Consider the following 221,672-nt stretch of genomic DNA (forward strand, 5'->3'; position numbering starts at 1 on the left):
CATCCGGTCACCTGCAGCGTCCAGTCACCCACCGCGGTGCCGAGCGCGAACGTCACCAGAACGGCCAGCCAGTACCACAGTTCGCGGGGCAGCGTCACGATGCTGTGAATCGACAGCGTCCGCTCCCGCGCGAACCACACGCCGAACACCACGGCCAGCGCGAGCGCGAACACCGAGGTGCTCACGGCCAGCGGCACACCGAGATCATCGGTGAGGATGTCGGTGTACAGCGTCCCGGCCACGCTGACCACGACCACGGTCAACCAGTAGACGAACGGCACATACCGGTCCATCCGCAACTGCACCCCGAGCACCACGGCCAGCACCACGGTGAACACCACGGCCGTGACATCCAGCCCCACACCCAAGGTGGTGTTGATCCAGTCCGCGAACGTCTCCCCCACCGTCGTGCACAGCACCTTGATCACCCAGAACCACAGGGTGACCTCGGGCACCTTGCTGAGCATGCGCCGTCCGGTACCGACCTCCGAATTCACCATTTCCGTCACGGGTCGCGACGGTAGCGACCGATCGCTGTGACGACGCTGAGAAGCGAACCACTGGCCGGGCGTCCCGGCTGGCTACTTCCGAGCAGCGACGAATTAGGCCGGGGTGCAAAGCTTTTCATTTCCTCGATGACGTTGACGGAATCCGTATGCGGTCGCATACTCGCGTGCATGCGGCGGGGAGAGATCTTTGCCGGGTATCGCATAGTCGGTGAACTCGGTACGGGCGGGATGGGCGAGGTGTATCTCGCCCGGCATCCTCGGCTGCCCCGGCTGGACGCCGTGAAGGTGTTGTCGGCGAGCGGTGTGGATGACGAGTTTCGGGGGCGGTTCCTGCGCGAGGCCGAATTGGCGTCGCGGCTGCGGCATCCCAATGTGGTGACGATCTATGACCGGGGTGAGTTCGAAGGTCGGCTGTGGATCGCCATGCAATACGTGGAGGGTAAGGACGCCGCGCAGCTGCTGCGCGAGGGCGGCGGGCCGATGCCGATGGAGCGCGCGCTACGCATCATCGACCAGGCGGCACGTGGGCTCGACGCGGCGCATGCGGCGGGGCTGCTACATCGCGATGTGAAGCCCGCCAATATCCTGGTCGGCACCGAGACCGACGGTGTCGAGCGGGTATTGGTGACCGACTTCGGAATCGCCAGGGCGGCAGGGGAATCCGATGGGCTGACCGTCGAAGGCCAGGTGCTGGCGACGATCAACTACGCGTCGCCCGAGCAGCTCTCCGGTGGCAAGGTCGATGCCCGCGCCGATGTCTATGCCCTCGGGTGCACACTGTTTCACCTGGTGACCGGCGCGGTGCCGTTCGCCCGCCGCACGGTCGCCGAGGTGATCTACGCGCATCTGCACGAGCCGCCACCGCGGCCCAGCCTCGTGAACGCCGATCTGCCCGATCACCTCGACGCCGTCGTGGCCCGGGCGATGGCCAAGGATCCGGCCGATCGGTTCGCCAGTTGCGGCGAGCTGGCCGCCGCGGCGGCCGGGATGCCCAGCGGCAGCGTGGATCCACGCACACGACACCGTGGCCGATGGGTGTGGGCCGTGGTCGCGGCCTTGACGCTCACGCTCGTGGCCGTCACCGGAGTCGCCGTGTGGCAATGGAATCGGCCGCACTCCGCCGCGACGGCGGCTGCGCCCACGACGGTGACGCCGACGACCAGCGGTGACTCCGGCCCCTGGGGCGCGTACGGCTTCGTGGTGGATCGTTTCCCGGACCTGTTGCCGCCCAGCCCCGTCGACACCGGCTACCGCGGCATCCGCTGCCTGATCCTGGATTCCACCACCGGGAACGCTCTCACGACGTCCCTGACGCAGCTGCCGGGCGGGTTCGCGCTGCTGAAATGTTCGGGCGACCGCGACCCGCTGTCGGTGCTGTACGTCTCCTGCAATGCCAAGGGCGTGCCGATGCAGCGCCAGGGCGCCGCCTACAACCTGACCACCACCTCCGGAGATGAGCAGTGGCAACGGTCATCCGGCACCGGAGAAGTGAAGTGGGGGTTGATCAATACCGACACCGGGCCGGAAGGCAATCTGATCATCAATTTCGATGATCCCGCGCGCAACTCGTGTGTGCTGCAAGCGACCAGCGATCTGTCATCCCCGCAGGAGCTGCACGACAACTGGTGGCAGCATGCCCCGATCTGACCGGATGCTCGGCTGGGCGGGCGCGTTGACCTGCGTCGCCGCACTCGTGGCGGGTTGCGGCACGATTTCTGGCCGGGCCGAGCCGCATGCCCCGGCGCTCGGCGCACTCGATGTCGGAGCGTATGACACCCACCCGCTGTCCGTGCCCGCCGACGACGACACCGGCTACAGCAGATTGGTCGAATCGGCCCGGCTGTCGGATGTGGTGGTCAATCCCGGCACGCTGCAGTCCGGTCTCACCGATTTTTCGTTCGCGCTGGTGCCGTCCCCGAACCAGACCGTCGGCATTCTCGCCGACGCGGTGCGTCCCGCGCTCACCGCGGACGGCCTGCTGGCCGGGTTCAGCTTCGGCGGACTCGACCGGCCGGATGTCCAGGGCGATCCACAGATCGGTGTCTCGACGGCGCTGCGCATCACCATGCTGCGGATGCGTGACGCCGCAGCCGCACGCGCCGCCGCCGCGGAGATCGACTCCGACGACTTCGCGGTGAACGCCGACAACCGATCCCTCCCGGTGCCGAATCATCCCGACGCACACGCACATTGGCGGCCCGGGGTACCGACGATGGCCGCGACGGTGGCGCACGGCGACTTCGTCGTCACCCTGTTCATCGCCCATCCGACACCCGATTCGCAGGCCATGTCCGATCTCGCTGCGGCGGCCCTCACGGCCCAGCTCGGCCACCTCGACATCTTCGTACCCACTCCGGCGGCCACGCTGACCGCGCTGTCCCTCGACCGCGACGGCATGCTGGCGCGCACGCTGCCCAGCGCATCACGAAAATGGCCGTACCCCAGCGCTGTTCAAGACGCGGTGGGCAAGGTCGCCGGGTGGGGCGGTTTCCGGCGCTCGTCCGGGCTGGTCTACGGGCCGCCGATCGCCGATGCCTGGCTCAATCAGGCGGGCGAGGGCGAGTCGATCCCGGTGGAGCGGCTGGCCATCGTCGACCGGGACGACATGATCCGGCTGCCGGACTCGGGCGCAGCCACGAAGGCGCTGCACAAACTCCTGGCCCGGCTCGCCGCCGCGCAGTTCGAGAGCGTGTCCGCGCCGCCCGGCGTGCCCGACGCCGGATGCTTCCGCAATCCCGCCCAGATCCCCGAAGCGCAGCGCGAACTCCGCTACACCTGCTACGTGCTGGACGGCCGCTACGTGGCGAACGTGCATGGCGCGGACGAGACCACCGTGCATCAGAAGGCCGCGGCGCAATACGCATTGCTCGTCAACAGCAGGTAGGGCCGCATGATCGAACTGCTGCCCGGCAGCGTGGTGGCGGGGTACCGGATCGAACGCAGGCTCGGTTCCGGCGCCGGGGGCACGGTCTACCTCGCCCAGCATCCGCGGCTGCCGCGGCAGGACGCGCTCAAGGTGTTCGCCCCCGCCCGTGACGAGCGTCCGATGCCGCAGGATCGGTTCCTGCGGGAGGCCCGGTTGGCGGCGCAACTGGATCATCCGCATATCGTCGCCGTCTACGACTGCGGCGCCGACGGTGAATTGCTGTGGATCGCCATGCGATTCGTCGACGGCTCCGATGCCGCGGAGTTGATCCGGCAGCATCCCGATGGCTTACCGCCACAGCGGGCACTGAGCATCATCACGCAGGCCGCGCAGGGTCTCGACGCCGCCCATCGCGCCGGGCTCGTCCACCGCGACGTCAAGCCGTCGAATCTGCTGATCGAAGCCGGTGCGAACGAGCACACCCTGGTCTCGGATTTCGGAATCGCCCGCAGCGCAAAGGAACCGCTCGAGACGAGCGCCACCGGAGCGGCGCTGGGCACCTTGGCGTACACCGCGCCCGAACAGTTCCGAGGCGAGCAAGCAGGACCACCCGTCGATGTTTATGCGTTGGGCTGCACCCTGTTTCAGCTACTCACCGGTTCGGTGCCATATGCACGAGAGCTGCCGGCCGCCACCGTTCACGCCCATCTGGCCGCGCCGGTGCCGCGGCCCAGTCGGCGGAATCGTTCGGTCCCGGCGGCGATGGACGCCGTGATCGAACGAGCGCTCGCCAAAGATCCGAAGGACCGGTACGACAGCTGCGGTGCGCTCGCCGCGGCGGCAGCCGCCGCACTCGAATCTGCTGCCGCCATGCCCTGGTACCACCGGAAGGGCGCTCTCGCAGGCATTCTCGCGATGGTCGCGACCCTCGCCGTCGCGGCTGTGATGCTGGCGGTGCACCCCGGCGCGACATCGACCTCGACTGCGCCTCCTGCTTCTCCGCCGAGTCCGACCTGGGGTTCCTACGCGCCGATCGTGGCCAAGTTCCCCCGGCTGCTGCCGACCTCTCCCGATGCGTCGGGCTTCGAGGGTCTGCGTTGCGCGGCAACCGATGTCGGATTGCAGACCGTGCCGTCGAACCAGCCGCTCGGCCCGGACGCCGTCCTCACCTGCTCCGGTGACAACCACCCGGTCGGGACCCTGATGGTCCGCTGTCGACTCGACGGCTCCACACCCTCCTCCGCCGACAGCACCAATCCCGGCGTCTCCTGGACCGCGCAAACCTGGACCCGCGGCACCGGTTCCGGCTCGCTGGCATTCGGTACCGCCACCCCGAACGGGCAGCCCATTGGGCAGTTGGTGATCCGTTTCGACGACCCGGCCCGGGCATCGTGCCTGTTGGCGGTCGCGGGCGGCGGTTCCGGGCGCGAACTCCTCGACACCTGGTGGCCCACCGCCCCGATCTGACTCTGGCAGACTCGCCGCCATGAGCGAGACAGCCCCGGCCCCGATCATCTCCTGCGGCTCCCGCCAACGGCTGCAAGCCGATTCGCATCAACGCGCCGGTCGGCTCGCCGCCGCGCTCGTCGCGGCCGGAATCCGCCCCGGCGACCGCATCGCGGTCATGGCGCGCAACGACATCGAGTTCCTCGAGACATCCCTGGCCGCGGCGACCTGCGGCGCGAACCCGGTGCCGATCAACACTCGCTGGCAGGCACCCGAGGTAGCGCATCTACTCGGCGACGCGGGCGTCAAGCTCGTCGTCGCCCATACCGAGTTCGTGCCGGTCATCGAAACTGCCATCACGACAGCGGATCTCGCACCCGCGATCCTCGAGATCGCCATGCCTCAGTCCCTGCTCGACGCCGCCGCACTCGATCCGGCGCTCGGCCACCCGACCGGACGCCATCCCCTACTCGACGACTGGATCGCCGCCACCCCCGATCCGCTCGGCCACGTCGAAGGCGCCATCGCCGACTCCATGGGACTCATCTACACCTCGGGCACCACCGGTCGCCCGAAAGGCGTACTGCGGCAACGAATGACCCCGCAACAGCTGCTGTCGATCGCCGGTGCCACCGCCCAACGGATGGGTTTGACCCCGGGCGGTCGGATGCTGGTCGCGGGCCCGCTCTATCACACCAGCCCGAACGCGGTGGCCGTCCTGGCCCTGCGGATGGGCACCAATATCACCATCATGCCGCGCTGGAACGCCGAACAGTTCCTCCGCCTCGTCGCCGAGCACCGCATCCAGCACGCCAAGATCGTCCCCACCATGCTGTCGCGCCTGCTCTCCCTGCCCGCGGAAACCAAAGCCCGCTACGACATCTCGAGCCTCACCCACCTCATCCACTCCGCCGCCCCCTGTCCCCCGGCCGTCAAACGCGCCGCCATCGACTGGTTCGGCGATGCCCTCTGGGAGTTCTACGGTTGCAGCGAGGCCGGGGCCATCACCTGGATCAGCGCCGCCGAGTGGGAGAAGAACCCCGGCAGCGTCGGCCGACCGAGTGATGGCTCCGCCGTCACCATCACCGACGCCGACGGCATCGAACTGCGCCCCGGCCAGACCGGCCACGTCTACATCAAGGGCGCGGACTACTGGCCCGCCTTCACCTACCTGAATCGCCCAGCAGCGCAATCGAGCCAGGTCCCTGGCATGATCACTGTCGGAGACCTCGGGTACCTCGACGAGCACGGACACCTCCATCTCACCGGCCGCAGCAGCGAGGTGATCATCTCCGGCGGCGTCAACATCTACCCCGCCGAAATCGAGACGGCCCTCGCCGAACACCCCGCCGTCGAGGACGTCGCCGTCTTCGGCATCCCAGACTTCGACGGCGACCTCGGCGAACGCGTTGCTGCCCATGTCCTCCCCCGCCCCGGCACCACCCTCACCGAGGATGAAATCCGCACCCACCTCACCGGCCGACTCGCCGGTTACAAACTCCCTGCCCTACTCCGCATCGTCAACGACCTCCCGCGCGACGACTCGGGCAAGATCTACAAGCGCCAACTCGCCGCCCTCTACACCTCGTCATCCTCGTCGTCCGGCGCGAGCTGAACCGAAGCGCCAGACGAGCATTGCTGTCACCCAGGCCGCGAGCAGCAAGGCGGCGATGACGAGCCCGAGACGGCCGAAATCGGGGTGGGTGAGCCAGTTCCAGCCGGAGCCCGACCAGCCGAGGGGCGCGGCCAGCAGGGAGAGCAGTTCGATGGTGCCGACGAGGAGGGCGACCACCACCGACAGTGCGGTGACGGTGATGTTGTAGTTGAGCCTGCGGTTGGGTTCGGTGAATGCCCAGCCGTAGGCGACGGTCATGAGTGCGCCGTCGAGGGTGTCGAGGAGGGTCATGCCTGCGGCGAAAAGGACTGGCAGGCAGAGGATCGCGTACCAGGGCAGGCCCGCCGCGCCACCGGCTCCGGCCAGTACCAGCAGGGCCACCTCGGTGGCGGTATCGAAGCCCAGGCCGAACAGCAGGCCGATGGGGTACATCTGCCAGGGGCGGCGGATCGACGTCATCACCGGCGCGAGGATCCGGTTGATCACGCCCCGCCGGGCGAGTTGACGTTCGAGCGCGGTGTCGTCGGTGGACGCGCGGCGGCGGGCCCGCGCAAGGCCCACCAGCACAATGAGATTGATGGCCGCCAAGAGCAACAGGAATCCGCCGGAGATGCCCGCGCCGATCGGACCCGCGTAGCGGTGCAGGGCCGAGGAGTCGTTCTGGACGGGGCCGACCAGGGCACGCACGCCGAACGACAGGGCCAGGGCCAGCGCGAAGACGACGGTCGAATGGCCCAGGGAGAAGAAGAATCCCACCGACAGTGGTCGCTGGCCGTCGTTCATCAGCTTGCGGGTGGTGTTGTCGATCGCGGTGATGTGATCGGCGTCGAAGGCGTGCCGCAGGCCCAGGGTGTAGGCGGTCAGACCGAGGCCGATGCCGAAGGCCCGATCCCCGACGGCGAGGTGCTGTGGTGCGACGACGACGATCAGTGTCGCCCAACCCACGACGTGGAGAAGCACGATGGCCGCTGCCAGCACGGAGATGTGTGCGAGCCGACCGCGCTGCGGGGCACGCGGCGGGTCGAGTCGGGGGTCGCGAATGGTCGAGCTCACGGGCCGGCCAGCCGTTCGTTCGTGACCGCGATCTGATGGTCGGTGGAGGCGGTGAGCGCGGCGGCCTGGGCGGGTAGCAGGCGCCCGCACAGGCGATCCCAGTGCAGGGCGACAACATCACCGACCGCCACGTCGGGCAGCGCGGAGTAGCCGTCGTGCTGGATCGGGATGCGCCGGTTCCCGGGTCCGGACAGCCCTAGAGTCCGCCCGTCCCAGGTCAATCGGCGGCAGCGGACCACAATGTCGGACCCGGTCCGATCGACGACCGCAGCCCGGGTGATCCGGCAGCTGTCGAGGATGCGCAGCGCCTGATCGTCATTGGCCGCGCCGAGCAGCCGCGTCCACGGGTACACGCCGAAGACGTGGAAGCTGTGGTTGGGTGCGGCCTCGGCGGCCAGTTCGGGGGTCAGGTGCGACCAGTAGTGTCCGGCGATCGGCCCGATGAGGCCCAGCAGAGCCGTCGCGAAGTCCGCCGGATCGAGGCCCGCCCCGACTCCCCCACCGAGCCAATAGGATTCGACGAGCCGCCCGTCGAGCGGATCCTCGATGCCGGTGAGCGTGGCCATGACGCGCAGATACGGCCACGCCCCGGAGAATCGGGGCGCGGCCGCCCGCACCGCCGCGCTCGACCCCGAGCGCAGCGCGTCGTCGTGCGGTCCGCAGTAGCCCAGCGCGTTCGGCGCGTACGCGTAGCGCGCGAACATCTCGGTCCCGTCGACGCGGACCGGGTCCAGCCCGACTATGCCATCACCTCCCGATCTCGCGGCGGCGCGCGAATCTCCTTCCACCTCAGCAGATTCTGGGCAGCTGTTCCCCGGCCGGCAGGTCCACCACGCGGGTGCCGCCGAGCGCGGTGCGCGCCACCACCATGCCGGGATGCTCGGGCACGCAGTGACCGATGACGGCGGCGCGGGCCCCGAGCGGGTGGGCGTGCATGGCGGCCAGCACCCGCTCGGCATCCTCGGGAGCGACGAAGGCGACCAGCTTGCCCTCGTTGGCGACATACATCGGGTCGAGCCCGAGCAGCCCGCATGCGTCGCGGATCTCCGGCGGGATGGGAATGGTCCTCTCATCCAGTGCCACACCGACTTTCGCGGTGTGTGCGATCTCGTTCAGGGAGGCGGCCAGGCCGCCGCGGGTGGGGTCGCGCAGCACGTGCAGGTCGGCCCCGGTGGCGATCATGGCGGCAACCAAACCGTGCAGCGGCGCGGTGTCGCTGCACACGGTGGTCCCGAATTCGAGTCCTTGGCGGCAACTGAGCACCGCCACCCCGTGCAGCCCGATATCCCCGCTGACGATCACCACGTCGCCGACACTCGCCCGCTGCGGCCGGATGTCGACGCCGTCGTCGATCACGCCGATCCCGGCGGTGTTGATGTACACCCGGTCGCCGTGCCCGGCGTCGACCACCTTGGTGTCGCCGGTGACGAGGCTGACGCCCGCCGCCAGCGCCGCGGTGCCCATCGCCCCGGCGATCTGAGCGATCTCGGCCAGCGGCGTGCCTTCCTCGAGGATGAACGCGGTGGACAGCGCGAGCGGCCGCGCCCCGGACATGGCCAGGTCGTTGACCGTGCCGTTGACGGCGAGGTCACCGATCGAGCCACCCGGAAACACCATGGGCTTCACCACGAACGAGTCGGTGCTGAAGGCGAGTCGAGCCGTGCCGACGGTGAGCACCGCCGAGTCGCCCATCCCCGCCTGTCCGGCCGCGCCGAAGGCGGGCAGGAACAGGTGCTCGACCAGTTCCCCCGACATGGCGCCGCCACCGCCGTGCCCCATGACGATATTCGGGGAATCCCGCAACGGCATGGGGCACACCCAGTTCGCCAGGTCCACCGGGACCGAGATCTCCTCACGCATGAGCCACCTCCGCGGGCAGGTCCAGCCGCCGGTACAGGTAGTAGGCGGCGCACGCGCCCTCCGAGGACACCATGGTGGCGCCCAACGGATTTCGGGGCGTGCATTCCTTGCCGAAGGCCGCGCACTCGTGCGGTTTGATCAGCCCCTGCAAGACCTCGCCGGAGCGGCAGATCGAGGATTCGGCGGTGTGCATGTCCTTGACCGCGAAGCGGTGTTCGGCGTCGAATTCGCGGTAGCGCGGCGAGAGCTGCCATCCGCTCTGCGGGATGACGCCGATGCCGCGCCAGGCCCGATCGGTGACCTCGAAAACATCCTCCAGCATGGTCTTGGCGACCGGGTTGCCTTCTGCGGCAACCGCTCTGGTGTAGGCGTTCTCGACCTCGTGGCGTCCGGACTCGAGCTGCAACACCGTGCGCCGGATGCCTTCGAGGATGTCGAGCGGCTCGAATCCGGTGACCACCACCGGAACCCGGTATTTCTCGGCCAGCGGCGGGTATTCGCCGGTTCCCATCACCGTGCAGACGTGCCCGGCGGCCAGGAACGCCTGTACCCGGCAGGACGGGGATTCCATGATGGCGGCGATGGCGGGCGGCACCAGCACATGCGACACCAGCAGCGAGAAGTTGTGCACCCCGAGCCGTTTCGCCTGGTAGACGGTCATGGCATTGGCGGGTGCGGTGGTCTCGAAGCCGATCCCGAAGAACACCACCTGCCGATCCGGATTGGCCCGCGCCAGCTCCAGCGCGTCCAGCGGCGAGTACACCACGCGGACGTCGCCGCCCTCGCTCTTGACGCGGAACAGGTCCTTGCTGCTGCCCGGCACCCGCAGCATGTCACCGAAGGAGCAGAAGATCACGCCGGGCTGGGCGGCAATGTCGAGCGCCTTGTCGATCATCCCCAGTGGGGTGACGCAGACCGGGCAGCCGGGCCCGTGGATCATCTCGATGGTGTCGGGTAGCAGTTGATCGATGCCGTGCCGGATGATCGAATGCGTCTGCCCGCCACAGACTTCCATGATCGACCAGCGACGGGTGGCGCTGCCGCGGATGCGGTCGAGAAGTATCCCGGCCAGCTCCGGGTTGCTGAATTCGTCGAGGTACTTCACGACGTCACCTCCGGTTGATCGGATTGTTGCGCTGTTCTCGGTTGCGCTGCTTCGGGATTCGCCAGTCCGGCCTGTTTGGCTGCGATCGCGAATCCGTCACCGAATTCCTCCTTCAGCACACCGAGATGTTCGAACTCGGCGAGGGTGCGCATGGCCGATTCCTCGTCGAGGCGCTGAATGGCGAAACCGACGTGGACCACGACGTAGTCGCCGACCGCCGCGTCGGGGATGTATTGCAGGCAGACATCCTTCTGCACGCCGCCGAAGTCGACGATCGACATCAGCGTGCCATTGCGTTCCTGCAGGCTGAGTACCTTTCCCGGGACTGCCAGGCACATTCGCTGCTCCCTTCGCTCAACCCGCCTCGGCGGCGAGTAATTGCCCGAATGCCAGGCCGCCGTCGTTGGGCGGCAGCCGATGTGCGGTGAAGACGTGAAACTCGTTGTCCAGCAGCAGCGCCCGTGCTGCGGATAGCAGCAGCGCGTTCTGGAAGACGCCGCCGGTGAGCACGATCGGCGTGGCCGGTGCGGCGTAGGTGACGGCCAGGTCGAGCACCAGCCGGGCCACCGCCTCGTGGAAGCGGGCGGCGATCACACCTACCGGAACGTGGTCGCGGACATCGGAGATCACGGCGGCGACCACCGGGGCGGGGTCGATCCCACCGGGAAGGGGGTCGATCGCACCCGGTGCGTCGCCGTCGAACCCCCGAGCCGGTACCGGGAAGCGATAGCGCCGATCACCCGGATCCTCGCCGCGCGCCCGCCATTCCAGTTCAATGGCCGCCTGCGCCTCGTAGTCGACCTCGAACCGCACCCCCGCCAGCGCGGCGACCGCGTCGAACAGCCGTCCCATGCTCGAGGTAGGCGCGCAGCCGAAGCCGGTGTCGAGTTGGTGCGCGAGCACCGAGCGTTCGGCGGGCGGGCACGCCCGTACCGCCGGAATGTCGTCGGCCCAGTCGATTCCGGCGGCACGCAGGTGCGCCAACGCCATCCGGTACGGGCGGCGCACACTGACATCGCCACCCGCCAGCGGCACGTACCGCAGGTGCGCCAGCCGCCGGTAGCCCTTGTATCCGGCACTGAGCACCTCACCGCCCCAGATCGCGCCGTCGGGACCGAATCCGGTGCCGTCGAAGGCGATTCCGAGGACGGTCACGGCCGGATCAATCCCGTGCTCACCCATGACGGCGGCGATATGCGCATGATGGTGCTGCACTGCGCGCACCGGCCGCTCCCCCGCGTGCTCGCGCGCCCAGGCGGTGGAACGGTAGCGCGGATGCGCGTCGGCGGCCAAGGCCACCGGGCGTACCCCGGTCAGTTCCTCCAAGTGGGTCTCGGCATCGGTGAACGCCCGCAAGGTCGCCAGATCGTCCATATCACCGATGTGCTGGCTCAGCCAGGCGTACCGCCCATCCCCGACCGCGCAGGTGTTCTTGAGGTCCGCGCCCACCGCGAGCGTGGGCTGCACCGGCCACGGCAACGCCAGCGGCAATGGCGCGTACCCGCGAGAGCGACGCAGCGGCAACTCGATTCCGTCCACCACCCTGACCACGGAGTCATCGCAGGGCACGAGAATCGGCCGATCATGAGCCAGCCATGCGTCTGCCAGCCCGGTGAGTCGCGTCCGCGCGTCCTCGTCGTCGTAGCAGATCGGTTCACCGCCCAGATTGCCCGACGTCATGACGAGCACCTGCGGCCCCGGCTCGTCGCCGGTCAGCCCGAACAGCAGCAGATGCAACGGCGTGTAGGCGATCATGACGCCCAGGTCCGGATTGCCCGGTGCGACGGACGCGGCCAACATGCCGAGTTCTGCCGCACCCGAGTGAGTTCCGGACACGAGGGGCCTGCTCGCATGCGGTTGCGGGCCGTCCCCTTCCGACGGCCACCCACGTGGAGCCACTGCACCGAGGCGGGGAAGCAGCACGATGGGGCGCGCGGGGCCGGTCAGTAGCGTCGCCGCAGTCTCATCGATGACCGCGATCCGGCGGGCGGTGGCCAGGTCCGGGGTCATGACGGCGAAAGGCTTGTCGCCGCGATGTTTCCGGCGGCGCAGTTCGGCGACGGCGGACTCGGCGGCGGCGTCGCAGGCGAGGTGATAGCCGCCGATGCCCTTGACCGCGAGAATTCCTCCGGCGCGCAACAGTTCCCGGGCCGCCGCGAGCGGATCTCCGCCGCCCGGCCCGATATACGACAGTCGCGGCCCACAGTCGGGGCAGGCGATGGGTTGGGCGTGGAAGCGGCGGTCGGCCGGGTCGGCGTATTCGGCCGCGCAGCGCGCGCACATCGGGAATCCCGCCATGCTGGTGCGATCGCGGTCGTAGGGCAGGCTCGCGATGATGGTGAAGCGGGGACCGCAGTTGGTGCAGTTCACGAACGGGTGCCGGTAACGCCGGTTGCCCGGATCGCACAGATCCGCCACGCAGTCGGCACAGATCGCCACATCCGGTGAAGCCAGGGTGCGCCCCGCCCCGCCGCGTGTGGTGGCGGCGATATGGAAGCCGGTACCGCCGCGCACCGCCAGCGGCTCGCATTCGATGCCTTCGACGACCGCCAGCGGCGGCGGCCGGGTCTCGACCCGGCGCACGAACTCGTCGAGATCGGCTGGCGTGCCCTCGATTTCGATGATCACGCCCCCGCTGTCGTTCGAGACGGCACCGGTGAGCGAGAGCTCGGCCGCGGTGGTGTACACGAAGGGCCGGAACCCGACGCCCTGCACCACACCGCGCACCACCACCCGGCGGCGTTCACGCCGGGCCGCCGCAGCTACCCGGGCGTTCACGGCGCATCTCCCTGCCGCAACAGTCGCAACCCGTCCATGGCCGCGGCCGCACCGGCCGCGTCCGTCTTCTCGAGGGCCAGGCCCATGTGAATGACCACCCAGTCACCGGGTCGCGCCCGATCCGGTTCCAGCAGACCGACATTCACCTTGCGGCGCTCACCGGACACGTCCACCAGCGCGATCTGATCGTGGTATCCGTCGAGGATCTCCACGACCTGGCCGGGTATTCCGAGGCACATCGTTCAGCCCTCCTGCCGCGCAAGCAGCTCTGCCAGCACGGTGCCGACGGCGTCGACCGCCGCGGGCACGGCGGCGGCGACCGGTTCGGTCAGTCCCATGGCCTCGGCCACGGATCCGACCTGGCATCCCACCACGACGGTGGGCGGCACCGTCCCGCCCAGTGCCCGGACCGTCCGGAAGACGGCGTCCGGGGTCATGGCGTGACCGTCGAATCCGGCCGCGTCGCTGTCGGGTTCGGCGCGCAGGATCTCCACCCGGCCCGGTGTGCCGCGATCGGGGATGGCGTCCACCAGCACCAGGGCGTCCCAGCCATCGAGCAGGTCGTAGGCCAGGTGCATGCCGCGGATCCCGTAGTCGGTGACGCGCACGCCCTCGGGCCGGGCGGGCGGCAGCCGCCGCACCACCTCCGGTCCGAATCCGTCGTCGCCGAGGAAGATATTGCCGATCCCGGCGACCAGCACCCGTGTCGTGCGATCACCCGCTCACATGTGCCGGATGCGGAAGTACCTGCGGATATCCGGGATCGACAGCATTCCGACAACGACCGCGAACGCCGCGATCACAGCGACGATCACCGTCGCGATGATTCCTACCGTGGCCATGTCCGGCCTTCCTTTCACTCGGGTGAGCCGTCCAGCGGCTCGATCTCGTCGGGGGCGAAATACAGGTAGCGGCCATACCATTCGTGCAGTTCGGCCGCGGGGTCGTCGTCGGCGACCACCCCGATGTGCACATCGCCGTCCACGTCCTCGTGCACGGTGACAACGTGGGCGGTGCGGCCCGCGTAGAACAGATCCTGGGCGTCGGCGCGACGCGCGGGGCGCAACCGCACCCGGCTGCCCTTGCGGACCAGCGTCCCGGCGACCAGCACGCCGTCGGTGTCGGGGCGAACCGCGTTGTCGGCCAGCGGATCCCACCAGTCGACACCGTCCGGCACCGCGGGCAGGATGCGGGACGGCGACGCGGATTCGCGAAGCACCCCGTGCAGGCTGTCCAAGCGACCGGCATCCAAGCCCTCGCAGCGGTCGATGATCTCGGCGGCCAGCGGATCGGTGGCGCGGGCTTCGCGCTTCTCCTCGTCGGTCATGGTCAGCACGCGCAGCGCGAGGATCTCGTCGATCTCGGTCGAGTCGAACAACGGGCCTTCGCTCTGGGTGGCGATCTCCGGGTGGTCGTAGAGGATGATCGGCGAGACCAGCAGCAGGCCGGATTGATCGGGCGGGCCCGCGAGCACGGGGAAACAACGGTGCTGCACACAGCCGTCGGCGACCCGGATCGCGTCCGGGGGTGGATCGGTGAGCGAGAGGAAGTCGCCGTCGTCGAGTTCGGCGATCAGATGCGCGCCCAGCAGCGAGCGCGCCACCGCATCGTCCTTGCTCACGGCGACCGGACCGGTGTTGCGCAGCACCACGCTCACCCGCCGGTAGCCGTCGATCTCCTGCACCGACACTTCGAGCTCGCCGCTCAGCGACCGCCGGGTGCGCACCAGCCGTCCGACCTGGCCGCCGGTCTGGTCATGGAGTGTCTCGACCTCACGAGAACCAGCCACGGCAAAGGGAAAGACGGTGTGCGCCAGCGGTATCGGACCGGTGTCGATCTCGCATTCGGCGGCCTCGTCCCAGCTCAGCCAGGAGCCTCCGGCGGCGTGGAGCTCGGCGACCGGAGCACCGGCGGCATTCTCGACCGTGCGGCGCTGCAGGTGCAGGAACCGGATCGCGATGCTGATCCGCGCGGTCGCCGGGGCGTCCACGGGGAATTCGGTCACCAGCGTCGACTCCTCGCCCAGTCCGGAGGTGGCCGCGCCCGGCGGGCCGAGCACCCCGAACTGCCAGCGGCACACGTTCTTTCGCGCGCTGGCCCGGTACGGGTAGAGCAGATACCCCTCGTAGAGCACCGCGTCGGCGACCGCGCGCGCCGCTGCCCGGGCCGCGTCGGCGCTCATCACGGGCTCCCCTTGTCAGCGGTGGCCAGCAGGTCGCGCACGGCTTGGTCGTAGTCGAGCAGCCCGCGGCCGGTCTTGAACGCGGTCAACGCGTCCAGGGTTTCCTGGGAGAGCCGCACCCAGCCCGCGTGCGGGTAGTGCGCGGCCATCAGGTCACGCCACACCGACACCGGCATGTCGAATTTGTCGTCGCGGTCCCACGGCACCTGCTGCACCGCGAAACCCGTTTCGCCCCTGATGAAGACGGTGCCGCTGAACAGGAACGACAACGGCACCGTGCCGTCGCGCAGGGCGTGCAGATACTTCGAGCCCGCGACCTCGAGGTCATAGGTGCACGGCATCGGCAGATCCACCTCGGTGCCGCCGCCGTTGAACCCGGGAACCAGGGTGGTGCAATGCATCCAGAGGAATGAGCGCTGAGTGTCGTACCAGCGCTCGCGGGGGCCGAACAGATCCGCCAGGCCCGCGCCTTCGTCATCGGTGTACGAGCGCCGGTTCGGGTCGATGCGCACCTGGGCGCGCAGCGCGATGGCGTGCACCGGCTCCTCGACCAGCGCCGCTATCCCGACCCGCGCGGTCAGGGTCGGGGTCACCGCGTACGGTTCGGGCCGGATGCCCATGACCGCGAAGGTGATCGAGTACGCCGGGCTCACGGCGCGCTCCCGGAGGCACGGGCGCGGGCGGTCATGGCGGCGAGGAATTCCTCGATGTAGCGCCGGGCGTCCTGGCCGCCGTCGAAGCCGCGCCACAGCAGCCGCATGCGGCCGACGAACTCGTAGCAGGCGTCGATGGGCAGCAGCAGACAGGTAGGGTCGCCGCCGCGTTCGGGCATGCGGAACAGCAACGCCTCGACGTCGGGGGCGGCTTGCGCGAGTTGTGGGTGTCGTTCCAGAATCTCGCTCCACTGTTGCAGCGGCAGTTCGGATTCCGTGGCTCCGGCCGGGCCGGGGTAGAAGGCCACCGTGCGCTCGAGCGCCGAATTGTGAAAGAAGAACGCCAAGCCCACCGGGATCTGCAGGGCATCCCATTCGCTCGGCCCGATCCGCACGTCGGGGAAGGTCAGCACGCGGTCGGGCACCGCGCGATAGCGCAATGCCGCGTCGCGATCGGTGAACAGCAGATAGCACGGTCGGCAGACGCACATGAGCTGTCGGCCTTCGATATTCACGACGTGGCTGTGCGCGTCGGCGATGGGTTCGGCGCACATCTCGCAGCGTTCACCGGCCGGGCTCGGGGCGGGCCGGGTGTTCGCGAGCCTGCGCAGCACGCCGAAGGTCGGGTTCATCCGGCGACCTCCACCGGCACCGCGACTTCGGGTGTGCCCGAACGCATCAGCACGGGCAGGGGCTCCAGGTGCCCGTCGCCGTCGAGACGCGCGCCCGCGTGGACCGCGTCGAAATGCGCCCGGCAAGTCGGGCAGCGCAGCACGGCATCGCCGATCGCGTGCCCGGGTCGCCGGTGCAGGACCGCCCCGGCCATCGAATTCCCGCAGGACGGACAGTGATCGCGGTAGACGAACAGTTCGTCGCCGACCCGGCAGGCCAGCACCGCCGTACCGGCCAGGGCGAAACCACCCACCTCGCCGGTGCCGAGCTGCGCCAGTTCCGGTGCGCCGATCCAGGTTCCGCCGTGATGGCCGTTGCCATTGCCACCGCCATTGCCGTGCACGCGGGCCAGTAGCGAGTCGGCCGGGATCAGCTTGGGACTCGAATCCGCCTCGGTCGCAACCACTTCGATCGTCTCGATCTCGGGCGCGGCGGCCCGCACCGCATCCTCGACCGCCAATTCGAGGGTGACCGACGAGGAGGGACACGTACGGCAGCTGCCGCTGAAAGCCAGCCGCACCACGCCGTCGGTCACCTCCAGCACGTCAACGTCACCACCGTGCGAGCCCAGATAGGGGCGCACCCCGTCCAGGGCGGTCCGCACCCGGGTGACCGCGTCGTGGGGATGCAGTCCGTGCACCAGCAGCAGGCTCGCCACGAGTTCGTCGTGGGCCAGCTGCTCGACCGCCTCCGGGTCGAGCAGTCGCATAATCCGTTCCAGCCCAGCGCCGTACAGACCGACCACCTCACCGACCAGCTGTTCGGCTCGCTCCCGCGCGGCAGCCCCGGAGGCGGAGCTGGCACCCAGCAGGGTGTCGATCCGCTCACCGGCGCCGCGCCAGTGATCCGGCTCCGGAGCCTCGTGGTCGTCGGGTCGCTGGTTCACCGCGCTCGCCTCCCGTATCCCGGCCCGGCCGCTATTCGGCGGTCAATGCCTGGGTGGGTGAGTGCAGCAATTGCAAGGACTTTCCACCGCCCAGATACATGTGCACGCCGCACGGCAGGCAGGGATCGAAGCTGCGCACGGTGCGCATGATGTCGATGCCCTTGAAGTGTTCGCGATCGTTCTCCTCGAAGATCGGCTGACCCTGGACCGCGTCCTCGTACGGCCCCGGGGTACCGAAGCTGTCGCGTGGGTTGGCATTCCAGGGTGTGGGTGGATACGGGTGGTAGTTGGCGATCTTGCCGTCGCGGATCACCATGTGATGCGACAGCACCCCGCGTACCGCCTCGGTGAAACCGCACCCGATGCCCTCGTCGGGCACCTCGAACGGCTCCCAGGTCTTGGTGCGCCCGGCCCGGATCTCCGCCAGCGCCTGCTCCGCGAAGTGCAGCGCACACGCCGCCGCGTACGCCTGGAAGTAGGTGCGCGCCCGGTTGCGTTCGATGGTGTTGCTGCCGAAAGCCGGTATCTTCCATTCGAATTCGACCGGACCCTTGAGGGCGGTCTTGGGCAGGTTGATCTGCACGCTGTGCCCGGTGGACTTCACATAGCCGATGTCGACCAGCCCGGCCAGGGCCGTCGACCACAGCCTTGCCAGGGGTCCGCCGCCGGTGTCGAGGGCCAGATGGTCCTTGCCGTCGAACCAGCGTGGCGACATCACCCAGCTGTACTTGTCCTCGAGGTCGCGCTTCTGCGGCTTGGGGTTGGTGTGCTGGTTCCAGGGGTGACGACGGTCCACCGGATTGCCCAGCGGATCGTGCGTGACGAACATTTCCTGGTCGGTCCAGTCGTCGTAATACGAACTGCCCAAAAGGATTCGGATGCCGAGGTTGATGTCCACCAGCGAGTGGGTGACGAGCTTGCCGTCCACCACGATGCCGGGGGTCACGAACATCGCGTTGCCCCAGTTCTCCATGTCCTTGTAGGCGAAGTTGCACACCTCCGGGTCCTGGAAGGAGCCCCAGCAGCCCAGCAGGGTGCGGCGCAATCCGACCTTGTCGTAGCCCGGCAGCGCCTCGTAGAAGAAGTCGAACAGGTCGTCGTGCATCGGCACGACCTTCTTCATGAATTCGACGTAGCGCATGAGACGCGACATGTAGTCGGTCATCAACTGGATGGTGGCCACCGTGCCCACCCCGCCGGGGTACAGCGTGGACGGGTGCACGTGCCTGCCCTCCATGAGGCAGAACATCTCTCGCGTGTACCGGCTGACCTGCAGGGCCTCGCGATAGAACTCGCCGGTGAAGGGGTTGAGCGCGCGCATGATGTCGGCGATGGTGCGATAGCCGTGCGCCTGCATGTGCGGGGCCTCGGTCTTCTCGGCCATGGCCAGCACGCTCGGGTTGGTCTCGGCGACCATCTTCTCGCAGAAGTCCACCCCGACCAGGTTCTCCTGGAAGATGTTGTGGTCGAACATGTACTCGGCGGCCTCGCCGAGGTTGACGATCCACTCGCCCAGGTGCGGCGGCTTCACCCCGTAGGCCATATTCTGGCAGTAGCACGAACAGGTGGCGTGGTTGTCGCCGCAGATGCCGCAGATGCGGCTGGTGATGAAGTGCGCGTCGCGGGGATCCTTGCCGCGCATGAAGATCGAGTAGCCGCGGAAGATCGAGGAGGTGCTGTGGCACTCGACCACCTCCCGATTCTCGAAGTCGATCTTGGTGTAGATGCCCAGACTGCCGACGATGCGGGTGATCGGATCCCACGCCATCTCGACGAGGGCGTCCGGTTCGATCTTGCGGTGTGACGGTTGGGGAATGATCTCGGTCATCGGATTGCCTTCCCTACCAGGTCCGGACCGCGCCGGAGTCGAGCTTGTCGCCCTTGTGCCGCCAGCTCGGCTCCTTGTCCACGGTGCGACCGGTGATGTGGCGCAGACTGCGAATCACCGAGCCGTACAACCCCGACGCCGTCGAGGAGAGCTTGCCGCCGGGCGGCTCGTCCATGAACGGCATGAACTTGTCCGGGAAGCCGGGCATGGTGCAGCCGATGCAGATGCCGCCGACATTCGGGCAACCGCCGACGCCGTTGATCCAACCGCGTTTGGGCACATTGCATTTCACGACCGGGCCCCAGCAGCCCAGCTTCACGATGCACTTCGGCGAACCGTATTCGGTGGCGAAATCGCCCTGCTCGTAATAGCCCGCGCGATCGCAGCCCTCGTGCACGGTCGCGCCGAAGAGCCACTTGGGGCGCAGCGCCTCGTCGAGGGGGATCATCGGGGCCTGGCCGGTGGCCATGTAGAGCAGATAGGTCAGGGTCTCGGAGAGATTGTCGGGATGGATCGGGCAACCCGGGACGCACACGATCGGCACGCCCGCCTTGGATTTCCACTCCCAGCCCAGGTAGTCGGGGACGCCCATGGCGCCGGTCGGGTTGCCCGCCATGGCGTGCATGCCGCCGTAGGTCGCGCAGGTGCCGACCGCGACGACCGCGGTCGCCTTGGGGGCCAAGCGATCCAGCCACTCGCTGGTGGTCATCGGCTGTCCGGTTGCTGGGTTGTTGCCGAAACCGCACCAATAGCCTTCGTCGTGCAGCGACTCGTTCGGAATCGAACCCTCCACGACCAGCACGAACGGCTCGAGTTCACCGCGGTCGGCCTTGAAGAACCATTCGAGGAAGTCATCGGCTCCCCCGGTCGGGCCGCACTCGAAATCGATGAGCGGCCAATGCACAGCGATTTTGGGCAAGCCAGGCAGGGATCCGAGAGCGATCTCTTCGATGCTGGGTTGGGTGGCGGCAGTCAGGGCCACCGAATCGCCATCGCAACTGAGTCCGGCGTTGATCCAGAGGACGTGGATCAACGTTTGCTCGGCGTTGACTGCTTCTTTAGTCGGCATGGACATGCCACCCTTCGGAAGCGGTTCACAGCTTGCCGGTCATCGCCGTTTCCTCGAAAACAACCGAACTGAATGTGAGCCTGATCACGTCAGTCTAGGCCCGGGGCGACAGCACGTTCAAGGGCGCTTCACAGCGTGCGAACGGCGCGCCGAGAGCCAGTCGTACCATTGCGTCACACCAGCACCGGTGGTTGCCGAGACGGCCAGGATCTCCACCGCCGGGTTCACCTTCCGGGCGTATTCGCCGAAACGATCGAGGTCGAAATCGACGTACGGCAGCAGGTCGATCTTGTTGACCAGCACCAGGCTCGCCACCGAGAACATGTGCGGATACTTCAGCGGCTTGTCCGCGCCCTCGGTCACCGAGATCACCACGACCTTGCCGTACTCGCCGAGGTCGAACAGCGCCGGGCACACCAGATTGCCGACATTCTCGATGAAAAGCAGGGTGCCGGGTGCGGGATCGAGCAGGTCGAGGGCGCGGCGGGTCATGGTCGCGTCCAGATGGCAGCCGGCGCCGGTATTGATCTGGGCCACTGTGCAACCCGTCGCCATGATCCGCTCGGCATCCAGCAGCGTCTCCTGATCGCCCTCGATGACCGCGACCGGTACCCCGGCGAGCTCCTGGATCGTCCGCACCAGCAGGGTCGTCTTGCCCGCGCCCGGCGAGCTCGTCATATTGATCGCGAGCATGTCGCGGGCCTCGAACCAGGCTCTGTTCTTCTGTGCCAGAAGATCATTCTTGGCCAGCACCTTCTGCTCGAGCGAGATCGTCTCGGTGACCGGCAGGTGCACGTGGTCGGCGCCGTGCGCATGGTCATGGTCGTGGTGGGCATGATCGTGTCCGTGATCGTGCTCCGCACCGGGGAGATGTTCGTGCGGGATGGTGATCAGTCCCGCCGAATCGCCACCGCATCCGCAGGTCGCACACATGGCTCGCTCACCTCCATGGATCGGATTCGCAGCTCCTGCCCAGCGACCACCTCGACATCGGCACTGCCGCAGGCGCACAGCAGGATCAGGTCGGGCAGGGGGAAGGTGACGCCGCAGGACCGGCACCGCGCGGCGCCGGGAATAACGTGGATTTCGAGCCGCGCACCTTCCGCGACGGTTCCCTCGGTCGCGAGCTCGAAGCAGAACTGCATCGCGTCGGGCACCACCGCACACAGGGCGCCGACGTCGAGCGTCACACTATGGACGGTGCGACCGGCCGCAACCTCGCCGACGGCATCGACAACACTCTGAGTAATCGCCATCTCGTGCACAGCGAACTCGTCTCGTCGAGAAGAACCCCTCCAAAACTACGCCCGCCACCCTCGACGCGCACCCGGATCGACGGCGTCGGCGGCGATCGGTCACTTCAGTTTTCCGAGCACGCTCTCGGCTTGGGTCCGGCACGCATCGGTCAGTTTGTCGGTGCTGCTGCCGTTGTCCTTCTCGAACATCACATTCACCTCGACGAAGACGTTCACCTTCACGAAATCGAGCTCGCAGCCGATCGGCGAGGTGTTCCCCTCGTACGACCCGTACACGATCAGAAACGCGGACTCCCCGAGACCACTCAGTTCGCGGGTGACAACCCCGGGACCGTTGCCATGCAGGGGGTGCGAGCGGTAACCGTCGTAGGTGAACTGCGCGAACATCGGTTGACGGTCCACCTCGACGTGCACGAACGAAACACCGGATGCGGTGCGGGAGGGGCCGCACCGGGCATAGTCCGCAACCGTCGGCGTCTCGCTCGTGTGGCTCGTCGGCGGGGCGGTGGGCTTGCCGATGACCAGCTCCAGAGCCGCGAAATCGAGTAGGGCACAGGCGTCGCCGATGCCCGCGCGGGTATACATCACCGCCGGAGCCGCCGCGGCGCGCGGGGTCTCGTGGCGGTCGAGGCGCTTCACGACGATGACCCCGACGGTTCCCAGGGCGAGTACCGCGCACGTCGCCACGATCATCCAGGGCAGCAAACGGGCAATCGCTAAACGGAATCTGGCACGCCGATCGGACATGCGACCAGTCTGGGCACCCCTTCGTGAACGAATCATGATGAGGAGGTTCGGCAATGACACAGCAGGGGATGATCGAGGCACGCCGGGAAGAACTTTCATCCCGCGACGCCGACGAGGCCGTCGCCTTCGTGACCCAGATGTACTCCGACAATGCCCTGCGGTTCTGGAATGCGCCGCCGCAGTGCCGAGTTCGCACCCGGGCCACGATCTGGAACGACGTCATTGCCACCGAGATCCGCAGCACGATCGGCTACAGCTGCCACATCGCCCCGCTGCACGACCACGTCTATTTCGAGCGGTCGCTGCGCGGCCGGGCCCGATTGCGCGGCGGCGGCAACGACTTTCAACAGCATCGCAACGATCTCATCGTGTTCCCGTACGGTGTCCCGATCATCGCCGACTGCGACAGCCACGATGTCAACCTCCTGCACATCCCCCACACCATGCTCACCGACCTGGCCGCACAGTCGGGAATCGACTCCACCGCTTTCCGTTTCACCTCCCTCGAGCCCAGAGACGCACGCAGCGAACGCTTCTGGGGCCGATTGTTCGATCTCACCCACCACGAACTCACCGACCCCGACTCCCCCGTCCTCACCGAACTCGTCGTCCAGAACCTCACCCGCACCCTCGCCGCCGCAGCCCTTGCAGTCTTCCCCAACACCACCATGGACCTGCACCTGCAACCGGGTCCGGGCACGGTGCCGACCTCGGCGGTGCAGCGGGCCGTGGACTACATGCAGGCCAATCCCGCACGCCCGATCACCATCGCCGAACTCGCCGCGCAGGCCGAGACCAGTGTTCGGGCTTTGCAGAACGCGTTTCGCAATCACCACGACATGACACCGCTGGAATACCTGCGTCTGGTTCGTCTGGATCGCGCCCGCGCGGACCTGCAGGCCGCCGAGCCCAGTGACGGCTATTCGGTGGCGGTCGTGGCTGCCCGTTGGGGGTTCAGCAACCCCGGCCGGTTCGCTCAGCTCTACAAGCAGGCTTTCGGGCGTTCCCCGAAGCACGAGCTGCGCAACTGACCGGTACGAAACACGCAAATCGGGACCTGGTCGCCGGGGCGTTCGGCTCCGCTACTCTACTGTCCGGTCCAATTCGACCGATGTTCAACCGGACTCGTGAATCTTTCCAGTACCGACCACCCGTTGCATTACGGAGAGGGCGCGATGTACTACGGCAAATTCTCTGATGTCTCCGCAGCCTTCGACCGGCCTGGGCGGTGGGCCCTCCTGACCAGCGCCCTGCTGCTGATGGCGCTGGGCGCGGGCGGGCCCACCGCACACTCCCAACCCCTCCAGCCCGCCGACGACCCGTTCTACGCCGCACCCACCGATATCGCCGATCACGCACCCGGCTCGATCCTGAACCGTCGCGAGATCTCGATGTTCGGTCTGCCACTGCGGGTGTCGACCTGGCAGCTGCAATACCGGACCACCGGCCCCGACAATCGCCCCGCCGCCGCGGTCGCCACCGTGCTGGCTTCCCCGACGCCCTGGCCCGGCCCGGGCGCGCGCCCACTGCTGTCCTATCAAGTCGCCGAAGACAGCCTCGGCACCCACTGCGCGCCCTCGTTCGCGCTGCACGGTGGCCGCGACTCCGCGATCACGAGCACGGTCATCGACACCCCCTTCCTCGTCGACGCACTGCGCCGCGGCTGGGCGGTCGTCGTCCCCGACTACGAGGGCCCCGAATCCCGCTTCCTCGACGGCATCATGTCCGGCCGCGCGATACTCGACGCCCTCCGCGCCACCCGCAGCTTCTCCCCCGCCGGCCTGAGCACCGCAAGCCCGATCGGCGCCTGGGGCTACTCCGGCGGCGCCTTCGCCACCCTCTGGGCCGCCGAACTCCACCACACCTACGCCCCCGAACTCCCCATCGCAGGTATCACCGCCGGCGGCATCCCCACCGACCTCCCCACCATCGCCCGCAACGCCGACGGCGGCCCCCAATCCGGCCTGACAATGCTGATCCTCCTGGCCCTACTCCGCACCACCCCCAACTCCGACCTCCCCACCCTCCTCAACGAACGAGGCCGGGCCGCACTGTCTTCCGAATCCACCGCCTGCGGCCTGGACCTCATGACCCGCTACGCCACCACCCACGCCGACGACTTCTCCACCACCCCCGCCCTACTCTCCCACCCCGCCTTCCTAGCCGCCGCCCACCGCCAAGAACTAGGCCAAACCCTCCCCGACATCCCCCTGTACCTCTACCACGGCACCGCAGACGAGGTAGTCCCCGTATCCGGCTTCGACACCCTCCTAACCCACTACTGCACCCCGAAATCCACTGTCCAAGCCCACCATTCCCCCACCACCGGCCACAACGCCACCGCCCTAGCCGAAGCCCCCGCCGGAATGCACTTCCTTTCATCCCGCTTCGCCGCAGAACCCCTCTCCCCCGGCTGCACCCCACCCTGACCCCAATCACCAATGGAGAACGCCTGCCCAAGCCCGGATGCTCGACGAGCATGCATCCTGGCATGAAAACGTCGAGAAGCAGTGTGCACCAGCACATTCTGGCGCCGGAGTCAGCAGGGCATCGGATTCGCCAGGCGGGGGTCGAGCCGGTCGGCCAGGCGGGTCCGGCGTTGGGCGGAGCCGCGTAAGAATGCGGCGACGTGCTTGCGTAGACGCGCCTCGCGTGACGGCGGATCAGGTAGGACCGGAGCATCGGGCAGGGCCGAATTGGCCTGGGCCCGTGCCGCCTTGACGGCTAGGTGTCCGGCGATGTGATGCATGTCGATCTCCTCGTGCAAGTCTCAACTGTGCACCGGACCGGTGCTGGCCCGGATCACCAGTTCGGTGGGTAGGACGACGCGGTCTTCGGTGTAGGACGGATCCAGGAGCATGCGTCCGAGGAGTCGCCCCTTGTCTCGAATCGGTTGGCGGACAGTGGTGAGCCCGACGCTGTCCGCAGCAGGGATGTCGTCGAATCCGGTGACGGAGATGTCGCGCCCCGGCTCCAGACCCCGCTGCCGCATCGCCTCGATGACGCCGAATGCGAGCACGTCACCGCCGGCGGCGATCGCGGTCGGGCGATCGCGGCGGTCGACGGCCAATGCGGCGGCGGCGATACCGGACTCGACGGAGTTGTGACCGCCGGACACGACCGTCAGTCGGGCGTTCGCTCCGAGCCCTTCTTGCAGGCCCTGCATCCGCAGCCGCGCGTTGTTGTACAGCGTTGCGGCATCGGCGATCTCGTGTGGCGCCGTCGTCGCTCGCCCCGAGTCGACCACCATCGCGACGTGGCTGTGGCCGAGCCTGGCCAGGTACGCGCCGAGACCACGCATGGCCTCGACCTCATCGATCACCACGCGCCGTCCGGCACTGAGGTGGTCTTCGGTGTGCGCGAACGGCAATCCACGGCGGGAGATCACCTCGAGGGCAGGATGTCCGGCGTCGACGCAGTAGCCGACCACGCCGTCGACGACGGCATTGCGCATGGTCTCGACCGCGTCGTGCATGGTCTCCTCGTCCGCACCCGGTTCGTAACGGGGCAGCGGGATGAGCAGCAAACCTGTGCGAGTTCCCTCGGCGACCTCGCTCAACCCGGCGAGTAGGCCGACCGCGAACGGGTCGGAGAATGCGTACGACAACTGCTCGGTGAGGAGTAGTCCGATCGCCCCAGCGCGGCGGCTGCGCAGTGTGCGGGCCGCAGCATGCGGGCCGGAGTACCCCAGCTCACGCGCGGCCGCAAAGATCCGTTCGCGGACTTCGACCGAGAGCTGATCCGGCCTGTTGTAAGCGTTGGAAACCGTCGACATCGACACGCCGACCGCAGCGGCGACCGACTTCATGGTCGCTCCCGAAGACACCGATGAGCTCCTCCCCAGATACCTTCTGTATCGATCTACTAGAACGATACAGAAGACAGCTGCACGATGCGATCCGCGCCGAGTGCACGTGCAAGTCCGATTAGTCTGGAGGCGTGTCCAAGATCGTTCTTCGGGCCGCTGAGCACAGCGATGTGACCCCGAGGCGTTGATCCTTGCCGTCGATGAAGACACCACAGCGGATCCCGAACTCGTCGGCACCGTGATCGCGGGCTGGGACGGCTGGCGTTGCCACATCTACCGCCTTGCCGTCGCGCCCGATCACCGCCGCAAGGGCATCGGAGGACGTCTGATCCAAGCAGCCGAGCAGCGATTCGCGCGTCTCGGCGGAACCAGGGCCGATGCGATGGTGCTCGACGAGAACAATCTCGGCCAACAGGCATGGAAGACGAACGGTTATGCACCACAACCGGAATGGTCGCGATGGGTCAAGCCGTTGGCACCGTCGCCCGAGTAGACGTGCATGCCATGACGTATCCGCAGTCGGTCAACAAGATCAGGGAGTTGTCAGGGAGGGAAAGCGGACAAATTTCCGCAGTGAGTACTCCCTGATCTTGATGGCGCAGGGCGGCGACTCCGGATTGGAGCGCTTGGACCATCTATTCAGCGACGGTCAGGTCGTCGACCGCAGGGGTTAGGGGGTGCCGGAGAGGCGGGTCATGAGGCGTTTGCGGTAGGCGTCGAGGATTACGGCGACGATGATTACGGCGCCGGTGACGATCATGCGTTGGAAGTCCGAGACACCCATCAGGAGTAGGCCGTTGGTTAGGACGCCCAGGAGGCAGGCGCCTAGGAGGGTGCCTATTACCGAGCCTCGGCCGCCGGAGAGGCTGGCGCCGCCGATTACTACGGCGGCGATGGCGTTGAGTTCGTAGCCTTGGCCGAGGATGGGGCTGGCTACGCCTAGGCGGGCCATGTAGACGACTGCTGCGACGCCTACGCAGAGGCCGCCGATGACGAAGCAGATCACCTTGATCAGGCCGGTTCGGTGGCCGGAGAGGCGCACTGCTTCCTCGTTGTTACCGGTTGCGTAGACCAGGCGGCCGAAGACGGTGCGGGACAGGACGAACCAGGCGATGGCGACGATCAGCAGGGCCGCGGCGAAGACCGCGGGGACACCGGCGACGGTGGCGGTGCCGAAGTTGGTGAGGGCCTTCGGCAGGCTGTAGATGGTGCGGGCGTTGGTGTACTGCTCCGCCGCGCCGCGGGCGACGTAGAGCATGCCGAGGGTGACGATGAAGGACGGCACCTTCCAGCGTTCGGTGACGAAGCCGCTGATCAGGCCACAGGCGGCGCCGATGGCGATGCTGACCGCGATGGCCAGCGGAATCGCCGACGTGCCACCGTTTTCCATGGCCTTGCCCGCCACTACCGCGCACAGCGCGATCACCGATCCCACCGACAGGTCGATGCCGCCCACCAGAATCACGAACGTCATCCCCACGGCCAGGATGGTGTTGAGGGTGATCTGGGTCATGATGTCGCGGACATTCCCGGTGGTGGCGAAATGCGGTGCGGCGGCAAGGAAGAACCCCGCCAGCGCGACCAGCGCCACCCCGATGCCCGCCTCGCCGAGCACCTGGCTCAGCGCCTGTCCGGCGCGAGTATTGGCCCGCGCCATGCTGATCGAAGTCATGCTGCACTACCGTTCTTCAAGTATCCGGAGTAGGCGAGGCCGAGAATGCGTTCGGCGTCGAAGTCGGCGCGCGGCACCTCACCGGCGATCCGCCCGGCCGAGAAGACCAGGATCCGATCACAGATGCCGAGCAGTTCGGGCAGGTCGGAGGAGACGACGAGGACGCCCTTGCCCGCTACGGCCAGGTCCAGCAGGAGTTGATGGATCTCGTAGCGCGCGCCGACATCGATGCCGCGCGTCGGTTCGTCGACGATGAGCAGGTCGGCGTCGACGGCCAGCCAGCGGCCGAGCACCACCTTCTGCTGATTGCCGCCCGACAGCGAGCGCACCGACTGTTCGGGACCCGCGGACTTGATCCGCAATGTCTCCGATAACGCTCTGGCGCTGTCGATTTCGGCCGTGTGATGCATCAAGCCGGCCCCGCTGACCCGGTCCAGCCCGGCCAGGCTGAGGTTGGCCGCGATCGAGAGATCCAGCACCAGCCCTTGGGCCTTGCGGTCTTCGGTCAGGAAGCTGATGCCGTGGCGGACCGCGTCGCGCGGGCTCCCGATGCGGACCTCCGCGCCACGAAGGTGCACCGACCCCGCGGCCGGGCGGTCGGCACCGAAGATCGCCCGCATCGCTTCGGTGCGCCCGGAACCGACGAGCCCTGCGACACCGACGACCTCACCCGCATGCACCGACAGCGAGATCGGCGGCGTTCGCGGGGTGACGACAAGGTCGTCGACCCGCAGCAGTTCCTGCCCGGCAGGACGGACCGTGACCGGCGGGTACTCGGCGGCCAGGTCGCGGCCCACCATCATGCGCACGAGTTCGGGAATCGTCATATCCGCGATGACCCGAGCCGCGACGCTGGTTCCGTTGCGCAGCACCGTGACCCGGTCGCCGATCTCGAAGATCTCGTCGAGGTGGTGGGAGATGAAGATGATCGCCACCCCCTCGGCCTTCAACTGCCGCATCACGGTGAACAGGGTGGCGGTCTCCCGCGGCGTGAGCGTCGCGGTCGGCTCGTCCATGATCAGCAGCCGACATTCGCTCGACAGCGCCTTCGCGATCTCGATCAGCTGCATCTGCGCGATACCCAGGCGACCCACCTGTAGATCCGGCGACACGTCGAGACCCACCCGGGCGAGCAGAGCCGCTGCACGCCTGCGCATTTCGCGCCGGTCGACCACGCCGAACCGGCGTGGCAGCCGTTGCAGGAAGAGGTTCTCGGCCACCGTCAGCTCGGGCAGCAGCGCCAGCTCCTGGTGCACCACCCGGATTCCGGCACGCAATCCGGCCGCCGCCCCCTGCGGACGGTGTTCGACACCGTCCAGGGTCATCTGCCCGGCATCCGGTTGCTCCACGCCCGCAAGGCATTTCACGAGCGTCGACTTGCCCGCACCGTTCTCGCCGATCAACACGTGGATCTCACCGGCGGTGACCTCGAGGTCGACGCCGTCCAGCGCCGTCACGCCCGGGTACCGCTTGATCAGCCCGCTGATGCGCAGCAGCGCATCGGATTCGGAGTTCATTGCTGCTCCCACAGAGTTCGAGGGGCACGCCGGGGCGGAACTATCGAGACCGCTTCCGCCCCAGCGTGTTTCGGAGCCGTCAGGACCCGGCAGTCACGACGGTCATCCGGGTCTTCTGCCAGCCGGTGACGCTCTGGCCACCGATGAGTTTCATGGCCACGTCGATGCCGTCACCGGCCTGCTCCGAGCCGAACTGGTCGAGGGTGGCCAACACCGGCCCGGACTGCAGGTAGGGCTTGACGGCCGGAATATTGTCGATAGTCACGACTTTCACGTTGGCCTTGCGTTCCTGAATCACCTTGATCGCACCCAGCGCCATGGAGTCGTTGGATGCCATCACGCCCTGGATCTCGGGGTGGGAGGTGAGCATATTGCCGAAAACCGTGTACGCCTCGTCCGTCTCCCAGTGGGCAGTCTTGGAATCCAGCAGGTTCAGCTTCGACTCGGCGATGGTGTCGTTGAATCCGTTCTTGCGCTGCAGGGCGTTGTCGGCGCCCGGATTGCCTTCCAGGATCACAACTTTCCCACCGGGCCCGACGGCCTTGGCGAGCACGTCACCGACCTGCTTGGCCCCGGCGCGATTGTCGGGCCCGACCAGCGGCACGTCGACGCCCGCGGCCTTCAACGCGTCAGGGTCCAGCGCCACATCGATATTGACGACCTTGATGCCGGCCTTGCTCGCCTTCACCACCGACTGCACCAACGCCTTGGAATCCGCGGGCGCGATCACGATGGCCTGCACCCCCTGGGTGATGCATTTGTCGACCAGGGCGATCTGGCCGTCGACATCGGTCTCGTTCTGAATCCCCGCGGCCTGCAACGTGAGCGTCCCGAGCTGATCGACGTGCGCCTTCGCGCCGGTCTGCATCTGCTGGAAGTACTCGTTCGCCAGGGATTTCATGATCAGGCAGACGGTGGGCTTGCCGCCCGCTCCGGTGGCCGGAGCGGATGTCGTCTGCTCCTGGCCGCAAGCGGCAAGCGTGACCGTGGCGGCTGCCGCGAGCACCGCGGCGAGTGCTGTCCTGGTGCGCATGTGGGGTGTACCTCTCTCGAATAACGGGAAATGGATGCGTTCGTGGTGTCGAGTGACACGAGTTGAACCGGGCGAAGCCGCAGCTCAGAAGGGAACTCCGGCGTAGAGCAGGAGGTTGGCGTAGGGCGTGGCCTCGCCCGTCCGGACGATCACCCGGGCGGCGGCGGTGCGTTTCTTGAACTCCTCGTGCGGCACCGTCTCGACCGTCAGGCCAACCAGCGCCGCCGTCATGCCGCTCAGAGTCTCTGGTTCGGCGATTTCGCTTGCGTAGACAGCCTTTTCGAAGGTGGCCTCGGCAAGCACGGCCTCCAGGACCGGCAGGAATCCCGGTTCGCCACGCCGCCACAGCAAGTCGATATGTTCGACACCCGGTGGGACGGGCAGACCGGCATCGGCGATCACGATCGCATCGGTGTGTCCCAGACCAGTCAGGATCGCCATCAGGCGCGGATGCCAGATACCGTCAGGACGCATGGCTGCTCCCGCAGGGATGAGCTGTGAGCAGCGCTTCTACGCGATCACCGGTTGGTGCGGCCGTTTGCGCGCCACGGCGAGTGGTGGCCAAGGCTGCCGCGGCACAGGCACGCCGGACGGCCGAGCCGAGCCGGGTGGTGGGCGCGGCCAGGGCGACCGCGAGAGCGGCACAAAAGACATCACCCGCACCGACGGCGTCGATCGCGTCGACAGGGAATGCAGGGACATGCGCGAATTCCCCTGTCGCGTCCGCGTATACCGCGCCGTCCGCACCGAGGGTAACGACCACTTCACTCGAGCCGAGACTTCGCAGGGCACTCACGATGTCGAGGGGCAGCGCCGGAGTGACGCCCGACGAGAGGTCGAGCAATCCGCCCGCTTCACTCTGATTGACGATCAAAAGGTCAGTGAGGGATAGCAATTCCCGTAGCTCGGGCCCACATTCTCGCGGCAACGGCGCGGCATTGAGCACGACAGGCACACCCACGGACCGCGCCAGCCGCGCGGCCGCGAGGACCGTCGCGAGCGGCACTTCCAACTGCAGCAGCACCACATCCGCCGACCCGATCAGCGCGGCATGCCGTTCCAGGTCGGCAGGCCGCAGGGTGCCATTCGCTCCGGGCGCGAGCGTGATCATGTTCTCGCCTTGTTCGTCGACGACCACCAACGCGCAACCGGTGGCCGCCGCGACCTCGCCCAGTCCCGAATCGTCCACCCCGGCAGCACGCAGCGACCGCCGCAACTCCGCGCCGAACTCATCGGCACCGATGAGGCCGATCAAGGTGGTTCGCGCTCCGAGCATTCGAGCCGCGACCGCTTGATTGGCGCCCTTCCCGCCTGCGCCGCGTTCGAGTGCGGTGCCGGAGACGGTTTCGCCGGGCTTGGGAAGGCCCGGCACCCGGACGGTGAGATCCATGTTCGCACTACCGATCACGACGATGTCCGGCTCACTCATCGCGATCCTGCGGTGCGGTAGCCGAGCGATCCTGGATGGCCGAATCGCCGCCGAGCGGGTCCGGACAGCCGCAGGACCCGCGTGCGACCAGTGTGGTCTCGTGCACGATCCGGCTGGGAGCCAGTTCTCGATCGGCGATCTTGGCCAGCAGCCATTCGACCGCCGAGCGCCCCAGGCTCTCGAAAGGCTGACGCATCGTAGTGAGCGCGGGCACCGTGTAGGCGCTGCCCTCGATACCGTCGAAGGCGCAGATCGCAATGTCCCGAGGGATATTCAGACCGAGCTCGGCGGCCGCCCGCAGCACACCCAGCGCCTGCTCGTCACTGGTGACGAACAGCGCCTCGGGTCGATCCGGCCGTGCCAGCAGAGCGCGACCCGCGCGATACCCTTCCGCGCGCCCGAAAGCGGTGTGCACCAGCATCTCCTCCGCCGGAACCCGCCCCGCCTCGGTGAGCGCCCGCCGCCATCCCGCCACACGATCCACGGTCGGATGGATACCGTCCGAGCCGGCTATGCAGCCGATCCGCGTAAGCCCATGGGCAAGTAAGTGTTCGGTAGCCTGATACGCACCACCCTCGTTGTCGACCAGCACATGCGTGGCCCCCGGCAGCTCGATCTCCCGGTCGAGAATCAACCGCGGCACCGCCGTCCCCGACAACTCGCTGATCCAACTGCTGGCCCCGTGCGCCGGAGCCACGATCAACCCGTCCACCTGCCGGTCGATCAGCGTACGGATATAGGCCGACTCCCGCGCGTCGTCATCCATGGCATTGCCCAGCAGCAGCGAATACCCGGCTTCGAACGCGACTTCCTCGATGGCCCTGGCGAGTTCGGCGAAGAAGGGATTCGAGTTGTCCGGAACCACCAGCCCCAACGTCATCGTCCGCGACGTCTTCAGCGACCGCGCCACCGCATTCGGCCGATACCCCAATTCCTCGATGGCCGCGAGGATCCGCGCCCGAGTAGCGGGCGCCACCCCCCTCGGCCCATCGTTGAGCACATAGCTCACCATGGCCTCTGACGTGCCCGCCAGCTGCGCCACATCGCGCCGCGTCACCATTTTCAGATCCAATCAACTCGTGTTGATTGGAGAGTATGCAGTGGGTCACACCCGGTAGGCAAGAGCTCTGGACCGCACCAATCGATCTGGCGCGCAATGTCTATTCCGTGCATGGACGGCCGCGGACGGGGTAGGCGGAACGAGAGCGCAACCCGCGCCCGCCACCATCCCCTACCGGAGGACCACACCATGACGACACCGGATACACCCGCGGAAACCACACGGACACAGTCGGATCCGCCCACGGCACTGCTGATCTACGCCATCGTCCCCGCAGAGGTCCACCTGGACATGAAAGGCATCGGACGCTCTCCGACGCCGGTCCGCGCCGTACAGCACGGTTCGATCGCCGCGCTCGTAAGCGAAGTCCCCGCCGAACAGCCGCTGGACCGGGACGAGGATGTACAGGCGTTCGCCCAGCTGGTTGACGAACTGATCACCGGAATGCCGGTCATCCCGGTCCGGTTCGGCGCCACCGTCGCCGACGACAAGGCCGTCAAAACCATGCTGCTGCAACCCGATGCTGAGCACTTCCGCGCGGCGCTGGCCGAACTGTCCGGGCAAGCCCAGTATCTCGTGAAGGGAAAGTACGTCGCGGACACCGTGCTGCACGAGATCCTCGAGGAGGATCCTCGCGCCGCCTCCCTCCGCGAGGACATCCTGTCGACGCCGCGACACGAAGGCACCGACGCCCGCATCGCCCTCGGCGAAACCGTCAATGCCGCAATGGAAGACAAGCGACGAGTGGACAGCGAAGTGCTGGTGCGCGCGCTCGTGCCCCTGACCGAGCATGTGATCCTGCGGCCCCCAACCGCCGAGGACGAGATGGCGGAGATCGCCGTGCTCATTCCCTTCGCCAAGGAAGCGGAGCTGCTACAGGCCGTGAACAAGATCGTCGAAGGCTGGCCGCATCGCGTGATCATGCGGATCGTCGGGCCCATGGCGCCATGGGATTTCCTCGCCACGGAACCCGAATCGTGAGTCGCAGAACCCGAATCGTGCGCCGGGTGGCGGTTTAGAGGCGTCGAGGCTGGAAACCCTACTGCGGGACACACAACCAGAGGACGATGAGATGCAACAACTGAGATTGCGCCTGAAGTCCGCCGCCGCCACCGCGGAACGACCGCTGAATCTGGAGAGTGCGAACCGCCTGCGGCGGCGGGTGCGAGCATTGTCGGTCGAATTCGACCACATTCGCTGTCCCGAGACCGAACATGCCGTACTCGGACGGCTCCGAAACGAGGCGGTGCGCAAGGCCGAATTGGCCGTTCAACGCGCCGACGACGCCAGACCTGGAAGCCACCCACGCTGATCACGGTTTGATAACGCTGCGAATGGGTAACTCTCTGGTCATGGACACAACACGGAAACATCATTTCCAGTTGGCCGGAACAGACCGCGGCACTGCATTTTTAGCGGGTTCGATCTGCGCGGTCCTCATCGGCGGCATCGCCGTCCTGACGCATTCTGTCGTCGCATCCGCCGCCGCCGGCGCGATCCTCATGATCGGCCTGGCGGTCGTGCGGAACATGCTCCCCAAGCGCTAGCAGATTCACTCCGGCCCGATCGGCCCACCCTCGGTCTCCCCGTCCTGGTTCATGACCTCATCCCACCACTCGCTCAGCGGACTCGGATCCGGCCACACCGCAGAGATTTCGGCGACTTCCGGACGAGCTTCGTGCATACCGCGTTTGCTGGACATCATCACGCTCTGGTACTACCCAAGAGTTGACCATCGAACCACCCGAACCGATCACGCCCGAATATCGTCGCAGCTGGTATTTGGATGATCTCAGTGCGCGAACCGGTTTGCCGATGCTCCACCGGGGTAGCGCGGAGGACAGTAACGAACCATGAGCCCGAAGGTTGGCAGCCATGCATATCGAACGAGGCACACGTCTGGTTCCCATCCACGATAACGCGGTCGGCGCATCGATTCTCGTCGAAGCGGTTCGACACAACCCGATTTCGTACGCCGAGATCCAACCCCTCGGCGGCGGCCCACGTCGGGTCGTATCGCTGAATGATCTCGAAAGAGATTTTCTCATCGTTCGCGAGGGCGTCTCGATCGCGGAGTGAGCAGTCGCCCCGGTGAGTCCAAAGCACGCTCGGCACACATTGTTTGAGTACGTGGATCCAGGGAACTGCGGAACTACATACACAGCAGATCAAGGAAGCGACATGATCATTTTCGGACTCATCCTGCTCATTGCCGGAGTCCTGCTCGGCATACCCATCCTGACCACCATCGGGGTGATCCTGCTCATCGTGGGCGCGGTCCTGATGGTGCTGGGGCGGGTGGGCCGGCCGGTCGGCGGCCGCAATCACTACTACTGATCCACCTCGATGCGGGTGCGGCCGACCTGGCCGCACCCGCATTACGCTGCAATCCGAATCCTCCGCGTCACTGCGCCTTCGAGCACTTCGACCCGAGCGCTTGGTCGCGCAACCGCTCGAGGGTTCTCGACAGGATTCGGGATATCTGCATCTGCGAGACCCCGAAGTACTCGGCGATCTGAGCCTGCGTCCGCGATTCGAAGTACCGCAGCACCAGGATCCTGCGCTCACGGTCGGGAAGCTGAGCGATCAAGGGCCGCACCGCCATTGCATCTTCGGTGAGCCGGTAGCAGTGTTCCTCCGCCCCCAGGGTGTCCAGCACCGAGGACGGCGTGCTCTGTTCCTCCGCCTGAGTGAGTCGATCGAGCGATTCGGCACGAAAGGCGTTGCGCGCCACCAGGGCCTGGGTGACCGTGCTCGGATCCACCTGCAGCTCCGCCGCGATCTCCCGCGCGGTCGGCAGGCGCCCGAGGCGCTGAGCCAACGCCTCGGTGGCGGGACCGATCTGCCCGTGAATCTCCTTGAGACCTCGGGGAACTCGCACCGCCCACGCATGGTCGCGGAAGTGACGGCGCACCTCGCCCATGATGGTCGGCACCGCGAAGGCCAGGAACGTGCTGCCGCGGTCGATGTCGAACCGGTCGACAGCCTGGATCAATCCGAGCCGTGCGACCTGCTGCAGGTCTTCGAGTTCCTGGCCGCGGCCGGCGAAACGACGCGCGATGTGGTCGGCCAGCGGCATACACAGCCGCAGAATCTCGTTCCGTAGCGCGGGCCTGCTCGGATCGTCGCTCGCCAGTGTGGCGAGTTCGCCGAAGCGCGGCTCGATGCCGTCGTAGCTGTCGGCTGTGGTGGATTTGGGCTTCATGCTGGTCGATCGAGCTGTGGTCATGCTCATCGGGCATCCCTCGATTGTGAATTCCCCACGGACACACAATGATTGCCCGGGGTGATCGAATCGTGGCCCTGCCGCTTGTTTGACAAGACGTGACGGTTATCGCTGGTCGCGGTCCGCTGGGACGGCGATCGATATCCGACCGATAACGATGGGATACCCGTTTCGCACGCCCCTAACCATTCCGACCGAACATCGCACGGCCGCCGCCCCCACTCGCGGGAGTGGGGGCGGGACGAGCATGCGGCATCGTGTCAGTGGCGGAAGGCGTCCTTCACCTTTTCCGCGGCATCCTTGACGTTCGCCTTGACCTGGTCGACCTTGCCTTCGGTTTCCTTCTCCGGATTGTCGGTCGCCTGGCCGTACTTCTCCTTGGCCTTACCGGCGATCTCGTCGACCTTGTTCCTGGCCTTGTCGGTGGCGCTCATGAGCGATCCCTTCCTGTCTGGCCGGCATGTCGGATACAGCCAACCCATCTCCCGCATATCCCCTTGCGCCGCAATGAAACTCACCAACCTGGAAATCACAGGGTGTGAGCAAGGCGGGCCGGGGTAAGCGGCAGACGAGCTATCCGAGCCAACACGAAGGAACGTCATGATCGTCATCATCGGACTCGTCATCCTGATCGCCGCGGTGCTCGTCGGCCTCGCCGGCGTCCTCGCCAACGGCGGCAGCACCCACGCATTGACCGACAATTTCGCCGTCTTCGGCTACCACGTGACCGGGTCGACCGGCCTGCTGTTCCTCTACGGCATCGTGGTCGGCGGTATCGGGCTGACCGGACTGTTCATCCTGCTGGCCGGCGCCCGCGGTGCCGCCCGGCGTGGGGCCGCCGCCCGCCGCGAACTCGACGCCTCCCGCCGCGAACTCCAAGCTTCTCGAGCAGCAGCCACGAATCCCGTTATCTCCAGGCCGATTCCGCCGGAAGCGCCGCAGCCGGATGCCCCCACCCGCTACACCCACACCGGAACCACCGATGCCTTGGTCGCCGATCCTGCACTGACCGACCGTCCGCACAGCGCCGGCCACCGACAATAGCTCGCTCAGTCCCGCAAAGCGTTGTCGCGCAGTGTCTCGGGGAGACCCGACAGGATGCGCGATACTTGTATCTGGGAAAGGAAGTCGTCCACGAGGCAAGATAGCCCGCACCGCTCGATCCGGTTTGACTCGCCGTCGGCGAGGCATCACCGAGATGACCCGACAGGCTCATCGAAGGAGGATCGGGTGTCTACTGCGAGTTGGACGATTGTTATTGCGGCAGTGGTGATTTTTATCGCGGCTGCCGTCGTTTTCCTGCAGCCGTTGCTGCGTAGGCGTCGCCTGCGCGCGAGGTTCGGCGCCGAATACGACCGCGTTATCGAGGAATCCGGCGACCGCCGAGCGGGCGAACGGGAACTGACCGGCCGTGAGCACCGGCATGCCGAACTCGGCTTGCGTGAGCTAGCCCCCGGTCGGCGCGAGCGCTACCGCGCACAGTGGGCCGGAATACAGGAGCAGTTCGTCGACGATCCGGCCGAGGCCACGCGGGCCGCGGACGGGCTCATCACGACGATCATGGCCGAACGCGGCTACCCCATCGACGACTACGACCAACGGATCGCCGACCTGTCCGTGGAACACGCGGCAACCCTCGGTCACTATCGCGCCGCCCACCGCATCACCACCCGCCCGAGCGGCACCGCCGTTTCCACCGAGGACCGGCGCACAGCCCTCGTGCACTATCGAACGCTCTTCCGGGAATTGCTCGACAGCAACGCCCCCGACCAGCACAAGTAAGGACGAGACCTCATGAGCATCGAACACGACCAGGCACCCCAAAGCGGTGTGAATGCCGAAGTGCCGGTGAATGATCCGGACGTGCCGTCGATGGGGGTGGAGGATCGCCCGACGGTCGCCCCACCACTGCTCGACCCGAACGACCTCGACCGGTTGCGCGCGCAATGGCGGGAGTTGCAGGGCGCCTTCGTGGACAGCCCGCAGGAGGCCGTCACGCGGGCCGATGCACTGGTCACCGAGACTCTCCAACAGATCACCACCACCTTCGCCCAGCGCAAACAGCAGCTCGTCGACCAGTGGTCACCCGGTCAGGACGGGGACACCGAGGACCTGCGGCAAGCACTGCGCGGCTACCGCGACTACTTCGATCGATTGCTGACCATCTGACTTGTGCTGATCGACGTCGGCCCGCTGTGTCCAGTCGCTACTGGACACAGCGGGCCGACACTTGCCTACCGCTCCTCGAGCCTGTCGGCCACTCGACGGCGAATCAGGTCGGCCCAATCACGGCCGCTTCGCTTGACCGTGTCAGCGATGTCCCCTGTGTGTTCCTTTGCCGTGTCGGCGATCTCGGCCGCGTGCTCTCTTGCTGTTTCGGCGATTTCACTGCCTCGGACCTGCGCTGTCGCGGCCAGTTCGGCTCCTCTGGTGGCCGCTGTCGCCGACAGCGCCCGCACTTGCTCGACCGCGTCGTGGGCCCGCTCGCGCAGCGCGTCGCTCGAACCCGCCGAAGCTCCGATCGGCAGTGCCGCCGCAACGGTCGCCCGAGCCTCGCGCGCCGCGCGGCGGCCGCGCCAACTCAGGGACGGTCGGCCCTCCGTGTCACCGCTGGCGATGAGGAGACCACCGAGCAGGCCCACATCCTTCAGGAACGCAATCCGCTTGGCCGCCTTGCGATCCGGATCCGGTTCCGCCCAGAAGTCCTGTTCGGTCACGGCCGTAGGGATCACGGTCACCGCGAGTACGAAGGCGGCCGATCGAGGTGCCTTTCCGAACGCCAACAGGGTGCCTGCCAGTATCTGGGCACCGCCGTTGACCCGCACCACTGTCTCGGGGTCGACGTTCAACGTGCCAGCGGCGGTGTCGGGCAACCTGCCCCGCCCCCGTTGCAGCAGCGCGTCCGCCGCCTTCAGGCGCGGACCCGGATCCACGCAGGCAGAGACCCCGTCGACCACGAACGGTGCGGCCAGCAGTGGGCGTGCGATTCGACGCATCAGCATGACAACTCCCTTTCCTCGGTTTCAGCGGCCGGATGCCCGCAACCCCCGCGCCGAAACAACGCGGACACCCCTCGTGGTCGATCGACGAGTTACCAGCCCTGGATGCTGGTTCGGCCGCGACCGAAGTGCACAACCACCCGGTATGCGTCGAGGCGCTCGTCGGCGGCGTCGACGCTGAACGCGTCAACCATCGATTCCAGCAAATGTCGGCTCAGACCGTTCTCCGGCAGGACGTCGCGGGAGCGGGTGAGTGCGGACATCCGAACCTCGACCCGATGCCGGTCGTAGTGCAGCGCGCAGGCCACTTCGGCCCCGACCTCGACCGCCACCACCAACGCGGTCGCAACCTCATCGATCGCCACCCGGACATCGGTGACCACATCGAGCGTGAAATCAGCTGTCAACAAAACAGTTTCGACAACCGACCGCAACATGGGCAGCATCTCCACACGGGCCGCGACGGTCACCGCGATCGCTCCCGTGTCCGAGAGCGACGCCTCATCCGCGCCGTTGAGAGCGATGTCGGCCTTACCGTTGCGTGGGAGACCGAGATCAGGGGTCCGGTCATCCGCGTTTCCGCGTGGTCTTCCCTGCATCGTGCCCTGCCCTCCTACCACGCGCGCAGCCCACAACTCTCACTTCCCACTGATTAACCCATAGCGGGCGGGACTAACGCACTGTCGCAATCCAAATTGGGAGACTGGGCCTCGGACCGAGGATAACCACCTATTCGGGAGCGGGAATCCGCTGGTGGACAGTGAGAATCAAGTGGTCGAACGCGGTTCTGACCGGGAGGCCCGGCGTGGGAACGGCGTGCAACTCGCGCACGATCTGCGTGGCCAGAGCACGCAATTTGGTATTGGTCTCCTGAGAACGCCAGCGCAGCACCCGGAATGCCTGCTCGGCGGTGACACCGTAGGCCAGCATGAGCGCACCCTTCGCCTGCTCGATCAGGGCTCGGTCCTGCATCAGATCGGGGATCACCGCCCTGATGGCTTCGCCGCGTTCCTCGACGATGGCATCGGTGATGTCCACGAAGTAGCCCTCGGTGCCGACAACAGCATTGCTCTCGTCGGTGATCGCGGCCGAGACCACGACGACCTGATGCTCACCGCCTGCGGTGTCGACAATGCGGTGACGGCTGGAGAACGGCGCATGATCACGGACCGACGAGACGAACTCGGCTTCGACCCGATCGCGATCCTCGGGATGCTTGTGCGACAACAGCAATTCGGTCGTCGGCTCGACCTCGCCGGGCTCATACCCGTGCATGCGCGCCATGTCGTCGGACCATTCCCACCGCTGATCATCGAAGCAGAACCGGAACCAGCCGACACCCTGCGGCGAGCCGGCCGCGACCACCTGCTCCAGCTCACGAACAACCTGCTCGTCCGAACCGGTATCCCCACCGTCATCCGTCATCTCGCCATTATCGCGTCACGGCATCACCCCCGATCCGAGCGGTGAACGGGCCCGCGGGTTTTCGCCCTCTGTCGCCACGGCCCGGATTCATCCGACGAATGGAGCTTTACTGGGAGGGAGCCGCCGGAAGGAGCGAGACATGACCGCACCGGAAATCTCCACCGAAGACATCTCCTATCGCAAATACCTGCCCGTACTGGACAGCTATATGGCGTATGTGGATGTGGGAAACGGTGATCCGATCGTCTTCCTGCACGGCAACCCGACACCGTCGTACCTGTGGCGCAAGATCATTCCGTATCTGCTGCCGTTCGGGCGTTGCCTGGCACCGGATTACGTCGGCATGGGCAATTCGGGTGCGGCACCGAACGGCAACTACCGCTTCTTCGATCAGCAGCGGTATCTCGACGCCTGGTTCGAGGCGCTCCGCATCGACCGCGAGGTCATCCTGGTCGTCCACGACTGGGGTTCGGCACTCGGATTCTCCTGGGCACGACGACATCCCGAGCGGGTCAAGGCCATCGTGTACATGGAGTCGATCGTGCGCCCATTCCGTTCCTGGGACGAATGGCCCGCCGCGACCCGCGCATTCTTCCAGGGCCAACGCGGCCCCGAGGGCGAGGACCTGATCCTGCGCCAGAATCTGTTCATCGAATACCTGCTGCCCCTGCGCGATATCTCGCCCGCGGTCCTGGAAATCTACCGGCGGCACTACCGCAACCCCGGCCCGGACCGCCTGCCGATGCTGGCCTGGACACGGGACCTGCCCATCGCCGGAGAGCCCACCGATGTGACCGCAGTCGTCGAAGACTATGCGCAATGGCTGTCCACCAGCGACATTCCCAAGTTGTTCATCGACGCCGAACCCGCCGGTTTCCTCATCGGCGCCCAACGCGACTTCTGCCGCACCTGGCCCAACCAGCAAACCCTCACCGTCCCCGGCTCACACTTCCTACCCGAGGACACCCCCGACCTGATCGGAGAGGCAACCGCCGACTTCGTCGCCAAGGTCCGTGTCGGCCGCATCGCCCGCGAACCCGCCAACCCCCGCATCGAGCGCCCCTCCGCCTGATCCCTATGTGACAGAACAGAAGTCGCCCCCTCCCTTTCCATGCGACTGCAGCGTCGGGACATGGTGACTGCACGAACCTCAGCACGGGGCGAATCCGCGCAGATCAGGTGACTGAATTAGCGTTCGGTCCCGAATCTGGAGCGAATTCGCCTCAGAGGTCGACCGCCAACCGCACGGGCACCCTACGTTCAAATCCTGGAGCACCAACCCGCCGGCGTGTCGGGATGCTCACCGCGGCGTGTAGCCGTCGGGCCAAACTGTCGTCTCATCGAAGGTGATGCCAAGCAGCCCGGTCATGGACAGGTCGACGCCGGTTAGGTTCGTACCGGTCAGATTCGCCGCTATCAGGTTCGCGCTGGTCAGATCCGCGCCTGTCAGATCTGCTCCGGTCAGATCCACACCGGCCAGGCTCGAATCGTGGAAGTCCGCCCGGCACAGCCTCGCACCGCTCATATCGGCGTCATCCAGGTCTGCGCTGCAAGCAGACACTTTGATCATCCGTGCATCCTTGAATGTCGCTTCTTTCGCGCTGGCTCCGTTCAGGTTGGCGGACACCAGGTTTGCCTCACTCAGGGTGGCGTGTTGCAGCTTCGCATCCGTCAACGTCGCGGACTGCAGTGTCGCCAAGGTCATGTTCGCCCACTCCAGATTCGCGCCTGTCAAATCGGCGTGAGTCAAGTTGGCCCCTACCAGGTTTGCGCGCGGCAGTAGCGCCACCGCGAGCTCAGCGGAAACCAGATCCGCGTCTCCGAGTTGTATCTCTGTCAGGTCGAGCCCTTCGAGCCGGATGCCGCTGACATACCCGTGGATGAGCTGGCGATCACCGCTACGCAGCACGCAACGGCTCAGTGACGCTTGCCGCAGATTGATGTCTGCGCGCCGCCACGATTTTGCATCGTCGTCGAGTCGATGACGGCGTGATGCGAGCATCGCGACGATAGTCTGCCGAATTTCCCTTTCCGACGTGGCAGCCGGATGATTCAACTCGAGCGGCACCCGCAGACACCATTGCAGAAGGTTGATGCAAACCTGTCGTTCCTCGTCTTCCCCGAACGCATGCCAGTCGTCGGCGAGCGCTGCCAATGCGTACACACCGGCTTGCCGGATAGCGGCGGAGTCGTCCGCTATCTGCGCCGCAACAGCCGTGTACCGTTCACGCAGTGCCGCTTCCCGCACCCGCAACGAATCAGCGTTGTGGCGTTCCCGTTCGCGTGCAGTGTCCGCACGATGGTGTGCTGCGGTGAGTCCGCGGCTGCGCTCCCCGTTGATATACGCGAGCAGGCCTGCAGTTAGCGCGCCTGAGCCTGCCAGCACAGTCGCCACGGGCTGAGTCAAACCAGTATGGACGCCGAGCACCGCCCCCGCCACGAACCCGGCGCTCGCCGACCCAGTCGCGGCGGCAGCGATAGAGATCCAGAATGTGCGGCGCGGCACCAGGTTTTGCTCGCGCTCGACGGGCAGGTTTGCGCCTGCTGGAACGTTCACGGTCGCGCCTCCTGTCCGAGTACACGGACGGTATAGCGACAGAGGCAAGACCATCACGCGATCCGCTGTAACAGGCCGCCGCAACACGCACTGCCAGGGGAGTTCTCAGCGCAGCTCCTTCGGGGTGGTGAGCTGGCGCACGCTACACCGCAGCGCGGGCGGTCAAGCAACGAATGCACTCGTAGCCCAGGCGCTGTCGTTAGAACTTGCCGAGAAGGCAACGGAATTGGTGTTTCCACTGGTCAAGACCTGACGATGACTCAATGACATCAGCAATCGATCCCAAGCCGCGGGTGAACGAGACTGCGATTGCTCACTGTTCATCATGACCAGTAGTAGGTGCTCGTGAACAAGCTGCCACGCCCCACGCCTCGCGTTCGATCAGGAGCGAGACCTGAGCAACTTATTCGGGCAGACCACGATCACGCTGAGCGCGAACGTATCTCGCATCACGACCCGTCGGCCCTGCTGGCCGCGCATGCTGCTCTCCCCATCCAGCATGCGGACATAGTGGAGTGGGAAGCGGTGGTCATGTCGGCTTCGATAGGAGCGCCAATCCCCGATGGTGAGGTGTGTGGGCGCTGCTATCGCCACTCAGCAGTGAGATCCAACTGAAGGGTGATAGCGCGTTGGCACTGACCGTTGTTCTGCTCCTTCTCCAGCGTGACCAGACCGGTGAGCTGGGACACAAGGATTGCGTCGTAGCACGAGAACAGCACCTCCTGGACGGTGTCAGTCTCCAACTCCCCGGTCAGTCCGTGAACCAGATCCAGGACGGCAACGGTGAGGGGACCGCAACCAGGACGCATCGCAATGTCCTGGATCGCGTCGAATGCTGTGGTGAACCGCGCTGTATACGCCTCGGGCAGAAGCCATTCCGGTGCGGAGGCTCGGAAGTCCTGGGTGGCGGAGGTGATCAGTTGTGCGACCTCGGGCGGGAAGTACTCAGTGAACGATGGGTCGAACAGGGTCGAAGTGCTCTCGATCGTGCGAGTGGCAAGCTCGGCTCGCTCAGCACGGGAGAGGCTGTCCACCACCGCGGTTTGGGGTTCGACTAGCTGGTTCCAGAGGTTCACGGGTTATCGCTTCCTGGGTTGGTCCCATAGCTGGATATTTGGGTAGTTCTCTGCCCGTCCTGCGCAGTCCTGACTGGCGGTTGAGCATCCGATCAGGGGTTGCCCTCGGGCGCGCCAACCGACTCGAAAGGGTTTCACAAGAACCCCGGGTTGTCATGGTGATCGTGAACGGGACTTCCAACGCATACGAGGGCAGGCATCGGCAGCGCGCCACGAGCGAGTGGCCGGGCAAAGGTGCGGCGCCCCAGCCGGTTCCGCCCCAACAGAATGCGAGCGACGTGCGGGTGCGCAGCCACCGGAGGCCGGATCTACCGGAATGGCAGCACTTCGCGCTGGGTGTGGGCGCGTGGGTTATCGACACCGTCGGCCACCTCGGCATCGGGCTGCTCACGTTCGCGGCGGCCTACACCGTTCCCGACGCCCGCAATGCCGCCCTCGCGGCGGCCATCGTGACCATGCTGGCGGTCTGCTTCGCCCACCGCGTGTTCATCCAGCACGCCACCGGGTCCACCTTAGGCAAGGCCATTCTCGGTGTCCGACTCGAGAATCCCGATCGCTCCGCGGTGACCCGCTGGGAGCTCACGAAACTATGGTTCATGCCGCTGGTGGTGCTCGAGGTGCTCTCCTGATGACGGTCCGACATGAAGCGAGCGTGGCCCGATCGTCGCGCAGCTCACATGACTGACGTAACGTGCCTGCACATGAGTGACGACTTGGTGGGCAAGAGTGCGTTGGTGACCGGGGCGAGCCGTGGGATCGGGTTCGGGGTGGCTACCGAGCTGCTGCGGCGCGGGGCGAACGTGGTGATTTCGGCGCGGAAGCCGGAGGCGCTCGAGGAGGCGGCGGAGCGGCTGCGGGGGCTCGGGCATCCCGGGAAGGTGGTCGCGGTCGCAGGGAATTCCGGGGATGCGGCGGCTCGGGCCGAGCAGGTCCGGACAGCGGTGGAGCAGTTCGGGTCGTTGGATGTGCTCGTCAACAACACCGGGATCAATCCGGTGTACGGGGCGCTGATGGACGCTGATCTGGAGGCCGTGCGCAAGATCTTCGACGTGAATGTCGTTGCGGCGCTGGGCTATGTGCAGGAAGCGTACAAGGTGTGGATGGGTGAGCACGGCGGCGCGGTGGTGAACGTGGCCAGCGTCGCGGGGCTGCGGTCCACCGGGGTCATTGCCGCCTACGGTGCCTCCAAGGCGGCGCTTATTCGGCTCACCGAGGAGCTCGCCTGGCAGCTGGGGCCGAAGATTCGCGTCAATGCGGTGGCTCCGGGCGTGATCAAGACGAAGTTCGCCGATGCGCTGTACTCGGCGGACGAGGAGGCCGCGGCCGGGGTGTACCCGATGAAGCGCCTGGGCACGCCCGAGGATGTGGCCGCGCTGATCGGATTCCTCGCCTCCGAGGAGTCGGCGTGGATCACCGGCACCACCGTGCGCGTGGACGGCGGGCTGCTCGCCACCGGCGGCATCTGAGCGACCTCGAATGTGCGTGCCCGGCACCGGAATCCGGTGCCGGGCACGCGTCGTTCCACCGCGGGCGGCTCAGCGGAAGGCGAGCGCGCCGAGGGTGTCCGAGCTGCGGTACTTGAGGTACTTGTTGACCGTCGCCTCGTCCACGGCGGCAGTGGCGGTGGCTTCGGTGATGACCAGGAACGTGCCCTGGTCGCCGTCGATCCACTTGCCGGTCTCGAAGTCGGCGATGTAGCTGCCCGCGGGCATCACGACATCGGTGTCGTCGTAGTTGCCGCTCGCGGCGGCCGCCTTGTCCGCGTCGGACATGGTCAGCACCAGTTGGGTCAGCATGAGCTCACCGTTCTCGGCCTTCCACGCCATCTCCGAGGCGGCCCGGCAGCCGAGTCCGGTCAGCTTGCCCGCCTTCTCGATCTGCGCGCACGAATCGTAATCGCGGCCCGAAACATAGCTGGCCTGCAAGGCGACCGCACCGAGTTGGAAGTTCCAGTCCTGGCCGTACTCGGTGTAGCTGAAACGCTTACCAGCCGGTGCGGCCTTGCTGGTCGTCGGCGCGCTTCGGGTGGTAAGAGGTGCGGAGGTGGTCAGCGTCGTCTCGACGGTGGACGGGGCGGCGGCCGGGGAGCCGTTGTCCTTCTTGGAGACGAGCACGATCCCGCCCACGGCGATCGCCAACACCACGACCGCGCCGACCACCACGCCGACGATCAACCCGGTCTTCGATTTCGGCGGCCCGGGCGGCGGGAATCCCGGCTGCCCGTAGCCCGCGCCGGGCGGGAATCCCGGCTGCTGCGCATAGCCCGCAGGCTGCGGCACGGGCGCCGGTTGATACGCGGGCTGCTGCCCGTACCCTGCATCCGGCGTATATCCTTGCTGCGCAGTCCAATTGACCTGCGTCTGCTGCCAGCCCTGATCGACCGGCCCCGCACCGCCCGCCTGCTGCGCGGGCTGGTCCCACCAGTCCGGATTCGGGTCCTGCCCCGGAACATTCGGATCGCCACCGGGCGGATACGTCATCTGCTCACCTTTCACGGCCCACCCGGACCCTCCCCGGCCCGGCACACATCTTCCCGAAGCGTATGCGGGCCGCGCGGCATGATCCAATCACCGGGTGACCGACGATCTGCTCATTTGCGGCGCGGGCCCCGCGGGGCGTGCCCTCGCCCACCGTGCGCTCGCGCACGGGCTCACGGTCACGGTGATCGATCCCAAGCCCGGGCGGCGCTGGACGCCCACCTATGCCGCCTGGGCGGACGAGTTGCCGGCGTGGCTCGCGCCCGAGGCGATCGCCGCCACCGTGGACCGACCGGTCGCCCGGACGCACCGGCGGGTCGAACTGGATCGACGCTATGTCGTCTTCGATACCGCCGCCCTTCAGGACTCACTGGATGTGGCAGGCGCGCGGCTCATCGAGGACCGCGTCATGGGGATCACCCGCGCTGCCCGCCACGCCGCCCACGGCCTCGACCTGCCATCGGTCCAGCTGGCCTCGGGCCGGATTCTGCCCGCGGCGCGCATCATCGACGCCCGGGGGATCGGCCGCTCCGAGAAGCTCGCCGAGCAGACCGCTTTCGGAGTGATCGTCGACCGCGAACAGTGGTCCGAGGCGGACGCCTTCTTCATGGACTGGCGCAATGACAACGGCGCGGCACCCGAAGCGCCCCGCTCGTTCCTCTATGCCGTCCCCGTCGGCGCGGACCGTATCCTGCTGGAAGAAACGTGCCTGGCCGGGAAGCCCGCCCTCTCCCCCGACGACCTGCGCGACCGGCTGCACCACCGATTGCGTTCCCGTGGAATCACTCTCACGGGCGAGGAACCCATCGAACGGGTGCGGTTCCCGCTCCGAGGCGGCCGCGCCACCACTTCCGCGTTCGGCGCGGCGGGCGCACTCACCCACCCCGCCACCGGCTACAGCGTCGCGACATCGTTGCGCCTGGCAGACACCGTTGTCGCCGGTGATTCGACCTGGCCGGGTTCGACCCGCGCCGTACATCTGTTGCGCCAGGCAGGATTACGCGCCCTGCTCGCCCTGCCGCCCACCGATATCCCGGTCTTCTTCGACGCCTTCTTCGCCCTCCCGCCCGCCGCCCAGCGCGCCTACCTCTCCGGCCGCGACGACCTGCCCGGCACCACGGCGGCAATGACGAAACTCTTTCTCGCCCTGCCCTGGCGATTGCGCCGCCGCCTCGCCGCCGCGGTCACGCTCCCCGCGATTCCCTAGCGCCCCGCAAACACCCCGATTGATGGACTGTTCCCCGGTCGCGAAACAACCTGCGCGGCGCGCACATCCAACGAAGGGTCAGCCGAACATGACACGGATCAGCACACGTATCGTTCTCGCCGGTAGCGGACTGGTGATGGCCGGATCGCTCCTGATTCCCGGCCTCGCCTCGGCGCAGCCCGCGAACGGATCCGGATTGGTCAACACCACCTGCACCTACGCCCAGGTCGATGCCGCGATCCACGCGCAGGCCCCGGACGCGGCCGCCAAGCTCGACGCCGACTCGGCCAAGCAGGCCCGCTTGCAGGAGCTGCTGAGCCTGCCGGTCGATCAGCGCAAGGCCAAGGTGCAGGAGTTCATCAACGCGCATCCGGACGCGCGCGACAAGATGCAGCAGGCGCAGAACTCACCGGAGTTCCAGCAGAAGAAGGCGGCCATGCAGGCCGTCGTCGACAGTTGCCACAACTACTGATCCGCGAGCGGCAGGGTGACGGTGACGGTGAGCCCGCCTTCGGGCCGGGCCGCCGCCCGCACCTCGCCGCCGTGGGCGTGCGCCACCGACCGCACGATCGACAGTCCCAGCCCCACATTGCGGCCCGCGCTCGCGAGCCGTTGCGCCGAATCCAGTCGCCGGAACGGCTCGAAAAGCCCGTCCACCTCCGATGGAGGGATGTCCGGTCCCGTGTTCTCCACGACCACAACGGCTTTCGCCGCATCCGTGCGAGTCGCGACTCGTACCCAGCCGCCGGGCCGGTTGTAGCGGATCGCATTGTCCAGCAGGTTCTGCACGAGCCGCTCCAGCAGCACCGAATCACCGAGCACTACCGCGGTTTCCGGCTCGCCTCGAATCTCGACGTCCTCCCCGGCACTGTCGGTGACCAACCGCCCGGCCAGCTCGCTCAGATCGACCGAGCTGTACTCGGTGAGCTGCTGCTCACTGCCCGCCAACACCAACAGCCCGTCGATCAGGCGCTCGTGCCGCTGATTGACCTCGAGTAACGTCTCCCCCAGCTTCCGAGTCGACTCCGGCACTTCCGGATCGCTCAGCGCCACCTCGATCAGCGTGCGATTGATAGTGAGCGGCGTCCTCAATTCGTGCGAGGCATTGGCGACGAACCGCCGCTGCCCGTCGAACGCCCGATCCAGCCGCTCCAGCATCGCGTCGAAAGTATCGGCCAGATCCCTGATCTCATCGGCGGGACCGGACAGCGCGATGCGCTCGTGCAGACTGCGATCGGCCACCCGCCGTGCGGTCAGAGTGATCTGCTGCAACGGCCGCAGCGCGCGCCCCGCCACCAGCCAGCCGAAGCCACCGGCCACCACACCGAGCAGACCCAGCGCCATCAGCGACCGGAACAGCATGGTCCGCAAGGTCTCCCGCCGCATCTGTTCAGCCTGCGACGCCAGCGCCGAAATCACCTCGTGCGGGATCGTCACCTGCCGTGCGGCCAGATACTGCCGCGCCAGCCCCTGCGCATTGGCACCCGGCCGCCGACCCATGAACTGATAGAGGTTCAAATACATCAGCGCGATCAGCAGCGCCCCGGCCAGCAGAAACGCCACCGCGTACAGCAGGGTCAGTCGCGCCCGGATACTCATCGCAGCCGATACCCGACGCCGGGCTCGGTATCGATCACCGGCGGATCCCCGAGCTTCCGCCGCACCATCATGATGGTGTACCGAACCACCCCCGTGAACGGGTCGATGTGCTCATCCCACGCCTTCTCCAGCAGCTGCTCCGCCGACACCACCCCACCATCGGCCCGCAGCAATTCGGCCAACACCGCGAACTCCTTGCGCGACAACGGCACCGGCACACCGGCCCGAGTGACTTCGAACCGATGCGCATCCAACCGAATCCCCGCCCGCTCCAGCACGGGCGGCACGGCCACCCGCGCCCGCCGACCCAGCGCCTGCACCCGCGCCACCAGCTCAGCGAACGCGAACGGCTTGGTCAAATAGTCATCGGCCCCGAGCCCCAGCCCCGCCACCCGTTCCGCCACCGCAGTCGCCGCCGTAACCATGAGAATTCGCGCCGCTCCCCGCTCGGTCAACTCCGCACACACCCGATCCCCCGACACCACCGGCAAATCCCGATCCAGCACCACCACGTCATAGTCATTGACCCCGGCATGCTCCAACGCCGCCGCCCCATCCAGCACCACATCCACCGCCATCGCATGCCGCCGCAGCCCCCGCGCAATAGCGTCGGCCAGCAACTGCTCATCCTCGACCACCAGCACTCGCATCCGATCATGGTGCGCACCCGACCTGTTAGGACGCTGTGAGGATCCGATGGATCGAGCCCACCACACCGCCCGCTAGCGGCGAATCAGGGTCACACCGGCGGCGACGATCCAGGCCGCCCAACCCAGCCAGCCGACGAAACCGATGAAGCCGCCCTTCGCGGTGCCGGTGGCGTTATAGGGGCTGATCGATGCCGAGACGAAAAGCAACGCCGCACTGACATATCCGAGCACCACCTGCCACGGGGCCAGGAACCCCGTCCCGGCTCCCGCGGCACTGAACCCGAGTAATGCCAGAGCCAAAAAGACCTGGTTGAAGCCGAGCAAGACATTGCTGAGAGTCCACAATCCAGCGATGCTGTTGCGATCGCGTACGGCCCCTTCCGCCATCGCAAACCGCAACGCTTCCACCACCGCGAAGGTCGCGTTCTGCATAAGCACGCCCGCGAACCCGACGAGCGCCCAAGGCTGCCCGCTGATTCCGCCGCCCCCGAGCACCGAGAGCATGCCCGCGGCGAACACCGTCGTACACACCCATGCCGCCGGTGCCGCCACCGAGGGCCGCTTCAACGCCGGGCCGACCGCGGCAAACGATTCCGCGACCACGTCGAATCCTCCGGCCGCCAAGGGAAATGGCAATTGGTAGCGCACGTAGATGACATTGATCCCGACGGCCAGCAGCACGAACCCGAATCCGGCCAGACCCGCCCAGACAGTGAAAGCCATTCAGACCACCCCTAATTCACTTGAACACTACTCTAGTCAATATATGCGCGGTAAGGTGGGCGCACAATGACGAGCTCGCAGCCGCCCCGGCGGCCCTACGAATCCCTGCGCCGGATGGCACAGGCCAAGCAGACGCACGCCGATATCGCCGACGCCGCGCGCCGACTGTTTCTCGCCAAGGGGTGGGCTGCCACGACCGTGCGTGAGGTCGCAAGGGAGGCGGGTGTTTCCGTGCCCACCGTGTATGCCGCGTACACGAGCAAGGTGGGACTGGTGCGGGCTCTCGTCGATGCCGCCGATCTTTCGGCCGACCCCGACCGCATGATCGCCGAGTTGGACACCGCGCCCGACCCCCGCCGGCAGCTGGCGGCGATGGCGGGCTACGACCGCCGACTATTCGAGAGCGCAGCGGATCTCATCGTCGTGATTCGCGAGGCGGGCCGTCACGAACCCGATCTGACCAACGTGTACGACGAGGCCCGGCGCATCGCGGATCAGACTCGCACGCAGGTGTTCGGAGGATGGCCGGCGGGCACCCTGCGATCCGGTGTGGAGCTGACCACCGCCGTCGATGTCTATGCCGCGCTGTGCAATATCGACGTGTACAACACCCTGACCATCGAGCGGGGCTGGTCGCCGCAACGCGTGGAGGATTGGTGGATCGAGGCGTTGGAGCGGGAACTGCTTCGCCCCGGGGAATAGACGGCATTCACCGAGTCGCGCTGCATTTTACGTGAAAACGGAACGCGTACTGGGGGTTTGAAATTCATCGGCACGATATCGCCGAACTGCTGTCTCGGTCGGGTCGCTGATGGTGTGCTGTTGGTGTTCGCGTTCCCGAATCGGGGAGGTTCCAACAATGTTCGACCTTCCGCTATCCAGAAAGACCGGTAGATCGTTGCCGGGGAGGCATCGAGGCGCACGAGGGGGTTGGTGAGATGGACGGGCGGCCGGATGTCGAGATTCGTGCGCTGCGTGACGTGATCGACGCTGTGGAGGCTCGATTGCGCAGTTACGAATCGAATGGGGGTGTGGTGACGGCGTCCCGGTCCGAGGTGTATGCCACCGTCATCTATGCCGTGATCGCCAGTGCCGGGGCGTCGGGGCATTACGGGTCGGGGAGTCTCGCGCGGGCACCGCTACTGGAGGACATCTTGGACGGGGAGGGTGAGCCCTGGGAGACCGCGATTTACAGCGCGGTCGTCGAGCGGGCCCTCACCCGGTAGGCGCGGGAGCCGCCGACCCCTCATCGGTCAGCGGCCCCCGGCCGGGCAATGGGGTGGTCAGCCCCGGTGGTTGCGGGTCAACTGGCGGTCCAGGTGATCGGCGGCGATACCGCGTGCCAGCTGCTCGAGCAGCGCTCCGGCCTGCCGGATACACACGCGCGGATCGGGTTCGAGATCGGTCAGCGCGTAGGCGTCGTCGATGCCGAAGCGGCGCAACATGTCCCGGTCGATCTCGCAACGCCCGGACACCGCGACCACCGGCACCTCCGCGCGCCACGCCTCGCGGGCGACCCCGATCGGAGCCTTGCCGTAGAGGGTCTGCTCGTCGAGGGACCCCTCACCGGTGATCACCAGCCGCGCCCCGGCCAGCACCTGCGCGAAATCCAGCTGCTCCAGGATGATTTCGATCCCGGGCCGGATGGTCGCGCCCAGGAAGGCCAGGGCCGCGAACCCGACACCGCCCGCCGCGCCCGCACCCCGCATATCGGCCTCGTCCACACCCAGATCACGCCGGGCGATCTCGGAGAAGCGGGTCAGCCCGGCTTCCAGCGCCTCGATCTCACGCGGCCCCGCGCCCTTCTGCGGGCCGAAAATCTGTGCGGCACCACGCTGCCCGAGCAGCGGGTTGTCCACATCGGAGGCCACGATCACCGGCACCCGCAGCAGGTCGCTGGTATCGATGCGGGCCAGTCGCCGCAGGGCCGCACCGCCGGGCGGAATCGGACGTCCCGAGGCATCCAGCAGCTTGGCCCCGAGCGCGGTAAGCATGCCCGCTCCCCCGTCGGTGCACGCACTGCCACCCAGCCCCAGCACCACCCGGCGCGCGCCTCGCCGCACCGCAGTCCGGATGAGTTCCCCGGTCCCGGCGCTGGTCGCGGTCAACGCGGTGGTGGCCGTGGGCCGCCCCGGCAGCCGCCGCAGTCCAGACGCCTCCGCCAACTCGATGACGGCCTCGTCACCGCGCATCGCGAACGACGCCACCACCGGATTACACACCGGCCCGGTCACATTCGTCTGCAGGCCCGAGTACCCGGACGCGACCAGCGCGGCCACCGTCCCGTCCCCGCCGTCGGCGACCGGCACCGTCACCACCGGCACATCCGATCGCGCCGCCCGCAGCCCCGCCGCCACATGCGCCGCGACCTGGGGCGCGGTGAGCGAACCCCGGAACTTGTCGGGAGCCACGATCACGTGCCCCTCCATCCACCCCCGGCGCACCCCGCCCCGTGGCTGAATCATCGCTCCGCCCCGCCGCGTTGGCTCCCGCGCATCTCGCCCCGTGAGTGAATCATCGCGCCACCGCGCTGCGTCGACTCCCGCGCATCTCGCCTCGTGGCTGGATCACCGCGCTACCGCAGTGCCTCGGCCCGCGCATCTCGTCACATGACCGAATCATCGTGTGCTGCCCTCGATTCGGGCCGCTTCGTCACGGCTGATGGCACGTACCGGATCGCAGCCTGCACGGCCGCTCACCCGCAACCAACCGAAGTCGTCGCGGCCGAGGCCACGAGCCCGGCCGGACCGATCGATCTCGCTGGCCACGCTGAAATCCTCACGGCTCACAGCCCGCAGCCGATCGACTCGCATTCCGATTGTGCCGCAACGGCATCCGTGCCCGTTCCGTTGGGCACACAGGTCGGCTCGCCAGCGCCGACGACGGGCACCTGCACCGTGTAGCGTTCGATCACCCAACCGGCGGGCCAGGCCATTTCACCGTGCCCATGCCGGTCGAGCCAGTGCGGCGGGCGGGTCATCACGTCGTTCACGCGTCGGCCTCACCGGAATTCGCCTTACCGGAGAGAGCTTCGGCGACCAGCAGCAACGCGGAATGGTCGAGCGAGCCGTGGCCCATGGCGCGGGCGGCGGCGATGAGCTGGGCGGTGAGCGCGCCCATCGGGATGGTCACCTCGGCCTGACGTGCGGCGTCGGTCACGATGCCCATGTCCTTGTGGTGCAGATCGATGCGGAACCCGGGCCGGAAGTCGCGCGCCAGCATGGACTTTCGCTTCAGCTCCAGGATCTTGCTGCCCGCCAGTCCCCCGGCCAGCACGTCGAGGCCCTTGGCGGCGTCCGCTCCCAGGCTCTCCATGAGCACGATGGCCTCGGCGACCAGGGCGTAGGTGCCGCCCACGATCAGCTGGTTGGCGGCCTTAACGACCTGACCCGACCCATTAGGCCCAACTAGTTCGTATGTTTTACCGACGGCAGCGAAGATCGGTGTCGCCTCCTCGAAGTCGGCCTCGGACCCACCGACCATGATCGACAGCGCCGCATTCACCGCCCCCGGCTCCCCGCCGCTGACCGGCGCGTCCAGCACCCGCAGCCCCCGCTTCGCACCCTCGGCCGCGGTCCATTCGGAGGTCTGCGGCGTGATGCTGGAGAAATCGATATAGAGCGCACCGGGTTTCGCGTGCTCGAGGATCTCGGTGAACACCGCCACGACCTGCTCGTCCTGCGGCAGCATCGTGATCACGATGTCCTTGCCGTCCACGGCCTCGGCGACGCTACCGGCGGCGATCCCGCCGGCCGCGACCAGCTTCTCGACCGCGGCGGTCGAACGGTTGTAGCCGGTCACCTCGTGGCCCGCGGCCACCAGGTGACCGGCCATCGGTCCGCCCATGATGCCCAGGCCGATGAATCCGATGCTGCTCACTCGATCCAACTCCAATCGTGTTCGGGGTCCTTGTATTCCAGGCCGATCCAGCCGTCGTAACCGACGGCGTCGAGTGCGGCGAACAGGCTCTCGAAGTCGAGCGTGCCGGTACCGGGCCGGCTGCGCTCGGGCACGTCAGCGATCTGCACATGCCCGATAACCGGGGCATGGGTCGCAATGACGCGGTGGAGGTCCTCGCCCATGCGGGCGAGATGGTAGAGGTCGCAGAGGAATCGGAGATTGGGTGCGCCGACGGCGTCGATCACCTCGACGGCGTGCGCGGCCGAGACGATCGGATAGTCCGGCGATTCAAGGGAATTGAGTGCTTCGAGCACCACCTGCGCATCGATGCGCTCGGCGGCGCGAGCGGCCAGCGCGAGATTCTCGAGCGCCAGCTCGTCCTGGAGCGCCGGATCGACACCGGGAATCCGGTTGCCGTACAACGCATTCAACGAGCGGCATCCCAGCCGCTCGGCGATTCCGACGGTCACGTCGATATTGTCCCGGAATTCTTGCTCCCGTCCGGGTACGGACACCAGTCCCCGTCCCACGGGCACCAGATCGATGAAGTTCAGCCCGATGAGCTGCACCCCGGCATCGGCGACGGCGGCGACGAACGCGTCGACCTCCTTGTCCCCGGGCACCGGGTTCTCGCCGAACGGCCACCAGAATTCGACCGCGTCGAACCCCGCCGCCTTCGCCGCCGCAGGACGCTCCAGCAGCGGTGAGTCGGTGAACAGGATCGAGCAGTGCACGTCGAATTTCCGAAGCGCGCCGTCGGCGGTGTACTTCATCCCGCGAGTTCCTCCCGGTAGCTCTGCCAGCTCCCGAAATCGGTGATGTCGACGATCTCCGGATCGGCCAGGGTCGGGCGGCGCAACATCATCGACAACACGGAGCGGTTGTCGTCCAAGGCAATCACACCCAGCTCGAGCTTCGGCGACTTGGAGGGCAACAGGCGGTTACGCAGCACCTCCATGGGCACATCGAACAGCTCGCCCGCGATGGGCACGCCACCGTAGGCCACCGGGTGCAGGCCCGGGAAACGGTCGTCGACGGAATAGAACCGGTACTGCGGCGCAGTCTTGACCTCTCCGGCGAAGGGCGCGCCCTCGAGCAGGTAGTTGAGGGGTCCGCCGCGCATGGCACCCCCGTTCAGGAAGATCAAAGGCATTACCGTGGTTCCTCTTTCACTAGCAGCCCGTCCGGGGAATCCGGCACGGTCACTTCCGGCACCACGATCGCGTCGCGGTGGATCGGTCCGCCGTAGGCGCCCAGGGGAATCCCGGAGCCCCCACGGCGGACCGCGACGATCTCGGCGGCGATGGAGACGGCTGTCTCCTCCGTCGTATGCCCGCCCAGATCGAGTCCGATGGGCGACTTCAACCGCGCCAGTTCGGCTGTCGTCATCCCGACCGCACGAAGTCGCTGGAGACGATCTTCGTGCGTGCGCCGGGAACCCATCGCACCCACGTACGCCACCGGCAGGCGAAGTGCCACCTCCAGTAGCGGCACATCAAATTTGGCGTCGTGAGTGAGTACACACAGCGCGGTCCGGGCATCCACCTGGGTCCGCGCCAAATACATGTGGGGCCATTCCACGACCACCTCGTCGGCTTCCGGGAAACGAGCGCGAGTGGCGAAAACCGCCCGCGCGTCGCACACGGTGACGTGGTAGCCGAGGAACTTGCCGATCTTTGCCACCGCTGCCGCGAAGTCGATCGCCCCGAAGACGATCATCCGCGGTGGTGGCACATGGGATTCGACGAGAACGGTGACCTGGCTGCCCTCACAGCCGATGGTCCTCACCGCGGTCTGGCCGGTATCGAGCAGCGCCTGGGCTTGCGCTACTACCCGCTCGTCGAATTCGGCTCCGGCGGTCCACCAGGTGCCCAGCGCCATGATGGCGCCGCTGTCGAGGTCGCGCACGAGTGCGACGGCCTCCCCCTCAGCTCGCAGGACCTTGTCCACCGCATCGCGATTGGCCTCGGTCACCGACTGGACGAACACCTGAATGGTTCCGCCACAGGTCAATCCCACCGCGAAGGCGTCGGAATCGCTGTAGCCGAACGTTTCCCGAAAAGATCGGCCGGTTGCCAGCGACTCGCGACACAACTCGTAGACCGCGCCCTCCACACAGCCACCGGAAACACTTCCGATGACGGTGCCGTCGGCATCCACGGCCAGGGCCGCGCCGATCGGTCGGGGTGCGGAGCCACCGATCCCGATGACCGAGGCGAGGGCGTAATCCTTGCCCGCCTCATGCCATTCGAGCAGTTGTGCCGCGATGTCACGCATTGCTGACTCCCTAGAAGGCCATTTCGATGGCGTTGATGCCGAAGTAGGCGACGAACACGACGCTCACCAGGGCCACCAGCCAGTGGATCTCACGGAACTTGCCGCGAGCGAGCTTGATCACGGTGAAGGCGATCAGACCGGCGCCGACACCATTGGTGATCGAGTAGGTGAAGGGCATGAGAACGATGGTGAGGAAGGCCGGGATGGCCATCTCGAGATCGTTCCAGTCGATCTTGCGGGCCTGGGTCATCATGAGCGCGCCGACCAGCACCAGGGCGGGGGCGGCGGCCTGAATCGGCACCACGGCCGCGATCGGGGTGAAGAACACTGCGGCACAGAACAATCCGCCGGTCACCACGCTGGCCAGACCGGTACGGGCACCCTCACCGACGCCCGTCGCGGACTCGACGTACACCGTGGAACCCGCACCGCCGGTGACGCCACCGATGATCTGAGCGACACCGTCGACGGTCAGGATCTTGCCCATGCCGGGCACCTGACCCTTCTCGTCCACCAGGCCGGCCTCGTCACAGACGCCGAAAACCGTTCCCATGGCATCGAAGAAGCCGGTCAGCACCAGAGTGAACAGCACCACGGTGGCGGTCATCGCACCGGCGGTGGCGAAACCACCGAACAGGTCGATGTGGCCGATCAGACCGAAATCCGGTGCGGCGAACAGCGACTTCGGCTTCTCGGGCACGACGGTGCCCCACTGCTTCGGGTCGATCTTCGCCATCGAGTTGACGACGATCGCGAGCACGGTGGAGATGGCGATGCTGATCAGGATCGCGCCCGGCACCTTGCGGATGAACAGAGCGAGCATGAGCAGCAGGCCGACCGCGAAAATCACGGTGGGCCAACCGGACAGATGCCCGTCGACACCCAGGGTCACCGGAGTACCGGCGCCCTTGCCGACCACGCCCGAGGACGCCAGGCCGATCATGGCGATGAACATGCCGATGCCGACACCGATGGCGTTCTTCATGGCCAGCGGAATGGCATTGATGATCATGGTTCGCAGGCCGGTCGCGGCCAGGATGACGATCACGATGCCCATCAGCACCACCAGGCCCATGGCCTGCGGCCAGGTCATGTGCGGTGCCGCCTGGAAGGCGACGACGGGGACCAGTCCGAGACCGGCGGCCAATGCGAGGGGCACATTGCCGACGATGCCCATGAGGACGGTGGTCAGACCCGCCGAGAAGGCGGTCGTGGTGGTCAGCTGAGCGATGCTCAACTTGTCGCCGTGAATATCGGTGACACCGCCGAGGATCAGCGGCACCAACAATATGACATAGGCCATAGCGACGAATGTCGTGATGCCACCGCGGATTTCACGCGATAGTGTGGTCTTGCGCTCGGTGAACCGAAACAGTTTGTCGAGCGGGCTTACCCGCGTTTCCGACGTCGTGATCGGGGACTGAGTCTGGGTCATGGCTGCCCTCCTATGGGCGTAGCCGACCAGCGGCACGGATGCTGGGGATGTCCCGAGCCGCGGATTCGGTGATGCTTGTTGTGGGGTCTTTACCGCTAGATACGGACTTGCCCCTGTTAATCAACTTTTCCGGAGGCTGTTTTCCGGACTCACGGGAACCGTGGTGGGGTTCCCGGTGCCGCCCCGCTGCGGCAGGCATCGCGAATCGCTGCGGCGATCGCAGGCGTCTAGGAGAGCATGGGTGGCTCTCCGGATACTGCGGGGGATCGTCAGGGTAGGTCGGTGGGGTCTATCTGAACGTCATCGGTGCTCCTGTCGCATGATTCGCCTGCGGGCGTCGGCGCCTGCGCGTCCGACCGCATCCTGCGGCATGGTTTGCAGTTCGTCGTCCGCTACGACGGTGTTGCCACCGACGAGCAGCCGGGCCAGTGGAGGCTGCGGCCCGAAAACCAACGCGCACACCGGATCCTCGAGCGCGGCCCGGAAGCCGTCCACCCGCCAGACCGCGATATCGGCCAATTTCCCAACCTCGAGCGAGCCGATCTCGTTGTGCCGCCCCAAGTTTCGAGCACCACCCAAGGTGCCGACCTCGAGCGCCTGACGCGCCGTCATCGCCCGCGGACCACGCACGGCACGCTGAAACAGCAGCGCCTGACGCATCTCACCGGCCATGGAGGTCAGTTCCGCCGAGGCAGCGCCGTCGACGCCGAGGCCGACCGGGGCACCGGCCGCGAGCAGGTCGGTGACCCGCGCGATCCCCGCGCCCAGGCGGGCATTCGAGGTCGGGCAGTGCGCCGAGCCGGTGCCGGTCTTGGCGAAGGCGGCAATGTCCTTGTCGTGCAGGTGAACCGCATGCGCGAACCACACGTCGTCGCCGAGCCAACCCAGCTTCTCCATGTATTCGACAGGCGTGCAACCCATCTGCTCGATGCAATGCTCTTCCTCGTCGAGTGTCTCGGCGAGATGAGTGTGCAGGCGAACTCCATGCTTGCGAGCCAGCGCGGCGGATTCCACCATCAACCCCTCCGACACCGAGAACGGTGAACAGGGGGCGACGGCCACGCGCAGCATGGAATCGAACGACGGGTCGTGGTAGGTGCGGATGATCTCCTCGGTATTGGCGAGGATCGCGTCACGGTCTTCGACCACCTCGTCCGGCGGCAACCCACCTTGGGACTGTCCGCGATCCATGGATCCGCGGCACGGGTGGAAGCGCAGGCCGATCTCGCGCGCCGCGCGCACCTCCGCCTCGAACAGATCGCCACGGCCCTGCGGGAACAGATAGTGGTGATCGGTGGAGGTGGTGGTGCCGGTCAGCGCCAGCCAGCCGAGCCCGGCCTGGGCCGCGCCGTGCACGATCTCCGCGTCCATGGTCGCCCACAGCCGGTAAAGACCGGTCAGCCACTCGAACAGAGTCGCGTCTTGGAACAGGCCCTGGGTGGCCCATTGGTAGAGGTGGTGGTGGGTATTCACCAGGCCCGGGGTTACCAGGCAACCGGTGCCGGAGAGGCGGTCAGCACCCACCACCGTCGGCGCAGGTCCCGCGCCGAGAGCTTCGATCCGACCGTCGTCACCGACGATCAGATAGCCGTTGGGGATCTCGTCACCGACAACCGGTGCGATATAAGCGTTTTCGATAACGAGCTTGCTCACGTCCAGTCCTCTACTGACAATCCAGGAGCTTGCGGATGCGCAGCCCGGTGATGTCGGCGAGTTCGCGACGGACAACCAATTGCTCATCGGGCACCGAGTTGCCGAGGCGGATCTGGAGCTCCTCGAGCATCTCGGCGGCGCTACGACCCGCGGCGCGGATCAGGAAGACATGACCGAAATGATCTTCGTAGGCCACATTACCGGCCGCCAAATCCGCCTTGACCTGCGCATCGGCATCGCTGGCGCCGGACTGCTCGTCGGCAGACCACTTGGCTTCCTGCTCGGACTGATGCTTGGCGGCAGTACGCTCACCGATACGCGGATGCGCCGAAAGCGCTTCCTCGATATCGCTCCAAGCCAATTCGGTGACCCCGGTCACCGCGGCGGCGATCAGATTCGACTCGTCGGCGTACGGGCGGTTCGCAACCATCTTCCGTGCCCAAGAGCGGGACGCATTGCAGGTCAGCAGCTGCGCCTCGGCCTCTTCCAGGGACAGCGAACCGAGCCATTCCAGGCGACTCGACATCCGACCTCCAAACCGTCATTGGCGTGTTTCCACTACCTAACCCGGTCGGTGGTCATGCTCGAAAGGACGAGACATCCGAATCTGTGGCCTGCAACACACGGACTCGTTTGTAGTTACATCCAAGTTCGGTAACCCGGCCGTCACTGGCTGTTAGCCTCGGGAATCATGCGGTTACGTTCCCTGCTGACCATGAGCGACCTGGGCCTACGGCTCGTCACCGGAGAGGACGAGCTGGACAGGTTCGTTCGCTGGGTCGTAACCACCGACATGTTGGATCCGAGCCGGTATCTGTCCGGCGGCGAGTTTGTGCTGACTGGCCTGCAGTGGCGTCAGAAACCCGAGGACAGCGAGCAATTCGTCAGCAAAATAGCTGGCGCGCGGGTGGCCGCCTTGGTAGCAGGCAGCGCGCTGTTCGGCGAAACGCCCGAGGATCTCATCGACGCTTGTAAGAAACACCGAATCCCACTTTTCGAGGTCGGCGAGCACATCGCCTTCGCCACGATCACCGAGCAGATCAACCGGCAGCTGTCCTCCGGGCGGGCCGCGGATCTGAGCGCGATCCTCGATCGGCACCGGCAGTTGGTGTCCGGCGGCGGTCTGGATTCGGTGCTCGATCTCGTGCATCGCACGCTCGGCACGCGCTGCTGGGTCGTGTCCTCGCTCGGCCGGGTCGTCGCCGGGCCCACCCGTGACCTGCCCGATCAGGTGCGCAGCGCCTTCCTGGGCGCGAAACGGCTGCCGCATGTGCTTTCCCACAGCCAGATCCGGTACTCGCTGTTCGCGGTGGACGCCGACGGGACCTCGCGGATCGCGGACTGGTTCCTGGTCTTCGAGAGCGACTACAAGGACTGGCCCGAGGACCGGCGTGCGCTGATCGGCGAACTGGCCGCGGTCGTGTCCCTCGAGCGGGCACGGCAGGACGATCGGCAGAGCGCCGAAGGGCGGCTCGCGCAGGAACTGATCGAACTGATCCTGTCCGAGGCCAAGCCGGCCGACATCATTTCCCGCCTGGAACTCACCGGACTGGGACTGTCGGATCGCTACCTCGCGGTCGCGGCCACTGCCAGCTCCGGCGCAGTTCGCCCGGGTGAGCTGCGCGCGGTGCTGCGCGAGATCCTGCACGGCCGCAGCCCGGCCATCGGCGTGGTCGACGGCGAAGTCATCCTGCTGGTCGCGCTCGGCGACGAGCAGGCCCTCGACGACCACATCCACCGGGCCATCGAGGCGCTGGAACCCGGCCTGCAACAAAGCCGTTTGGCGGTCGGCATCAGCGGCGCCGTCGACGGTGAGGGCCTGCGTGGCGCGGTCGAGGAGGCCCGCTACGCCCGCCGCATGGCCGCCGAACGCCAGCAGCCCACCAGCGTGGTCCGCCACGACGAACTGGCCACCCACATGCTCCTGCTGGCCAGCGTCCCCGACGAGGTCCGCCGCATGTTCCGCATCCGCCTCCTGGACCCCCTGCGCGTCTACGACCAAGACAACCGAGCCGACCTGGTCCACACCCTGGAAACCTTCCTCGAGGTCTCCGGCTCCTGGACCAAATGCGCGGATCTGCTTCACCTGCACGTGAACACCCTGCGCTACCGCATCCAGCGCATCGAGGAACTCACCAACCGCGACCTCTCCCGTCTGGAAGACCGCGTCGACTTCTTCCTGGCTCTCGCCCTGCGCTGACCGCCCCCTCCCGCCGCGGTGGACCCCAATCACACCGCGGCGTGAATTGATCAACGCCTCAGTGCCGAATCAATCGCCCGACTGATGCACCGCCGCTATCGGTGGGGCCCGAGCGGGAACCAACACAGGCCATGCCCCGAACGCCTCGATCGAGTTCAATTCAGCGGCAGGTCGATCTGTGTGTGGCCTGGATCCAGGTCGGGCGGCCGTTGGACGCGCGCCAGGGACATATGCGGGCCTGGTCGCGACGAGACTGCCGGGCCTGAGCCACGATCGGGGCGGGTGTGCCGGGTCGGTCACTCCTGCGGCGGTGTCCCCTGGGGCGCGAGCGCCGACGCGCGCGACGTGAGCTCCGGTCGGCGGGGAGGTGGGGTGCCGTGTGGGAGTTCCGGGCCGATGGCGAGGAGGCTGCCGGGGCGGCGGCCTCTCCCCCAGCCGAGTTGTTCTCGGTAGCGGCCGATTTGGGCTTCGGGGATGGTTGCCGGGTCGGCGAGTGGGATGGCGTCTGGGGCTACGTAGAGGGCGTCCGTCGGGCAGTAGGCCTCGCACATGAAGCAGGTTTGACAGTCGGATTGCCGTGCTATCAGCGGAATTCCGGTTTCCGAGCGGTCGAAGACGTTGGTGGGGCAGACGTCGACGCATTTGTCGCAGGAGATGCAGTCGTCCGCACGAACCAGTTCGATCATGACGCCACCGCGAGTCCGGAGGCCGCCGAGGTGGTGACCCGAACGTGGTCGAGGCCGACGGAGAGGATGTGGTGGTGTTGGGCCGGGTCCTGGGTGGGGTGGTCGGCGCGTTTGCTCATGCCGCGGGTTTCGGTGCGGGCCAGGGTGGATCGGTACATGAGGCGGCCGACGGCCGTGATGGCTGCGGCCTGGCGGGCGCGCACGCGGTCGGCACCGGTTGTGCCATGCAAGCCTCGGACGGCGCGATCCCAGAGGGCGTCGAGTTGGGTCAGGGCCGGTTGGATGCGGTCGCCGTGGCGTAGGTAGTTCTTCTCGAAGGGGATCAGCTCCTGCTGGGCGGCGGTGACCACCTCGTCGGCGGTTACCGATTCGCCTGTGTCGGGGCGCAATCCGACCTGGCCTGCCCCGCGCAGGGCGGCGGGGTCGATGCTGCCCGCTCGCAGGGCGAAGGCCGCCGCGCCGCGTCCGGCCCAGCTGCCGGAGGACATGGCCCAGGCCGAGTTGTGGCTGCCGCCGCCGGTGAAGCCGCCGCAGATGCGTTCGCGGGTGGCGGCGTCGCCTGCGGCGTAGAGGCCGGGAACGGTTGTCGCGCAGTCGTCGTCGACGACATCGATGCCGCCGGTGCCCCGCACCGTGCCTTCGGCCAGGAGATCCACTTCGAACCGGTCGGTGAACGGGTTGATGCCGCGGCGGTCGAACTGGAGGAAGAAGTTGGGCTGGCCGAGACGCATGCGGGTCTGCACTTCGGCGTCGGCGCGATCGAGTTGCGCGAAGACCTTCTCCGACAGCAAGGTTCGGGCGATCACCGAGCGGCCCTTGGTGGAACCCGCGCCCTCGAGGACTCGACCGTCCTCGTGAAAGAAGGTGGCGTAGCCGTAGTAGGCGGTCTTGGTGATGGTCGAGCCCTTGGGGACGATGGCGTAGGCGTTGGAGAATTCCATGCCGGAGAAGCGGGCTCCGACTTCGGCGGCCATGAGTGCGCCGTCGCCGGTGTCGACATTGGTACCCAGGGCGCGGGACAGGAAGGCGCAGCCGCCGGTCGCCAGTACCACCGCGCCGGCGGTCACGCGGTAGTCGGCGTCGGCCTGCCGCTGATATCCGGCCGCGCCTCGCACCACACCGTCGGTATCGACCAGAAGTTCCAGGGCCGGTGCATGATCCAGGATCCGCACGCCCAGCCGTTTGACCCATGCCCGCATGCGCCGCATGTACTCCGGTCCTTGCACACCGGTGCGCAACTGGGCACCGGTGGCGGGGTCGACCGGAAAGGGGTAGCGGCCCTCCACCGCGAGCCGGTTCATGTTGGCGTACGTCTGGTCGAGGACGCGGTCCATCCAATAGTGGTCGGCCAGATGCCCGCCGAGGGCTTCACGACTGGCCTTGGCGTTGGCGCGGGCGTCGGCTTCGGGGGCGACGTACCAGACCCCCGTGCCCGAAGGCGCTGTCGCGCCGCTGGTTCCGCAGTAGCCCTTGTCCACTAGCACGACGTCCGCGCCTGTCTCCCGAGCGTGCACGGCCGCCCAGCAGGCGGCGAGTCCGCCGCCGATCACCAGCACATCGGTGTTGATCTGCCATGGTTCGCTCATCGGCACGTCCTCACGGGAGAGTTGGTGCCCGGAACGGTAAGGCGGCCGGTCGATTCCGCCGAAGGGTTCGGATCACGCCGATCTGATGGGAGCGGAATTTTCCACGTCGTGGAATCCAGCTTGCCCTTCGAGGTGTACGGATCAGCGGCAGGCTTCGGCCATGCCGAGCAGCCATTCTCGGACGGCCGCGCGCTGCGCCGGGTCGATGTCGGCCTCCAGTTCGTTCTCCCGGCGACTCACCGCGGCGTGGGCGCGTTGGTAGAGCGCCAGGCCCGCGTCGGTGATCCGGATCTGGTGGGTGCGGCGGTCGGTCGGGTGCGGGTGGCGCTCGACGAGGCCGTCGCGTTCGAGGGTGCCGAGCATTTCATTGGCGGCCTGGCGGGTGCTGCCGACATTGCGGGCGATATCGGAGACCGACATTCCCGCTTCCCCTTGAATCATCATCAGGGTGGCGTACTGCGACGAGGTGAGGCCGAACTCCACCAGCACCTCACCGATCGAGGCGCGCATGCTCAGCCAGACCTTGCGGACCATGAAGGTCAGGGATCCGCCATTGCCGCAGCCGAACTCCTCGATCAGCGGGTCCACCTGTGTGGACTTACCCGGGCCGTCCTTGCTCACGGCACCACCCTTCTCCAGAGATTGACAGGTTCCTGACAATCACGCACACTCGAGTTCGTCAGGTTCCTACCAATCTTATCGAAGGTTTCCATGACTGCGCCTGTGACGCTGCCGAAATCACGGCAGCGGCTGATCCTCGCCGTACTCCTGCTCTCCTCGTTGTTGATCTGGATCGACAACACCATCCTCGCCACCGCGCTCGAGACCCTCGCCGATCCGGTGCGCGGCCTGGGCGCGAATCCCGCTCAGCTGCAATGGGCTTCGGGGTCTTACACACTGGTGTTCGCCGCGCTCATGTTCACCGCCGGGGCGCTCGGCGACCGGTTCGGTCATCGGACCGTGCTGGCAACGGGATTGGTCATTTTCGCGGCCGCCTCGATCTGGGCCGCCTACGCCGGTGACCCGGCACAACTCATCGCCGCGCGGGCGGTGATGGGTGTGGGCAGCGCGCTCATCATGCCCGCGACCATGGCCACGGTCACCTGGACGTTCACCGGCCCGGACCGGGCGACCGCGATCGGACTGTTCTCCACCTCCGCGGGTGTGGGGCTCGCCGCAGGGCCGCTGCTGGCCGGTGTGCTGCTCGATCACTTCTGGTGGGGCTCGGTGTTTCTGGTGAACGTTCCCGTCGTGGTCATTGCCCTGATCGGTATCGCCGTCTTCGTCCCGAACTTCCGCAGCCCCACGCCACGGCCGCTGGATCTCACCGGATTGGCGCTGTCGATCACCGGATTGACCGCCCTCGCCTACGGACTGATCCGGGCCGGACAGGTCGCAGCCTGGACGCCGGTGCAGGTGTGGGCTCCGATCGCCGTCGGCCTAACCTTGCTGGCGACTTTCGTGGTGATCGAATTGCGCGCCGCACAGCCAAGTTTCGATCCGCGACTGCTTGCCCAACGCGTATTCGGCGGCGGCAACGCGGCGTTGGGCCTGCTGTTTCTGGCCATGACCGCCAGTGGCTTCTACGGGGCGTTCTATCTGCAGGGCGCACGCGGCTTCTCACCGCTGGCCGCGGGATTGATCAACTCCCCTGCCGCACTGGGCGTCATCATCGGCGGGCCGCTGGGGATTCGACTCGTGCGCCGCTGGTCGCTGCGCTCGGTCAGCGCGATCGCCCTCACCATCGGGGCACTGTGCATGGGCAGTATCGCGTTCTTCGGGCTGCACACACCGATCTTCTGGAACGTGATTCTCTCTGGCGCCCAGGGCTTCTCGATCGGCATGGTGATCGGCTCGGTCACCAGCGCACTGATGAGCACCCTGCCGCTGGAGCGGGCTGGAGCCGGGTCGGCGGTCACCAATACGGTCCGCCAGACCGGCAGTGTCCTGGGCATCGCGGTCGGCGGCACGATCATGGCCATCACCTATCGGAGCGGAATCCAAGGTGCGGTGTCCGGTCTCCCCGACGCGGCCCGGGAGCCCGCTCAGGTCTCGGCCGAACAGGCTCGTCACGTCGCGGCCGCCCTCGACAACCCGGACCTGGCACGCGCGGCCGACAATGCCTTCATCCACGCCATGCATGTCGGATCGATCTGGACGATGCTGTTCGCGCTGGCCGGGGCCGCGACTCTGGCTCTGGTGCTCAACGAGCGCCGCGCCACGCGTCCTGCGTCACCCGCCGATGATGCAGAACAGCCAGTTCGGCCGAACGGTCTCGATGCGCCTGCATCAGCTTCCGGGACAGATGACGAGCTCGCTGCAATCGCTGGGGAACGGCCATGACGGGCCTCCTATCGGGTTCACCGGCGCGGTAGTCGCGCCATCTACCACGTATGACGGTTCCGGGCAGGGAAATTCAGCGCTCCGGATGCCCGGAACCGGATGGAGTCCGACCGCTTCGGTAATCTGCTACTCGGTACGGCCGGGGTGGCCGGGTAGGGAGGGCTGGGGTGATGTTCGAGGTGTGGGGCCGGCGGTCCGTCATCCGCTTCGGGGAGGGTCGGCTGGTCACGCAGCCACTGCAGGCCGATGACGACACGGCCTTCGATGTGCCGGTCGACGCATTGCGCCGGACGCGGGTGGCCAGCACGGACGATGAGCAGATCGCGATCCTGTTCTACTTTCTCTCGCCCGAGTTCGTGGTCAACGGTGTTGCCACGCAACACCATCCGGTGCCGGTGTTCCTGGAGCCGGAGCTGCGCGCGCAGGCCACCGAACTGGTCCGGGCCGTCGAACGGGAACTGCTGGACGCGCGGCGGATCCAGCCGCCGCGACCGGATCTCACCCCGCCGCCGCTGGAGTCCACACCGCACGGCCCGATGCGCCGCGACGTGACGGCGGCGGCGCAGCGGATGCGGTTCGCCGGGCACGTCACCCACCGCATCACCGCGTTGCAGACACTGGCGCGGCCCGACGAGTTCGTGCTCGAGCTGGCGCAGGCCACCTATTCCGGAATACCGGGGCTTTTAGTGGTCACGACTCTGCGGCTGTTGTTCCTCGGCACCGAGGCGATCCACGAGCTACCGATCGGCGTCATCGACCGCGCGGAGGTGGTGCCCCCGCCGGCCGCAGGTGCCGTCGCAACGCTGCGGGTCCACGCCTTCCCCGCCACCCATGAGTTCATCGATTGGGATGCAACGGATTTCGCACGGTTGGCCGAGGGCTTGCGGCTGGCCTGCGAGATCGAGCAGGTCGACGGCTCGATCGCCCCGGCCCGGCCGTCCTCGGTCGAGCTGTTCGCGCAATGGCAGTTGCTGACCGAGCGTCGCCGTCTCGGCATGGTCGAGGACGAGCCCTTCCAGCGCCAGGCCCTCGGCATCATGCTGGCCCTGCCCAACTGATCCGGGTCTACCCGGCCGATCCGGGGTGCAGAGCGACCCGCCGCCACGGGCTCGACGGCCGAGTATGGAAGCCGTGCAGCACTTTCCGCCGCTCACCGACCTGCTCACGGGCGGCCGCGAGGTCGCGGGTCGCCGCCCAGAAGATCGCTCCGGTCAGGAAGCCCGACCCGAATTGCTGCCAATTGCGGTAATGCGCCTGGGCGATGGCGAGTCCGGCCAGCATGTGTTCCCACGCTTCCTCCTCGCTGAAATACCCGGCGGTATGCGCCGCGCGGGCGATGAAGACCACGCGGGCCAGATCCCAGGCTGTCGCATCGGTCTGCAACGGCTGCGGCAGTCCGGCGACGATCCCGAGTTTGATGGCCTGCAACCACGCGTCGTAGTCGCGATCCAATCCGGCCGCGCCCTCGTAGCCACGGAATTGCGAGAGCAGATGCAGGAACTCGCGATGCGCGGAGGCGATGCCGGACCGGTCGGGCCGATACGACTCCCGGGCCGCCTCCGAGGCCAGCGGATGAATCAGCGCGAACAGCGGTGCGTGCATGCCCGCGAGCAATCGCCCGATGGTGCCGCGCGCGTCCTCCGCGTTGTCGACGCCCCATGCCTCGTGCAGACCGTCAATGGTCCGCTCCCGCGTGGTTTCCGGCCGCCCGGGCAGTTCCGGCGCGAAGACGACGGTGTCGTTGTACGCACCCCAACTGTCGGCGTAGTACGCGCCGATGGCCAGCGCTCGAATCCGGTCGTCGGAGAGCTCCGCACCCGACCAGGGATCCGGACTCGCACTCACCCCCGGAGTCTGAAATCCGATGATTCGCGGCATGTTCGCGGGCGCGATATCGACCATCAGCCCTACCCCCTCGTCCGTGTGGACCCGATCCGCCGAAATCCTACCGGCCCCGGGCTGCTGGGTATTTACCGTGCGCCGAGCAAATCCGGGGTTGTATGTAACCCTGGTTAGCACTTATCTTGGAGTGTGGCGCACCACACAGGAGGCAATGATGGCTCTGACGACGATGTCGGGCAAAGTTCCTGCGGCACGGGACTACACGGACCTGCTGCACACCCTCTCGGAGGGATCGGTGCAACGCCGGTTCGATCCATACCTCGATATCCCGTGGGACGCGCCGGAATTCGCGATCGACCCGCAGGATCCGCGCTGGGTGCTGTCGCCGGAGATCGATCCGCTCGGGGCCACCGAGTGGTATCAGCAGCAGTCGCTGGAACGGCAGATCGAGATCGGGAAGTGGCGGATCGCCAATGCCATCAAGGTCGGCGCGGCCTTCGAGAGTGTGCTGATCCGCGGCATGATGCAGTACATCATGCAGTTGCCCAACGGCTCCCCGGAATTCCGGTACTGCCTCCACGAGATGACCGAGGAGTGCAACCACATTCAGATGTTCCAGGAGTTGGTGAACCGCATCGGTGTGGACGTGCCCGGGATGCGGCCCATCTTCCGGCGGCTGTCGCCGTTCATCGGCGTGGCCGGCGGGTACGCCTGGGCGATTCTGTTCATCGGCATTCTCGGCGGTGAGGAACCGATCGACCATTATCAGAAGGCGGTCATCCGCAACGGCGCACATCTGCCTCCGGCGGTGGTGCGCTGCATGGAGATCCACATCGCCGAGGAAGCGCGGCACATCTCGTTCGCGAATGAGTTCCTCAAGGAACACGTCCCGGCGATGAACATCGCCTATCGCAATGTCTGCGGTATCGCGTTCCCGCTCGCCATGCGTTGGCTGGCCGGTGAGATCATGGCTCCCCCACCGGAATTCGCCCGCCGCTTCGACATCCCGCGCGAGGTGATCAAGGAGGCCTTCTGGCGGGGTCCGGAGGGGGCCAAGACGCTGACCGGATACTTCGGCGATATGCGTTCCCTCGCCGACGATCTGGGTCTGATGAACCCGGTCACCCGTCGACTGTGGAAACTCCTCAATATCGACGGGGACCGGTCCCGGTATCGCAGCGAACCCGAGCGCCGGGTCGCCTGAGGCCTCAGCTCGCGGGCAGTTGGGTGGTGGTCTTCTTGCCCTGGTCGGTGACTGTCAGGGCGATGGACTTGCCGCCGCCGTCCCAGGCGTCGAAATCGAAGGCGGCGGTGGCGGTTCCGGACACGGCGACACCGTCACGTTTGAAGGTGCGCTTGCCGTGGTCGTCGATCCGTTCCATGGTGACGCCCAGCGTGGCGGGCGCACGGGACTTGATGGCATCAACGGTGAAGACGTTGCGGTCCAACGGGAGAGTGACGTCGACGAAACCACCCGGGCCGACCGCCGCTTTGCTGACCGCGAACGCGTAGTCGGCTTGGTCGTAGCTCTCCCCGATTTCGATATCGGGAGCCTGGGCGTCGGTAGCGGTGTATCGCACGCGGTCGCCGTCGATACCCATATCGATGGTGGAGGTCGCGCCAGGCGCGAGGTTGATGCCGCTGACCGAGACGTCGAAGGCGTCGCCGAGAATCACGACGTCGGATTTCTGCGTCTTCTTCAGCCCCGTGCCGTCCACCGTGACGGTGAAGTGGGTTCCGGCGGGGATTTGATACTCCGGCTCGAACTTGTAGGTGGAGTTGTTGGACTTGAGGTCGACGAAGCGGGCGCCCGGAATCTCGTTGACCCGCTTACCGTTCACGTAGCCGATCCGCTTACCGCTATCGGCGGTGATCAGCAGGTGGCCGTGGTCGACGGGATCGCTGTCGAGGAACACCGTCAGACCCGGGGCGCCGACCTTGGGGCCGCTGCCCTTCGCGCCCTTGGTGTCGTGTGCGAGGTACGGGAAGGTCTGTTGCTGCTGCGCGGGCGTGGTGGGATCCAGCATCAGGGTCGCGGTGCCCGCGTCGCCGTCGTACGGTTCGCTCGGATCGGCCGGGTTCGAGGCGGTCTGGTAGCGCCAGGTGTCGGCGTTGCGGTCGACGTCGATGTGGCTGGTGACGCCGGGAAAGTTGTTGTCGTAGATGAGAATCGAGGACTGGCCGTTGCCCTTGTCCTCGACCGCGTACGGCGTCACCTCGTGGCCGCCGGTCATGTCCCGCTTGTAGAAGCCGACCGAGTACGTCTCCGCCGCGCCGGGTTTGAGCACCTCGGTCAGCTTGTCGACGATCTGCTTGGGGCTGCCCTTCACCTGCCCCGCAACGACATTCGGCATCCACTGACCGACGAACTGCCGGGCGATCATCTCCTGCAGCGCGGGATTCTGCGCCAGATCGAGTTTCACGGTGCTGTCCGCGCCGTACTTGGCCGGATCGATTTTGTGCATGGCCACCAGCAGGCTGGTCACCGACATGCCGTAGCAGTGACCGTTGGCCATGCCCTTGTTCTGTTCGGCCATCCAGGTCTCGGCCTGCGGGATCAGCTCGCAGTCGCCCTGGGTGCTTGCGCAGACCGCGTCACCGAACATCGCGCGCATGGTGTTCGGCGTCAGATTGATCGGGCCGGAATCGTTGCCGTAGTTCTGGAAGCCGAAACCATCGACGGCGGGCCGGAACCCGGAGTCGGCCACCAGTCGTCCGGTGGGGGTGTAATCGGGCTGACTCCCGCCGTTGGACGAGCCCTTCACGGGGGCGGTGCTCTTGGGTGCTGCCGCCGGGCTGGAGCCGCACCCCGCTACCGCCAGGAGCAGAATCGCCGCCGCCGCGGCCCGAAGCCTGGATGTGTTGCGCATGCCCAGAGCGTCTCAGGCCGGTCATCATCGATCGATCACGGCGAGATCATGCGGCGGGGAGATCTATCTCCCAGTTCTTTGACCGTTATGTAGTTAGGTGCCATATTAGTTACATGGAGACCGGCCCGTCGAGTATCGACTCCCCCACCCTGGCGCAGGCGCGCAAGCAGATTGGGCGCTACGGACTGGAAGGGGAAGCCGATCCGCGGGCGGTGCTGGTCGCCGTGCGTCTGCTGGCTGCCGGAGCGAAGCTTGGGCAGGCTTCCGAGACTCACTTCGCTCGATTCGGCTTGTCCACCGGGCGGTATCGGTTGCTGGCCGCGCTCGAGGACAGTGATGGTGAGCTCGCGCCGTCGCGGTTGGCGGCCATCCTCGGTGTCACCCGGGCCACGGTGACCGGGCTCATCGACGGGTTGGAGCAGCAGGGACTGGTTGTTCGGCGCGCCTCGGCCGAGGATGGGCGGGCGGTGGTCGCGGTGCTCACCGCGCGGGGGGCGAAGAAGCTGCGCGAGGTTGCGCCGGAGCATTTCAGCCGGTTGCAGTCGATGGTGGGTGGACTCACGCGTGAGGAGCGGGCCACGTTCCTCGATCTGCTCGAACGCATCAACCAGGGCATCACCGCACTGACCGATTGAACTCCGACGGCCTGTAAGCCGGGAGTGCGTCATACCCATATAGTTAGGTACCTAATCAGATGGATACAGCGACTGCGGACCCTAGGTTCGTGTTGTGGCGAGAGGTACTGATCGCCTATCTGGCACCCGCAATCTGTGCCGGTGCAGGTGGATTCGCCACCGGCCGTGCAGATCTCATGGTTGCGGCGCTCACATCGATCGCGGGCACTTCTGCACTGGTCGCACTGGCGGTCGGAATGTGGCTGCGGCACTTCGGAATCCGCTACCCCGGGTTGCGACGGATGTCGCCCGTTCGGCTCGCCGTCGCCTCCGGCACCGGTGCCGCGGTGATCGGTACAGCCCTCACCCAACTTCTCGCCGTGGTACCGGCGCTGCCGGGCCGCATTCGCGTCGATGTCCCGATCGCGGCCGCGATCGCCGCCGTGATCATCACGGCGCGTTGGAGCTCCATTCATCGGAAGGAAGACAGATGATCGTCGTCATGGGAGCCACCGGCGCGACCGGCAACGCTCTGGTCGATCGCCTCGCTGCTCTGGAGGTGCCGTGCCGGGCGTTGACTCGGGAGCCGGATCGGCTGCGGGACAGCGTGAATACGCCCGGCTGCGTGGACGTTCGGTACGCCGACGCCACCGACCCGGCATCGCTGCGCGCCGCCTTCGAGGGTGCGAGCCAGTTGTTTCTGACCATGGTGAACCGGCCGGATCAGGTCGAAATCGAAACTCGCGCCATCGAGATCGCCGCCGCCTGCGGCATCGAGCACATCGTCAAGCTTTCTGCACCGGCGGCAGAGCCCGAGTCTCCGGTGGCCATCGCACGCTGGCAATACGCGATCGAGGAGGTGTTGCGACACACCGGGCTGACGCACACCATTCTGCGGCCGTACGCGTTCATGCAGAAGCTGCTGCTGCTCGCGCCTCAGGTCGCCGCGCAGGGCGTCATCGTCGGAACCATGGGCGCGGCCGCCTGCAATTACATCGACTGCCGCGATATCGCCGATGTCGCCGCGGCTGCCCTCACGCGACCCGAAATCGCCGGGGGTACTTACACTCTCACCGGGCAGGAGACCTACGACTACCCTCGCCTCGCGGCCATACTGAGCACCATGCTCGACGCCCGGATCCGCTATATCGACCTTCCGCCCGCCGATTTTCGCGATCAGCTCGTCGAGCGATCCGGCATGCCCGGTTGGCTGGCCGACCACGTCACCGAGATTCAGCGGATGGCTATTACCCGACCGGAACGTCCGACCGACACCGTCGCCGAGATCCTCGGCCGACCCCCGCGCACCCTGGAGTTCTTCCTGTCGGAGAATCTGAAGGCGTTCGGCCACACCGCGATCGAGGCCGCCCGATGACCGATGGCGTCGACACCCCGGATCGCCGCGGCCGCACCGGCTTACACCTCCACGGCCGTGACCTGACCGGAAACCCGCGCGTGCGAATCCACGATGTCGAGGTACTGTCCTGCAACTGGTATGTCCTGCGCAACACCACCTTCGACTACCGGCACAGCGACGGCCACTGGACCCGCGAGCAGCGCGAAACCTACGACCGGGGCGACGGCGCGACCATCCTGCTCTACGACACCGACCGCGAAACCGTCCTGCTGACCTGCCAATTCCGCCTACCTGCCTATGTCAACGGCCACCCGGACGGCATGCTGCTGGAAACCGCGGCCGGACTGCTGGACGGCGACAGTCCGCTCGAAGCGATCCGCCGCGAGGCGCAGGAGGAAACCGGCCACCTGATCGGCGAAGTCCAACCCGTTTTCGAAGCCTTCATGAGCCCCGGCTCGGTCACCGAACGCCTCCACTTCTTCGCCGCCCCTTACCAACCCGCCGCCTCCCCCACCGGCACGCACGGCGTCCGCTCCGAAGGCGAGGACATCACCACCGTGGAAATCCCCTTCCCCCAAGCTCTAGCCATGATCCGCACCGGCGAGATCGCCGATGCCAAGACGATCATGCTCCTGCAATGGGCGGCTCTCGACGGACCGTTCCGCCAGCGGTAGCGGCCGACGATCACCGGTTACCGACGTCGCCTGGCCGCAAGGGGATTCAGCGTCGGGGCCGTCATGATCCACAGTCCCAGCCGCAGCAGCGGGCGAAGCACGGCCCCGCCGAGCCGTATCAGCCATCCGAGCCCGGGTGGATTCGGTTGGCCCGAGTGATTGGCGAGCATCCGGGCCTCGAGAGCCTCCCAACGCCGGTCCGGCCATGGATCGGAAAAGCACATGGTCAAACACGCCAGAACCACCCGGCTCCGCAGGCTGTTCGTCCAGCGTGGACGCAAACTCGCCGGTCGGTTCGTGCGTAGGACAATCGAGCGCACGCCCGGACCGGCACCGAGGTCCACCGCCACCCGGTCGGCGTTGAGTTGATTGCGGCGCCGGACCGCACGCTGCCCGACCATCTGCACCGCGGCCGCCGCCAACAGCGAGGCGGTGACCACCGTCCCGAACAGCGAACGCAGCAGGACCGACAAGCCGAGCAGGACAACCAGATTGGCGGAAAGGACGGCTATGGGCTGGAGCAGGCGGCGGCCGCGCGTCAGCCACCCGGCCGCGCGCCCGGTCACCCCGAACAGGATCCGAAGTAGCCCGCCGTACCACCGGGACAACTGGTACCACGGTCCGCCGCCGTCACCTACGAGATGGCCGATCTCGTGGCCCAACAGTCCGCGCAGCTCCATCGATGAGAAGTCACGCACCGCCTCGGCCGACACGACGACGAGACCGTCGGGGTACGCGCACCCCAGCGGTCCCGGCGAATCCCGCACCCACACCGAATAGGTCGCGTCCGCCAGGCCGATGTTGCGCATGTTCCGGTGCCAGACGGGTTCCAGCACTTCGGCTTCCGCAGCGGTCGGTCGACGGGGTAGCTCAGGATGGCTGTTGCGGACAGGATCGCTCGCATCAGGGAAACGAGTCCGCTTCAGGAGGATGGATCCCGACAAAAGCCACACACCCGGCACCGCATACGCCGCCCACGGCGCGATCAGATCACCCAGTCGATACAGCAGCAGCGCGGTGAGCAACGGGATCGGCCAGGATACCGACAGCATTCCGATGGACCAGGGCAATGCCTCGCGCCGGAGTTGCCTTCGGTAGTCGGCGCGGGCGGCGGCATCGGCCGTTCCGAGCGAGCGAATGATCATGAGCGCGGCCAACGTTCGGCACACTGCCGGATACCTGCGATCATCGGCCACACCCCCCGGTGCAGAACAGCATCTGAAACATCAGAATAGCCAATGGATATGACCGGTCCATGCCCTTGATTTCAGGGTGAGACGAGCAGCGGTGCTCGCGAATAGGTTTGAGGCGTGGAGCGTGAAACCTTTCGTGGGCGGCTCGCGGTCGCCGCTGCGTCGGCCCGGGATTTCGCCCGGAAGTTCGTCCTGGAGGACCTGCCCGGACCGTTGGTGTTTCGGGTCCGGCTCAACCAGTCCTTCGACGGGCATCCCCCAGCGCCGCAAGAGGCCCGATTCCCGGAGGACAGCAGCGACGAGCGGGCTGTGGCGTTGCGCCGGTGCGACTTCGAGACCGCGGTCGGCGAACTGTGGCGCGACGGGCGGGTTCCCGAATGGGTGAACGTCACCGCGATCGGAACGACCGGGGCGGCAACGCTCATCGAACTCGTGTGCTGCGGCCGGTTCACCACCGACGCGGACCGGCTCTACCACCGGCACGAGGGCACCCCGCCGTTCCATGTGCTGGGGCCCGCCCAGCCGCCACTACACGACGACACCCGGTTCAGCATCCACCGGCACAGTGAATGCTGGGACGGCGACGACCTGAACGTGATGACCGGTGCGGCTGAACAGGTGTGGGCATTGACCCTCATGACCGGCGAGTTCGACGACGCCATGCTGTCTCCGGTACCGGACCTGCCCACCGTGGAAGTCATCGAGCATCGGAGGTGCCGGCTCGGCAGCGATGCGCTGGCAGCCTTCTCGCGCTTTCCGCAGCTCCGGCACCTGCGCCTGCACCTGTCGGACAACGACGGCTTCCACCTCGGCAGCGGCAGCCACCTCGACGCGCTGACCCACCTCCAGATCAGCAATCTGCCGAATCATCCATGGGGCCAAGAGTTTTTGCCCGACGCCGTGCCTCGGATCACCGCTCTGAATCTCAGCGGCCGGGATGCCATCCAGCTCGACGGATCCTTCCCGGCAGCGCTGCGCGATCTACAGCTGAGGGCGACGCGAGTCGTGGGTTCGGCCCGGCTCCCGCATCGTGTCGAAAGTCTGGGGATCCATGTGAGCGGCGGCACGGACCAACTCGTCACCGCATTGCTGGACGGCATCACTGTCAGCACACTGAGCTTGCGCGACACGCCCGTCACCGACGCGATCCTGCCGGCTCTCGAGCGCCTCGATCTCAGCGGCATCGACCTCGTCGGCACCCAGGTCACCGCGGCGGCATTGGCCGATTTCCACGCCCGCCACCCGAGCATCAGATTGCAACCGCGGCCACCGGAGTGATCGCTCGCATCGATGACGGCACCCTGCAAGGATGCTGTTATGCGCGTGCTGATGCCGGTACCCGACGCGGATTTCGATGTCACCGAGGTCGCCGTGCCTTGGCGGATACTCACCGACGCCGGGCATGAGGTCGTGTTCGCCACCGAATACGCCGGGACCGTGCCGCAGGCGGATCCGCGGCTGTTGACCGGGGTGTTGTTCGGGCAGCTCGGGGCCGAGGATGAGCCGAAAGAGTTTTACAGGCAGCTCACCGAATCGGCCGAATTCCGTGACACCGTGGCCTGGTCGGATCTCGAGGTCGGGGAGTTCGACGGGTTGCTGCTGCCCGGCGGTCACGCGCCCGGCATGCGGCAGTATCTCGGGTCCGAGGTTCTGCAGGAGCAGATTGGACGGTTCTGGGCGTTGGAGCGGCCGGTCGGGGCGATCTGCCACGGCGTGCTCGTCCTGGCCCGGGCGCAAGACCCAGCTACCGGGCGCAGCGTGCTGGCCGATCGGCGCACCACCTGCCTGCCGAAGTACATGGAGCGCAGTGCCTATCTGTTGACCGCCTGGCGGCTGGGCCGCTACTACCGCACCTACCCCGCCTACGTCGAGGACGAGGTCCGGGCTGCTCTCACCGATCCGGAAGCCCAATTCCAGCGTGGCCCAACCGAACTCGTGCGGCGCGGCACCGCCACCGATGACGCGCCTGCCTTCACGGTCTCCGACGGCAACTATGTGTCCGCGCGCTGGCCCGGCGACGCCTATCTCTTCGCCAATCGCTACCTCGCCCTGCTTGCCGCGACGACGAACTGAATGCCGTGACCGAGCAGCGGGTTCCCGAGGCGTTGCTGGCGGATCTGCGGCGGGCTCGGGATCTGATCGATCGGGAGTTCAGCTCGAAGGAATTGACGCTCGATCGGGTCGCGGCGGTGGCCGGGGTGTCGAAATACCATTTCCTGCGGCTGTTTCGGGCCGTCTATGGGCAGACGCCTGGCGCTTATTTGGCGGTGCGGCGGATCGAGCGCGCACAAGATCTGCTTCGCGCAGCGAATCTGTCGGTGACCGAGGTGTCGCTGGCGGTCGGATTCGATTCACTGGGTACGTTTTCGCGACGGTTCCGCGCGGTCACCGGGGAATCGCCGTCGGAGTTTCAGGCCCGCTATCGCGAACTCGGGCCGCCGCGCATTCCAGGGTGTGTGGTGTTGATGTGGGGACTGGCCGAGCGGCGGCCGTTTTCCGCAATCGAGGATAAGCCTGGTGACACTGCCGCGACATAGAGTTTCGGCATGATCTCAGGTGTCGCAATCGTGAATGTTCTGGTCGGCGATCAAGAGGAATCCAAGCGGTTCTACATCGATGTGCTCGGCTTCGAGGAGCGCGACGATGTACAGATCAGCCCGGGCTACCGCTGGTGCACGGTCGGGCATCCGTCCCAGCCCGAACTGCTGGTGAGCCTGGTGCGCTTCGGCCCGCCCCTGACCGCCGAACTGGCCCGCGAACTCGAATTGGCGCAGAAGGCAGGCGGACTCAGCGGCCTGGGCCTCACTGTCGACGACTGCCACAAGACCTACACCGAGCTCACGGCCAAGGGGGTGGAGTTCGTCCAGGAACCCGTCGAACGCCCCTACGGCACCGAAGCGGTCTGCCGCGACAACTCGGGCAACTGGATGGTGCTCATCGAACCCCGCCGCGAACACACCGACCCGAAGGAATCCCAATGACCACCGAAACCACCACCATGCTCGACTCGATCGCGACCGTCGTAGTACCGGTCACCGACCAGCAACAGGCCCTCGCCTTCTACCGCGACACCCTCGGACTCGAGCTCCGCCGCGACGTCCAGGCCGAGGCCGGATTCCGCTGGATCGAAGTCGCACCCGCGGGTTCGGCCACCACCATCGCGCTCGTGCAGCCGCGCGGCGGCATGTGGGGCAGCGTCGGGGGCGACACCCGAATCATCCTGCACAGCACCGAGATCACCGCCACTCACGCCGGATTGCGCACCCGCGGCATCGATGTCGACGACACCATCCTGCGACTCGGCGACCACATGCCCCCGATGTTCCGCGTCCGTGACCCGGACGGCAACCAGATCCAGATCATCGGCTGATACGGATTCGAGCGCTCACACCATTCGGCCACGAACACCCAACCGCCACACTTGGTTTCAGGTCCCGAAGGTCCACACCGACCTTCATCATGGCGGGCAAGAACGACGACCTCGTCCCGTGGTCGAACAATCAATTCTTGTCGGACACCCTCCCGCACAACGCAATCCAAGCCCTCGACGCAGGCCATTCCGCCTGGGAGGAAGCCGCCGACGACTACGGCCGACTCCTCGCCGCCTGGCTCGAGGGCGGATACCAGTACGCACTCAAAGATTGACGGCCTCCACCATTCGGCGATCGGGTTCTTTGCACACCTACCGTGATGCGGCGGGGGCGCGAACTAGTTCTTTTCGGTCGTAGTAGCGGGTGACCGTGCCACCCAGCACCAATCCGATGGTCAGGCCGAGCAGGGTCATCCAGACTGCGCGGCTCAGGCCTGCCGAGCCGTCGGCGTTGAAGTAGAGGATGGCGCGGATGCCGAGGTACACCTGGTGCATCGGTTCGAATTGGGCAAGCCAGGCAACGGATTTCGGGATGGCTTCGATCGGGATGGTGCCGCCGGAGGAGGGCATGCCGAGGACGATGAACAGGATGAGGTTGATCAGCAGGCCCGCGGTGCCGAGCGCGGAGACGATCGACAGGGCGGTGACGCCGACCGCGATGATGGCGAAGGTGCTGTACAGGAACAACATCAGTGGCCGGTCGATCGGCATCCCCAGCGCGTGCCCGACAGCCATGAAGATCGCCGAGGCCACCGGTGCGGTGCCGGTGATGACTCCCCATTTCAGCAGTAGTGTCCGGAATCGGGAGATCGATGTCGCCGGGTAGTGCACGTACCAGGGACCGAACTCCGTCGGTGCGAAACCGAGGGACGAGTCGACCATGCCGTTGATGACCATGGCGCCGGTGAATCCGGCGAGCAGAACCATCAGGGTGTAGAAAAACGCGGTCAGCCCGCCGCCAGTGCCGCTGGGCAGCGGACGGAACGGAACAACGGACACGTCGATGGGCTTGGCCAGCATCAGGCGACTCAGCCCGACCAACTCGGGTGCCTGTCCGCCCGGGGCGGGTTGCAGCTGCGCCTGCACGGTTTGCGTCAGCTGCTGTCCGACGGTCTTGTTGGCTTGTGCGAGAGCGGTTCCCGCGATCGACTGGACCACTTGCGCATTGAACGACCCGGTCCGCGGGTTGGTGTTGACGGTGATGGTGGGCTGGGTGACATCCCCCGCGACCACGCTGGCGGTGGCGAAGATGCCGAGCCGCTTGGTGAAGTCGCTGGGAATGATGATGGCCCCGTACACATTTCCGGACGTCAGCTGTTGTTGAGCCGCGTTGATGCCCAGCACCCGCAGATCGATCTTGTCGCTGGGGATCTGCTCGACGAGCGCATCACTGATCTGTTTGCCCACATTGGCGGGCTTGCCACCGATGACATCGCCGTCGTCCTGGTTGACCAAGGCGATCGGAAAGCCGTGCAGGTGTTGGGAAGGGTCGACCACATAGGCCAGATACATCGTGGCCAGCAGGGCCATCAGGAGCGAGACCACTATCGCGGGCGCGAGCCACACACGCACGCGCGAACGGTGATCCTTGGTGTGTTCACTGGGTTCGGCGTCGGCCATGACAGCACCGTAGTTGCTGACAGATGACGCGGGGCGGTAACCGTTCCGTGCCACACCCCTCGACTTTGTGGCCACCCCCGATCAGTCGACACACGTCACGTCGGCCCGCCGTCGGCACCGGGGCCGTCAGGGCTGGCACGGGGGTATCGTCGGCCGGATGGAGGACGCGCCCGGGGGTGATCGCGTGACCAGGTCTTTTTTGCGGTCGAGTGTGTGGTTTCGGTTGTGGGCGGCGTTTGTGGTCGTGGGGTGTGGGGCTGCGGGTGGGGCGGTTTTTCTGCTTTCTGATCGGTTTCCGGCCAATAAGTTCGGGGCGACGGCTGCGCTGGTGGGGATTGTGGTGTGGACGTTGGTGTTTGTGCGGGCTCAGATCGGGGGGCCGGAGGACCTGTATCGGTGGCGTCGGTTGAGTTGGCGCACCGTGGGATTCGTGGTTGTGGTGGTGGGGCTGTTTGCCGTGGCGGTTTCGTTCGCAGCGCCTGCGGTGGCGGCGTTGCCGGTGTTGTATTCGCTTGTTTATCTGGCGTTTCCGTTGCGGGCGGGGGTCGTGGCGGGGACCGGGGTCAGTGTGATTCCGACGGCTATGGCCTTGCTGACCGAGGGGGTGCATGGGAGTGATGTGCCCCTGGCCGTCTTGATTTCGGTGATCGGGTTGATTTTCAGTCCGATTATCGGGGCGGCCATCCGGGTGGCGGTCGAGTATGGGGAGCAGCAGGCGGTGCTGGTGGAGGAGTTGGCGCGGACCCGAGCCGAGGCCGAGCGGCTGTCGCGGGAGGCGGGGCAGGCGGATGAGCGGGCGCGGTTGGCTCGGGAGATTCATGACACGCTGGCGCAGGGGTTCACCAGCATCGTGGCGTTGGTGCAGGCCCTCGAGATGGAGGTCGAGAAGGACCCGGTGGCGGCTCGGCGGCATATCGGGCTGATCGGCGAGACGGCTCGGGAGAACTTGGCCGAGGCCCGGGCCATGGTGGTCGAATTGACGCCCGCGGCATTGACGGCCACCTCTTTTGTCGATTCGGTGCGGCAGCAGGGGGAACGGCTGAGCGCGGAGACGGGGATCTCGGTGACGTTCAGGGCGGACCAGGTACTGCCGGTTGTCGGCACCGTGGGGGAAGTCGCGTTATTGCGGGCCGCGCAGGAGGCGTTGTCGAATGTGCGCAGGCATTCCGGGGCCTCGGCGGTAGTGGTCGCGGTGGCTGCCGGTGATTCGGGTGTCCGGTTGTCGGTGGGCGACAATGGGATCGGGTTCTCGGGCGGATCGATGTCGGCCGGGTTCGGGCTGCGCGGGATGCGGGATCGGGTAGAGCAGATCGGGGGGACACTGTCGGTGACCAGTCGGCCCGGGGGCGGCACGATGGTGGAGGTGGAGGTTCCGCGATGATCACGGTGCTGCTGGTCGATGACCATCCGATGGTTCGCGAGGGATTGCGCAGCATCCTCGCCGCCGAGCCCGATCTGACCGTGGCGGGAGAGGCCGGCGATGGTCTCGAGGCGGTCGGCATGGCCGCGGCATTGCGGCCGGATGTGGTGTTGATGGATCTGCGGCTGCCCGGTTTGGATGGCGTGGGCGCGACCGAGCGGATTCTGGCGGCCCGGCCCGAAACCAGAATTCTGGTGGTCACCACCTACGAAACCGATGCCGATATCCTGCGCGCGGTGTCGGCCGGGGCGTCGGGATATCTCTTGAAGGATGCCTCGCGCGCGGAATTGGGGGCGGCGGTCCGCGCGGCGGCCCGGGGTGAGACCGTGCTGGCTCCCGCCGTCACCGACCGGCTGGTGGATCGGCTGCGGCGGCCGGTGCGGGCGAATTTGTCGGCGCGCGAAGTCGAGGTGCTCGGCTGGGTGGCGAAAGGGCTGACGAACGCTGATATCGGGCGCGAGCTTCATATCGGTGAGGCGACCGTCAAGACTCATCTGTTGCGTGCGTTCAACAAGCTGGATGTCTCGGATCGAACGGCCGCGGTGACTTCCGCGATGGCGCTCGGACTGCTCGAGCGCTGACCGCCTGTCCGTCGTTCGGTGGACAGCGAATTCAGCCGCCCGGTCGTCCCGGTGATGGGGTGCCGGCGCGGACCATGGTGGCATGACCGTATCGGCCGATCGAAGCTGTTGCCACCGAGCGGTAAAGGTGGGTGGCTGAATTCGTAACCGCCGAATGACTTCTCGTTCCTAACGTCTTGGCCATCGCTGACCCGCCAAGACTGAGGTGACTTGATGACTGAAATCGCGATCGTCGGAATCGGCTGTCGTTTCCCCGGAGGCGTGCACGACGCGTCGAGCTTCTGGACGTTCCTGTCCGACCGGGGGGATGGCGTCGTGGACATGCCATCGGATCGGTGGAATGTCGAGAAATACTACGACCCCGACCCCGAGGCCCCAGGGCGCATGTACACCCGCCGTGCGGGATTTCTCACGCAATCGCTGTGGGATTTCGATCCCGATTTCTTCGGAATCTCCCCCCGTGAGGCATCGATCATGGATCCGCAACAGCGGATGCTGCTGGAGGTTTCCTGGGAGGCATTGGACGACGCCGGTCTGGCGGGCAGTGTGAACGGCCGTTCCGTCGGCGTCTACGTCGGAGCCTTCACCAGCGACAGCGCCATCGGCCGAGTCGGAATGGCCGCCCGGATGGATATTTCGGGCCACACGCCGATGAGCTATACCTTCACGCTGCTGTCCAACCGGATCTCGTATGTGCTGAACCTGCGCGGTCCGAGCATGACGATCGACACCGCCTGCTCGTCCTCGCTGGTCGCCTTGCATCAGGCCGTCCAGGCGATTCGGAACGGCGACTGCGAACTGGCGCTCGCGGGCGGCGTGAACGCGATGTTGCAGCCGGAGACCTTTGTTTCGATGTCGAAGGGCAGATTCCTGGCGGTCGACGGCCGCAGCAAGGCGTTCGACGCGTCCGCGGACGGGTATGGCCGCGGTGAAGGCGCGGGAATCGTTGTGCTCAAGGACCTTTCGGCCGCACAGCGGGATGGGGACCGGATCTACGCGGTGGTGCGGGGCACCGGCGTCAATCAGGACGGCAAGACCGCGGCGATCCCGGTGCCGAATCCGGAAGCGCAGGAGAGCCTGGCCCGGCGCACGTGTGCGGCGGCCGGTGTCACGCCCGGTGATGTCGTCTATGTCGAGGCGCACGGCACCGGTACGCCGGTCGGCGATCCGCTCGAGCTGTCGGCGCTCGGCAAGGTGTACGGCGCGGTGCCCGGGCGGCGGGAACCGCTGGCGGTGGGATCGGTCAAGGCCTCGATCGGGCATCTCGAGGCGGCGGCGGGGATCGCGGGGGTGATCAAGGCCGCGCTCACCGTCCACCATCGCGCCATCGTTCCGCAGGGCTGGCTGGAGCGGCCGAACCCGGACATTCCCTTCGACGAGTTGAATATCGACATCCCCACCGAGGTCCGCCCACTCGGGCCCGAGCACGGCGATGTCGTTGTGGCCGTGAACAGTTTCGGATATGGCGGCACGAACGCCCATGCCCTGCTGCAATCACCGCCACCCAGCTCGCCGCCGGAACGCGCCGGGCGCGGTCTGTCGGTGCTGCCGCTGTCCGCGCGGAGCCCGGAGGCGGTGCGCGCGCTGGCGGGGGGATTCGCCGCATCGCTCGGTGCGGGCGCCGACCTCGATTCCGTGGTCGCCGCCGCCTGGACGCGCCGCGCACACCATCAGTTCCGGGCCGCGCTGGACTTCGAGGACACCGACGAATTACTGGCGAAACTCCAGGAATTCGCCAAGGGAGAGGGTGCCAAACCGGTTCGGGCGCTGACGGGCCCGGCCGCGCGCCCGGTATTCGTCTTCAGCGGGATGGGGCCGCAGTGGTGGGCCATGGGTCGTGAACTCTTGCAGGCCGATGGCGAATTCGCGCGGGTCGCAGGGGGCATCGACAAAGAATTCGAATCGATCTCCGGTTGGTCCATCATCGCGGAATTGCTGCGGCCGGAAGAGGATTCGCGCGTCACCGCCACCGCGATCGCGCAGCCCGCGAACTTCCTCGTGCAGGTCGCGCTCGCCGCGGAACTGGCGGAAATGGGTGTGCGCCCCGCCGCCGTCGTCGGGCACAGCGTCGGCGAGGTCAGCGCCGCCTATGTCTCTGGGGCGCTGGACCTGCATGACGCCCTGCTGGTCAGCTATCACCGGTCGCGATTGCAGGCCACCACCCGCGGCGCGATGCTGGCGGTCGGCCTGTCGGAGGAGGCCGCGATCGCCGCGGTGCCCGAGGGCGACGAACTGTGGGTCGCCGCCGTCAACAGCCCGAGCGGGGTGACACTGGCCGGTGACCGGGGCGCGATCGAGCGCATGCACGAGAAGCTTGCGGAGGCAGGGACTTTCGCCCGGATCCTGAATGTCGAGGTCGGCTACCACAGCGCCCTCATGGATCCGATTCTGGACGAAGTCCGTTCCGCGCTGGACGGGGTGCGCCCGCGGCCGCCGCGGATCCCGCTGTATTCGACCGTGCACACGCGGCCGGTCACCGGCCCCGAATGGGACGCGGAGTACTGGTGCCGCAATGTGCGGGAACCGGTCCGATTCGCCGCCACCATGACCAATCTGGTCGCAGACGGACATCGAGTGTTCCTGGAAGTCGGCCCGAATCCGGTGCTGAGCGGCAATATTCGCGAGATCCTCGTCCGCGCCGAGGAGAACGGCACCGCCATCGGCACATTGAGCCGCAAAGAGGGCGATATCGTGAGCCTGCGCCGCGCGATCGCCGGACTCTACGCGGCCGGTGCGTTCGACTCCGAAGCGGCGCTGGGCAGTTCGCGGCTCGCACCGCATATCGCACTGCCCGCCTACCCCTGGCAGAAAACTCGGGTGTGGGCCGAGCCCGAGAGCGTCGTGCGTGAGCGCATGGCACTGGACACCCGTTTCCCGATGCTCGGCCAGCGCAGCGAGTCGCGGCCGGAATGGACTGCGGAACTGGCACTGTCCAGCCTGCCGTGGCTGTCGGACCACGTGGTGGAAGGCCTCGTGGTGCTGCCGGGTGCGGCCTATCTCGACGCGGCGCTGAGCGCGGCCGCAATCCGCACCGGTCGTGAGGATCTCGCACTCGAGGACGTCCGATTCATCACGCCGCTGGTGATCGACCCCCACGATGTGCCACTGCTGCGATTGTCGGTCGAGGAGACGACCAAACGATTCACCATCGCGTCGCGGCCCGCGACCGGCTCCACGTGGACGGTCAATGCGACCGGGCGCCTGGTCGAAGGACCGGTGCGCGCGCAGCGCCTGGAACTGCCCACGGCGACCGATGCCACGACCATCCGCGGCGACGACATGTACCCCGTGCTCGCCGCACACGGATTGCACTACGGTCCCGCATTCCAGGGCATTGTGCGGGCCCGGGTCGGTTCGGACACCGTGGTCGCGTCGATCGACGCGTCGACGGCGAAGAACTCCGCGCATCTGGCGCATCCGGCCGTCGTGGACGTCGCCCTGCAGTGTGTCGCGGCGCTCATGCACACGGAGACCGCCACCCCCGAGGGCGCGATCGTCCCCGCGGGAGTGCGTGCGGTGCGCCGGTTCCGGCCGATTCCGGAGACGGCGACCGTGCTGGTGCACCGCACCGGCAGCAGCCCGCTGCGCGCGGATGTGGAGATCGTCGGCCCCGACGGTGAGCAGATCCTGGCCCTGATGGGTGTGGAATTCCGGCCGGTGTCGCCACCCGCCTCGGTCCTGCACCGGCTCGGGCAGGTGTTCTACGAACCCGGCTGGGAGCTGTACGACGATGCGCCCGCGGCAGCGGATGTCGAGATCCCCGAACGATTCGGCCTGATGATCGCGCTGGGCGCTGATGCGTCGCACCATATTCCGTCGATCGCCGAGAGTTATGACAGCGCAGCGATTCGTCGGATCACCGATCCGTCGCAGCCGGGGCTGGAAGACGACATCGCCGCGGCATTGCGCGACGGTATCGCGAAGAGCGGATCCTCCCGGGCCGACGTCATCGTCGCGGCGGGCGCGGGGTTCGGCCCCGCGGCGAATGTGACCGCGGTGGCCCGTATCGCCGCCGCCATCGGCGTGGTGCTGGCGGAGCGGCACGACGCCGCCGCGGAAACCGCTGCGGCAGAGCAGATCACGATCAACGCCGTGATCCTCACCGAATCCGCGTTCTGCCTGCCCGGCAGCGATGCCGACGTGGACATGGCCCATGCGGCACTCGTCGGGGCGCGGCGCGCACTGCTGAACGAACAGTGGACCGCGGGATGGCGACTGATCGACAGCGAACCGGGCGCTCCCGCCACCGACGTCATCGCCGAGATCTGGGGCGGATCCGCCGGGGACGACACTCAGGAGGATGAAATCTGCCTGCGGATGGGTTCGCGCTGGGGCCTTCGGGTGCGCAAGAACCTCGCCGACCAGCTCGCGCCCCGGCAAGAGGTGGGCACGCTCGCGGATCCGGAAGCATCCTTCCGACTGGAGATGCCGAGCACCCGCATGCTGCAGGACTTGGCATGGCGTCGGATCGAACGCGTCGATCCGACGGCAGACCAGGTCGAGGTGCGCATCCGAGCCGTCGGAGTGAACCCCAAGGACGCCTTCAAAGTGCTCGGCGTGCTGAGCGACAAGGATATGCGGGACACCTTCTTCGGCCGGGACCTCGGGCTGGAAGCCGGGGGCGTCGTGGTGCGGGTGGGACCGGGCGTCACCGACGTGGCCGTCGGGGACACGGTGATCGTGGCCGCGCCCGATATGGTTCGCCGCTTCCTGACCGTGGACCGCGAATGCGTCACGGTGGCTCCGGCCCACTGGGCCCCGGGCACCTGCAGTTCGATCGTGCCCTTCCTGACGGCCGAACTGGCGCTCATCGACGCCGCGCGGATCACAGCGGCGGACACGGTGCTCGTGCACGGCGGCGCGGGTGGTGTCGGCCTGGCCGCGATCCAGGTCGCCAGGAATGCGGGCGCGCGGGTGATCGCCACGGCGAGCAGTGCCGAGCGCCGCACGCACGTGCTGAACGCCGGAGCGCACCATGCCATCGATTCGCGCTCGATGAACTTCGTCGACGATGTCCTGCGCCTCACCGACGGCAAGGGCGTCGACGTCATCCTGAACAGCGCACCCGGCGAGATATTGCGCCAGAACCTCAGGGCGGCAGCGGAATTCGGTCGAATCGTCGAGATCGGCAAGATCGATATCTACAGCGGCGGCGTCATCGACCTGCGGCCCTTCGACCACAATCTGACGTTCATCGCGCTGGATCTGGACCGCATGATGAAGTTCCGCCCGGAAGCCGTGCGCGCCAAGACGTCCGGTCTGATCAGCAAGCTCGAATCCGGCGTGTATCACCATCTGGCCTATCACCGGTACTCGATGAACGATGTGGTCGCGGCCTTCGAAGCGATCGTGCGGCCGAAGCAGATCGGGCGCATCGTCCTCGATTTGGATGAACCCGCACCCCGGGTGCGCCCACTGCTCCCGGCGGTCGGGATCCGCTCCGACGCAACCTATCTGGTCTCGGGCGGATTCGGATCCTTCGGGCTGGCGACGGCCCGGTGGCTGGTGCGCGAGGGGGCACGCCATCTGGTCCTGGTGGGACGCAGCGGCGCGGCGAGTGAGGTCGCGGCACAACAGCTGCGCGAGTTCAGAGCAGCCGGAATCACCGTGATCGAGGAATGCCTCGACATCTCCGACCCCTCGGCGGTGGCGTCCGCCGTAAAGCGCATCGCGGACCAGGGAATTCCCTTGCGTGGCGTCTTCCATGCCGCCGGGATCGTGGACAACTCACCGATCGGCCGGATCACCGCGGCTACCGTCGCGGCGGTATTCGCGCCCAAGGTGGACGGTGCGATCAACCTCGACCGCGCGGTCCGCGAAGCCGGAATCAACGTGGACCACTTCGTGCTGTGGTCCTCCATCAGTGGGCTGATCGGCGGATTCGCACAGCTCACCTATGCCGCCGCCAACGCGGCGCTGCAGTCGCTCGCGTACCGCCGCCAGGCGCGCGGGGAAGCGGCACTGTGCGTCGACTGGGGCTCGATGGCCGGCGGCGGCATGGCCGAGGCGAATGAGGAAACGGTCAGATACCTGGCGATGGTCGGGCTGCATCCGATCGACATGGACACCGCCACCGACTATCTGGCCGAATGCCTGCGCCTGCCCGTCGCCCATACCGCCATCCTCGAGATGGATTGGGCCAAGGCGGCCGCCACCACCTACGCGGTCCGGCACACGGCACGCTTCACCGACTTCGCCACCGGCTCCAGCGCGGACCAGGACGAAGCGGCCGCACTGCGCGCCGAACTGCTGGCCCTGCCACCCGATCAGCGCCCAGCCGCGGTGACCGCGGCGTTGGCCGAGGTCATGGCGGTGGTCCTGGGCGTCGACGTGGCCGCGGTGGACGTGCAGACGCCGCTGCTGGAGCTCGGCATGGATTCCCTGATGGCCGTCGAGTTCGCGGCCCGCACCAGCAAAGCGATCGGAATCGAACTCTCCCCCATGGAAATGGCTCGTGGCCTCGGACTCGGTTTGTCCGGCATCGCAGCCACATTGGCAGCACAGCTCGACAACACAGAGGAGGCGAAAGCGACATGGACCGCAGCGCGTTGACATCGTCGAGAGCATCGTTCGGCGACCACCCGGAAGTGGTGATCGCCAGGCACCGAATGGAATTCAGTTCCCACGTGGCCAGTATCGGACTGCTCAATCCGTATCTCGAACCGCACCAGGGTCTCAATGCGACGACCGTGCGCAAGTACGACCGTGAACTGCTCAATTTCAGCAGCTACAGCTATCTGGGCATGACGGGTGAGCCGCGAGTTCGCGAGGCCGCGAAGCAGGCCATCGACACCTATGGCACCTCGGTGTCGGCCAGCCGGGTCGTGTCCGGGGAGATCCCGCTGTACGCCTCGATCGAGCGCCGCCTCGCCGAGATCTACGACGTCGACGACGCCGTCGTGACGACGAGCGGATACATCACCAATGCCGCGACCATCGGATTCCTGCTGGGCCCCAAGGACATCGCGGTCTGTGATTCGCTGGCGCACAACAGCCTGATCGCGGGCACCCGGTGGGCGGGCTGCCGCCGGGTCAACTTCCGGCACAATGACCCGGCGTCGCTCGAGGCGGTGCTGCGCATGTCGCGGCGCACCGCCGGGCGGGCGCTGGTGGTGCTGGAAGGGCACTACAGCATGGAGGGCGATATTCCGCCGCTGCCCGAACTCATCGAGGTGGCAAGGAAATACGACTGCGTCATCATGGTCGACGAAGCGCACTCCTTCGGTGTCCTCGGCGCGTTGGGACATGGGGTTCGCGAGTTGTACGGGCTGCCGGGCGATGCCGTGGATATCTGGATGGGCACGTTGTCCAAGGCGCTGGGCAGCTGCGGTGGATTCCTCGCCGGCAATCGCGATCTCATGATGGCGCTCAAATACGCCGGACCGGGAGTGAGCATGTTCACCGGCGGCCCGGCCCCCGCCGCGATCGGCGCGGCACTGGCCGCGCTCGATGTGCTGGCGGCCGAGCCGCAACGGGTACAGCGCCTGCGCGAGAACGGGGAGACGCTCTGGAAGCTGGTGACGGACAGCGGGTTCGAGACCGGCATCGCGCAGGGCACCCCCATCGTCCCGGTCCTGCTCGGCGGTGGGGGACGTGCGCCGCTCATCTCCGCAAAGCTGATCGAGGAGGGCATCAATGTCAGTGCCATCGTGGCCCCGGCGGTGCCCGACGGCGAGGAACGACTGCGCTTCTTCGCCACCAGCGAGCACACCACGGACCAGCTGGAGGCCGGCGTCGCCGCGCTCGCCAGAGTGGTTCACGCGATAGGCGGATAACGGTATGGAGCTGTGGGCCCGTCTGACGACCGCACGACCGGGACTGACCGTCGCGGTGGCCGTGCTTGCCGTGCTGATCAGCGGATTCTGGGGGCTGGGGGTGCTCGACCGGCTGAATCTGGCCGGGCAGATCGATCCCGGCAGTCAGTCCGCGCGGGCGGATGCGCTGATCCAAGCCGAGGTCGGCCGTCAGACGCCCGATGTCGTGGTGATCTACACCGCGCCCTCCGGCAAGTCGCTCGAGGACATCCGGGCACAGGTGCTCGAGCGACTCGACAGCGTTCCCGCCGAGCTGCTGTCCAAGCCTATCGAGTCCTATTGGACGACAACGGATTCGATTCGGCGCTCGGCGTTGATCTCGACCGACGGGTCGAAAGGCCTGGCGGTATTGACCTTGCGGGGCGACGATGCCGCGCAGTTGAAGGTCTACCGGGAATGGGCCCCGAAATTGGCCGTGCCCGGAATCCGCACGCAATTCACGGGTTTCAGCGCGCTCACCGACGACTACAACACCGCGTCGACACACGATGTCACGCTCGCCGAGATGGTGGCGATTCCGCTCACCTTGATCCTGCTGCTGTTCATCCTGGGCGGCCTTGTCGCGGCATCGTTTCCGGTGATCGTCGGCGGGCTCACCATCTTCGGTGCGCTGGGCGCGCTGCGACTGATCTCGAACTTCACCGATGTCAGCGCGTTCGCCATGAACGTGGCCTCGGTGCTGGGCCTGGGCCTCGCCATCGACTACGGGCTGCTCATGGTCGGCCGGTTCCGCGAGGAACTCGGCCGCGGGCGCACACCCGTCGAGGCGGCGCAGCACACCATCCGGACGGCGGGCCGCTCGATCGCCTTCTCGGCGCTACTGATGACCTGTGCTTTCTCGGGTGCGCTGGCCGCACCCATCTCCATGCTGCGGTCGCTGGGCTTCGGCGCGATGGCCGCGGTGGATATTGCCGCACTGCTCTCGCTCACCGCGGTCCCGGCCGCGCTGGCGCTGCTCGGAGACCGCGTCGACGCGCTGCCCTGGCGGCGCGGTGCCGTTCAGCGTGGTGAGCAACGATCGATCCGGTTCTGGGGCGGTATGGCGGATCGAGTCATGCGCCGCCCCCTGGTGATCGCATCCGCGGTGGCCGGGGTCCTGCTGCTGTTGAGCATTCCGCTGCTGGGCATCCGGCCGGTCGGCATCGACATCAACGGCCTACCGGGCGACAGCGCCGTCCGCGTCGCACAGTCCACCCTGACCGACGAGTTCCCCAATGCCACGGACGGGGTGACGGTGGTCGTTCGCGGTACCGGCGGAGCCGCGCCGTCACAACAGGCCGTCAGCCGGGTAATGGCCGCCGTACAACGGTGCGAGGGCGTGAAATTCGTGCTCCGGCAGGCACAGGGCGGGGACCTGGTGCTGTTGCACGTGGTGCTGTCGACACCGGACTTCACCGCCGCGGTGGGAGACACCGTGACGGCGCTGCGTCGGGTCGAGGCTCCGGCCGATACCACCGTCCTGGTAGGCGGTCAGAACGCGATCAGCACCGACAGCGACGCGGCGGTCCTGCACAGCTTCCCGCTCATGCTCTCGGTCATGCTCGGTGCGACGCTGGTGGTGATGTTCGCGGCATTCCGCTCGATCATCTTGCCGTTCAAGGCGGTAGCCATGGCGATGATCAGTCTGGGCGCGACCATCGGCGGGCTGATCTGGCTCATTCAGGAGGGGCACGGCGCTAGTTTTCTGGGTGCCGCGGCGCTGCCGTTTCCCGCTCTGGTGGTGGTGATCGGCGCGGTGTTCGGGTTGTCCACCGACTACGAGGTGTTTCTCATGTCCCGCATGATGGAGGAACACCGGCGGGGCGGCACGATCGAAGACGCTGTGCGGACCGGGGTTTCGCGGACCGGGCGGATCATCACCGCGGCGGCGCTGCTGCTCACCATCGTCACGGGGGCCGTCGCGTTCTCGGATGTGAGCCTGATCAAGGTGGCCGGGCTCGGTATGGCACTGGCCATCGTCATCGACGCCACCGTCGTCCGCATGCTGCTGGTGCCGGCGCTGGTGAAGGTCATGGGAACTGCCAATTGGTGGTTGCCGCGTCCGCCGTGGGCGCGACGTACCGATCACTCCGGGGGGAAGGAAGATCCATGCACGCCCAACGAACCATCCGGGAAGCCGATCAGCTCGACGAACTCCGCGAGCTGAAGGAACTCGCCCGCAACGGCCCGGGCACCGGCGCCACCGAAAGACAGCATCGGAAGGGCAAAATGACCGCGCGCGAGCGCATCGATCTACTGCTGGACGAGGATTCGTTCACCGAGATCGAATCACTACGCCGGCACCGCGCGACCGGATTCGGGCTCGAGGACGACAAGCCGTACACCGACGGCGTCGTCACCGGGTGGGGAACCGTGTACGGCCGAACGGTATTCGTCTACGCCCATGACTTCAGAATCTTCGGTGGTGCACTCGGTGAGGCGCATGCGCAGAAGATTCACAAGATCATGGATATGGCCATCGCGGCCGGGCGCCCCCTGGTCTCGCTCAATGACGGCGCGGGCGCGCGAATTCAGGAGGGTGTCACCGCGCTGGCCGGATACGGCGGCATCTTTCAGCGAATCACCAAGGCATCGGGCGTCATTCCGCAGATCAGTGTGATGCTCGGGCCGTGTGCGGGCGGGGCCGCCTACGCACCCGCACTGACCGACTTCGTCTTCATGGTGCGCGGTATCGCGCAGATGTTCATTACCGGACCCGATGTCGTGCACGCGGTGACCGGCGAGCGGATCACCCATGATGAGCTCGGCGGAGCCGATGTCCACGCGGGCGTCTCCGGTGTCGCCCATTTCGTCTACGACGACGAGCATTCCTGCCTCGAGGACGTGCGCTTCCTGCTGACCCTGCTGCCGTCGAACAATCACGAAATGCCGCCGCGGGAACCGTGCGACGACCCCGTCGATCGACGGGGAGCGCTGTCGGACCTGGTGCCCGTCGAGGGCAACCGGCCCTACGACATGCGAGAGGTTATCGAGGAGATCGTCGACGACAGCCAGTTCATGGAGGTGCACGCCCACTGGGCGCGGAACATCATCGTGGGCTTCGCCCGGCTCGGTGGTGGCGTGGCCGGATTCGTCGCCAATCAGCCGCTGCTGCAGGCGGGGGCGCTCGATATCCGAGCCAGTGAGAAGGCCGGGCGTTTCGTGCAGCTGTGCGATGCCTTCAATATCCCGCTCGTCACTCTCGTCGACGTACCCGGTTTCCTGCCCGGCATCGACCAGGAACACGGCGGCATCATCCGGCACGGGGCCAAACTGCTGTACGCGTACTGCAATGCCACGGTTCCCCGGATCTCGCTGGTGCTGCGGAAGGCGTACGGCGGTGCGTACATCGTGATGGATTCACGAAGCGTCGGAGCCGATCTCGCGTACGCGTGGCCGAGCAATGAGATCGCGGTCATGGGCGCCGAGGGTGCGGCGAACATCATCTTCCGCCGTCGGATCGAGGCGGCGGACGACCCCGGCGCGGTCCGGGAACAGTTGGTCGAGCAGTACCGCGCCGAACTCGTGCACCCCTACTACGCGGCCGAACGGGGTCTCGTCGACGATGTCATCGATCCCGCCGATACCCGAGCGACATTGATCCGCGGTTTGCGCATGCTCGGTCGTAAGCATGCTGAATTCCTTCCGCGCAAGCATGGAAATCCACCGGTGTAGCAAAAATTCGGCGAAATAGGGAAACCGTCTCGACCGACGGTTCCACACCGAGGTTCTCGCGCAGGCGCTCCGCACACAGCCGAAACCAGCTGTACGCTCGCTCCAATTCGCCACGCTCACCGTGGAGCGCCATCAGCTTTTGATAGCTGGGTTCATGGTACTGATCCAAATCGATGATTCGAACACAGAGTGAAATCACCTGCGCGATATCGTCTTCATCCTCGGCGATCCGCTGCAATTCCTGTAATGCGCACAGGGCCATGGATTTCAAATACTCGCGATAGCTTATGGCCCAATCCGCGGTGTCACTCTCGAGATAGTCGCCGCGGTAGAGCTGCATGGCCCCCGTCAGGTCCCGGCGCGCGATCCAGCAGTTGCCCGCCTTGGCCGCGTGCGATCCGGATTGCACCAGCCGGATGAAGTCGTCCGCATCGAACCGGACCTCGTCGATCTCCAGCACATAGCCGAATTCGTGGTAGCGCAACCGGATCGGCCCCGACTCGTCACGCACCGCGCCGAGCGCCTGGCGTACCCCGTGACAAGCGACTTTCAGCGAGCTGCCGCCCGGACGCCGGGCGGTCTCCGGCCACAGCGCGTCATAGAGCCGATCCGTGGTGACCCGCTGATTCCGGTGCAACAGCAGGTACAGAAACAAACTGCGCGAACGGCCCGCGGGCCATCGCAGGACCGGCTTGCCGTGCAGTTGTATATCGAGCACGCCGAGTGTATTGACAATGAGCGGTGTACTTTGTCCGATTCGTGCCTGTTCTTTCATCGATTTCCCCCCGGAAGTGTGCGGTCTCGGGCCGAACATCGTGATTCTCACGGTACGCCGTCAAGTCTGCGGAGCAGGAGGCGTGGCGTCGTGAGAGGTCGACTACTCGTCTTGTGTTCGACTCCTTTTCGCGCGTCCGAGTACCCGCGTTATCACTCGGGGATACATAACCCACTCGTAACCGTCACCCTGTGTGCTTCTGGATAAGCCAGGGAGAAGGAGTATCTGTGAAATCTCTAATAAACGCAACGACCGGTATGTTCGAAGCCGATCCCACATCCGATCGGATCGAGAGTCAGCAATGGCTGAGCGAATTCGTTGAAAACTACGCCGCCGCGTGGAAGTCCATGGACGGAAAAGCGGTCACCGAATACGCCGCGGAAGATGTCATCTGGAGTGAACCCTCGATTTCTCAACCCGCCCGGGGCCGCCGAGCGCTGGCCGAGTTCGTCGACAACACCGTGCGGACCTTTCCCGATCTCTCGCACGCCAGCCCCTTCCCACCGGCCATCACCGGCAACGCGGACATCGCGATCGTGCCGTGGCGAATGACCGGAACAAACCGGGGACCGATCGAACCACCCGGATTCGCTCCTACGGGCAAGTCCATCGACCTACTGGTACTGGACATCTGGCAATTCCGTGGCGGCCTGATCTCCCAGTGCCGGTCGATCTGGAATCTCGCCGAGATGCTCGAGCAACTCGGCATCATGCCCCCGCGGGGCAGCGCCGGTGAGCGCGCCTTCGCCCAAGCCCAGAAATGGCGCTACAAACTGGGCTTCTGACGCCGACGCGCGACCGCTACCTCTCCTCGACCCGAAACCACAGGTCGGCGGTGTGTTGCCCACCAGCACACGCCGTCAGACGTAGGATCGGACAATGCGGTCCATTTGGAAGGGCTCCATCGCGTTCGGGCTGGTGAATGTTCCCGTGAAGGTTTACACCGCCACGGAGGACCATGACATCAAGTTTCACCAGGTGCATGCCATTGATGGCGGGCGGATTCGGTATGAGCGGGTGTGCACGGTGGATGGGCAGCCGGTGCAGTATTCGGATATCGACAAGGCTTATGAGTCGCCCGATGGGGATCGGGTGATACTCACCGACGAGGACTTCAGCAAACTGCCGGCCGCGGAGAAGCACGAAATTCCAGTGTTGCAATTCGTGCCGTCGGAACAGATCGATCCGATTCTGTTCGACAAGAGCTACTATCTGGAACCCGATTCGACGACGCCGAAAGCGTATGTGCTGCTGGCGAAGACCCTGGAGCGGGTGGATCGGGTGGCGCTGGTTCATTTCACGTTGCGGCAGAAGACGCGGTTGGGGGCGCTGCGGGTGCGCGACGGGGTGCTGGTGTTACAGACGCTGTTGTGGCCGGACGAGGTGCGGTCGGTGGCGTTCGACAAGCTGGAGGATGTGTCCGAGCCCAAGAAGCAGGAACTGCAGATGGCCGAGACGCTGGTCGACACGCTGTCGGATGATTTCGATCCCGGGCTCTACGTGGACGAATACCAGATCGAGCTGAAGAAGCTGCTCGACGAGGCGATCGCCAGCGGCAGCAGCAAGGTCACCCGGGCGCCCGAGGCGGCCGCGCCGGAGATGGATGCCGAGGTCGTCGACCTGGTCGCGGCGCTGCAGCGCAGTCTGGAGGCTTCGGGACGCAAGACGGGTGGCGCAGCGCCCGCGAAGGCCGCCAAGGCCGCGGCGCCCGCCAAGGCAACCGCGAAGAAGGAACCCGCCAAGAAGGCCGCGAAGAAGGCTCCGGCCAAGCAGGCGCGCAAGGGCGCGTGATAGCACGGCCCGCACGCCGTGTCCGTACCCGGAGGGTCCCAGGTCAGTCAGCACTCACCTGGCAAACTGTCGGGCATGGAATCCGACATATCCATCCAATCCGATATCGCCATCGTCCCCATGGGGCTCGGGCATCTGCGTCAGGTCATCGATCTGGGCTACCAGGTGTTCGACACCCACGCCAAGCCCTACACGTCGTGGTCGCTGACCTCGGTCGCCGAGCATCTCGACAGTGCGGGCAAGTCCTGCTGGGTGGCGGTGGATTCGGATCGGGTCGTCGGATTCGTGCTGGCCTCCATGGAATTCGAGCTGCGTGAGGACTGGGCGTACCTGGAGTGGATCGCCGTCTCGCCGGACATGCAGGGGCGCGGGGTGGCGGGCAAGCTCATGACGGCCTGCTGCGACCTGCTTTTCAAGCACGGTGCGCGCCGCATCGTCACGGATGTGGAGCTGCACAATGCGGCCTCGGCGGGGATGATGCGCAAGAACGGGTTCACCGAGGGCACCACGGTCACCTTGTTCGTGCGGCCCAATCCGGACGAGGCGCTGGCCGGGGAGGACGAGCAGGTGACGCTCGGGCCCGGCACCAAGCGGGATCTGATCCGGCGCGGACGCATTGCCGGAGACGGGCGACACGGGCGGCCCGCCCGCTAGTTCCGGGACCGGTCGGGCGCATTGCCGGAGCAGACCAGGCGGTTTACGCTACCGGTTGATCATCGCCCAACGAAGGGAAGACCGTGATGCCGCGTCGGCGACCGGAAGCCGCTGTGCCGCAATCGGATCGCAGGGGGCGGATCACGGGAGTCATCGCACTGCTGCTCGGCTCGGCGGCATTCGCCGTTCCGGCGGCCGCCGCTCCCGAAACCCCCGGCGCGCCAGCGGTTTCCTGCTCCCCCGCCAAGTTCCTCATGGGCCTGCCGAGCCGCACGCCGCTGCTGGACTGGTCGGAGAATCTCGGATTCGATGCCAGCGGCGCCCTCTGGGTGGCGCGGAACTTCGGCAATGTCGTGGAGAAGTACGACAACGACAATCGCGGCCAGGTCGTGACGAGCGTGCCGGTGACGAGCCCGGGCGCGGTCCGACTCGGCCCGGACGGTCTGTTGTACGTGACCTTCGGCAACTCCCCGATCAGTGGTGCCGCCAGGCAGGGTGGCGTGCTCCGATTCGACCCCAATGCCGCCGTCCCGCAACCCGAGGTATTCGTGTCGGGCCTGGGTCAGGCGAACGGGGCGGCGTTCGACAGCGACGGGAATCTCTATGTCGCCGACAGCGTCTCGAACACGGTCGAACGGATCCGCCGCGACGGGACCCTGGACACCGAGTGGACCGAGCGCGCCGGGAAGGCGCTGTCGGCCCTGGGTTCCGGGGCCGATGGGATCGTCGCGGTCGGCGATGTGCTGTACGTGACCCTGCTGGAGAGTCCGACCGCGCGGATCGTCACCGTGCCGATCGCCGATCCCGCACAAGCGTCCGTGGCCGTCGACCTGGCGGCCGCACCGCTCACCCCGCCGCTGCTGCCCGATGACATGGCGGTCGGCCCGGGCGGATTCCTCTATGTCGCAACGGGAAGCGGCCAACTGGTGCGCGCGGATCCGGTCTCGCACACCAGCTGTACCCTCGCCTCGATCGAGCCACTGACCTCGGTGGCGGTGAGCCCCAACGACAATCGGCTGCTGCTGTTGGGCACCGAGAACGGCGACGTCCTGAAGGCACACGTGCCGCCCGCCTAGCCGCGCGGCGTCAATTGTCGCGTGCCGCTTGAGCTCTCCCCTCACGGAAGAATTCCAGCAGGCTCTCAACGGTGGACGCCTCCGAACGCAGCCGCATCGCCCCGAACGACGCGTTCCAGAATTCGCCACGGCGCCGAGTCCACGGCCCGACATAGGCATAGGGTTGCGGATTGTCCCAATCCCCTGGCGACACACCGTAATTCACCTCGTCCACGGCGACCGACAGATCGAAGTGCTCGGGCCACAGCACCGGCTGCTCTTCGGCAAATCGGCGTAAAGCGGTGTCCCCCACCGCGAACCAGTCGTGCACGGCGGTGGCGGCGTCGTTGTCCAGGGTGAAGGGTTCGTCCGGATCCATCCGGGTGCCGTCGGAGTAGAGGCCCGCGGGTGGGGCGTCGGCCTCGTATCCGGCGCTCAGGGCGAGGTCACTGTAGGTGCCGTGCAAGCGAATGCGGCCCTGCGGCCACACCAGATCGGTGCCGGTCACCGACACCGGCCATTTGACCCCGGCGAAGCCGCCCAGCACGATGCGCATGCGAATGCTGCCGAAGCGGCGGTACTGCGGACCGGCGATCAGCAGTTCGGCTGCGGCGTGCAGGGCGAACCGGGTGTCCTCGTAGGTGATGTCGTCCACCGGCAAATCATCCCCGGCCGGTCGGGCGTGTTGCTGGAAAACGGACTCCGGCAAACAAATCAGCGCCGCACCGGAATGATCCGATGCGACGCCGAGATGATTCGCCGATTGTCAGCTCGCGTTGTCCGTGCAAGCCGACAGGATGACCTTGGCCTGGCGCGGCGAAGAAGAACCGGTGTCCGGGAAGCCCGGGGCACTCTTGCCGAGCACATTGATGGCCGAGGATTCGGCCTCCGACTTGGACGGGGCCCAGGCCCAGCCGAACCGGGTGTCGGCGCCCTGAGCGACGGCACCACACGCATTGGCGAAATGCACGACGACGGCACAGTCGCCGCCACCGCACTTTTCGACCGCGGCGCCGTCCGCGCCGTCCCAGCTGCCGTAATTCACGGCATATGCGACATTTCCGGTGCTCTTGGACAGCGCCAGCGCGCCGTACAGGTCACCGGAGGCAGCGGTGAAGACCGGATCGCCGTCCGCCGCGGAGGCGGGTCCTGCGGCCACGGTGCCCATCGCGGCCATCGACGTAACGGCGAGGCCCAAACCGGCCTTGCGCAGCAACGACATTCGATACTCCCGGGGATGGAAGGTGATAACGGGCGTCATCATGCCAGACAGTCAGACTCGCCGCATGACCGAGACGACCTTACCGAGCACCTGGGCGCGATCGCCATCGATGACCGGATAAGCCGGATTGCGTGGTTCGAGGTACACGTGGCCATTGCTGCGGCGGTACACCTTCACCGTGGCCTCGCCGTCGATCATGGCGGCCACGATCTCACCGGTGTGCGCTTCCTGCTCCTGACGCACCACCACGATGTCGCCGTCGCAGATGGCGGCGTCGACCATCGAATCACCGCGTACCCGCAGGCCGAAGACGGTGCCGCGGCCGACCAGCTCGCGCGGCAGCGACAGCACGTCGTCGGTGTGCTGCTCGGCGAGGATGGGTGTACCGGCCGCGATATCGCCGACCACGGGGACCGGCACCGAGTTCTCGTCGTGCTGCCGCGTCGGGGCGGAGGCCTTCAGGAACATCCGCACATCCATGGGCCGGGTCACCGATTCACTACGGTTCAGGAACCCGCGCTCCTCCAATTCGCGCAAATGCCGCGAAACAGAAGAACCAGACTTCAGTCCGACCGCATCCCCGATCTCGCGGGTGCTCGGCGAATACCCGTGCCGCTGCACCCAATCCCGGATCGTGCACAGAATTCGCTGCTGTCGCTCCGGCAAGGTGGTGGTGTCGAGATGCTCGAATCCGTCGAAGTCGTCATAGGTCACCGGGGAATCCTACGGGCAGGTACCGGCCGTTCTCGAGTACGACCGGCCGGGGACTCGCGCGCACCTCGGGCCGGACGCTCCCGTCGTCAGTGACGCGTCGCCCGGCGCAGCGCGGCCTCGGCATCCGCCGCCAGCGCGGCGACCAGATCGGCTGCCGGTTCCAGGCTGCCGATGAGATCGACTGCCTCACTCGCCCACACGGTTTGGGGCAGCTCACCGCTCGCGACGGCTTGAGCGTAGGCGCGTTTGGCTTCGGTGTCGCGGGCCAGTTCGTCGTCGCGGCCGCGCCAGCGGTCGAGGATCGGGTGCGAAAGAGTGCGGGCGGTGTACTCCGGCGGCCAGGCCGAATCGCGCACGATGTCGAGTAGGGCGCTGCGCTCGGTGTTCTCGCCTTCGGCCTCGACGATGGCCTTACCTGCGAAGGGGTCTCCGACTACTTCGAGACTGGCTTGGAAGCGGGTGCCGACGAGGGCGCCCGCCGCGCCGAGCGCCAGCGCCGCTGCCAGTCCACGTCCGTCGGCGATGCCACCGGCGGCCAGGACCGGAGTCGGGCCGACACGATCGATCACCGCGGGCACGAAGGACAGTGTCGACCGGCCCCGGCGGGCACCGTGCCCGCCGCTCTCGGTGCCCTGCGCGACAATCACATCGGCACCCACCGCGACCGCCTGATCGACCTCGGCCATATCGGTGACCTGGACGATGAGCCTCGCCCCGGCTGCCCGGATCACCTCGACGTACGGCCGCGGATCCCCGAACGAGATCAGTACCGCGCGCGGTCCGAACTCCAACGCCCGCCGCACCACCTCGACCTTCGCACCCCAGGCTAGAAACCCTATCCCCCAAGGCTTCTCGGTCCGCTCCCGGACAATCGCCAACTCGCGCTCGACCCATTCCGGATTGCCGCTGCCGCCCCCGATCAACCCGAATCCCCCGCCTTCCGACACCGCCGCCGCCAGCGCCCCACCGGCCGCCCCACCCATCGGCGCACACGCGATGGGATGCGTGATACCGAACATCTCCGTGAACTCGGTCCGCAAAGCCATGCCTCACGGTAGCCCGCTAGCCGAGATGGACGACGGTGACCTGCTCCCCATCGGTGACCGCGAAACAGCGACGCCCTTCGTCGACCGCGATCCGCGCGGGACCCGAGAAATGGGCTGTGCCGACGATCGAACTCTCCGCTTCGCCCGTCGGCAGGTCGGGCCACTGCGCGATCAGTTCACCGCTGGTGGCGTCGAACAGGCGCGGATGCTGGTATAGCGACAGGACATTCGTGCCCATCCGCACCAGATCACCGGCGGGATGGCCGAGTTGCCGCTGCCAGGTCACGGATCGGGTCGCCGAAGACCAACGTGCAAGCGTATTCGGCGCGAGGAATCCATACTCTCCCTCCACGCCCGCCTCCGACGAAGTCCCGATGACAATGTCATCGCCGGCGAAGCACGCGCCGCCCACATCGGTTGCCCCGAATTGCTCCGGGTCGCTGGCAGTGTCGAGCTCGGCGGGGTCGGTGAGCGCGCGATGCAGGTCGAAGACCGACAACGCGTCCACCGGATGCCAGATCCACCCCGCGCTGAGCAGGAAGCGGCCGTCGGGCGAGACATCGAGCCGCGAGTGGAAGAAGTCGTCGGGATCGCGGTCGGACCGGGTGGTGAGACGTTCACCAGTGGCGGCGATCTCGAGCTCGAGCTGGTTGTAGTCCTCGGGGCAGTGCGCCAGGCCGGTGCGACCATCCGGAAGGGTGAACAGCGCCAACGGGTATCGATACGCCTGAGCGCAGTAGTAGCTGCGGTTGACCTCGCGGATCAGCTTGCCCCGCGCGGTCATCAGCAGGGCCTTGGTCCCGGTCGTCGCGGTCAGTGCGACGACGTCGCCGCGGGGTGAGATGGCGGCGGCATCGAATTGGCTGCCGTAGCGGGTGTACAACGTGGAGCCCGGCGCGCCGTCCGAGGGAATCGAGCGCCATCCGGCCGCGATGTCGAACAGCCGTCCCCCGATCCAGACCAAGGACTTCACGCCCTCGAGCCGGATCACCTCCCTGCGAACCTCACGCACGGGTGACAGTGTCTCAATCGAAGTCGGTGGAACTCCACCGAATATGGTGGTGCGGTGGACGATCATGAGCGGCTGTTCGACCGGGTTCGGGGTGCGATGCTGGGCGGGGCGGTCGGGGACGCGCTGGGGTGGCCGATCGAGTTTCTGACGTTGGAGCAGATTCGGGGGCGGCATGGGGCGGCCGGGGTGACGGGGTATCTGCCCGGGTTCAATCCGGATGCGCCGCAGCAGATTACCGATGACACGCAGATGACCATGTTCACTGCCGAGGGGTTGTTGCGGTGTCCGACGGGTGGGAATTACGCGCCGGTGTTGCGGCGGGCGTATTTGCGGTGGCGGGATACGCAGACGCAGGATCGGCCGGGGCCCGAGCCGGATGGCTGGCTTGCGCGGCAACAGTTTCTGTATGCCATGCGCGCCCCCGGCAATGCGTGCATGACCGGATTGCGGCGGCAGGCCGAGGAGTTCCTTCCCGCGCTGGAATTCGGTGAGCCGGGGCCGGTGAATCCGAAATCGAAGGGGTGCGGGACCGTCATGCGGTCCGCGCCGTTCGGGCTGGCCGGATTCGGGGCCGATCGCGCCTTCCATACCGCCATGCATTGCGCGCAGCTCACCCACGGCCACCCGACCGCTTACCTCGCCGCCGGTGCGTTCGCGATCCTGCTCGACAATGTGCTGGCCGGGCGAGAACTCCCGGACGCCTTGCAGGACACCATCGCTCGACTCGCCCCGATGCCCGCGAGCGCCGAGACCGTCACCGCCTTGACCTCGGCGCTGACCACCGCCCAGCTCGGTGCCCCCACCCCTGAGCGCCTGGAGCTCATGGGCCGGGGCTTCACCGCCGAAACCTGCCTGGCCATCGCCGTCTACTGCGCCCTGCACACCTACCGCACCGGCGACATCCGCGCCGGACTCCTGCTGGCGGTCAACCACTCCGGCGACTCCGACTCCACCGGTGCGGTCGCCGGCAACCTCATCGGCGCACTCCACGGCCTGCACGCCCTCCCCATGGAATGGGTGGCCACCATCGAGGGCCGCGACGAACTATTCCAAATCGCCGACGACCTGGTCCTCAACTTCCACTACAACGACCGCACCACCCTCACCGACCGCTACCCCCTCGACACCGCCAACGCCTGATGGGCGACCGGGTCTTTCGTCCTCGAGGTCCTCGGCGCGCAAGCGGGTGAGAGTCTCGGCGGTGGGATGGCCGGGACCGACCCGATAGCGGGGCGGGTCGAAGCCGTCGGCGGGTGTCAGGCCGATCGCCTCGTCGAGGACGTCCCAGGGGACGGTGATCGAGTCCTCCACATCCGCTGTGTACCAGGGAATGGTGGACAGGTCGCGGGTTTGCAGGGAGACCAGATCCGCCTTCGGGAGTAGGGTTTCCACGCCGTCCGTCCAGGCTGTCGTGGTGCACATCGAGCCATCGGGCAGTTCCGCATGCAGCAGCGGTGCCGGGTATTCGGCGAGGTCGCTTGCACTCGTCTGTGCCGCTCGAATCAGGTCGGCTTGGTCTTCACACACGGCGAACGCGAGAAGTCTTTCGGCATAGCGCAACTCATCCCAGCCGGGCGCATCGGCGGGGACGTCGTACGGGATCAGCTCGCCCCGCTCGTCGATCGTGTACGGCAGCGGCGAGATCGGCCGGTCCGCACGGCTGTAGACGTCCTCCGAGATGTCCAGGAGGTACGGAAGCCCCTGCGGCGCAGTGTTATCCGCGATGACCAGGCCGGCCTGCTGGAGCAGGAAGACGATCGGCCGACCGGGGAGCCTGTCGCCGAGCGCTGTCATCCAGCCTGGGATCAGCGGCATCGAGCCGACGTAGTTCAGCCCGTCCGCCGCATCGAATATCTGCTCGAGCACCGGTGTCTCCGGCGTGAAGCCGACGAGAAACTCTCGGCCCTGCCCCGCCAGATTCTGCCGGGCCACCGCAAACGCCTCCGTGGCCGAAATGCTCCATCCAGCCAGCACATCGGCGGAGACATAGCTCATGGTCGTCGGCCGGTCCAGCACCAGCATCTCCACGAGATTCGGCACCAGCGGCCGCGACACCGGCCACTGCCCCGGATCAATGCCGGGCAGACATCCATAGCCGATGCGCCGCACCACCGTACGCAGCGCAGGGGCGGCCTCCGACCAGGTCCGAGGCCGGGAAACCAAGGGCCGCAACGCCGCCGTCAGACTGCGGAGCACCCGCTCACGCCCTCCGCGATCGACGGCGGCCGCACGCGCGTAGTACGGCTCCAGCTCGATCAGCGCGGATTCGCCTCCGGCATGGTCGAACACGATGCCGAAATGGTCGGCGACAATCTCGGCGTCGACGATGTCCCGGCTCCCCCGGACCGCCGCCAACGCCTGCTTCGCGAATTTCTCCCGGGAAAGCCCGAAAACCCCACCCAACAACCCCATACCCGGTCCGTCTCCCACCGCTCGATGCCCACTCGGGCCGATCCGACGACCCGGCAGCACTCTAACCACTCCACGATTCGATCGACGGCGTCACGAATTCCGGAGTTCGCTCAGTCGGGTCAGGTTGACCGGGTCGAGGGCGCCGGCCAGGGTGAATCCGACTCGGACATCGGTCAGTTCGTCGGTGATCAAGGCGTAGGTGCGGATGTGATATCCGACAATCGCTTGGAACGACGGTGGGGACCGATCCGTTGTCGGATCGGTCCCCACCGTCGAAAGGTGTTGCGGGGTTTCTGGTTAGACCGTGAAGCCCAGCGCGCGGAGCTGTTCGCGGCCGTCGTCGGTGATCTTGTCCGGACCCCACGGGGGCATCCAGACCCAGTTGATCTGCAAGTCCTCGGCCAGGCCGGAGCGCACCAGGGCGTTGCGGGACTGGTCCTCGATGACGTCGGTCAGCGGGCAGGCCGGGGAGGTCAGGGTCATATCGAGTTTGGCGATGCCGTCCTCGAACTTGAGGCCGTAGACCAGGCCGAGGTCGACGACATTGATGCCGAGTTCGGGGTCGACGACGTCGCGCATCGCCTCCTCCATGTCCTCGAGGTGCTGGATCTCCTCGGGGGTCAACTCGACCGGGGCCGCTTCGACGGCCTGCTGCTCGGATTCGCTCATCTCTACTCCCCGTTACCCATCGTCTTCTTGGCTTCCTCCGCCGAGGCTATCCGCACCACGGCGTCCTTGAACGCCATCCAGCCCAGCAGCGCGCACTTCACTCGGGCCGGATACTTCGAGACGCCGACGAACGCGATGCCGTCGCCGATCACCTCTTCGTCACCCTCGACGGTGCCGCGCGAGGTGATCATCTCGTCGAACGACTCGACCACCTTCAGCGCCTGCTGCAACGGCAGGCCGATCACCTGGTCGGCCAGCACCGAGGTGGACGCCTGGCTGATCGAGCAGCCCTGCCCGTCGTAGGACACGTCGGCCACATCGCCGTTGTCGTTGATGTGTACGCGCAGCGTCACCTCGTCACCGCAGGTCGGGTTGACGTGGTGCACTTCCGCGCCGAAGGGCTCGCGCAGCCCTCGGTGGTGCGGGTGCTTGTAGTGGTCCAGGATGACTTCCTGGTACATCTGCTCCATGCGCATGGTCTATGCAACTCCGAAGAAGCTCTGGGCCTTCCGCACCGCGGAAACCAGCTGATCGACCTCGTCGAGGGTGTTGTACACCGCGAACGAGGCGCGCGCGGTCGCGGCGACACCGAAGTACCGGTGCAGCGGCCACGCGCAGTGGTGGCCGACGCGGATGGCGACGCCCTGATCGTCGAGGATCTGGCCGACATCGTGCGCGTGGATCCCGTCCACCACGAACGACACCGCGCCACCACGATTCGCGTTCTCGGTCGGGCCGACGATGCGCACACCGTCGATCGCGCCGAGACCGTCCAGGGCCGCGCCGACGAGTGAATGCTCGTGCGCCGCAACGGCATCCATGCCGATCTTGTTCAAATACTCGACGGCAGCACCCAAGCCGATGGCCTGCGAGATCATCATCGAGCCCGCCTCGAACCGCTGCGGCGGCGCGGCGAAGGTCGAGTGATCCATGTAGACCGTCTCGATCATGGAGCCGCCGGTGATGAACGGCGGGGTGTCCTCGAGCAGCGCACGCCGCCCGTACAGGACGCCGATCCCCGAGGGGCCCAGCATCTTGTGGCCGGAGAAGGCGGCGAAGTCGACGCCCAGCTCCCTGAAGTTCACCGGCATGTGCGGCACCGACTGGCAGGCGTCCAGCACCACGATCGCGCCGACTTCCTTGGCGCGACGCACCAATTCGGCGACATCCGCGACCGCACCGGTCACGTTGGACTGGTGGGTGAAGGCGACAACCTTGGTGGCCGAGGACAATTCGATCGAATCGAGATCGATGCGGCCGTCGTCGGTGATCCCGTACCACTTCAGGCGCGCACCGGTGCGGCGCGCGAGTTCCTGCCACGGAACGAGATTCGCGTGGTGTTCGAGCTCGGTGATGACGATCTCGTCGCCGGGCCCGACACGGTGCGGGAATCGGTCGTCGGAGAAGGCGTAGGCAACCAGGTTCAGCGACTCGGTCGCGTTCTTGGTGTACACGATCTCGTCCGCGCCCACCCCGACGAACGCCGCGATCGCCGCGCGCGCCGCCTCGTAAGCCTCATTGGCTTCCTCGGCGAGCTGATGCGCGCTGCGATGCACGGCCGCGTTGTGTTCGAGCAGGAAATTCCGCTCGGCGTCGAGCACCTGCAAAGGACGTTGCGACGTCGCACCGGAATCCAAGTACGCCAACGGTTTCCCGTCGCGCACCGTCCGGCTCAGGATCGGGAAGTCGGCCCTGATCCTGGCGAGGTCGAGAGTCCCCAGGGTGCTGGTCATTTAGGCTCCTACAGATGCGGAGGTGAAGCGCACGTAGCCATTCGAGTCGAGTTCTTCAGCGAGTTCGGCGCCGCCTTCGGCGACGATCTTGCCGTTCACGAACACGTGGACGAAGTCAGGCTGGATGTAGCGCAGGATGCGGGTGTAGTGGGTGATCAGCAGGATGCCGCCGTTCTCCCGCTCCTTGTAACGATTCACACCCTCGGAAACAATCCGCAGCGCGTCGACATCGAGGCCCGAGTCGGTCTCGTCGAGGATGGCGATCTTCGGCTTGAGCAGGCCCAGCTGCAGGATCTCCTGGCGCTTCTTCTCACCGCCGGAGAAACCCTCGTTGACGGAGCGGTCGCCGAACGCGGAGTCGATCTCCAGCTCGCCCATCGCCTCCTTGACTTCCTTGACCCAGGTGCGCAGCTTGGGGGCCTCGCCGCGGATGGCGGTGGCGGCGGTGCGCAGGAAGTTGGAAACCGAGACACCCGGAACCTCGACCGGGTACTGCATGGCCAGGAACAGGCCCGCACGCGCGCGCTCGTCGACCGACATCTCCAGCACGTCCTCACCGTCGAGGGTGATCGTGCCCTGGGTGACGGTGTACTTGGGGTGCCCGGCGATGGCGTAGGACAGGGTCGACTTGCCGGAACCGTTGGGGCCCATGATCGCGTGGGTCTCACCCGACTTGATGGTCAGGTTCACGCCCTTGAGGATCTTGATGGGCTCGCCGGTCTCGTCCGGGTTGGCGACCTCGACGTGCAGGTCCTTGATTTCCAGGGTGGTCATCGGATTCGGATTCCTTTGCGGGATGGGAAGTTTGGTGGTCAGACGCCGACAGCGGCGAGCTCGGCCTCGATGGCCGCCTCGAGCCGCTCCCGGATCTCGGGGACGGTGATCTTCTGCAGGATCTCGAAGAAGAAGCCACGCACGACGAGACGGCGGGCGACCTCCTCCGGAATGCCACGCGAGCGCAGGTAGAACAGCTGCTCGTCGTCGAAACGACCGGTGGCAGCGGCGTGCCCGGCCCCGACGATCTCGCCGGTCTCGATCTCCAGGTTCGGCACCGAGTCGGCGCGCGCGCCATCGGTGAGCACCAGGTTGCGGTTCACCTCGTAGGTGTCGGTGCCCTCCGCGGCAGCGCGGATCAGCACGTCGCCGACCCACACGGTGTGCGCGTCCGGCTTGCTGGAGGTCGGATCACCCTGCAGCGCACCCTTGTACTGCACGTTCGACTTGCAGTTGGGCTGCGAGTGATCGATCAGCAGGCGCTGCTCGAAGAACTGGCCGTCATCGGCGAAGTACACACCCAGCAGTTCGGCGTCGCCGCCGGGACCCGCGTAGCGGATATTGCCGATGAGCCGCACCAGGTCGCCGCCGAGGGTGACATTGGTGTGGCGCAGGGTGGCGTCGCGGCCCAGCTTGGCGTGGTGCGCGGTGACGTGCACGGCGTCATCCGCCCAGTCCTGCACGGCGATCACATTCAGCGCGGCGCTGTCACCGAGGATGAATTCCACGTTCTCGGCATAGGTTCCGCTGCCACGCTGGTCGATGACCACGGTGGCACGCGCGAAATTGCCGAGGCGGATCTGCAGGTGCCCGTAGGCGACCTTGCCCTCGCCCGGACCGGTAATGGTCACGATAACCGGCTCGGCCGCTTCGGTTTCCGCCGCGACCGACACGACGGTCGCCTGCTCGAAACCGGAGTACGCCTGCGCGGAAACACGATCGGTGGGGGTGCCGCCCTCGCCGAGGCGAGAGTCGGTGCGCTCCACGGTTTCCGCGGTGACGCCGGCAGGCGCGGTCACCTCGACGGTCGCCTGCCCGTCCCGCACGGCGGTGCCATCGTGCAGTCCGTTCAGGCGACGCATCGGGGTGAAGCGCCACACTTCGTCACGCCCGGAAGGGATTTCGAAGGCGTTGACGTCGAACGAGGCGAAGACCTCGCCCTTGTTCAACGCAGGGGTACGAGCCTCAGCGGCCTCGGCAACGTTCTCGACGGCCATCAGCCGACGGCTCCTTCCATCTGAAGTTCGATCAGGCGGTTCAGCTCCAGGGCGTACTCCATCGGGAGCTCCTTGGCGATCGGCTCCACGAAGCCGCGCACCACCATCGCCATGGCCTCGTCCTCGGTCAGACCGCGGGACATGAGGTAGAACAGCTGGTCCGCGGACACCTTCGAGACCGTGGCCTCGTGACCCATGGTCACGTCGTCCTCGCGGATGTCGACGTAGGGGTAGGTGTCGGAGCGAGAGATGTTGTCCACCAGCAGCGCATCGCACTTCACGGTCGACTTCGAGCCGTACGCACCCTTGTTCACCTGCACCAGGCCACGGTAGGAGGCACGGCCACCGCCGCGCGCCACCGACTTGGAGATGATGTTCGAGGAGGTGTGCGGCGCCAGGTGCAGCATCTTCGCACCGGTGTCCTGGTGCTGACCCTCACCGGCGAACGCGATGGAGAGCACCTCGCCCTTGGCGTGCTCGCCGGTCATCCACACGGCCGGGTACTTCATGGTGACCTTGGAGCCGATATTGCCGTCGACCCATTCCATGGTCGCGCCCGCCTCGGCCTTGGCGCGCTTGGTCACCAGGTTGTAGACGTTGTTCGACCAGTTCTGGATCGTGGTGTAGCGGCAGCGGCCGCCCTTCTTCACGATGATCTCGACCACCGCGGAGTGCAGCGAATCCGAGGAGTAGATGGGCGCGGTGCAACCCTCGACGTAGTGGACGTAGGCGTCCTCGTCGACGATGATCAGCGTCCGCTCGAACTGACCCATGTTCTCGGTGTTGATGCGGAAGTACGCCTGCAGCGGGATGTCCACGTGCACGCCCTTCGGCACGTAGATGAACGAACCACCCGACCAGGTCGCGGAATTCAGCGCGGAGAACTTGTTGTCACCCGACGGGATGACCGAGCCGAAGTACTGCTGGAACAGCTCCGGGTGCTCCTTGAGCGCCGTGTCGGTGTCCAGGAAGATGACGCCCTGCTTCTCGAGATCCTCGCGGATCGAGTGGTAGACGACCTCGGACTCGTACTGTGCCGCGACACCCGAGACCAGCCGCTGCTTCTCCGCTTCCGGGATGCCCAGCTTGTCGTAGGTGTTCTTGATGTCCTCGGGCAGGTCGTCCCAGGTGGCCGCCTGCTTCTCCGAGGAGCGCACGAAGTACTTGATGTTGTCGAAGTCGATGCCCTCGAGGTTGGAGCCCCAGTTCGGCATGGGCTTCTTGTCGAAGATGCGCAGTGCCTTCAGGCGGAAGTCGAGCATCCATTCGGGCTCGCTCTTCTTGGCCGAGATGTCGCGAACGACCTCCTCGGACAGGCCGCGCTTGGCACTGGCACCGGCGACATCCTTGTCGGCCCAGCCGTACCCGTACTTACCCAGGGACGCGATGGTCTCTTCCTGGGTCAGCGGCTGCACCTGGTCGGTGGTCGTCGTCATTCGGCACTCCTTCCGGAGTCGTGTGTAGAAGTCGTTGCGGGCTGTGCAACGGGCGGTACTACAAGGGGAACGTGGGTGGTGCAAGCACAGTCGCCGTTGGCGATGGTCGCCAAGCGCTGCACATGGGTCCCGAGAATTTCTCGGAAGGCTTCGAGCTCGGCCGCGCACAACTCCGGGAATTCCTCGGCGACATGCGAAACCGGGCAGTGATGCTGGCAGATCTGTACGCCCGCACCGACTTTCCGGGTCGAGGCCGCGAATCCGGCGTCGGTGAACGCTTCCGCGATCTCCTCCGCCTTGGCCTCTGTCTCGGCCGGGGTGTGTCCGGCGAGCTCACCGACCCCGGCGACAATCGCCTGGACCCGCTTGCGTGCGAAATCGGTGATGGCCGCGTCGCCGCCGAGCTCCCGGATCTGCCGCATGGCGGCTCCGGCGAGGTCATCGTAGGCGTGTCCCAGCTTGCCCCGGCCGGTGGCCGTCAACTGGAACTGCTTGGCGGGACGCCCGCGGCCCTTCTGCTGCCAGGACGCGGACCGGGTGGCCCGCGCTTCCCCGGATTCGATGAGCGCATCCAGGTGTCGACGCACACCCGCGGGGCTCAGGCCCAGCCGCTCGCCGATGGCGGTCGCGGTGATCGGGCCCTCCTCCAGCAGGAGCTTGATGACGGCTTCCCGGGTGTGCCCGTCGCCCGCCGGTCCGGACACAGCAACAGACCGGGCACCCTCACTCTGGTGCCCGGATTGTTGCGCATTCCGCAAACCCACGGTTTTCACAACACAAGTGTGACGGAATTCCATTCCGCGATCCAGTAAGGGTTCCCTGACCTGATCTTCGCGACCTGGGCCGATGGCGGCGGGTGTGAGCTGGGCCACCATATATCTGGGACAATTCCGGAAATTACGCCAGTTCGGAGCGGGTTTCCGATGGGGTGAACACGGTACTGGTAGTGGGTGCGACGGGAAACGTCGGACGACAGGTAGTGGCTCAGCTGGACGCGGCGGGGGTGCCGACCCGGGCGTTGGCTCGGGATCCGGAGACCACCGTATTTCCGCCGGGGGTCGAGGCCGTGGGCGGGGACTTGAGCGCGCCGGAGTCGCTGGTGGCCGCGGCCGACGGGGTCGACTCCGTGTTTCTGGTGTGGCCGTTCCACAGCACGGAAGGGGCGGCCGAGGTGGTGGCGGCGCTCGCGGCGCAGGGGCGGCGCGTGGTGTACCTGTCCTCGACGGCGGTGAATGACGATGGGCCGCAGTCGGATCTGATTCCGTTGCTGCACGCGGAGATGGAGGCGTTGGTGACGGCGGCCACGACGGAGTGGACGGTGCTGCGGGCCGACGCTCTCGCCTCCAATTCGCTGAGCTTGGCGCGGCAGGTTCGCGCGGGTGACGTGGTGCGCGGGACCGAGGTCGCACCCAGCGCGGTAGTGCACGAGGGTGATGTCGCCGCGGTGGCGGTCAGGCTGCTGACCGAGGCGGGCCACGTCGGGCGTACCTATCTCGCGACCGGGCCGCGGGTCGTGGGGCGTGCGGAGCGGGTCGAGGCCATCGGGACGGCTTTGGGCCGTTCGCTGCGGTTCGAGACCCTGCCGGTCGACGTGGCGCGGGAGATGATGACGGCGGCTGGGCTGCCGGCGGCGCAGATCGAGTCGCTGGTATCGATGACGGAATTCCGGCCGCGCTCGGAGCTGATCACCGACACGGTCGCCGAGTTCACCGGGCGTCCGGCCCGCGATATCCGGGAGTGGTCCGCCGAGCACGTCGAGGATTTTCGATAGCCGGACGGTCGCCGAGGACGAGTACGGGACCGGGCGGGGCATAAGTTCGACGCCGATCGAATTACAACTGGGGTGCGGGCGTCACAGCGCCCGCCGCAGACCACGAGAGCCGATCCACGGAAAGCCGGTGTCAGCATGCCCGTCGCCCTGTCCCTTCTCGATCTCGCCGCGATCGCACCCGGCCAGACCGCGCGCGACAGCTTCCACAACAGCGTCGCGCTGGCGCAGGCGGCGGAACGCAATGGCTACGAGCGGGTTTGGTACGCCGAGCACCACAACATGGGGTCGATCGCGTCGAGTGCGACCAGCGTGCTGATCGGGTATGTGGCCGGGCACACCGAGTCGATCCGGCTGGGTGCGGGCGGGATCATGCTGCCCAATCATTCGCCGCTGGTGATCGCCGAGCAGTTCGGGACGCTGGAATCGCTGTATCCGGGGCGCATCGACCTGGGGCTGGGTCGCGCGCCGGGCAGCGATCAGGAGACGATGCGGGCGCTGCGGCGCAATCCGTCCTCGGCGGACACGTTCCCGCAGGACGTGCTGGAGTTGCAGGGGTATCTGACCGGGAATTCGCGGATTCCGGGGATCAAGGCGGTGCCGCGGGCGGAAGGCGTTGTGCCGCTCTACATTCTGGGGTCGTCACTGTTCGGGGCGCAGCTGGCCGCGCATCTCGGACTGCCGTATGCGTTCGCCTCGCATTTCGCGCCGGACTCGCTGCGCGAGGCCGTGCACGAATACCGCGACCGGTTTCAGCCTTCGGAGCAGCTGGCCCAGCCGTATGTGATCGCCGGGGTGAATGTGTTCGCCGCCGAGGACCACGACGCGGCCGAGGCGCAGAAGGTGATCTCGTATCGGGCGCGGACGCGCGCGTTCATCAAGCGCGGAACGCAAGGCGTGGAGTTCTCCGACGAGGAGATCGACGCGTTCCTGAGCTCTCCCAACGGCCGCCACCTGGCCAAGATGACCACGTACACGGCGGTGGGCACACCCGCGGAAGTCGTTGCGTACCTAGAGGATTTCGCCGCCGAGATCCAGGCCGACGAGCTCATCACCGCCCACCACGCCCAGAATGTCGATGATCGTGTCCGTTCGATCGAGCTCACCGGCCGGGCGATGCTGGCGAAGGAAACGATCACGCACTGAAGGCAATCGGCGGTTCGGCGCTTGAAACTGTTGAAGCGCCGAATTGGCCGGCAGCGCGTAATTCATCGAACCCGATCGTCTCGTATTCATCACGGCCGGTGCCGCAGGTGACGAATCGACAACGAGCACTGGGTGTTTGAGTGAATTCCAGTATTGTGGGGTCCGTCGGGTAGTCGGTGACAACACACCGGCTGAGGCGCGGCAAGGATCCTGGGTCGGGTTCAGTGGTCGGAATTCGTTCGTGCCGAATCAATGTCTTTGTCACGGCATTCGAGCGGAAGCGTACTTCGCGATGAGCGAGCGGACCTCACTGAACCCCCACTCCGGTAATAACCGTCTCCGTCCGACCGGCGCCCGCACCCGGGTCGGACCGCCACCAAGATCATCGAAAAAGGCTGTGAGCCTGGTTATCCCGGCCAAGAACGAGGCCCGCAATATCGCCTGGGTCTTGGAGCAGCTGCCCGACGAAGTCACCGAGGTGGTCCTCGTCGACGGGAACTCGACCGACGCCACCCTGGTCACCGCGCGCCGGTATCGCCCCGATATCAAGGTCATCGCGCAGCAGGGCATCGGCAAGGGTGATGCCCTGCGCGCCGGATTCGTGGCCGCCAGCGGGGACACCATCGTGATGATGGATGCCGACGGCAGCATGAATCCGCAGGAGATCTCGCATTTCCTGTACTTCCTCGACCACGGCTACGACTTCGTCAAAGGCTCGCGATTCGTCGGCGGCGGCGGGTCGTTGGATATCACCGGACTGCGGCGGGCGGGCAATCGATTCCTGCTGGCAGTCTTCAATACGCTGTATCACACGCGGCTCACCGACCTGTGTTACGGATTCTGTGCCTTCGACCGCCGCTATCTCGATCATTTGGACCTGGCGGCTACGGGATTCGAGATCGAGGCCGAGATGACGGTCCGGGCGATGCGGGCGGGATTGCGTATTGCCGAGGTGCCCAGTTTCGAAATGCCGCGCCGGGACGGAAGATCGAATCTGCATGCCGTCCGCGACGGATTCCGGGTACTCGGCACGGTGCTCGCGGGGCACCGCACCAGCACGCCGGTCCCCACCCCGGAGGGCCGGTGAGCGCCCGGACGGGTGCGCCACGAAATACCGATCGATCCTGCTCGCCAGTCCGGCAGTTGACGCCCGACGATCTGCCGATCGCGCGCGCGGAGATCGAATTGAGCGCACCCGCACCCGAATTCGTGCTCGCCGACGAGCAACGCACGGCGCGCAAGATCCTGGCGCTGGTGCGGTGGCACGCCGCCCCGGTCGGTGTCGTCGTCCTGGACGCGGAACGCGGCCGCGACTGGGAGACGCGCGCGCCCACGGTACGGAACGCGGTGGCCGAGGCGGTCTCGGAACATCTGCGGTCCGACAACCCCGACGCCGCGGCGGAGATCGGACCCGCCTGTGTCCGTCGCCGACGGCGGATGCTGGCGCACGCACCGGCGATCACCGTGGTCGTGGCCACGCGCGGCCGGCCCGAGAGCCTGCGGCGTTGCCTGGAAGCGCTACTGCGCCTGGACTATCCGCGCTACGAGATCGTGGTGGTGGACAACGATCCGCCCGACGACGCCACCGCCACGATGATCGCGGAGCGCTTCGGTGACCGGGTCCGCTACGTGCGTGAGGACGTGCGCGGCCTGGCCGCGGCGCACAATCACGGGCTGGCGATCGCCGACGGCCGCATCGTGGCCTTCACCGACGACGATGTGATCGTCGACCGGCTCTGGCTTGCGGGCATCGCCGAAGGTTTCGACGCCACACCGGATGTCGGGTGCGTGACCGGCCTGATCCTGCCTGCCGAGTTGGAGACGCCCGCGCAACTGCTGCTGGAACAGCACGGCGGCTTCGACAAGGGCTTCACCGCACGCATCTTCGACATGGACGGTCACCGGCCCGAGGATCCGCTGTTCCCCTTCACCGCGGGACGATTCGGCTCGGGCGCGAACATGGCCTTCGACACCGCGGTGCTGCGCGGGCTGGGTGGTTTCGATCCCGCGATCGGCATCGGCACCCGGGCGCGCGGCGGTGACGATCTGGCCGCCTTCTTCCGCGTCGTGGTCGGCGGCCACCGGCTGGTCTATCAGCCGAGCGCCCTGGTGTGGCATCACCATCACCGGGAGATGGCCGCGTTGCGCAATCAGGTGTACGGCTACGGTGTCGGGCTCGGCGCGTATCTGACCAGCGCGCTCGTGCACGACCCGAAGATGGTGGGCGCGTTCGTGCGCCGACTCCCCCGCGGCGTCGCCTACGCGCTCGCGGCGACCTCGGCGCGACGTGAAGGGGACGATACGACGGGCGATTCCGCGTGGGGTCTGCCCGCCGAGCTGGCCGGGCTGGGCCGTCGGGGGGTCCTGTCCGGTCCAGCGGCCTACGTCATCAGCCGATGGCAGACCAGTCGCGCGGCCGGAGTGGGCAGGTGAGGGCCTTCGCCCCGACCGATGCGACCGGCGCCCCGGAGGTGCCACGGTCCGGGGTCGATTCGGAAGAGACCCGAAACCCACTGGTGCGCAACGGCATCCTGCTGACCCTCGGCTCCGGCTTGTCGGCGCTGGTCGGGCTCGGGTACTGGACGGTGGCAGCGCGTTGGTACTCCCCGGAAGCCGTGGGCAGCAATGCCGCGGCGCTGTCGCTGATCCTGCTGATCGCCATGGCCGCCCGGCTCAACCTCAACAGCGCCATGGTGCGGTTCATCCCGGCTGCGGGTGCGCGGACGGGGCGGCTCGTCGCATGGGCTTACCTGGTCTGCGTTGCGGTCTCGGTGGTCGCCGGCGTCGCGTGTGTCGCGGCGATCGGCCTGTTCGCGCCCGGTGTCACCTACCTGGAAAGTGGCGCGGCACAGGCGTTGTTCGTGGTTGCCGTGACCGCGTACACGCTGTTCGTACTGCAGGACGGCGTGCTGACGGCCTTGCGCCGCGCTCCCCTCGTGCTGGCCGAAGCGGTCCTGTTCTCGATCGCGAAACTGCTGTTGGTGGTCGTGCTGGCGTCCGCTCTGCCCGTGCACGGCATCCTGGTGTCCTGGATGGCCGCGGTCGGCGGCGCGGTGGTGATCGTCGGGACCTTTCTGTTCACCCGCGCGATTCCGGCACGGCAGCACGACAATACGGACACCGACCGGTTGCCCCCGGTCCGCGATATCGCCCGCTTCGTGGCCGCCGACTATGTGGGCTCGGTGTTTTCGATCGCCGCGGTGACGGCGATGCCGCTGCTGGTCGTGGCCCTGCTCGGCGCGGCCCAGAACGCCTTCTACTCCATCGCGTGGGCCATTGCGAACGCCCTGCACCTGCTCAATCTGAACATGGGCACATCCCTGGTCGTCGAAACCGCCACGGATCAAACCCGATTGGCCGCCCACGCGCGCCGGGTGCTGACCCGCACCGCGACGCTGCTGGTCCCCGCGGTGCTCGCGGTCACGCTGCTCGCACCGTATCTGCTCGGCGTCTTCGGCGACGGTTACCGAGCCGGCAGCACACCACTGCGGCTGCTGGCGCTCGCGGCACTGCCGCATCTGCTGGTCTCGACCGCCACCAGTTCGGCGCGGGCGCAGCGAAAACTGCGGCTGCTGCTGGCGATTCAGAGTGCCACCTGTGTGTCGGCGCTCGGGCTCGGTGCGCTGCTGCTGCCCGAGCTCGGTCTCTACGGCGCGGCGATCGCCTGGCTGGCCACCCAACTCTGGTTGGCGGCGGTGCTGCTGGTGCGGCGTGACCTGTGGATGCCGGACGAGTCGCATCGACGCTGGTGGTGGCACCTCGAGGGAACGGTCGCGCGGCTGGCCCTGACCACCCGGCTCCGGGTGCTACTGCGGCCCGCGCTGCCGCGACTCCGCGCGCTCGTCGCCGCCGACCCACCGGGCGACGATCCGGCGCTGCAGGCGATGGTGCGGGAGCGGCCGGGCACGCACGCGCGAATACTGCCCACGGTCACCGATATTCGCGTCGCGGTGCTCAGCCCGGACGGCGGCGACCCGACCGCGGTCCTCAAGTTCGCCCGTACGCCGCTGGCCGGGCACGATCTCGAGACCCAAGCCCGGGTGCTGGCCGAACTGGCGGACATGACCGAGCTCGGCGACTGGCGGACGCTGCTGCCGCGCATCGAGGAGCTGCGCACCGATGGCGACACGGTGGTCTCGGTGGAATCCTTCGTGCCCGAGCGCGATTTGGCGACCGTGCTGCTGCGCCATCCCGACCGGTATCGGCCGCTGATCGCCCGGGCACTCACGGCGATCAGCGAATTACACACGCGCACCGGCAGTTTCGATCATGTCGGCGAGGGCGAACTGGCCGAGTGGGTCGACCGGCCACTGCGGCAGCTGGCACATGCGTGCGCCACCATGTCACCCCGCTCCACCGCGACCGTGGACCGGCTGGGTACGGTGCTGCGGGCCGCCCTGTCCCGCCGCCGAGTGTTGATCGGCTGGACACACGGAGACTTCCATCCCGGGAACGTCCGGCTGGGCGGTTCGGACGACGCCGTGACCGGCCTCATCGATTGGGGCGGTGCCGGTTTCGGCCGACTCACCGCGCTCGACGGCTGCCTGCTGCTGCTCACCGCCAACCGCCTGCTCGAGGACCGCGAACTCGGCGACATCGTGCGCGAACGCCTGCTGCACACCGGCGGTCTCACCCCGGACGAGCGCACGCTGCTGGACGATGCCTGGGGCACAGCACAAGCCGGGCCCTCCGACGGCTGGCTCGACGAACGGGTGCTGATCCTGCTGACCTGGCTGCACCATGTGGTCGGCCTGTGGACCAAATGCGATGCCTATCGGGAGCGGCCGATCTGGTGGGCGGTCAATGTCGAGCCGGTGCTGCGCGCCTTCGAGACCGTCGCGACCGCGCTCGAGCAGCAGGCGCGGATCTCGGCCGAGCTGCGTGGTGACACACCCTCGGACCTCGACGATCCGGATTCGACCCTGGAGTTGTATCTGGCCGGTCCCCCGCCGACCGTGGACGTGGTCATCTGCGCCTACACCGAACGGCGTTGGCAGGACCTGGTCGATGCGGTCGCCTCCGTACGCCGCCAGACCTATCCGGTACGGCGGCTCGTGGTGGTCATCGACCACTGCCCCGGGCTCCTCGAACGGGCCCGCTACGAACTACCCGGCACCACCGTCGTCCCCAACCGCGAGACCAAGGGCCTGTCCGGTGCACGCAATACCGGAATCGCCGCCACCACAGCCGATATCGTGACCTTCCTCGACGACGACGCGGTGGCGGCCCCGGACTGGATCGCCGCGCTGCTCACGCCGTACGCGGATCCGGCGGTGCTCGGGGTCGGCGGCCAGGTGCGCCCGAACTGGCGGGCCGCGCGCCCGCGCTGGTTTCCCGACGAGTTCGGCTGGGTGGTGGGCTCCGGATACCGGGGGCTGCCGACCCGGCGTGCCCCGGTGCGCAATGTCATCGGCGCGAACATGTCGATGCGCCGCGAGTTGCTGGTGGAATCCGGTGGGTTCGACGAACAGCTCGGCCGGGTCGCGCGGCGGCCGCTGGGCTGCGAGGAGACCGAGCTGTGTATCCGGGTGCGACGCGCGCATCCGGGCGGCGTGCATGTCTACGAACCCGCGGCGATCGTGCACCACACCGTGCCCGGCGATCGGGCGACGTGGTCGTACTTCCGGTCGCGCTGTCTGGCCGAGGGCCAATCCAAGGCGGTGGTGCGCAGGCTCGCGGGCGCGGCGGACGGATTGTCCAGTGAGCGAACGTATGTCACGTCCACGATTCCGCGGGGAGTGCTATATCAGCTCGGCCGGGTCGCACGCGGCCAGCTGTCGGGTCTCGCCGCCGCCTGCGCGCTGATCGCCGGGGTGATGTTGACGGCGCTCGGCTTCATGGCAGGAACGATCCGACCGGCCTACGCACCCGACCGACGACCCCTGCATCGATATCTACTGCGGCGCAGCGTCTTCGCTGCGCTACCGGTTGCGCTCGCGTTGTGGCTGCTGGCGCTGCGGCATGTCGATACCGGTCGCATCGGCGACTACGGGCTGATCCCGTTGCTACCCGTGACCTACTGGGCGGCACTGGCGATACTGCTGACCGGATTCGCTGTGCTGGTGCACAATCCGCGGACGCCGTCGGCCCTGCTCGCCGCACACATCGGCGTCCTGATCGCCTTCCTGCACGCCACGCCGTGCCTCGTCTACGGCACGCTGCGCTATTCGTGGGCGTGGAAGCACGTCGGCGTCGTCGACTACTTCCTGCGTCACGACGGCACCGACCCGTCCATCCACGAGTTGTCCGCCTATCAATACTGGCCCGGCTTCTTCAATCTCAACGCGCTGCTGGTCCGGGCAAGCGGCCTGCACTCGGCGCTCGGCTATGCCACTTGGGCCCCACCGGTTTTCAACGCCCTGCTGATCGGCCCGCTGGTGCTGATCTTCCGCGCCGCTACGGACGATCGGCGGCTGATCTGGACGGCCGTGGCGATCTATGTGCTCGGGGCGTGGGTCGGGCAGGACTATTTCGCGCCGCAGGCGGTCGACTACTTCCTGTACCTGAGCCTGATCGCGTTGTGCCTGCACTATTTCCAGCGGCGCTCGGCCGTGCGGACCGGGCGGCGGGTGGCCTTCGGCGTGCTGGCGTTGCTGCCGATCGCGGCGGCCATCATCGTGACCCATCAGCTCACCCCGGTCATGGTGGTGGCCGCCCTGGTGGCGCTCGCCCTGCTGTGCCGATACCGCCTGGTCACGATCACGGTGCTCACCGTGGCGCTGGCCGCGGTGTGGGATCTGGTGTTCGCCGGACGCTGGATACGCGAGAACTTCGACAGCATCCGGTCCACCATCGGATTGCTCGGCCACAACGCGAATTCCGGGTTCATCAGTCTGGCCGCGGCCAGCCACAGCCAGGCGGTGGTGGCCCGCGTCGACCGGTTGCACAGCGCCGCGGTCTGGGTGCTGGCGCTCCTCGGCCTGGCCCGCCGCTTCCGCTATCGACGCGATCTCGCGCTCGTGGTGCTGGCCCTGGCCCCGATTCCGGTGCTGGTCAGCAATGACTACGGCGGCGAGATGATCTTCCGGGTCTATCTTTTCGGGTTGCCGTTCGCGGCGTTCTTTGCCGCGGCCGCCTGCTACCCACGCCCGGAATCGGGACACTCGTGGCGCACCGCGATCGGCGCGCTCGCGGTGGTGCTGGCGCTGGTGCCGGGCTTCGTGTTCGGCTATTACGGCAAGGAACAGGCGAACTACTTCAGTCCCGGCGAGGTGGCCGCGGCCCGGTTCGTCTACGGCATCGCCCCGCGCGGCTCGCTGATCGTCGGCGCGACCAGCGATTTCCCTTGGGCCTTCCAGAATTTCGAGTTCTACGACTATCTGTGGTTCGCGCTGCTCGAACCCAAGGATCGCCAGGTCGTGCTCGATGATCCGGTGGCGGCGTTCACCGATTATCTGAGCCCGGCCCGCCACCACCACGCCTATGCCATCCTGACCCGCAGCCAGGCCGCCGATATCGATATGAGCGGTGTGTTACCGCGTGGCGAGCTCACCAAGATCACCGACGCCTTGACCGCCTCGCCCCGCTTCCTGGTCATCTATCGCAATGCGGACGCCATGGTGATCACCGCGAATCTCCCCTTCCCGAAGCAGGCGCAGGGATGAGTACGACACGGAACTCGCAGCGGCGCCTACGAATACGCCACCTCATGGTGGCCGCCTCCGGCTGGCTGGCGCTGGCGGCCGTCGCCTACCTGCCTGCGGACACGCCGCTGCGGATTGCGGCGGTGTTCGGATTCGTGCTGCTGGGACCCGGATTCGCGATCTCGGGCCTGCTGAGTTCGGGCGACCGGCTCGAACGCTGGGTACTCACGGTTGCGCTGAGTCTGTCGCTCGGGCTGCTGGTCACGGTCGGATTCACCGAACTCCGGGACAGCTCCGTCGATCAGCGGCTGGCGGTACTCGCGGCGGTGACGACGATGGCCACCCTCGTCGATATCGTTTGGGCGCGGGAGCGAGAGCCCGAGGCTGGGGGTACGCCGTGACCGTCATCCCGATCCTGCTGTATCACAGCGTGAACGATGATCCGCCCGGTTGGATCGCGCCGTACACGGTCACGCCACGCGTCTTCGCCACTCACCTGAAGCACATCGCCGACAGCGGCCGCACCGCACTGACGGTGTCCGGGCTCCGTGCGGCGCTCGACGGTCGCGTCGAACTACCGGCCCGGCCGGTCGTGCTGACCTTCGACGACGGGTTCGCCGATTTCGTCTGCGCCGCAGGGATGCTCGCGGACGCCGGGCTGGCGAGCACGCTGTACGTGACGACCGGTGCGCTGCGCGGTGGCCCCGCGGCCGAGGGTCTGCGGCTCCCGCCCGCGCCCATGGTCGACTGGTTTCAGCTCGCCGATCTCTCGGCCCAGGGTGTGGAGATCGGTGCGCACACCCACACCCATCCGCAGCTCGACACCCTGTCCCCCGTCGCCGCCCGGGACGAACTGAGCCGGAGCAAGGGACTGCTCGAGGATGCACTCGGCATCGCGGTAGACAGCTTCGCCTATCCGCACGGATTCCACACCGCTGCATTGTGTGCCGCCGTCCGCGACGTCGGATTCGGTTCGGCGTGCGCGGTCGGCGAGGCCCTCAGCTCGAGTGCCGACCACCCGTTCGCTCTGGCTCGGCTGACCGTCCGCGCCACCACCTCCGCGGCGACCCTGCGCGGGTGGCTCGACGGCCGCGGCATGCCGGTCGCGCCGCGCGCCGAGGCGTTGCGGACCAAGGCGTGGCGCGCCTATCGGCGGCTGCGCGGTCCCGGATCCGCCCGCGGGGTGATCCGCATCGATTGAGCCACGGTCAATTCCGTCCATTCCACAGGAGAGTTCATGCGTGCCCTGGTCACCGGCGCAGCCGGATTCATCGGATCGAATCTGGTGGATCGCCTTCTCGCGGACGGCCATCAGGTCGTCGGCGTCGATAACTTCGCTACCGGGCGGGCGGCGAATCTGGCCCACGCGGTGCGGGCGGGTACGCGCTTCGGCCTGATCGAACGCGATATCACCGCGCCCGAACTGGTCGACATCGTCGCGGCCGTGCACCCGGAGACCGTCTTTCATCTGGCGGCCCAGGCGGATGTGCGCAAATCAGTGGCCGACCCGTGGTACGACGCGCGGGTCAATGTGCTGGGCACGATCAATCTGCTGGAGGCCAGCCGCCGTGCGCAGGTGCGCCGGGTCGTCTTCGCGGCATCCGGCGGATCGCGCTACGGAAGGCCGGAATCGCTTCCGGTGCAAGGGGAAACGCCCGCCGACCCGATCTCCCCGTATGCGGCGGCCAAGGTCGCAGGTGAGTACTATCTGCGGGCCTACACCGGACTCTACGGTTTGCGCGGCATCAGTCTGGCCCTCGCCAATGTCTATGGACCACACCAGAATCCGGACGGCGAGGCGGGCGTGGTCGCGATTTTCGGCAGCGCGCTGCTGACCGGGCATCCGACCACGATCTACGGCGACGGCAGCGCCACCCGCGATTACGTCTACGTCGGCGACGTGGTGGACGCGTTCGTGCTCGCCGCCGACGCACCCGCCGAGGTCACCGGAATGTTCAATGTCGGCACCGGCGTGGAGACCTCGACGGCGCGCCTGCACGACATGATCGCGCGGTCGGTCGGGGTGCGCGCGGCTCCGGCGCATCGGCCGGAGCGAGCGGGCGAGATCAGCGCGATCGCCCTGGACAGCACCGCCATTGCCGCGACGCTGCACTGGACGCCCCGGGTCGAGCTGCGCGATGGCATCGACCGCACCGTCGAATGGCTGCGCAGCGTGCTCACCATCAGCCCGGCGGTGTGAGGAGAAACAATGGCGCGCAGCATCTTGTCGAGCACCACTGTCGAGAGCCCGGCTCCGCGCGAGCTGTGGCGGCGACTGCACGAAGACGATCGCGAGGCCGTCCCGACCCAGGCCGCGGAATGGCTCGACTGTGTGACCTCGCTCGGCGGTTGGCGTGACGCCAGTCGGCTCTACCACCTGCCGGACGGGCGCAGCGCGGTCCTGCCGCTGGTGCGTCGTCGGATGCCCGGTCCGGGGATCCTGCGATCCTTGCCGGAGGCTTGGGGTTTCGGTGGACTGGTTGCGCCCGGCGGGGTGGATGCCGAACTGGTGTCGGCGGTCGCCGACGATCTGTGTACGACACCGGCGGCGCGGATCTATGTCCGCCCCAATCCATTACACGCCGACGCATGGGCGGGCGCGCTGACCGATCGACCCGGTGTCACCGCCGTGCCGATGCGCGCTCACGTGCTCGACCTCACCGGTGGTTTCGAGCAGGTGTGGCACGAACGGTTCAAGGCGGCCACCCGCACCGATGTGCGGAAGGCTCGAAAGTCCGGCGTGCGCATCGAAACCGACACCACCGGCCGCCTGGTGCCCGTGTTCTACGACCTGCTGCTGCGTTCCTTCGACCGCTGGGCCGAGCAACAACACGAACCCCTGTGGCTGACCCGGTGGCGTGGCCGTCGCCGCGACCCGATCGACAAGTTCGCGGTGATCGCCGAGCGCATGGGCGAACGCTGCCGAATCTCGGTGGCCTGGCTCGACGACCGGCCGGCCGCGGCGATCGTGGTGCTGCGCGGTGGATTCAACGCCCACTACACGCGCGGGGCGATGGATCAGGAGGTGGCGGGCCGGGCCCAGGTGAACTGCCTGTTGCACGCGACGGCCATCGAGGACGCCTGCGCCGCCGGGTGCCGGGCCTATCACTTCGGAGAAACCGGCGGGTCGGCGCGATTGGCGCAGTTCAAGAATCGCTTCGGCGCGCAGCCGCGGGAGTACGCGGGCTATTGGATCGAACGGGTGCCGGTCTACCGCGCCGACCGTCTGGTCCGCACCGGCGTCAAACGCGTGATCGGATTCCGCGATGCGTAGGGCCGGGCTGCTGCTCGCGGTGGTCGCACTCGTGTGCGGCGCGTGTTCGGCGGGTGCGCCGAAGTCCCAGACCCCGACTCCGCCGGGGCATTACGCGCTGGTCGCCAACGCACGGACCAGCGATCTGCAAACCATCGACGCCACCACCATGACCGCCGTCGGCACTCCCATCGGTCTGGGCGCGATCCCTTCCAATGTCATCGTCAGCCCCGACGGGAAACACGCTTTCGTGGTCAGTCCCCTGGCCAGCACGGTCACCGTCATCGACACTGCCGCCCGGCATCGCGTCGGTGACCCGATCCAGGTCGGCAGCTTTCCCTCCGGGATCGCCATCAGCCCGGATGGTTTGCGACTGTATGTGGCGGGCGGCGAGACCGACGACGTCCGCGTCTACGACACCCGCACCGGGCGGCGGATCGGCAGATCCGTCCGGATCGGTGACGCACCGGGCGGATTGGCCATCAGCCGGGACGGGATCTGGCTCTACGCGACCAGTCAGTACCAGAACGATCTGCGGGTGATCAATGCCGAAGGACTGTTCGTGGACGGGAATGCGATCGTGCTGGGCACCGCGCCCGCGAGCGTGGCCGTGAGCCCGGACGGCACTCGCGCGTACGTCGGCAATCTGTTGTCGAACACCGTCTCCGTGATCGACACCGCCGCACGGACAGTGACGGGCGTGCCGATCCCGGTGGGCGACTATCCGGTCGCCCTGGCCGTGAGCCCCGACGGCAGCCGGGTCTATGTCGTCGATCAGAACTCCAATGACCTGCGCATCATCGATACGCATACCGATACTGTTGTCGGCGCGCCGATTCCGACCGGCGCGGCGCCCAGCGGGCTCACAGTCTCACCCGATGGCCGCCTCGTGTATGTCACCGACATGTACTCTGACGACATCACCGTGATCGACACCGTCACTCTCACGGCCACCAGATCGGGCCGCATCGGCAATGCGCCCAGCGGTATCGCGCTGGCGGACGTGGGCTGACCGCTCGGGATCCGCATCATGTCCGTTCGTTCCACGCTGTCGGCCGCGCTGGCCATCGCCACCGCGCTCATCGTGGCGGTCGGGTGCTCGTCCCCGTCCGGGCCGCCCGCCCCGACATCCTCGACAGCCCCGGGAAACCCCGGTTGGCAGTTGACCTTCGATGACGAATTCGACGGGCCCGCCGGGAGCGCGCCCGATCCCGACCGCTGGCAGCCGGACAAGGGTGGAACCGGTTGGGGCAACCAGGAATTGCAGTACTACACCCCCGACGGCAATACCTTCCTCGACGGTCGGGGGCATCTCGTGATCGAGGCACGCGCGGAGTCGGGTGCCGGACCAACCTGCTGGTACGGCAGCTGCCGGTATTCGAGCGGCAAGCTGACCACCACCGGAAGCGGGGAACGCGTGCTGTTCTCGCAGCAGTACGGCCGCTTCGAGGCGCGCATGAAGCTGCCGCAGGGGTCGGGGCTGTTGTCCGCGTTCTGGCTGCTCGGCGACAATCTGCCGCAGGTCGGCTATCCGCGGGCGGGTGAGATCGACGTGGTGGAGATGCTCGGCAATCAGACGAGCGATGTCGAACAGCATGTGCACGCGCCGGGCATCGACTACGGCACCGGCACCACCCTGCCGACGGGTCAGATCGGCAGCGACTGGCACACCTACGCCGTCGTCTGGACGCCGACCGAAATCGATTGGCAGGTCGACGGAAACACCACGCGCACGCTGACCAAGCAGCAGGCGGGGGCCCGCTGGGACTTCGACCACCCGTTCTATCTGCTGCTCAATCTGGCGGTCGGCGGCAACTGGCCCGGTTCGCCGGGGAGCGATACACAATTCCCCGCGCGCATGCTCGTCGACTATGTCCGGGTGTATTCAGAAGCCACCTGAGCCGCAGCGCTGCCAGCCGAAGCGTACGCAGCGGCACCCCCGGCAGCCCGTTCTCGCGAATCGCCAACGCCGCCAAGAGTGCACGGGTTCGGGGCGGGAAATCCGGCGGTCGGCATTCGGCACACCCGCCCGGGCGATGGCCGAGCAGTTCGGTACACGCGTCGAGGAGTCCGGCCTGATACGCATGCCGGGTCGTGGTGATACCCGCAGCGCGAACCCGGGTATCGGCATTGCGCGGTGCGAACGACAGCGGGGCCGACCGCAGGATGGGCAGATCCTCGCCGCTGTCGCCGACGGTCATTCGATGCGCCGCGCCCGGTAATCGTTCGATCAGCGCGGTCAGTCCCGTGGCCTTGTCGATGCGGGCCGCCACGATGTCGGTCTGTCCTTCGCCCTCGACGATGCGCAGCTCGCCGGGCTCGAAAGCCAGGACCTCGTCGATCATTTCGCGGGGCAACGGACCGCCGTCGATGCGGGCGCGGATGCTGTGGTCATAGCCCGCCACGAGCTCGATGCGCGGGTCGGCGCTCAGCTTCGCGCGGACGCCCTCCAGCAGCGACCGTTCCATATCGGTGCGCAGGTCGATCGTGCTGTCGGTCGGGGCGTCGTAGACGGCCGAACCGTACTCGGCGACCGCGCCCACGAGTCCGAAGACGCGGCAACGGTCACGGGTGTCACCGACGCTGCGACCGGTCGCGATGATCGGGCGGTAGCCGTGCGCAAGCAGCGCGCGCAGGGCCAGCGCTCCGGCGGGCGAGGTGATCGGGTAGCCGAGCGGGCCGGTCTCCAGCACGCCGTCGAGGTCGATTGCGCAGATCGGTCCCGAGACCGGATATTCCTGCGGGAGAATGCATTCCGCCAGATAGTCGTGCACCACCGCCGCTGATCGCCGTTCGAACTCGGCGGCCGATACCCGATCGGCACGTCTGAGCCGCCACAGTTGCACCAGGCGGTACAGCAGCCAGCGCTCGCCGTCCACACCGTGCCCGTCCCGGCTTGCGAAACCCGCTCGCAGGGCTCGGGCGAAGGCGATATCGGGAGCATCGGCGGCCGCACCTGCCAGCCCGAAAACCGCGTCATAGCAGGCAAGTTCGCGATTCCCGAACGGTGACCGGTGAAAACCGATCTTGCGCACCGCATTCGAGTCGGCGATCCAGTGACGGTGATCGGTGGCGCCGTCGGCAATGCTGGGGCGGTCCACCCGCAGCAAGGCGCGGGTCAACGGTTCCAGCAGGAGCAGCCGCGCAGGTGGACCGAAGCTTCCGAACTCGCCGCTGAGCAGGTACGCCGCGACCTCCCAGATCGGTCCGCGGCCACGCATCGCACCGGTCGGATCCCGCCTGGCCGGGAGGCACTGTTGTCGGCGCACGGTGTAGTCGGCGATACAGTCGGCAAGGATCTCCGGATTCGGCTGCGGCCCTTCGATAATCCAGTCTCGATACAGCAGCCCGTCACGCACCCCATATATCCGGGGCAGTACCTCGCCCAGCCGTTCGGCGATCACGGCGGCGGGCCGACCGAACCGCCCCAGACCGACACCTTCGATCACGAGTTCCCGCGACTCACGGCGGCCGGTTTCGATGTGGAGGAAGGGCACCGTGTAGCGGGCGCGCACATGCCCGCGCGATGGTGCACGCGCGGTGGAGTGCGCAACCGGTTCCCCGATCTGCCAGGACGAATCGACCAGAGCGGTCAGTGCGCCGCGAACGGCTTCCGGGGCGAGCAGCTCGTGTATGGCCCACTCCCGCCACGGCAGGCGGGCCGCGGGCCAGTGGCCCAACGCATCCGGCACACCCTGCGAATTTGCCCGGCCCGCATCATTGCGGTCAGTGGCGTCCCAATCCGTGAGCGCGAGCACGATCCGGTCCGCGCCGAGGCCGGTTGCCGTCACCGCTTCGGCCGCCGCCGCCATCGAACGCCCCGATACCGGCGGATCGTCGATGAGCACCACCAGCCCACCCGCACGGGCACATTCGCGCAATGCCTGTCGCTCGACACGCAACCAGGTGCGGCCCGGACGGTAGGTCAGCGCCCGGGCACCGACCACGCCACCCGCTCGCAGTGCCGCCACCAGCAGCGGGGCCAGATAGCAGCCCGAGGTGCGTATCCCGATCACGATCAGCGGCCGATCGTTCGGGATATCGACCGTGGCCGTGAGCTTCTCGGCGAGTCGCCGCAGGTCGTCGGGTCGCTGATCGAAGTCGTGGAAGCAGGCGGGCAGGCGCATCACCTCGTCGCCGAGCAGCGACACCACCGGCTCGATCTCGCGTAGCGGCGCGGGAATTCGGGCCACGTCGGCGGGGCGGGCATCAGTCGGCCCGAGTAATGCGGTGGCCGCGCGCACGGTCAGTTCGAGGAGCGCGCATCGCGCCTGATGCAAGCGGCTCGGTCGCCCGGGAACCGGCAGGTCGCCGACCGCGGCCGACACCGCGGCACCACCGCCGACCAAGCGTCCCGGCAAGGACCGCTTCGGCTGCGACAGCGCTGACGCGATACGCCCGAGCTGTAAGCGATCCGGGTGCAATCGGTCCTCGACCAGCTGCAGCAATCCACCTGCCACCAGGTACGCGTCCAGGGAATCTCCGCCCGTCACCGCGTCGCGGAGCTGGCCATACAGGGCGTCGGCGGACTGCAACAGGTCGATCGCGCGATCGGCCGTCGCCCCCCGAGCTGCCCCGATGTCGTTCAGATCGCTGCCTCCCAGGTCAAAAGCACTCCCTACCAAACGATATCGCGCACAGCGCAGGCGAAATCGCGTTACCGTGGAGAGTTCCTCCCACCGCAAACGAGTACCGAACGCGGTGTCCCGCATCGAGAAGGGCGCGCGACGTGACCCGGCTGTTCGGCTCTCACGGAGGCCGGACCGCCTCGTGGTCGCTGGCGAGTGAGGAGGGAAGGGTACAGATCTGCAGCCCCGCGCCCCGCGACGACTGGTCACAGGTGCTGCAGGCCGACCCGACCGCGACGCCCTCGCAAACCCCGACCTGGCTCGACTGCGTGTGCCGCAGTGACGGCTGGACCGATGCCAGTCGCCTGTATCGGCTTCCCCACGGCCGCACCCTGATCCTGCCGTTGGTCCGCCGTCGGATCGCCGGACTTCGCGGCCCGGTGCCCGCAATCCAGGCGTCCTTCCCGCACGGTTGGAGCACCGGCGGTCTGCTCGCGCCAGGCGGCGCGAGCGCCGCCGACATCGCGCTCGTCCGTGCCGACCTGTCCCGCCACCCCGCCTTGCGCACCCTGATCCGCCCCGGCTACATCGCCGCCGACGCCTGGGATTCGGCGACCGCCACCCACTCGCGCATCCAGCCGGTTCGCCGTGCGCCGCGCAACACCCACGTGCTCGACCTATCGGGCGGCTTCGAGGAGGTCTGGTCCCACCGCTTCACGGCGAAGGCGCGCAGTGGAATCCGCAATGCCGAACGCAAAGCCGCGGCGGCCGGGGTCGACATTCGGCTCGGCAACTCGCCCGATCTCGTCGCCGACTTCTATGGCGTCTACCTCCGCTGGCTCGAACTCCGCTCGCTGCAATGGGGTGCGCTGCGCCCGGCCGCGCGTTGGTGGAGCCGCCCCGAACCGCTGCGCCGGTTCCACACCGTCGCCGACGCCCTCGGCACGGACTGCCGGATCTGGATCGCGTGCCTCGACGGCACTCCGATCGCCGCCAATATCGTCCTGTTGCACGGACAGCTCGCCGTCGGCTGGCGTGCCTACGCCGACCGTTCCCTGACCGCCTCGCTGCGTACCCAGGAACTGTTGCAGTGCCGCTCGGTCGAATACGCCTGCAAGCTGGGCTGTTCTACCTTCATCATGGGCGAGTCCGGCGGAGTGACCGGTATCAAGCACGTCAAGGATCGGTTGGGAGCCACCGAATTCGAAGGCGCGGAATACCTTTTCGAGAGACTGCCGATTCCCGCACTCGACGCCGGCCGCGATGCACTACGCAGGGTCGCCCTGCGCATCGCCGCGGCGATTCCCGATCGGTCGAAGCAGGCTTAGTCGCCACGCGGTGGCGGCGAACAACGCCAGGGTGAGCCAGACGTAGACGTTGTGGACGAACAGGGCGGCGGGTCCGCGGTCAGGGAAGTCCAGGATGCTCTCGCGGGGCACGCCCAACAACAGCAACAGGCCGCCGGAACAGACGACGAAGACGGTGAGCAGCGCCCCGGCGGTCGCGAGGGAGCGGTGGCGATTCACCAAGTGGGCCAGGTAGATCAGTAGCGGTGCGAGCCACACCCAGTGGTGGATCCAACTGAACGGTGACACAACGGTGCTGGTCAGACCGCACAGCACCACGGCGGCCAGTTCGCGCCCGGTTCCCGAGAGGCGGCGGGCGAGCAGTAGGCAGACGACGGTGGCGGCGAGAGCCATGGCAAGCCAGAGGAATTGGACACCGACGCCCGAGCCGAGCGCGCGGGCCAGCAGACCGCGGAGGGATTCGTTGAACGGCGTCGCGGGTGGGCCGATCCGGGAGGAGTCGGCGAACGCTCCGCCCCAGTATCTGAGCGAATCCCGCGGCAGGACAGCCAGTCCGATCATCATGGTGACCAGCACGGTGCCGGACGCGGTGGCGGCCGCGCGGAATCGGCGGGTCACCAGCAGATACAGGATGAAGAATGCCGGGGTCAGTTTGATTCCGGTCGCGATGCCGGTCAATACACCTTTGCCCCGGGCGGAATCGGGCAGCGCCGTATCGGCCAGGACCAGCAGTAGCAGCAGGATGTTGATCTGGCCGAAGGCCATGGTTGAACGGATCGGCTCGCACAACAGCAGCAGTCCGGCGGCGGTCGGGCTCACGATCAGCATTCGACGGTCGTGGCGATAGCCGAGGATCGACAGTGCCGCCCAGACCGAGCCGGCGAGCAGCGCGAAATTCGCGAGCCCGCCGAACCAGGTGAACACCGTGCCGTGCAGGACGGTCAGCGGCACGAAAAGCAGTGCGGCGAACGGGGTGTAGACGAAATCCCAGCCGGTGCGCGACTGCGGATGCAACGGCGTGTCGTACACCGAGACCTCGTGCCGCACGCGATCGGCGGCGATCCGGTAGGCATCGAGGTCTTCCAGATGCAGCATGGCGTGCGGGTTCATCACCGCCTGACCCAGCCACTGCAACCCGGCGAGGGTGCCGACCACCGCCACCAGCCACACTACGACCAGCGGAATCGAGCGTCGTTGGGACGCTTCCTGATTCGCGGCCGCCGCCTCGTCGATCATCGGCAACGGCATGACGCACCCCTCGAGCTCCGGGTTTCCGGTTGCCCGGCTCACCGTAGTGAGGGGACTCCGCGACCGCGTGCCCCGAATTTTAGGCGCTTGCGTTTCACATCCCGCCGGGGTGCGGACTCAGCCGTGGAAGGGGTCGACATCCTTACCCGGAAGCCACGTACGACCCGGCTCGGTCCAGCCGTGCGCCTTGACCGCCTTCTTCGCCGCGCGCTGATTGCGGCCGATGAGGCGATCCAAGTAGAGGTGACCGTGCAGGTGGTCGGTCTCGTGCTGCAGGCAGCGGGCCAGGTAGCCGGTGCCTTCCACGCAGACGGGCTGATTGTCGATGTCGACGCCGGTGACCTTGGCCCAATCGGCGCGCCCGGTCGGGAACCACTCCCCCGGCACCGACAGACAGCCCTCGGTGTCGTCGTCGGGGTCGGGCATGGTCTCGGGGATCTCGGAGGTTTCCAGGATCGGGTTGATGACGTAACCGCGCTGGCGGCCTTCGGAATTCATCAGGTCGTAGACGAAAACCGCACGCGGGTCACCGATCTGGTTCGCCGCCAGGCCCGCACCCCGGGCGGCCGTGTTCGTCTCGAACAGGTCCTCGACGAAAGCGGCCAGCTCCGCGTCGAATACGGTCACGGGCACGGCCGGTGTGGAGAGTCTGGAGTCACCGGCGATCAGGATCGGTCGAACTGCCATGCATTATTTTTGCCATAAGGGTGCCGGACGGTTGCCGCCGGGTGTCAGATCGGGCGGGGCGGCTGCGCGCCGGACAGCAGCAGTTCGGTGACCATGTGGGTGCGGGAGCGCGGCGCCACCCGGCCGTCGAAGGCGGCCCACGCCCAGGACGCGATGAGGCCGTAAAGGGCTTCTGCCAGCCATTCGGGCGACAGGTCCAACCGGAAATCGCCTTCCTGCTGCCCCTTTCGGAAGAGGGCCGTGACGCGAGCGTCGAGCCGCGACCAACCGGCATTGATGTCCTCGCCCTCGAAGAGCTGGTTCTCGCTGAACAAGAAGGTCAGTACGTCGGCTATCGACTCGGACTCGGAGATCAAGCGGCGCAGGGCCTCCGGGGCCGAGTCCGCATCGAGTCGTGCCGCGTCGAGGGCCTGTTCGAATTGCAGGATGCCTAGGTGCTCGATGGCGCGAATCAGGGCATCACGGCCCGCGAAGAGGCGATGCAGAGTCGCCCGGCTGACGCCCCCGGCCTTCGCGATCTGCCCGATCAGTATCAGCGCGGCTAGGAACCCACAGAGGGCAGCACCGCGGGGCGTCGTGTGCCATTAGGACCCCCTCTCGATCGCACGATTCGGCGAGGAGAGCTTTCCGCACCTCCCATTGAGATTGCTGACTGATTGCCGCAGTGCGGGTCGGTACCTACCTTTGGTCGGGTATGCACGACCCTCCTCGAGGACATCGAGGTCCGATCCGAGAAACGGAATGAGTTGAGCTCCTGATGTTTACAGCCAGCAAGCCGGTCGCGTTCGCGGTCCTGGGGGTCGGTGCACTCGTGGCCGGCCCTGCCGTGGCCTCGGCCGCCCCTATCGCCACCGGCAGCTCCGCCGAAGCGCCGCAACGGGATCGGGAGCAGGACGAGGCGCGCAGCGTCTCCTTCACCGGCGTCGTGACGCGCAAGTTCTCCTTCAACACCATCTACGTGCGCACCATGGGCAAGACGATCAAGGTGAGCGACCTGTTGAAGGTCAGTGACATCGAGGTGGGTGACCGGGTCAGCGTCCGCGGCACGGCCGTGCCCGGTAGCAACGAACTCTCCAAGGTCCACAGCGTCACGAAGCGGCTGTAAGCCCTGCCCGGACAGGGTGACGCCTCACATGCCGTTGAACTCGACCAGCGGTGCGGGATAGTCGGGAACGTCTGCGCGCCACGGTTTATGGACGGCAGCTCCCGGCAGGTGCGCCAATTCGGGCAGCCAGCGCCGCACATACACGCCGTCCGGGTCGAAGCGTTCGGCCTGGCGGATCGGGTTGAGGACGCGATTGGGACGGGTGTCGGTGCCCGTTCCCGCGGCCCACTGCCAGTTCAGCTGGTTGTTGGCGATATCGCCGTCGACCAGCCAGGTCAGGAAATGGGCCGCGCCGAGTCGCCAGTCGACGCCCAGGGATTTGGTGAGGAAGCTCGCGGCCAGCAGGCGGGCGCGGCCGGGCATCCAGCCTTCGGCGCGCAGTTGCCGCATGGCGGCGTCGATGACCGGGTAACCGGTGCGGCCCGCGGCCCATGCGGCCAGGGCGTGCGGGTCGGCACGCAGTGGGGTGGGGCGGGGGCGGAAGTCGGTGTGCGCCAGGTCCGGTCGGGCGGCGAGGAGTTGATGGTGGAAGTCGCGCCAGGCCAGCTGCCGGGCGAACGCCTCGCCGCCCGGCGTCGCCAGATCGGTGCGCCGTACGACTTCGCCCGCCGACAGACAGCCGAAATGCAGGTAGGGCGAGAGGCCCGAGGTCGATCCGGCCAGGTTGTCATTGTCGGTGTGATAGCTGTTCACGGGTCCGGACAGCCACTCCCGCAACAGTTTCCGGCCGGTGCGCTCGCCGCCGATCGACAACTGCGGCGAGGTCGGGTAGTGGCACAGGTCGGCGAACTCGGGCACCGCCTCGCCCTTGACGGTCGGACCGCTGAGCTTTCGTGGGCGCGGGGCCTCGGCCCGCAGCGGGGTGTCGAGCCAGCGGCGGAAATACGGTGTGAAGACCGAGAAATGGTCACGACCGGTCGCCGGACGTAGCTCCGACGGGTCGACCACGGTGACCGATGCCGGGTGCACGACCACCCGGCAAGCTGCCTCACCGGCGCGAACTCGCAGCTGCTGTTCGCGGATGCGGCTGTAGTGGCTGACGTCTCCGGCGAGGTGGACGGCGCTCGCCCCGGTTTCGGTGATGACCCGCGCGACTTCCTCGACAACAGGCCCCCGGCGGATCACCAGGGGCGTGCCCAGTTCACGCAATTTGGCGTCCAACTCCGCGAGCGCTGCGGTCAGGAACCGAAGCCGATTGGGCGCGATCGGGGTTCGCTCGATGATCCCCGGATCCAGCACGAACAGCGGCACCACGGCCCCGCCCGCGGCCGCTGCCGCCAGCATCGGGTTGTCGTGCACCCGTAGGTCACGGGTGAACAGGGCGATCGTCACCGGCATGCGGCACTCGCTTTCGGAGAGGGTCGAGAGCAAACGCTGAGCTGTCCGCAAGACATTCGACACGATCGGGCGAGCGGTTTGGGCGGCGGGTCAGTCGGTGCGGCGGTCGGCCGGACGGGTGGCCCAAGACAGCGCGGTCAACAGGGCCATGGCGGTGAGGATCGCTACCTCGCTGCGCAGGTAGCCGGTGGTCAGGTGGGAGGCGATGGCTCCGGTGTAGACGAAGAATGTTCCGGCGTAGGCCCATTCCTTCAGCAGGGGGAAGCGCGGGATGAGCAGGGCGAGTGCGCCGAGCCACTTCCAGGTGCCGAGGATGACCAGGAAATAGGTGGGGTAGCCGAGGTGCACGATGACGTCGCGGGCGATCGGGAGGCGGGCGAGGTCCCACCAGCCGCCGACCACCAGTTCGGCCACGACCAGCAGGGTTGCGGTCCAGTACAGGACCGCGCGGTCGGGAACGATTCGTGTGACGATGGTGTGAGTAGTCATGACACTGGGACGTTCGGCGGGCGCGAAATATGTCTGACAGCGACTCGGATTCCGCAACGGAACATTTCGAACAGCGGCGCGCGCGACTCACCGCCGTGGCCTTCCGGATGCTCGGGGCCTCCGGTGAGGCCGAGGATGCGGTGCAGGAGACCTGGCTGCGCCTGAGCCGCACGGACCTCACCGCGATACGCCACCTGGACGGGTGGCTCATCACGGCGCTGTCGCGCATCTGCCTCGACGTGCTGCGCGCCCGGCGGGCCCGGCCGGAAATGCCGTTGGGAACCGTTGTGCTCGAACAGCTTCCCTACCGGCCGACCATCGGCGGGCCCGAGGAGCAGGCGGTCCTGGGCGCGGATCTGGAACGCGCCGTGCTGGTTCTGCTGCATCGCCTCGCGCCCGCCGAGCGTGTCGCCTTCGTCCTGCACGACATGTTCGGGGTGCCGTTCTACGAGATCGCCGACATCCTGCGCCGATCACCCAATGCCGCACGGCTGCTCGCCAGCCGTGGGCGGCACCGGGTGATCGGCGAAACGGATGGCATCCAACCGGATACGCTGCGCGAGCAACGGATTGTGCGGTTCTTCCTGGCAGCCGTTCGAGCCGGTGACCTCGACGCGGTCCTGACCCTGCTCGCCCCCGACATCGCGGTGTCCGCCGACGCCGTGGCCGCGCCGGGCCGCGTCTCCGTCACTGTCGAGGGACCGCACCGGGTCGGTCGATTGGCCATCGGATTCGCGCCCCGCGCGGAGTTCGCGGTCATGATGCTCGTGGACGGACACCCCGGCGCACTTGTTACCGCCCGCGACGAACCGCCCGCCGTCATGGCATTCACCATCGACGGCGAACGGATCACCCGCATCGAGGTACTCGCCGAACCGGAAGTGCTTGCGCGACTACCTCTCACGGTCCCCGACTTCACCGAATAACGAGCAGTGTCAGCGCGTGGCGACCAGTTTCACCGGGCTTTCGAGCAACGCGTCGATGGAGTCATCCCAGGCCACGGTGCGGGTGGTGACCAGGCTCGGGTCGAAGCGGCCGGTGGCTACCAGATCGAGGATGGGTGGGATGGTGGGGCGGGCGTGGGCGCGGCCGGTGTGGAAAGTGCAGCAGCGGGAATACATTTCGAGCATCGGGAGGGCGACGTCCTGGGTTTGGACGCTCACGCTGGTGCACGTGCCGTCGTTGGCGGTGGCTCGAATCGCAGCGACCAGCGCCTTCGCGCCGCCTGCGGCTTCCACCGTGACGGGGAATCGGCCGACGCGTTCGGTCGGTTTGCCCTCGATCGGTTCGGCACCGAGTTTCGCTGCGATGGCGAGTCTTTCGGGATCGGTATCGAGGTAGACGGCGCGCGCCGAACCCAGCGCGACCGCCAGGCCCGCCGCGTACAGGCCGATCGAGGCCGCGGCCTGGCCACCGAGAACGAGCACCTCCGCGCCCGGGTCGTCCGCCAGGTGCGGGGCCACGGTCCGGTACGCGTCGGCGATATTGTCGCTGGCACTGGCCACGGTGGCCGGGTCGACGCCGGCGGGCAGCGGCACGAGCATGGCGTCCGCGTGCGGGACCAGAACCAGGTCGGACCAGAAGCCGCCCCACACCAGGCCACCCATCGCGCCCAGACCGTAGGTGGACATCAGGGGGTGGCTGGTGCAGTTGCCGGTGCGGCCACGCCGGCAGGAATCGCAGGTGCCACAGGAGATTTGGAAGGGGACCACGACGCGGTCACCCGGGCGCACCGAAGTCACCTCATCCCCTACCGCGACGATCTCGGCCGCACCCTCGTGGCCGAAGGCATACGGGCCCGGCAGCGGGAAGCGGCCGCCCAGGATCGCAGGGTCGATATCGCAGGTGGCCACCGCGATCGGCCGAACCAGCGCCTGGCCGGGTGCGCCGAGGGCTGGTTCGGCCGTGTCTTCCCAGTGCAGAGCACCCGGGCCGTCGAGAACGAGTCGCTTCATCACTCGATCCTTCGCTAGAACGTTCTTTCCAGTCAACCCACCCTAGGGTGAATTGGCCTCGGCGGCACCGACTTCCGCCAAGCTCAGGCGAATCAGCCGGGCCATGGCGGCCGCGACCGTGTGCAGCGGTTCGTCACTGCGCCGTACCCGGGCCAAAATCGTCGCGCCCTCGTAGGCCGCGACCACCGTGGTGGCCAGCCCCCGCGCTTCCCCCGGCTCCATGCCCAGTTCGGTGAGCATCTCCGCGAACCCGTGCGCCATCGCGTCGAACGCCGAAACGCAGGCGACGCGCACGGATTCGACATCACTGCCGCCGTCGAGGGCGGGCGTGCCCACCGGACAGCCGTCGGTCCAACCGGAGTCGGCGAGTTTGGCGGCCATGAAATCGAACAGGGTTGCCGCCGTGCCGAACACGTCCCCCGGGGCCTGCCGGATCATCCGACCCACCAGCACCCCGGTGCCGGTGATGGCCGAGACCGCGATCTCCTCCTTGCCACCGGGAAAGTGGTGGTAGATGGACCCGTACGGCAGCCCGGCCGCCTCGCTCAGCTTCTTCAGCCCGAATCCGTGATAGCCGTGCCGGGCGAGTAGCCCGGCAGCGGCGACCTCGATTCGCCGTTTCGAATCGGACACCATCCATCCAGAGTATGAGCGGGGTCCGACAGCGGCAGCGCGAATCGTGTTCGCGCAGTGGATCAACCGAGCATCGCGAGCGCGGCGCGCAGCTTGGCGGCCGCCGCGTCGGCGACCTCACGCAGGCCCGGATCGCCCGCGACCTGCACCATCAGCTCGGGATTCATCGCCTCGACGCGGACCGTGCCCGCCTGCGCGGGATCACTGCGCACCACGACATTGCACGGCAGCAGCAGCCCGATCTGGCGGTCCACGCCGAGCGCTGCATGCGCCAGCGGCGGATTGCAGGCGCCCAGGATGAGGTAGTCCTCCATGTCCGCGTCCAGCTTGGTCTTCATGGTCGCGGTCACGTCGATTTCGGTGAGCACCCCGAAACCCTGCTCGGACAGGGCTTTCCGGGTGCGCGCCACCGCGTCGGCGAAATCGGTGTGCAGGGTGGTGGACAGGGCCATCGTCATGGCGTTCCTTTCGGTCAGGCCAGGGCCAGGAAGAGCTTCTCGAGCTCCTCCACGGTCATCGGTTCGGAGTTCTCGCTCTGCTCGCCACTGAGGCAGTCGCGCAAGCCGGTGGCGACGATCTTGAAACCGGCGCGGTCGATGGCCCGCGAGACGGCGGCGAGCTGGGTGACCACGTCCTTGCAGTCGCGGCCCGCTTCGATCATGGAGATGACCCCGGCCAGCTGGCCGTGCGCGCGGCGCAGGCGGTTGAGGACCTGGGCGATGCTGTCTTCGTCACCGATCATGGCGGCTTCCTTTCCTCGGTTCGTTGACTCGAGTATACCCCTGGGGGTATTTCAGTGGGCGAAGGTGATGTCGGGCAGCACCTTGCGCAGCCAGCGCGGCGACCACCAGGCGGCATGCCCGGTCAGGCGCAGCAGCACCGGCAGCAGGATCAGGCGGATCAGCACCGCGTCCAGCAGCACGGCCACGCCGAGGATGATGCCCATCTCCTTGGGCGGCAGCGGGTCGGCCAGGGCGAAAGTGAAGAACACCGCCACCATGACCGCCGCGGCGGCCGCGATCACCCGGCCGGAGTGGGCGAGGCCGTCGATGTGGGCGACGGCCGGGTCACCGGAGCGCTCGTAGTGTTCCTTCGCGGTGGCCAGCAGGAAGACCGTGTAGTCCATGGCGATCGCGAAGATCATGGCGAAGAAGAACACCGGACCCCAGCCGTCCAGGAAGCCCTGCGGGGTGAAGCCCAGCAGGCTCGCGCCGTGACCGTCCTGAAAGATCAGCTTGGCGACACCGAACGCGGCCGCGGTGGACAGCAGACTCACGCCCGCGCCGAGCAGGGCGATGAGCGGTGCGCGCAGGGCCACCAGCAACAGCAGGAAGCCGAGCACGAGGATGATGCCGACGACCAGGGGCAGGTAGTCGTTCAAAGCCTGTTGCAGATCGAGGTTCTCGGCGACCGCGCCACCCACGAGCGCACCACTCGGCAGCGCGGACCGCAGCGTATGGACGATGTCGCCCATCGCCGGATCGGAGGGATCAACGGCCGGGGTGGCCTGGATCATGACCAGGTCGCTGCCGTCGGCGGCGGGCTGTGGCGGCGAGACCGCCGCGATTCGGCTGTCCGAGGCCGCAATTCGCGCGGCATCCTGCGCCTGCGCGGCCGGGGCGACGATCTGCAGTGCGCCCGGCGCGCCGAGCCCGAATTCGCGCTGGACCAGTTCGTAGCCTTGGCGCACGGCGGCGTCGGCGGGCACGACCTGAATCGATGGCATGGCGACTTTGAGGCCCGCGATAGGTGCGGCCAGCACGACGAGGATCAGCAGCGAACCGATGGCAAATGGCCACGGGTGCCGGTGCAGCAGCTTTCCCCAGGAAGCGAACACCGGTGAACGATGCTGCTGCCGAGCCGCATACGGCAGCGCGCCCTTGTTCACCCGCGTACCGAGTGCGCCGAGCACCGCGGGCAGCAGGGTCAGCGTCGCCAACAGGACGAACGCGACCGCGAACATGATGCCGACGGCCATGGTCCGGACCGCGGGCGCGGGCACCACCAAGACCGCGGACAGACTGACCAGCACGGTCAGACCGGAGAGCAGGACCGCTTTCCCGGCCGTGGCCATGGTGACCGCGACCGCCGTGCGGGGCGGGGTGTCCCCGCGAATGGCGTCACGGAAGCGCGAGACCAGGAACAGCGCGTAGTCGATGCCCAGCGCGAGTGCGAACATCATCGCGAAATTCATGGCCCACACCGAGATCGGCGTGACATGGTTCAGCAGCACCAGCCCGCCCGCCGAGGCGACGAGACCGGTCAGCGTCAGCAGCAGCGGCAGTCCGGCCGCGACCAGGGAACCGAAGGCCAGCACCATGATCGCCAGCGTGACCGGCCAGGAGAGCATCTCGGCCTGCATCATGGCCTCATGGTTGGCCTTGTTGAAGTCGCTCCATAGCGCGGAGGCCCCGGTCGGATAGACCTGAAACCCGCCCGTTGCGAGGGCCTCGAGTTTCGGGCCGACGTCGGTCACCGCCGCCACCATGTCGTCGGTGCTCACGTTTGCGCCCGCCAGCACGATGCCGGTGTGCCCGTCGCGGCTGACCGACTGTCCCGGCACGGGTGCGACGATCGCGCCGAATCGGCTGTCACCTCGCAGGATTGCGTCGATATCGGTGACCAGGCGTTGCGCGGCGGGACTGTCCATGGTCGCGGTATCGGAGTGGATCACCACCTGCACGGCCGCCGCGGAATTCCCACCGAAGTGCTGTTGCGCGAGCTCGCGCACCCGCACGGATTCCGAACCGTCGGCCTGCCAGCCCGCCCCCGCGAGCGAGTTGAACACGGCGGGCGCGGCCGCACCCAGGGCGACCGACAGGAGCAACCAGAAACCGAACACCCAGCGGGCGTGATCGGCCATCCGGGCCCCGAGTCGGCCCAGCAGGCCACCGGGCACCGCCGTATGCGCGGCGGCATCGGCGACGCCGACTGTGGTACTTCGCATCTGACTTCCTTTCGATACCCCCTGGAGTATCTGAAGGCTATACCCCCAGGGGTATCTGAAGCCATGTGGAATACCTCACGGCAACCGTCGGGCATACCGGTGAACCCGCGCTACGGCCATGCGATCGGCGTCGCGGCCCCGCCCCCGGACTAGGCTTCGCAGCTGTGGCGGTAGTGGAAGGCGCACGGCGCAGAGTCATCGAAATAGGACGCCGGGCCCTGGGCCTGGACGTCCCCACCGCCGATCACACCGTCGCCGTGCTGCACAGCACCGATCACGACGTGCCGGGACTGGACCGGCGAGAAACCCTGCAGCTGATGCGAATCCGGCTGCTGGGCGCGACCGGGGCCGTCATCATGGCGATTTCGGCGCTGGGCGTGGGCGCGCAACCGGTGCACCAGAATCCGACCTCCGGACTGCGGGTGCTCGGATTCTTCGCGCGCGCGGGCACTTCGACGCTGGCCATGTGCATGATCGGGACCGTGCTGGTGGTGATGGCCTGGTTGCTGCTGGGCCGCTTCGCCATCGGCGGCTGGGGCGGCAATCCTCGCCACCGGCTGACCCGCTCGCAGATGGATCGCACGCTGCTGCTGTGGATCATTCCGCTCAGCGTCGCGCCGCCCATGTTCAGCAATGACGTGTATTCGTATCTGGCGCAGAGCGAGATCTCCGCGCGCGGGCTGGACCCGTACAAGGTCGGGCCGGTCGAGGGGCTCGGGCTCGACAATGTGCTGACCAACAATGTGCCCAATATCTGGCGGCAGACCCCCGCGCCCTACGGGCCGCTGTTCCTGTGGATGGGCCGCGGGATCTCCTCGGTGGCGGGCGACAACATCATTGCCGGGGTGTGGCTGCACCGGCTGCTCGCGCTGGCAGGCGTGGCACTGATCGTGTGGGCGCTGCCGCGGTTGTCGCGGCGCTGCGGGGTCGCGCCGGTGAGTGCGCTGTGGCTGGGGGCGGCCAATCCGCTGGTGCTGTTCCACCTGGTCGGCGGCGTGCACAATGACGCGATCATGCTCGGGCTGATGGTGGCGGGCGTCGAATTCTGTATGCGGGCGCTCGACGACATCCATCCGTTCGATCGAAAAGCGTGGGCGCTGCTGGTATTCGGCGCGGTGGTGATCACGTTGTCGTCGTCGATCAAGATCATTTCGCTGGTCTCGCTGGGATTCGTCGGCATGGCCCTGGCCAGAAAGCTGGGCGGACGATTACGAGACGTCCTGATAGCGGGGGCGGTCCTCGTCGGCATAGCCGTGATCGTCACCTTGCTCATCAGCGGTGCCAGCGGGCTCGGATTCGGATGGATGAACACGCTCGGCGCGGCCACCTCGGTCCGCAGCTACCTGTCGCTGCCCACCGCGATCGGGATCATCACCGGATTCGGCGGCGTGCTGCTCGGCTTGGGCGATCACACCACCGCACTACTGGACATCACCCGGCCGATCGCGGAGCTGGTGGCGGCGTTCATCACCGTGCGCATGCTCATCGCCACCTGGACCGGACGCTTGAATCCGATCGGCGCGCTGGGGGTTTCACTCGGCGCGATCGTGCTGTTCTTCCCGGTGGTGCAGCCGTGGTACCTGCTGTGGGCGATCGTGCCGCTGGCCGCCTGGGCCAACCGACCGGCCTTCCGGGTTCCCGCGGTGGTGCTGTCCGTAGTGGTGAGCATGATCGTCATGCCGCGCGGCGCGGACTTCTACGTCTTCCAGATCGTCGAATCCGCCATCGCCACCGTGATCGTCGGCCTCACGCTCATCTTCCTGACCCGAAATGTGCTGCCGTGGCGCAATCAGCCGGGGGTGTCGGCTCCGTCACAGCGACCCACGCCCTACGGTGTCTCATCGTGACCGCAGCCTCCGGACCCGCCGTACGCGTCGACGGCGTCGTGAAACGCTACGGCGAGACCACCGCGGTCGACGGCATCAGCTTCGATATCGAACGCGCGCAGGTGCTGGCGCTGCTCGGGCCCAACGGCGCGGGCAAGACCACCACCACCGAGATGTGCGAGGGTTTCGTGACCCCCGACGCCGGCAGCGTGCGGGTGCTGGGCCTGGACCCGATCGCCGACTCCGACCAGCTGCGGCCGCGCATCGGCGTGATGCTGCAGGGCGGCGGCGCGTACCCCGGTTCCAAGGCCGGGGAGATGCTCGATCTCGTCGCCTCCTACTCCGCCAACCCGCTGGATCCGGCCTGGCTGCTGGACACGCTCGGGCTGAAAGATGCTCGGCGCACGCCCTATCGGCGGCTGTCGGGCGGGCAGCAGCAGCGACTAGCACTGGCCTGCGCACTCGTCGGCCGCCCCGAGATCGTGTTCCTCGACGAGCCGACCGCCGGATTGGACGCGCAGGCACGGCATCTGGTGTGGGAGCTCATCGACGCGCTGCGCCGGGACGGGGTCAGCGTGCTGCTCACCACCCACATGATGGACGAGGCCGAACAGCTCGCCGACCAGCTCGTCATCATCGATCACGGGCGGGTCGTCGCACAGGGCACGCCCGCCGAGGTCACCTCGCATGGAGCCGAGGGGCGACTGGCGTTCACCGCGCCACCCAAACTCGACCTGACGCTGCTGGAAGCCGCACTGCCGGAAGGGTTCACGCCGCGCGAGACCGCGCCCGGCTCCTACCTACTGCAGGGCGACATCACCCCGCAGGTGCTGGCCACCATGACCGCCTGGTGCGCGCGAATCGACGTGCTGCCCACCGACATTCGCATCGACCAGCGCCGGCTGGAAGACGTGTTCCTGGAACTGACCGGACGGGAGTTGCGCGGGTGACCGAGACCGTGAACCGATTCGCGGCGGGCACCTTCTCCCCCGCACCGCAGCCGACCACGCGAGCGAAGATGCTGGCGGCACAGACCCGCATGGAACTGATCCTGTTGCTGCGCAACGGGGAACAGCTGCTGCTGACCATGTTCATTCCGATCACGCTGCTGATCGGGTTGACGCTGCTGCCGATGAGCGGCCTCGGCGAGCACCGGGTGAACCGGGTGGTGCCCGCGGTGATGATGGTGGCGATCATGTCCACCGCGTTCACCGGGCAGGCCATCGCCGTCGGGTTCGACCGGCGCTACGGGGCGTTGAAACGACTGGGGGCCACACCCCTGCCGCGCTGGGGCATTGTCGCGGGCAAGTGCTCGGCGGTGTTGATCGTGGTAGTGCTGCAGTCGATTCTGCTGGGGGCCATCGGGTTCGCGCTCGGCTGGCGACCGTCACTGAGCGGGCTGCTGCTGGGCGCGGTGGTGATCGCGCTGGGCACGGCCACGTTCGCGGCATTGGGTCTGCTGCTGGGCGGGACGCTCAAGGCCGAGGTGGTGCTGGCGCTGGCCAACATCCTCTGGTTCGTGATGCTCGGGACCGCGAGCCTGGTGTTCATGTCCGATGATCTGCCGCACGCGGTGAGCCTGATCGCGCGGATCATTCCGTCCGGGGCGCTGTCGGAATGCCTGGAGCAGGCGATGCGCACCAGCGTCGACTGGTACGGGCTGGCGGTGCTGGCCGGATGGGGCGGACTGGCCGGATGGCTGGCCACGCGCTTCTTCAAGTTCGACTGACCTCGAAAGTTCGAGCGGCCCACGTGTTTAACGACACGTTGTAGTAGGGCGGGTGACGGGGCGAAATGCGTCCCCGCTACCATCTTCTGCGTGCTGAATCGCGCCTTCCAGCGACTTGCCGATCTGTTCCCGATGCCGTCATTGCGGGTGCAGCGTCTCATCGCCTTCGTGGTCGTCCTGACCCAGGCCGGAATCTCGGTGACCGGTGCGGTCGTCCGCGTCACCGCCTCGGGTCTGGGCTGCCCCACCTGGCCGAAGTGCTTCCCGGGCAGCTACACGCCGACCACCGTCGCCGAAGTGCCCGTGCTGCACCAGGTCGTCGAATTCAGCAACCGCATGCTGACTTTCGTGGTCGTGATCGTCGCGGCGGCGATCGTGCTCGCGGTGACCCGGGCGCGGCGGCGACGCGAAGTCCTCGTCTACGCCTGGCTCATGCCCGGCGGCACCGTGTTGCAGGCCGTGATCGGCGGCATCACCGTGCGCACCGGACTGCTGTGGTGGACGGTCGCGGTGCACCTGCTGGCCTCCATGCTGATGGTGTGGCTCGCGACGCTGCTGTGGGCCAAGGTCGGCGAACCCGACGACGGCATCGACACCGTGCAGGCGCCCAAGCCGCTGCGACTGCTGACCATCCTGAGCGGAGCCGCGCTCACCGCGACCCTCATCGCGGGCACCCTGGTCACCGGCGCGGGACCGCACGCGGGTGACAAGAGCATCGAGAAGCCGGTGGCACGCCTGCAGATCGAGGTCGTCACCCTGGTGCATCTGCATGCCGAACTGCTCGTCGCCTACCTCGCGCTGCTGGTCGGATTGGCCTGCGGGCTGGCGGCGGTCGGCATGAACAAGTCCATCCGGACCCGGCTGATCCTGGTCATCGCCCTGGTCTGCGCGCAGGCAATGATCGGCATCGTGCAGTACTTCACCCATGTGCCCGCCGCACTGGTCGCCTTCCACGTCGGTGGCGCAGCCGCGTGCGTCGCCGCGACCGCGGCGCTCTGGGCCGCGATGCGCACCCGGGAGACCCTGCCCGCCAACGCGACTCCGACCGCCGACAAGAAGATCCTCGCCTGACACCAGATCCGGGCAGGATGGACGGTGTGACCGAGCTGATCGACGACGCACACCTGGAACAGACTGCGGTAGTGGCGAATACCGCCATGAACCGGGACCGGCGGCTGGCCGGGTATCGGCGTGAACTCGGCTTCGATCCGGTGGCGTGGCTGCTGGCCCGGCCGGGACCGCAGCGCTGGCTCGATATCGGATGTGGCAGTGCCCGAGCGCTTTCCGATGCGGCCGGTCCACTGGCTGGTCATGCCACGATCATCGGACTGGATCTGGTCGGCTACTTCGGTGTCCCGGCTCGCGACGGGCTCGACCTGGTCACCGGGTCGGTGCTGGCGTGGCAGCCGACCGAACCCGTGGATCTGATCACCAGCGTGCACGCCGTGCACTATGTCGGCGACAAACTCGGTGCGCTGAGCCGCATGGCCTCGTGGCTCACCGTCGACGGGCACCTCGCGACCAACTTCGAGGCGACCTCGGTGCGCGGCCCCGATGACGTGCCCCTGGGCCGTGTCTTCACGACCGCGCTGCGCGACAACGGATTCCAGTACAACGCTCGGACTCGGCGTCTGACCCGCGACGGTCACGCCGAGATCGATTGGAACTACCGCTATGTCGGCGCGAATCCCCATTCGGGTCCCAATTACACGGGTCAGGACGCGGTCACCTCGCATTACATCCGGTGAGCGTCGTTCCGCGGCCACCTGCGAATGATCTTCCGCCACACTGCGATCAGGCCCAACAGCATCGCCGTACCGACAAGCACCCCGATAATGCCGTTGGTGCGGGCCGTGTCGTGCATCTGGTCCCGGCTCTGCAAAGGTCGACCCGAGGGAGTGGCGTGTGCGACGCCCGCGGTCATGCCGCCCGGCCAATAGGTTTGCACTACGTGCGTGCCGCGCCGCCCTCGAGGTGACACCTCGCAGCCGTCGAGTTCCTTCATCACGACGCCGCCGCAGGTGACCGGCTGGGTCAGATCGCGGGTTCCATTGACCAGCAGGGTGACCGCGATTCCCGCCATCACCACGGCCACCACGAGCAGGAGGGCCAACGCGCCGCGCCGCGAGCGAGCCGGACTCATCGCCTATCCCCCTTCGCGCCCGAGGAACTGCCACAGGGCATCTCGCACCGACTGCTGAGCCTCCCCGGCATGCAGTTCCAGCAGTGCAGCCTCGGCGACCAGACCCACCCACAGCCGGGCGGCGTCCGCGGGATGGGTCCAGCCGAGGACCGTGAAGTCGGGCTCGATGAGGGTGGCGTTGTAGGTGTTGCGGGTGACCACCTCGTCGGTGATCAGCGGGTCGGCGCGGGCTTCCAACAGCAGCGCCTTGACGCCGCGGTCGCGCAGGCAGGCGTCGAGGTAGGCGATGGACGCGGTGCGCAGGCGGTCACGGCCGGGCGGTAGGCCCGCGATGGCGGATTCGATGTCGTGTTGCAGGCGGTCGTGGAATTCGCGGTGCAGGGCCAGCAGGTAGTTGGCGCGGTTGCCGAAATGGTGGAAGAAGGTGCCCTTCGAGACGCCGAGTTCGGCCACCAGGACATTGACGCTGACGCCGGCCAGGCCGAGTCGTTCGGCCAGGTGCAGGCCGCTGTCGACGAGGGCCGCGCGGGTGCGTGCGGCGGAATCCTCCCGCAGATTCATCGGATTCGAACCCCTTGCGTGCGTTTCGGACCGGTCGTATCGTCAAAGTATATGACCGACCGACTGGTCAGTGAATGACCGGCCGGTCAACTCGATCCGATTCCAGGAGATCGCGGATGCATACCGTGAGCACTACAGCCGGGCAATTGGCCTACGAGGACACCGGGACCGGCCCGGCCATCGTCGCGCTGCACGCGAACCTGCACGACCATCACGACTTCGATCCGATCGTCCCGGCACTGGCCGCCGAGCATCGCGTCATCGCAGTGGATTGGCCGGGACACGGTGCATCCGAACCGAATCCGGGCGTCACCGCCGTCGGCCTGGCCGATACGCTCCTCGAACTCGTCACCGCGCTCGATTTGGATCGCGCTGTCTTCCTGGGCAATTCGGTCGGCGGATACGCCGCGGCCCGGCTGGCGATCGATCACCCCGATCGCGTCGCCGGGCTGGTGCTGGTGAACACCGGCGGCTTCGTCCGCCAATCCCCATTGACCCGCGCCTACTGCAACCTCTACGGCTCGGCCGCGGTGGCCCGCTACCTCATCCCTCGTAGCGTGCGCAGTTACATGAAGCCGGTCTCCCCCGCCGACGACGCCGTCATCGACCGCGCAACGCGAGTGGCCGCGACCGCCGCGGGCCGCGCCACCTACCGGTCTCTGTGGCACAGCTTCAACGACCCCGGTTACGACCTCACCACCCGCGCCGCATCCATTACCGCACCGACGCTCATCGTGTGGGGCGGCCGCGATCCGGTCCTCCCGCTGCGCTACGGCAAGCTGGCCCACCGCCTGATCCCCCATTCACAACTGCACGTCCTGCCCACCGGCCACCTCCCGTTCTCCTCCGCTCCGACGGAATTCCTCGACCTCGTCCAGCCCTTCATCAGCTCGGCCTTCGCCCCGCACACGGGAGATGACGCCACCCTCCGCTGACGAGGTCCTGAATACTGGTGGGATGGGTGGGGATTCGCTGTTCGAGACGCCGGTGCTGCGTCAGCTTCGAGAGTGTGAGCGGGTGCTGGTGGTCGGGGCAGGGGGTGGATTCGATGTGTTGAGCGGGTTGCCGATCGTGATGGCTCTGCTGGAGCGGGGCACGTCGGTGTTCCTGGGGAATCTCACCTTCACGGCGGTGACTCGGACGTCGGCGCAGCAGGTCGGGCCCGGGGTGTTCGCCGTCGACGCCGAGAGCGAAGGGCCCACCTATTTTCCGGAGAAGCATCTCGCGGTGTGGATGCGGGACAAAGGGTTTGCCGATCGCGTGTTCCTGATTCGCAAGGGCGGGACCGCGGCGGTGCGGAATGCCTACGCGTGGCTGGCACACGAGTTACAAATCGATGGGCTGGTGCTCGTCGACGGCGGGACCGATCTGCTCATGACCGGCGACGAGGCGGGCCTGGGGACGCCGGTCGAGGACGTGACCAGTCTGCTCGCCGCGCACGCCCTCGACCTGCCGGTCAAGCTCCCTCGCCCGCACCCGCGACAAGGGATCCGAACTGTTCATCAACCCCCTCATGTCGATGGTCTGGGCCTTCGACCTCGACGCGGTCGCACAGCGGGTGCAATACCGCGACGACATCGCCCATGCTGCAACACCATTCGAGGTCGCCGCGGCGATCGAGGCGTTCCGCGACCGCATACCGCTGCGACCGCGACGGACCATTCCGGTCTGACGTAGGGGCGGCCGCGACGGAAAAGCGGTGGTCACACCGTGACCCGGCTGATCTGATGTGCTCGTGGAACAGATGTGGGCGGAACCGGATTCGCTACTCGGGTTGATGCAGCGCGGGCGGGGCGCGTGCTACGACCAGGCTTTGGCGCACCGTGATCAGGCGCGAGAGTTCGTGGTGGACTGCATCGTCGACGATCCACGCTGGGATCACCAGGTCGAGCACCGGAGTTGGCTGTACGCGACTCTCGTTGCGGAATTGGGCGTGGATCTGGAGCGGTTACGGGCGGCATATGCCGGGCCTGCGGACCCGACGGGCGACTCGGATGCCTGGCTGGCCGTCGGCGTACTCGAGGACCTCGCCCGGTCCGGGGTCGAGGGCAGTGTCAGCGAATTGCGGCACTATCTGCGGACGGGACGCGACACCTGCCTGGCAATGAATGCGCTGCTTCCGTTCCACGATCGTCCCGAGGCGGAAGGCCTGCTCGACGAGGTGCTCGCGGTGGCCGATGACGAGGACCTTCGCTGGGCGATCCACGACTGCGCGGCCATGCCCTGGCCGAAATGGCGATCCGAGAGCGCACGAATCGAGAGAGTGCTGGTGGCCGAGGAGCGGCGCCGACGGGCGCCCGAACAGCAGCCGACCACACGGGCGGCGCGGATGGCAGCAGACCCTGAACGGATTCTCGATGCTGCGGTCGACGCCGCACTCATCCAGCCGGTCACCGCCACCGACGTGTCCGAGACACAATGGGAGGCAACACTATTAGCGATCGCGCCAAGCCTCCTGGAGGAGGCCACCACGCCGCTGCGCGTGCGAATCGCAGTCCGCAGGCACTTGCAACAACTGCGATCACCACGTGCACTGGCGTGGGCCAGGGCGAATGCGGGGATGGAGACGGATTTCGCCTATCGGGCCATGTCTCTGCTATGCGAGATCGGGGATGGCAGCGATGCCGCGCGGCTGTCGGACTACCTCGCGGCGACCCGGACCGCGTCCGATGACGACATCTACGCTCAATGCACGCTGGTCAGCGGGCTGACGCGGCTGGCGTGCGCACCGGCGGTGCCGATGTTCGAAGCACTGTTCGACACCACGGTGTACTCGTATCTCCGAGAGCGGTGCGCGCTCGGATTGAGCATCCTGGCAACGGATTTCGCATCCGAGAGAGCACTGGAGTGTCTCACCGACGCCGAGTCCGGGATACGGGCGATTGCGATCGCCAACGTCGATCTCTCGAATCCGCGGGCGCGGGACGGGCTGGCTCGGATTGCCGGGGATGCGATGGAGGACGAGGACAACCGGCGAGCTGCCGCTGTAAGGAAAATTTAAGAAACCCGCTGGTGAGGCTGCCTACCTTCAGTACATCGAAGCACCGATCCGGGCAACCGGATTCAACTGGAGGTTGTCTCTCATGTCGAATATCACCAACGTCAAGCGCACCACCGTCGCGAAGATCGGCGTCCCGCTCGCCGCCGCCACGGTGGGTCTGTCGGCCGTCGTGTTGGCGGCCGCACCCGCCCAGGCTCAGGCTCCTGCCGGTGCCTGCCTCGTGGTGCAGAACCACGCGGGCCGGACCACCAATGTCAGCATGAACTACCCGGCCGGCTACAACGGCGAATGGACCATCTACCCCGGTGATCTGAGCGTGCTGCTCTACAACGGTGTCGCGATCAAGTCCCCGACCGGTGACTTCAACATCCAGAAGGACTCCGACCTGCAGGCCGTGTGGAACTACGAGGGCAACCGCGATCACGACAAGGGCTGCAACGGCTCCTGGGTCGTCACCCTCAACGCCTGAGCTCGGCCATGACGATGATCAGTGTCGGTCGGCCACCAGCAGCCGACCGGTGCTGAGGAACGATTCCCGCTTCCCCGCGACACCGGAGTCGAGGGCCACGCCGATCATGTCGCGGTCGCCGGTCACGGTGAACCCGCGTGCGGTCAGGACGGCGGCCATGGTGTCGGGAGTCCAGCTCGAACGCTGCGGTTCGCGTGCCATCGGATTGGTCCGCCCGGTCAGTGACAGCAGTAGCTCCATGACGCGACGTCCGTAGTGGTACAGGCGATTCGGCGTCGGGTAGGTGGTGATCAACCGGCTCCCGGGGGCGCTGCGTTTCGCCACCTCCGTGACCGTCTCCCCCACCTCGGCAGGCGTCAGGTAGGGCACGACGCCCTCCCAGATCCAGGTGGTGGGCCGCGATTCGTCGTGACCCGCCGCGGTGAGCGCGGCACCGAGCGAGTCCGTGCCGAAGTCGACGGGCACGAATCGCACGGCGGCCAACGCTTTCCGCTCGCCCAGACGTTCCCGCTTCTCGGCCTGTGAGGCCGGATGATCCACCTCGAACACGGCGGTATCCGCCAGTTCGGGCATGCGCCAGGCACGGGCATCGAGGCCCGCGCCCAGAATCACCAGTTGCGGATTTCCCGCCTCCCGTACGGCATCGTCGATGGCGACGGTGCGGGCCGCGAGCACTTCCGAAGTGGCGGTGAGCAATTCGTACTCGATGCGGGCGCCGACCGGCTTGGGCACCAGCCCGCCTCGCACCCGCTCGACAATCTCACGCTCTGCGTCGAGCAGCAGTTCGACAGCGATCGGATCGGCGAAGCGCCCGACACCCAATCGCCCGTCCGCCACCGCCCGCCCCTGACAGACCAGGATTGCCGTCCGACTCGCCGCACGCTCGGTCACCCGGCCATTATCAACGCTGTGGCGCGCTCCCGCCCGCCGCGCCGATCCGCGCCTCCCGCCAGCGCGGGCTGTCGACGAAGTGATTGTCGAATCGTTCCTGGGTGCGCAGGATTTCCATCGGATCACCCTCGCCGCGGCGTAGGCGTTCACCCATGCGGAAGTACTCGAAGCGTTCGATGCCGGGGGTGAACACGATCAGCACCTCGGCCGATGCGTCGGCCGGCGCCGCCCAGGCATGCACCATTCCGGCTGGGACCAGCAGGAAGTCGCCGCCGTGCAAGGTGTGGATGTCCTCGCCCGCCAGGACGGTCAAGGTCCCGTCGAGCAGATAGAAGAGTTCGGCGGAGGTGGTGTGGAAATGTGGTGGCGGCCCGTCGGTTCCGGCGGGCAGGCTCGCGCGGTTGGCGCTGAGCTTTCCACCGGTCATATCGTGGTCGGCGTAGAGGTGCACGCCCAGGCCGGGCAGGTATTCGGCCTCATCGTGGCGAATGAACAGGGCGCGATCCGGGTCGAACGGCGTGGTGGTCATGGCTGGGCTCCTTGCTCCGGGGACTCTCCCCGGCCCGACACCACAGAGGCATGAGGACGGCGAACGGTGACATCTGCGCGAAATTCGGTGACGTGGAACACGATCCGGGCCGACATGTCACAGTTTCGGCAGCGGAGGGCTCTGCGGTGGTGAGAGAGGGGAGACAGATCATGACCACATCACCATCAACCTCGGAAAAGGCGACCGCCACAGCCGCCCCGTCCGCGGAGATCACGGCACGCTTTCTGGATTACCGTGAGCTGCTGTTCGCGGTCGGTTACAACATGCTCGGCACCGTTGCCGACACCGAGGACGTCTTGCAGGAGGCGTGGCTCGCGTGGGCGGCCCGCCATCGCGATCCCCACGCACCGCCGGTGGACAATGCGCGGGCGTACTTGGTTCGTGTGGTGGCCAATCAGGCGCTCGCGCGGCGAACCGAGATCGGGCGGCGCCGCGAAACCTATCTCGGCCCTTGGCTTCCCGAACCGCTCGTCCTCGCCGCCGAGGACGCCGCCGCGCTGGTGGAGCGCAAGGAATCACTGTCGATGGCCGTGCTGGTGGTGCTCGAGACGCTCTCACCGCTGGAGCGGGCGGTCTTCGTGCTGCACGATGTCTTCGGCTTCGGGCACCCCGAGATCGCGGCCATGCTCGACCGCTCCCCGGCCGCCGTCCGCCAACTCGCCTCCCGGGCGCGCAAACATCTCGAGACACGTCGTCCCCGCCAGGGCGACAAGAACTTTCGAGCGGGCGTGAGCGAACGGCTGGCCGAGGCCACCATGCGCGGCGATCTCACCACGATGCTGGAGATACTCGCCCCCGATGTCACCCTGTGGACCGACAGTGGTGGACTCGGCCCGGCACAGAGTTCCGCGCCCGTGCACGGCCGTGAGCAGGTGGCCGCGGTGTTCATGGCGGTGGCCGCCGAGCTGCCGGACGGCGACCTAGCCATCCGCTACCGCTGGGTGGCCGAGGACCCGTGCGTGCTGGTGTTCTCCGACAACAGTCCGATCGCCGCCGTAGTCGTCGACCTCGATGCCGCGGGCAGCCGGATCCAGACGATCTATTCGATCACCAACCCGCACAAGCTGTCCCGGATCAGCTGAGACTGTCGCGGCTCAGCCAAGGTGTCGCGGCCCAGTCCAGGACTCCCAGGGTCAGCCGAGGCGTGCCGGGTCAGGCGACTGCGCGGGTGGCAGTTACGCGACGGTGGCGTAGGCGATGATGAACTCGCCGCCGAGAGCGCCGATCGCCGCGCCGACCGCATCCGAGACCGCCGCGGCTCCGCCAAGGCTTTCGGGTCCGACAGGAGTCTCGGGTCCGCCGAGGAGTCTCGGCTCCACCAAGGAATCTGCGGTCAGCCCGGGAGTCCGGGGTCAGGCTGGGGTGCTGGTGGCGGTCACCACCACGGTGGCGTACGCGACGGTGAACTTGCCGCCGAGGGCGTCGATGGCTGCGCCGACCGCGTGCGAGACTGCGGCGAGCGTGTCCGGATCGACCTGGGTGAGCGCGCCGTGGGTGGGGATCTGGTCGAGCCATTCGTCGCGGGAATAGGTGCGCTGCCAATCGAACTGCCACCGTTCGGGGTGTTCGAATCCGCCGCTGTCGCGGATGCCGCGCTCCGCATTGGCGAGGATGGTCTCGTACAACTCGAGCGCCGGACGGTCCGCGATCAGCGACGCGGGTGAGTCGGGCAGCCACCGGCGGTAGGCGTCGGCGAAGGAGGCGACCACTTCCGAGGGCATCTGGGGCACATGCCAGAACGCGGCCAACCGGCCACCCGGCCGCAGCACGCGCGCCGCCTGCGCGGCACCCGCGACGGGATCGACCCAGTGCCAGGCGGTTCCCGAGATCACCCCGTCGAAGCCGCGCCCGGCGGGATCCCAGGTTTCGAAGGTGCCGGTCTCGACCTCGATACCCGTGGCGCGGGCGAATTCGGCCATCCGGGCGTCCGGTTCGACGCCGAGCACCGTGGCACCGGCGTCACGGAACTGCCGGGCCTCGATACCGGTCCCGCAGCCGACGTCGAGGAGCGTCCGGCCGGGTGTGGCCGAGAGGATCCGCTCGATCATGGCGGCGGGATAGGGCGGGCGGGTGTGGTCGTAGCGGGCGGCGTCGACACCGAACGATTCGGCGGTTTCCCGGTATTGATGTGGGCTCTGATCGGCAGGTTCGGGCCGCGAAGACGGTAGAGTGACCATGCGCCCACTTTAAGTGGGCATGCGCCCACTCCGCAATCGGTTTCGGGCTCGATCGATGCGAAGGAGTGCCGGTGCCCACCGGGGTCGCTATACGGGACGTGCGCGAACAGCTCTTCGATGCCGCCGAACGAATTCTGTTGCGGGATGGGCCCAGCGGGCTCACCAGCCGGTCGGTCACGACCGAGGCGGGGTGCGCGAAGGGCGTGCTGCATCGGCATTTCACCGACTTCGACGGGTTCCTGGCCGAACTGGTCGAGGACCGGATCGTGCGGGTCGAACGGCTGTGCACGGCGCTGCGCGAGCGAGCCGGGTCGGGCACGGTGGCCGGGAATCTCACCGAGGCGCTGATCGGAGTATTCGAGACCGTGGCGGTGGCCATCGTCAGCCTGGTCACGTTCCGAGACGAGCTGCGGGCCCGGCTGCGACAGACCCGCCCGGTCGGGATTCCGATCCTCGGCGAGGCGACCACCATGATCACGGACTATCTGGCCGCCGAGGTCGAGGCGGGGCGCGTCGTGGCCACCGTCGACATCACCATCCTGGCGCCCACCCTGATCGGCTCGGCGCACCTGCTGTTCGCCGATCGGACCTCGCCACGCCCCGAGACCGAGGCGGTGTACGCCATGGTGACCACGGTGCTGGGCGGCACGCTGACGGCGTGACGACGAGGACCGAAGGAATGGCCTGGCGAGACCCTCACCGGTGAAAATCTCACGGCGAGACCGGCCTTGACACCTACTGACTCGGACAGTTCGCTCGGCAGGGCATATCCATCACAGGAAAGGTCTCCCACCGCAGTGAGTATCGACCACACCACCCTGTCCCCCGCCGAGGTCGTGTCCGCCCTGTGCGCCGAATGGCGCACCGGCACACCGGAATCCATTGCCGAGTTCTTCACCGACGACGCCGTCTACCACAACATCCCGATGGAGCCGTTCGTCGGCAAGCCCGCGATCCTGGAGTTCCTGCGCGGCTTCATCGGCACCTTCGGCGGCATCGACTTCACCGTGCACCACCAGGCCGTCACGGGGAACGTGGTGCTCAACGAGCGCACCGACCGATTCACCCTGGGCGACAAGCACATCGAACTGCCGGTGACCGGGGTATTCGAAGTCCGCGACGGCCTGATCTCGGCCTGGCGCGACTACTTCGACATGGCCCCGTTCACGGCACTGCAACAGGGCTGAGCGCGATCGCGGCGGCCGCGGCCCGAGCGATCACGCTCACGCGCCCGCCGCGATGTTCTCCTCGAGGTGCGCGACGCTGCTGGTGCCCGCGATGACGACGATGACCGGGGAGCGATCGAGCAGCCATGCGAGGCGGGCTTGATCTACCGTCAGGCCATTCGGGGTCGGCGGGGCGTCAGTCGCGCCGTAGCCGCGCGGGCCCCAGGGCAGATATGGAATGCCGTGCTCGATGCAGAATTCCAGTGTGGGCGTGTCCTTCTGATTGCCGTAGCTGAACAGGTTCGACACGCTGGCGATGGGTCCGCGCGCGTGTGCGCGGCGGACCTGCTCGAGCGTGACGTTGGACAGTCCGACGTGTTGGATCCGGCCTTCGTCCTGCATGGCGAGCATGGTGTCGAAGGCGCTGTCGAAGCTCACGCCGTCGCAGGTGTCCTCTTCGCTCATCCACCGCAGGTGCGTGAGCGGAATGGTGCCCAGGCCGAGCACGGTCCGGTCGCGGTCGTTGCCCGCCCGCAGTTGCTCGGGGCTGTAGTCCGGTTGGGGTAGCGGGCCGTTATAGGTCGTGCGCGCACCGGCTTTGGTCGCCAGCACCAGGTCGGCCGGGTAGGGCCGCAGGGCTTCGGCGATGAACCGGTTGACGACATCGTTGCCGTAATACCAGGCGGTGTCGATCACGCGGATACCGAGTTCGATCGACCTGCGCAGCACCGCCGCAGCGGCCTCGGGGTCGGTCGACATTCGCAATTGCATGGCTCCGAATCCCATGCGTGGCACTGTCTTTCCCGCGAGGGAGATCATCCCCGCGTCTGTCGCATCAACTGTCGTCATGCTCAGCCCGCCTTCGGCGATTATTCAATTCGATACAGCTACACTGTATCAAATGACGAGCGGGCAACAACCACGCCGGACGTACAACTCGGAGCGCCGCCGCGAATCGGCGCTCCGCACCCGCGCATCGGTCCTGCTCGCCTGCCGAGAGCTGCTGTTCCGCGACGGCTTCCACACCATGACCATCCGCGGCGTCGCCGAGGGCGCGGGGGTGTCGGCCGAAACGGTGTACAAGACATTCGGCAGCAAGACGAGCATGGTCAAGGCCCTGTGGGACGTGACGCTGGCCGGGGACGACGAACCGGTACCGATGGCGGATCGCCCGCAGACGCAACAGATCCGATCCACGACGGATCCCCGCGAGAAGCTGCGGCTCTACGCCGCCTTGGTCCGCGGGATCCATGAAAGAGTCGCGCAGCTGTGGACCGTGCTCACCCAGGCCGGGTCGGAGATCGCCGAGGTGCTCGAAACCGCTGAGCGGGAACGGTTCACCGCGGTCACCGCGTTCGTCGCACACCTGGGTAAGGCCGACGTTCTGGTTCGGGGCGCGGATCCGGAAACCATGACGGATGCGCTCTGGGCCCTGACCGGGCCACAACTCTACACCCAGCTCACCATCGGCCGGAGCTGGTCGCCCCGGCGCTACGAGGAGTGGCTCGCGGCCACTCTCATCGCCACACTGCTGAAACCCTAGAAGCTCTGCCAGGCCGGCTTGTTCTCCACCGCGAAGCGGTAGTAGTCCACCGCCTTCAGGTTCGCCGCCGCGTCGGGGTCGACGATGACCGTGACGTGCGGGTGCATCTGGAGGATGGACGCCGGGCAGAAGGCGGAGACCGGGCCCTCTACCGCAGCGGCGACGGCCTCGGCTTTGCCCGCGCCGGTGGCGATCATGAGCAGATGGTCGGCGTCGCTGATGGTTCCGAGGCCCTGGGTGAGGACATGGGTGGGGACCTGGGACAGGTCGTCCTCGAAGAAGCGGGCGTTGTCCTCGCGGGTCTTCGGGGTCAGGGTCTTGACGCGGGTGCGCGAACGCAGCGACGAACCCGGCTCGTTGAAACCGAGGTGGCCGTTGGCGCCGATACCGAGGATTTGCACCGACACCGGGCCGTTGGCGGCGATGCGCTTCTCGTAATCGGCTGCGGCGGCCTGGATGTCGGCGGCATTGCCGTCGGGGCTGTTGACGTTCGTGTCGTCGAAGTCCACGTGCGAGGTGAACTCGTCACGAATGAACTGGCGATAGGACTGCGGGTGCCCCGGCGGCAGTCCGATGTACTCGTCGAGCAGAAACGCCTGCACGCCAGCGAAACTCAGGTTTTCTTCCCGGTGCTGGCGGATCAGTTCCCCGTAGGCCCCCAGCGGCGAGGACCCCGTGGCCAGCCCGATGGCGCGGGCACCCCGGCGCACATGGTCGGCCATGATGCGTCCGGCCAGCACACCCGCCTCGGCCGCGGTATCGGTGATCACGAGTTCCATCGCACTCCATCCTTGAAGACATCCGTCGGGTTCAGATTGTGGTCGGTGACCAGCACGTCGGCGCGCATGCCGGAATGCAACGCGCCGATCTGGTCGGCCATGCCCAGCAGGCGGGCGGGCGTGGCGCAGGCGGCGGTGGCGGCCGCGGTGAGGTCGACGCCCGCATCGAAGACGGTGCGGCGCAGTACGTCCGAGGCGGTCGCGGTGCCACCGGCGATGGGGCCCTCACCGTTCGGGTCGTAGATGCGGGAAATACCGTCGGCGACCACGACATCCAGGCTACCGAGCTGGTAGCGGCCATCGGGCTGACCTGCGGCGGCCATGGCGTCGGTGATGAGGGCCAGGTTGTCGGGGCCGATGGTGTCGAAGACCATGCGCACGGTGCCGTCGGCCAGATGCACGCCGTCACCGATCACCTCGGCCACCACATCGCCGCGCCCGGCCGCGGCCATGGCGGCGGTGAGGAAGTTGGCGTCGCGGTGGGCCAGTTCGGGCATGGCGTTGAACAGATGCGTGATCGACACACGCCAACCCCGGCGCATGGCGTGCACGGACCGTTCGTAGTCGGCGACGGTGTGTCCCAGGGAGAGAATCACATTCGCGTCGGCGAGCACATCGGCGAGGGCATCGAAGTTGTCGGTTTCCGGGGCGATGGTCACCGACACGATGCGCCCGCCCGCATAGTCGACGAGACGCTCCAGCAGGGCCGGGTCGCCGGGCAGGATGCGCTCCGGGTCGTGGGCTCCGCGCCGGTGCTCGCTGATGAACGGGCCCTCGAGGTGGATACCGGCCAGCAGGCCGTCGTCGATGGCCTTGCCGAGTACGTCGATGCGTTCGCGCAGTTCGGCTTCGGTGGCCGAGACGAGGGAGGCGACCAGGGTGGTGGTGCCGCGCGCACGATGGAAGTTCGCGGCGACGGCGACACCCTCGGGATCGGTTTCGGGGAAACCGAATCCGCCGCCTCCGTGGCAGTGCACATCGATGAGGCCCGGCAGGATGATCGGTGGCCGCCCGGTCAGCGCGGGCAGTTCACCGTCGAATCCCGTTGCGGGGCCGACATAGTCCAGTCGCGGGCCGGTGAAGGAGACCACCCCGTCGGCGAGTTCGCCCGCCTCGGTGAGGGTGACGACCCGGCCGCGCAGGGTGATCGTCACTTATCTCGCCCCAATGCTTGCCGGGCGGCCCGCAGGGCATCGTCGGCTGTCCGTGCAGACAGCACCGCCGTCGCCGCGGCCCGGCACTGATCGAGCGTCACGTCGGCAAGTTGCGCGCGCACTCCGGCGATCGAGCGTGGCGCCATCGACAGCGTCTCCACGCCGAGACCGACCAGCACACAGGCGAATTCGGGGTTGGAGGCCGATTCGCCGCACACCCCCACCTTCACCTCGTGCTTGTTCGCCCCCGACACCACCATGGCGATGGCCGCCGCGAGGGCGGGCTGCCACGGATTGTGCAGTGCCGCCAGCGTGGAGGACATGCGGTCCGCACCGAACAGGTACTGCGACAGATCGTTGGTGCCGATCGAGAAGAAGTCCACCTCCGCGCCCAACTGCTCGGAACGGATTGCGGCGGCCGGGATTTCGACCATGACGCCGCGGGTGGCGAGCCCGGCGTCGGCGGCGCGGGCGGCGAAGTAGTTCGCCTCCTCGGCGGTGGCGACCATCGGGGCCATGACCTTGACCGGTGTCCCGGCCTCCTTGGCCGCGGCCTCGATCGCCGTGAGCTGGTCGAGCAGCGCCCCCTCATCGACGCTGCTCAACCGCAGGCCGCGCACTCCCAGCGCCGGATTCTCTTCCGTCGGCAGGTTCAGGAACGGCAGCGGCTTGTCGGATCCGGCGTCCAGGGTGCGGACCGTGACGGGACGGTCGCCCATGACCCGGAAGATTTCGGCGTACTGTTCCGTCTGCTCGGCCACCGTGGGCGCGGATTGCCGGTCCAGGAACAGGAATTCGGTCCGGAACAGGCCGACGCCCTCGGCCCCGAGTTCGACGGCGAGCTGTGCGTCAGTCACCGAGCCCACATTCGCCAGCAGTGGCACGGCGTGCCCGTCGGCGGTGCGGCCCGGACCGGTCGGCGCGTCGGCCTGCCGCGCCCGCAGGGCGAGCACTTCCTCGCGACGCGCGGCGGTGGGGTCGAGTTCGACCACACCGGAGGTGCCGTCGAGGACGACTTCGGTGTTCTCGGCGATCTGCACCGCGTCCGGGGCGGCCACCACGGCCGGAATCCCCAGGGCCTTGGCCAGAATCGCGGTATGCGAGGTCGGACCGCCCGCCACGGTGATCAGCCCGACGACCTTCTCCGGATCCAACGTGGCGGTATCGGCCGGTGCCAGATCGTGCGCGGCAAGCACGAAAGGCGTTGCACTGTCCGGGATTCCGGGCGGCTCCACCCCCAGCAGTTCGGCCACCACGCGCTGGCCCACGTCTTTGAGATCCGTGGCGCGCTCGGCCATCATGCCCCCGAGGGCGGCCAGTTGCGCACCGAAGTGCGCGACCGCCTCGGTGACCGCGTGCGCGGTCGGCGTCCTGCCCCGGATCTCGGTGCGCACCTGATCCAGCAGCGCCGGATCGGCGGCGAGTGCCGAGGTCATGAACAGAATGTCCGCGGCCGGACCCTTGGCGTCCAGCGCCTGGGCCGAGTAGCGGGCGGCGACCGTCTCGAAAGCGGTCTGCGCGCGAGCGATTTCGGCCTCGACGTCACTCCCGGGGGCGTCGGTGCGGCTGGTGACCGGCGCGGGCGCCAGCCACTTCACCACACCGACCGCGATCCCGGGAGCGGCGGCGACGCCACGCACCTCACGCGTCAAGATCGGTCTCCAGCATCGCGACCAGCTTCTCCAGGGCCGCATCGGCCCCGTCCTCGGCATGCAGGGTGACGGTGTCACCCTGCTTGGCGCCGAGGGTCATCACCTGCAGCAGGCTGTTGGCGGCGATCGGATCCTTGCCCTCGACCGAGATCTTCACCGGGACACCGGCTTCCCCGGCGGCCTTGGCGAACAATGCGGCGGGGCGGGCGTGCAACCCGGTCTTGGACGCAACGACGGCGGTGCGAGTGATCATGCGGCGACATTCTCCTTTTCGGTTTCCGCCTCATCGTCTTCACGACCCGGAGTCTTCAGGTTCCAGCGCTTGATGATGAAGCTGAAGGTGACGTAATACAGGGCGGCGTAGCCGAGACCGATCGGGATGAGCAGCAGCGGATGCGTCGCCTTGCCGAAGTTGAGTAGGTAGTCGATGGCGCCTGCCGAGAAGGTGAATCCGTCATGGATACCCAGCGCATTGGTCAGCGCCAGCGACGTGCCCGTGAAAATCGCGTGGATCAGCAGCAGCGGCCAAGCCACGAAGATGAACGAGAACTCCAGCGGCTCGGTGATACCGGTCAGGAACGCGGTCAGACCGGTCGACAGCATGATACCGCCGATCATCTTGCGGTTCTCCGGCTTGGCGTGCCGCCAGATGGCCAGCGCCGCGGCCGGGAGGCCGAACATCATGATCGGGAAGAAGCCGGTCATGAAGGTGCCCGCATGCGGATCACCGTGCAGGAACATGGCGATGTCGCCGTGGTAGGTCTGACCGCCGGTGGTGTAGTCGCCGAGCACGAACCAGACCACCGAGTTGATGATGTGGTGCAGGCCCAGGGGCAACAGCATCCGGTTGGCAAACCCGAAGATGCCGCCACCGACGACCGAGTTGTCGGCGACGAAATTGCCCAGCGACGTCAGTCCGGAGTTGAAGGCCGGATAGATGAACGACATGGCCACGCCGATGACGACGGCCGCGCAGGCGGTCAGGATCGGCACCAGGCGGCGACCCGAGAAGAAGCCGAGGTAGTCGGGCAACTGGGTGCGATGGAAGCGCTGCCACAGGTACGCGGCGGTCAGGCCGATCACGATGCCACCGAGGACACCGAAATTCACCAGTGCCTGAGCGCCTTTCGCGTCGACCTTGCCTGATAGCACGACCGGTGACATGGCCTTGAGGACACCGTTGAAGGCGAGATAGCCGACGACGGCCGCGAGTGCGGTCGAGCCGTCGGCCTTCTTGGCCCAGCCGATGGCGATGCCGACGGCGAAGAGTAGGGGCAGGTTGTCGATGAGTGCGCCGCCGGCGGCGGCGAGCACGTCGGCGACGGTCTTGAGTGCCGACCAGCGGCCGAGCATGTCGTCCTGTCCCAGTCGCAGCAACAGTCCGGCAGCGGGTAGCGTGGCGATCGGCAGCATCAAGCTGCGGCCGAGCTTCTGCAGTCCCGATAGATCGAGCTTCTTGCGAGAGCTCTCGACGGCATCGGCCATGGTGGTCCTCAGTCTGTGAATGGAGTCACGCGAACTGTTCAGCGTCAGTTACCGTGACTGGTTATAACCAGACATATACTGGTTATAACCAGTTTTGTCTACTCGACACGCGCGGAGGAAATCATGTCGAAAGCGAATCAGATCGTCGCGGGCCTCGGCGGCCTGGACAACATCATCGAGGTGGAAGGCTGTATCACCCGCCTGCGCTGTGAGATCAAGGACGCATCCAAGGTCGACGAGAAGGCTTTGAAGGCCGCGGGCGCGCACGGCGTTGTCAAGGCGGGTGCCGCGGTTCAGGTCGTCGTCGGGCCGACCGCCGACGCCCTGGCCGACGACATCAACGACATGCTCTGATCGCCATGGGTATTCAGATCACCGCGCCGCTGGCCGGCCGCGCCATGCCCCTGTCCGAGGTTCCGGATCCGGTCTTCTCCGCCGAGATGGTCGGGGCGGGCGTGGCCATCGAGCCCCTCGACACCGACGACGCCACCACCGTGGTCGCCCCGGTCACGGGTGACATCGTGAAGCTGCACCCGCATGCCGCGGTCATCGTCACCGCGGACGGCACCGGGGTGCTCCTGCACGTCGGCATCGACACCGTCGGCAAGCCCGACCTGTTCACCATCGTGGCCGCCGAGGGCATGCACGTCACCGAGGGCGATCCGCTGATCACCTTCTCCCCCAACGCCGTTCGGCGGCTGGGGCTGAGTGCGGCCGTGCCCGTCGTGGTCATGGACACCGCGCCGGGTTCGGCGCAGAACACGGCCACCGGGCCCGTCACCACGGGATCGGTGCTGTTCTCGATGTGACCGCTCGCACCTGAGACGAAACGAGCCGCCGCCCAATCGGGCGGCGGCTCAATCGTTTCGGGAGGTGCTCAGCTGTCGGCGGCCGAGACCGTCATGTAGACCTGGTAGCGGTCGGCCCGGTACCACGACTGCGCGTGCTCGACAGCGCGGTCCCGCGAATACGAGATCCGGTCGAAAGCCAGTAGCGGAGAACCGGTTTCGGTGCCCAGCCAACCCGCATGCCGCTCGTCGGCGGCCACCGCGCGCACGCTCTGCTCGGCACGGTCGATGGGACAGTCGTACTCCCGGGCGAACAGCGCGTAGAGCGACTGCGTCAGCTCGTGATCCAGCAGATCCGGCAGCAGGTCCTCGCGGTACCAGCCGTCGTCGATGGACATCGGCAGCCCGTCGGCCAGCCGCAGCCGAACCAGGTGGAACGCCTTCACATTCGCGGCCAGACCGAGCGCGGTCGCCGAGGGCGGAGGCGGCACGGCGTGGTCGGTGTGCAGCACCACCGTGCTGGGGGTGCGGCCCAACCGGCGCATGTCATCGGAGAACGACGCCATGTGCAGTCGGGAGCGGGCCACCCGCTCGGCCACGAAGGTGCCCTTGCCCGGGATGCGAGTGATGGTGCCCTCGGATTCGAGCTGGCCCAGCACCTCGCGCACCGTCATGCGGCTGACCCGGTAGTCGTCGCAGAGCTGCCGTTCGCTGGGCAGCATCTCGCCGGGACGCAGATTCGCGCACAGGGTGGTCAGCGCCGAACGGAGCTGCGCTTGTTTGGTCACGCGCCCTGACACGTCGATCCGGTCCTCTCCGCCCCCTGCGGCCGCGGTCACTTCTCGTTGCGCGCCTTGGGGAATCGCTTCTGCTTGGCCACCCAGCCTGCCATCTTGGCCCAGTGGCCCTTCGCGGGGGTGACCTTCGAGATGAGCTCGCGGTCCCACTCGCCGGCCTCGGTCAGGCCGTCGACGGTCTCGACGAGCGTCTTGGCGGCGTCCAGCGAACCGACGACGCGGTCACCCATGATGCCGTCGGCGCCGACCAGCGTGACACGGACGCCGATGCGACCGATGGGCTGCAGCACCGCGGTCGCGGAACCCCCGTGCTCGGCCACGAATCCCTTCACGGAATCCACGACGGACGGCGAGACTTTCTCGGATGCCGGGGCGGCAGTAGCGCTCATGGCCTGGAGTTTACCCACCGGTATTTCAGCGTCCATGAAGCGCCGCGCATCTCACATCCGATGAGGTGTCCCGCGCTCGGCGATCTGGGCTGGTGTCGCTACTAGTCACTGGCACCGCGGCATGCCGTAGGCGTTGATGGTAGCGACTGCCGCTTTCGCTGCGGCACAGCGACTTCGGGCCGATTCGGGCGATTCCCGACACACTTGTTAAATATCGAACATCGTTTCGACAGACGCACTAGCGTTCTTATCACCGATCGCCTCCAAGTGAGCTCACCGGCGGCGAGTGCACCGGGAGCAAGCGCGGAAGCAGTCGACGAAAGCCGAGGAGCAGGGGAGGAAGGCAGCATGATGCGCACGTACCGGCTCCCGACCACTGCAAATCCGGGCAAGCTCGCGGCCGTGGCCGATTTGCTGCCGTGGTGGCAGCGCGGCCTGGTACACGTGCAGTACCTGCAGGTGCAGCGGTTGAAGGCCGGGGAGTCGACCCTGGGCTGGCTCGGCGGCCCAGTAGCGCAGGCGTTGCCACCGTATCTGTCGCAGCGGCAATGGAAGTCGGTGGTCAACCAGGCCAACGCCGCCCTCGAATCGTGGCGGGCCGCCGCCGTGGTCGGGGTGCGAGAGCTGATCGCTCAGCGCGATGTCGACGATGACCTGCGGGCCGCGTTGTACCGCATCAACCTCCGCAAAGGCTGGTGGCGTGACTGGCTGATCCTGAATACGCGAACCGGTGCCGAGGCGGGACAGGAGGCGTTGCGGATAGCCCGCGAGCTGATCGAGGCATGGTTGTGGCGCCACCCGTTCCCGAACCTGAGTCGGGTCCGCACGATGGCCATGGACGGACCCATCGCGACCGTCGAGGCCGCCACGACCACCCGCGCCGACTATTGGGTCCGGTTGTCTACCCGCACCGCGGGTCATCCGGTACGGATTCCGTTGCACGGCTACGACTATTTCGAGACCGCCCCCGGCGGCATCCGAAATTTCTGCCAGGTCACCGTTTCCGACGACGGCGAGGTGTCGTTCGCTCTGGTAAAGAAGTCACGGGAAGCGCCGGCGCGGCACAGCGGTAAATCGCTGGGGCTGGACTGGGGCGTGGTGGGCATGTTCACCACCAGCACCGGCCAAATCCTGGGGCAACAGATGTATGCCTGGCTGGTCGCGCGCGACGGCGAGTTGACCGCGTTGGCGGCGGCATTACAGCGGCAGGGAATCACGCCGGCGGCATCGAATCGCTATCGGGCACTCAATGCGCGTATCCGCGGCTACGTGCGTAACGAGGTCGGTCGCCTGTTGAATCAGGTTGCCGCACAGGATGTACGGGAGATCGTGGTCGAGAAGCTGGATTTCCGACACGGTGGGTTGAGTAAGCGGATGAACCGGATCCTAACGCGAGCGGGTCGGGCGGCGGTGACTGCGAAACTGGCGTCGTTGACCGAAATCGCGGGAATCACCGTCACCGAGGTCAATTCCGCCCACACCTCCCGTGCATGTTCGGGATGCCAGTACGTGGATGCACGGAACCGAAGATCACAGCAGCGGTTCGCATGCCGGTTCTGTGGCAAGAAACTCCTGGCCGATATCAACGCCGCCCGCAATATCGCCGGACGTTCCGGGGTCCAGGGTGGCTGGTTGTGGTGGTCCAGGAATCGGGTACTTGTGCAGTTGGATCGGGATTTCATCGCCCAGTGGCGGTATGACCCGACCCGGTTGCGGGAGCGTCCCACACCACGCGGTCGCAGTACCGCTGCTCCGCCCCCGGCGAAGTCAATCGCAACCTAGGAACAACCCTTCCAAAGTTCCGAATACTGTAGAACTGGAACCATGCGCGCCATCCAGGTTTCCGAGCACGGCGGTCCCGAGGTCCTGCGGTACGTGGAGGTGCCCAACCCGCAGGTCGGGGCCGGGCAACTGCTGGTCAAGACGCAGGCCGCCGGAATCAACTTTATCGACACCTACATTCGCACCGGGCGCTACCCGACGCCGGTCCCCTACATTCCGGGGTCGGAAGGTAGCGGCGAGGTCATCGCCGTCGGGCCCGATGTCACCGATTTCAGCGTCGGCGACCACGTGGCGTGGGCCGCGGCTCCCGGTAGCTACGCCGAACAGGTGATCGTGTCTGCCGCCGTAGCGATTCCGGTGCCCGAGGGGGTCAATCCGGAGGTCGCGGCGTCGGCGCTGTTGCAGGGCATGACGGCGCACTACCTCATCGAGTCGATCTACAAACCGCAGCCCGGCGAGGCGGTGCTGGTGCACGCGGGCGCGGGCGGTGTCGGGCTGATCCTGACCCAGCTGCTGTCCTCGCGCGGGGTGCGGGTGATCACGACGGTGTCGACCGACGACAAGGAGAAGCTGTCGCGGGATGCCGGTGCGGCCGAGGTGCTGCGCTACGACGACGAAATCGCCACGCGGGTCCGGGAACTCACCGGTGGCGTGGGCGTCGCGGCGGCCTACGACGGTGTCGGCGCGAGCACCTTCGAGGCGAGTCTGGCCGCGACCCGCGTGCGCGGCATGGTGGCGTTGTTCGGCGGCGCGAGCGGACCGGTACCGCCGTTCGATCTGCAGCGGCTCAACCCGCTGGGCTCACTGTTCGTGACCCGCCCGACGCTGGCGCACTACACCCGCGACCGGGCCGAATTGCTGTGGCGCGCAGGCGACATCATGAACGCCATCGCCGACGCCACCTTGCACATCCGCATCGGCGGCAGCTACCCGCTCGCCGACGCCGAACAGGCCCACCGCGACCTCGAGAGTCGCAAGACCACCGGCTCGATCGTGCTGGTGCCCTGAGGACCGCACGGCCGACGAATCTCAGCCCTGGGTGCGATCGCGTTCGCGCCCAGGGCTTTTCGCTGCGCTAGTCGATGTCGCGGCCGGTGAGGCCGCGGTAGACGAAGCGGGACAGGGCGTCGATGGCCTGGTCGTCGGTGAGGTCCAGGCCACCCTCCTCGACCGCTTGCAGCAGGCCGGTTGCGGACAGGAACATCATGGCCAGGCTGGCGTCGGCGGGGCCGGGGAGGTGTAGGCCGGCGGCGGCGAAGCCGTCGAGGTGGTCGGACACTTCTTCGCGTTGTTCGGTCGCGAATCGTGCTGCGATACCGGCGAATTCGTCGTTGACCAGGGCCGCCTGGCCGACGGCGCGCAGGACGGGCCAGTTGCGGCGGGCGAAGTTCCAGTAGGCCGCGACGTGGTAGCGCACCGATTCCGGGTCGGTGAAGTCGGCGGTGTGCGCGGGGTCTTCGGCGGAGTTGTCGCTTTCGTCGGCAAGGTCTTTCAGCAATGCCTGCAGCAACTCTTCCTTGCTGGCGAAGTGGTTGTAGAACGAGCCCGCGGCCCGTCCGGCGGCCGCGGTGATGTCGGTGATCTTGGTGTTGAGGTAGCCGCGCTCGGCGAACAGCTGCCGGGCGGCGTGCTTGAGCGCCTGTTCGGTCTCGGCCGATTTCTCACTGCGGCGGGCTGCCACCATCCACCTCCTTGACAGCGGAAGGTACCACCCTCAATACTGAATCCACATTCAGTGAATATCGATTCAGTTTTGGGAGTCGCCATGAACACGCAGGTCCTCGTCGCGGGAGCCGGGCCGACCGGGCTCACCCTCGCCATCGATCTGGCCCGACGCGGCATCGGGGTACGCATCGTCGATCAGGCCGAGGAATTCTTCGCGGGCTCGCGCGGCGACGGGATCCAGCCGCGCACCCTCGAGGTGTTCGAAGACCTCGGCGTGCTCGACGCGGTGCTGGCGCAGGGCGCGCCGCAAGCGCCGCTGCTGCTCCACGTGGACGGGCAGTTCGTGATGGAACGACGAATGAGCCAGTGGCGCGAGCCCAGCGCCGAAGTGCCGCACCCGAATCCGTGGGTGCTCGCCCAGGCCGACACCGAGCGGGTGCTGCGCGAGCGGCTCGCCGAATTCGGGGTGCGGGTCGAATCCGGCACGGCGCTGGTGGAATTCAGTGGTGACGAGGACGCAGTGACGGCGACCCTCGAACACGCCGGGGTGCGTGAGACCGTGCGGGTGGACTACCTCGTCGGTGCGGACGGCGGGCGCAGCACGGTGCGCAAGGCCCTCGGCATTGCCTTCGAGGGCAGCACGGACGAGTCGATCCGCATGCTGCTGGGCGATGTCCGCGCGGACGTGCTGGACCATTCCGTCGGGTACTGGTTCTCCGATTCGAGCGCGCCGATGGACGGCATCGCTCTGATGCCGCTGCCGGGTGGGCGCAAGTTCCAGTTCGCCACCGGGCTGGACGCGGATTCCGGCACCGAGCTCGCCGTGTTGCAGGAGCACATCACCCGGCGCTCACACCGCGACGACATCGTTCTATCCGAATTGACCTGGTCGACGGTGTGGCGGCCGAATGTGCGACTGGCGCAGCGGTATCGGGTCGGCCGGGTGTTGCTGGCCGGGGACGCTGCCCACGTGCACCCGCCGACCGGCGGGCAGGGGCTCAATACCGGCGTGCAGGACGCTCACAACCTGGGCTGGAAACTCGAAGCCGCACTGCGGGATCCGGGCGCGGCGAGCGAGGCGCTGCTGGACAGCTACGAGACCGAGCGCCGCACCACCGCCGCCCGGGTGCTGGGGTTGAGCAGCGAACTACTGGACCGCACCGTCAAGGGCGATCCCGACGCCATGGATCGCGAGGGCACCCACCAGCTCGACATCAGCTACCGCACCGAGCCGGGACCCGGCCTGCGGGTGGGAGATCGCGCCCCCGATGCTCCGCTCATCGACGCGAACGGCAAGACCGTCCGGTTGTTCGAACTCTTCGCCGGACCGCACGCCACCCTGCTGCTGTTCGGTCCGGACACCGACGACTCCGTGCCGTCGATCGCGGTCGACACCAAGGTGGTTCGGATCCTCGTGCCCGGATCCGAGTCCGCTTCGGGTGAATATTCCGATGCCGACGGCCACGCCCTACACGCCTACTCAGCGGCCGACGGCAGCCGCGTACTCGTCCGCCCTGACGGATATGTCGGATTCATCGGTAGCTGAACGCTGCGCTGGGAGGGGGCTTTCCGGGGGCTGATTCGCGATGTGGTTTCGGGGTAAGCCCCTGAGAGCCCGAGAGTTGCCCCAACCGTGCAGAATGATCATGCTGCCGCGCAAGACGATTCACCCTGACCGAACATTTTCGGCCACGCGAGGACGCCGCGACCCCGTAAGGTGGTCGCGGCGAAGGGTTCGGGCGGCCGGCAGGTAGAGGCGCAGCGGTCAGAGGTGGTCTGGGATGTTGGTGAAGGTCCGTAACGACGACCCGTCGCGGCTGTCGAACACCGAGCGCACGGTGGTGAACTGGCTCAAATCGTGGAGCGGTCCGCAGGCGGTGCCCGGTATCGCGGTGGTGCAGTGCCAGGACGCCGACGTGGTGGTGTGGACTCCGCAGACCTGCGTGGTGGTGGGCGTGCACGGCTTCACCGATCGCGTCACCGGAACCCTGACCTGCGCACAGGATCAGCCCTGGACCGTCGACGGCAAACCCGCGCCGATCGACGGGGACGCGGATCCGCTGGAACGGGTGCGTCGCCAGACCGTCGATCTGGCTGGGCAGTTGCGCGCCGCGCCGGGGCGTGAACAGGTGCCGGTGAGCGGGCTGGTGTTGCTGGTACCGCAGTTGGGTAGCCGGGTGAAGCTCGAAAAGGGTGAGCTGCCGGTCGGTATCGATGTGCTCATCGGGGACGGGCCCTCCTCGCTGCGCGCGTATTTCACCAAGCTTGCCGAGGGCGCTCCGGCGTCCTGGGATGCCGCGCAGGTCGGGCAGGCGCTCGGGGCGCTCGGATTCGCCGCGGCCGCAAGCTATTCCGATCTGGTCACCGAGGGGTTCCCGGTGCCGGATTCGGCGCGGGACGCACCGCTGCCGTTCTCGAGCCGGACCACCGAGGTGCTGTCGGTGCCGACCGCGTATCCGACCGAACCGCTGAGCGCGCCGAGCGGACCCGGCGCCGGGAGTACCGGCCGTCCGGGTGGGCCGGATGACGAGACGCGGCCGGTCGTGCAGCAGGAGCCAGCCGTTCCTGCTCGTGGGGCGGGGTCGGCGGCCAAGGCGGCGATTCCCGCCGCGACCTCGGCGGCAGCGGCGGCCGCGGCCTACGCGGCGGTCACCGGCATGCAGCCGCAATCATCCCCGGCTGCAACGCCGTCGGGCCGGGGCAATCCGCCCCCGCCGACACCCATGCCGGGAGCCCGGCCGACACAGCCGCTGCCCGCGCAGATGGGGCAGCCGCAGCGGCCACCCGCGCCCGGACCAGGATCGGGCCCGCAATCCGGTCGGCCGCCGGGCACTTTCGCGCAAGCACCGCAACAGCAGCAACCGCCGCAGCAGCAGACCGGGTTTCCGCTGTGGTCGGAGCAGCGCGCCACTCGCGGCGGCGAACCCAAGCGGCGGCGCAAGGATCTGCCGATCATCGCCGGGCTGGTTTTGGCGGTGATCATCCTGGTGATCGCGATCGCGTGCACGGGGAAGACCACCTCGACGCCGAGCAAGCAGCCGCAGCAGAAGCAATCGGCGGTGGTCGACGCAACCACGACGACGCACACCACCGACCCGACCATCCCGCGCACCAGCGACGCACCCGCCTGCTTCCCGCTCGCGCCGTGTCCGTGATCGCTGGGGGCGCATGGCAGCCGCCGCAGCCACGGCGGCAGCAGTGCCTGCGGTCGTCGCTGTAGTCATGATGGCCGCTGTTGTCGTGATCGCTGCTGTCGTCGTGATCGCCGCCGCACTCGTGGGATCCGTTGGGCCGCAACCAGGTCAGGGGCGCACATGAGCTGAGGTCCGGGCTGTATGACGTGGGCGGGTCAGGGCAGGCGGAAGTACTCGAGCCCTGCGAGGGTGCCGAGCACCAATTCGTCCCCGGCGAGAGCGGGTGTGGCGAAGTGCGGGAGTGGGCCGGTTGCATACTGGGCGAGGACATTTCCGGTCGCCGGGTCCAGGGCGTAGAGCGTCGCGGCGTGCCAGTCGGTGGCCCAGACCCGACCGGCCGCCACCAGCGGTGGGCCGTTGGTGTGCGCGCTGGCGCGCCACAGCACGGTGGCCGCGCCCGTGGCGGTGACGCGGACCGCCCAGGTGCCTTGGGTGCAGGGTAGATAGGCCACATCGCCGTCGACCGCGGCCGCGCCGAAAGCCTTGCAGCCGGTGAAACCGGGTGCTGTGGAGGAGATTCCGCCAAGATGCGCGGGATCGAGGACGTAACCGTCGCCGGACTTGCCCGCTATAAGGAGGTGCCCGTTGACCAGGGTGGGATTCATGGTGCCCAGATCGCGGTCGGCGGCATTGTCCTGTGCCCAGGTGGCGGGCGCGAAGAAGTCGCGGCGCTGCAGGTCCGGGGTGAGGGCGATAACGGCGTCGGTGTCGTCGTAGGCCGCGCCCGCCTCGGCGTCGCCGTTGCCGACGGAGTAATAGAGCAGGCCGTCTGCCTGCGCGGGTGGGCCGGGCGCCCAGATGCCGCCGCGGCCGCCGGTCGAGGCCCGGTACCAGGCGACGGCGGAGGTCGAAATATCCACGGCGGCAACGGCTCCCGTGTAGGTGCCACAGTCACCGTAGTTGCCACCGAAAGCGGCGTAGACGCGGCCGTCGCGGACGGTCAGAGCGGGGCGTTGCAGGTAGGAGGGTGCCGTACCGAAGGGTGGGTCGACGGGGACGCGCAGGGTGATCGCGCCGGTTGCCGCGTCGAGTCCGTAGAGGGTCTTGTGTGCGCCGCTCGATTCGGCGACCACGTAGACGCGGTGCGCGTCCGCATCGTAGGCAGGTGCGCCGGTGATGCCGACCGGATCGATATCGCCGCACGGCAGGTCCTTGCCGGACATCGGGTCGCCAAGATGGGTGCGCCAGCGGACCGTGTCACCGGCGACGGCGTACACCGAATCGTTCTCGGTCGCGGCGATCACGGTGTCGCCCACGGGAATCGGGCGACCGTACACGGCTCCATCCAGGGTGACCGTCCCGCTCGCGGGTGCTCCGGTCGGCGCCGGGGGCGCGCTGGAGGTCCCGGCGCAGGCGGCGAGCACGACGGCGCAGATGATCACCGTCGAGAGGTTGCGAATCGCGTGTGTCCTCATGGCTGTCCACCTGCCGGTTGGGCGCTTCCCCGACATGCTGTCACAAATGCACCGATGAATTCGGCTGGGCCGTACCGTCTGTATGGATATGAGCGAACACATCCTCGAAACCGCCGACGTCGACCTCGCCTATGACGTGCTGGGTCCCGCGCCCGCCGACAGCGCCCAGCGGCCGCTGCTGATGATCGGCCAGCCCATGACCGCGGCCGGATTCGCCGCGCTGGCTTCCTATTTCCCGGATCGCACGGTTATCACCTACGACCCGCGCGGGCTGGGCCGCAGTGTCCGCAAGGACGGGCGGACCGACAACTCGCCGACCGTGCAGGCCGAGGACATTCACACGCTGATCACCAGTCTGGGTCTCGGGCCGGTCGACATGTTCGCCAGCAGCGGCGGGGCGGTCACCGCGTTGGCCCTGGTCGCCGCGCACCCGAACGACCTGGTCACCCTTGTCGCCCACGAACCGCCCATCCTGCCGGTGCTGCCGGATGCCGAGGCCGCCTTCCGCGCTCGTGCCGCGGTCCGCGACGCCTACGAGGCCAAGGGCTCGTTCGCCGGAATGGCCAGCTTCATCGCCTGGTCGTCGTGGCAGGGCGAATTCACCGACGCCCTGTTCGCGCAGCTGCCTGCCGACCCCGCGATGTTCGGCATGCCGACCGAGGACGACGGCACCCGCGACGACCCGCTGCTGTCGGACAGCTCGTGGGCCATCACCGACTACTCCCCCGATATCGCCGCCTTGCAGGCCGCACCGACCCGGATCGTGATCGGCATCGGCGAGGAATCCACGGGTTTCCTGACCGCCCGCACTTCGGACGCCACCGCCGCCCTGCTCGGTACCGACCCCGTCGTATTCCCCAGCCACCACGGCGGTTTCACCGGCCCCGACTCCGGCTACCCGGGCCAGCCCGAGCCCTTCGCCCACACGCTGCGTGAGGTCCTCGACGCCGACGACAAGTAGTGACGCGAGCAACCCCCGCTTGCCGGTCGAATGTCCAGTTCGATAGGCTGCGGGGGTTCTTGTTCAGCCGTATTACATGACCGGAGGTGAGTTGATGACCGCGCCGAAGACCGCTGTTGCCGGTGGCATCCAGGGTCTCCTCACCCTTCGCGTCGCCAACTGACGCACACCCGCGACAGCGGTCACTCCTGCATCCCCTTTGTCCCACATGACAATCCAGGAGTTCCGACCATGTCCATCAACCACACCTGGCTGACCCGCCCGGAAACCGACTCCGATCACGCCGACATCCGCGCGATCACCCTCGCAGCCTTCGACACCGCCGAGGAAGCAAACCTCGTCGACGCACTCCGCAAGGATTCCGCCTGGCTGCACGGCCTCTCGATGCTCAGCACCGACGCCGACGGCACCCCCATCGGCCACGCCCTCCTCACCCGCTGCCACATCGACACCACCCCGGCCCTATGCCTGGCACCGTGCTCGGTCCTCCCCGAATACCAGCGCACCGGAGCCGGTTCCGCCGCCATCCACGCGGTCTTGCAAGCAGCCCGCGCGCAGGGCGAGTCTTTCGTGGTGGTCCTCGGCCACCCGAAGTACTACCCCCGCTTCGGTTTCGACCGCGCCAGCACCAACGGCATCCGCCTCACCATCGAGGTCCCCGACGAGGCCTTGATGGCCCTGTCCCTCACCGATGAACCACTGCCGACCGGAACCGTCAGCTACGCACCACCATTCGGCATCTGACCGAGACCACTCGGAACCGTCCCTCGCGCTGCGGGATTTCTCACAGCGCGGGGGACGCGGGAGGTGGCATCAACGCGCGGGTCCGGGATGGCTATCCTGACGACACTGTGGGCAAAATTCGAGCAACCCCGTTTTCGGCGGATTGTGGCGAGATCTTGCAGCGCGGCGAGCATGTGATGCTCGTTGTGTCGCCCTGTAATTCCTGGTTCTCGCAGGACGCTATCGCAGCGATGATCGACTGGGCGCGAGGGCGTGCCGAACGTTTCACGTTGCTGACCACCGATGTGATCCAGGGGAGTTTGACGTATCTGGGACGTGGTTACGGCACCGCGCATGCCACTGCTCGGTCGGCGCGGGATGTTGCCCAGTTCCGCAACCGGATCGGCCGGGCCATCGCCGTTACCGGCATCGACCCGGCACTCGCACCGGTGTCCTATATGACCGAGTTTGCCGAGTATCCGGCCTACCGAAGTGCTCGGCAGTATTTCGAGGAGATGCTCGCGGATCCGGATTTCTATGACGCCTGTGTCGAGATGGTGCGGGCAGTGATCTGCCATCACCGCAAGAACGATGCGCCGGGTGCCCGCGATATCGACCACGGCTTGGAGTACCTGGCCATCGAGATGCCGTTCTTTCTCGATACGCCAAGCATTCTCGGTGTGGCCTCGTCGGTGTGGACGTACAACAGCGTCCCCGGCTACGCCCGTTACCTCTACGGCGAGGCTGCTCGCTTCCGCGTCAACCGCGACCAGGGCTTCTGCATACTCGACCACACCACTGCGGATTTCGCGGACGAACCGTTACTGCCTGGCCATCCAGACGTGGGTGACGGTGTTGGTGCTCTGCATCTCCACGACGCGGTAGCCGGGGAGGGTGCCGAGGTTGTCGAAGAGTCGTTCGCCGGAGCCCAGCAGGAGAGGGACGATCGCCAGGTGTAGGTCGTCGATCAGGCCGGCGGCCAGGAAGCGGCGGACGGTGCCTACTCCCCCGCCTAGCCGCACGTCTTGCCCGCCCGCAGCCTCGAAGGCTTGCTGCAGTACTGCTTCGGGGGTGTCGGCGACGAAGTGGAAGGTGGTGCCGCCCTTCATGGTCAAGGTGGGGCGGGGGTGGTGGGTCATTACGAAGGTGTCGTGGTGGTAGGGAGGGATCTCACCCCACCAGCCGGTCCAGTCGTGGTCGGGCCAGTCGCCGCGGATCGGGCCGAACATGTTGCGGCCCATGATGGTCGCGCCGATATTGCGGTCACCGGCCGCGAGTAGATCGTTGTCGGCGCCGATTTCGCCGCCGTCGCCGCCCAGCATCGCGCTGCCGTAGCGGGTGCGGAACACCCACTCGTGCAGCGCTTGTCCCCCGACTCCCATCGGCGCGTCGGCGGCTTGATCGGGTCCGGCGCCGAACCCATCTAGTGAGACAGCGAAATTGTGGACACGGAGTTTCGGCATGGCGCGTTCCTCTCGACCGAGTGGGCGGCAGATCCGCCCTCACTCTGTCATCGAACGGCGCGCCGCCGGATCGACAGGGCCGGTGCGGCGCGGGTCAGACCCAGCCGAAGAGGGTGTGGCCGAGGGTGTGGTAGCCGAGGACGGAGTCGACGGCGAGGCCGCAGAAGACTACGGCTAGGTAGTTGTTGGACTGCAGGAAGAGGCGCAGGGGCTTGACGGATTCGCCCTTGCGGACACCGGAGTACAGCTGGTGAGCCATGAGGAGGAACCAGGCGCCTGCGACCAGGGCGACGGCGGAGTAGATGACGCCGGCCGCGGGGGCCAGGGCGAAGGTGGCCAGGACGGTGGCCCAGGTGTAGAGGACGATCTGCTTGGTGACGACCTCTTCGGTGGCTACGACCGGGAGCATGGGGACGCCCGCGGCCTTGTAGTCCTCCTTGTAGCGCATGGCCAGCGCCCAGGTGTGCGGGGGCGTCCAGAAGAAGATGACCAGGAACAGCGCGATCGACGGCCAGCCGATGGTGCCGGTCACCGCGGACCAGCCGACCAGCACCGGCATGCAGCCCGCCGCGCCGCCCCACACCACGTTCTGCGAAGTGCGGCGCTTGAGGCCGAGGGTGTAGACGAAGACGTAGAACAGGATGGTCGCCACCACCAGCGCGCCCGAGAGCAGATTCGCCTGCCACCACAGCCACGCGAACGACGCCAGCCCGAGGGTGACGCCGAAGACGAAGGCGTTGCGCGTGGGCACCGCCTCGCGGGCGAGCGGACGCTTGGAGGTCCGCTTCATCACCTTGTCGATGTCCGCGTCCGCGACACAGTTCAGCGTGTTCGCGCTCGCCGCACCCATCCAGCCGCCGAACAGCGTGGCCAGGATGAGGCGGATGTCGACGTGGCCGCGGTCGGCCAGCAGCATCGTGGGAATCGTTGCGACGAGCAACAACTCGATGACACGCGGCTTGGTGAGCGCGATGTAGGCGAGTACCCGCCTGACTGCCGCCGAGAGCGGGCCGCTGCCCGTGACACGGTCGGCGAGCACTGCCCCGGAGGAGCCGTGAGCGCCACCCGGCTGTTGCCCAATCCGCACTGTTTCTCCTCGCACGCCGTGACTACTACAGAGCATGGTAGACCCACGGCGACCATGCTCCCGACCAGGTCCACCCGTGGCGCGCGGCGAGACCGGTTCGCGACGCGTACACCGGGTAGTCACGAAGAGGTTGGTATGCGGCTGCTATCCAGTGACACATCCGCCGGTGAATCCGGGTTCCCGTAGGTCGAGGAAACGCCGCCCTTTAGGGTGGACGTAGATCGGTGCGCCACGTGCCCTCACTCGAACGCGGCGCATCACGGATCCATCGCAGCGAATCACCCCGCCGCCCACAACCGCATCGTTGACGAACAGGTCAGGAGAACCTCGGTCGTGTCAGTCACAGACGACATCCGCGCGCTCACTCAGCCGAACCACCCCACCGACTGGACCGATCTGGATACCAGAGCCGTCGACACGGCCCGGATCCTCGCCGCCGATGCGGTGCAGAAGGTCGGCAACGGCCACCCTGGCACCGCGATGAGCTTGGCGCCGTTGGCGTACACGCTGTTTCAGCGGGTCATGCGCCACGACCCGACCGATCCGGAGTGGGTGGGTCGCGATCGATTCGTCCTGTCTTGCGGTCACTCCAGCCTGACCCTCTACGTGCAGCTGTACCTGGCGGGCATGGGTCTCGAGCTCACCGACCTCGAGGCGCTGCGCACCTGGGGCGCGCTGACCCCGGGCCACCCGGAGTACCGCCACACCGACCACGTCGAGATCACCACCGGCCCGCTGGGTCAGGGTCTGGCCTCCGCGGTCGGCATGGCGATGGCGTCGCGGCGTGAGCGTGGCCTCTTCGATCCCGCTGCGGCGCAGGGTGACAGCGCGTTCGACCACTTCATCTACGTGATCGCCTCCGACGGCGACATGGAAGAGGGCGTCACCTCCGAGGCGTCGTCGCTGGCGGGCACCCAGCAGCTGGGCAACCTGGTCGTCTTCTACGACGACAACAAGATCTCCATCGAGGACGACACCCGCATCGCCTTCACCGAGGACGTCGCCGCGCGTTACGCCGCCTACGGCTGGCACGTGCAGACGGTCGAGGGTGGCGAGAACGTGACGGCCATCGAGGCCGCCGTGGCCGCCGCGCAGGCCGTGACCGACAAGCCGTCGATCATCCTGCTGCGCACCATCATCGGCTACCCGGCACCCACCAAGATGAACACCGGTGGCGCGCACGGCGCGGCGCTGGGCAAGGACGAGGTCGCGGCCACCAAGAAGATCCTGGGCTTCGACCCGGAGAAGAGCTTCGACGTGGACGGTGCGGTGCTGGCGCACTCGCGCGGCAATGCCGCCGACCGCGCCAAGGCCGCCCGTGCCTCCTGGCAGGAGCAGTTCGACGCGTGGGCCGCGGCCAACCCGGACAACAAGGCGCTGTTCGATCGCCTGCAGACCCGGGCGCTGCCCGAGGGCTGGACCGAGACCCTCCCGGTGCACGAGGCCGGTAAGGCGATGGCCACCCGTAAGGCCTCCGGTCAGGTCCTGGCCGCGCTGGCCCCGGTGCTGCCGGAGCTGTGGGGCGGTTCGGCCGACCTCGCGGAATCCAACAACACCACCATGCCGGGCGCGGCGTCCTTCGGCCCGGAGGACATCTCCACCGGTGCGTGGAAGGCCAACCCGTACGGGCGGACCCTGCACTTCGGTGTGCGTGAGCACGCGATGGGCTCGATCCTCAACGGCATCGCCCTGCACGGACCGACCCGTCCGTACGGCGGCACGTTCCTGGTGTTCTCCGACTACATGCGCCCGGCCGTGCGTCTGGCCGCGCTCATGCGCACCCCGGTCACCTACGTGTGGACGCATGACTCCATCGGCCTGGGCGAGGACGGCCCGACGCACCAGCCGATCGAGCACCTGGCCGCGCTGCGCGCCATCCCGGGCCTCAATGTCGTCCGCCCCGGCGACGCCAACGAGACCACCTACGCCTGGCGCACCATCCTGGAACGCGATAGCGCCGAACGGCATTCGCACTTCCTGGTCTCGGAGGCCCCGCACCAGGACGGCCCGTCCGCGCTGGCGCTGACCCGTCAGGATCTGCCGATCCAGGAGGGCACCAGCTACGAGGGTGTCCGCAAGGGCGGTTACATCCTGGCCGAATCCTCCACCGGCACACCGCAGGTAATCCTGATCGCGACCGGTTCGGAACTGCAGCTCGCGGTGGACGCGCGCGCTACCCTCGAGGCACAGGGCGTCGGCACCCGCGTGGTGTCCATGCCGTGTGTGGAGTGGTTCGACGCGCAGGAGCAGTCCTACCGCGACGAGGTGCTGCCGCCGTCGGTGCGGGCGCGAGTCACCGTCGAGGCCGGTATCGCCATGCCGTGGCACCGTTTCACCGGTGACGCCGGTGAGAACGTGTCGATCGAGCACTTCGGTGCCTCGGCCGATTTCAAGACGCTGTTCCGTGAGTTCGGCATCACCGCCGACGCCGTCGTCGCCGCTGCCACCCGCTCGCTTGCCAAGGTGAAGGGATAAGTTTCATGACCCAGAACACGAACACCGCGGCCCTGTCGGCCGCCGGGGTTTCGGTGTGGCTGGACGATCTGTCGCGTGATCGCATCAAGTCCGGAAATCTCCAGGGCCTGATCGATTCCCGCAATGTCGTCGGCGTCACCACCAACCCGACCATCTTCCAGGGCGCGCTGTCCAAGGGCCACGCCTACGACGAGCAGGTCACCGAGCTCGCCGCCCGCGGCGCGGATGTCGATTCGGCCATCCGCACCATCACCACCGATGACGTGCGCGCCGCCTGCGACATCTTCGCCGACGTGTTCGCCGCCTCCAAGGGCGTCGACGGCCGCGTCTCCATCGAGGTGGATCCGCGTCTGGCCTTCGACACCGACGGCACCGTGGCCCAGGCCATCGAGCTGTGGAAGATCGTGGACCGGCCCAACCTGCTGATCAAGATCCCCGCGACCGAGGCGGGCCTGCCCGCCATCACCCGGGTGATCTCCGAGGGCATCAGCGTGAACGTGACGCTGATCTTCTCGGTGCAGCGCTACGTCTCGGTGATGGGCGCCTACCTCGATGGCCTGCGCAACGCGCACACCGCCGGGCACGACATCGCCAAGATCCATTCCGTCGCTTCGTTCTTCGTCTCCCGCGTGGACTCCGAGATCGACAAGCGCCTCGACGCGATCGGCACCCCGGAGGCGCTGGCGCTGCGCGGCAAGGCCGGAATCGCCAACGCGCGCTTGGCCTATGCCGCCTACGAGGACATTTTCACCGGCGCCGGTAAGCACAACGACCTCTACGCCAAGCTGGCGGGGATCGGCGGCAATCTGCAGCGGCCGCTGTGGGCCTCGACCGGGGTGAAGAACCCGGATTACCCCGACACCATGTACATCACGCAGCTGGTGGGCCCGAACACGGTCAACACGCTGCCGGAGAAGACCCTCGAGGCCTTCGCCGATCACGGTGTGCTGGAAGGCAATCGCCTCGCCGGACTCGCGGCCGAGGCGCAGCAGGTGTTCGATGATCTGGTGGCGGCCGGGATCGACCTGACCGACGTATTCGGTGTCCTCGAGACCGAGGGTGTCGACAAATTCGTCGCCTCCTGGGACGAACTGCTCGTGGCCACCACCGAAAAGCTGCAGGTGGCGGGAGGAAACTGACGGTGGCAGGCGCAGCGACAACGGTCGCGACGCAGAACCCGTTGCGCGATGGGCGCGACAGCCGGGTTCCGCGCATCGCTGGACCGTGCAACGTGGTGATATTCGGCGTGACCGGTGACCTGTCGCGGCGCAAGGTGCTGCCGGCCATCTACGACCTGGCGAACCGGGGGCTGTTGCCCCCGGGCTTCTCGCTGATCGGGTTCGCACGCCGGGACTGGACCGACGAGGACTTCGCCAAGCTGGTGCACGACTCGGTGACGGCGTCCTCGCGCACTCCCTTCCGGGAGGAGGTGTGGCAGCAGCTCAAGGAGGGCCTGCGGTTCGTGCACGGCACGTTCGAGGACGACGAGGCCTTCAACAAGCTGGCCACCACGCTCAAGGATCTGGACCGGGATCGCGGGACGGGCGGCAATACCGCCTTCTACCTGTCGATTCCGCCCAGTGACTTCCCGATCGTGCTCGAGCAGCTGTCCAAGAACGGGCTGGCCAAGCCGACGGATTCGCCTGCGGGGCAACCGGATCCGTGGCGGCGGGTGGTGATCGAGAAGCCCTTCGGTCATGACCTGGAGAGCGCGCAGGCGCTCAATTCGCTGGTGAACACGGTGTTCCCGGAGCGGTCGGTGTTCCGCATCGACCACTACCTGGGCAAGGAGACGGTGCAGAACATTCTGGCGCTGCGCTTCGCCAACCAGCTGTGGGATCCGATCTGGAACGCCAACTATGTCGACCATGTCCAGATCACCATGGCCGAGGACATCGGATTGGGCGGGCGCGCAGGCTATTACGACGGCATCGGCGCCGCGCGCGACGTCATCCAGAACCACCTGCTGCAGCTGCTGGCGCTGACGGCAATGGAAGAGCCGGTCAGCTTCCAGCCCAAGCAGTTGCAGATCGAGAAGATCAAGGTGCTCTCGGCCACCAAACTCGTTGCGCCACTGGACGAGACGACGGCGCGCGGGCAGTACACCGCGGGCTGGCAGGGCAGTGAGTCGGTGGTGGGCCTGTTGCAGGAGGAGGGTTTCGACCCCAACTCCCGCACCGAGACCTACGCCGCGATCACCCTCGCGGTGGAGACGCGGCGCTGGGCGGGGGTGCCGTTCTATCTGCGCACCGGAAAACGCTTGGGCCGCCGCGTCACCGAGATCGCGGTGGTGTTCAAACGTGCCCCGCATCTGCCCTTCGATCAGACCATGACCGAGGAGCTCGGACAGAACGCGCTGGTCGTGCGGGTGCAGCCGGACGAGGGCATCACCATGCGATTCGGGTCCAAGGTGCCCGGGTCGTCGATGGAGGTGCGCGATGTGAACATGGACTTCAGCTACGGCGAGGCGTTCACCGAGGACTCCCCCGAAGCCTACGAGCGGCTCATCCTGGATGTGCTGCTCGGGGTGCCGTCGCTGTTCCCGGTCAACGAGGAAGTCGAATTGTCCTGGCGCATCCTCGATCCCGCGCTGGCGCACTGGGCCGAGACCGGTAAACCCGACCCGTACGAGGCCGGCGGCTGGGGCCCGGACTCCGCGGACGAGATGCTCGCGCGCAGCGGGCGGGAATGGCGGCGACCGTGATCATCGACATGCCCGACACCGACACCCGCGAGGTGTCGAAACGTCTTGTGCAGCTGCGGGAATCCAATGGCGTGGTGACGATGGGCCGGGTGCTCACCCTGGTGGTGTGCACGCTGGACAGCTCCGAGGCCGAGGACGCCATCGACGCCGCCAACGACGCCAGCCGGGAGCACCCCTGCCGTGTGATAGTGCTGGCGCGCGGTGACCGCATGGCTCCGACCCGGCTGGACGCCCAGATCCGCGTCGGCGGCGATGCCGGGGCGGCCGAAGTGATAGTGCTTCGGCTGCAAGGGGATCTGGTTCCCCACGAGTCCAGTGTGGTGATCCCGTTCCTGCTGCCCGACACCCCCGTGGTGGCGTGGTGGCCGCGCGGGGCCCCGGAGTTCCCGTCCAAGGATTCGGTGGGCCGCCTGGCGACCCGGCGCATCACCGATGCCACCTTCGCGTCGGATCCGCAGTCGACCATCAAGGGTCGGCGGCAGTCCTACGCGCCCGGTGACACCGATCTGGCGTGGAGCCGGGTCACCTATTGGCGGGCGCTGCTGGCGGCGGCGCTGGACGAAGCCCCCTTCGACGCCGTCGAATCGGTGACGATCTCGGGGCTGAAAGAGGAACCGGCACTGGACATGCTGGCCGGCTGGCTGGCCGCGCGGCTGGACTGCCCGGTGGTGCGGCGCACCGGCGAGCTGAAGGTGGAGTTGCACCGATCCTCGGTGGCGATCTCCATTTCCCGCCCGCAGCACGGCCGCACCGCGACCCTCACCCGGACCGGCGAACCCGACCAGCGTTTCGCGCTGGCCCGGCGCGAGACCAAGGACTGCCTGGCCGAGGAGTTGCGGCACCTCGATGCCGACGACATCTACGCCGAGGCGCTCACCGGCATCGAAAGGGTGACCTATGAGTAAGCCGACGGTCGAAACCTTCACCGGCACCGACGAACTCGTGATGGCCGCGGCCGCGCGTTTCGTCTCCGAAGTGGTCGAGGCGCAGCGGCTGCGCGGCTCGGCGTCGGTGGTGCTGACCGGCGGCGGCACCGGCATCGCATTGCTGGAGTTGGTCCGCAAGGCCCCCGGCGATATCGACTGGGCCAACCTCGACGTGTTCTGGGGCGACGAACGTTTCGTCCCCACCGGCGACGCCGACCGCAACGAACTGCAGGCCCGCCAGGCGTTGCTCGACCACGTCCCGGTGAACCCGGCCCGCGTGCACCCCACCGAAACCTCCAGCGGCGACTACCCCGACCCGCTCGAGGCCGCAGGCGAGTATTCGGCCACCGTGCACGCGCATCTGGCCGAGCACAGCGCGTTCGACCTGCACCTGCTCGGCATGGGCGGTGAAGGCCACATCAATTCGCTGTTCCCCCACACGGACGCCACCCGTGAGGAACACGAACTGGTCGTCGCCGAAACCAACTCCCCCAAGCCCCCGGCCGTGCGGATCACCTTGACGCTGCCCGCGATCCGCAAGTCCCGGCACGTGCTGCTCATCGTCTCGGGCGAGGCCAAGGCCGCCGCGGTGGCCGCAGCCCTCAACGGCGCGTCCCCGCTGGACATCCCGGCAGCAGGCGCGATCGGCACGGAGTCCACCACCTGGCTGCTCGATGAAGCAGCAGCGGCGGATCTTCCCCGCTGAAATACGCACAGGATGGGCCGCGATCGACAATCGATCGCGGCCCATCTTCGTTTTTGCCCCTTCCCCGATCTGAATGACGCATCCACCGCAGGTAAACGGGTAGTTCACTACTCACGATTCACCGGCGGGATCGGCTTAGCGTCGGTATCGGCGTCGAAAGGTTCGGCGCGCGGAGGGGAAAGACCATGATCGACATCATCACGTTGCGGGGCACCGGGGAGGCGCGCAATGACAATGGGACACCGGCGGGGATGCTCCATGACGTTGCCAAGCTGCTCGACACCGACAAGTTCACGTGTTTCGAGCCGGATTGGCCCGCGTCCATCGGGCCGGATCCGAATACGTGGGGACCATCACTGGACACCTCGGTGCGATTGGGGGTCGCTGCGGGGGTGAAGGCGTTGCAGGATTCACCGAATGCCTGTGGGCTGCTGAGCTATTCGCTCGGCGGGATCGTGGCGAGCACGATCCTCGAGGGGTACGGGCCGGGGTGTACACCAACACCGATGACTCACCCTTGGAAATCGCGTTCGTGGTCAATATCGCCAATCCGATGCGTCGCGCAGGTCAGTCGGTGGGAAACCTGTGCCCGCCAATGACTTACGGCCTGCACGGCCGTCGCGGAAAGTGGCCGTGGGGCCTGGACGTCCAGGAGTACGCCAACCCCGACGACATCATCACCTCCTCCCCCGACGATTCCCCCCTCCGCGCCATCGACACCGCCATCTCACCGTTCTCCCTGGTAGAAGGCGCACGAATCGGCAACCTGACCCCGGTGATCTTCCACGAACTGCTGGATTTCCTCTTGCTGAACCCCGCAGTCAATCTCGACCGTTACTCCGCAGCCGTCCGCGGCCTGCTGGGCTACCTCACCCCTTGGCCCGACGGCCAGCACGTCCTCTACTCCGGCCACAACATGCCGGGCACCGACGTGCTGTGGACAACCCACGCGGCGGATTATCTGAACGCGACCTACTGAGGCCCAGCCGGTGCCGCCGCGGTGTCACGCCAGACATCCGGCGGCACCACGGCACGCGAACGCCCGTGGCGGTCGAGGATGCGGCCCAGGAGTTTTTCGTGGCGCAGGGTGATGGTGCGTTCGGTGATGGTGAGGTCGGGGTGGGTGGTGGCGAGTTGGTTTTCGAAGCGGGTCACCTCGGCTACCGAGTGCAGGCCCGCCTGCAGAACTGAATTATTGCTGCCACTTACTGCCGCACCGATTGGTGCGCGACATCCCTCGCCGATGCGGACGGACTCCGATAGCGCGGCCGTTCGCGGTATCCGGGGCCAGTATGGGTCAGCGCCGCGCTACTGGCTCAGTCGTCGGTGAACTCGACGATGCTCACTGGAAACGGCAGTCGCTGTTCGACTTCGGTCCATCGCGCTCTATCCGTCGTGATGATCTCCCAATCCAGATAGCGCGCCACAGCCACGATATGCGCGGCGGGCAAGTCGATCGGTTCAGCGGCCGAGGCGAGGATATCGGCCAGTTCGTCGGCGTCCGTGGTCGTCGCCAGTGCCGCGATCTGGATCGACTCGAGATTCTCGACCACGCCGTTGACCTGCGCACGCTGGTCGTCCGACAAGCCTACGAGGCTCGCCGACAACGCCACGATCGGAACTGCGACGCGCATGTCCCGACCGTCGAGGACAGCGATCAGGTTCGAGACGTTCGTATCGCCGAAAGCGTAGGCGTGAAGGACTGTGTCGTCGAGAACGTAGCCAATGCTCACCCTTTCGCCGCCTGACGTTGCGCCAATCGTTCCTCGAGCCGGTCCGCCTGCCGCTCGGCCCAGGCAACCGCCTTCACATCCTGTCGGTCAGCGGCGATACGCGTCTCCCAAGCCAACCGATTGCGACTCTGTGCCGACTTGTAATGGGCGATCAGCCTGTTGATCACCCCGTCCAGCGACTCGTTCGGCCTCGCTAGCGTCTGCAGTTCATCCCGGGTTGCTGGACGCGTCGTGATCGTGGTCTTGTTCTCAGCCATGCCGTCAAGCATATCGGTAATGCCTCGAGCATTACCGGGATTCGACGCAAGCACACGGGCCCGTCGCCGCATTCCTTACTTGCCGGTAACGTCTGCTTCCAGGATGACGAGGCGCTCCGGGCGGGTGCGCGAACAAGGAGAGTGCGACGTGGCATTCGGTGACTTTCAGAACGAGATCTACTTCAACGGGCTGCGGGGGGTGGTGCCCGCTTATCCGGTGAGTTATGCGGAGTTGGCGGAGCGGGCGCGGGCGGCGATGCCGCCGTCGGTGTACTCGTATGTGGCCGGCGGGGCCGGGGATGAGCGGACCCAGAACGCGAATGTGGCGGCGTTCGATCGGTGGGGTGTGGTGCCGCGCATGTTCGTCGGCGCCAAGCAGCGGGATCTGTCGGTGGAGTTGTTCGGAACCACCTGGCCCGCACCGGTTTTCATGGCGCCGGTCGGGGTGATCGGGTTGTGTGCGCAGGACGGGCACGGGGATCTCGCGACGGCGAAGGCGGCCGCGCGGACCGGGGTGCCGATGGTGGCGTCCACGCTGACGGTGGATCCGATGGAGGACGTGGCGGCCGAATTCGGTGACACGCCAGGCTTTTTCCAGCTTTACACCCCCACCGATCGCGATCTGGCCGCGAGCCTGGTCGAACGTGCCGAGCGGGCGGGGTTCAAGGGCATCGTGGTTACCCTCGATACCTGGGTGACCGGGTGGCGGCCGCGGGATCTGTCGACCGGCAACTTCCCGCAGTTGCGCGGGCACTGCCTGGCCAACTACTTCACCGATCCGGTGTTCCGGGCGAGCCTCGCCCAGTCGCCGGAGCAGGATCCGCAGTCGGCGATCCTGAAATGGATTCAGGTCTTCGGCAATCCACTGACCTGGGCGGACCTGCCATGGCTGCGCTCACTGACCAAGCTGCCCCTGATCGTGAAGGGCATCTGCCATCCCGAGGACGCGCGCCGCGCCAAGGATCTGGGCGTGGACGGTATCTACTGCTCCAATCACGGTGGCCGCCAAGCCAATGGGGGGCTGCCCGCCCTGGATGTGCTGCCGGAGGTGGTGGCCGCGGCCGACGGGCTGCCGGTGCTGTTCGATTCGGGGGTCCGTTCGGGCGCGGACATCGTCAAGGCCCTCGCGTTGGGTGCCAGCGCGGTCGGGATCGGGCGGCCGTACGCCTACGGGCTGGCGCTCGGCGGCGCGGACGGCATCGTGCACGTGCTGCGCACCCTGCTCGCCGAGGCGGATCTGATCATGGCCGTGGACGGCTACCCGACGCTGAAGGACCTGACACCCGACGCACTGCGCCGCGTCTCGGTCTAATTCCCCAAATAGGAGAATTCGGGACAGAATGCGCCGATCGACGCGCCGATAATGACACCCGACTGGTCGACCGTGAATTCCGCGCTCTTGGTGATCCGATCCGAAATATGGTCGAGCTGGCGCGAATCCGCGGTCGAACCCAGGACGGTATTCGTCTGCAGGGAAGCACAGACCGTGCGGCCCATCGCGATCGTCTGCGTTCTGTCCTGAAAACGGACCCCGGCCTGCTGCAAGGTGGATATGTACAGGTCTTCCGCGGCGGGCCCGTCCATTAGGTCGGTAATGCGAGGAATGGCTGGTTTGATCGGTTTACGGGATGTGGTGGTCGGCAGCACCTGAGCATCGTCGGATCTATTGCATCCCGCGGCCAAAATCAGGAGAACAATCCCTATCGCAATCCTGTACATGAATCGGAACGTACACCCGGGCTCATCATGATCACATCATGCGCGGATAAGGAAGAAAGTGACGAATAGCGCGATGCCGTGGTGGGAGCGGTTTTTCGGCAAAGTGCACTAGACAGCTCGGCCCCGCTGCGGCAATCGGCCGAAAAGCGTTGAAGCACACGGTTTCCTGTTACGCGGTGTCCTAGAGTCCGTGCCCACCACCGTTCGGTGGTGTCACCGCGACACAGGAATACCTATGCACGCACGCGTTTTTCGCCGTTTCCTCGTCACCGCCGCCGCCGTCTCGGCCGCCGTGCTCACGCTGCCCAGTGCGGCCTGGGCGGCCGGAGCCATCACCTTCGCACCGGCGGTGAACTCGCCCTCGGGTGGTTCGTTCCCGTCCTGGGGTCCAGGCCCGGCCCCCATCGGCATGGTCGCCGCCGATATCGACGGGGACGGCATCCCCGATATCGTCGCCGCCGACTTCCAGGGCAGCGGGCCGATCGTCATGAAAGGCAAGGGCGACGGCACTTTCGCGCCCGGCACCCGGGTGGGGTCGGTGGGCAACGGGTTCGGCGCGATCGCGGTCGCGGACCTCAACGGTGACGGCAAGCCCGATATCATCGCCCAGTCGTGGACGCAGATCGCCGTGTTCCTGAACAAGGGCGACGGCACCTTCGCCCCGGCCAAGACCTACACCACCCTCGAAGGCGCACAGCAGGAGGTGCTGGTCGCCGACGTGAACGGGGACGGTAAACCCGATGTGCTGAGCCTGCTGCCGACCGGCGTGCAGACCTGGCTCAACACCGGCGACGGGACCTTGAAGGCGGGCCCGGTCACCACCTTCGGCGGGACGCCCGGCGCGTTCACCATGGGTAAGTTCCACACCGGGTCCAAGATCGACATGGCGATCAACAACGATGTGTCCCAACAGGTCGAGGTGTTCTTCGGCAACGGGGACGGCAGCTTCACCCACAAGGGGGCGAGCACCAGCGGGCTGATCACCGAGGACATCCGGGCCGCCGATTTCGACGGGGACGGCATCGACGACATCATCACCGCGGACTCGTTCTCCTTCTCCACCACCGTGCTGATCTCCGACGGGCAGGGCGGGTTCAAGAAGACCAACCGCATCAACCTGTCGGGCCTGGGTCCGACCAGCATCGCGGTCGGCGACTTCAACCATGACGGCAAGATGGACGCCGCCATGTCGGCGGTCCTCAACTCCAAGATCGTCATCTTCACCGGCAACGGTGACGGAACCCTCACCAAGACAGGCGAATACGACGTCACCAGCCAGCCCCAGACGCCGGTGCTGGCCGATTACAACCGCGACGGAAAACTCGACATCGCGGTGGCGGGTGACGCGAATGCGGTGTCGTTCCTGAAGAACATCTCCTGAGCGATCAGTCCTGGATACGCCGGAACGGGCGCGCCGCCTCCAGGGCGTAGCCCAGTTCCAGCAGGGTGCGTTCGTCGCCGTGGGCCGCGGAGAACATCATGCCGATCGGCATTCCGGTGGCGGACGCACCCATCGGCAGGGAAAGAGCCGGTGCGCCGGTCACATTCGCCAACGGGGTGTAGGTGACGTAGGCCAGCAGGCGTTCGAAGACCTCGTCGAAGGGCCGCTCGGGGCTCAGGTAGCCCAGGTGCGGGGTCAGCGACGCCAACACCGGGGACACCACCAGTTCGACATCACGGAAGGAGGCGGCGTAGGCGTGACGGATGCGCGAAAGGCGATACAGCACACCGGGTGCGCGCAACGCCGAACCCTTGAAGCGACCGCCCAGTCCCCGAGTGAACGGGTCCAGGCGCGACGGATCGAAAGAGCGGTCGAAGCTCAGCTTGCCGGTAATGCCGAGCAGGAACGCCAGCATGGCCCAGTAGGTCGCGAAGTCGTCGGCGAAACCTCGGTCCACCGGATAGGCGATGGGCCGCACCTCGTGGCCGAGGCTTTCCAGCAGGGCGACGGTGTCATCGAGAGTGGCGCGGATCTGCGGATCCAGGGGTGCGCCGGTGATGGGTTCGGTGAGCACACCGACGCGCAGTCGGCGGTTGGCAGCACCCTCCACAAGCCCGACCGGCGGCAGGTCTGGATTGCGCCAGAACCGTTCGGCCGCAGCGAAATACGTGGCGGTATCGCGGACAGTACGGGTCAGCACGCCTTCGGAGACCAGGTTGATCGGCATCGACCGAGCCTGCGGCCCGTCGATATGACGGCCACGCGTCGGCTTCAACCCGACCAGCCCGCAGCACGCGGCCGGAATACGAATGGACCCGCCACCGTCATTGCCGTGCGCGATCGGCACCACCCCGGCCGCCACCAACGCCGCCGACCCGCCCGAGGAAGCTCCCGACGAAAACCCGGTATCCCACGGATTCCGCGTCGGCGCTGCCCCAACGAATTCGGTGGTCGCGTTCAACCCGAACTCGGGCAGGGTCGACTTGCCGATCACGGTCAAACCGGTACTCAGCAGTTGTTTCGTGTACGGCCCATCAGCTTTCGCGGCCCGCGCGCGCCAGGCAGCACTACCGTGCTGGGTCGGCAAGCCCGCCAGATCGGTGTTGTCCTTGACGTACGTCGGCACCCCGAACAGCAACGCGTCCCGGTCGACCGGAATCCGAGGCGAATCCGGTTCCGTCACAATCGCGTTCAGCTCCGGGTTCACCCGGGTGGCGCGTTCCCGTGCCGCCTTGGCGACCTCGGCGACGCCGAGCTCGCCCCGGCGGATCAGCTCGGCGATCGCGACACCGTCGTGCTCACCGAGGGCATCATCGGTGAAGGCGTGAACTCGTATCGCCATGACCGGCCTCCTCATCGAATGCGTGCACCCCGACTGCTGCCGACCCTACACAAACTGGACGAGTGAACAGAAGGATTGGCGGGCCGCGGCCACCGGTTCAGGCCGGACCGGACCGGAGGAAACCCTGCGCCCGCCGCCGTGACCGGCGAAACTGTGCGCATGGTGCTGGTACCGGGGGCGGACTTCGCCGGGTTCACGATCGAAGAACTCTTGGGCCGAGGCGGAATGGGCGAGGTCTACCGTGCCCGCCATCCCCGCTTGCCGCGCCGGGTGGCGGTGAAGGTGCTCACCGAGATCGCCGCCCAGGACGAGTCCTTCCGGCAGCGCTTCGACCGTGAGGCCGATCTCGCGGCCCGCACCAACCACCGCAATATCGTCACCGTCTACGACCGCGGCATCGAGTCCGGCCGTCCGTGGATCTGTATGGAGTACGTTCCCGGCAGCGACCTGTCGGCCCTGCTGCGGCGCAACCGGTCCGGCCTGCCGGTCGAACAGGCCGTCTACGTTCTCGCCGAGGCGGCCGCCGGTCTCGATCACGCCCACCGGCAGGGCCTGCTGCATCGCGACATCAAACCCGCCAATATCCTGCTGGCGGCCGGTGATCCGGGCGAACGTGACCGAGTCTTGCTCTCGGACTTCGGCATCGCCCGCAGCGTCGACGAATCCACGGGTCTGACCAGCACCGGCGCCTTCGTCGCCACGATCGCCTACGCAGCGCCGGAAACCTTCACCGGCGATACGGTCGACGCACGCGGGGACTTCTACTCCCTGGGCGTGACCTTCTTCGAAATGCTCACCGGCACAGTCCCCTACCGCCGCGCCACCCCCGCCGCCGTGATGCACGCCCACCTCTACGACCCCATTCCCGCCGTCGCCGACCTACGCCCGGACCTCCCCGCCGCCCTCACCCCGATCCTGACCCGCGCCCTGGCCAAAAGCCCCTCCCAGCGCTACCTCACCGCCCGTGAATTCGCCGACGCCGTCGCCGCAGCAGCATTCCACACCCCCGCCCCGCCTCCTCCCCCACGCGCCCCACGCGCACCGCACTCCGATTTCCGTTCCCAGCCAACCCAACCCGCACGCTCACCCGCCAGCCCGACCGACCAGGCCGCCGATCTCACGCCACGACCGACCCGCTCGGGCGCGACGCCGATTTCTTCCGCCGCGCCCAGCGGGGGCGGATCGCATCGCCAGCGCTGGATCGGGCTCGGCACGCTTGCCGCCGTGGTGGTGGCTGTCGGTGGATTCCTCCTGGCTTACAACAACGTTCGCTCCGGCTACTTCGTCGGCACCGACAACGCTTACGTCGTAGTGCTGCGCGGTCGGCCGGACACCTTTCTCGGATTGACGATTCGCGAGGTCGATCAGCGGGCGTGCGTCACGACCGGTGGCGAGCTGACGTTGTCGGACTCGGCGAGTTCATTTCCCGACGGCTGCTTCACCTTGACGGTGTCGGACCTGCAGTCGGGTGCCCAGAACAGGGTGAACGCGGGCTTGCCTACGGGCAGCCGTGACAGCGCCATCGAGCAGTTGCGGACCCTTGTCGCCTCGGAGTTGCTGCCGGTGTGTGCGAGCGCCACCCCGCCGGCGGAACCACCCACGACCAGCGTGACACCGACCGCGCCGCCCCTGGGCTCGCCCGCTACCTCGATCGCGCCGGTGTCGCCGGGTGTGAACTGCCGGACAGCCAACTGAATTCGACGGCCGCGATCATGACCGGACGGTCGATACCGCCGCCCGGCCGCGATCACATCAGGGGCGGGCTCAGGCGGTCAGGCCGAGGCTCTTCAAGTTGTTCAGCAGGAAGGCGTTGACCGCGTCGGGGCGTTCGAGTTGGACGAGGTGGCCGGCCTTGGGGATTTCCACCACGTCGCGGAGGTCGGTGACGTTGGCTCGGAGGGTGGCGAGGGGGTCTCGGCCGCTGAAACCTTCCATGTCGGGGTCGTTTTCGCCGTAGAGGAAGAAGGTGGGGACTTCCACCTTGGCGTCGGCGTAGGGGGCGGTGAGTTCCCAGTTGCGGTCGAGGTTGCGGTACCAGTTGAGGCCGCCGGTGAAGCCGGTGCGTTCGAAATCGGCGGCGAGGGTGTCGAATTCGGCCTGGGTGAGCCACGGCCAGGGCAGGGCGGGGGCTTGCGGGAGGGCGTCGAGGTAGCCGATGCCGGGTGGGTTCTTCCAGGTGTCGAGGTAGTGGTAGTCGCCGGAGAGGGAGTAGTAGACGCGGGCGAGGAAGCCGCGGGGGTCGGCGGCGAGTTCGGCGTCGGCGATGCCGGGTTCCTGGAAGTAGGACAGGTGTAGGAAGTGGCGTTCGGCCGCGCGGGTCCAGAACGCGGAGGGGGCCTTGGGTGGGCGGGGGGCGAACGGGTTGTTCAGGACCATGGCCGCGGCGACTCTTTCGGGCTTGCGCAGGCTCAGTTCCCAGACGAGTTGCGCACCGAAATCGAGGCCGACGAAGACCGCTTTGGCCGCGCCGATGTCGTCGAGCAACGCCATGAGGTCGCCGATGACGGCCTCGTTGGTGTAGGCCGCGGGGTCCTCGGGGGCGTCGGTGCGGCCGTATCCGCGCAGGTCGGGGGCCAGGGCGCGATACCCGGCGGCGGCCAGGGCGTCGAGCTGGTGATGCCACATGAACCAGGTGTGCGGGAACCCGTGACAGAAGACGACCGGGTAGCCCTCCCCCGTGTCCGCGACGTGCATGCGGACCTCTCCGGTGTCGATCGTCCGATGTGTCAGTTCCACTCCGCCTCCAATTTCTAGAACACGTTCCTATTTCAAGGTAATGTCCAGAGGTCGTGAGCGAAATACCCAAGATTCTCGCCGGAAAAGTCGCCGTGGTGACCGGCGCCAGCCGTGGCATCGGCAAGGGCATCGCCCTGGAGCTGGGCGCGGCCGGGGCGACCGTGTACGTCACCGGGCGCACCGTCACGGCCGGACACCTACCGGGCACGGTGTCGGCGACCGCCGCCGAGATCGACGAACTCGGCGGGACCGGGATCGCGGTGGTGTGCGATCACCGCGACGACGCCGCGGTGGAGAAACTCTTCGCCCAGATCCGCGACGAGCAGGGCCGCCTGGACGTGCTGGTCAACAACGTCTACGACGCGCCGGGCTCGGCACGCTGGATCGGACGCAAGTTCTGGGAGGTGCCACCCAAAGCGTGGGACGCGGGCTTCGATATCGGGGTGCGATCGCATTACGTGGCAAGCGTTTACGCCGCACCGCTGATCATCGAGTCGCAGGGCCTGATCGTGAGCGTGTCCTCGCCGGGCGCGATCCGCCAGATGCACAACGCCGTCTACGGCGTCGGCAAGGCGGCGGTGGACCGGCTCACCGCCGATATGGCCCACGATCTCGACGGCACCGGTGCGACGGCGGTCTCGATCTGGCCGGGCATCGTGAATACCGAACTGCTGCAGATGGTTCCGCCCGACAAGGACGGCCGCCGCCTCGTCACCCTGCCCGGCGAGGGCACCTACGACCTCGATCAGGCCGAGACCCCGCGCTTCCCCGGCCGCGCCGTGGTCGCCCTGGCTACGGACCCGAATCGCCTGGCGCGCACCGGAAAAGCCTGGAAGGTCGCCGACCTCGCCGAGTCCTACGGCTTCACCGACCTCGACGGCCGCATCCCGCGCGCCGACTAGACATCGAATTACGTTCCCGAAGAACAGGAGTGGACAACCCTATGCGACGCGTTTTCGTCGTCGGCGTGAACATGACGCCGTTCGTCAAGATCGGTTCCCGCGAGTGGACCTACCCGGAGATGGTCGCCGAGGCGGTCAACGGTGCGCTCAAGGACGCGGGTGTCACCTACGACCAGGTGCAGCGCGCGGCCGTCGGCTACGTCTTCCAGCCCTCCGCGGCCGGACAGCGGGCGCTTTACGACATCGGCCTGACCGGTATCCCGATCGTGAACGTGAACAACAACTGCGCGACCGGTTCCACCGCGCTCATGTTCGCCCGCGAATGGGTCGCGGCGGGCATCACCGATGTGGCCCTGGCGGTCGGGTTCGAGCAGATGACCAAGGAGGCGATGGCCGGTCCGGCCACCAAGCCCAAGGTCACCACCGTGGACGCGCACCTGAAGGTCAACCGGGAGCACTTCGAGTTCTCCGCGGCCCCGATCACCACCCAGTTCTTCGGCAACGCGGCGATCGAGCACATGCAGCGCTACGGCACCACCCCCGAGCAGTTGGCGGCGGTGGCGGTCAAGAACCACCAGCACTCCACGCGAAACCCCCTCGCGCAGTTCCAGGATGCCTACACTCTCGAGCAGGTGCTGGGTGACAAGCCGGTGCACGGGCCGCTGACGCGGTCGCAGTGCTCGCCCATGTCCGACGGTGCGGCCGCGGCGGTCGTGGTGAGCGAGGAGTTCGTGAAGGCGCACGGTCTCGAGGCGCAGGCCATCGAAATCCTGGCGCAGGAGCTGGCCACCGATGACGGCAACTCCTTCTCCACCGGGTCCATGATCGACGTGGTGGGTGCGCCCATGACGCGGGCCGCGTCCTCGAAGGTGTTCTCGCGCGCGGGAATCGGCGTCGCGGATGTCGATGTGATCGAGTTGCACGACTGCTTCTCCATCAACGAGCTCATCACCTACGAGGCGCTGGGCCTGTGCGGCGAGGGCGAATCCGGTGCGCTGGTGGAGTCGGGTGCGACGACCTACGGCGGCACCTGGGTGGTCAACCCGTCGGGCGGCCTGATCTCCAAGGGCCACCCGCTCGGCGCGACCGGGCTGGCGCAGTGCACCGAATTGAGCTGGCAGCTGCGCGGACTCGCGGGCGAACGCCAGGTCGCGGGCGCGCGCACGGCCCTCGCGCACAACCTCGGCCTGGGCGGCGCGGTCGTCGTCACCCTCTACGGCGCCAACACCCTGTGACACAAGGGGGTTCGGGGGCTCGGCCCTCGAACCCCTCTCCGGATAGAGGAGGAAACCATGACCACATTCGACGCCGACACCATGCTGCGGCTGCCGGTCCACAACGGGCACGCGCTGGTCGCGGGTCTCAAGCGGCACAAGAACCGTCCGGTGCTGACCCTGGGCGACCACATCCTCACCGGCGGTGAGGTTTTGGACGGGATGAGCCGCTACATCGACGCCTTCGCCGAGCACGGCGTCACCACCGGCACGCCGGTAGGGGTGCTCGCGCTCAACCGGCCCGAGGTGCTGTTCACCATCGGCGCCGGGCAGATCGTGGGCTCGCGGCGCACCGCGCTGCACCCGATCGGCGGCCTCGACGATCACGCGTATGTGCTTGCCGACGCTGGCATTTCGACGCTCATCCTGGATCCGGTGCCCGCGTTCGTGCAGCGCGCCCGTGACCTGGTCGACATGGTGCCGGGCCTGACCAAGATCCTGGTGCTGGGTCCGGTGCCCGAGCTGCTGGCCGATTGCGGCGTCGATATTCTGGCCACCGCCGACAAGTACGAGCCGCGCGAGGTGAAGGCGGTCGAGCTGCTGCCTTCGGATGTGATCTCGATCAGCTACACCGGCGGCACCACCGGCAAGCCCAAGGGTGTCGTCGGTACCGCGCTGACCATGAACACGATGACGCAGATCCAGCTGTCGGAGTGGGAGTGGCCGCGGCATCCGAAGTTCCTGATCTGCACGCCGCTCTCGCACGCGGGTGCGGCGTTCTTCCTGCCGACGGTGCTGCTGGGCGGGCAGTGCGTGGTGCTGCCGCGCTTCGACGCCGCAGAAGTGCTGCGCGCCATCGAGGAACACAAGATCTCCTCGACCATGCTGGTGCCGTCCATGCTGTACGCGCTGCTGGATCACCCGGATTCACACACCCGGGATCTGTCCTCGCTCGAGACCGTCTACTACGGTGCGGCCGCGATCGACCCGAATCGGTTGCAGGAGGCCATCGATCGCTTCGGGCCGATCTTCGCGCAGTACTTCGGGCAGTCCGAAGCGCCGATGGCGATCAGCTACCTGGCCAAGGACGAGCACGACAAGGAGCGGCTCACCTCCTGCGGGCGGCCGTCGACGGCCGTGCGCGTGGCGCTGCTGGATCCCGAGGACAATCAGGTCGCCCAGGGTGAGGTCGGCGAGATCTGTGTCTCCGGACCGCTGTTGGCGGCCGGGTACCTGAATCTGCCCGAGGTCACCGCGGACACGTTCAAGAACGGGTGGCTGCGCACGGGCGATCTGGCCCGGCAGGACGAGGACGGGTTCCTGTTCATCGTCGGCCGTTCCAAGGACATGGTCGTCACCGGCGGGTTCAATGTGTTCCCGCGCGAGGTGGAAGACGTTGTGTCCGAACACCCGAAGGTGCTCACAGTCGCGGTGGTCGGGGTGCCGGACGCGCACTGGGGCGAGGCCGTCACCGCGGTGCTGGTGCTGGATGCCGATACCGCCGCCGACGCGGCCGCGATCGAGGTGGTCACCGCCGAGATCCAGGCGGCGGTCAAGCAGCGCAAGGGTTCGGTGCAGGTGCCCAAGCATGTCCTCGTGATCGAGGAGCTGCCGTTGACCGGGCTGGGCAAGCCGGACAAGAAGGCGATTCGGGTGCTCGCCGCCGAGCGCCTCGGCCTGGCCTGATAACCGCGAGGGCGCTCGGTTAGGCGAACTTGCGGGTTCGCAGTAGCTGAGCGCCCTTGCGGAAGGCGTCCACCCCGGATTCGATGACCGCGCGGGTCACGAAGTGCCCCACCGCCGTTGCCACGAACATGGCCGTGATCACCACCGGCGCCCAGTGCCAGCTCAAGGCCAGCATCATCCGATCGAGGGTGCCACGCGGCTGCACCACCGGCTCCCAGCTGTTCAAGCGCACCCAACGGCCCAGGAAAACGCCTATCGCGCACAGCAAGTGGACTGTCAGTCGCGCCGGGAAGCGCCATACGCCCAGTCCGCGCGCGGTCAGGAACCGGTCCAGCTCGGCTAGCACCAGGTAGTAGGCCACGAAGCCGGAGATGATGAACGCCCCGTACACGGGCAGAATCGTCGTCACCACCGGGCCGTTGCCCGCGGCGCGGATGTCGTCGCGCAGGTGCACCAGATCGGTCACCACGTACGGCGCGTTCGGCAGAAACAACAGCAGCAGCGCCACCCCGCCCCAGCGGAAGGGCGACAGCGACAGCCCGCGTTCGTCCTCGGGTTCGCCGCGGAACACCAGCAGTGCCAAAGCCACCGGGATCCAAGCCAATACGGTGTTCCACACCATCCAGAGCAAATCTCGGTCCAGCACTCCCGCGAGGCTCGGCGCGACCGTCTTCACCGGGTCCATTCGTTCATGATGCAGACCGATAGCCACGCCGTCACGCGGTCGCCCGCACCTTCACCGAATCCACACATTTCGCCCGCTCGGGCGGCGTTTTCGAGAAACCCTGGTCGACAGGTGGCGACCAGCTGTTTTACGATCGTATTATGCGGCCGTGGGATATGAGATTCCCGAGTGGGCCCTGGACGTCGCGGACCGACTCGGCATTGCGCCCGAGGAGATCATGCGGGTCCTGACCGGTCCGGGCCGACGCTGGCCGCGGTCGGTGCGCGGGACGGGTGGACTACCCGCCCTCATGATCATCGGCCGCACCGGCGGCGGGCAGCCGCTGGCGGTGGTGGTACGACCGCTGTCGCAGTGGGACCAGCAGGTTGTCGGCGTCACGCCGGTGACGGGCCGGCTCCTCGCCCAGTTCGAACAATGGGAGGCGGACCATGAATGACTATCCCGACCACGGCTACCCGCACACGGCCGACGAAGCCCGGGATTTCCTCGCGAATCTGACCTTCGACGAGGACGGCCCCGAACCCGACCTCCCCGGTCCCGACACCCCCGTCACCGTGTTGCGCACCGTGCGGTTGCCGTATGCCATGGATCAGCGCATTCGCGCCGAAGCCGACCATCGCGGGGTGAGCATGTCGGATCTGATCCGGGACTTCCTGACCATCGAACTGGCCGCCCTCGACGACGACACCCCCATCAGCCGCGCCGATGCCCGCCGCGCGCTCAGTGCCGCCCTGGCCAATCTGTCACCGCTGCACCGCAACCCCGCCTGAACACGACGAATCGCCCGGGCACCTGAAGGGTGCCCGGGCGATTACAGGAACGTGGGAGCTTTAGGCGAACTTGATCTCGAGGCCGATACCGAGGATCGAGATGAGCCAGATCAGGCCGAGGAAGATGGTGATTCGATCGAGATTCTTCTCCACCACCGTCGATCCCGACAGGCTCGACTGCACGCCACCACCGAAGAGGCTGGACAGACCTCCGCCCTTGGCGCGGTGCAACAGCACCAGCAGCACCAGCAGCACGCTGGTGATAACGAGGAGGATATCCAGGAACATCCGCATGGCCGACAGTGTATGCGGTTGGTACCGCAGTACCCGAATCAGGCCACGATGTGGGATAGCGACGGGGCTCGGCGGATGAGAGAGAACGGCGGATCATGGCACAGGACCTGACGGTGACACGGACGTTGGTGATACCCGCGTCCGAGTTGCGCGAGCGGTTCTCCCGCTCGTCGGGTCCGGGCGGACAGCACGTCAACACCACCGACAGCCGGGTCGAACTGTCCTTCGACCTCGCCAACTCCCCGTCCGTGCCGGAGTGGCTGCGCGCCCGCATGCTCGACCGCCTCGCCACCCGACTGGTCAACGGGGTCCTCACCATCGTGGCCTCGGAGCAGCGGGCTCAACTGCAGAACCGCGCCGCCGCCCGCGACCGCCTGGCCGCCCTCCTGCGCGACGCCGCAGCCGCCCCGCCCCCGGTTCGCCGCGCCACCAAGCCCTCCCGCGGTGCGAAGGAACGCCGCATCGCCGAGAAGAAGCGGCGCGGCATCACCAAACGCAACCGCCGCGCCTCCCCCGACGACTAGAGATCGACGACAACCTTGCCCTTCACACGGCGACCGGCCTGCAGCTCTACCGCGGCGCGGATCTGTTCGATCGGAAAGTTCGCGGCGATCGGGACCCGAAGTCGGCCGCCCGCAACCAGATCGGCCAGTTCTTCCAGCGCGCCGGGAGCGGCGTTGGCGCCGTTGGCCGGGGTGATCCCGTCGATCTGGGTGGCGATGGTGGTGATGCGGGCGTCGGCGACGCCGAGTGCCCTTGCGGCGTGCACTGTTTCGGTGCCGAAGAGATCGATCGCGGCGGTGATGCCGTCGGGGGCGAGGTCCCGGACCCGCTCTTCCAAGCCATCGCCATAGGCGACCGGCTCGGCTCCCAGATCGCGCAGGTAATCCGCAGATGCCGCCGATCCCGTCCCGATCACCCGCGCCCCGGCAAGCCGGGCCAGCTGGACCGCGAATACCCCGACTCCACCTCCAGCGCCGCCGATCAGCACGGTGTCGCCCGGTCCGGGGTCGACGACGGCCAAAGCGGCCGAGGCCGTTCGTCCGGCGATGGTGAGGGTGGCGGCGGTGCGGTCATCGACGCCTTCGGGCGTGTGGTGGGCTTCATCGGCCGCGGTAGCGGAGCTCGCATCGATCACCACATAGTCCGCGACCGCGCGCGACAGGGCACCCCCGAATACGCGGTCCCCCAGCGCGAACCCGCTCACCCCGGCACCAACCTGGTCAACGAGTCCCGCGTAATCGGTCCCGAATCCAACCGGCAGCCTCAACCCGAACCGCCCCGCGGTGTCCGCATCGGCGGTAATGACCCAATCCATCGGATTCAGCCCCGCGGCGCTGACCCGCACCCGCAACTGCCCGGGTCCCGCCTCCGGAATGGGAACCTCGCGCACATTCAACACGTCCGATCCGCCGAACGAATCGAGTTGGACTGCGCGGCTTCGGTTTTCGCTTCGTGTCTGCATACTGGTCTGCCTCCCGGTAGAGGGAACACCGATGCGAACTATCGTTCCGCTCGCTGGTGCGACTCTAACTACCCATCCGTCACAACGGGCTCAGGCGGGGGCGCGGAGACCGTCGATGAGGATCGAGAGCAGCCGTGGACCACGTGCGTCGAGTTCGGCGTCGTCCAGTCGCGACAGCCAGCTGATCAGCACGATAACGTCGCGGGCCTCGGCGTCGGCGCGGATGCTGTAGTCGGCGCGACCGGCGGCCAACAGCAGTTCGATCGCGTCGCCGATCGGGCCGAGGCTGTGGGCGGCGAGGTCACTCCACGTCGATGCTTCGAAGGCGGCGAACACGTCGCGCTTGACCCGCGCGTAGGCGGCGACTCGGTCGAACCATGCCGCCAGGGCATCGAGTGGCGGGTGCATTGCCAGCAGGCGCGGCGCCTCGGTGACCAGCTCGTCCACCTCGTGGCGGTACACCTCGGCGAGCAGGTCCTCGCGGGTCGGAAAGTGCCGGTACAGCGTGCCCTGTCCGATACCGCAGGCCTTGGCGACCGCGTTGAGTTTCAGCTCGCCGGGCTCGTGCACGAGATCGCGGGCGGCTTGCAGGATCAATTCGCGGTTGCGTTGCGCGTCGGCACGGCGCGCTCCGCCACTCTTGACAGAAGCGGACACATGTCCGCTAAGGTCGTCGGGGTAAACGGACATGTGTCCACTATAGCCGGAGGGCCCTCATGACCATTCGAGGCAAAGTCGTCGCCATCACCGGCGCCAGCAGCGGCATCGGTGAAGCCACCGCCCGCCACCTCGCCGACCTCGGCGCGGTCGTCGTGCTCGGCGCGCGTCGCACCGATCGACTGGACCGGCTGGTCACCGAGATCGAAGCCGCGGGCGGGCAAGCGGCCGCGGTCCGCGTGGACGTCACCGATCCCGAGGACCTCCGATCGCTGGTCACCGTCGCCGTCGAGCGTTTCGGCAGGCTGGACGTCTTGGTGGGCAACGCCGGGGTCAGCAGCATCAGCCCCGTCGCCGACCTGGACACCAAGGGCTGGTCGGCCATGATCGACGTGAATCTCAAGGGCATCCTGCACGGGATCGCCGCGGCCCTGCCGGTGTTCCGCCGTCAGGGCAGTGGCCACCTCGTCACCGTCGTCTCGACCTCGGGCCTGAAAATCGTTCCCACCCAAGCGGTTTACGCGGGAACCAAGAACGCGGTACGCACCCTGCTCGAGGGCCTACGACAGGAGAGCACCGACGGCACCCTACGAACGACATCGATCTCCCCCGGCTACGTCCGCACCGAACTGATCGACAACGCCGTCGACGACCCAACCGCGCGCGCCCAGGCCCAACAGCACATGGCCACCCTCGGCCTCGACCCCCTATCGGTAGCTCGCGCAATCGCCTTCACCATCGACCAACCCGACGACGTCGAAATCGGAGACCTCACCATCCGCCCCACCCGCCAGGGCTGAGCGGTCAGTTCCGGAGGCAGTGTGGGCGCAGCCGCCCAAGCCTGCACTATCGAAGATCAGGGAGCTCTCGCTGCAGAATTTTGTCCGCTTCCCATCGCTGACAGGTCTGCACAGGTTGCCAGCTCGGGGCCCACCGAGCACAGGCTGGCGAGCTGTCTGGCAGCTGAATGAATGTCAGATGCCAGGTTCGATGGCAGCTAGTTCGTGGCCGTAGATGCGAATTAGATCGTGCAATGCGTATCGGCTGGGGTCGGGTTCTTGCAGAAGGCCGTAGGCGCGCAATGATTTCAGCTCCTGCTTTGCCTCGTCTATCGACACATCCGCCAGGCGCGCAGCGAAAGTGGCGTCAATGACGGAAGCGGAATACAAGCTCAATCGAAGGAATATCATCTGCTGTAGTGGCGACAATTGCCGGTACTTCAGGTCGAACGCGGCACGCACCGGCCCCGCAGTGCTGGAATGTCCGGCGGCCTGGTACCTCTCGGCTGCCAACAAGTCAGCCAACTCATCGAGGGTCCATGATGGATGCTCGGCGAGGCATCTGGCTGCAATGCTGATCGCTAATGGTATTTCGCCGCACAGCTCTACGATCTTCGCAACGGTCGGGCGGGCGGCTTCGAGATCGATAGCTCGGCCAGCGTGAGCGCAAAACATCTCGATTGCCGAGGCTCTGGTTAGGACTTCCAGTGTGACGACCGCCGCGCCTTCTTCGAATGCTTTTGCGCGGCTGGTTACGAGCGCCATGCAATGGCCCTCATGAGGCAGGAGCGGATCAAGGTATGTCCCATCGCCCGAATCATCCAACACCAGCAGAATTCGCTTGTCGACCAGCATTTTCCGCCAAAGCTCCTGGCGCCCTTGCAGAGTTCGCGGTACACGACGCTGTTTGACCCCGAGCCCGCTCAAAAGCCCACCCAGCGTATCCATGATCTCGGATGCCCTACTGTGGGGGCCGCTTCCCTGGAGCTTTACATAAAACTGCCCATCAGGAAATTTGGGGGCCAAGCGATGAGCAGCTTCCACAGCGAACGCAGTCTTGCCGACTCCGGCCACGCCCTGGATGGTCACAACCGGTACAACCCGCCCGGGTTCCGCCGCGCGGAGGATGGACAGCATGGCAGCTTCTCTCGGGACGGTCATAGTGGGCCCATGCGGCAGCCTGAAGTAATCGGTGCGTTTGCGCCCGGCATGACGTCGCCTCAAAAAGGCGGCCGTGGCTGTCGCTCTCAGCGCGATGCCCTCGAACAATGCTGTTTCGAGCTGCTCGAACACCCAGAACGGTCGATTCCAGCGGGGCACCACGTACAGCTCTGCGATCAGCTCACGCCGCCGAGCGTCTTCACGGGGATACAGCAAGACCACGACGCGCAGGAGAAACCCCGGTGCGAAGCCGTAGACACAGAGAACGAGAACCAAAGCCCGCCAGTCGGTAACAGTATCCAGAAGTTCCTTCACGCCAGCCCCTCCGCGAGGTTCGGAATGCCGACGAAGCGCCGCTCGGATCGCGCCGCTGCAAGGATGGCGCCCAGTTCCACGCCACCTTTGGCGGTCAGCGTGTAATACCGGCGCACCGGTCGCACGCCACCCGTCTCAGTGACGTCCTCCCAGCCATCGGCAAGCCACCCATCATTGAGCATGCGGCGCAGAATTGGATACAAGACCCCCGAGCGAACCCCGGATTCCTGCGATAGCGCATAGCCCCAATGCCTTTCCGAGGGGGCACGCATCAACGCCACGGCGACTTGCACCAGCGAATGCGTTGTCCTCATAGCTCGTAGTCTACATAGGTGCCAACCGCCGAGGAAGGGCTCGGCTTGCCAACCTCTGAGCAATCGTTGGCATCCCGAACTGGCCCCACCGCGCCAGAATGCTGTGGCGCAGAGCCCTTCCCGACGTTTGCCGCATGAAGGCATGCTCGACGGGTCGAGCCGGCAGGGTTCAGAACGAGTGGTGGATGTAGTGCAGGAGGGCGTCGCGGACGAAGGTGGCGGGGGTGGGGCCGCCGTAGGCGGCTGAGTAGGTGGGGTCGTCGGCGTAGAGGTGGGCTAGGCCGGTGAGCATGGCGCGGGGGCGGTCGCGGTCGCCGTCGGCGAGGGGGGTGCCGGGGATGGCGCGGAGCCAGTCGGTGTGGCGGGCGGCGAGGGCTTGGGCGGCGGCCGAGTCGGGGGTGTGGCCTTGTTTCCACGTCTCGACCCAGGCGGCGATGAGGTTGTCGGTGTCTTGTTTCCAGGTGCGTTGTTCGGCAAGGGATTTGGTGTGCCACCAGGTGTTGCTGGCGGTGTAGGCGGCTTCGCCCCAGCGGGCGATCACCTCGTCGCGGTAGGGGTCGTTGAAGCCTTCGAGCATCATCTGCAGGGAGCCTTCGGAAGCGGCGGGGGTGTCGAGGCGGTGGCGTAGGGCTTGGATGCGGGTGTCGAGGCGGGCGCGTTCGGCCTCGAGTAGGCGCAGGTGTGCGCGTAGGGCCTCGTCTTCGTGGGGTTCGGTGGGCTCGGCGACTTCGTCGCCATCGATGGCTCGGTCACTCGGATCGCTTGCGCGGTCGAGGATTTCGGCGATGACGGGGAGGCTCAGGCCCAGGTCACGCAGGAGGAGGATGCGTTGTAGGCGGGTGACGGAGGCGGTGTTGTAGTAGCGGTAGCCGTTGTGACCGATGCGGGTGGGTGGGAGTAGGCCGATGTCGTCGTAGTGGCGCAGGGTGCGGCTGGTGATGCCGGCACTGTCGGCCAATTGCGCGATTGTCCACTCCACGAAGCCCTCCCGGAGGTGTTCAGTTCTTGCCGGTCCAGTCGCCTTCGAAGGTTGCGGCCCATTGTTTCGCCTGCTCCATGTCGGCTTCGCGGGGCGCGGTGAGGATGATGCGGTTGCCGTCGGGATCGTCGATGGTGACATCGCTGGTGAACCAGGGTGTGTCCGTTGGTCCTTCGATGGTGGCGTCGGCAAAGCCGCTGGCGTGCAAGGTTTTCGCGAGTGCGGCCAGGTCCTCGCCGCCCGCGGCGAAGCTGACGGTGGTGCCGGGTGTGGCGTCGCCGGGGACCAGCAGCAGGTCCTGGTATTTCATGCGACGCAGGTGCACGACCGCGGGGGTGCCGCCGGGGCCGGGGATGGTGGCCAGGGCGATGAATCCGATCGCCTCGTAGAACGCGGTGGCCGCCGCGATGTCGCGCACGCGGAAGTTGGCGAACATGGGCATGGGGTAGATGGTCCGGTCGATGGCCGGGATCGTGTTCTCGCTCATGGCCTCGACGCTAGGAGTTGACGTAGCGGCAAGGTCAACTCTCCGGGGCGGGAGTCGCGGTGTGGGCGGAGTAGACGGCGAGCATGTCTTCGACCAGGCGCAGGACCGACGCGTCAAGGTCGGGGCGGGCGTAGACGCCGCGGACCACGGCTTCGCCGGAGAAGACGTGCAGGAGCATGAAGAACAACGGTTCGCGGACGTGGGCGGGGAAGTCGGCGAGCAGGCCGGTGCGTTCGAGGGTGGCCACGATCTCGCGGTAGTAGTTTTCCGCGATGGGGGCGATGCGTTCGCGTAGCTCGGTGTCGGAGCGGGCGGCCAGGAAGATCTCGCGCAGCGCGTGGGTGAGGTTGGACTGCTGGGCGTGGCGCAGGTAGCGCAGCGCGACATCGAGTGGATTGTCTTGGGCACCAAGGTGTTCCATGGTCACCGAGTAGCCGATGAGCTGGCGGTCGAAGACCTCCTCGGCGGTGCGCACGATCAGGTCGAGGCGGGTGTCGAACTGGCGGAACATGGCGCCGGCCGACAGTCCGGCGCGTCCGCAGATCTCCTGCACGGTGGTGCGTTGATAGCCGACCTCTCCGATGGCCGCGATGGTCGCGTCGACCAGCTTGGCCACGGTGGCTGCCCGGCGCTCCTGTTGGGTGCGCCGCGGGCGGGAAACTTCACTCACGAGCGACCATCCTGCCCGCTGCGGGGCGGGCAGCAAACATCCGGCCCGACGTGACCGTTGACACACCGCATTCACAGACCATATTGTCTGGGCCAGTCACTTAGAAAACAATCGCTTCCTAACTTAGGGGCGGGTGCTCGGCCGCCGCAGCGGCCCGGAGGAGTTCGATATGACAGGCGGGACCAGGACGATCGCCCAGGCGTGCGCGGCGGTCGTGACCGGGCTGACCGTGGCGGTGTGCCCGGCGGTGACCGGGTCGGCCGCAGCGGATCCGGTCGTGGTGCAACCGGCGCTGCCGTTCCCGACCCCGCCCGCGCCGCCGTATCTGGATCCCGGCTTCTACCAACCCGATCCGGCGCGGGTCGCCGCGGCGGCACCCGGGGAGATCCTCGCGGCACGGCAGGTGAATCTGGCGAATGTGTGGCTGCTGCCGCTCAATGCGAACGCCTGGCAACTGTCCTACCGCAGCACCAATACCCGCGGGGAACCGATCGCGGCGGTGGCCACGCTGGTGGTGCCGCATCGCGCCGCGCCGAGCGGGCAGCGCGGGCTGGTGTCGTTCCAGATGGCCGAGGATTCGCTCTCGGTCAACTGCGCGCCGTCCTATTCGCTGCAGATGGGGTCGCTGCCCAATCCGCTCAATCCGGTGATCCCGGCGGAGTTCGTCGAGGTGCAGGCCATGCTGCAACTCGGGCACGCGGTGGTGATCCCCGATCACGAGGGCCCGAACGCGGCGTACGCGGTCGGGCCACTGGGCGGGCGCATCACCCTCGACGGGATCCGTGCCGCCGAAGGCTTCGATCCGGCGGGGCTGCCCGGCACCGACACCCGCGTCACTATGTGGGGGTATTCCGGCGGCGCGATCCCGACCGCGCACGCCGCCGAACTCCAGCCGAGCTACGCGCCGGAGATCAATCTGGTCGGGTCGGCGTCCGGCGGGCTGATGGCCGATATCCGCACCGCGATCGACTACAACAACGGCACCTCCACCTTCGGCGGCGCGGTGACGGGCGGCCTGTTCGGGGTGGCACGGGAATACCCGCAGGTGAACCAATTCATCGACGAGCACATGAACCCGCTGGGCAAAGCGGTGCGGCTGGTGCACGAAAACCAGTGCGTGGCTTTGCAGTTCGCGGCATTCCCGTTCGTGAACATCAAGGGCTTGTTCGACTATCCGGGAGATCCGATGCAGGCGCCGGAAATGCAGCCCGTCCTCGACGAACTCAGCCTGGGCCATCGAGGCACGCCGACCGCGCCGCTGTACATCTACGAGGGCACCTTCGACGAGGTGATGCCGCTCAACGCGGTCGACAACACCTACGACATCTACTGCAAGGACCCCAACGCGCGCGTGCAGTACACCCGCGACCTGTTCGCCGAGCATGGCATCGCCGCGGTGTCGGGCACGGCCAGCGCGGCGATGTGGCTCAACGACCGACTCAACGGCATCCCCGCCCCCGAGGGCTGCCACAACCGCGACGTGTATTCGGAGTTCCTGGACCCGGGCGCGATCGGCACCTTCGTCACTGCGATCGGGCAGACGCTCGCGTCGGCGCTCGGGATGCCGGTGTAGTCGCCGTACGATCGGCGTCATGCCAGCAACTCGCGCAGGGGTTCTGCTCGCACTCTCCGTGCTCGCCGCCGGATGCTCGGCCACCGGCAGTGAGTCCGGGACCCCGTCGACGGCGCTCATGGGTCATTCCTTCGTCTCGACCGCGGTGTCGGGCACCGCGATCCCCGGCGGCGGTCCGCTCACCCTGAGCTTCACCGACGGCCGTATCAGCGCCACCGCCGGATGCAACACCATGACCGGACCCGTTGACCTGCAAGGCAATACGTTGCAGGTCGGTGAGCTGGCCTCCACCCTGATGGCGTGCCCGGGCGATACGGCGGGCGCGGACGGCTGGCAGGACGGGCTGCTGCGCTCGCAGCCCACCTGGACGCTGGTCGGCGACACCCTGACCTTGAAGGGCAACGGTTCGACGGTGACCATGCTCGACCGCAAGGCCGCCCACCCGGACAAGCCGCTGACCGACACCACCTGGATCGTCACCGCCCTGCTGCGCCCCGACGCCGAGGTCCGCTCCGCCGCCCTCGACGAGGTCCGCCCCGCGCTGACCATCTCCCCCGACGGCAAGATCTCCGGCAGCGCGGGCTGCAACAGCATGACCGGCACCGCCGCCATCGACGGCGACGAGGTCACCTTCCAGATCGCCACCACCCGTATGGCCTGCGACCCGGCGGCCATGGAGGTCGAAACGCAGGTCCTGCAAGCCCTCGACGGAAAGACCAAGGCCACCATCGACTCCGACGAGTTGACGCTGCGCAACACCGGCAACAACACCGGTCTCAAACTGCGCGCGGAGTGAGCCGGTCGGCCGACTGAGTCGCTCCTGGCACGGTCACACAGAACCCTCAGAACCCGCGCAGCCGGTCGGGGGTGATGCGGACCGTGGCCGCGTAGTCGGCGAAGAACTGGTCCCTGGTCATGCCGATATCGACCAGGCCCTCGGTGTACTTCGCCACGAATGCATCCAGCTCGCTCTCGTCGGCACCGCCCTGGTCGATGCGCGCGGTTCCGGTGAGGACGACTACCGCGCCGCCGGTGGCGTTGGTGTTGAAGTTCAGCGAAACGTGGGGTTCGGCGGCGATATTGCGTAGCTTCGGCGTCCCGGGCTGCGTGAAGAGCAGGAACTCACCCTTCGTCCACAGGAACCACACCGGGTTGGGCTGCGGCACTCCGGCCGGGGTGACCGTGGTCAACCAGATGATCCGCTCCCGCTCCAGGCGGTCGGCCACCTGCACGCCGAAATCGGTGGTGGTATCGATGAGCAGCGAGGAACTGGGCATACCGTCTCCCGGTGGGGGTAGTGATCGAACAGGTCCGTCTGTGCTGAACAGTCCACTGCCCGTTCGTATTCCACCGTGCGGTGATGAGCGCACCCACCATCGCGCGCCTGTGGCGCGGCTGCCGCGACACGCCGCCTACTTCTCGTGATACATGTACCAAACTGCCAGGGAGGCAACGATTGTCACCAGCAAGGCCAGTAACGCGAGCACCGGGTTGAACGGATAGACCGAGTTCGCCGAATTCATTGCGTACCCCCACCGTGGGCAGGAAACAGTACATGAAGTACCGCGCCTTCGATTGTGACCCACCGTGGCCACCACCGATACCGGTTCCGCCGATCGCATCCCGGCACCGCTGCGCGGCGGGGCGAAAATCGTTGTCGCGTCGGGCCGCACGCGCGCTAGCGTGCCGCCTCATGGAAAGCAATTATCTGAATGTGGTGGATGTGGAGGCCACCTGCTGGGAGGGGCGCAATCCGCCGGGGCAGCCCAACGAGATCATCGAGATCGGGCTGTGTGTGCTCGATCTGCGGACGCGGGAGCGGGTGAGCAGGCACAGTATCTTGGTGCGGCCCGAGCATTCACAGGTCAGTGAGTTCTGTACGCGGTTGACGACATTGACGCCCGAGCAGGTGGCGGGCGGGGTGACGTTCGCCGAGGCGTGCGCGTTGCTGCGCAGCGAGTTCCGGGCGGATTCGCGGCCGTGGGCGAGCTGGGGCGACTACGACCGCAAACAGTTCGCGGCGCAGTGCACCGGCACGGGGACGGCGTATCCGTTCGGCAGTCGCCACACCAATGCCAAGCGGGTGTTCTCCGAGGCGCGCGGATCGCGACGCGGGTTCGGGATGGCGGGTGCGTTGCGGGAGGCGGGGCTGCCGTTGGAGGGCACCCATCATCGCGGCGGGGACGATGCCTGGAACATCGCGGCCCTGATCGCCGACATGCTGGACAAGGACCTCTGGCCGGGGTGATCGCGGCCGGGTCGGGTGGACTGGCCGAGGGATCGGAAGTTGCCGTGGATAGCGCCGTTTCACAACTACGCTGACACCCCGGCGTACGCGACATATGGGACATATGGGAGGCGTCATCAACGACCGGGAAGCGGATCTGGACCAGTGGTTTCGCGCGGAAGTGGCCGCGACGACGCCGGGACCCACCCGCCCAGCACACGAACCCCTCGACGCCACCGGCCTCACCGGAACCCGCTGCCTGGAACTGTTCGACGCCCAGGCCGCCTCCCGCCACCTCGATCTCGCCGCGCGGCGACTGACCCGGGAAGGCCACGGCTACTACAGCATCGGCTCCTCCGGCCACGAGGGCAACGTCGCGGTGGCCGCGGCGCTGCGGGTCACCGATCCGGCGCTGCTGCACTACCGCTCGGGCGCGTTCTTCGTGCACCGCACCCGCCAGGTCCCCGGCCTCGACCCCATCCGCGATGTCATGCTCGGGGTCGCCGCCGCGGCCGCGGACCCGATTTCCGGTGGGCGACACAAGGTTTTCGGCAGCAAACCCGCCCACATCATCCCGCAGACCTCCACCATCGCCTCGCATCTGCCGCGCGCGGTCGGCCTCGCCTTCGCCATCGAACGCGCCGCCCACCTGCGCCTGGATTGTGAATGGCCCGGCGACGCGGTGGTGGTGTGCAGCTTCGGCGACGCCTCGGCCAACCACTCCACCGCGACCGGGGCCATCAATACCGCCGTGCACACCGCGCATCAGGGCGTGCCGATGCCGATCCTGTTCGTGTGCGAGGACAACGGGATCGGCATCAGCGTGCCCACCCCGCGCACCTGGATCGCCCAGGCCTACGGCTCCCGACCGGGCCTGGCGTTCTTCGACGCCGACGGCAGCGACCTGCCCGCCGCCCTCGCCACGGCCACCCAGGCCGCCGAATACGTACGCACACACCGCAAACCGGCCTTCCTGCGCCTGCGCACGGTACGCCTGCTCGGGCACGCGGGCTCGGATGTGGAATCGGCCTACCGCCGTCCGGCCGAGATCGCCGCCGACCTGCGCCGCGATCCCGTCACCGCCACCGCGCGGCTGCTCGTCGCCAGCGGGGTGCTCACCCCCGCCGAGATGAGCCGACGCTACGACGAGATCGGCGAGCAGGTCGCCGCGGCCGCCGAAAGCGCCTGGAACGAACCGAAATTGACGACCACCGCCGCGGTCCTGGCACCGCTGGCACCGGCCCGGCCGACCGTGGTGCGCACCGACACGCTGCGCGGCGAACGCAACGGTAACGGCGCGTCGGAGACCACGAATACGACTGCCGGACAGTCCGTTCCGGCGGGCGAGGCACTCACACTGGCGCAGGCGCTCAATCAGACCCTGGCGCACTTGCTGACCCGCGACCCGGACGTGCTGGTCTTCGGCGAGGATGTCGGCCGCAAGGGCGGCGTCTACGGCGTCACCAAGGGCTTGCAGCAAAGCTTCGGTGTCCGAAGGGTTTTCGACACGCTGCTCGACGAGCAGAGCGTACTGGGCACCGCGCTCGGGGCGGCCCTCGCGGGGTTCGTGCCGATCCCGGAGATCCAGTACCTGGCGTATGTGCACAATGCCGAGGACCAGTTGCGCGGGGAGGCGGCCACGCTGTCGTTCTTCTCCGGGGGCCGTTACCGCAACCCACTGGTGGTGCGCATCGCCGGGCTCGCCTATCAGAAGGGTTTCGGCGGGCACTTCCATAACGACAATTCCGTTGCCGCGCTGCGGGATATCCCCGGCGTGGTGCTCGCCGTCCCGTCTCGCGCCGACGATGCCGCGGCCATGCTGCGCACCTGTGTGTCGGCCGCGCGCGTGGACGGGCGGGTGTGCGTGTTCCTCGAACCGATCGCGCTGTATCACACCCGCGACCTGTATCGCGCCGGTGACGGCGGCTGGCTGGCCCCGATTTCCGGTGTGCGCCATGCCGATATCGGCCGCGCCCGGGTGCACGGGACCGGCGCGCATCTGACCATCGTCAGCTTCGCCAACGGCGTGCCCATGAGCCTGCGGGTGGCGCGAAGGCTGGCGAGCCACGGTATTCACGCCCGGGTGCTGGATCTGCGCTGGCTGGCCCCGCTGCCGGTGGAGGATCTCCTGGACCACGCGCGGGCGACCGGGCGGGTGCTCATCGCGGATGAAACCCGCCGCAGCGGTGGCGTTTCCGAGGCGGTGTGCACGGCCCTGCTGGATGCCGGATTCGATGGACCGCTGGCGCGGGTGACCAGCGCCGACAGTTTCGTGCCACTGGGTCCGGCGGCAGCGACCGTGCTGCTGGATGAGGCGGCCATCGAGGCCGCCGCTCGAACGCTGCTGGCTGCGCCCGCGGCCCGGAAATAGCCGCTCGGCCCGGTAATCGGTGCGGCCCGGTAATGAGGGGTGGAGCCGGGCCTGCTCGCGGAAGCACCCGGCCCCACCCGCCATCGACGCCGGTCCGGTCGGCGTCCCTGTGTCGCCCAGGGGCGGCACGCGGTCTATCTACGTAACAACTACGTAGATACGTAGATACCGCAGATCCGCCTCCGACGCAAGGGCGGAGCACGAGTTCGGCTCCCACACCAAGATCACAGTCGCCCACCACCGTGCCCTCCGCCACGACCCCACCGACGGTAAGCCTGCCCTCAGTTTTCTTCTCTACACTCGAGCGCACGTCACGGGAGGAACATCGAATGCGAGCAGCGCGGGTGCGACCATGAGCGTCGCCCTCTGCCTCATGCTCTACGGATTCGCCGTCGCGGTGCTCGCACCCCGGCTGCTGCGCCGCTTCAGCGTCGACGGGGCCGCACCACGCATGGCCGTCGCCGCCTGGATCGCCGCCATGATCTCCACCCTGCTGGCCTGGACGGTAACCCTCGCCATCCTCATCGTCGACCTCGTCACCCACCGGATCTCCCTGTTCCCCGCCCGCTTCATGGACAGCTGCCTGCTGCACCTGCACGACGCGGCCGTCGGCGACTACGGCGGGTCGTTGCAGACCGGGCTGCTGGTGCTGTCCGGATTCGCCTCGCTCGCAGCGACTCTCGTGGCCTACCGGCTCACCGCCACCCTGCTGCGCTCACGCCGGCGCACCCTCGAACACGCGCGCATGGCCCGCGTCGCCGGACGCCACCACCCCGACCTCGACGCCGTCGTCCTCGACGTCGACCATCCGGCCGCGTATTGCGTTGCGGGCAAACCTCATACCGTCGTCGTCAGCCGCGGCGTGCTCACCGCGCTCGACGACCACCACCTCGATGCCGTCCTCGCTCACGAACGCGCCCACCTCGCGGGCCGCCATCACCTGCTGCTGACACTCACCCGCGGCCTGGCCACCGTGCTGCCGCGCATCGACCTGTTCACCGTCGGCGCCTCCGAGGTAGCCCGCCTGCTCGAGATGCTCGCCGACGACGCCGCCGCCCGCATCCACGGACGCGCCACCGTTCTGGCGGCGCTGCTCACCCTCGCCACACTGCCGACACCGCCCGCCACCGCCGAGGCCGCACTACTTCCGCGCGTGCGCCGACTGTCCGAACCGGCCGATCCGCCGCGCCTGCACACCCGGGTGGCGGCGGCCGCGGCCGCATTGACCGCCGTCGCCATTCCCGTCGCCGCGGTCATCGCGACCGGCATCGGCGTTCGGGTCTGCGCGGTCTAGCTACGGGGTTTGGTGCGCGTCAGTTTGCGCAGCGCCGCGCGCAGACCCTCGGACTCCTCGGCGCTCATCTGCTCGACGAAATGCGCCAGCACCAACTCCGAGCGGCCACCGCTGCCCAGCGCCTCGCGCATGAGCCGCGCACTGTATTCCTCACGACTCAGGGTGGGCCAGTAGCGATATGCCTTGCCGACGCGCTCGCGCTCCAGCCAGCCCTTGCGGTGCAGGTTGTCCATCGTCGACATGACGGTCGTGTACGCGATATCGCGCTCACCCGCCAACTCGTCGAACAGCTCACGCACCGTTGTTTTGTGGGAACCCTCCGCACTCTCGGACCCGTCCGTCTTCTCGGACCGATCCCAGATGCGTTCGATGACGACCGCTTCCAGGTCGCCGAAGCCTCGCGAACTCATGCCTGACGTCTCCTCACCTCACGGAGAGCCGTGTCGGGCGCCGGGACGCGCCCATATACGTCCTACGTACGTAGACAGTATTATCCTGCGCAGACCACGACGCAACCCAGGCCCAATCACACACCGCCGTGCGGATTTACCAGGCCGGACGCCCGAGCGGACTAGTCCGCGACGCGATGCCCGGCGTCCCGCAAGGCCGAGGACGCCTCGTCCAATCGGTGCGCCGGGACCAGAATCAGATCGGCATGGAACGTCGAGGCGACGAACACCGGAATCCCCGACTCAGCCAGCGGACCGATCAGGGCGGCCAGGGTGCCCGACGCGTTCAGGCCGCCAGCGTCCACACCGTAGAAGCCCTTCCAGGTCTCACCCTCCGCCCACGCCGGGGCCTCGCGAATCACGGTGAGCCCCTCCGGAGCACGCACCAGCGCGATCCACTCGTCATCCTCCGGGAAGGTGGAATTCGGTAGATGATCGACCGCGAACTGCGAGGGGACGACGCGCAAGCGCTGGGAACCGGTCATGCCGACATCGTAGGCGGGGCGGGTGACAGCCACGGCCACCCGGACACCCCAAATCTCGAATTAGTCGCAAACACTAAAATAAGATGCCCGCGAACATGATCGGCCGTAGGGTCTGTGAAATGAGTACCAGCCCAAGACAAATCGCCACCGAGAACGAGCAGATCGCCGACACCGGCAGCTACCTCGCCGCCGACGGGAGGAGCGTCGACATCGGCGCCACACTCGCCGCCGCCGTCGCCGGAACCATCTCCTACACACCCGAGGACGACATCAGCGGCGGACCGCGTGGACCCTTCACCGGCGTCCCCGAGATCACCGCCGAAGGCAGCATCCAGGCCGCCCGGCGACTGCACGACGACGGCGGAAAGAGCGTCGCCGTCCTGAATTTCGCGTCCGCACGCAATCCCGGCGGCGGGTACCTGCGCGGCGCTCGTGCCCAGGAAGAGGACCTGTGCCGCAGCGCGCTGCTCTACCGCAGCCTGCGCGAAGCCCCCGATTACTATGCGGCCCACCGCGCCTCCGACGATCTGCGCTACAGCCATCGCGTCATCTACTCGCCCGGCGTGCCGGTCATCCGCGATGACCATTGGGCGCTGAGCTCACAGCCGTTCCCGGTGTCGTTCCTGACCTCGCCCGCCCCCAATGCCGGTGCGCTGGCCGACCATTCGGGCCGACCCGTCGCGGTGACGGACGTTCTCAACGAACGCGCCGTCCGAGTACTCGCCATCGCCGCCCGTCACGGGGTGCGCGAACTCGTGCTCGGCGCCTGGGGATGCGGAGTGTTCCGCAATGATTCGCACGAGGTCGCGGCCGCGTTCGAGGCGGCACTGCGCAAGCACGGCGCGGCCTTCGAACAGGTCGTCTTCGCGGTCTGGGACCGCTCCCCCGTGTCGGCCAACCGCGCCGCCTTCGAGGCCCGCTTCGGCAAGACCTCCGTCTCCTGACACCCGCTGCCGCTCTGCTCCGAGCTGGGTTTTGCGGCAGCGGCAACCCGCCCGGCAATCCATGCTCAGATTGCAATATCTACAGACTCAGATAGTCGACAGAGGCCGGGAGAGTGCCTCCCCCGCATTCACCGGGCCAGCCCGGTGCGATGCGCGTACGCGATGGCCTGCCCGCGATCCCGCACGCCGAGCTTCGCGAACAGCGAATTGATGTGCGTTTTCACCGTGCTGACGCCGATGAACAACTCCTTGGCGATCTCGGTGTTGTTGCGCCCCTGCGCCATCAGGCGCAGCACATCGCGTTCACGATCGGTGAGGTCCACGGGCGATTCCGGTGGCGCATCGAGCGCGGAAAGCAGACGTCGGCCCACATCGGCGGCCAGCGTGGTGTGGCCGCTGGCGACCGAGCGAATGGCGGCCGCGATCTCGGCGCGACCCGCGTCCTTGGTCAGGTAGCCGCGCGCACCCGCTCGCAGCGCACCCGCGATCGAAGCGTCATCGGCGTAAGTGGTGAGCACGAGCACCACGGTCTCGGGATGCTGGGCGGTGATCGCGGCCGTGGCGGCCACCCCGTCGATGCCCGGCATCCGCAGATCCATCAGCACCACACGGGGTTTCACGCGCGCGACCAACTCCACCGCCTCCGCGCCGTCGCGGGCCTCCCCCACCACCCGCATATCGGGCAGCAGCGACAGCACCGTGGTCAACCCGTCGCGCACCGTGGTCTGATCATCGGCCACGACGACCGTGATCACGTCCGCGGCAGCAGGATTCGCACCGTCCACCGACCGTCCTCCTTTCCCGCGGTCAACTTCCCGCCGACCGCTTCGACCCGTTCCCGCATGCCGAGCAGACCCGCACCGGAGCCGCTGGCGCCGAGCAGAAATCCCGGTGCAACCATCGGATTCGAGATCACCGTCTCGATGCGCCCGGCATTGTCCCGGAGGGTGAGCGTAACCGGCTGCCCGGGAGCGTGTTTGCGGGCATTGGTGAGTGCCTCCTGCACCGCGCGGATGAGCGCGACCGCGGTCTGCTCGCTCGCCGGGTTCACCGCGGTATCCAGGCGTTCGGCCAGTTCTCCACCGGCACTGCGGTGTTCGTCGACGACACGGCGCAACTCGACCGCGGTGTCGAAGCGGTCCGACCGTAGCGTCCCGACCACCCGCCGGGCATCGGCCAGCCCGGATACCGCCAATTCGTGTGAGGCCCGAACCCGTTCGGCGGCCTTGTCCACCTCCCCCGCCTCGAGCAGTGCGTCCGCGGCGTCCAACTGCAGCACCAGACCGCCCAGGGTGTGCGCCAGGACGTCGTGGATATCGCGCGCGATGCGGCCGCGCTCGGCCAGGGCGGCCGCCCGGTCCCGCTCGGTGCGAATGATCCGATTCTGTTCCACCAGTAGCCGATTGCGTTCGGCGGCCACTCTGGCCTGCCGTCTACTCCAGCCGCCCAGGCCGATCACCACCACGCCGACCATCAGACCCAGCATGGCCCGTGGTCGGCCGCCGTCCAGCAGGATCGACACGCACATCAGCGCGGCGGTGCCCAGCGCGATCACCAGTCCGACCCGCAGCGGATCGCTCATCAAGCTCAGGGCGACGAACACGGTGGCCAGCGCGGTGATCGCCGATCCCGCCGACTGCGCGACCGTCAGTCCCCCGCCGATGCCCATGGCGGCCACGCAGATTCGCTCCATCGGCGACCCGAGGGGTGATGCCGCCCAGCCCGCCCAACCCAGCCACGACAGCACCACCAGCACGGCCACCCAGGGCCGATGCCACAGCGCGGCGTTCGCCGAGGCCGACACCACGGCGACGAGCCCGACCAGGCGCAGCAGCCTGGACAGGCCCGAGTTGGGATCGAGGATCATCGGTCTCAGTGTGCCGCAAACGCGTGCGCCTGCTCGGCACGCCGGGCCAGCACCACCGCGCGTCCGGCCCGATTCAGCGCCACCATCAGCAGGATCGCCCCGATCGAGGTGACCACCGCGGCCCCGTTCGCATGCGCCACCACATCGATGCCGATCCGCACGGCCAGCAGCACCAGCCACAGCAGCGAGCCGACCCAGCCGGTGCGCGCTTCCAGTCCGGCCGCGCCGACGCGAACCTGCGACAGCTGGCCCATCACCAGCCCGAAGGCCAGACCCAGGACCGCCGAGAGGGCGAGCAACACCACCGCGAGCACCCCGAGGCCGCCGCCGGTGAGCACGGACTTCATCTGCAGGAACCCGATCAGCCCGAGCACGATCGGCCCCCGCCACAGCCTCGTCTGGTCCAGGGCCTGCCACTGCGTCTGCCGGTACATGATCCAGCCGATCACCAGCACCGCGACCAAACCCTCGACCACCGCATTCTGCAAGTTCATGCTTCTACGGTCGCGTTTCGGCGGGCTCGAACCCACCACCCGCGGGTGGAGACCGGGTGGATTGCGGGCCCGGCCGGGTGGAGTCAGTCGGTCCAGTTCGGGTGGCGTTTCTCCAGGAAGGCGGCCATTCCCTCACGCGCGCCGGGCAATTGGGAGGCGGCGGCCATGACCTCGCGGGCCAGGGTGTAGGCGTCGGCCTCGGGGCGGTCGAGCTGAGCGTAGAGGGTGCGTTTGCCCAGGGCCTTGCTCGCTCGGCTGCCGCGGGTGGCGCGGGCCAGCAGGTCGGCGACGGCGGTGTCGAGGTCGGCGTCGGGGACGGCGTAGTTGATCAGGCCCCAGTCCACGGCCGTGCGGGCGTCCACGACATCGCCGGTGAGGGCAAGTTCCATCAGACGTTTGCGGCCGATCGAACGGGCGACGGGAACCGCCGGGGTGTGGCAGAACCATCCGCCCTTGCCACCGGGCAGGGCGAAGCCCGCGGATTCGGCGGCGACGGCCAGATCGCAGGAGGCGACCAGCTGACAGCCCGCCGCGGTGGCCAGGCCGTGCACGCGGGCGATGACCACCTGGGGAATCGATTCCAGCGTGGTCATCACCTGCTGGCACAGCTCGAGCAGGTCGCGCACCCCGAGCAGGTCGCGGGCGGCCACATCGGCGAAATCGTGGCCCGCGCTGAAAACCGGTCCGGCCGCGGCCAGTACGAGACCGGTCGCGTCGGTGTCGCCGACCGCGCGGAATGCGGTCAGCAACTCGGCGAGATGGTCGGCGGAGAGCGCATTGCGGCGATCAGGGCGGTTCATGGTGACGGTGATGGTGTCGCCGTCGCGCTTGACGAGCAGGTGGCGGTATTCGGCGGTCATGGGTCCACGGTAGTGCGGCACCCGGTGACGGATGCCGCATTTCGTGCCCGGCCGACTCAGACCGGTCCGGGTGTAGCCGGATTCAACTGCAGCCAATGCCCCGTCGACGGAATGCCGTCGGTGTCCACCACCACCACGAGGTACCAGCCGGGCGGGGCCAGTGCGGGATTCGTGGGCATCGACATGCTCAGCGTGCCGGGCGCGGTCGTGGTGAACGGCAGATCGATCAGGCGTTGATTGTTGTCGCAGGAGTGGGTGCAGGAGGTCGGATGCATCAGACTCACCTCCCGCACGGCCGCGGTGGTGGTCAGGCTCACCGGTGCCCCGTATTCGACCGTGCCCACGGACATCTCGAACTCCGGCCGCGCACCCTTGAAAAGGTAGGGCGGCCAGAACATTTCGATCCGCAGCTCCTCGGTCTTGCGCAGCGGATTCGATCCGGCGGTCACCACCTTGCCGTCCGGGGTCACCAGGGCCACCGAGTGATACAGCCGAGCCACCCGTTGCGGTGCGGTCGGCGACCAGGTTCCGGCGACCGGGTCGTAGAGCTCGCCGTTGGGCGGCACCGCATCGGCCATCTCCTCCATGCCCGAGCCGCCCGAGGCCAGCACCGTACGGTCCGGCAGGATCACCGCGCACACGTGCATGCGCGGGTACGCCATGGGCGGGCCGGGCTTGTAGGCGGGCGCGGCGGCGGTCAGATCCACGATCTGGGTGTCCGCCGACGCCATCCCGGGTCCGTGCGGGTCGACGGTGCCGCCACCGAGCAGCATCACCCGCTGCGCCTGCGCCGGGGGCAGCAGCACACTCGTGGACTGGCTGCGCGATTCCGGGTCGTAGAGGCCGTCGACCTCGGTGACGGCGCCGGTGGCGGTGTCCCAGATCGACGGGTGCATACCGTTGTTCGTCCCGAACTGGCCGCCGGTATAGAACACCCGGCCGTCGGCCAGCAGAATCAGGTGCGCGTACGTCGGAATCGGTCCGGGTACAGGCAGTTTCGACCACGTGAGGGTGGCCGGATCGAACAGCTCCGGCGTCTCGGAGAGGAACCCGTCCGTGCCGAGGCCCGAGACCGCCACCACCGCACCGGTTTTCAGGGCCGCCAGCGTGGGATACCAACGCCCGGCGGTCATATCGGGTTGGGTCTCCCAGGCCAGGGTCGCCGGATCGAACAGCAGCGCGTCGCGCAGGCCGAAGAACGGGTCGTACTGTCCGGTGCCGCCCGCGGCCAGCAGCCGCCCGTCGGGCAGGTAGGCCTGGCCCGAACAGAACATGTCGATCGGCGTCGCCGGCGCGGCCAGGCCGGGATTCGGGTAATGCCAGACGCGCGTGCGGAAGTCGTGGGCGTTGAGCCGATCCGGATCGTTGCCGGAACCGGCGAAGAACAGCACATCGCCGGTGTGCAGCAGCGCGGTGTGCACGGGATTGATCTCGGTGCCGAAATCCAGGATGCGCCAGGTGCCCTGGGTGGGAGCGGTCGCCAGATCGGTTTCCAGGTCGAGCACCCGCAGGTACCCGGCATTGCCGCCCTGCGGATGATCGATGGCGCACACCACGAGTCGCGGCAGTCCGCCCGCGCCACCCGGCAGCAGCGCGACCGCCGCGCCCTCGTTCTCCCAGAAGCCCCAGTCCGGCACATGCGACCAGCGACTCCACCCGTCCACGCAGTGCCCGGTCCCGTCCAGGCCCCAGCCGATGGTGTACAGCCCGGCGTTCCCGTTCTGCGGGTGATCGATGGTGAACACGATCAGCTCGGGCCGGCCGTCGCCGTCCAGATCCGCGATGGTCATGCCCGCGCCCTGGTTCTCCCAGCCCCACCAGTCCGGAATCGCCACCCACGGCGTCCATTCCGCGACGGTGCCGTCTGCAGTAATGCCCTTGCCCAGCCGGAACTGGCCGCTGTTCTGGCCGACCGGATTGTCGACGGTCATGACCACCAGCACCGGCTGCCCGTCCAGGTGGGTCAGGCAGATGTCCGCGCCCTGATTCTCCCAGCCGTACCAGTCCGGAATCTCCTGCCAGGGCGTCCACCCGCCGGTCACCGTGCCGTCGGCGGCGAGGTCGCGCCCGATCCGGAAGTAGCCGTGATCGCCGCCCTGCGGATGATCGACCAGGAAGACCACCAGGTCCGGGCGGCCGTTGCCGCTCAGGTCGCCGATGGCGATGCCCGCACCCTGGTTTTCCCAGCCCCACCAGTCGGGGACCTGCAGCCACGGTCCCCACTGCCCGACCGTGCCGTCGGCGGCCAGGGCGTGGCCGACGCGGTAGTTTCCACTGTTCTGGCCGGGTGGGTTGTCGACCATGAGGACAACGATGTCGAGGGTGCCGTTCCCGCTCAGGTCGGCGACGGCGATGCCGCAGTCCTGGTTGTCCTGCGAGAACCAATCCGGGATGGGGACGAATTGCGCTGCCACACAGGCAATCATGGTCGGCGCGGCCGATTCCGGCATCCGATGTCCGGATTCTGGCCATGATGGTTTCGACCAGCTTGCCGAAAACACTCCGGCGAACTGTCCCACCCACTACCCTCCGAAACGCTCTCATTTCACACAACGGAGGGGCATCCACCGTGAAAAAGTCCATCGTGCTCAACGGCCTCGCACTCACCGCAGCCGCGGTGCTGGCGAGCACCGGCACCGCCAACGCCGCCCTCCCCACCAGCATGGGCAGCGACTCCACCTTCAAGGTCGGCATCGACATCCAGCCCGGTGTCTACAAGACCACCACCGCGGCATCCGTCTGCGTGTGGGCGCGACTGTCGGCCATCACCCCCGACGCCAGCGCCACCATCCAGACCGGCGGCGCGATCAACGGCTCGGTCACCGTCGAGATCAAGTCCACCGACGTCGCGTTCTTCACCAGCGGCTGCGGCACCTGGACCCTGCAGACCACCACGACCACCTCCGGCTCCTCGGGCCTGGGCAGCGGCAGCGGCCTGCTCAACGCGGGTAGCGGACTGCTCAGCGGCGGCTCCAGCACGCTGTCGAGCTAGGCCGCGAACCGCCCACCCGGAGGGGGCGGTTCCTCGACACCGGGAGGGCCGGGTAGACCACCTGCCCGCTCCTCGCCGGTGCGAACCCCGATCAGCAGTCGCAGCAGGATTCCTCACAGCAGCAACAGGATTCCTCACAACAGCAGCAACCTTCGCCGCAGCAGACGCACCCCTCGCAGCACGGCAGGCACAGGCCACCGCGGCGACGCGGGGCCGGGCCGTAGTAGCCGGGGCCCGGGCCGTAACCGTAGCCGGGCGGCGGACCGTAGCCCGGCGGCGGCGGACCCCACGGTTGCTGGCCACGGCGACGCCAACGGCTTGTCGGCTGGGTCGCAACGTGATTGGTACATGTGGGGCCGTGAGCGACGCCGAAGGTGCGGGTCACCGAGCGGCCGAGCTCATGCTTCAGCAGTTTGTGAATCAAGCGGCCATCGGTGAATTCCACATCGGCCAAGGCCAATTCGATACCCAGCAGGGCATCGGTGCACAGCCTGTGCGCCTCGGCAACCTCGGTTCCCGTGGCGGTCAATGGATTCCACTTGCCGTGTGCCAGATCGTCGCCCAGATCCTCGACGGCGTCCACGAGATGCGCTATGCGGCCGAACAATCGGCCCACCTCGGTCAGCGCCGCCTGATTGCCCGGTCGACCGGCCAGAATGGCGGTGTGCCCGAAGGCGGCCGCCGTCGCCGTCTCGGTGGGCTCGGTGACCTCCAGCACCGGTGTGCCCACCACGGCCGCGGCCTCCAGTTCGGTCTGCCGGTCGACAGCAGTCACCAGTACGTCGGTGTCGAAACCCAGTCCCGCACCGCTGGATTCGCCCTGCCGGGCCCAGCGCTCGGCGATCCGGCGGGCAGCCGGGCGGAACCCCGGCGAACCCGCCATGCCGTCGCCGTCCTCGACGTGGTCGCGGACCTTCGCGGCGGCCAGCACCAGCGACACCGTCGCGGCCAGGCGCACACAGTCGCCGGTGGCGACATCGGCGCGCTTCATACCGCGCAGCGGGCAGGGCCCGGCCGCACGGCGCGTGGGCGGCGCGGTCGACTGCGCCTCCACCAGGGCCGAGACGATCAGCCCGTCGTAATTGGTTACCATGCGGGCGCTTTGACCATGGTCGTCACGCAGTGCGAGACACAGCCCGCACAGTTGCGCCAGCCAAGCCCGCCCGAGTTCCTCGCCCAGCCGATGACGGCAGGGTCGGATGATGCCGAACACAATATCGACGGTAACCCCTCTTCCGGGATCCGTCGCGTGGAATCGAGATCAGACACGACTGGACGGTGTAGATCGAAAGTCACTGGGCGGCAAGGATTGCGAATTCCTCGGCCAGCGGGACCGGGCGCTCGGCCGACCAGGCGAGGCTGACCTGGTTCGGGGCGAGGTCGGGGACCGCGACGTAGGCGATGTCCGGGCGGGTGTAGAAGGTCATCACCGACAGGGGCAGGAAGATGATGCCGTGGCCCGCCGCGACGTGCTCGAGCTTCTCCTCCACGCTGCGGAAGACCGGGGGTGCGGGACGGTCGGTGCGCGATTCGGTTGCCACCGCGGCCCATTCGGGCACCAGATCGGGGCCCTGCAGCAAATGTTCGTGGGCGAGATCGGCGAGGGCGAGCTCGGCCTTGCCGGCCAGGGGGTGATCGGCGGGCAGCACCACGACCCGCGGCTCGGTGTAGAGCGGGCGCACCGCCAGCCCCTGCGACTC

At 67.3% G+C, this 221,672-nt stretch carries 231 protein-coding genes and 1 pseudogene (2 of these 232 cut by a window edge); 107 read left to right on the plus strand and 125 right to left on the minus strand.

Annotated elements, in window-relative coordinates; translation table 11 throughout:
- On the minus strand, positions 1–509 hold the 5' end (the start) of the coding sequence (locus tag ACYVN4_RS08250; protein ID WP_460718889.1) for a COG4705 family protein. Its footprint begins 727 nt before the window's first position; 509 of the gene's 1,236 nt are visible here — the first part of the coding sequence; it begins with the start codon at positions 507–509; the stop codon falls past the left edge of the window.
- Between the two features lie 168 nt (positions 510–677).
- Here ACYVN4_RS08250 and ACYVN4_RS08255 point away from each other — a divergent pair, with 168 nt between their 5' ends.
- The 4 genes from ACYVN4_RS08255 to ACYVN4_RS08270 are packed head-to-tail and all read left to right on the plus strand — an operon-like array spanning position 678 to position 6,436.
- Complete coding sequence (locus ACYVN4_RS08255) at positions 678–2,156, plus strand: serine/threonine-protein kinase (protein WP_460718891.1); 1,479 nt, start codon at positions 678–680, stop codon at positions 2,154–2,156.
- Complete coding sequence (locus ACYVN4_RS08260) at positions 2,143–3,393, plus strand: DUF7373 family lipoprotein (protein WP_460718893.1); 1,251 nt, start codon at positions 2,143–2,145, stop codon at positions 3,391–3,393. The genes ACYVN4_RS08255 and ACYVN4_RS08260 overlap by 14 nt, the downstream gene beginning before the upstream one ends.
- Before the next feature lie 6 nt (positions 3,394–3,399).
- Complete coding sequence (locus ACYVN4_RS08265) at positions 3,400–4,842, plus strand: serine/threonine-protein kinase (protein WP_460718895.1); 1,443 nt, start codon at positions 3,400–3,402, stop codon at positions 4,840–4,842.
- A 19-nt stretch (positions 4,843–4,861) separates the two neighbouring features.
- Entirely contained in the window at positions 4,862–6,436 is a 1,575-nt protein-coding gene (locus ACYVN4_RS08270) for an AMP-binding protein (RefSeq protein WP_460718897.1), read from the plus strand.
- Here the strand turns inward: ACYVN4_RS08270 and nicT are convergent.
- The 18 genes from nicT to ACYVN4_RS08360 all read right to left on the minus strand — a co-directional run bounded on the left by nicT (position 6,410) and on the right by ACYVN4_RS08360 (position 22,525).
- Positions 6,410–7,477 (minus strand): Nickel transporter NicT, encoded by a 1,068-nt coding sequence (gene nicT, locus ACYVN4_RS08275; RefSeq protein ID WP_460720523.1) that lies wholly within the window; start codon positions 7,475–7,477, stop codon positions 6,410–6,412. The genes ACYVN4_RS08270 and nicT overlap by 27 nt on opposite strands.
- 8 nt (positions 7,478–7,485) lie before the next feature.
- The gene (locus tag ACYVN4_RS08280) at positions 7,486–8,223 is read right to left on the minus strand and encodes a DUF6390 family protein (RefSeq protein WP_460720525.1); all 738 of its coding nucleotides are present in this window, start codon (positions 8,221–8,223) and stop codon (positions 7,486–7,488) included.
- 55 nt (positions 8,224–8,278) lie between these two features.
- On the minus strand, positions 8,279–9,349 hold the full coding sequence (gene hypE, locus ACYVN4_RS08285; RefSeq protein WP_460718900.1) for a hydrogenase expression/formation protein HypE: 1,071 nt from the start codon (positions 9,347–9,349) through the stop codon (positions 8,279–8,281).
- Complete coding sequence (hypD, locus tag ACYVN4_RS08290; RefSeq protein ID WP_460718902.1) at positions 9,342–10,454, minus strand: hydrogenase formation protein HypD; 1,113 nt, start codon at positions 10,452–10,454, stop codon at positions 9,342–9,344. The genes hypE and hypD overlap by 8 nt, the downstream gene beginning before the upstream one ends.
- Positions 10,451–10,792, minus strand: a complete 342-nt coding sequence (locus ACYVN4_RS08295; protein WP_460718904.1) for a HypC/HybG/HupF family hydrogenase formation chaperone — start codon at positions 10,790–10,792, stop codon at positions 10,451–10,453. The genes hypD and ACYVN4_RS08295 overlap by 4 nt, the downstream gene beginning before the upstream one ends.
- 16 nt (positions 10,793–10,808) lie before the next feature.
- The gene (locus ACYVN4_RS08300; RefSeq protein WP_460718906.1) at positions 10,809–13,232 is read right to left on the minus strand and encodes a carbamoyltransferase HypF; all 2,424 of its coding nucleotides are present in this window, start codon (positions 13,230–13,232) and stop codon (positions 10,809–10,811) included.
- Positions 13,229–13,471, minus strand: a complete 243-nt coding sequence (locus ACYVN4_RS08305; protein WP_460718908.1) for a HypC/HybG/HupF family hydrogenase formation chaperone — start codon at positions 13,469–13,471, stop codon at positions 13,229–13,231. The genes ACYVN4_RS08300 and ACYVN4_RS08305 overlap by 4 nt, the downstream gene beginning before the upstream one ends.
- Before the next feature lie 3 nt (positions 13,472–13,474).
- On the minus strand, positions 13,475–13,933 hold the full coding sequence (locus ACYVN4_RS08310) for a hydrogenase maturation protease (protein ID WP_460718910.1): 459 nt from the start codon (positions 13,931–13,933) through the stop codon (positions 13,475–13,477).
- 21 nt (positions 13,934–13,954) lie between these two features.
- Positions 13,955–14,074 (minus strand): DUF6893 family small protein, encoded by a 120-nt coding sequence (locus ACYVN4_RS08315; protein ID WP_460718912.1) that lies wholly within the window; start codon positions 14,072–14,074, stop codon positions 13,955–13,957.
- 14 nt (positions 14,075–14,088) lie between these two features.
- Positions 14,089–15,414, minus strand: a complete 1,326-nt coding sequence (locus ACYVN4_RS08320) for a hypothetical protein (protein ID WP_460718914.1) — start codon at positions 15,412–15,414, stop codon at positions 14,089–14,091.
- The gene (locus ACYVN4_RS08325) at positions 15,414–16,067 is read right to left on the minus strand and encodes a DUF6084 family protein (protein ID WP_460718916.1); all 654 of its coding nucleotides are present in this window, start codon (positions 16,065–16,067) and stop codon (positions 15,414–15,416) included. The genes ACYVN4_RS08320 and ACYVN4_RS08325 overlap by 1 nt, the downstream gene beginning before the upstream one ends.
- On the minus strand, positions 16,064–16,699 hold the full coding sequence (locus ACYVN4_RS08330) for a DUF5947 family protein (protein WP_460718918.1): 636 nt from the start codon (positions 16,697–16,699) through the stop codon (positions 16,064–16,066). Before ACYVN4_RS08330 ends, ACYVN4_RS08325 begins: the two co-directional genes overlap by 4 nt.
- Positions 16,696–17,625 carry a NifU family protein gene (locus tag ACYVN4_RS08335; protein WP_460718920.1) on the minus strand — a complete coding sequence of 310 codons (930 nt, stop codon included), beginning with the start codon at positions 17,623–17,625 and terminating at the stop codon, positions 16,696–16,698. Before ACYVN4_RS08335 ends, ACYVN4_RS08330 begins: the two co-directional genes overlap by 4 nt.
- Before the next feature lie 31 nt (positions 17,626–17,656).
- A complete protein-coding gene (locus ACYVN4_RS08340; RefSeq protein ID WP_460718921.1) occupies positions 17,657–19,453 on the minus strand; it encodes a nickel-dependent hydrogenase large subunit in 1,797 nt (598 codons plus the stop codon).
- A 13-nt stretch (positions 19,454–19,466) separates the two neighbouring features.
- On the minus strand, positions 19,467–20,522 hold the full coding sequence (locus ACYVN4_RS08345; protein ID WP_460718923.1) for an NADH-quinone oxidoreductase subunit B family protein: 1,056 nt from the start codon (positions 20,520–20,522) through the stop codon (positions 19,467–19,469).
- Positions 20,523–20,639: 117 nt separating this feature from the next.
- Positions 20,640–21,455 (minus strand): hydrogenase nickel incorporation protein HypB, encoded by an 816-nt coding sequence (hypB, locus tag ACYVN4_RS08350; protein WP_460718925.1) that lies wholly within the window; start codon positions 21,453–21,455, stop codon positions 20,640–20,642.
- Complete coding sequence (locus tag ACYVN4_RS08355) at positions 21,413–21,787, minus strand: hydrogenase maturation nickel metallochaperone HypA/HybF (RefSeq protein WP_460718927.1); 375 nt, start codon at positions 21,785–21,787, stop codon at positions 21,413–21,415. The genes hypB and ACYVN4_RS08355 overlap by 43 nt, the downstream gene beginning before the upstream one ends.
- A 90-nt stretch (positions 21,788–21,877) precedes the next feature.
- A complete protein-coding gene (locus ACYVN4_RS08360; RefSeq protein ID WP_460718929.1) occupies positions 21,878–22,525 on the minus strand; it encodes a hypothetical protein in 648 nt (215 codons plus the stop codon).
- A gap of 53 nt (positions 22,526–22,578) precedes the next feature.
- Here ACYVN4_RS08360 and ACYVN4_RS08365 point away from each other — a divergent pair, with 53 nt between their 5' ends.
- The gene (locus ACYVN4_RS08365) at positions 22,579–23,556 is read left to right on the plus strand and encodes a helix-turn-helix domain-containing protein (protein ID WP_460718931.1); all 978 of its coding nucleotides are present in this window, start codon (positions 22,579–22,581) and stop codon (positions 23,554–23,556) included.
- A gap of 96 nt (positions 23,557–23,652) precedes the next feature.
- On the plus strand, positions 23,653–24,954 hold the full coding sequence (locus tag ACYVN4_RS08370; protein ID WP_460718933.1) for a lipase family protein: 1,302 nt from the start codon (positions 23,653–23,655) through the stop codon (positions 24,952–24,954).
- 110 nt (positions 24,955–25,064) lie between these two features.
- On the opposite strand, the gene ACYVN4_RS08375 is transcribed toward ACYVN4_RS08370, so the two are convergent.
- Positions 25,065–25,292 (minus strand): hypothetical protein, encoded by a 228-nt coding sequence (locus ACYVN4_RS08375; protein ID WP_460718935.1) that lies wholly within the window; start codon positions 25,290–25,292, stop codon positions 25,065–25,067.
- 3 nt (positions 25,293–25,295) lie between these two features.
- Positions 25,296–26,351 carry a LacI family DNA-binding transcriptional regulator gene (locus tag ACYVN4_RS08380; protein WP_460718937.1) on the minus strand — a complete coding sequence of 352 codons (1,056 nt, stop codon included), beginning with the start codon at positions 26,349–26,351 and terminating at the stop codon, positions 25,296–25,298.
- 166 nt (positions 26,352–26,517) lie between these two features.
- On the opposite strand from ACYVN4_RS08380, the gene ACYVN4_RS08385 reads away from it, so the two are divergent.
- A complete protein-coding gene (locus ACYVN4_RS08385; protein ID WP_460718939.1) occupies positions 26,518–26,826 on the plus strand; it encodes a GNAT family N-acetyltransferase in 309 nt (102 codons plus the stop codon).
- A 177-nt stretch (positions 26,827–27,003) separates the two neighbouring features.
- Here the strand turns inward: ACYVN4_RS08385 and ACYVN4_RS08390 are convergent, their stop codons facing one another.
- The 6 genes from ACYVN4_RS08390 to ACYVN4_RS08415 form a co-directional block, all read right to left on the minus strand.
- A complete protein-coding gene (locus ACYVN4_RS08390; protein WP_460718941.1) occupies positions 27,004–28,005 on the minus strand; it encodes an ABC transporter permease in 1,002 nt (333 codons plus the stop codon).
- On the minus strand, positions 28,002–29,522 hold the full coding sequence (locus tag ACYVN4_RS08395; RefSeq protein ID WP_460718943.1) for a sugar ABC transporter ATP-binding protein: 1,521 nt from the start codon (positions 29,520–29,522) through the stop codon (positions 28,002–28,004). Before ACYVN4_RS08395 ends, ACYVN4_RS08390 begins: the two co-directional genes overlap by 4 nt.
- Positions 29,523–29,601: 79 nt before the next feature.
- Positions 29,602–30,555: a substrate-binding domain-containing protein gene (locus ACYVN4_RS08400; protein WP_460718945.1), complete on the minus strand. Its 954-nt coding sequence runs from the start codon at positions 30,553–30,555 to the stop codon at positions 29,602–29,604.
- Between the two features lie 84 nt (positions 30,556–30,639).
- The gene (rbsD, locus tag ACYVN4_RS08405; RefSeq protein ID WP_460718947.1) at positions 30,640–31,029 is read right to left on the minus strand and encodes a D-ribose pyranase; all 390 of its coding nucleotides are present in this window, start codon (positions 31,027–31,029) and stop codon (positions 30,640–30,642) included.
- Positions 31,019–31,984 (minus strand): ribokinase, encoded by a 966-nt coding sequence (locus tag ACYVN4_RS08410; RefSeq protein ID WP_460718949.1) that lies wholly within the window; start codon positions 31,982–31,984, stop codon positions 31,019–31,021. The genes rbsD and ACYVN4_RS08410 overlap by 11 nt, the downstream gene beginning before the upstream one ends.
- Positions 31,977–33,044, minus strand: a complete 1,068-nt coding sequence (locus ACYVN4_RS08415) for a LacI family DNA-binding transcriptional regulator (RefSeq protein ID WP_460718951.1) — start codon at positions 33,042–33,044, stop codon at positions 31,977–31,979. Before ACYVN4_RS08415 ends, ACYVN4_RS08410 begins: the two co-directional genes overlap by 8 nt.
- 189 nt (positions 33,045–33,233) lie before the next feature.
- Here ACYVN4_RS08415 and ACYVN4_RS08420 point away from each other — a divergent pair, with 189 nt between their 5' ends.
- The 3 genes from ACYVN4_RS08420 (at position 33,234) to ACYVN4_RS08430 (ending at position 34,591) form a co-directional block, all read left to right on the plus strand.
- Positions 33,234–34,025, plus strand: coding sequence for a GvpL/GvpF family gas vesicle protein (locus ACYVN4_RS08420; protein WP_460718953.1), 792 nt, complete (start codon positions 33,234–33,236; stop codon positions 34,023–34,025).
- Positions 34,026–34,116: 91 nt separating this feature from the next.
- Positions 34,117–34,356 carry a hypothetical protein gene (locus tag ACYVN4_RS08425; protein ID WP_460718955.1) on the plus strand — a complete coding sequence of 80 codons (240 nt, stop codon included), beginning with the start codon at positions 34,117–34,119 and terminating at the stop codon, positions 34,354–34,356.
- A gap of 22 nt (positions 34,357–34,378) precedes the next feature.
- Positions 34,379–34,591, plus strand: coding sequence for a hypothetical protein (locus ACYVN4_RS08430; RefSeq protein WP_460718957.1), 213 nt, complete (start codon positions 34,379–34,381; stop codon positions 34,589–34,591).
- A 5-nt stretch (positions 34,592–34,596) separates the two neighbouring features.
- Here ACYVN4_RS08430 and ACYVN4_RS08435 read toward each other — a convergent pair whose 3' ends face one another.
- On the minus strand, positions 34,597–34,728 hold the full coding sequence (locus ACYVN4_RS08435) for a hypothetical protein (protein ID WP_460718959.1): 132 nt from the start codon (positions 34,726–34,728) through the stop codon (positions 34,597–34,599).
- 191 nt (positions 34,729–34,919) lie between these two features.
- Here ACYVN4_RS08435 and ACYVN4_RS08440 point away from each other — a divergent pair, with 191 nt between their 5' ends.
- Positions 34,920–35,123 (plus strand): hypothetical protein, encoded by a 204-nt coding sequence (locus ACYVN4_RS08440; protein ID WP_460718961.1) that lies wholly within the window; start codon positions 34,920–34,922, stop codon positions 35,121–35,123.
- Positions 35,124–35,225: 102 nt separating this feature from the next.
- Positions 35,226–35,381 (plus strand): DUF6131 family protein, encoded by a 156-nt coding sequence (locus tag ACYVN4_RS08445; RefSeq protein ID WP_460718963.1) that lies wholly within the window; start codon positions 35,226–35,228, stop codon positions 35,379–35,381.
- A 67-nt stretch (positions 35,382–35,448) separates the two neighbouring features.
- Here the strand turns inward: ACYVN4_RS08445 and ACYVN4_RS08450 are convergent, their stop codons facing one another.
- Positions 35,449–36,273, minus strand: coding sequence for an RNA polymerase sigma factor SigF (locus tag ACYVN4_RS08450; protein ID WP_460720527.1), 825 nt, complete (start codon positions 36,271–36,273; stop codon positions 35,449–35,451).
- Positions 36,274–36,530: 257 nt separating this feature from the next.
- A complete protein-coding gene (locus ACYVN4_RS08455; RefSeq protein ID WP_460718964.1) occupies positions 36,531–36,704 on the minus strand; it encodes a CsbD family protein in 174 nt (57 codons plus the stop codon).
- Positions 36,705–36,870: 166 nt separating this feature from the next.
- Between ACYVN4_RS08455 and ACYVN4_RS08460 the strand changes: the two genes are divergently transcribed.
- The 3 genes from ACYVN4_RS08460 (at position 36,871) to ACYVN4_RS08470 (ending at position 38,439) form a co-directional block, all read left to right on the plus strand.
- Positions 36,871–37,314: a hypothetical protein gene (locus tag ACYVN4_RS08460; RefSeq protein ID WP_460718966.1), complete on the plus strand. Its 444-nt coding sequence runs from the start codon at positions 36,871–36,873 to the stop codon at positions 37,312–37,314.
- Positions 37,315–37,500: 186 nt separating this feature from the next.
- Positions 37,501–38,052 (plus strand): hypothetical protein, encoded by a 552-nt coding sequence (locus ACYVN4_RS08465; protein ID WP_460718968.1) that lies wholly within the window; start codon positions 37,501–37,503, stop codon positions 38,050–38,052.
- Positions 38,053–38,064: 12 nt separating this feature from the next.
- Positions 38,065–38,439, plus strand: a complete 375-nt coding sequence (locus ACYVN4_RS08470; protein WP_460718970.1) for a hypothetical protein — start codon at positions 38,065–38,067, stop codon at positions 38,437–38,439.
- A gap of 65 nt (positions 38,440–38,504) precedes the next feature.
- On the opposite strand, the gene ACYVN4_RS08475 is transcribed toward ACYVN4_RS08470, so the two are convergent.
- The 3 genes from ACYVN4_RS08475 to ACYVN4_RS08485 all read right to left on the minus strand — a co-directional run bounded on the left by ACYVN4_RS08475 (position 38,505) and on the right by ACYVN4_RS08485 (position 40,694).
- Positions 38,505–39,272: a DoxX family protein gene (locus ACYVN4_RS08475; RefSeq protein ID WP_460718972.1), complete on the minus strand. Its 768-nt coding sequence runs from the start codon at positions 39,270–39,272 to the stop codon at positions 38,505–38,507.
- An 89-nt stretch (positions 39,273–39,361) separates the two neighbouring features.
- On the minus strand, positions 39,362–39,868 hold the full coding sequence (locus ACYVN4_RS08480; RefSeq protein ID WP_460718974.1) for a hypothetical protein: 507 nt from the start codon (positions 39,866–39,868) through the stop codon (positions 39,362–39,364).
- A gap of 130 nt (positions 39,869–39,998) precedes the next feature.
- Entirely contained in the window at positions 39,999–40,694 is a 696-nt protein-coding gene (locus tag ACYVN4_RS08485) for a PAS and ANTAR domain-containing protein (protein WP_460718976.1), read from the minus strand.
- 139 nt (positions 40,695–40,833) lie between these two features.
- Between ACYVN4_RS08485 and ACYVN4_RS08490 the strand changes: the two genes are divergently transcribed.
- Positions 40,834–41,766 (plus strand): haloalkane dehalogenase, encoded by a 933-nt coding sequence (locus tag ACYVN4_RS08490; RefSeq protein WP_460718978.1) that lies wholly within the window; start codon positions 40,834–40,836, stop codon positions 41,764–41,766.
- Between the two features lie 228 nt (positions 41,767–41,994).
- Here the strand turns inward: ACYVN4_RS08490 and ACYVN4_RS08495 are convergent, their stop codons facing one another.
- Positions 41,995–43,251: a pentapeptide repeat-containing protein gene (locus ACYVN4_RS08495; RefSeq protein WP_460718980.1), complete on the minus strand. Its 1,257-nt coding sequence runs from the start codon at positions 43,249–43,251 to the stop codon at positions 41,995–41,997.
- Between the two features lie 584 nt (positions 43,252–43,835).
- Positions 43,836–44,327 carry a hypothetical protein gene (locus tag ACYVN4_RS08500; RefSeq protein WP_460718982.1) on the minus strand — a complete coding sequence of 164 codons (492 nt, stop codon included), beginning with the start codon at positions 44,325–44,327 and terminating at the stop codon, positions 43,836–43,838.
- 164 nt (positions 44,328–44,491) lie between these two features.
- Between ACYVN4_RS08500 and ACYVN4_RS08505 the strand changes: the two genes are divergently transcribed.
- Positions 44,492–44,956, plus strand: coding sequence for an RDD family protein (locus tag ACYVN4_RS08505; protein WP_460718984.1), 465 nt, complete (start codon positions 44,492–44,494; stop codon positions 44,954–44,956).
- A gap of 72 nt (positions 44,957–45,028) precedes the next feature.
- On the plus strand, positions 45,029–45,793 hold the full coding sequence (locus tag ACYVN4_RS08510; RefSeq protein WP_460718986.1) for an SDR family oxidoreductase: 765 nt from the start codon (positions 45,029–45,031) through the stop codon (positions 45,791–45,793).
- A gap of 69 nt (positions 45,794–45,862) precedes the next feature.
- Here ACYVN4_RS08510 and ACYVN4_RS08515 read toward each other — a convergent pair whose 3' ends face one another.
- The gene (locus ACYVN4_RS08515) at positions 45,863–46,807 is read right to left on the minus strand and encodes a hypothetical protein (protein ID WP_460718988.1); all 945 of its coding nucleotides are present in this window, start codon (positions 46,805–46,807) and stop codon (positions 45,863–45,865) included.
- 94 nt (positions 46,808–46,901) lie between these two features.
- On the opposite strand from ACYVN4_RS08515, the gene ACYVN4_RS08520 reads away from it, so the two are divergent.
- Both ACYVN4_RS08520 and ACYVN4_RS08525 read left to right on the plus strand, forming a co-directional pair.
- On the plus strand, positions 46,902–48,011 hold the full coding sequence (locus ACYVN4_RS08520) for a lycopene cyclase family protein (protein ID WP_460718990.1): 1,110 nt from the start codon (positions 46,902–46,904) through the stop codon (positions 48,009–48,011).
- A gap of 88 nt (positions 48,012–48,099) precedes the next feature.
- Positions 48,100–48,483 carry a hemophore-related protein gene (locus ACYVN4_RS08525; RefSeq protein WP_460718992.1) on the plus strand — a complete coding sequence of 128 codons (384 nt, stop codon included), beginning with the start codon at positions 48,100–48,102 and terminating at the stop codon, positions 48,481–48,483.
- Here the strand turns inward: ACYVN4_RS08525 and ACYVN4_RS08530 are convergent.
- From ACYVN4_RS08530 to ACYVN4_RS08540, 3 genes are all read right to left on the minus strand, one after another.
- Entirely contained in the window at positions 48,477–49,610 is a 1,134-nt protein-coding gene (locus ACYVN4_RS08530; protein ID WP_460718994.1) for a sensor histidine kinase, read from the minus strand. The two genes, ACYVN4_RS08525 and ACYVN4_RS08530, sit on opposite strands and share 7 nt — an antisense overlap.
- Positions 49,607–50,260 (minus strand): response regulator transcription factor, encoded by a 654-nt coding sequence (locus ACYVN4_RS08535; protein WP_460718996.1) that lies wholly within the window; start codon positions 50,258–50,260, stop codon positions 49,607–49,609. The genes ACYVN4_RS08530 and ACYVN4_RS08535 overlap by 4 nt, the downstream gene beginning before the upstream one ends.
- A gap of 72 nt (positions 50,261–50,332) precedes the next feature.
- Positions 50,333–50,983, minus strand: coding sequence for a 2-oxoglutarate/malate transporter (locus ACYVN4_RS08540; RefSeq protein ID WP_460718997.1), 651 nt, complete (start codon positions 50,981–50,983; stop codon positions 50,333–50,335).
- A gap of 66 nt (positions 50,984–51,049) precedes the next feature.
- On the opposite strand from ACYVN4_RS08540, the gene ACYVN4_RS08545 reads away from it, so the two are divergent.
- Together ACYVN4_RS08545 and ACYVN4_RS08550 are read left to right on the plus strand one after the other, a co-directional pair.
- On the plus strand, positions 51,050–51,685 hold the full coding sequence (locus ACYVN4_RS08545) for a TetR/AcrR family transcriptional regulator (RefSeq protein WP_460718999.1): 636 nt from the start codon (positions 51,050–51,052) through the stop codon (positions 51,683–51,685).
- A 236-nt stretch (positions 51,686–51,921) separates the two neighbouring features.
- On the plus strand, positions 51,922–52,209 hold the full coding sequence (locus ACYVN4_RS08550) for a hypothetical protein (RefSeq protein ID WP_460719001.1): 288 nt from the start codon (positions 51,922–51,924) through the stop codon (positions 52,207–52,209).
- A gap of 57 nt (positions 52,210–52,266) precedes the next feature.
- Here ACYVN4_RS08550 and ACYVN4_RS08555 read toward each other — a convergent pair whose 3' ends face one another.
- The 10 genes from ACYVN4_RS08555 to uraD form a co-directional block, all read right to left on the minus strand.
- Positions 52,267–53,412 (minus strand): glycerate kinase, encoded by a 1,146-nt coding sequence (locus ACYVN4_RS08555; RefSeq protein ID WP_460720529.1) that lies wholly within the window; start codon positions 53,410–53,412, stop codon positions 52,267–52,269.
- Between the two features lie 189 nt (positions 53,413–53,601).
- Entirely contained in the window at positions 53,602–53,751 is a 150-nt protein-coding gene (locus tag ACYVN4_RS08560) for a hypothetical protein (protein WP_460719003.1), read from the minus strand.
- 17 nt (positions 53,752–53,768) lie between these two features.
- Positions 53,769–53,975: a hypothetical protein gene (locus ACYVN4_RS08565; RefSeq protein WP_460719005.1), complete on the minus strand. Its 207-nt coding sequence runs from the start codon at positions 53,973–53,975 to the stop codon at positions 53,769–53,771.
- Positions 53,972–54,862 (minus strand): NAD(P)-dependent oxidoreductase, encoded by an 891-nt coding sequence (locus ACYVN4_RS08570; protein ID WP_460719009.1) that lies wholly within the window; start codon positions 54,860–54,862, stop codon positions 53,972–53,974. Before ACYVN4_RS08570 ends, ACYVN4_RS08565 begins: the two co-directional genes overlap by 4 nt.
- Complete coding sequence (locus ACYVN4_RS08575; RefSeq protein ID WP_460719014.1) at positions 54,859–55,656, minus strand: hydroxypyruvate isomerase family protein; 798 nt, start codon at positions 55,654–55,656, stop codon at positions 54,859–54,861. The genes ACYVN4_RS08570 and ACYVN4_RS08575 overlap by 4 nt, the downstream gene beginning before the upstream one ends.
- Positions 55,653–56,036 (minus strand): allophanate hydrolase-related protein, encoded by a 384-nt coding sequence (locus ACYVN4_RS08580; RefSeq protein ID WP_379363113.1) that lies wholly within the window; start codon positions 56,034–56,036, stop codon positions 55,653–55,655. Before ACYVN4_RS08580 ends, ACYVN4_RS08575 begins: the two co-directional genes overlap by 4 nt.
- A complete protein-coding gene (locus tag ACYVN4_RS08585; RefSeq protein ID WP_460719015.1) occupies positions 56,036–57,160 on the minus strand; it encodes an XdhC family protein in 1,125 nt (374 codons plus the stop codon). The genes ACYVN4_RS08580 and ACYVN4_RS08585 overlap by 1 nt, the downstream gene beginning before the upstream one ends.
- A gap of 10 nt (positions 57,161–57,170) precedes the next feature.
- Positions 57,171–58,595 carry an NCS2 family permease gene (locus ACYVN4_RS08590; protein WP_460719016.1) on the minus strand — a complete coding sequence of 475 codons (1,425 nt, stop codon included), beginning with the start codon at positions 58,593–58,595 and terminating at the stop codon, positions 57,171–57,173.
- 300 nt (positions 58,596–58,895) lie between these two features.
- Positions 58,896–60,248 (minus strand): 8-oxoguanine deaminase, encoded by a 1,353-nt coding sequence (locus ACYVN4_RS08595; protein WP_460719017.1) that lies wholly within the window; start codon positions 60,246–60,248, stop codon positions 58,896–58,898.
- 10 nt (positions 60,249–60,258) lie between these two features.
- On the minus strand, positions 60,259–60,774 hold the full coding sequence (uraD, locus tag ACYVN4_RS08600) for a 2-oxo-4-hydroxy-4-carboxy-5-ureidoimidazoline decarboxylase (RefSeq protein ID WP_460719019.1): 516 nt from the start codon (positions 60,772–60,774) through the stop codon (positions 60,259–60,261).
- 165 nt (positions 60,775–60,939) lie between these two features.
- On the opposite strand from uraD, the gene ACYVN4_RS08605 reads away from it, so the two are divergent.
- Positions 60,940–62,448: a PucR family transcriptional regulator gene (locus ACYVN4_RS08605; RefSeq protein WP_460719021.1), complete on the plus strand. Its 1,509-nt coding sequence runs from the start codon at positions 60,940–60,942 to the stop codon at positions 62,446–62,448.
- 296 nt (positions 62,449–62,744) lie between these two features.
- Here the strand turns inward: ACYVN4_RS08605 and ACYVN4_RS08610 are convergent, their stop codons facing one another.
- The 3 genes from ACYVN4_RS08610 to ACYVN4_RS08620 form a co-directional block, all read right to left on the minus strand.
- Positions 62,745–63,134: a 4Fe-4S binding protein gene (locus ACYVN4_RS08610; protein WP_460719023.1), complete on the minus strand. Its 390-nt coding sequence runs from the start codon at positions 63,132–63,134 to the stop codon at positions 62,745–62,747.
- Positions 63,131–64,720, minus strand: a complete 1,590-nt coding sequence (locus ACYVN4_RS08615; protein WP_460719025.1) for an FAD-dependent oxidoreductase — start codon at positions 64,718–64,720, stop codon at positions 63,131–63,133. Before ACYVN4_RS08615 ends, ACYVN4_RS08610 begins: the two co-directional genes overlap by 4 nt.
- A gap of 141 nt (positions 64,721–64,861) precedes the next feature.
- The gene (locus tag ACYVN4_RS08620; RefSeq protein WP_460719027.1) at positions 64,862–65,341 is read right to left on the minus strand and encodes a MarR family winged helix-turn-helix transcriptional regulator; all 480 of its coding nucleotides are present in this window, start codon (positions 65,339–65,341) and stop codon (positions 64,862–64,864) included.
- 90 nt (positions 65,342–65,431) lie between these two features.
- Between ACYVN4_RS08620 and ACYVN4_RS08625 the strand changes: the two genes are divergently transcribed.
- Together ACYVN4_RS08625 and ACYVN4_RS08630 are read left to right on the plus strand one after the other, a co-directional pair.
- On the plus strand, positions 65,432–67,063 hold the full coding sequence (locus tag ACYVN4_RS08625; protein WP_460719029.1) for an MFS transporter: 1,632 nt from the start codon (positions 65,432–65,434) through the stop codon (positions 67,061–67,063).
- Between the two features lie 167 nt (positions 67,064–67,230).
- On the plus strand, positions 67,231–68,121 hold the full coding sequence (locus tag ACYVN4_RS08630) for a hypothetical protein (RefSeq protein ID WP_460719031.1): 891 nt from the start codon (positions 67,231–67,233) through the stop codon (positions 68,119–68,121).
- Positions 68,122–68,128: 7 nt separating this feature from the next.
- On the opposite strand, the gene ACYVN4_RS08635 is transcribed toward ACYVN4_RS08630, so the two are convergent.
- The gene (locus ACYVN4_RS08635; protein ID WP_460719033.1) at positions 68,129–68,908 is read right to left on the minus strand and encodes a DUF1266 domain-containing protein; all 780 of its coding nucleotides are present in this window, start codon (positions 68,906–68,908) and stop codon (positions 68,129–68,131) included.
- Positions 68,909–69,119: 211 nt separating this feature from the next.
- Between ACYVN4_RS08635 and ACYVN4_RS08640 the strand changes: the two genes are divergently transcribed.
- Positions 69,120–70,109 carry an AurF N-oxygenase family protein gene (locus ACYVN4_RS08640; protein ID WP_460719035.1) on the plus strand — a complete coding sequence of 330 codons (990 nt, stop codon included), beginning with the start codon at positions 69,120–69,122 and terminating at the stop codon, positions 70,107–70,109.
- Positions 70,110–70,113: 4 nt separating this feature from the next.
- Here the strand turns inward: ACYVN4_RS08640 and ACYVN4_RS08645 are convergent, their stop codons facing one another.
- A complete protein-coding gene (locus tag ACYVN4_RS08645) occupies positions 70,114–71,775 on the minus strand; it encodes a hypothetical protein (RefSeq protein WP_460719037.1) in 1,662 nt (553 codons plus the stop codon).
- A gap of 113 nt (positions 71,776–71,888) precedes the next feature.
- Here ACYVN4_RS08645 and ACYVN4_RS08650 point away from each other — a divergent pair, with 113 nt between their 5' ends.
- The 4 genes from ACYVN4_RS08650 (at position 71,889) to ACYVN4_RS08665 (ending at position 74,420) form a co-directional block, all read left to right on the plus strand.
- The gene (locus ACYVN4_RS08650; RefSeq protein ID WP_460719039.1) at positions 71,889–72,410 is read left to right on the plus strand and encodes a MarR family winged helix-turn-helix transcriptional regulator; all 522 of its coding nucleotides are present in this window, start codon (positions 71,889–71,891) and stop codon (positions 72,408–72,410) included.
- Between the two features lie 89 nt (positions 72,411–72,499).
- Positions 72,500–72,883: a hypothetical protein gene (locus ACYVN4_RS08655; protein ID WP_460719040.1), complete on the plus strand. Its 384-nt coding sequence runs from the start codon at positions 72,500–72,502 to the stop codon at positions 72,881–72,883.
- Positions 72,880–73,764, plus strand: coding sequence for an NmrA family NAD(P)-binding protein (locus tag ACYVN4_RS08660; protein ID WP_460719042.1), 885 nt, complete (start codon positions 72,880–72,882; stop codon positions 73,762–73,764). Before ACYVN4_RS08655 ends, ACYVN4_RS08660 begins: the two co-directional genes overlap by 4 nt.
- Positions 73,761–74,420 carry an NUDIX domain-containing protein gene (locus ACYVN4_RS08665; protein WP_460719044.1) on the plus strand — a complete coding sequence of 220 codons (660 nt, stop codon included), beginning with the start codon at positions 73,761–73,763 and terminating at the stop codon, positions 74,418–74,420. The genes ACYVN4_RS08660 and ACYVN4_RS08665 overlap by 4 nt, the downstream gene beginning before the upstream one ends.
- A 17-nt stretch (positions 74,421–74,437) precedes the next feature.
- Here the strand turns inward: ACYVN4_RS08665 and ACYVN4_RS08670 are convergent, their stop codons facing one another.
- Positions 74,438–75,589, minus strand: a complete 1,152-nt coding sequence (locus ACYVN4_RS08670) for a M48 family metalloprotease (protein ID WP_460719046.1) — start codon at positions 75,587–75,589, stop codon at positions 74,438–74,440.
- A gap of 141 nt (positions 75,590–75,730) precedes the next feature.
- Here ACYVN4_RS08670 and ACYVN4_RS08675 point away from each other — a divergent pair, with 141 nt between their 5' ends.
- The 6 genes from ACYVN4_RS08675 (at position 75,731) to ACYVN4_RS08700 (ending at position 79,258) form a co-directional block, all read left to right on the plus strand.
- Positions 75,731–76,891 carry a hypothetical protein gene (locus ACYVN4_RS08675; RefSeq protein WP_460719048.1) on the plus strand — a complete coding sequence of 387 codons (1,161 nt, stop codon included), beginning with the start codon at positions 75,731–75,733 and terminating at the stop codon, positions 76,889–76,891.
- Positions 76,892–76,930: 39 nt separating this feature from the next.
- The gene (locus tag ACYVN4_RS08680; RefSeq protein WP_460719050.1) at positions 76,931–77,686 is read left to right on the plus strand and encodes a type 1 glutamine amidotransferase domain-containing protein; all 756 of its coding nucleotides are present in this window, start codon (positions 76,931–76,933) and stop codon (positions 77,684–77,686) included.
- A gap of 32 nt (positions 77,687–77,718) precedes the next feature.
- Positions 77,719–78,150 (plus strand): helix-turn-helix transcriptional regulator, encoded by a 432-nt coding sequence (locus ACYVN4_RS08685; RefSeq protein WP_460719052.1) that lies wholly within the window; start codon positions 77,719–77,721, stop codon positions 78,148–78,150.
- 9 nt (positions 78,151–78,159) lie between these two features.
- Entirely contained in the window at positions 78,160–78,594 is a 435-nt protein-coding gene (locus tag ACYVN4_RS08690; protein WP_460719054.1) for a VOC family protein, read from the plus strand.
- Positions 78,591–78,983, plus strand: a complete 393-nt coding sequence (locus tag ACYVN4_RS08695; RefSeq protein ID WP_460719056.1) for a VOC family protein — start codon at positions 78,591–78,593, stop codon at positions 78,981–78,983. Before ACYVN4_RS08690 ends, ACYVN4_RS08695 begins: the two co-directional genes overlap by 4 nt.
- A gap of 137 nt (positions 78,984–79,120) precedes the next feature.
- A complete protein-coding gene (locus tag ACYVN4_RS08700) occupies positions 79,121–79,258 on the plus strand; it encodes a hypothetical protein (RefSeq protein WP_460719058.1) in 138 nt (45 codons plus the stop codon).
- A gap of 37 nt (positions 79,259–79,295) precedes the next feature.
- Here ACYVN4_RS08700 and ACYVN4_RS08705 read toward each other — a convergent pair whose 3' ends face one another.
- Positions 79,296–80,603 (minus strand): YhgE/Pip domain-containing protein, encoded by a 1,308-nt coding sequence (locus tag ACYVN4_RS08705; RefSeq protein WP_460719060.1) that lies wholly within the window; start codon positions 80,601–80,603, stop codon positions 79,296–79,298.
- 430 nt (positions 80,604–81,033) lie between these two features.
- Between ACYVN4_RS08705 and ACYVN4_RS08710 the strand changes: the two genes are divergently transcribed.
- The 6 genes from ACYVN4_RS08710 to ACYVN4_RS08735 all read left to right on the plus strand — a co-directional run bounded on the left by ACYVN4_RS08710 (position 81,034) and on the right by ACYVN4_RS08735 (position 94,072).
- A complete protein-coding gene (locus tag ACYVN4_RS08710) occupies positions 81,034–81,984 on the plus strand; it encodes a sensor histidine kinase (protein WP_460719062.1) in 951 nt (316 codons plus the stop codon).
- A complete protein-coding gene (locus ACYVN4_RS08715; protein ID WP_460719064.1) occupies positions 81,981–82,604 on the plus strand; it encodes a response regulator in 624 nt (207 codons plus the stop codon). Before ACYVN4_RS08710 ends, ACYVN4_RS08715 begins: the two co-directional genes overlap by 4 nt.
- A 213-nt stretch (positions 82,605–82,817) precedes the next feature.
- Complete coding sequence (locus ACYVN4_RS08720; protein ID WP_460719066.1) at positions 82,818–89,156, plus strand: type I polyketide synthase; 6,339 nt, start codon at positions 82,818–82,820, stop codon at positions 89,154–89,156.
- Positions 89,157–89,230: 74 nt separating this feature from the next.
- Positions 89,231–90,379 (plus strand): aminotransferase class I/II-fold pyridoxal phosphate-dependent enzyme, encoded by a 1,149-nt coding sequence (locus ACYVN4_RS08725; RefSeq protein ID WP_460719068.1) that lies wholly within the window; start codon positions 89,231–89,233, stop codon positions 90,377–90,379.
- 4 nt (positions 90,380–90,383) lie between these two features.
- Positions 90,384–92,564, plus strand: a complete 2,181-nt coding sequence (locus tag ACYVN4_RS08730; RefSeq protein WP_460719070.1) for an MMPL family transporter — start codon at positions 90,384–90,386, stop codon at positions 92,562–92,564.
- A complete protein-coding gene (locus tag ACYVN4_RS08735) occupies positions 92,507–94,072 on the plus strand; it encodes an acyl-CoA carboxylase subunit beta (protein WP_460719072.1) in 1,566 nt (521 codons plus the stop codon). The genes ACYVN4_RS08730 and ACYVN4_RS08735 overlap by 58 nt, the downstream gene beginning before the upstream one ends.
- On the opposite strand, the gene ACYVN4_RS08740 is transcribed toward ACYVN4_RS08735, so the two are convergent.
- The gene (locus tag ACYVN4_RS08740) at positions 93,966–94,847 is read right to left on the minus strand and encodes an AfsR/SARP family transcriptional regulator (protein WP_460719074.1); all 882 of its coding nucleotides are present in this window, start codon (positions 94,845–94,847) and stop codon (positions 93,966–93,968) included. The genes ACYVN4_RS08735 and ACYVN4_RS08740 overlap by 107 nt on opposite strands.
- A 227-nt stretch (positions 94,848–95,074) precedes the next feature.
- Here ACYVN4_RS08740 and ACYVN4_RS08745 point away from each other — a divergent pair, with 227 nt between their 5' ends.
- The 4 genes from ACYVN4_RS08745 to ACYVN4_RS08760 all read left to right on the plus strand — a co-directional run bounded on the left by ACYVN4_RS08745 (position 95,075) and on the right by ACYVN4_RS08760 (position 98,368).
- Positions 95,075–95,632, plus strand: coding sequence for an ester cyclase (locus ACYVN4_RS08745; RefSeq protein ID WP_460719076.1), 558 nt, complete (start codon positions 95,075–95,077; stop codon positions 95,630–95,632).
- A gap of 94 nt (positions 95,633–95,726) precedes the next feature.
- A complete protein-coding gene (gene ku, locus ACYVN4_RS08750) occupies positions 95,727–96,638 on the plus strand; it encodes a non-homologous end joining protein Ku (RefSeq protein ID WP_460719078.1) in 912 nt (303 codons plus the stop codon).
- 75 nt (positions 96,639–96,713) lie between these two features.
- The gene (locus ACYVN4_RS08755) at positions 96,714–97,292 is read left to right on the plus strand and encodes a GNAT family N-acetyltransferase (protein WP_379363184.1); all 579 of its coding nucleotides are present in this window, start codon (positions 96,714–96,716) and stop codon (positions 97,290–97,292) included.
- Positions 97,293–97,378: 86 nt separating this feature from the next.
- Positions 97,379–98,368: an NHL repeat-containing protein gene (locus ACYVN4_RS08760; protein ID WP_460719081.1), complete on the plus strand. Its 990-nt coding sequence runs from the start codon at positions 97,379–97,381 to the stop codon at positions 98,366–98,368.
- Positions 98,369–98,378: 10 nt separating this feature from the next.
- Here the strand turns inward: ACYVN4_RS08760 and ACYVN4_RS08765 are convergent, their stop codons facing one another.
- The 5 genes from ACYVN4_RS08765 to ACYVN4_RS08785 all read right to left on the minus strand — a co-directional run bounded on the left by ACYVN4_RS08765 (position 98,379) and on the right by ACYVN4_RS08785 (position 102,341).
- On the minus strand, positions 98,379–99,002 hold the full coding sequence (locus ACYVN4_RS08765; RefSeq protein WP_460719083.1) for a hypothetical protein: 624 nt from the start codon (positions 99,000–99,002) through the stop codon (positions 98,379–98,381).
- Between the two features lie 111 nt (positions 99,003–99,113).
- Entirely contained in the window at positions 99,114–99,611 is a 498-nt protein-coding gene (locus ACYVN4_RS08770) for a DUF4189 domain-containing protein (RefSeq protein ID WP_379363190.1), read from the minus strand.
- A 9-nt stretch (positions 99,612–99,620) separates the two neighbouring features.
- Positions 99,621–100,283, minus strand: a complete 663-nt coding sequence (lexA, locus tag ACYVN4_RS08775) for a transcriptional repressor LexA (protein WP_460719085.1) — start codon at positions 100,281–100,283, stop codon at positions 99,621–99,623.
- Positions 100,284–100,369: 86 nt separating this feature from the next.
- The gene (locus ACYVN4_RS08780) at positions 100,370–101,329 is read right to left on the minus strand and encodes a nitronate monooxygenase (RefSeq protein ID WP_460719087.1); all 960 of its coding nucleotides are present in this window, start codon (positions 101,327–101,329) and stop codon (positions 100,370–100,372) included.
- Positions 101,330–101,345: 16 nt separating this feature from the next.
- On the minus strand, positions 101,346–102,341 hold the full coding sequence (locus tag ACYVN4_RS08785; RefSeq protein ID WP_460719089.1) for a hypothetical protein: 996 nt from the start codon (positions 102,339–102,341) through the stop codon (positions 101,346–101,348).
- A 54-nt stretch (positions 102,342–102,395) separates the two neighbouring features.
- Here ACYVN4_RS08785 and ACYVN4_RS08790 point away from each other — a divergent pair, with 54 nt between their 5' ends.
- On the plus strand, positions 102,396–103,481 hold the full coding sequence (locus tag ACYVN4_RS08790) for an ADP-ribosylglycohydrolase family protein (protein WP_460719091.1): 1,086 nt from the start codon (positions 102,396–102,398) through the stop codon (positions 103,479–103,481).
- Here ACYVN4_RS08790 and ACYVN4_RS08795 read toward each other — a convergent pair.
- The 9 genes from ACYVN4_RS08795 to ACYVN4_RS08835 all read right to left on the minus strand — a co-directional run bounded on the left by ACYVN4_RS08795 (position 103,386) and on the right by ACYVN4_RS08835 (position 111,379).
- Entirely contained in the window at positions 103,386–104,753 is a 1,368-nt protein-coding gene (locus ACYVN4_RS08795; protein WP_460719093.1) for a DUF1444 domain-containing protein, read from the minus strand. The two genes, ACYVN4_RS08790 and ACYVN4_RS08795, sit on opposite strands and share 96 nt — an antisense overlap.
- 90 nt (positions 104,754–104,843) lie before the next feature.
- The gene (locus tag ACYVN4_RS08800; protein ID WP_460719095.1) at positions 104,844–105,023 is read right to left on the minus strand and encodes a hypothetical protein; all 180 of its coding nucleotides are present in this window, start codon (positions 105,021–105,023) and stop codon (positions 104,844–104,846) included.
- A 27-nt stretch (positions 105,024–105,050) separates the two neighbouring features.
- Positions 105,051–105,422 (minus strand): metal-sulfur cluster assembly factor, encoded by a 372-nt coding sequence (locus ACYVN4_RS08805; RefSeq protein ID WP_379363201.1) that lies wholly within the window; start codon positions 105,420–105,422, stop codon positions 105,051–105,053.
- 2 nt (positions 105,423–105,424) lie between these two features.
- Entirely contained in the window at positions 105,425–105,898 is a 474-nt protein-coding gene (sufU, locus tag ACYVN4_RS08810) for a Fe-S cluster assembly sulfur transfer protein SufU (RefSeq protein ID WP_460719097.1), read from the minus strand.
- A 3-nt stretch (positions 105,899–105,901) separates the two neighbouring features.
- The gene (locus tag ACYVN4_RS08815) at positions 105,902–107,155 is read right to left on the minus strand and encodes a cysteine desulfurase (RefSeq protein WP_460719099.1); all 1,254 of its coding nucleotides are present in this window, start codon (positions 107,153–107,155) and stop codon (positions 105,902–105,904) included.
- On the minus strand, positions 107,156–107,929 hold the full coding sequence (gene sufC / locus ACYVN4_RS08820; RefSeq protein ID WP_460719101.1) for a Fe-S cluster assembly ATPase SufC: 774 nt from the start codon (positions 107,927–107,929) through the stop codon (positions 107,156–107,158).
- 38 nt (positions 107,930–107,967) lie between these two features.
- Positions 107,968–109,146 carry a Fe-S cluster assembly protein SufD gene (sufD, locus tag ACYVN4_RS08825; protein WP_460719103.1) on the minus strand — a complete coding sequence of 393 codons (1,179 nt, stop codon included), beginning with the start codon at positions 109,144–109,146 and terminating at the stop codon, positions 107,968–107,970.
- A complete protein-coding gene (sufB, locus tag ACYVN4_RS08830; RefSeq protein WP_379363210.1) occupies positions 109,146–110,582 on the minus strand; it encodes a Fe-S cluster assembly protein SufB in 1,437 nt (478 codons plus the stop codon). Before sufB ends, sufD begins: the two co-directional genes overlap by 1 nt.
- Positions 110,579–111,379, minus strand: coding sequence for a helix-turn-helix transcriptional regulator (locus ACYVN4_RS08835; RefSeq protein WP_460719106.1), 801 nt, complete (start codon positions 111,377–111,379; stop codon positions 110,579–110,581). Before ACYVN4_RS08835 ends, sufB begins: the two co-directional genes overlap by 4 nt.
- Before the next feature lie 131 nt (positions 111,380–111,510).
- Between ACYVN4_RS08835 and ACYVN4_RS08840 the strand changes: the two genes are divergently transcribed.
- The 11 genes from ACYVN4_RS08840 to ACYVN4_RS08890 all read left to right on the plus strand — a co-directional run bounded on the left by ACYVN4_RS08840 (position 111,511) and on the right by ACYVN4_RS08890 (position 126,232).
- The gene (locus ACYVN4_RS08840) at positions 111,511–112,353 is read left to right on the plus strand and encodes an NAD(P)H-binding protein (RefSeq protein WP_460719108.1); all 843 of its coding nucleotides are present in this window, start codon (positions 111,511–111,513) and stop codon (positions 112,351–112,353) included.
- A 135-nt stretch (positions 112,354–112,488) separates the two neighbouring features.
- Positions 112,489–113,496: an LLM class flavin-dependent oxidoreductase gene (locus ACYVN4_RS08845; RefSeq protein WP_460719110.1), complete on the plus strand. Its 1,008-nt coding sequence runs from the start codon at positions 112,489–112,491 to the stop codon at positions 113,494–113,496.
- A gap of 292 nt (positions 113,497–113,788) precedes the next feature.
- Positions 113,789–114,583, plus strand: coding sequence for a glycosyltransferase family 2 protein (locus ACYVN4_RS08850; RefSeq protein ID WP_460719112.1), 795 nt, complete (start codon positions 113,789–113,791; stop codon positions 114,581–114,583).
- Between the two features lie 56 nt (positions 114,584–114,639).
- Positions 114,640–115,929, plus strand: a complete 1,290-nt coding sequence (locus tag ACYVN4_RS08855; protein WP_460719114.1) for a glycosyltransferase family 2 protein — start codon at positions 114,640–114,642, stop codon at positions 115,927–115,929.
- Positions 115,926–121,100, plus strand: coding sequence for a glycosyltransferase (locus ACYVN4_RS08860; protein WP_460719116.1), 5,175 nt, complete (start codon positions 115,926–115,928; stop codon positions 121,098–121,100). Before ACYVN4_RS08855 ends, ACYVN4_RS08860 begins: the two co-directional genes overlap by 4 nt.
- Positions 121,097–121,480 carry a hypothetical protein gene (locus ACYVN4_RS08865; RefSeq protein ID WP_460719118.1) on the plus strand — a complete coding sequence of 128 codons (384 nt, stop codon included), beginning with the start codon at positions 121,097–121,099 and terminating at the stop codon, positions 121,478–121,480. Before ACYVN4_RS08860 ends, ACYVN4_RS08865 begins: the two co-directional genes overlap by 4 nt.
- Positions 121,477–122,280: a polysaccharide deacetylase family protein gene (locus tag ACYVN4_RS08870; protein WP_460719120.1), complete on the plus strand. Its 804-nt coding sequence runs from the start codon at positions 121,477–121,479 to the stop codon at positions 122,278–122,280. The genes ACYVN4_RS08865 and ACYVN4_RS08870 overlap by 4 nt, the downstream gene beginning before the upstream one ends.
- A 36-nt stretch (positions 122,281–122,316) precedes the next feature.
- The gene (locus ACYVN4_RS08875; protein ID WP_460719122.1) at positions 122,317–123,279 is read left to right on the plus strand and encodes an NAD-dependent epimerase/dehydratase family protein; all 963 of its coding nucleotides are present in this window, start codon (positions 122,317–122,319) and stop codon (positions 123,277–123,279) included.
- A gap of 9 nt (positions 123,280–123,288) precedes the next feature.
- Positions 123,289–124,353: a GNAT family N-acetyltransferase gene (locus ACYVN4_RS08880; RefSeq protein ID WP_460719124.1), complete on the plus strand. Its 1,065-nt coding sequence runs from the start codon at positions 123,289–123,291 to the stop codon at positions 124,351–124,353.
- Complete coding sequence (locus ACYVN4_RS08885; RefSeq protein ID WP_460719126.1) at positions 124,346–125,344, plus strand: beta-propeller fold lactonase family protein; 999 nt, start codon at positions 124,346–124,348, stop codon at positions 125,342–125,344. Before ACYVN4_RS08880 ends, ACYVN4_RS08885 begins: the two co-directional genes overlap by 8 nt.
- Positions 125,345–125,362: 18 nt before the next feature.
- A complete protein-coding gene (locus ACYVN4_RS08890; protein ID WP_460719128.1) occupies positions 125,363–126,232 on the plus strand; it encodes a glycoside hydrolase family 16 protein in 870 nt (289 codons plus the stop codon).
- On the opposite strand, the gene ACYVN4_RS08895 is transcribed toward ACYVN4_RS08890, so the two are convergent.
- Positions 126,126–128,867 (minus strand): HAD family hydrolase, encoded by a 2,742-nt coding sequence (locus ACYVN4_RS08895; protein WP_460719130.1) that lies wholly within the window; start codon positions 128,865–128,867, stop codon positions 126,126–126,128. The two genes, ACYVN4_RS08890 and ACYVN4_RS08895, sit on opposite strands and share 107 nt — an antisense overlap.
- 194 nt (positions 128,868–129,061) lie before the next feature.
- On the opposite strand from ACYVN4_RS08895, the gene ACYVN4_RS08900 reads away from it, so the two are divergent.
- The gene (locus tag ACYVN4_RS08900; RefSeq protein WP_460719132.1) at positions 129,062–130,228 is read left to right on the plus strand and encodes a GNAT family N-acetyltransferase; all 1,167 of its coding nucleotides are present in this window, start codon (positions 129,062–129,064) and stop codon (positions 130,226–130,228) included.
- Here the strand turns inward: ACYVN4_RS08900 and ACYVN4_RS08905 are convergent.
- From ACYVN4_RS08905 to ACYVN4_RS08915, 3 genes are all read right to left on the minus strand, one after another.
- Positions 130,169–131,455, minus strand: a complete 1,287-nt coding sequence (locus tag ACYVN4_RS08905) for a glycosyltransferase 87 family protein (RefSeq protein ID WP_460719134.1) — start codon at positions 131,453–131,455, stop codon at positions 130,169–130,171. The genes ACYVN4_RS08900 and ACYVN4_RS08905 overlap by 60 nt on opposite strands.
- A gap of 117 nt (positions 131,456–131,572) precedes the next feature.
- Positions 131,573–132,142, minus strand: a complete 570-nt coding sequence (locus tag ACYVN4_RS08910; protein WP_460719136.1) for a peptide deformylase — start codon at positions 132,140–132,142, stop codon at positions 131,573–131,575.
- A gap of 44 nt (positions 132,143–132,186) precedes the next feature.
- On the minus strand, positions 132,187–132,498 hold the full coding sequence (locus tag ACYVN4_RS08915; RefSeq protein ID WP_460719138.1) for a hypothetical protein: 312 nt from the start codon (positions 132,496–132,498) through the stop codon (positions 132,187–132,189).
- A gap of 401 nt (positions 132,499–132,899) precedes the next feature.
- Between ACYVN4_RS08915 and ACYVN4_RS08920 the strand changes: the two genes are divergently transcribed.
- On the plus strand, positions 132,900–133,247 hold the full coding sequence (locus tag ACYVN4_RS08920; RefSeq protein WP_460719140.1) for a hypothetical protein: 348 nt from the start codon (positions 132,900–132,902) through the stop codon (positions 133,245–133,247).
- A gap of 24 nt (positions 133,248–133,271) precedes the next feature.
- On the opposite strand, the gene ACYVN4_RS08925 is transcribed toward ACYVN4_RS08920, so the two are convergent.
- Both ACYVN4_RS08925 and ACYVN4_RS08930 read right to left on the minus strand, forming a co-directional pair.
- Positions 133,272–134,585, minus strand: coding sequence for a cryptochrome/photolyase family protein (locus ACYVN4_RS08925; protein ID WP_460719142.1), 1,314 nt, complete (start codon positions 134,583–134,585; stop codon positions 133,272–133,274).
- 90 nt (positions 134,586–134,675) lie between these two features.
- A complete protein-coding gene (locus ACYVN4_RS08930) occupies positions 134,676–135,074 on the minus strand; it encodes a DoxX family protein (protein ID WP_460719144.1) in 399 nt (132 codons plus the stop codon).
- Between the two features lie 29 nt (positions 135,075–135,103).
- Here ACYVN4_RS08930 and ACYVN4_RS08935 point away from each other — a divergent pair, with 29 nt between their 5' ends.
- Entirely contained in the window at positions 135,104–136,000 is an 897-nt protein-coding gene (locus tag ACYVN4_RS08935) for a sigma-70 family RNA polymerase sigma factor (RefSeq protein ID WP_460719146.1), read from the plus strand.
- Between the two features lie 9 nt (positions 136,001–136,009).
- Here ACYVN4_RS08935 and ACYVN4_RS08940 read toward each other — a convergent pair whose 3' ends face one another.
- From ACYVN4_RS08940 to ACYVN4_RS08960, 5 genes are read right to left on the minus strand one after another with little or no spacing between them, the layout of a single operon-like run.
- Positions 136,010–137,029 (minus strand): zinc-dependent alcohol dehydrogenase, encoded by a 1,020-nt coding sequence (locus ACYVN4_RS08940; RefSeq protein ID WP_460719148.1) that lies wholly within the window; start codon positions 137,027–137,029, stop codon positions 136,010–136,012.
- Between the two features lie 42 nt (positions 137,030–137,071).
- Positions 137,072–137,665 carry a TetR/AcrR family transcriptional regulator gene (locus ACYVN4_RS08945; protein WP_460719150.1) on the minus strand — a complete coding sequence of 198 codons (594 nt, stop codon included), beginning with the start codon at positions 137,663–137,665 and terminating at the stop codon, positions 137,072–137,074.
- Positions 137,666–137,724: 59 nt separating this feature from the next.
- Positions 137,725–138,120, minus strand: coding sequence for a DUF302 domain-containing protein (locus ACYVN4_RS08950; protein WP_460719152.1), 396 nt, complete (start codon positions 138,118–138,120; stop codon positions 137,725–137,727).
- A 14-nt stretch (positions 138,121–138,134) separates the two neighbouring features.
- Positions 138,135–138,404 (minus strand): metal-sensitive transcriptional regulator, encoded by a 270-nt coding sequence (locus tag ACYVN4_RS08955; protein WP_460719154.1) that lies wholly within the window; start codon positions 138,402–138,404, stop codon positions 138,135–138,137.
- A 51-nt stretch (positions 138,405–138,455) separates the two neighbouring features.
- Entirely contained in the window at positions 138,456–140,609 is a 2,154-nt protein-coding gene (locus ACYVN4_RS08960; RefSeq protein ID WP_460719156.1) for an MMPL family transporter, read from the minus strand.
- A gap of 164 nt (positions 140,610–140,773) precedes the next feature.
- On the opposite strand from ACYVN4_RS08960, the gene mptB reads away from it, so the two are divergent.
- The 5 genes from mptB to ACYVN4_RS08985 all read left to right on the plus strand — a co-directional run bounded on the left by mptB (position 140,774) and on the right by ACYVN4_RS08985 (position 145,912).
- Positions 140,774–142,456 carry a polyprenol phosphomannose-dependent alpha 1,6 mannosyltransferase MptB gene (gene mptB, locus ACYVN4_RS08965; protein ID WP_460719158.1) on the plus strand — a complete coding sequence of 561 codons (1,683 nt, stop codon included), beginning with the start codon at positions 140,774–140,776 and terminating at the stop codon, positions 142,454–142,456.
- Positions 142,453–143,385 (plus strand): ABC transporter ATP-binding protein, encoded by a 933-nt coding sequence (locus ACYVN4_RS08970; protein WP_460719160.1) that lies wholly within the window; start codon positions 142,453–142,455, stop codon positions 143,383–143,385. The genes mptB and ACYVN4_RS08970 overlap by 4 nt, the downstream gene beginning before the upstream one ends.
- Complete coding sequence (locus ACYVN4_RS08975) at positions 143,382–144,164, plus strand: ABC transporter permease (protein ID WP_379363240.1); 783 nt, start codon at positions 143,382–143,384, stop codon at positions 144,162–144,164. The genes ACYVN4_RS08970 and ACYVN4_RS08975 overlap by 4 nt, the downstream gene beginning before the upstream one ends.
- Positions 144,165–144,254: 90 nt before the next feature.
- Entirely contained in the window at positions 144,255–145,235 is a 981-nt protein-coding gene (locus tag ACYVN4_RS08980) for a COX15/CtaA family protein (protein ID WP_460719163.1), read from the plus strand.
- A 26-nt stretch (positions 145,236–145,261) separates the two neighbouring features.
- Positions 145,262–145,912, plus strand: coding sequence for a class I SAM-dependent methyltransferase (locus ACYVN4_RS08985; protein WP_460719165.1), 651 nt, complete (start codon positions 145,262–145,264; stop codon positions 145,910–145,912).
- On the opposite strand, the gene ACYVN4_RS08990 is transcribed toward ACYVN4_RS08985, so the two are convergent.
- Positions 145,900–146,307, minus strand: a complete 408-nt coding sequence (locus ACYVN4_RS08990) for a hypothetical protein (RefSeq protein ID WP_460719167.1) — start codon at positions 146,305–146,307, stop codon at positions 145,900–145,902. The genes ACYVN4_RS08985 and ACYVN4_RS08990 overlap by 13 nt on opposite strands.
- A gap of 3 nt (positions 146,308–146,310) precedes the next feature.
- Positions 146,311–146,868 carry a TetR/AcrR family transcriptional regulator gene (locus tag ACYVN4_RS08995; RefSeq protein ID WP_460719169.1) on the minus strand — a complete coding sequence of 186 codons (558 nt, stop codon included), beginning with the start codon at positions 146,866–146,868 and terminating at the stop codon, positions 146,311–146,313.
- A 116-nt stretch (positions 146,869–146,984) separates the two neighbouring features.
- Between ACYVN4_RS08995 and ACYVN4_RS09000 the strand changes: the two genes are divergently transcribed.
- From ACYVN4_RS09000 to ACYVN4_RS09015, 4 genes are all read left to right on the plus strand, one after another.
- Positions 146,985–147,803: an alpha/beta fold hydrolase gene (locus tag ACYVN4_RS09000; RefSeq protein WP_460719171.1), complete on the plus strand. Its 819-nt coding sequence runs from the start codon at positions 146,985–146,987 to the stop codon at positions 147,801–147,803.
- Between the two features lie 22 nt (positions 147,804–147,825).
- On the plus strand, positions 147,826–148,545 hold the full coding sequence (locus ACYVN4_RS09005) for a DUF1152 domain-containing protein (RefSeq protein ID WP_460719173.1): 720 nt from the start codon (positions 147,826–147,828) through the stop codon (positions 148,543–148,545).
- A 256-nt stretch (positions 148,546–148,801) separates the two neighbouring features.
- Entirely contained in the window at positions 148,802–149,869 is a 1,068-nt protein-coding gene (locus ACYVN4_RS09010; RefSeq protein ID WP_460719175.1) for a hypothetical protein, read from the plus strand.
- Positions 149,870–149,951: 82 nt separating this feature from the next.
- Positions 149,952–150,338: a hypothetical protein gene (locus tag ACYVN4_RS09015; RefSeq protein ID WP_460719177.1), complete on the plus strand. Its 387-nt coding sequence runs from the start codon at positions 149,952–149,954 to the stop codon at positions 150,336–150,338.
- An 18-nt stretch (positions 150,339–150,356) separates the two neighbouring features.
- Here ACYVN4_RS09015 and ACYVN4_RS09020 read toward each other — a convergent pair whose 3' ends face one another.
- Positions 150,357–151,229, minus strand: a complete 873-nt coding sequence (locus ACYVN4_RS09020; protein ID WP_460719179.1) for a class I SAM-dependent methyltransferase — start codon at positions 151,227–151,229, stop codon at positions 150,357–150,359.
- 10 nt (positions 151,230–151,239) lie between these two features.
- Positions 151,240–151,758 carry a cupin domain-containing protein gene (locus ACYVN4_RS09025; protein WP_460719181.1) on the minus strand — a complete coding sequence of 173 codons (519 nt, stop codon included), beginning with the start codon at positions 151,756–151,758 and terminating at the stop codon, positions 151,240–151,242.
- 170 nt (positions 151,759–151,928) lie between these two features.
- Here ACYVN4_RS09025 and ACYVN4_RS09030 point away from each other — a divergent pair, with 170 nt between their 5' ends.
- The gene (locus ACYVN4_RS09030) at positions 151,929–152,861 is read left to right on the plus strand and encodes a sigma-70 family RNA polymerase sigma factor (protein WP_460719183.1); all 933 of its coding nucleotides are present in this window, start codon (positions 151,929–151,931) and stop codon (positions 152,859–152,861) included.
- Between the two features lie 93 nt (positions 152,862–152,954).
- Here ACYVN4_RS09030 and ACYVN4_RS09035 read toward each other — a convergent pair whose 3' ends face one another.
- The gene (locus tag ACYVN4_RS09035; protein WP_460719185.1) at positions 152,955–153,098 is read right to left on the minus strand and encodes a hypothetical protein; all 144 of its coding nucleotides are present in this window, start codon (positions 153,096–153,098) and stop codon (positions 152,955–152,957) included.
- 33 nt (positions 153,099–153,131) lie between these two features.
- A complete protein-coding gene (locus ACYVN4_RS09040) occupies positions 153,132–153,956 on the minus strand; it encodes a class I SAM-dependent methyltransferase (RefSeq protein WP_460719187.1) in 825 nt (274 codons plus the stop codon).
- 71 nt (positions 153,957–154,027) lie between these two features.
- Between ACYVN4_RS09040 and ACYVN4_RS09045 the strand changes: the two genes are divergently transcribed.
- Together ACYVN4_RS09045 and ACYVN4_RS09050 are read left to right on the plus strand one after the other, a co-directional pair.
- Positions 154,028–154,618, plus strand: a complete 591-nt coding sequence (locus ACYVN4_RS09045) for a TetR/AcrR family transcriptional regulator (protein WP_460719189.1) — start codon at positions 154,028–154,030, stop codon at positions 154,616–154,618.
- 156 nt (positions 154,619–154,774) lie between these two features.
- Positions 154,775–155,143 carry a limonene-1,2-epoxide hydrolase family protein gene (locus tag ACYVN4_RS09050; RefSeq protein WP_460720531.1) on the plus strand — a complete coding sequence of 123 codons (369 nt, stop codon included), beginning with the start codon at positions 154,775–154,777 and terminating at the stop codon, positions 155,141–155,143.
- A 36-nt stretch (positions 155,144–155,179) separates the two neighbouring features.
- On the opposite strand, the gene ACYVN4_RS09055 is transcribed toward ACYVN4_RS09050, so the two are convergent.
- Positions 155,180–155,971 (minus strand): aldo/keto reductase, encoded by a 792-nt coding sequence (locus ACYVN4_RS09055; protein WP_460719191.1) that lies wholly within the window; start codon positions 155,969–155,971, stop codon positions 155,180–155,182.
- 52 nt (positions 155,972–156,023) lie between these two features.
- Between ACYVN4_RS09055 and ACYVN4_RS09060 the strand changes: the two genes are divergently transcribed.
- Positions 156,024–156,665 carry a TetR/AcrR family transcriptional regulator gene (locus ACYVN4_RS09060; RefSeq protein ID WP_460719193.1) on the plus strand — a complete coding sequence of 214 codons (642 nt, stop codon included), beginning with the start codon at positions 156,024–156,026 and terminating at the stop codon, positions 156,663–156,665.
- Here ACYVN4_RS09060 and nagB read toward each other — a convergent pair.
- From nagB to ACYVN4_RS09085, 5 genes are read right to left on the minus strand one after another with little or no spacing between them, the layout of a single operon-like run.
- Positions 156,662–157,444 (minus strand): glucosamine-6-phosphate deaminase, encoded by a 783-nt coding sequence (nagB, locus tag ACYVN4_RS09065; protein WP_460719195.1) that lies wholly within the window; start codon positions 157,442–157,444, stop codon positions 156,662–156,664. The genes ACYVN4_RS09060 and nagB overlap by 4 nt on opposite strands.
- A complete protein-coding gene (locus tag ACYVN4_RS09070; RefSeq protein WP_460719197.1) occupies positions 157,432–158,598 on the minus strand; it encodes an N-acetylglucosamine-6-phosphate deacetylase in 1,167 nt (388 codons plus the stop codon). Before ACYVN4_RS09070 ends, nagB begins: the two co-directional genes overlap by 13 nt.
- Positions 158,595–160,292, minus strand: a complete 1,698-nt coding sequence (ptsP, locus tag ACYVN4_RS09075) for a phosphoenolpyruvate--protein phosphotransferase (protein WP_460719199.1) — start codon at positions 160,290–160,292, stop codon at positions 158,595–158,597. Before ptsP ends, ACYVN4_RS09070 begins: the two co-directional genes overlap by 4 nt.
- Entirely contained in the window at positions 160,240–160,503 is a 264-nt protein-coding gene (locus tag ACYVN4_RS09080; protein ID WP_379363271.1) for an HPr family phosphocarrier protein, read from the minus strand. Before ACYVN4_RS09080 ends, ptsP begins: the two co-directional genes overlap by 53 nt.
- Positions 160,500–161,735, minus strand: coding sequence for a PTS transporter subunit EIIC (locus ACYVN4_RS09085; RefSeq protein ID WP_460719202.1), 1,236 nt, complete (start codon positions 161,733–161,735; stop codon positions 160,500–160,502). The genes ACYVN4_RS09080 and ACYVN4_RS09085 overlap by 4 nt, the downstream gene beginning before the upstream one ends.
- Positions 161,736–161,858: 123 nt before the next feature.
- Here ACYVN4_RS09085 and ACYVN4_RS09090 point away from each other — a divergent pair, with 123 nt between their 5' ends.
- Both ACYVN4_RS09090 and ACYVN4_RS09095 read left to right on the plus strand, forming a co-directional pair.
- Positions 161,859–162,089, plus strand: coding sequence for a glucose PTS transporter subunit EIIB (locus ACYVN4_RS09090; protein WP_460719204.1), 231 nt, complete (start codon positions 161,859–161,861; stop codon positions 162,087–162,089).
- Between the two features lie 5 nt (positions 162,090–162,094).
- The gene (locus ACYVN4_RS09095) at positions 162,095–162,544 is read left to right on the plus strand and encodes a PTS sugar transporter subunit IIA (protein ID WP_460719206.1); all 450 of its coding nucleotides are present in this window, start codon (positions 162,095–162,097) and stop codon (positions 162,542–162,544) included.
- Positions 162,545–162,612: 68 nt separating this feature from the next.
- Here ACYVN4_RS09095 and ACYVN4_RS09100 read toward each other — a convergent pair whose 3' ends face one another.
- Positions 162,613–163,311, minus strand: coding sequence for a GntR family transcriptional regulator (locus ACYVN4_RS09100; RefSeq protein ID WP_460719208.1), 699 nt, complete (start codon positions 163,309–163,311; stop codon positions 162,613–162,615).
- A 47-nt stretch (positions 163,312–163,358) separates the two neighbouring features.
- Entirely contained in the window at positions 163,359–163,709 is a 351-nt protein-coding gene (locus tag ACYVN4_RS09105; RefSeq protein ID WP_460719210.1) for a hypothetical protein, read from the minus strand.
- Positions 163,710–164,057: 348 nt separating this feature from the next.
- Here ACYVN4_RS09105 and ACYVN4_RS09110 point away from each other — a divergent pair, with 348 nt between their 5' ends.
- Both ACYVN4_RS09110 and ACYVN4_RS09115 read left to right on the plus strand, forming a co-directional pair.
- Complete coding sequence (locus ACYVN4_RS09110; protein WP_460719212.1) at positions 164,058–165,491, plus strand: zinc ribbon domain-containing protein; 1,434 nt, start codon at positions 164,058–164,060, stop codon at positions 165,489–165,491.
- Between the two features lie 42 nt (positions 165,492–165,533).
- Positions 165,534–166,499, plus strand: a complete 966-nt coding sequence (locus ACYVN4_RS09115) for a quinone oxidoreductase family protein (RefSeq protein ID WP_460719214.1) — start codon at positions 165,534–165,536, stop codon at positions 166,497–166,499.
- A gap of 67 nt (positions 166,500–166,566) precedes the next feature.
- Here the strand turns inward: ACYVN4_RS09115 and ACYVN4_RS09120 are convergent, their stop codons facing one another.
- Positions 166,567–167,175 carry a TetR/AcrR family transcriptional regulator gene (locus tag ACYVN4_RS09120; RefSeq protein WP_460719217.1) on the minus strand — a complete coding sequence of 203 codons (609 nt, stop codon included), beginning with the start codon at positions 167,173–167,175 and terminating at the stop codon, positions 166,567–166,569.
- An 81-nt stretch (positions 167,176–167,256) separates the two neighbouring features.
- Here ACYVN4_RS09120 and ACYVN4_RS09125 point away from each other — a divergent pair, with 81 nt between their 5' ends.
- Both ACYVN4_RS09125 and ACYVN4_RS09130 read left to right on the plus strand, forming a co-directional pair.
- Positions 167,257–168,702, plus strand: coding sequence for an FAD-dependent monooxygenase (locus ACYVN4_RS09125; RefSeq protein ID WP_460719219.1), 1,446 nt, complete (start codon positions 167,257–167,259; stop codon positions 168,700–168,702).
- Between the two features lie 235 nt (positions 168,703–168,937).
- Positions 168,938–170,311 (plus strand): hypothetical protein, encoded by a 1,374-nt coding sequence (locus ACYVN4_RS09130; RefSeq protein WP_460719221.1) that lies wholly within the window; start codon positions 168,938–168,940, stop codon positions 170,309–170,311.
- A 194-nt stretch (positions 170,312–170,505) separates the two neighbouring features.
- On the opposite strand, the gene ACYVN4_RS09135 is transcribed toward ACYVN4_RS09130, so the two are convergent.
- A complete protein-coding gene (locus ACYVN4_RS09135; protein ID WP_460719223.1) occupies positions 170,506–171,765 on the minus strand; it encodes an outer membrane protein assembly factor BamB family protein in 1,260 nt (419 codons plus the stop codon).
- An 88-nt stretch (positions 171,766–171,853) separates the two neighbouring features.
- Here ACYVN4_RS09135 and ACYVN4_RS09140 point away from each other — a divergent pair, with 88 nt between their 5' ends.
- The 3 genes and pseudogenes from ACYVN4_RS09140 to ACYVN4_RS09150 form a co-directional block, all read left to right on the plus strand.
- Positions 171,854–172,726 carry an alpha/beta fold hydrolase gene (locus ACYVN4_RS09140; RefSeq protein ID WP_460719225.1) on the plus strand — a complete coding sequence of 291 codons (873 nt, stop codon included), beginning with the start codon at positions 171,854–171,856 and terminating at the stop codon, positions 172,724–172,726.
- A 231-nt stretch (positions 172,727–172,957) separates the two neighbouring features.
- Complete coding sequence (locus tag ACYVN4_RS09145) at positions 172,958–173,470, plus strand: GNAT family N-acetyltransferase (protein WP_460719227.1); 513 nt, start codon at positions 172,958–172,960, stop codon at positions 173,468–173,470.
- A gap of 107 nt (positions 173,471–173,577) precedes the next feature.
- A pseudogene (locus tag ACYVN4_RS09150) lies at positions 173,578–174,225 on the plus strand (tRNA-dependent cyclodipeptide synthase); the annotation flags it as partial.
- Between the two features lie 45 nt (positions 174,226–174,270).
- Here the strand turns inward: ACYVN4_RS09150 and ACYVN4_RS09155 are convergent.
- Together ACYVN4_RS09155 and ACYVN4_RS09160 are read right to left on the minus strand one after the other, a co-directional pair.
- Entirely contained in the window at positions 174,271–174,912 is a 642-nt protein-coding gene (locus tag ACYVN4_RS09155) for a dihydrofolate reductase family protein (protein WP_460719229.1), read from the minus strand.
- Positions 174,913–175,006: 94 nt separating this feature from the next.
- On the minus strand, positions 175,007–175,951 hold the full coding sequence (locus ACYVN4_RS09160) for a heme o synthase (protein ID WP_460720533.1): 945 nt from the start codon (positions 175,949–175,951) through the stop codon (positions 175,007–175,009).
- Between the two features lie 381 nt (positions 175,952–176,332).
- Between ACYVN4_RS09160 and tkt the strand changes: the two genes are divergently transcribed.
- The 7 genes from tkt to ACYVN4_RS09195 all read left to right on the plus strand — a co-directional run bounded on the left by tkt (position 176,333) and on the right by ACYVN4_RS09195 (position 183,789).
- Positions 176,333–178,474, plus strand: a complete 2,142-nt coding sequence (tkt, locus tag ACYVN4_RS09165; protein WP_460719231.1) for a transketolase — start codon at positions 176,333–176,335, stop codon at positions 178,472–178,474.
- A 5-nt stretch (positions 178,475–178,479) separates the two neighbouring features.
- Entirely contained in the window at positions 178,480–179,613 is a 1,134-nt protein-coding gene (gene tal, locus ACYVN4_RS09170) for a transaldolase (RefSeq protein ID WP_460719233.1), read from the plus strand.
- 2 nt (positions 179,614–179,615) lie between these two features.
- On the plus strand, positions 179,616–181,178 hold the full coding sequence (zwf, locus tag ACYVN4_RS09175) for a glucose-6-phosphate dehydrogenase (protein ID WP_460719235.1): 1,563 nt from the start codon (positions 179,616–179,618) through the stop codon (positions 181,176–181,178).
- Positions 181,175–182,083, plus strand: a complete 909-nt coding sequence (gene opcA / locus ACYVN4_RS09180; RefSeq protein WP_379363466.1) for a glucose-6-phosphate dehydrogenase assembly protein OpcA — start codon at positions 181,175–181,177, stop codon at positions 182,081–182,083. The genes zwf and opcA overlap by 4 nt, the downstream gene beginning before the upstream one ends.
- Positions 182,076–182,810 carry a 6-phosphogluconolactonase gene (gene pgl / locus ACYVN4_RS09185; protein ID WP_460719237.1) on the plus strand — a complete coding sequence of 245 codons (735 nt, stop codon included), beginning with the start codon at positions 182,076–182,078 and terminating at the stop codon, positions 182,808–182,810. The genes opcA and pgl overlap by 8 nt, the downstream gene beginning before the upstream one ends.
- Positions 182,811–182,995: 185 nt before the next feature.
- Complete coding sequence (locus ACYVN4_RS09190) at positions 182,996–183,409, plus strand: hypothetical protein (protein ID WP_460719239.1); 414 nt, start codon at positions 182,996–182,998, stop codon at positions 183,407–183,409.
- Positions 183,406–183,789: a hypothetical protein gene (locus ACYVN4_RS09195; protein WP_460719241.1), complete on the plus strand. Its 384-nt coding sequence runs from the start codon at positions 183,406–183,408 to the stop codon at positions 183,787–183,789. Before ACYVN4_RS09190 ends, ACYVN4_RS09195 begins: the two co-directional genes overlap by 4 nt.
- Here the strand turns inward: ACYVN4_RS09195 and ACYVN4_RS09200 are convergent.
- The 3 genes from ACYVN4_RS09200 to ACYVN4_RS09210 all read right to left on the minus strand — a co-directional run bounded on the left by ACYVN4_RS09200 (position 183,783) and on the right by ACYVN4_RS09210 (position 184,800).
- Complete coding sequence (locus tag ACYVN4_RS09200) at positions 183,783–183,965, minus strand: hypothetical protein (RefSeq protein ID WP_460719243.1); 183 nt, start codon at positions 183,963–183,965, stop codon at positions 183,783–183,785. The genes ACYVN4_RS09195 and ACYVN4_RS09200 overlap by 7 nt on opposite strands.
- 161 nt (positions 183,966–184,126) lie before the next feature.
- Positions 184,127–184,543, minus strand: a complete 417-nt coding sequence (locus ACYVN4_RS09205) for a hypothetical protein (protein WP_460719245.1) — start codon at positions 184,541–184,543, stop codon at positions 184,127–184,129.
- Positions 184,540–184,800 carry a hypothetical protein gene (locus ACYVN4_RS09210; protein WP_460719247.1) on the minus strand — a complete coding sequence of 87 codons (261 nt, stop codon included), beginning with the start codon at positions 184,798–184,800 and terminating at the stop codon, positions 184,540–184,542. Before ACYVN4_RS09210 ends, ACYVN4_RS09205 begins: the two co-directional genes overlap by 4 nt.
- A 148-nt stretch (positions 184,801–184,948) precedes the next feature.
- Here ACYVN4_RS09210 and ACYVN4_RS09215 point away from each other — a divergent pair, with 148 nt between their 5' ends.
- Positions 184,949–186,112, plus strand: a complete 1,164-nt coding sequence (locus ACYVN4_RS09215) for a lactate 2-monooxygenase (RefSeq protein WP_460719249.1) — start codon at positions 184,949–184,951, stop codon at positions 186,110–186,112.
- On the opposite strand, the gene ACYVN4_RS09220 is transcribed toward ACYVN4_RS09215, so the two are convergent.
- Complete coding sequence (locus ACYVN4_RS09220) at positions 186,109–186,519, minus strand: DUF732 domain-containing protein (protein ID WP_460719251.1); 411 nt, start codon at positions 186,517–186,519, stop codon at positions 186,109–186,111. The genes ACYVN4_RS09215 and ACYVN4_RS09220 overlap by 4 nt on opposite strands.
- A 235-nt stretch (positions 186,520–186,754) precedes the next feature.
- On the opposite strand from ACYVN4_RS09220, the gene ACYVN4_RS09225 reads away from it, so the two are divergent.
- Entirely contained in the window at positions 186,755–187,900 is a 1,146-nt protein-coding gene (locus ACYVN4_RS09225; protein ID WP_460719253.1) for an FG-GAP repeat domain-containing protein, read from the plus strand.
- 4 nt (positions 187,901–187,904) lie between these two features.
- On the opposite strand, the gene ACYVN4_RS09230 is transcribed toward ACYVN4_RS09225, so the two are convergent.
- The gene (locus ACYVN4_RS09230) at positions 187,905–189,302 is read right to left on the minus strand and encodes an amidase (protein WP_460719255.1); all 1,398 of its coding nucleotides are present in this window, start codon (positions 189,300–189,302) and stop codon (positions 187,905–187,907) included.
- Between the two features lie 159 nt (positions 189,303–189,461).
- Between ACYVN4_RS09230 and ACYVN4_RS09235 the strand changes: the two genes are divergently transcribed.
- Positions 189,462–190,997, plus strand: coding sequence for a serine/threonine-protein kinase (locus ACYVN4_RS09235; protein ID WP_460719257.1), 1,536 nt, complete (start codon positions 189,462–189,464; stop codon positions 190,995–190,997).
- A 69-nt stretch (positions 190,998–191,066) separates the two neighbouring features.
- Here ACYVN4_RS09235 and ACYVN4_RS09240 read toward each other — a convergent pair whose 3' ends face one another.
- The gene (locus ACYVN4_RS09240; RefSeq protein ID WP_460720535.1) at positions 191,067–191,996 is read right to left on the minus strand and encodes an alpha/beta fold hydrolase; all 930 of its coding nucleotides are present in this window, start codon (positions 191,994–191,996) and stop codon (positions 191,067–191,069) included.
- 95 nt (positions 191,997–192,091) lie between these two features.
- Between ACYVN4_RS09240 and ACYVN4_RS09245 the strand changes: the two genes are divergently transcribed.
- Genes ACYVN4_RS09245 through fadD8 form a run of 3 tightly spaced genes read left to right on the plus strand, consistent with a single transcriptional unit; the run spans position 192,092 to position 195,840 of the window.
- A complete protein-coding gene (locus tag ACYVN4_RS09245) occupies positions 192,092–192,940 on the plus strand; it encodes an SDR family NAD(P)-dependent oxidoreductase (protein ID WP_460719259.1) in 849 nt (282 codons plus the stop codon).
- 41 nt (positions 192,941–192,981) lie between these two features.
- On the plus strand, positions 192,982–194,175 hold the full coding sequence (locus tag ACYVN4_RS09250; protein WP_460719261.1) for a thiolase C-terminal domain-containing protein: 1,194 nt from the start codon (positions 192,982–192,984) through the stop codon (positions 194,173–194,175).
- Between the two features lie 57 nt (positions 194,176–194,232).
- Positions 194,233–195,840, plus strand: coding sequence for a fatty-acid--CoA ligase FadD8 (fadD8, locus tag ACYVN4_RS09255; protein WP_460719263.1), 1,608 nt, complete (start codon positions 194,233–194,235; stop codon positions 195,838–195,840).
- Positions 195,841–195,859: 19 nt separating this feature from the next.
- Here the strand turns inward: fadD8 and ACYVN4_RS09260 are convergent, their stop codons facing one another.
- The gene (locus ACYVN4_RS09260) at positions 195,860–196,525 is read right to left on the minus strand and encodes a DUF1361 domain-containing protein (protein ID WP_460719265.1); all 666 of its coding nucleotides are present in this window, start codon (positions 196,523–196,525) and stop codon (positions 195,860–195,862) included.
- A gap of 148 nt (positions 196,526–196,673) precedes the next feature.
- On the opposite strand from ACYVN4_RS09260, the gene ACYVN4_RS09265 reads away from it, so the two are divergent.
- Together ACYVN4_RS09265 and ACYVN4_RS09270 are read left to right on the plus strand one after the other, a co-directional pair.
- Positions 196,674–196,961, plus strand: a complete 288-nt coding sequence (locus tag ACYVN4_RS09265; protein WP_379363328.1) for a hypothetical protein — start codon at positions 196,674–196,676, stop codon at positions 196,959–196,961.
- Positions 196,954–197,295, plus strand: a complete 342-nt coding sequence (locus tag ACYVN4_RS09270; protein ID WP_460719267.1) for a hypothetical protein — start codon at positions 196,954–196,956, stop codon at positions 197,293–197,295. The genes ACYVN4_RS09265 and ACYVN4_RS09270 overlap by 8 nt, the downstream gene beginning before the upstream one ends.
- A 60-nt stretch (positions 197,296–197,355) precedes the next feature.
- Here the strand turns inward: ACYVN4_RS09270 and secG are convergent, their stop codons facing one another.
- A complete protein-coding gene (gene secG, locus ACYVN4_RS09275) occupies positions 197,356–197,589 on the minus strand; it encodes a preprotein translocase subunit SecG (RefSeq protein ID WP_033086851.1) in 234 nt (77 codons plus the stop codon).
- A gap of 95 nt (positions 197,590–197,684) precedes the next feature.
- Here secG and arfB point away from each other — a divergent pair, with 95 nt between their 5' ends.
- Entirely contained in the window at positions 197,685–198,113 is a 429-nt protein-coding gene (arfB, locus tag ACYVN4_RS09280) for an alternative ribosome rescue aminoacyl-tRNA hydrolase ArfB (RefSeq protein ID WP_460719269.1), read from the plus strand.
- Here arfB and ACYVN4_RS09285 read toward each other — a convergent pair.
- Both ACYVN4_RS09285 and ACYVN4_RS09290 read right to left on the minus strand, forming a co-directional pair.
- The gene (locus ACYVN4_RS09285; protein ID WP_460719271.1) at positions 198,110–199,054 is read right to left on the minus strand and encodes an NADP-dependent oxidoreductase; all 945 of its coding nucleotides are present in this window, start codon (positions 199,052–199,054) and stop codon (positions 198,110–198,112) included. The genes arfB and ACYVN4_RS09285 overlap by 4 nt on opposite strands.
- Before the next feature lie 90 nt (positions 199,055–199,144).
- Complete coding sequence (locus ACYVN4_RS09290) at positions 199,145–199,744, minus strand: TetR/AcrR family transcriptional regulator (protein ID WP_460719273.1); 600 nt, start codon at positions 199,742–199,744, stop codon at positions 199,145–199,147.
- A 26-nt stretch (positions 199,745–199,770) separates the two neighbouring features.
- Here ACYVN4_RS09290 and ACYVN4_RS09295 point away from each other — a divergent pair, with 26 nt between their 5' ends.
- Entirely contained in the window at positions 199,771–200,511 is a 741-nt protein-coding gene (locus ACYVN4_RS09295; RefSeq protein ID WP_460719275.1) for an SDR family oxidoreductase, read from the plus strand.
- 174 nt (positions 200,512–200,685) lie between these two features.
- Here the strand turns inward: ACYVN4_RS09295 and ACYVN4_RS09300 are convergent, their stop codons facing one another.
- The 5 genes from ACYVN4_RS09300 to ACYVN4_RS09320 all read right to left on the minus strand — a co-directional run bounded on the left by ACYVN4_RS09300 (position 200,686) and on the right by ACYVN4_RS09320 (position 204,416).
- Positions 200,686–201,966 carry an NB-ARC domain-containing protein gene (locus ACYVN4_RS09300; RefSeq protein WP_460719277.1) on the minus strand — a complete coding sequence of 427 codons (1,281 nt, stop codon included), beginning with the start codon at positions 201,964–201,966 and terminating at the stop codon, positions 200,686–200,688.
- Positions 201,963–202,280 carry a PadR family transcriptional regulator gene (locus tag ACYVN4_RS09305; RefSeq protein ID WP_460719279.1) on the minus strand — a complete coding sequence of 106 codons (318 nt, stop codon included), beginning with the start codon at positions 202,278–202,280 and terminating at the stop codon, positions 201,963–201,965. The genes ACYVN4_RS09300 and ACYVN4_RS09305 overlap by 4 nt, the downstream gene beginning before the upstream one ends.
- A 169-nt stretch (positions 202,281–202,449) precedes the next feature.
- Entirely contained in the window at positions 202,450–203,259 is an 810-nt protein-coding gene (locus tag ACYVN4_RS09310; RefSeq protein WP_460719281.1) for a MerR family transcriptional regulator, read from the minus strand.
- 19 nt (positions 203,260–203,278) lie between these two features.
- A complete protein-coding gene (locus ACYVN4_RS09315; RefSeq protein WP_460719283.1) occupies positions 203,279–203,746 on the minus strand; it encodes a VOC family protein in 468 nt (155 codons plus the stop codon).
- 34 nt (positions 203,747–203,780) lie between these two features.
- Positions 203,781–204,416, minus strand: a complete 636-nt coding sequence (locus tag ACYVN4_RS09320; protein ID WP_460719285.1) for a TetR/AcrR family transcriptional regulator — start codon at positions 204,414–204,416, stop codon at positions 203,781–203,783.
- Positions 204,417–204,585: 169 nt separating this feature from the next.
- On the opposite strand from ACYVN4_RS09320, the gene ACYVN4_RS09325 reads away from it, so the two are divergent.
- A complete protein-coding gene (locus ACYVN4_RS09325; RefSeq protein WP_460719287.1) occupies positions 204,586–205,989 on the plus strand; it encodes a lipase family protein in 1,404 nt (467 codons plus the stop codon).
- Positions 205,990–206,008: 19 nt separating this feature from the next.
- Entirely contained in the window at positions 206,009–206,785 is a 777-nt protein-coding gene (locus ACYVN4_RS09330; protein WP_460719289.1) for an META domain-containing protein, read from the plus strand.
- 46 nt (positions 206,786–206,831) lie between these two features.
- On the opposite strand, the gene ACYVN4_RS09335 is transcribed toward ACYVN4_RS09330, so the two are convergent.
- The gene (locus ACYVN4_RS09335; protein ID WP_460719291.1) at positions 206,832–207,266 is read right to left on the minus strand and encodes a TIGR03667 family PPOX class F420-dependent oxidoreductase; all 435 of its coding nucleotides are present in this window, start codon (positions 207,264–207,266) and stop codon (positions 206,832–206,834) included.
- 416 nt (positions 207,267–207,682) lie between these two features.
- Between ACYVN4_RS09335 and ACYVN4_RS09340 the strand changes: the two genes are divergently transcribed.
- The 3 genes from ACYVN4_RS09340 to ACYVN4_RS09350 all read left to right on the plus strand — a co-directional run bounded on the left by ACYVN4_RS09340 (position 207,683) and on the right by ACYVN4_RS09350 (position 211,881).
- Complete coding sequence (locus ACYVN4_RS09340; protein WP_460719293.1) at positions 207,683–208,237, plus strand: 3'-5' exonuclease; 555 nt, start codon at positions 207,683–207,685, stop codon at positions 208,235–208,237.
- Between the two features lie 103 nt (positions 208,238–208,340).
- Complete coding sequence (locus ACYVN4_RS09345) at positions 208,341–210,587, plus strand: thiamine pyrophosphate-dependent enzyme (RefSeq protein ID WP_460720536.1); 2,247 nt, start codon at positions 208,341–208,343, stop codon at positions 210,585–210,587.
- 352 nt (positions 210,588–210,939) lie between these two features.
- Positions 210,940–211,881 (plus strand): M56 family metallopeptidase, encoded by a 942-nt coding sequence (locus ACYVN4_RS09350; protein ID WP_460719295.1) that lies wholly within the window; start codon positions 210,940–210,942, stop codon positions 211,879–211,881.
- On the opposite strand, the gene ACYVN4_RS09355 is transcribed toward ACYVN4_RS09350, so the two are convergent.
- Entirely contained in the window at positions 211,878–212,291 is a 414-nt protein-coding gene (locus ACYVN4_RS09355; protein WP_460719297.1) for a BlaI/MecI/CopY family transcriptional regulator, read from the minus strand. The genes ACYVN4_RS09350 and ACYVN4_RS09355 overlap by 4 nt on opposite strands.
- Positions 212,292–212,452: 161 nt before the next feature.
- Positions 212,453–212,815, minus strand: coding sequence for an ACT domain-containing protein (locus tag ACYVN4_RS09360; protein ID WP_460719299.1), 363 nt, complete (start codon positions 212,813–212,815; stop codon positions 212,453–212,455).
- A 119-nt stretch (positions 212,816–212,934) separates the two neighbouring features.
- Here ACYVN4_RS09360 and ACYVN4_RS09365 point away from each other — a divergent pair, with 119 nt between their 5' ends.
- Positions 212,935–213,759, plus strand: a complete 825-nt coding sequence (locus ACYVN4_RS09365) for a TIGR02452 family protein (RefSeq protein ID WP_460719301.1) — start codon at positions 212,935–212,937, stop codon at positions 213,757–213,759.
- 128 nt (positions 213,760–213,887) lie between these two features.
- On the opposite strand, the gene ACYVN4_RS09370 is transcribed toward ACYVN4_RS09365, so the two are convergent.
- The 5 genes from ACYVN4_RS09370 to ACYVN4_RS09390 all read right to left on the minus strand — a co-directional run bounded on the left by ACYVN4_RS09370 (position 213,888) and on the right by ACYVN4_RS09390 (position 219,394).
- Positions 213,888–214,544 carry a response regulator transcription factor gene (locus ACYVN4_RS09370; RefSeq protein WP_460719303.1) on the minus strand — a complete coding sequence of 219 codons (657 nt, stop codon included), beginning with the start codon at positions 214,542–214,544 and terminating at the stop codon, positions 213,888–213,890.
- Positions 214,511–215,626 carry a sensor histidine kinase gene (locus ACYVN4_RS09375; protein WP_460719305.1) on the minus strand — a complete coding sequence of 372 codons (1,116 nt, stop codon included), beginning with the start codon at positions 215,624–215,626 and terminating at the stop codon, positions 214,511–214,513. The genes ACYVN4_RS09370 and ACYVN4_RS09375 overlap by 34 nt, the downstream gene beginning before the upstream one ends.
- Before the next feature lie 5 nt (positions 215,627–215,631).
- Complete coding sequence (locus ACYVN4_RS09380) at positions 215,632–216,120, minus strand: hypothetical protein (protein ID WP_460719307.1); 489 nt, start codon at positions 216,118–216,120, stop codon at positions 215,632–215,634.
- A gap of 83 nt (positions 216,121–216,203) precedes the next feature.
- Positions 216,204–216,980, minus strand: a complete 777-nt coding sequence (locus ACYVN4_RS09385) for an enoyl-CoA hydratase-related protein (RefSeq protein WP_460719309.1) — start codon at positions 216,978–216,980, stop codon at positions 216,204–216,206.
- A 56-nt stretch (positions 216,981–217,036) separates the two neighbouring features.
- Positions 217,037–219,394 carry a galactose oxidase-like domain-containing protein gene (locus ACYVN4_RS09390; RefSeq protein WP_460719311.1) on the minus strand — a complete coding sequence of 786 codons (2,358 nt, stop codon included), beginning with the start codon at positions 219,392–219,394 and terminating at the stop codon, positions 217,037–217,039.
- 155 nt (positions 219,395–219,549) lie between these two features.
- Here ACYVN4_RS09390 and ACYVN4_RS09395 point away from each other — a divergent pair, with 155 nt between their 5' ends.
- Positions 219,550–219,972, plus strand: coding sequence for a hypothetical protein (locus ACYVN4_RS09395; RefSeq protein WP_460719313.1), 423 nt, complete (start codon positions 219,550–219,552; stop codon positions 219,970–219,972).
- A 91-nt stretch (positions 219,973–220,063) separates the two neighbouring features.
- On the opposite strand, the gene ACYVN4_RS09400 is transcribed toward ACYVN4_RS09395, so the two are convergent.
- Both ACYVN4_RS09400 and ACYVN4_RS09405 read right to left on the minus strand, forming a co-directional pair.
- Positions 220,064–221,185, minus strand: a complete 1,122-nt coding sequence (locus ACYVN4_RS09400; RefSeq protein ID WP_460719315.1) for a DUF5685 family protein — start codon at positions 221,183–221,185, stop codon at positions 220,064–220,066.
- A 79-nt stretch (positions 221,186–221,264) separates the two neighbouring features.
- A protein-coding gene (locus ACYVN4_RS09405; protein WP_460719317.1) for a LysR family transcriptional regulator crosses the window boundary here: on the minus strand, positions 221,265–221,672 show its 3' end. 447 nt of this gene lie beyond the right edge of the window; only the last 408 of its 855 coding nucleotides appear in the window; its start codon lies beyond the right edge, outside the window; its stop codon occupies positions 221,265–221,267.

The organism is Nocardia heshunensis (assembly GCF_054782115.1).

What these genes read in the sequence shown, in the direction of transcription:
- ACYVN4_RS08255 (WP_460718891.1), top strand. Translation starts at nt 678, where the DNA reads ATGCGGCGGGGAGAGATCTTTGCCGGGTATCGCATAGTCGGTGAACTC.
- ACYVN4_RS08260 (WP_460718893.1), top strand. Translation starts at nt 2,143, where the DNA reads ATGCCCCGATCTGACCGGATGCTCGGCTGGGCGGGCGCGTTGACCTGC.
- ACYVN4_RS08265 (WP_460718895.1), top strand. Translation starts at nt 3,400, where the DNA reads ATGATCGAACTGCTGCCCGGCAGCGTGGTGGCGGGGTACCGGATCGAA.
- ACYVN4_RS08270 (WP_460718897.1), top strand. Translation starts at nt 4,862, where the DNA reads ATGAGCGAGACAGCCCCGGCCCCGATCATCTCCTGCGGCTCCCGCCAA.
- hypE (WP_460718900.1), bottom strand. Translation starts at nt 9,349, where the DNA reads ATGCGTGAGGAGATCTCGGTCCCGGTGGACCTGGCGAACTGGGTGTGC.
- ACYVN4_RS08295 (WP_460718904.1), bottom strand. Translation starts at nt 10,792, where the DNA reads ATGTGCCTGGCAGTCCCGGGAAAGGTACTCAGCCTGCAGGAACGCAAT.
- ACYVN4_RS08305 (WP_460718908.1), bottom strand. Translation starts at nt 13,471, where the DNA reads ATGTGCCTCGGAATACCCGGCCAGGTCGTGGAGATCCTCGACGGATAC.
- ACYVN4_RS08315 (WP_460718912.1), bottom strand. Translation starts at nt 14,074, where the DNA reads ATGGCCACGGTAGGAATCATCGCGACGGTGATCGTCGCTGTGATCGCG.
- ACYVN4_RS08320 (WP_460718914.1), bottom strand. Translation starts at nt 15,414, where the DNA reads ATGAGCGCCGACGCGGCCCGGGCAGCGGCGCGCGCGGTCGCCGACGCG.
- ACYVN4_RS08330 (WP_460718918.1), bottom strand. Translation starts at nt 16,699, where the DNA reads ATGAACCCGACCTTCGGCGTGCTGCGCAGGCTCGCGAACACCCGGCCC.
- ACYVN4_RS08340 (WP_460718921.1), bottom strand. Translation starts at nt 19,453, where the DNA reads ATGACCGAGATCATTCCCCAACCGTCACACCGCAAGATCGAACCGGAC.
- ACYVN4_RS08345 (WP_460718923.1), bottom strand. Translation starts at nt 20,522, where the DNA reads ATGCCGACTAAAGAAGCAGTCAACGCCGAGCAAACGTTGATCCACGTC.
- hypB (WP_460718925.1), bottom strand. Translation starts at nt 21,455, where the DNA reads ATGTGTGCGACCTGCGGATGCGGTGGCGATTCGGCGGGACTGATCACC.
- ACYVN4_RS08360 (WP_460718929.1), bottom strand. Translation starts at nt 22,525, where the DNA reads ATGTCCGATCGGCGTGCCAGATTCCGTTTAGCGATTGCCCGTTTGCTG.
- ACYVN4_RS08365 (WP_460718931.1), top strand. Translation starts at nt 22,579, where the DNA reads ATGACACAGCAGGGGATGATCGAGGCACGCCGGGAAGAACTTTCATCC.
- ACYVN4_RS08390 (WP_460718941.1), bottom strand. Translation starts at nt 28,005, where the DNA reads ATGACTTCGATCAGCATGGCGCGGGCCAATACTCGCGCCGGACAGGCG.
- ACYVN4_RS08395 (WP_460718943.1), bottom strand. Translation starts at nt 29,522, where the DNA reads ATGAACTCCGAATCCGATGCGCTGCTGCGCATCAGCGGGCTGATCAAG.
- ACYVN4_RS08400 (WP_460718945.1), bottom strand. Translation starts at nt 30,555, where the DNA reads ATGCGCACCAGGACAGCACTCGCCGCGGTGCTCGCGGCAGCCGCCACG.
- rbsD (WP_460718947.1), bottom strand. Translation starts at nt 31,029, where the DNA reads ATGCGTCCTGACGGTATCTGGCATCCGCGCCTGATGGCGATCCTGACT.
- ACYVN4_RS08410 (WP_460718949.1), bottom strand. Translation starts at nt 31,984, where the DNA reads ATGAGTGAGCCGGACATCGTCGTGATCGGTAGTGCGAACATGGATCTC.
- ACYVN4_RS08415 (WP_460718951.1), bottom strand. Translation starts at nt 33,044, where the DNA reads ATGGTGACGCGGCGCGATGTGGCGCAGCTGGCGGGCACGTCAGAGGCC.
- ACYVN4_RS08420 (WP_460718953.1), top strand. Translation starts at nt 33,234, where the DNA reads ATGACGACACCGGATACACCCGCGGAAACCACACGGACACAGTCGGAT.
- ACYVN4_RS08425 (WP_460718955.1), top strand. Translation starts at nt 34,117, where the DNA reads ATGCAACAACTGAGATTGCGCCTGAAGTCCGCCGCCGCCACCGCGGAA.
- ACYVN4_RS08430 (WP_460718957.1), top strand. Translation starts at nt 34,379, where the DNA reads ATGGGTAACTCTCTGGTCATGGACACAACACGGAAACATCATTTCCAG.
- ACYVN4_RS08435 (WP_460718959.1), bottom strand. Translation starts at nt 34,728, where the DNA reads ATGCACGAAGCTCGTCCGGAAGTCGCCGAAATCTCTGCGGTGTGGCCG.
- ACYVN4_RS08440 (WP_460718961.1), top strand. Translation starts at nt 34,920, where the DNA reads ATGCATATCGAACGAGGCACACGTCTGGTTCCCATCCACGATAACGCG.
- ACYVN4_RS08445 (WP_460718963.1), top strand. Translation starts at nt 35,226, where the DNA reads ATGATCATTTTCGGACTCATCCTGCTCATTGCCGGAGTCCTGCTCGGC.
- ACYVN4_RS08450 (WP_460720527.1), bottom strand. Translation starts at nt 36,273, where the DNA reads ATGACCACAGCTCGATCGACCAGCATGAAGCCCAAATCCACCACAGCC.
- ACYVN4_RS08455 (WP_460718964.1), bottom strand. Translation starts at nt 36,704, where the DNA reads ATGAGCGCCACCGACAAGGCCAGGAACAAGGTCGACGAGATCGCCGGT.
- ACYVN4_RS08460 (WP_460718966.1), top strand. Translation starts at nt 36,871, where the DNA reads ATGATCGTCATCATCGGACTCGTCATCCTGATCGCCGCGGTGCTCGTC.
- ACYVN4_RS08470 (WP_460718970.1), top strand. Translation starts at nt 38,065, where the DNA reads ATGAGCATCGAACACGACCAGGCACCCCAAAGCGGTGTGAATGCCGAA.
- ACYVN4_RS08475 (WP_460718972.1), bottom strand. Translation starts at nt 39,272, where the DNA reads ATGCTGATGCGTCGAATCGCACGCCCACTGCTGGCCGCACCGTTCGTG.
- ACYVN4_RS08480 (WP_460718974.1), bottom strand. Translation starts at nt 39,868, where the DNA reads ATGCAGGGAAGACCACGCGGAAACGCGGATGACCGGACCCCTGATCTC.
- ACYVN4_RS08485 (WP_460718976.1), bottom strand. Translation starts at nt 40,694, where the DNA reads ATGACGGATGACGGTGGGGATACCGGTTCGGACGAGCAGGTTGTTCGT.
- ACYVN4_RS08490 (WP_460718978.1), top strand. Translation starts at nt 40,834, where the DNA reads ATGACCGCACCGGAAATCTCCACCGAAGACATCTCCTATCGCAAATAC.
- ACYVN4_RS08510 (WP_460718986.1), top strand. Translation starts at nt 45,029, where the DNA reads ATGAGTGACGACTTGGTGGGCAAGAGTGCGTTGGTGACCGGGGCGAGC.
- ACYVN4_RS08515 (WP_460718988.1), bottom strand. Translation starts at nt 46,807, where the DNA reads ATGACGTATCCGCCCGGTGGCGATCCGAATGTTCCGGGGCAGGACCCG.
- ACYVN4_RS08525 (WP_460718992.1), top strand. Translation starts at nt 48,100, where the DNA reads ATGACACGGATCAGCACACGTATCGTTCTCGCCGGTAGCGGACTGGTG.
- ACYVN4_RS08530 (WP_460718994.1), bottom strand. Translation starts at nt 49,610, where the DNA reads ATGAGTATCCGGGCGCGACTGACCCTGCTGTACGCGGTGGCGTTTCTG.
- ACYVN4_RS08535 (WP_460718996.1), bottom strand. Translation starts at nt 50,260, where the DNA reads ATGCGAGTGCTGGTGGTCGAGGATGAGCAGTTGCTGGCCGACGCTATT.
- ACYVN4_RS08540 (WP_460718997.1), bottom strand. Translation starts at nt 50,983, where the DNA reads ATGGCTTTCACTGTCTGGGCGGGTCTGGCCGGATTCGGGTTCGTGCTG.
- ACYVN4_RS08545 (WP_460718999.1), top strand. Translation starts at nt 51,050, where the DNA reads ATGACGAGCTCGCAGCCGCCCCGGCGGCCCTACGAATCCCTGCGCCGG.
- ACYVN4_RS08550 (WP_460719001.1), top strand. Translation starts at nt 51,922, where the DNA reads ATGGACGGGCGGCCGGATGTCGAGATTCGTGCGCTGCGTGACGTGATC.
- ACYVN4_RS08555 (WP_460720529.1), bottom strand. Translation starts at nt 53,412, where the DNA reads ATGGAGGGGCACGTGATCGTGGCTCCCGACAAGTTCCGGGGTTCGCTC.
- ACYVN4_RS08575 (WP_460719014.1), bottom strand. Translation starts at nt 55,656, where the DNA reads ATGAAGTACACCGCCGACGGCGCGCTTCGGAAATTCGACGTGCACTGC.
- ACYVN4_RS08580 (WP_379363113.1), bottom strand. Translation starts at nt 56,036, where the DNA reads ATGCCTTTGATCTTCCTGAACGGGGGTGCCATGCGCGGCGGACCCCTC.
- ACYVN4_RS08585 (WP_460719015.1), bottom strand. Translation starts at nt 57,160, where the DNA reads ATGCGTGACATCGCGGCACAACTGCTCGAATGGCATGAGGCGGGCAAG.
- ACYVN4_RS08590 (WP_460719016.1), bottom strand. Translation starts at nt 58,595, where the DNA reads ATGACCCAGACTCAGTCCCCGATCACGACGTCGGAAACGCGGGTAAGC.
- uraD (WP_460719019.1), bottom strand. Translation starts at nt 60,774, where the DNA reads ATGTCGAGTCGCCTGGAATGGCTCGGTTCGCTGTCCCTGGAAGAGGCC.
- ACYVN4_RS08605 (WP_460719021.1), top strand. Translation starts at nt 60,940, where the DNA reads ATGCGGTTACGTTCCCTGCTGACCATGAGCGACCTGGGCCTACGGCTC.
- ACYVN4_RS08610 (WP_460719023.1), bottom strand. Translation starts at nt 63,134, where the DNA reads ATGATCGAACTGGTTCGTGCGGACGACTGCATCTCCTGCGACAAATGC.
- ACYVN4_RS08615 (WP_460719025.1), bottom strand. Translation starts at nt 64,720, where the DNA reads ATGAGCGAACCATGGCAGATCAACACCGATGTGCTGGTGATCGGCGGC.
- ACYVN4_RS08625 (WP_460719029.1), top strand. Translation starts at nt 65,432, where the DNA reads ATGACTGCGCCTGTGACGCTGCCGAAATCACGGCAGCGGCTGATCCTC.
- ACYVN4_RS08640 (WP_460719035.1), top strand. Translation starts at nt 69,120, where the DNA reads ATGGCTCTGACGACGATGTCGGGCAAAGTTCCTGCGGCACGGGACTAC.
- ACYVN4_RS08645 (WP_460719037.1), bottom strand. Translation starts at nt 71,775, where the DNA reads ATGCGCAACACATCCAGGCTTCGGGCCGCGGCGGCGGCGATTCTGCTC.
- ACYVN4_RS08650 (WP_460719039.1), top strand. Translation starts at nt 71,889, where the DNA reads ATGGAGACCGGCCCGTCGAGTATCGACTCCCCCACCCTGGCGCAGGCG.
- ACYVN4_RS08660 (WP_460719042.1), top strand. Translation starts at nt 72,880, where the DNA reads ATGATCGTCGTCATGGGAGCCACCGGCGCGACCGGCAACGCTCTGGTC.
- ACYVN4_RS08665 (WP_460719044.1), top strand. Translation starts at nt 73,761, where the DNA reads ATGACCGATGGCGTCGACACCCCGGATCGCCGCGGCCGCACCGGCTTA.
- ACYVN4_RS08680 (WP_460719050.1), top strand. Translation starts at nt 76,931, where the DNA reads ATGCGCGTGCTGATGCCGGTACCCGACGCGGATTTCGATGTCACCGAG.
- ACYVN4_RS08690 (WP_460719054.1), top strand. Translation starts at nt 78,160, where the DNA reads ATGATCTCAGGTGTCGCAATCGTGAATGTTCTGGTCGGCGATCAAGAG.
- ACYVN4_RS08695 (WP_460719056.1), top strand. Translation starts at nt 78,591, where the DNA reads ATGACCACCGAAACCACCACCATGCTCGACTCGATCGCGACCGTCGTA.
- ACYVN4_RS08705 (WP_460719060.1), bottom strand. Translation starts at nt 80,603, where the DNA reads ATGGCCGACGCCGAACCCAGTGAACACACCAAGGATCACCGTTCGCGC.
- ACYVN4_RS08715 (WP_460719064.1), top strand. Translation starts at nt 81,981, where the DNA reads ATGATCACGGTGCTGCTGGTCGATGACCATCCGATGGTTCGCGAGGGA.
- ACYVN4_RS08720 (WP_460719066.1), top strand. Translation starts at nt 82,818, where the DNA reads ATGACTGAAATCGCGATCGTCGGAATCGGCTGTCGTTTCCCCGGAGGC.
- ACYVN4_RS08730 (WP_460719070.1), top strand. Translation starts at nt 90,384, where the DNA reads ATGGAGCTGTGGGCCCGTCTGACGACCGCACGACCGGGACTGACCGTC.
- ACYVN4_RS08735 (WP_460719072.1), top strand. Translation starts at nt 92,507, where the DNA reads ATGCACGCCCAACGAACCATCCGGGAAGCCGATCAGCTCGACGAACTC.
- ACYVN4_RS08740 (WP_460719074.1), bottom strand. Translation starts at nt 94,847, where the DNA reads ATGAAAGAACAGGCACGAATCGGACAAAGTACACCGCTCATTGTCAAT.
- ku (WP_460719078.1), top strand. Translation starts at nt 95,727, where the DNA reads ATGCGGTCCATTTGGAAGGGCTCCATCGCGTTCGGGCTGGTGAATGTT.
- ACYVN4_RS08755 (WP_379363184.1), top strand. Translation starts at nt 96,714, where the DNA reads ATGGAATCCGACATATCCATCCAATCCGATATCGCCATCGTCCCCATG.
- ACYVN4_RS08760 (WP_460719081.1), top strand. Translation starts at nt 97,379, where the DNA reads ATGCCGCGTCGGCGACCGGAAGCCGCTGTGCCGCAATCGGATCGCAGG.
- ACYVN4_RS08770 (WP_379363190.1), bottom strand. Translation starts at nt 99,611, where the DNA reads ATGATGACGCCCGTTATCACCTTCCATCCCCGGGAGTATCGAATGTCG.
- ACYVN4_RS08780 (WP_460719087.1), bottom strand. Translation starts at nt 101,329, where the DNA reads ATGGCTTTGCGGACCGAGTTCACGGAGATGTTCGGTATCACGCATCCC.
- ACYVN4_RS08795 (WP_460719093.1), bottom strand. Translation starts at nt 104,753, where the DNA reads ATGGGGTTGTTGGGTGGGGTTTTCGGGCTTTCCCGGGAGAAATTCGCG.
- ACYVN4_RS08805 (WP_379363201.1), bottom strand. Translation starts at nt 105,422, where the DNA reads ATGAGCGAATCCGAGCAGCAGGCCGTCGAAGCGGCCCCGGTCGAGTTG.
- sufU (WP_460719097.1), bottom strand. Translation starts at nt 105,898, where the DNA reads ATGCGCATGGAGCAGATGTACCAGGAAGTCATCCTGGACCACTACAAG.
- ACYVN4_RS08815 (WP_460719099.1), bottom strand. Translation starts at nt 107,155, where the DNA reads ATGACCAGCACCCTGGGGACTCTCGACCTCGCCAGGATCAGGGCCGAC.
- sufC (WP_460719101.1), bottom strand. Translation starts at nt 107,929, where the DNA reads ATGACCACCCTGGAAATCAAGGACCTGCACGTCGAGGTCGCCAACCCG.
- sufD (WP_460719103.1), bottom strand. Translation starts at nt 109,146, where the DNA reads ATGGCCGTCGAGAACGTTGCCGAGGCCGCTGAGGCTCGTACCCCTGCG.
- sufB (WP_379363210.1), bottom strand. Translation starts at nt 110,582, where the DNA reads ATGACGACGACCACCGACCAGGTGCAGCCGCTGACCCAGGAAGAGACC.
- ACYVN4_RS08835 (WP_460719106.1), bottom strand. Translation starts at nt 111,379, where the DNA reads ATGGAATTCCGTCACACTTGTGTTGTGAAAACCGTGGGTTTGCGGAAT.
- ACYVN4_RS08845 (WP_460719110.1), top strand. Translation starts at nt 112,489, where the DNA reads ATGCCCGTCGCCCTGTCCCTTCTCGATCTCGCCGCGATCGCACCCGGC.
- ACYVN4_RS08850 (WP_460719112.1), top strand. Translation starts at nt 113,789, where the DNA reads ATGAGCGAGCGGACCTCACTGAACCCCCACTCCGGTAATAACCGTCTC.
- ACYVN4_RS08865 (WP_460719118.1), top strand. Translation starts at nt 121,097, where the DNA reads ATGAGTACGACACGGAACTCGCAGCGGCGCCTACGAATACGCCACCTC.
- ACYVN4_RS08875 (WP_460719122.1), top strand. Translation starts at nt 122,317, where the DNA reads ATGCGTGCCCTGGTCACCGGCGCAGCCGGATTCATCGGATCGAATCTG.
- ACYVN4_RS08880 (WP_460719124.1), top strand. Translation starts at nt 123,289, where the DNA reads ATGGCGCGCAGCATCTTGTCGAGCACCACTGTCGAGAGCCCGGCTCCG.
- ACYVN4_RS08885 (WP_460719126.1), top strand. Translation starts at nt 124,346, where the DNA reads ATGCGTAGGGCCGGGCTGCTGCTCGCGGTGGTCGCACTCGTGTGCGGC.
- ACYVN4_RS08890 (WP_460719128.1), top strand. Translation starts at nt 125,363, where the DNA reads ATGTCCGTTCGTTCCACGCTGTCGGCCGCGCTGGCCATCGCCACCGCG.
- ACYVN4_RS08905 (WP_460719134.1), bottom strand. Translation starts at nt 131,455, where the DNA reads ATGCCGTTGCCGATGATCGACGAGGCGGCGGCCGCGAATCAGGAAGCG.
- ACYVN4_RS08910 (WP_460719136.1), bottom strand. Translation starts at nt 132,142, where the DNA reads ATGGCAGTTCGACCGATCCTGATCGCCGGTGACTCCAGACTCTCCACA.
- ACYVN4_RS08920 (WP_460719140.1), top strand. Translation starts at nt 132,900, where the DNA reads ATGTTTACAGCCAGCAAGCCGGTCGCGTTCGCGGTCCTGGGGGTCGGT.
- ACYVN4_RS08925 (WP_460719142.1), bottom strand. Translation starts at nt 134,585, where the DNA reads ATGCCGGTGACGATCGCCCTGTTCACCCGTGACCTACGGGTGCACGAC.
- ACYVN4_RS08930 (WP_460719144.1), bottom strand. Translation starts at nt 135,074, where the DNA reads ATGACTACTCACACCATCGTCACACGAATCGTTCCCGACCGCGCGGTC.
- ACYVN4_RS08935 (WP_460719146.1), top strand. Translation starts at nt 135,104, where the DNA reads ATGTCTGACAGCGACTCGGATTCCGCAACGGAACATTTCGAACAGCGG.
- ACYVN4_RS08940 (WP_460719148.1), bottom strand. Translation starts at nt 137,029, where the DNA reads ATGAAGCGACTCGTTCTCGACGGCCCGGGTGCTCTGCACTGGGAAGAC.
- ACYVN4_RS08945 (WP_460719150.1), bottom strand. Translation starts at nt 137,665, where the DNA reads ATGGTGTCCGATTCGAAACGGCGAATCGAGGTCGCCGCTGCCGGGCTA.
- ACYVN4_RS08950 (WP_460719152.1), bottom strand. Translation starts at nt 138,120, where the DNA reads ATGACGATGGCCCTGTCCACCACCCTGCACACCGATTTCGCCGACGCG.
- ACYVN4_RS08955 (WP_460719154.1), bottom strand. Translation starts at nt 138,404, where the DNA reads ATGATCGGTGACGAAGACAGCATCGCCCAGGTCCTCAACCGCCTGCGC.
- ACYVN4_RS08960 (WP_460719156.1), bottom strand. Translation starts at nt 140,609, where the DNA reads ATGCGAAGTACCACAGTCGGCGTCGCCGATGCCGCCGCGCATACGGCG.
- ACYVN4_RS08990 (WP_460719167.1), bottom strand. Translation starts at nt 146,307, where the DNA reads ATGAGTCCGGCTCGCTCGCGGCGCGGCGCGTTGGCCCTCCTGCTCGTG.
- ACYVN4_RS08995 (WP_460719169.1), bottom strand. Translation starts at nt 146,868, where the DNA reads ATGAATCTGCGGGAGGATTCCGCCGCACGCACCCGCGCGGCCCTCGTC.
- ACYVN4_RS09000 (WP_460719171.1), top strand. Translation starts at nt 146,985, where the DNA reads ATGCATACCGTGAGCACTACAGCCGGGCAATTGGCCTACGAGGACACC.
- ACYVN4_RS09005 (WP_460719173.1), top strand. Translation starts at nt 147,826, where the DNA reads ATGGGTGGGGATTCGCTGTTCGAGACGCCGGTGCTGCGTCAGCTTCGA.
- ACYVN4_RS09015 (WP_460719177.1), top strand. Translation starts at nt 149,952, where the DNA reads ATGTCGAATATCACCAACGTCAAGCGCACCACCGTCGCGAAGATCGGC.
- ACYVN4_RS09025 (WP_460719181.1), bottom strand. Translation starts at nt 151,758, where the DNA reads ATGACCACCACGCCGTTCGACCCGGATCGCGCCCTGTTCATTCGCCAC.
- ACYVN4_RS09030 (WP_460719183.1), top strand. Translation starts at nt 151,929, where the DNA reads ATGACCACATCACCATCAACCTCGGAAAAGGCGACCGCCACAGCCGCC.
- ACYVN4_RS09040 (WP_460719187.1), bottom strand. Translation starts at nt 153,956, where the DNA reads ATGGTCACTCTACCGTCTTCGCGGCCCGAACCTGCCGATCAGAGCCCA.
- ACYVN4_RS09055 (WP_460719191.1), bottom strand. Translation starts at nt 155,971, where the DNA reads ATGACGACAGTTGATGCGACAGACGCGGGGATGATCTCCCTCGCGGGA.
- ACYVN4_RS09060 (WP_460719193.1), top strand. Translation starts at nt 156,024, where the DNA reads ATGACGAGCGGGCAACAACCACGCCGGACGTACAACTCGGAGCGCCGC.
- nagB (WP_460719195.1), bottom strand. Translation starts at nt 157,444, where the DNA reads ATGGAACTCGTGATCACCGATACCGCGGCCGAGGCGGGTGTGCTGGCC.
- ptsP (WP_460719199.1), bottom strand. Translation starts at nt 160,292, where the DNA reads ATGCGGCCCTGGAGAAGCTGGTCGCGATGCTGGAGACCGATCTTGACG.
- ACYVN4_RS09080 (WP_379363271.1), bottom strand. Translation starts at nt 160,503, where the DNA reads ATGATCACTCGCACCGCCGTCGTTGCGTCCAAGACCGGGTTGCACGCC.
- ACYVN4_RS09085 (WP_460719202.1), bottom strand. Translation starts at nt 161,735, where the DNA reads ATGGCCGATGCCGTCGAGAGCTCTCGCAAGAAGCTCGATCTATCGGGA.
- ACYVN4_RS09090 (WP_460719204.1), top strand. Translation starts at nt 161,859, where the DNA reads ATGTCGAAAGCGAATCAGATCGTCGCGGGCCTCGGCGGCCTGGACAAC.
- ACYVN4_RS09095 (WP_460719206.1), top strand. Translation starts at nt 162,095, where the DNA reads ATGGGTATTCAGATCACCGCGCCGCTGGCCGGCCGCGCCATGCCCCTG.
- ACYVN4_RS09105 (WP_460719210.1), bottom strand. Translation starts at nt 163,709, where the DNA reads ATGAGCGCTACTGCCGCCCCGGCATCCGAGAAAGTCTCGCCGTCCGTC.
- ACYVN4_RS09110 (WP_460719212.1), top strand. Translation starts at nt 164,058, where the DNA reads ATGATGCGCACGTACCGGCTCCCGACCACTGCAAATCCGGGCAAGCTC.
- ACYVN4_RS09115 (WP_460719214.1), top strand. Translation starts at nt 165,534, where the DNA reads ATGCGCGCCATCCAGGTTTCCGAGCACGGCGGTCCCGAGGTCCTGCGG.
- ACYVN4_RS09120 (WP_460719217.1), bottom strand. Translation starts at nt 167,175, where the DNA reads ATGGTGGCAGCCCGCCGCAGTGAGAAATCGGCCGAGACCGAACAGGCG.
- ACYVN4_RS09125 (WP_460719219.1), top strand. Translation starts at nt 167,257, where the DNA reads ATGAACACGCAGGTCCTCGTCGCGGGAGCCGGGCCGACCGGGCTCACC.
- ACYVN4_RS09130 (WP_460719221.1), top strand. Translation starts at nt 168,938, where the DNA reads ATGTTGGTGAAGGTCCGTAACGACGACCCGTCGCGGCTGTCGAACACC.
- ACYVN4_RS09135 (WP_460719223.1), bottom strand. Translation starts at nt 171,765, where the DNA reads ATGAGGACACACGCGATTCGCAACCTCTCGACGGTGATCATCTGCGCC.
- ACYVN4_RS09140 (WP_460719225.1), top strand. Translation starts at nt 171,854, where the DNA reads ATGAGCGAACACATCCTCGAAACCGCCGACGTCGACCTCGCCTATGAC.
- ACYVN4_RS09145 (WP_460719227.1), top strand. Translation starts at nt 172,958, where the DNA reads ATGTCCATCAACCACACCTGGCTGACCCGCCCGGAAACCGACTCCGAT.
- ACYVN4_RS09155 (WP_460719229.1), bottom strand. Translation starts at nt 174,912, where the DNA reads ATGCCGAAACTCCGTGTCCACAATTTCGCTGTCTCACTAGATGGGTTC.
- tal (WP_460719233.1), top strand. Translation starts at nt 178,480, where the DNA reads ATGACCCAGAACACGAACACCGCGGCCCTGTCGGCCGCCGGGGTTTCG.
- pgl (WP_460719237.1), top strand. Translation starts at nt 182,076, where the DNA reads ATGAGTAAGCCGACGGTCGAAACCTTCACCGGCACCGACGAACTCGTG.
- ACYVN4_RS09190 (WP_460719239.1), top strand. Translation starts at nt 182,996, where the DNA reads ATGATCGACATCATCACGTTGCGGGGCACCGGGGAGGCGCGCAATGAC.
- ACYVN4_RS09195 (WP_460719241.1), top strand. Translation starts at nt 183,406, where the DNA reads ATGACTTACGGCCTGCACGGCCGTCGCGGAAAGTGGCCGTGGGGCCTG.
- ACYVN4_RS09210 (WP_460719247.1), bottom strand. Translation starts at nt 184,800, where the DNA reads ATGGCTGAGAACAAGACCACGATCACGACGCGTCCAGCAACCCGGGAT.
- ACYVN4_RS09220 (WP_460719251.1), bottom strand. Translation starts at nt 186,519, where the DNA reads ATGTACAGGATTGCGATAGGGATTGTTCTCCTGATTTTGGCCGCGGGA.
- ACYVN4_RS09225 (WP_460719253.1), top strand. Translation starts at nt 186,755, where the DNA reads ATGCACGCACGCGTTTTTCGCCGTTTCCTCGTCACCGCCGCCGCCGTC.
- ACYVN4_RS09230 (WP_460719255.1), bottom strand. Translation starts at nt 189,302, where the DNA reads ATGGCGATACGAGTTCACGCCTTCACCGATGATGCCCTCGGTGAGCAC.
- ACYVN4_RS09235 (WP_460719257.1), top strand. Translation starts at nt 189,462, where the DNA reads ATGGTGCTGGTACCGGGGGCGGACTTCGCCGGGTTCACGATCGAAGAA.
- ACYVN4_RS09240 (WP_460720535.1), bottom strand. Translation starts at nt 191,996, where the DNA reads ATGCACGTCGCGGACACGGGGGAGGGCTACCCGGTCGTCTTCTGTCAC.
- ACYVN4_RS09250 (WP_460719261.1), top strand. Translation starts at nt 192,982, where the DNA reads ATGCGACGCGTTTTCGTCGTCGGCGTGAACATGACGCCGTTCGTCAAG.
- fadD8 (WP_460719263.1), top strand. Translation starts at nt 194,233, where the DNA reads ATGACCACATTCGACGCCGACACCATGCTGCGGCTGCCGGTCCACAAC.
- ACYVN4_RS09260 (WP_460719265.1), bottom strand. Translation starts at nt 196,525, where the DNA reads ATGGACCCGGTGAAGACGGTCGCGCCGAGCCTCGCGGGAGTGCTGGAC.
- ACYVN4_RS09270 (WP_460719267.1), top strand. Translation starts at nt 196,954, where the DNA reads ATGAATGACTATCCCGACCACGGCTACCCGCACACGGCCGACGAAGCC.
- secG (WP_033086851.1), bottom strand. Translation starts at nt 197,589, where the DNA reads ATGCGGATGTTCCTGGATATCCTCCTCGTTATCACCAGCGTGCTGCTG.
- arfB (WP_460719269.1), top strand. Translation starts at nt 197,685, where the DNA reads ATGGCACAGGACCTGACGGTGACACGGACGTTGGTGATACCCGCGTCC.
- ACYVN4_RS09285 (WP_460719271.1), bottom strand. Translation starts at nt 199,054, where the DNA reads ATGCAGACACGAAGCGAAAACCGAAGCCGCGCAGTCCAACTCGATTCG.
- ACYVN4_RS09290 (WP_460719273.1), bottom strand. Translation starts at nt 199,744, where the DNA reads ATGTCCGTTTACCCCGACGACCTTAGCGGACATGTGTCCGCTTCTGTC.
- ACYVN4_RS09295 (WP_460719275.1), top strand. Translation starts at nt 199,771, where the DNA reads ATGACCATTCGAGGCAAAGTCGTCGCCATCACCGGCGCCAGCAGCGGC.
- ACYVN4_RS09305 (WP_460719279.1), bottom strand. Translation starts at nt 202,280, where the DNA reads ATGAGGACAACGCATTCGCTGGTGCAAGTCGCCGTGGCGTTGATGCGT.
- ACYVN4_RS09315 (WP_460719283.1), bottom strand. Translation starts at nt 203,746, where the DNA reads ATGAGCGAGAACACGATCCCGGCCATCGACCGGACCATCTACCCCATG.
- ACYVN4_RS09325 (WP_460719287.1), top strand. Translation starts at nt 204,586, where the DNA reads ATGACAGGCGGGACCAGGACGATCGCCCAGGCGTGCGCGGCGGTCGTG.
- ACYVN4_RS09330 (WP_460719289.1), top strand. Translation starts at nt 206,009, where the DNA reads ATGCCAGCAACTCGCGCAGGGGTTCTGCTCGCACTCTCCGTGCTCGCC.
- ACYVN4_RS09335 (WP_460719291.1), bottom strand. Translation starts at nt 207,266, where the DNA reads ATGCCCAGTTCCTCGCTGCTCATCGATACCACCACCGATTTCGGCGTG.
- ACYVN4_RS09340 (WP_460719293.1), top strand. Translation starts at nt 207,683, where the DNA reads ATGGAAAGCAATTATCTGAATGTGGTGGATGTGGAGGCCACCTGCTGG.
- ACYVN4_RS09345 (WP_460720536.1), top strand. Translation starts at nt 208,341, where the DNA reads ATGGGAGGCGTCATCAACGACCGGGAAGCGGATCTGGACCAGTGGTTT.
- ACYVN4_RS09350 (WP_460719295.1), top strand. Translation starts at nt 210,940, where the DNA reads ATGAGCGTCGCCCTCTGCCTCATGCTCTACGGATTCGCCGTCGCGGTG.
- ACYVN4_RS09355 (WP_460719297.1), bottom strand. Translation starts at nt 212,291, where the DNA reads ATGAGTTCGCGAGGCTTCGGCGACCTGGAAGCGGTCGTCATCGAACGC.
- ACYVN4_RS09360 (WP_460719299.1), bottom strand. Translation starts at nt 212,815, where the DNA reads ATGACCGGTTCCCAGCGCTTGCGCGTCGTCCCCTCGCAGTTCGCGGTC.
- ACYVN4_RS09365 (WP_460719301.1), top strand. Translation starts at nt 212,935, where the DNA reads ATGAGTACCAGCCCAAGACAAATCGCCACCGAGAACGAGCAGATCGCC.
- ACYVN4_RS09375 (WP_460719305.1), bottom strand. Translation starts at nt 215,626, where the DNA reads ATGATCCTCGATCCCAACTCGGGCCTGTCCAGGCTGCTGCGCCTGGTC.
- ACYVN4_RS09380 (WP_460719307.1), bottom strand. Translation starts at nt 216,120, where the DNA reads ATGAACTTGCAGAATGCGGTGGTCGAGGGTTTGGTCGCGGTGCTGGTG.
- ACYVN4_RS09385 (WP_460719309.1), bottom strand. Translation starts at nt 216,980, where the DNA reads ATGACCGCCGAATACCGCCACCTGCTCGTCAAGCGCGACGGCGACACC.